Genomic DNA, 230686 nt, shown 5'->3' on the forward strand with positions numbered 1-230686 from the left:
AAACCCGACGAAGCCAAAGACCAATTCTTCAATTTGTTTCGGTATAAAGGAATGGCTAGAACTTTAAGGGGCAATGAACCGGTTTAAGAAAATTCTTTTACTTATGTTTTCGATCACTCTCTTCCTCAATGTCGCATTTGCGATGCTGAGAAGTTTGAGGAACACCCTCGCGGTCGTGGATCTCGGCAGCAGCGCCGCGGTTATCCCCTATTTTGAACTTTTTGGCGCCTTGCCGGGTAGCATCCTGATTACCTGGATGCTTTCAGGGCTGATCGATCGATGCAGCATCCAGCGGGTCTATTACGGGGCGATGATTGCCTTTGCGGCCTTCTTCCTCTCCTTTACCTTTCTGCTCTATCCGTTGTTACCCGCATTGAAAGCGGGAGGAGAGGGCGCAAGCTTTTTGCTGCAGGGCATCTCCATGGGATTTTATGTGGTGTGCGAGCTGTGGAAACCCGTCTTGCTCTCCATCCTCTTTTTCGGCTTTGTCATGAGGCGGATCAGCCCCGAAGAGGCCAAAAAAACCTACCCTCTTTTGATGCTGGGAGCGAGCCTTGGCTCGGCGCTTGCAGGACCGATCGTGACCGTTTGCACCTCGGGATCTTTTGGCGACGCTCTCTCGTATATGGGAAAGGGGTGGAGCGGATCGTTAACGTTGATGATCATGATCATTGTCTTGCTCGGCCTTCTCTCTGCCTGCTGTTTCTTCTACTTGGACAGGCTGATGAATCCTCTTTCCGCACGAGAAATACCTGAGAGTCAATGCCGCTTTCTTGAGAAGGTGTCATACTGCTTCCAAAGTCGTGAGCTTCGGCTGATGGGGTGGATTGTGATCGCCGACTATATCGCCTACAGCTTGGCGGAGGTACTCTTTCTGGAGGTTCTTAAGCAGAAGTATCCCGATCCCAAAGACTATTGCCACTATCTGGGCATTCTTTCAACCCTGAGCGGGGCTTTGACGATCGCGAGCGCATTTCTTTTAGCTCCCACCCTTTTGCAGAGAAAGGGGTGGACTGCTGCCGCCCTGGCAACGCCTGTGATTCTCTTACTTACCGAAGGCGCATTTTTTGTCTTTCTGCGCGGCAGGTTCTTTACCGAGCAGTGGATTGGATGGAGTGCTGATGAGTGGATTCAGTGCCTTGTTGTCTTAGGATCTTTGCAATACTGCCTGTGCCGTGCGGCCAAGTACACCCTGTTTGACTCGTCGAAGGAGCTGGCGTATGTGCTTTTACCGGCGAGAGAGAAAAGGGAAGGAAAGCTTGTGATCGACGGGATGTGCGCCCGGGTCGGACGTGGCAGCGCCTCGTTTTTGTCGATCGGTTTGATCGCTCTTTCCGGAAGCGTGCTGGGAAGTGCTTTACCGGCAGGTATTTTGGCGATCGGCGTCACCTGCAGCTGGATCACTTCCGTCCTTAGGTTGGGCGATCGACTCGAGTCCACTGCAGCATCCGGGAAGGAAGCTGTCTAAAAAAATTTATTCATGCCGTAGGCTTGGTGCTTTGATCTAACGCCTTCATGGGCTATGATGGGATCGGTTCAATAGAGTTCTCAAACGAGACAGAGCATCCGATGTCTTATTCATCCAAGGAAAATGATATTCCTGGAAAGGCTAACCGCGTTTTGAACGTGGTGATGTTCGCCCTTGCCCTGATTGCGACCCGCCTTTGGTATCTCGCCGTGATCGCGCACGAAGACCAGGTCAAAGCGGCCGACAGGCCAAAGAGCCGCTTTGTGATTGAGCCGGCACGAAGAGCCTCCATCCGGGATCGCTACAACATTCCTTTAGCTATCAACAAGATGCGCTACCAGGTGTCTGTCGTCTATGGACAGATCCGCTCTCTTTCGGGAAGTCTTTACATCATCGACAAAGAGGGCAACAGGCGGCGAATCAAAAGACGTGAGTATATCGACAGGTTATCAAAGATGCTGGCCTCCGAGCTCAACCTGGATCAGAAAAGAGTGGAGGATTTGATCCACTCCAAAGCATCGCTTCTGAATCAAATTCCCTTCGTCATTAAAACAGACTTAACCGAAAGCGAGTACTACAGGCTTAAGGCGCAGGAGAGCGACTGGCCTGGGCTTGAAGTGGCGATCATTCCCAAACGGGTCTATCCCATGGGGAGGGTGGCCTCCGACATCATCGGTTATATGGGCGCCATCAGCAAACAGGAATATGACCGCATTGTCGGCGAGATTAAAGTGCTGGAGGCTTTCATCGAAGAGACCGAGCACGGTCTCGATGCGGAAGTCCCAAAAGGCTTTTCTACTGTAGAGGAGGCCAGGGAGAGGCTTGCGGATCTTAAAGAAAAATCCTACACCATCCATGACGCTGTCGGAAAAAGCGGGATCGAAGGGCAGTTCGATCAGGAGCTCCGAGGCTTTTTTGGTAAGAAGGTGTACGCTTCCGATGCACGGGGTGATTTTCTAAGGGAAAAATCGGGCGGACGCGATCCGATCAGCGGTCAGCGTCTTTTGCTCAGCATCTCATCGGAACTTCAGGCGTTTGCCGAAGAGCTGTTGATTAAAAACGAGATGATCAGAGTCCCTAAGCTCTCCGAAACTAAAAAGAAAGGCGAGGTGAAAGAGCCCTGGATCAAAGGGGGGTCGATTGTGGCGATGGATCCGAACACGGGCGATATCTTAGCTCTTGCCACCTATCCGCGCTTTGATCCCAACGATTTCATATCCTGCAGCGACCCGGAGGAGAGCAAGGAGAAGTCAATGGCAGTGCAGCGCTGGCTTGAAACCAATTCACAGATCGCCGACCTCTGGGATCAGAAGCAGCCTTATCGACGGGAGAGATTTGATCTAACGCAAGGGTTTGTAGAAGAGGAGACTGTCCTTGACTGGCCTTTTTTCCTCTCCCTGGTCTTGCCGGCAGACAATCCCGTCAGGCAAAAGCTGCTCACCCGCATTCGTTTCCGGGAAGCGGCCGCCCTGGACTCGATCGCCAAGGAGCTTAACTCCATCACGGGAGGGCTCCCGTTCCCCTCCGTGATCAACTACCTATACCAATCCTCCCCACACCAGCCCTTTGGACCGAAGCTCGGCGCGTTGGGCAAGATCCGGATCGAAGAGCGGTTCGGCATGAATTTGAAGAGGGTGCAGGAGATCAGAGAGGAGTTGAACAGGCTTTTTGAAGGAATCGATCTCAACTATGACAAAGTGCTTTTAGCTGACCTTTCGAGGCTTATTGTAAACTCGGACTGCTGCTCCAAGGAGCTCCTGAAGAAGCTCGGCGACAAGAGCTTGACGGAGGTGAGAAACGACTCGGCGGCCCTTCTGAAAATTGTCGATCACGTCAAATCGGAGACCAAAAAGCTTTTTGACGAGTTGACCTTTAAAGAGTGGAGAGAGAAAGAGGAAAAGGGCTACCTGAAGGAGATGCGTCTCTTTGAAAAGGAGAATAAAAAGTACCCAAAACCCTATCTTGACTATATTGACGAGATGGAACACAAGCTTTTCGATGAGTTTTTTGCCAGGCACAAATGGCAGCTTGTCACCGCCTTTCTTTTGGGTCACTCGGATTTTTCTTATCCCGAGGAAGGACTGCAGGAGTATATCGAATTCTTCAGAAAGTGGCATGACGAGGTTTTATCGGGAGCCGATCACAACGCCGACTGGCAGCCGAGTTTTGTCAGGTTGTATGGAAGCTTAAAAAAGCTGGAGCTTTGGCTTGCCCTCGAATATATGCAAAGTTTGCGCTCCTATAAAGATCTAGAACGCCCGCTCTTGGGGAAGTTGAGATTCATGAGAAGCAAGCAGCCGACTGAAAAGGATTTGGCGGCCTCCTTCTATCCCCAGTATGGATATGGATACACAAGATCGTACGCCTACCGGCAGTCAACCGCGCAGGGATCGGTTTTTAAGCTGATTACGGCCTATGCAGCGCTGGCGCAGAGGGTGAAATCGTTGCCGGAAGGCCCGGTCTCGAAAAAAGACTTAAATCCGATGGAGATCGTCGACCAGTTTACCAAGAAGGGAAAAGATGAGTTTGTCGGTTTCCACCAAAACGGAACTCCCATCCCCAGGTATTATAAGGGAGGACGCCTTCCGCGCAGCATTGCCTCCAACATGGGACGGGTCGATCTTATCAGGGCACTTGAGCACTCATCGAACCCCTATTTTGCGCTGCTTGCCGGGGACTACCTGGAGGATGCCGAAGATCTGGTGAACACGGCCCGCTCCTTTTCTTACGGCGAGAGAACAGGTATCGAACTGCCCTTCGAGATCAAGGGTAATTTGCCGGACGATACCGTTGATAACCGCACGAGCCTCTATTCCCTCTCCATTGGTCAGGGATCGTTGGTGGTGACACCCTTGCAGACGGCTGTCATGTTGTCGGCGATCGCCAATGGCGGCTCGGTATTAGTTCCCAATATCGTGCATCTGATGGTTGGGGATGCGCCGAGAAGGGGGGCGGACCTTCTTTCGTCGAACGAGCCGTATCCTTTTGAAGATATCCTGCGCCATTTAAGTGTCGATTTCCCTCTCTTTACCAAAGCGGTGGCCAAAAAGCAGAAAAAAGAGGTGCGCCTCTTCAGCAAACGCCTGAAGAGAGAGGTGTTTTTGCCGGATGAAGTCAAGTCGATGCTTTTTGACGGGATGAATAAAGTGGTGGAGAGGATGCATCACTTCCCCACGATCGGCAGACTGCAGGCCTATTTTGCAAAATATCCGGAAGCCATAACAGCCCTGAAAATACTTAAAGGGCAGCTTGTCGGTAAAACGAGTACGGCCGAAACTATGGAGAGGATCGACCTTGACTACTCCTGCGGCGTCAACAAATATAATCACCTGTGGTTTGGAGGCATCTCATTTGAGAAGGGAACCTCGTCGAAAGGCTCCTACTTGATCCAGCCTCAGTTCGGCACCCCAGAGCTTGTTGTCGTAGTTTATTTACGCTACGGGGGCTACGGCAGGGATACGGTGCCTTTAGCTGCCCAGATCGTGGAGAAATGGCGGGAAATCAAAAAGAGGCATGAAGGGAAATAGGGAGAGATACTGGAAGTGCTGCGGGCTAAAGCGACCGGTTGACCGCTTCAATCCAGCTCCTGCAAAGAGTGGACTCGATCGAGGTGATTGCCCTTAAATGTCTATCTCCGTCCGGAATTTTGCCGATGTTACTTTTCATCTCCTCTAAATGCTGGGCTTCTTCCAGTACGATCGATTGGACGCGGACGGGAGACCGAGCCTGCTTCAATAAACTCTGATACAACGGATACAGCTCGGACGCCCTTAGTTCGATCGCGGCTGTCACCAGGGTGTATGAAGCTTTCCTCTCAAGCGGGAAGGATCCTTGAAAGTGTTTTCTCAGATAGCGCTGCGTTCTGACATCTAATGCGTTGAGATAATGCGCCGTGTGAGGCCATCCCAATATGTTGTCTTTGGAGTAATCTAGAGGCGTCGAGGAGTGGACTTTGTTGATCTGTTCCTTCAAATAGAAGGCGTGGCGAAACTCCTCTGCCGCATGCTTGAGCATCTCTCTCTTTACGAAATAGGGGTCTTCGGCTGCGGCGATTTTGCGGGCCCCTTGGTTCTCAAGGTATGATAAAGTGTTGAGAAAAAGGGCGTGCTTTTTAGGTTCGGACAGAGCTTTAAGAATCACATTTCTTAGCCTCTCTTTTAGGGAAACAAAGCACATGGCGACTCCATCGTTTCTTCTATTGCGCTATATATTTGGTCGAGCTCATCATCACTGATGCAGTAAGGTGGCATAATATAGAGAGTGGAGCCGAGCGGTCTCACTAGAATCCCCCGGTCGAGGAAATGGGAGGAGAGGGCCTCTTTAAAGGAGCTGAAGTATCCCAATGGGGACTCTTCTTTATACTCCAGCACTAAAATCGTGCCGAGAGCCTCGATCCTTTGGATCCTGGCGTGTCCGATCCATCTTTTCAAAAACTGCCTGTGCCTGTCCCTGATGTGATTTCTTCTTTGCTGACAAGAGGGCGAGAGCAAAAGATCCAAGCTCGCGATCGCTGCCGCGCAACCTAAGGGATTTGCTGTGTAGGAGTGTCCATGTAAAAGAGCGTCCTGCAGATCATCGGAGAGAAAGGAGCTGTAGATCGATTCGTTGCAGGCTGTCAGCGCAAACGGGAGGAAGCCGCCGCTGATTCCTTTAGAGAGGCAGAGGATATCCGGCTTGACATCCATCAGCTCTGAGGCGAAGAGGGGCCCTAGCCTCCCAAATCCTGTCATCACTTCATCGGCGATGAGGGTGATGTCCCGCTTCCGGATGAGGGATAGCATCCGGTTCATCGCTTGAAGGCAGTAGCTTTTCATGCCGCCTGCGCCGAGCAGCGCCGGTTCATAGATGAACGCGAAAATATCGTCTTCCAAAAGGGCATTTTGGAGCATTGAGAAGCTTTTCTCCTCCTGTCCGGGGAGGGGAGGTGCGATCATGGTGGACCGAAAGAGATAACTCCAAAACGGCTTGTTGAATAGGTTTTTGCCGGACGATGCCATGGCGCCGAATGTGTCGCCATGGAAGCTGTTTTGAAAACAGAGAACACGCAGCTTCTCTCCAGATCTTCTTCTCTGATGGCCGATAGCCATTTTAAGTGCCGACTCCACAGCTGTAGAGCCATTGTCAGAGTAGAATACTTTTGTCATGGATCCGGGAAGCTTAGGGAGCAGGCGCTCGGCATAACTTACTGCCGGTTCATGTGTGAAACCGGCAAACAGGACATGCTCAAGCTTGTTTGCCTGTTTAGCTATCGCCTCGGCGATGTAGGGATGGGCGTGGCCATGGAGGTTTACCCACCAAGAGGAAATGGCATCGATTAAGCTGCGTTGATCCTCCAGATGGATTTTTGCTCCTTTGGCGCTCACGACAGGCAAAGGGAGATTTGCTGTTTTCATTTGGGTGTAGGGGTGCCAGAGTGTTTTTTGATCTCTCACAGCAAGGCAGTGACGTTCTCTTTCCATTTTTCCGCGTATTTTTTTAGTGTGTGGTGATCGATTGTGTTTTCGGGGAGTAAATTACCCAGTTTGCCAAGGGAGGAGAAGTTTAGGATCGCTTCCTCTTTCTCCCTATCTTCCTCTCCGTTGAAGAGGATCCCTAAAATTTTGGCGTCTCGTCTCTTCAGTTCACAAACAGTTAATAGCGTGTGATTGATGCTTCCCAGATAGTGGCGTGAGGTAATCACAAAGAGCGGATCCCATCGCATCAGAAGATCAAGCATCAAAATAGAGGAGTTCAAGGGGACGAGTAGTCCTCCGGCCGGTTCGATGATAAGTCGTTTGTCCGTTTCGGGGAGCTGGATCGAGTCAGCCTCGATCGATCGCCCCTCTCTGGCAGCCGCCTGATCGGGAGAGAGCGGCGCTGCAAAGGAGTAGGTTGATCCATGAAAGGGAAGTTTTAGCGATTTGATCGTCTCGGTGTCCGACTCGAGGGCGGTTCCGCTTTCGACGGGCTTCCAGTATGTCGCCTTAAGCATATAGGTGAAGATGGCCGACACGACTGTTTTGCCGACCCCTGTGCCGATGCCGATGATTGCGATTGGACGGACTGTCATGACAGCAACTCCAGTGCTCTTTTGACCTCTTCTTCGGTATTAAAGGCGTGCAATGTGATGCGAAGGCATTCCCTGTTTTTTCGGACCGTGGGAGAAAGTAGGGCTTTGACTAAGAATCCACTCTGTTTGAATTGCTCCTGTAACTTGACTGCCGCCTCGTTGCCCCGGACGTTGACAGGTTGAATTGCCGTCATAGAAAGGTTACGACTTCCCGTCTGGAACAGCCGAATCAGGGAAAAGAGCTTTTCTCGTTCTCTTTCGAGGAAGGGAAGTTGCGAGAACGCTCCTTCGATCGCATAAAGGGAGGCAAGCGGCAGCGCCGTCGAGTAGATGGCTGTTTTTCCAAAATTGAGGAGAAATTCCCGTATCCTCTTTGTCGTTAAAACAACCCCTCCCATCACCCCCAGGGCTTTTCCACAGCCGGCAGTAGCCGCAACCACTGTCTTTAAGGTGGCGAGCGAGTTCTTTCCCTCTTCATAAAACAGGCCGATACCATGGGCGTCATCGACAATCATGCCCGCTCCGAAACTGGCGGCCAAGTTATCGAGTTCTTTTAGCGGTGCCGTGGAACCATCGGTCGAAAAGACTGATTCAGTGACAATATAGGTGGCCTTCCTGCAAGCTGTTGCCGAGAGCCTCTTCTTCAAGTGACATAGGTCGTTGTGGCGGAAGGGGTAGGCTCTCGCTTTCGAGAGGCGGATTCCATCGAGCAGCGAAGCGTGGCACTCTGCGTCATAAAGGATTGTTTCCCCCTCGTCCGGGAGCGAGGAGAGAGCTCCCACGTTCGCCATATACCCAGAGCTGAACAGGAGCGCGGATTCAAACCCTTGGCTTTTCGCGATGAACTCTTCCACACGTTCCATTTCCGGGTGGTTCCCTGTCATGAGACGCGATCCCGTAGAACCAAAGCCGTGTAGATCGTCCTCTCTTCTCCTGTTCAGGGCTTTTTGACAGAATGCCGAGAGAGTGGAAGACCTTGCCAGCCCGAGGTAGTCGTTCGACGCCAGATCGATGAGACCCAAGTCATAGCGGAGGCGACGCTTGGTGCCATCCTTCTCCCTCCGTTGCATTCTTGCGAAGATGGAGTCCATGGTGTTATTTGCCCTTCAGTCCAAGATCCCGCATCAGCTCGGCATCTTCTTCAACAGTCCTGTTTTGGACTGTCAGCAACTTGTTTCCCTGGAATATGGAATTGGCCCCCGCCAAAAAGCAGAGCGCCTGCGCCTCTTTGGAGAGCGACTCTCTTCCTGCCGAGAGGCGTATCATGGAGCTTGGCATCGCGATGCGGGCTGTTGCAATGAAGCGCACCAGTTCAAACAGAGGGATTTTTTCCCGATGGGCAAATGGGGTTCCTTCGATGGGCACCAAAGAGTTGACGGGGACGGATGCGGGGTGGGGCCGCCTTTTGGCGAAGGTTAATATGAGCTGCAACCGGTCCTCTTTGGTTTCGCCAAGCCCGAGGATGCCTCCGGAGCATACTTTAAGACCGGCTTTGTCTGCGGCGTCCAGCGTTTTGATCCGTTCATGGTAGGTTCTTGTGGTCACTACTTCGGGATAGTACCGCTCTGACGTGTCGAGGTTATGGTTGTAGTAGGTGAGACCGGCCTCTTTGAGTTTTTGCGCCTGGTCTTCAGTCATCATGCCGAGTGTGCAGCACACGGAGAGCCCCATCTCCTTGATGGATGAAATCATCTCCCGGATCTTCTCAAACTGCGCTCCTTCTTTGACATCCCGCTGAGCGACGCTAAGGCAGATGCGGCTTGCCCCGGACGCTTTGGCGTCGGCCGCTCGTTTCAGCACCTCCTCTTTGTCTAAACTCCTTTCGGGGGTGACAAATGTCTGGTAGCGGGAAGACTGGGCGCAGTAGCGGCAGTCCTCCGGACAACCGCCCGTTTTAATCGAGATCAGTCGGCAGACATCGATGGTATAGGGGTCATGATGCTGAAGATGGACGCTGCGGGCGCGATCGATTAACTGCAGTAGAGGGAGATCGTGAATCTCTTGCAGTTCCTGTTCTGTCCAGTCATACCGGAGTGAAGTGTTCATGTTCTAGCCAAAAATTGTGGTTTATTGTGGAAAGTGGCGATTGTAGAGCGATGATTGTCCACTTAACAACCGCAATTTTCTTCTAATAAACTATAAAATAGTCTATACAATGCTGTTTAAGGGTTGTATATTTTCAGTTCTTCTCTTCTACATATCTGATATTCTGAGTGAAAGAGCGCAAGTTGGTTAAATATGAATAACCTAAAAAGTAGTCTATATAAAGATGGATGCGGGGTGTTTATTTTATGCTGGAACCTTTGTTTGGAACCAAAAATATCGAAAGAATCCTCCTTTTTCTTTTCATCAACGGAAAATCGTATGGCACAGAGCTCGCAAGAGCCCTTAAGACTCCCTTGACTCCTCTACAGAAGGGATTGACCCGGCTGGAGAAGGGGGGAGTCCTTCTCAGTTATTTCGAGGGAAGAACCAAGCTCTATCGCTTAAATCCGGCCTATCCTCCGCTGCAGGAGTTGGAGGCGCTTTTAAAAAAGGCCTACACCTTGCTTCCGACAGAAGAAAAGAGGCGCTACTATCTACTTAAAACCGACTCGAAACTGAAAAAATTTGACATTCTCTATGCCGCTTGGGAGCGGTTGCAGAGGGTGCAACATGTCTCGTTGAAATCGCAGAACGGCTCTCTTAGCGAGGGGGCCTATTCCGGCAAAGGGCAGGGCGAAGTCACTGTGATTGGAGAGGGTGGCGATATTTTGATCTTTCAGGAAAAGGGCACGCTGACCAGCAAAGAGGGAGAGGCTTTTTCTTTCAGCAATGTTTTCCGCTGGACCTTAGACCGTAAGTCAGCAGTGATTACGCTTGAACATTTAAGAAGAGGATGGAACCATCCGGTCTATTTGTTTGACTTAGCTCCCCAAAGCAACCACTCCCTGGCATCGGTTGATGCCCACCACTGCGGCGGGGACTCTTACATGGGGCAGCTGTTGCTGGAGCCTTCCTCGGTAAGGCTGCACTGGCGGGTGATCGGTCCAAAGAAAAATGAGGAGCTTGATTACTACTACTCTTAAATTGACCTAAGATGATTTTTTCAAGAACTCGAAATAGTCAAGTACGGCCTGTTGCTGCCTGCTGTTCAAGTTGATCCGCTCTCTCGTGGTTTTGACATAGGCAATCGCGTGGGCGACTGCGTGGCTGTCGACGGCGGCTCCCTTGGTGAGGCCAATCTCCTCCCGCTGATATTGCAGCAGGTAGCAGATGACGGCAGTCGCGCTCCGGCCGCGGCCGGCTTTGCAGTGGACATAGACATTTTCCCCTCTTGCGAGAGTGTCATGGATCAGAGCGACCGCTTGCTGCAGCTTCTCTGCCGGCACGGGATTGAAGTCTGACGTCGGTATCAGTGTCTGCTCGATGCCCGCCTCTTCCCAGTCAGCGTGAGAGACCGGCGTCCCCCCAAATGTGATGCTTTGCTGCTCGAAGGGTTCGATCAGCGAGACTACTTCTGTAATGTTTTTGCTTTTAAAGTCTTCCACGTGGTCGTAGTTATGCAGGGGGATTCCACCTAGGTAGAGTTTTCCTTTGCCGTGTGCCGATTCTGTCTCGTGGACCACATGCATCCAGCCCTGCTGCCCGGCGGAGAGACGGGTGAAAATCAGGCTGGTCTCGTAGACGAGGCCTTTAAAGTTGATATTGAGTATTGGTATGGCGATGATCACTCCGGCAATGGCTAAGGGGATAAAATGCAAGCTAAAGGGGGCTGTCAAAACAAGGGTGGCGCTTAAGGCGCCGATTAAAAGCAGGAGTCCTAAACCCTTCAAAAGGGGGAAGTGGCACGCCTCGTCTTTAAATACCGGGTGTTCTTTGGCAAAACGGGCCGTTTTGCTCTCCGTTGTCACCTCCGCGGTATCGTTTTCGGCCGCATAAAAGGCGCTGGTCGGCCTGAGTCCTTCTATATTAATCATAACAACCCCTATTTTTTATTAAATTATAGGGTGATTTTGTTAAATTATGATTAAGATATTTTTTGCATTGAAAGCCTATCAGGGTTTGATGCTCTTGCGCTAAAAACCATTTTTAATCTGTGAAGAGGTATGAGAGCTTGTCCAGATCCTGATGGCTTGCCAAGTAACCGACCTGCTGCACCGTTTCATCGTCAATCGTGACAACCGTGTGTTCAAAAAGAGGCGTTTTCGCAAGAGCGGCGCCCTCTTCGAAGGTGTCGTCGGAGTAGGCGATCACCCGATCATAATTTTTAAGGCACGTCTCTAAAAGCACCTTGAACTCTTTGGAAAGTATCTTCTCGGTGCCGTGGCGCGACGGGCCGCCGCTGGCAAGAAAATCGATCCCCTCTCTCTTTTGAATCGGGTAGGCCTCTTGCGGCTTTTCCAGGGCGTCCAGTAACCCAAAGCCCTCGTTTTGGTCAAAGCAGAGCGAGATTAAGAGGACCTTTTCGCCGGCAAAGCTAAAGAGGGAGGCCAGTTGATGGCCGTAGTGCGGTCCATTTCCTTCGAGAAGGAGGCTCGTCTTGGCCCTTACCGGACTGTTCAGTCGCCACATCAGCCTGCGCAGCGTTTCCAAGTCTCTATCGGCAATGATATCCCCTCCCTTGGTTTTCCGCGCTACTCTTCCGGCAACAAAGAGGCCGGCCTCCGTCAGGTTTTTGGGAGAGGCGCGAAGACCTGCGAAGCCTTCTTTGGCAATAAAATAGGTTGAGGAAAAGAGAAAACCTAAAAAGGCTCCGGCCAGAGATAGCAGGAGTAGATGGGGGTTTTTCGGGAAATAGGGGGTGTCGGCCGTGTCGACCGGAACCGACTGCACCACTTCCATGCTCGACTGCAGGTTTTTCGCTTCGATCGTCTGTACAATTTGCGTGTATACTTTTTTGACCAGGTCGATCTTCTGCTCGATCATCAGCTCCTGGATGCGCTTTTCCGGCATCGCTTTCAGCTCGTCGCGGATGGAAAATATCTGGTCGTACACTGCACCCTTCTCCTGCTCGAGAGCGTCAATCCTCTGACTGATGAAGTCGCTCACTTGCTTTTCAAGGATCGAAATCTGTTCCCGGTAGAGAGAGAGCATGCCTCCCTGCAGGGCATAGATGGCATCCCGCAGCAGCTGTGTTTTCAGCCCAAGAATATCTGTCGATTGGGAAATATGCATCTCCAGGTAACCCCTCTGGGTGAGGAGCTCCTCGCGGATCCTTTCCTGCTCTTTTTGGCTGCGGATGGAGGGGTTTTGCAGGTCTAAAAGAAGTTTACTGTACCTGTTGGCAATCTCTTTGCCGATGGGGTCTTCAATCATGGAAGCCAAAGGCGACAGCTCCATTTCCTTGTTCTTAATACTCTCGATGAGGAAATGGTTTTTAACGATTTGCGACTCGGAAGCGCTCAGCTCCTTGTTGTAGTAGGCCAGAAGCTCTTTGGAGGCGCTAAGCCCCATGCCTTCGAGCTCCGACTCCACATCTGAAAGATGCTGAAGCCTCTCTTTCAGAGTCTTTTCCTGGATTTGGAAGTACTGGATCAGGTTGACAAGGTAGGCGGAGAACTGCTCTTTGAGCGCTTGCATTTCTCGTTTGGCTTCCCATCTTGCCGAGGCTTCGTTGGATGTGGCGGCCTTTACCTGGAGCGGAGCCATCTTTTCAATCCAGCTTTCCAGGGCGCATTTTTTATTCGCCTTGAGAGGCTCTTTCAAAATCAGCTCTTTATCACTTTGCAGATCCGCTAAAAGCTCTCTAAGCGCTTTGGAAGAGTCTTTTGCCTCGTCGATTTCATATAGCTGCCGGCCGAGAGTGGGCATCCGATCCTCGCCTCCGATCTTGGGGTTGCCTTTAACGGACAGCGACAGGGCGTCAGCTTCCATCTTGAGCGTACGGATCTCGGAGAAGAGGGATTGCACTGCCGGAGGAACATTGGCCATGGGCGAGGCGTCGCAGAGCTCGAATCTGTCATCCTTAAGCCTGGAGAGCCTCTCCACCTCGAAATTAATGGCCGAGATGCGCTGGACAAATTCTTGCAGGTTTTTAGTCAGGAAGTCCATAGCCAGCAGGTTGCTTGCAAATCCTGAGCTGTTCATCTTGTCGGCCTGGTCGCAAGCGTGCTTGTAGAGCATATTGGTCAGAAGCAGATTTTCCTCGTCTTCCCGCTGCCTCAAATACTGGATCTGCTCGCTTGCAACTTTTTGGTTCTCCTCTTCGAGCCATTCGCGGTAGAGCTCCATCAGGCTATTGAGAATAGCTGACGACATGACCCGGTCTTCGTAGATCACCTTTAGGTTCACCACTCTTTTGTCTTTCGGATCGGGAGTGATCTTGATTTTATTGCTGAGATTTTCCGTCACCTTTCGCTTAGACTTTAGCGTCAGGTTGAACCGGTTGTCCAACGGCTTGTTCAAAAGCATCAGTGTGAATGAGTAATCCTCTTCTCGGAAGGGCTCTCCAAAAATTCCCTCACGGGGCTCTTTGCCTCCGCCTTCGACAAGATACCGGGTGTCGCTGAGAGGAGTGATGGAGAGAGACGAAGCCACTTCGCTTGGGTAGTTGATGTCGATAGCGCGGATAGGCCGATGAAAGTCGTCGACGCCAGGTCTTGCCTTTTTGAGAAGAAGAGCCGCTTCGGCCTTGATGTTCCTAAACAGGTTTTGCAGAGGGATTCCCTCTTCGCTAAGAGGAACGATTTCAGCCTGGAGCCCGAGTCTGTCAACCAGGCGCTTCATCAGGTTTTTAGACTTGAGAACGGTAATGGCGCGGCTTTGATGGTCGCTGCTCGATCCCAAAGCCATCAAAGACGTCAGGCCGCCGTCTTTTCTGTCGGACGAGGAGAGGCCCTGCTCACGGAACGTCGCTTCCACTTCGTAGCCGACCGGCCTGGAAGCTATATAGGAAAAGACAGTGAAGGCCGAAGCCAGGGTAAAGAAAGTGATGCGGCTTTTATTTCTTTTGAGGACAGATAGATAATCTTCAAAAGATGCCAAAAATGTTACTTTGCTTGCCTTCATAATCCTTACCAAGTTCTAAGAGTCCGTCATAGGGCTATCGAGTCAGGTCATACAGTCCGTACCCTGCCTGAATTCCCGTGACGGATGGCAGCAGCTGGTCGATAAAGCGATTCCATTTGGTGATCGGCTTTTCAGATACATAAACTGTATCGCCCGGCATCAAGAGGAGGCTGTCGTTGGGCAGGTGGATGATGTGTTCCCAGCAAAGAACATAGATTTTCGGGCAGGGGATATTTCCTCTGATGACCTGAATATTCCTTTTGTCACCCGTGTAGGGTATGCCGTGTGCCGCCACCAGTGCCTCTCGAAGGGACATCGAACCGTAGGGCATATCGACCGGCCTTGGCAGTCCCACCTCTCCCATGACCATGACTTGCGAGTCGGAGGGGTTGGCGATGAAGACTTTGTCTCCACCGCGCATGACGATGTTCTGGGACATGTCCCCTTGCACCATAAGCTGATGGATATCGATGCCGAGCATTTCGCCCTCTCTTAAGACATAGCTCTTGAACAGATTGGCGTTGGGGGGGATGTGCGCTTTGGCGATCACTTCGAACAGGCGGATTTTTCCATCGACCGGTACGGTGTCTGTCGCCACAAGGCCTGCCAGTTCAACTTTTCTTGCCAAGCGGTCCTTATAGGTGACAAAGACTTCAGTGCCTTTGATCTCCCGGTCGAACTCTTCCTGAAGTTTGTCCCTTGCTTCATCCAGAGTCAGTCCCGCAACTTCCACGGGAGGGATATCAGGCAGATCCACCTTGCCGTTTTTAACCTTAAACCCGCCGACCGTCTGGTTGATGAACTGAATCGATTCCATCAGGTCTTTTCTTTGAGGGTGGTAGATGACGATATTGAGAATATCATCATCGGCGACGCTGTCTTTGTACTCCTCCATCGCGTCATAGGGCAGCTCATCTAAGCATTTGCCCTGCATCTCGAGTATGGAAACTTTTCCCTGTCTGATTTTATAAGAGTCCATGACAAATTCGTCGGCTCCGTACATACCCCATCCTCTTTTTTGGGTGCAGCAGGAGGGAAGAAGCACGAGCGATGTCATGAAGAGCAGGGCAGGAAACAGGGTGGCCAAATAGGAAGCGGCTCTTAATTTTTTGGCAAACAGGCACCGGATCATTTTTTACTACCCCTCGGTTGTATAGGCTGCTTGCCTGATCGCTTCTTTGATCTTCTCAACTTTGTCAAGCCTCTCCCAGGTGAATCCCTCTTCTTCCCTTCCGAAGTGGCCTCCCGAAGCAGTAGCCTTATAGACAGGTCTTCGCAGATTCAGCGATTCGATGATGCCTTTAGGGGATAAATCGAACACAAGGGGAATGACATGAGCGAGAAGAGATTCGGGGACTTGGCCTGTACCGAAGGTGTTCACCTTGATGGAAAGGGGGTAGGCCACGCCGATGGCATAGGAGATCTGCACTTCGCATCGCCTGGCAAGACCGGAGCCGACGATATTTTTGGCAACCCAACGCGCGGCATACGATGCCGATCTGTCTACCTTGGTCGGATCTTTTCCCGAGAAGGCTCCGCCTCCGTGCCTGCCCATGCCGCCATAGGTGTCAACGATGATTTTGCGGCCGGTCAGGCCCGTGTCGCCGGCAGGCCCTCCTATCACAAATCGACCGGTGGGATTGATGTAAAAAAGTGTGTTCTCATCGATAAATCCGTGAGGGGCGAGCTGATGGACTAAAGCTGTCATATCGTGGACCAGCGTTTCTTGCTTCACCTTGGGGGAGTGCTGTGTGGAAATCACTACGGAGTTTAAGCGCACAGGCCTGTCGTTGCGGTCATACTCGACCGTTATCTGGGATTTGGCGTCGGGTCTCAGGTAGTCAAGATCCTTTGATTCCCGAAGAGCCCTAAGCTCCCTTACGATGGAGTGGGCGAGCATGATCGGAAGGGGCATCAGCTCTTTGGTTTCATCACAAGCGTAGCCAAACATGATCCCCTGGTCGCCGGCACCCATTTCTTTTCCTTCGGCTTCATCAACGCCGGCTGCAATATCGGTCGACTGTTCGGAGATTGTCGTTAGGATGCCGCATGATTGGTAGTCAAAGCCGAGCGAGGGATCATCATACCCGATATCCCGGATCGCCTCCCTGACAACTTTGCGGTGGTCGATGTGCGCTTTCGAGGAGATCTCGCCCGCTAAAACGACAAGGCCGGTCGTGACAAGCGTCTCACAGGCAACGCGGGAGTTTGGGTCTTCTTTGAGATAGGCATCGAGGATGGAATCCGATATGGTGTCCGCGACTTTGTCCGGATGACCTGCCGCGACAGATTCAGAAGTGAAAAGATAATGAGCCATATCCAAAAAAGGTTTTGTGTTCTTCATGGTTATCCCGGCAAATGCGGTTTGATGCGGGGGTGAACCTGGGAAAGCAGGCAAAGCCCCCTCTCGGGACCGTATTTAGCAAGGCTTGAAAACCCGATAATACCGAAAGCGTCTCAAAATTTGGGATTTTGGCTTTGAGAAAGCCAAATTTCGGGACACTTTCGGTATAATACCGAATAAATAAAGGACATCCGGTATCTTAAGAGCAAAGTGGAATTGATCGGTAATACTCAAAAGTCAAGTACTTGAAAAGGGAATATAATAAGAGGAGAGGAATATTGCAAGAACCTCTCTCAATATCCCGAAACTATCCTCAATTTTGAGACGGTTTCGGTATAGAGAGTTTGATTGAGATAGGTGCTACGAGAGCGGATCGCTTAAAAAGGCAGAGGACCCGCTCCATGAATTCAATCAGTTGACGCGGATAAACAAGACAGGGTTCCTGTGGGTGCCTTCCGCAATCTGCTTGTCTCCGGAGTAGGCAATTTCAAAAGTGAGCGTTTTGTTTTGCTGAGTGGCCAAAGAAACAGACTGCTCATAGGCATTTTGCTGCCCATTCATCGGCTTCGATGCCTCTCTCGGCGGATCCCCATATAGAGAGGGGGCGGCTAAAATCAAGGCCGACAAAATGAGGGGGTGGTATTTCATGCAGCACCTCCTTGTGCACGTTTTGAATTTAAAATCGAAAGCCTATCAAAATTTGGCATGGGAACTTTGATCAGGCCTAACCTAAGTGTTGAGAGACTTTCGGTGTAACCGGCTCGATGGCACTATAACCTTACCATAGACCTGCAGTGCTTTTTTCTCTAAGGATTTGTCTGTTTTTATGTGATTGGAAATTAGTGGGTTGTGTGGATTCGAATGCTTTGGTTTTGAGCGGTTTATAAAAAATGAGGGGGAAGAGCTTAAGGCTGCACGTGCTAAAAGCGGACGGATTTAAAATTCCAAATTTTGCGATCCGTTCGGTTTAGGTGATGGAGGGAGAGCCCGACTCAAAAGAGCCTCAGCAATAACATGCTGAGGTGATGCCGCTTTGGTGCAGTGAGCCCACCCTCTGGGCTCATTTCGGCATGAGCGTCATCACGCCCGGTCTTTTAAAAGAACTAATCGTCCCAGCTGAGAAAAATCGATTTTTCCGGCCGGCGAGTGCGGCAGTTTTTCGACCTGAAAGAAATTTTCCTCTTTGAGGCAAAAAGGTGAGAGTAGCTCGTGCCGGTTTGCCTCTTCGAGGAGGGCGGCGACGGTTTTCTCATCCACTGTATGGACAATGGCGATTTTATCTCCAATAAACTGGTCCTTAAGCAGAGTCAAAGCGAATGATTGCCACTTCTCCCTAGCCAGATGGTGCAGCGCCTCTTCGATGGCAGAGAGCGGTATCCACTTCTCATTGGATTTGATGAACCTCTCCTTGCGGTCGAGCAAAGTGATGAAATCGTGATCGTCTTGTGTGGCGATATCTTGAGTGATATACCAGCCATCCCTGATGGATTCCCGGGTCATTTCAGGATTGTCAAGGTAGTGAAGCATGATGTTCGGCCCTTTCGCGATCAGAAGGCCGCTTTCGCCGCAGGCCACTTCCTTGAAGGTGGCAGGATCGACGATTTTCACTCTGACGCCAGGCAGAGGCTGTCCGACAGATCCTTTTTGAGATCCGGCCTGATAGACGCCGGGGAGTCTGATATCGAGGGTATTGGTGGAGATGACGGCGCTGCACTCGGCGCAACCGTATCCCTCGACGGGAGTAATGCCGAACTTATCATGGAATTCCTCCGCCAGTTTTTGCGGAAGCTTTTCCCCTCCAGTCAAAACGAACTTCAACGATCCGAAGGCCTCGGGCGGAACCTGTTCCAGATAGATTTTCAGCAGCGAAGGCGTAGTCCAGAGCATGGAAACTTTATAATCCCTGACTGCCTTGGCAACAAAAGAGGCGTTTGCCGGATTGGGTACCAAGACGAAAGGCAGGCTGTGGTTCAATCCCAGCCACATCGTCATATATCCAAGCGCATGCGATAGCGGGAGGGCATGCAGCAGCCTGTCTTTGAGTCCGGTCGATGGAACCACCTGAGAAACCCCCTCGACGTTCGAGGAGACGTTGAAATGGGAGAGGACAACTCCTTTCGGCAGGGCTGTGGCTCCGCTGGTGAAGATAATGGTGAGCGGGGAAGCAGGGCTTGGCGCCTTGACGGATCCGATCATCCTGTCCAGGATCTTTTTCGGCAAAGTCAGGCCGGCCACCGCAGCGGTAAACAGCTTGAAGCCGCTTAGCTGGTCGATCAGATTTTCCACAAAAACGCAGCGGATATGCTGCGGAAGGCCAATGTTTTTTGCTTCCAGAAGAGATTTGCTGGTGATGATGGTGCGTACTTTGGATTTCTCTAGGATGTGAAGTATGCTTTGCATATCTTTCCCATACCTGACATTGACCGCGCACCTGCCGGACATAGTGACCGCTAAGTTGGCGGCTATTCCATCGAAAGAAGTGGGCAGCATGATGCCAACAATCTCTTCTCCCGGAGCCTGTTTCTTCAGCTTCCGTGCCAAGTTGATGGCCGCCGATAGGGTGATGATCCTTGAGCGCTTTTCTCCCTGCTCATCGATCAGGACCGTTTTCCAGGGAGCTCTGAAGACACTGCGGATAAAGTGCTGAAAGATGGGCTCCTCATCCTCATTCCGCATGAGCCACGCTTCGGATCCAAGCTTTCTGATCACCCGACGCACTTCGGATGTGGTCGCCTCATCGGAAAGCGGCCTGCCGATGATGACAGTCATAGGATGGGGAATATTTTGCGGTCTTCGCGGGATATACCTGCCGCCCTTTGGGGAAAAAATAGTTCCCCAGACCCTGTCGAGATAGATGGGAATAATGGGACAGCTTCTGCGGTTCATGATCTCTTTGAGCTCTTCCCTGAACGGCTGAAGCATCCCTGTCCTGGAGACGTTTCCTTCCGGGAATAAACAGACGAGGTGGCCTCTCTTAAGATGCTTGTTGACCCCCCTTAAGGCTTTTTGCACGCTGCTCGAGTCTTCATCGAAAGGGACCGGAATGGCGTCCATGGCAAGGGCAAAAGGTCTGAACCACCATTTGTTGAAGTGCTTGTCGCTCATGACAAAACGGATGGGGCGGTCGATGGCGGCCATCACGAAGAAAGCGTCGGTTGCCGACAGGTGGTTGGACACGATCAGGGCGGCGCCCTCTTTGGGGATATTTTCCTCGCCGACGATGCGTATTTTGTAAAAGGTGTTGGTCAGGATAATGAAAAGCAGGCGCGTTAAAGCTTCCGGCAAAAGTTTGACCGACCAGATGGTCGCGGCGACCACTAAAAGAGCGGAGATGACGAGTGTTTTTTCTAAATTGAGTCCCATGACGGCCATGGCGGAGGCTGCGACAGAACCGATGATCATGCCGAAGATGTTGAAGGCGTTGACGAGGCCGATGATGGCCCCTTTCTGATCATGCGGGGCGCGCCACTGAACGAGGGACTGGAGGGGAACGACGACCATGCCCGAAGAAATTCCCAGCATGATCAGGGTGATGACCGTTCCGGCCATCAGGGGCTGCACGATGCCGAGCACCAAAGACATGGCCGCGAACCCGATGGCTCCCAGGGGAATGAGGCCATATTCGATTCGGTCTCCGGAGATCTTTCCTCCTAAGAGAGCGCCGATAGCGATGCCAACGCCATAGGAGGCAGGAGGCACCCCCTGGTAGAGCTCACCCCTCTCCAGATGCTGCACGAGTCCCTTGGCGTAGACAAGCACATTCTGGCCGAGCAGACTGATGTTGAGCCAAAAAAAGACGGTTCCTAAAACGGCGAGGAGCAAAACCCGGTCGCGGTAAATGGAATTTCCGGCATCCTTGATCGTGTTGATAAAGCCGGTGCCCTCTTCCTTCACGGGATTCACTTTCGGGACAAGGAAGGATGCTGCAAGGCCGGCCATCGATAGAATCATCAGGGCTAAAGGCCCGGTGAAGCTTAAGTCCGGTCTTGTGCCCTCTTTGTCGAAAATTAGCATGAGGGGCCCAAGACCTGTACCGGCGATGATCGCGATCATTGTCCACATCTCGATCAGGCCATTGCCTTTTGCCAGCTTCTCGTAGGGCAGAATTTGTGGGAGGATGCCATATTTAGCGGGGCTGAAGAGGGCGCTTTGCATTCCCATGAGACCCAGCACCGCATATGCAAAGAAGAGATTGGTGGGCATGAAGAAGAGGCTGAAGGCTCCGGCGGCCAGTAAAACGACTTCCAAAGCTTTCATGACGATAATCATGCTTCTTTTGCTGACTCTGTCGGCAATAGCTCCGGCAGGAAAGGAGAAGAGGAGCATCGGAATGAGAAAGACCAAAAGAGCCAATGTGGCTTTGATCTGCGAGGCGTATTCAAATGTCTCTTTGTCCATTCCGTCTTGGATGAGCGCCCTGGTTGCCAAGGTAAACACCATGATCTTCCAGGCGTTATCATTGAATGCGCCGATAAACTGGGAAAAAAGAAGGCCAAAGAGAGGGTTTTTAATTTCTTTTTTATTTTCTTTCATCAAGCCAAGGGGTTCTCTATTTAGAATCCCGCCGGACGAGGAGCCGGTCAGGAATATTTTTTTTTGCCACCATAACACTATTTTTAATATCCGAGATATACCGAAAGTATCTCAAAACTTTGTTTTTTTTCGTGGATAAACTCTCGCGATTGAAAGAGCGCCGGTCACATCATATTGCTAATAGTAAGTGACTTGTGATCTTTCAATCGCGAGGTTTACCCTAGGCCAAAATCCCCGACTCTGAGATACATTCGGTATATACCGATGTGAATCGATACAGTTCATCGCTTCACCCTTCCGCTACCCGTTTTCGGGAAGAAAGGGAGTGGAGATTATAAAGACCTTAGAATTAACTTGATAGTTATTCGGGTCGATTTGGTTAGAAAGCTTGGCGCCAACGCGTGCGGTTTGCGCCCGTTACCGAGGGAAATCCCTGCTTGCAACCGTTAGTCTACCTTTATAAATTTCAATTTTCTATTATCTGTTTTTAAATCTATCCAATCAAAAGGTTTTGAATGCTGATGGTGCGAGAAATTGAGGATATTATAGCAGATTTTGAGGATTTTAGCATCGAAGGCGACTACATGCAGAAAATATCGAAGCTGACCGATGAGCTGATTGGCACGGGGAAACCTGAGCTTGCACTTGACGCCATGCTGGCGATTTTGGAGCGGTATCCCGACGAGGAGATTGGCTCTCCCGGTCCTTTGGCGCACGCCATCGAGAAGTGTCCGGGCTTTGAACCTAAACTTTTGCAATCCATCGAGCGAATGCCCTCCACTCTCTCGATCTGGATTCTTTACCGATTGATCCAGAAAAGTCCAAAAGAGGAATTTGTGAAGGCGCTTGAAATCGCAGCCGGGCATCCGCTTGCTTCGGAGCAGATTCATGAGGATGCCAAACTGTTGCTCTCCTGGGTGGCAAGGTGACGCCGCATGACTGCAAGAGACTGTCCCCAAACAGAAATCGTATGATTTTTTCTTTGCCAAAAACAGCATTTGAAGACACTTTTGGCATAAAGGTGATTTTTGCTTGCAATCCGTCAATGGATGGCGACATCGTAAAATTCGGGTCGCAAAGATTGATACCGAAAGTGTCTCAAAAATTGGCTTTGGGCAAAGAGAAAGTTCACATGCCAATTTTTGATAGGCTTTCGGTATAGATCCGGGGCGAGCAAAGATCCGGCCGGCGCAAAGGATCGGTTTCGGCAGACGTATTATGGAATAACCAAGACAAGCCATGCATCCATCATTTTACTACTTAATCCTGTCGGGGATCTTTTTAGGAGTTTCGGTCGCTTTAGCCGCCGCTGCGTACCATTTTCAGATCTATCGCTATGTATATAACTGGTACTTAGGACTGAGGTCGCCCTCGTGCAAGGTTGCTAAAGAACACAACCTGCTGATTCCGATGCGGGACGGAATCATCCTCTCCGCCGATCTCTACCGTCCGAAAGAGGAGGGCAGATATCCTGCCGTTTTATTGAGAACTCCCTACGGAAAAGAGAACACCGAGCATAGCTATCCTGTTTTGGCAACAATCTTGTGCAGTTTGGGCTACGTCGTCCTTGTGCAGGATGTCCGAGGAAAATATGCCTCTGAAGGAGAATTCAATCCCTTCATCCATGAGGAGAAAGACGGCAACGACACGATTGACTGGATATCCTCCCAGCAGTGGTCCTCCGGCGCTGTCGCCCTGTATGGATTTTCCTATCTCGGCTCGTGCGCCTGGCTTGCGGCAAGAGACCCACACCCTTGCCTGAAGACCATCATCCCGATGTTTTCGGGTCAAAATGCCTATAGGGGATGGGTCGATCACGGAGTCCCTTACCTCAAGGATATTCTCTATTGGCTCTCCCGCCACGGGGGGAGGAAAGGAAGGGACGTCCCCCACGAAGAAGTGGATTTGATGATCTGGCAGCTGCCGGTTTTGCAATTCGACAAAAGGCTAAAGGACGGTATCGACACTTTCAAGACCTGGATGCACCACCTCCACGTGGATGATTACTGGAGATCGATCAGTGTGTCCCACATTCGGGAAGAGATCCGGATGCCTGTTTTTTTTGTGGCGGGCTGGTTTGACAGGTTTCTGACCAACACTATAGAAGATTTTTTGGAGACGAGCTCTGCCAATGCCTATCAAAGGCATAAAAAAAGCAGGCTGCTCATTGGACCTTGGGAGCATCATCCCTCGGAGGAGTTTCCTGAAGTTTCCTTTGGCCGGGAAGCTAAATTCAGAAGCTGTATCAAGTTTTTCGTGGAATGGCTCGATTTGCATCTTAAGGGGGAAGCGTCGACCTTCGACGAGAACAACCCCATCGATTACTTCATGATGGGAGAAAACCGCTGGCGAAAGGCTTCCTCCTGGCCTCCCAAAGAAGCAAAAGAGAAATTTTATTTTCTCCATGGTATGGGAAAAGCCAATACGATGTCGGGTGATGGAGTGCTCACTGCCGAGCAACCGGCGGATGAAAAGCAGGATCACTATGTCTACGACCCGTTGGATCCCTGTCCTTCTCTTGGGAATAATATGATTTATGGAAATCAGACGGAGGGTCCCAGGGAACAGTCGCTTGTGGGAGCGAGGAGGGATGTGCTCGCCTATAAAACTGAGCCTCTGCCTGCCCCGGTCAAAGCTGTCGGCCCGGTTTCATTGATCCTTTTTGTCTCTTCCTCGGCGCTAGATACCGATTTTTGCGCCAAATTGGTCGATATTCACCCCAATGGAAAATCTTACTTTCTGGTTGCCGGATTTATCAGGATGCGATTTCTTGATTCAGTCCGGGCTACGCATGGCATTGAGAAAGGCAAAATTTACCGGCTGGAAATTCAACTGGGGCACACTGCCCACGCATTTCTTAAGGGCCATCGCATAGGTTTGCTGGTGACGTCGTCGGATTTTCCAAACCACGGCCGCAATTTGAATACCGGAGGAAGTAACGAAGGGGATAGCGAAGAGGCGAAGGCGTTTCAGACAGTGTATCATGGAGGCATTTACGCCTCCCGTCTGTCGCTCTACACGGTTGAGTAGATCTGTTTTACTTTCGTCAAAGTACTGGTGACGTGTTCCATATCTAGTTTTGGCTCATGCGAGGTGCGGATCACATATCCGCCGATTTCATGCGAAGAGAGATCGTGGCCGTCATAGGCAAAGCTTCTTTTGTTCCATCTGGAGTTATATAGAGAACACACTTCCTTGACAGCTTTTGCGATTTGGCTGACGGCAGCTGAGTAGTGGCCCTCAGTTTCCTCGGGGATGACAAAGATTTGCGCCGTCATCTTACTGGTGGCTTTCTTTCCATCGACTTGCACGGGCGTGATGACGTAGCCATTTTGGCTGTCGGCGAACACCTTAGAGATCTGTTCCGATAACTTTTCGGAGGTTTTATTCAAGGTAGTCGATACCAAGACTGTTCCCCAGGTGAAAAAAAATGGTACCTCGAAGGGGTGACAAGGGCAGGAAAATGCCAGATCCAGCGTTTGTTTGAAGGCATGGATGAATTGTGCGTCGTACGAAATAGTCATTTCTTCCCTGATAATTAATTTTCGCGTGGTATTATTTTTTTTAAAGAAAGAGAGTACTTTTTCTTTTCTTTGTTTTCAATATAAATATCTTAGAGATCGTTCCTGTTCAGGGGTGGGGTTTTGTTTTTAATATTCCGTTGTTTTGGGTGAAACTCAAAATCACACGATTTCTGTGTATGGGGAGCCTTTATACCACGGGTAACTCTAAATTCGGGATTTTGGCTTTGAGAAGGCCTAGGAGTTGAAAGAGTGCAAATCACCTAATGTTAGAAGAATGAGGAGGTATGCATTCTTTCAATAGAGAGGGCTCTCTCAAAGCTAAAAACCAAATTTTAAGACACTTCCGGTACAATTCGAGAATGCCACCTTGGGAGATTTTATTGAACTCTCTTTCATAGTATCGAAAAAATAAACTTCTTATTTTGAAGCGCTTTCGGAATAGCTCTCAGAGATTGTTAACCGAACCCGTTAATGGTCTCTAAGCGTGTTTGGCATCGAGCGTATCTAAATATGCTGCCATCCCATCAATTCATCGCCGCGATTGATTCCCCCGCTAAGGGGAAAGTATTGATTGATAGGGTAATTTTGAATCGCTATAAACCGAAGGTGTCGCAAAATCATAAATTACAAGACACTGCCGGTGTAACGGGATTTTTTTTGATTAGGTACAGGTATGGAAGAGCGGATTTCAGCAGAAGTGTTAAGAAATGTCTTGGACTACTCGCTGGACGGCATCCTCCTTTTCGGTGAGGATGGCTCAATCCAGTTTGTCAATAAAACCGGCCTTAAAATCATACAGGCAGGCGATTGGAGCGGGCTTAAAGTCGACGCGATCTTTCCTGATTTTGCTCACCTTCAAAACAATGACTTCAAAAACCATATCGGCGAATTTTTTGAGTCGGTGGTCAAAACGAAAAGTGGAGCCTTCTTTTCCGTGGAGGCGCGGTTTGGCTTTGTGCAATCGGAGGGGGACAGGCGCTTCTATGCCATATTCCGCGACATCTCCAGGGAAAAAAAGCAGGAAAAGTATCTTCATATCAGCAACATTTTGCTCGACTTGGTTTCTCTCTCCCTGTCCGACTTCATCAAAGAGCAAAACAGGGAAACCGTAGGCGCCATTTTTAATGCGCTGCTCCGCGATATTCTTACGGTCACCTCGGGAACGATGGGGTTTATCGCCCTGAAAAACAAAGGCGTGATGGAGCCGATCGCGGCGTTCCCTAAAAAATATGAGGAGTCTTTTAAAGCAGTCCTTCTGGAGCCGGGAATTGGCCCTTTTAAAGAGATAGCGGCCTTTGCCCAGGCATCGATTGAGCAAAAAAAACCGCAAATCGGCGAGGTCTTTGCCGAACCTCTGGGAAGCAGGTATGCTCTTTGTGTCCCTCTGCTTTCCAATGACGATATATTGGGTGTGTTTTACATCGACAGCCTCTCTTGTGAATTTAAGATCGAGACAATGCAGCTTCTGATGCCGGTCATTCAGGCCGTCATTGTGATCCACGAGGCGATGCAGGTTAAGGAAGCAAGGGAGCGGATTCTCTCTGAGCTTAAAGAGAGCGAACGTAAGCTCAACGAATCTGTGAATGAACTGAAATTGCATGAAGAAGAGCTTATTCACGCCAAAGATCAGGCACTGACGGCCAACCGGGCAAAAAGCTCTTTTTTGGCGAACATGAGCCACGAAATCCGCACGCCCCTAAACGTCATCACGGGAATGACCGAACTGCTCTACAACACGAACATCAACGATCGGCAAGAGAGATTTATCCAAGGCATCCGGGATGCTTCGGAAATTCTTCTGACGCTCGTCAACCAGATCCTTGATCTGTCAAAAATTGAGGTAGGCGAGTTTAAACTGGAAGAGAGCGAGTTTAATCTGGCCGATTTAGTTAAAGAAATTCTTTTGCTGTTCTATCCGAAGGCCTCACAGAAAAATTTAAGGCTTAACCTTTTCTTCGACCCGAAACTGCTGAAGCCCTTTATCGGCGATTCCTTTCGCCTCAAACAGATTTTGATCAATTTACTCGGCAATAGCCTTAAGTTCACCGCAACCGGTTTTGTGGAATTAAGGGTGACATTGAAACGAGTCACTCCTGAAAAAGAGTGGATTCGCTTTGAAGTGATCGATAGCGGCATTGGAATGGATGAAGAGACAAAAGCGAAGCTTTTTACACCATTTACCCAAGGCGACAGCTCAACGACCAGACAATATGGTGGAACAGGGCTTGGTCTTGCGATTTGCAAAAAGCTGGTGGGTCTAATGCAGGGGGATATTCAGGTCTTGAGTACGAAGGGGGCCGGAACCACGTTCTTTTTTGACCTTCCCATGAGCGTCGGGATGAGTCATGAGGTTGATAGGCCATGGAGAAAAAGCCTCCTCTATAAGGACTCAGGCGAACCTGATGTGTATCTGGAAGAGTATTTGAATTTCTTTCACGTCTCCTTAGAGACGGAGGTCGATGAGGAAAGCTTCTTTAAAAATGCCCTTCCGCAATCTTACGATCTTATTTTTGTTCAAAGCAGCCGGGTTGACCAGATCCTCTCTAAAATGCGGGGAAATCACCCCAGGGCGATCTATCTTGTCCCCCCGTTCCACGACTATGCCGCAAAGAATGTACAAACGCTGGAATATCCTGTTTATCCATCTGATGTTAAACAGCTTGTTGACTCTTTGGAAACCGCGAGAAATAGCCTGAGCCAGTAGCTTTTCTTCAAGGTGCTTTTGGTTTAATTGTCATTGATGCATAAAATGAATTGAGTGTTTATACCGGAAATCTCTCAAAATTTTGGACACTTTCGGTACCACTTGAGGTATGAGTTCGTTTTGATAGTGACCGGAAAAGGATTTATCCATGAAGAGGATCACCGCTAAGTTTGACGCCCATATTTTAGTTGTTGAAGACTATCTTTTAAATGCTGAAGTGATCAAGGAAATACTTGAGATCATGGGATGCGTTGTGGATGTGGCCGACAGCGGGATGGCAGCTTTAGAGCTCCTTAAGGAAAGGGACTACAATGTGATTTTTATGGACATCCAGATGCCCGTCATGGACGGTCTCGCCACCACAAGAGAGATCAAAAAACTTCCGGGGAAGAAGGCGCAAATACCCATTGTAGCCCTAACTGCGAATGCTCTCCGTGGGGATAGGGAGAAATATCTTGCCGAGGGGATGGACGACTTTGTCAGCAAGCCTCTCACGTCTTCAGACCTGGAACGCGTCCTTGTAAAGTTTGTGACGGGAAATAAAATCTCTTAAAATCTCTTTTAGGCACCCTCCCGATCGCTTTGCATTGCCGCCTCTTCTTTGCCGATTTCCCTTAAGATGAGATCTCGAGTGAGTTTGATTTCGGCATCGATGGATTGGGCTGTCTTATCCAGCTTCTTCTCAAGTAGGGGAAGGTAGAAGCCAATCAAGAACAGGAACTTCTTGGAATCGGTTTGTTGCTTGCCAGATAAATGATTCTCGTCAATTGCAGAAACACGGCCCGCCAGTTCCAGGAGATCTTTCGTGGCCTCCTCATGCTTGCCTTTCAATGAGCTTAGCTTATTTAATTGCGCCTGCTCCCTCTCAATAAGGGCTTCAATCCCCTGAAGTTCTGACTGAGTTGTTTCCCATGGCTTGAGGGCACCTCCTCGCATTAGTTCATTACCGCGGCTTAAGGAGTGTGCCTTTACAAGATCTCTCATTTCTTGCTGCAGGCGCAATTTAGCCTGTTGCTTTAAAGGCTTGAAGGAGTGCTCAACAGCTGTTAAGCACCTTTCTAAAATGATGAGGGAAGAAAAGGGCTCCGGTCTGCCGGAAAGAAGGGGGCTCTCCCTTACCTTCTCATAGAGAAACTGAAGAGCGCCCTCCTCCATTAAGGGAGACAAGGGCTCTTCGGCCACCTTTTCCATCAGGCAGGCAATCGTCTCTTGCCGATCGGCGCTCTCAAGAACCATTTTGTGGAACTTGCCCTCAAACCAGGGGGCGTTAGGAAAGACAATCCGGTTGTAGTCTTCGGTGCTTGAAATGGCGATAAAATGAGAGAATCCTCTTTCCTTGCCGTCAAGGTATGCTTTCAACCTGTCGGCGAAATAGTAGTTTTCGCCTGGCTTGCATGCTGTGTGAATATCATCGAAAACGAGGATGGTATCCTCTCCGTGCTTTCCGATAGCTTCTAAAATCTTTTGCAACACTCTGTCCCCATCCCCCCAGATCCCTCCTGAGTAGCTGGTAGCGATCAGGTCGGCCGTGTTGAAGTAGAAGAGCTGCTTTCCCTTCAGTTTTGGGTACATGCCAAGACAAATGGCTTTTGCCAAATCTTCAATGAGCTTTGTCTTTCCCACCCCTTGAGGACCGGTTATAAGCACGGGGCGCTTAAGTTCTCCTTCTCTTTCTAGATGAGTGGCCAGAAGGTCCAGGGAGCCTCTTCGTCTGAGAGGTTTAGGGGTTGTTGAGAGAGCCTCTTCACTTAAGTTTCTGGCGCAAGGCAGGCTTGTCGGCGCCGGCTTAAGGTAGCGAATGTAGAGGGCCGAGAGAGCAGCTGCGGCAAGAATACTTCCGGCGATGATGAATGCAGTTTCCAAATTGATTGACGATACGGCAAACAGGGTCAACAAGCCGGTGAGAATGGAGATCAGAAGGATAATCTTCTGCAGTTTGTGGGAGGCTTGAAATTCATTGTCGGCATGAGAGAAAAGGTCTTCGATGCCGAGGGAGGAGAGTATCGCGTCCAGAAGGTGCAAGATTTTTCGGATAGCGCTTTTGCAAAGGGAAATAAGGGTGCCGAGGATGGAGCTTTGGGCAGGAGGTTCCGGAAGGGAATAAACGCTGTCAGCCAATAATACGGCAAGTGAGCGGAGCGAGGGCAATTCTCCATGCTTTTTCCTTGCGGCCAAAAGCAGTTCGTCCCATGAAATTTCATGGAGGAGCGCATCGATCGCTCTCAGGGAGTCTTTGCTCTGGACTGCTTTTAAAGCACGTTGCTCTAAAGAGAGGACTATCTTGGAGGCTTTGGGCTTTATCCTTTTCGGTGCCGCCTGTTCGCATATCCTCTCTTGGGCGGCCGCATCAACTCGGTGGCGAACCTCATTTTGGAGCTTCATATCAGGGGGGCGGTATCCACTTGCCCTCAAGTGCAGGCAGCGCAAGGGCTCTCTTACCGTCAACATCATGTGCAAATCCATAGTTAGGAATTTGCCGTTGATTATAAACTAAGTGGGTATTTTAACTATTATAATCGGGGTGGTTGTTTTTTATTGAGATATTTTGGTGCCAGCGTTTGCAAAGCGATCGATGTCAAAACGTATTCTTGAGTGTTCTTGGATGGTTATTAAATCAGAATCTAAATCCTTTAGGATCAAGAGTGTCTCGTAAAGCATCGCCTACCAGTGCGATCGCGATTAGAAACACAGTCAGAACAAAAGCGGGTGGCCACAGAAGGTAGCTTTCACCGGGAAATGACGATCTTCCTTCATCCATTAAAACCCCTAAAGAACAAGAACCTTCTTCTCCAAGTCCAAGAAAGGAGAGCCCGGCTTCGGACGATATAGCTCCCATAATGGCGAAGGGAAGCAGAGTGAGGACCGGCGGGATGGCATTGGGGAGGATGTGGGAGAAGATGATGCGTTTCTTTGGCAGCCCAAGGACAAGGCAGGCGTCGACGTAAGAGAGGCTGCGCTGTTTGAAAAACTCCCCCCGGATGAAGCGGCTGAAACTGGTCCAGCCGAACAGGCCGATGATCAGGATCACGATAAAGATCGATTTAGATTGCATGACAGCGATAATCATGAGGAGCATGAAGAATGCGGGCATAGACTCCCAAATCTCGATCAGGCGGCAAATCAGCAGATCAGTCTTCCCTGCAAAGTAGCCCGCGATAGCTCCAATGGGAATACCGATGAGGAGGCTGATTGCAATGGAAAGTACACCGACGACAAGGGAGATGCGGATGCCGAAGAGCAGTGAAGCAAACAGGTCTTTGCGGTTAATGCGGGTTTTGTCGGTAATGTCGGCGATACGATTAAAAAAACGGTCTCCACCGGCGCCATCTTCCCAGTGAAACGGCCTGATTAGCGGCATGACAATCCACGATACTCTCAAAGACTCGTTTTCGATCCACTCTCTGCGTTCATTGATGTAGGCGATCTCTTCCAAATCCTCTTTCCGGGCCTTGGAATCACTCCCTTCCATCTCGACTCTTTCTTTAAGCAATGACAGGGTTTGCTCTTCATGGGCCAGACTGTTTTGGTAGTTGGTGGGCAGCTTCAGATCTTTCGCTTCTTTGCGAAATGACTGGACTTCCCGGATGTAATCGGGCAGGAGAGGGGCTAAAGCGTCGTGCCTTTTCTTGGATAAGATATGCTCAAGAAGCAAATTCAGCCTTCCGTAGGGGGAAGCCTCCTGAATTTCTAAAGCAAAATTAAGGCTCGCTTCGCCCGATTCGGTGGGCACGGAGTGCCTCGATTTTGCTGGATTTTCCACAAAGCCGCTTTCCACCAGCAAGAACAGGAGAATAAAGGCCGTGAGGGCAGTCATCCTGAGGGCCCTTCCTGTCTTTTTGGGGACAAGAAAAGTACAAAGGAAGAGGGGTATGAAAAACATCGCCAGATTGAAGAAAAGATCGATTCCTTTGGTGTAAAACCCTTTATAGAAAAGATAGCGGAAGAGGGGGAAATAGGGCTCGTTGTCGTATAGGACAAAGAGAGGCTTCGAAGAGGCAAAAAAGGGCGCGTATATTCCCAGGAAGGTAAGAAATAAGAAAACAACCGTGCCGGCAACACCGGTCTTGTGCCTGAAAAACCTTGTGCAGATAGCTCTCCAGTAGGGATCTTGAATGAAGGTGTTTATCATATATCAGTCCAGCGTTACCCTCGGATCTAAAAGCGTGTAGGAGATGTCTGCTGCCAGATAGCCAAGCAATGTGAGAAACGAGCCGGCCAGAGTGGAGAACATGATGGTGTTGTAGTCGCGGTTGAGAATGGCATCATAGAAAAATTTCCCGAATCCGTCGATTTCGAACAAAGTCTCGACGATCAGAGACCCTCCGAGGATAATTCCCAAAGATCCGGCGATGGAGGTGACGATGGTGATCGATGCGTTGCGCCCGATGTGCTTCCAGATGATAGTCCAAGGAGGCACGCCTTTAGCTTTCGCGGTACGGATGTAATCTTGCCTCATCACTTCCAAGACAGCTGTTCTGGCGAGTCGGCTTTGCGCGGCGATTCCTCCATAGAGAATGGCGATCAGCGGCAGCACCAGGTGCTGCACGGTATCTTGCAGTCTTCCGAGAGAGGTTAAATTATCGTAAACAGCGTCCGGGCTTGTGAAACCGCTTAGCGGAATAGGTGTATTTGTGAAGGGGAAATGGCCGTCCAAGGCGACATTTTCGATCAGGAAGGGAGCGACTACAAAGACGGGTATGGCATACAGCACTAGAGCAAAGAGGTTCAGGATGTGATCAAGCAGGGTGTTTTGCCAGATCGCCATAGCGATTCCGAGCAGCAGCGCAGCAAAGAAGGTGATCACCATGGGAGTGATCGCCAGAGTCAGTGAATATTTAAAACGCTTCACCACCTCCCCTACCACCGACTTGTTCGGGTCGTTGCGGACAGAGCCGAAATTTAGCGTTGCCACGCGCGACATGTACCGGAAGAACCGGGTGTCGAAAAAGAGGAGTTTGATCTTCTCCGGTTCACTCGGCTCGAAGTGATAGAAGTCCTTGTTCATTTCATACCACTGCCGGAGTTTTCCAATTTTTTCATCTATCTGTGGATCAGTGTCGGTGGCTAAGGGGAGCTCCTTCTGAAAAAAATTATAGTCTTCTGTCAGCTTCTGGTTGAAACTCTTCTCTTCGGGCGTCAAGTTAGGGCCTAAGATGGCCATTTTTGTCCCGCCCCGGATGAAAAATTGCGCTGCAATCAGCCTCATCGATTTCTCATATTGGGGGTCTTCCATGATCAAAAGGAGTTTGGGCATGACGAAACGGGACATATCGCCCATTTTGATACGGGTGTCATGGAATTGTTTTGAGGTGAGGCCCTTGTTAGCTCCGGGCTTTAAGTAATCGTTGATGCTCTCCAAAATATTGACGATGGATTGTTTGTCAGCGTAGCTCCATGTATTGAAGAGGATGGGCAGGGTCAAACCGAAAAATTCACGGAATTGCAGGTACCTGTCGTCAGTGCCGAAGGCAAGTGAGCCTCCTGCCTTTTTGGAAGCTCCCTGGTTTGAAATCTCTACCTGCGTGCTGGGGTCGCCTGGCGCTAAATTGATGATGACGAAATTAATCAGCACGATGAAAAAGAGCGTCACAGGGATCAAGAGAGCCCTTCGTACCAAATAACTCCACATGGACTTTTACCCTCCCGATTGTTGCTTCAGCCAGAAAATGGAAGGCACAGGTTCGCTGATGTTGGCATCCGGAATCAGGTCTTTCCTGTCTGTCGGCAAGAAGACGTTTTGCAGCGTTTCTCTATATAGCAGTTTTATGATGGGGGTATAGAGGAATGTATAGGGCTGCTGCTCATGGATGATAGAGTCGAATTTGTGGTAGAGGTTTAACCTCTCTTGGGGATCATATTCATAGTCGAGCTGGTCGATGATTTTATCCGCTTCGCTATTTTGGAATGCCACAACGTTGGATGATCCCTTCAGTTTTGCCTGGGAGGAGTGCCAAAGTTGCCTTGGATCATCAGGGGGCATCCCGAAACCCCAGGCCAGATACAGGGCGTCAAAGCTTTTATCTTCGATGGTCATGGACAGGTCTGCCATGTCAAGGCCTTTCAGCCGGCATTCGATCCCTATTTTTTTTAAGCTGTCGGAAACGAATTCCACAACGGCCTTCGTGGTGGGGTTTTTAACAAAATAGGAAAGGGCGAAAGAAAATTTGACGATCTTGCCGTCGATGGTCTTTTCCAAAATACCATCGCCATCGATGTCTTCCCAGCCTTCCTCTTTGAGCAATTTCTTAGCTCTCAAAGGGTCAAAAGCCCATGGTTTGATGGCGGGGTTGTTTTCCCGGCTGGCTACAAAGAATGTGCCGTGAATTTCCACCGCGTTGCCGCTTAAGTACTCATCCACGATGCGCTTTCTGTCGATGGCCTGTGTCAGGGCTTTACGCACGTTCTTGCTTTTGAAAAGAGGGTTTTCCTGATTCCATCCAAGCCAGGTATAGGATCTGTTCAGGTAAGTCAAAAGCTTGATCGCAAGGCCTTCCTTCTCTTGCCGTTTGTACTGCTCGGAGTTCAAAAAATCCTTTAGTTCCACTTCCTGATCAGGTTGCAGGGGATAAGTATCTAGTTTTCCAGCCTTGAAATCCTGCCAGATGCTGTCAGGAGAGTTTCTGAAGGCGATGACTCTCTTGTCGGCGAGCGCAGCGTTTCCCTCAAAAAAAGAGGGGTTTCGCCTGAACCGGATTTCCCTGTCGGTCATGCCGTCAAAAATCCACGCACCGCAGCTGGGGATGATGTTTTTGGCAAAATGTCTTGAGAAATTTTGTGCAAAGACAGTGCTTTTGCGATAGGTGTCAGGATCCTTATCATCTTCGATGATTTTTGTGCCGTCGGCGAAATATTGATAGAGGAAGCAGGGAAGCGGTTTTAAGGCTCCGGTCCAAGACCGGGCGATGTATTTCACCTTTTCTGTTGTTTTACCCTCTTCTGTCTGAACAGGGTGGGCTTTCCATCGGACAACGAATGTCTTAGGGTCGATAACTCTTAGCTCATCGATATCGGAGAGGTAGGTCCTTAGCGCCAAAGCTCCCGGTTCTTGGTTGCTCGGATTCATGAGCGCATCGAAAAAGAATTTGAAGTCCGCGGAGGTGACCGGATGCCTCTTTAAAAAGTGGGGTGCGAGGTTAATTTCCTTGGGAAAAAATCGCCTTTCCAACGGTTCAAAAAAAACTCCTTCGCGCAGGTGCACCCAGAATTCCGGATAGTCCTTCCCTTTGATGGGCCTCTCTTCGATCTTGAGTGCCATGGAGGGAGCGAATTTTTCGTAGACGCCGATATGGTCCTTAGCAAGGTTCAAAGAGCAAAGGGAGATCCAGGAGTTGATATCGCCCCAGTTGCTGAAGGGGTGCAAGCTGTCTGGTTTGCCATAGGTCGCTGCCTGAAAAGTACCGCGTGGAGTGAAGCCTGGAGGTAGCAGCGTGGGAAGTACGTGATCAAAAAAGGGATCTCTTGCAAGGAGGTTGGGATAGGAGCTGTCGATGTGGGGAGAGGAATATTTTGGGCTTGAGATCGGTTTCTCAGAGGCTGCGGAAGGGCTATGGATCATTTCTTTTGAATCGATCTCCCTTTTTAGCGTTTCAAGAGACTCCCTGTTTTCCATGAGGTCGTATTTGATTTTTCCAAGTTCAGAGCGGATTTGGATCAAATGCTCTTCCTGCAGTGTGAAGGACCAGTAGAGCAGCCCAAGAAGAATAAGAAATCCCAGCGAGAAGAGTGATTTTACAATCAACTGGAGAAAAGGATATCGAGCCATGTTTTTTGCCTGCTTGATGGGGCGGTCTCAAGAAAAGTGCAATATGCCGGTGAAGTTTCAACTTCTCTTTGCTAGGCCGATTTTATACCTATAGCGAAATGAATTCAAAATTTGGTTTCCTGTTTTTTTGAAAATCCAGGGTTTTGAATTTTTGGACTTTTATCAGTAGAGCGCAAGGTGGATGCCAAGCGGGAGCTCTAACGCCATGTGATTAATCCATCCCATTTCAGCAGAGCCTCTTAGGATTGCCAATAGGGCGGCCGGAGCGGCTGCCAGAGGGAGAAGGTAGTTCAGTTTCTTTTTGTCGGCTCTCAAAAGGGCAGGAACTTTCATCGCAAGAAACAGGGAAGGGGAGGTGAGGAGGGCGAAGAGAAACCCATTCACTAACCCGGCCAGCGGATCTCCAAAAAGGGCTATGGCAGAGAAGACAAGAAGCGTCTGGCCGCAAGGTAGCAAGGGAGTAAAAAATCCGAAGTAAAATGTGCCCGCAGGACTTCCTCTCAAAAGGAATGAGGCGAGCACCCCGGAAGCTTTGGCAAGCCTCTTGGCAAGCGCACTGGGCATGAGGGATGCTTCTGAAATTAAGGCGGCACAAGTAAAAAAGAGCATCAGGAAGCCGAAGAGGAAGCTAGCCAGCGCCGGTATACCTGCATTTTTCAGGCTAATCTCTAGCGCCATGCCAAAAGTCGCGGAGGTTAGCCCTAGCAGGGAAAATGAGAGGGCCCTGCCGAAAAAATAGAGCATCCTGTAGGGGTGGCTGCTGATGGTCATGACAAGAGGGCCGCACATGCCTATGCAATGCAAATTGCCGGCCAGGTACACAGGAAGCATGCTCAAGAGAAGCGCCATGTTATAATATGAGCCTCTTATGGGGAATCTTTCATCCGGATCGCCTGCACGGTTTCCATCGTCAAGCCCACAGGATGGGGTTTTCTGAATGAGCAGAAGATAAAGGCTAAAACCATGATGAATAGGTAGAGATAAAGGAAAAAGAAAGCAGCTATCTTAAATCGGGGTATCTTCTTGACTGTTTCTGAAGGCGCGTTTTCCATGGGTCAATAACCTATTCTTCTTTGCTGGGCTCTTGGGAGCTCATCCGGGGGTTGACGAGGCTCCATTTAATCAGCAGCGAGTCGTAAGTGCCATCGGCCATCGCTTCCTTAAGAGCTTTGTTGAATGTTTCAATGAGGAAATGGTTGGCCAGGGTCTTTTCTGCGACTAAGCGCAGACCCTCCTCCCTAAGGGGAGATGAGGCTACTTTGAGCCTGCCGGAGTAGAACACTTTGATGAATGTTTGTGCTGCCGAGGCGGGCAGAATCACTCCTTCGACTTTTTTTGTTTCCAGATCATCGAAAGCTGTCAAATGGCTGTCATAGGGCACAAACAGGATTCCACTGCTGGTCTTGTCCACCAATATCGAATCTCCCCGTTTAATCCCAACAGCCTTCCCTCTCAGGTCATCGATCGATTGAACCTGTGAATCGTGCCTGACAACCAGTACGGGACCCACCTCAAAAAAGGGTAGCGAGAAGAGGTATTGCTGACGGTTGAGAGGAGTGGGGGCCATGGTCGAGACGATGGCATCGAATTCTTTACTCTTCAACTTTTCAAACAGAAAATTGAAGGATGAGGTGAAAAGTTGTATCTTGATGTTTTTGTCTTTGGCGAGTTTGAAGATAAGCTCGTTGGTAAAGGCTGAAAGATTCCTCTCCTTTCCCGCCAGTTGGATTGGATAGAGGTTGGGGTCCCTTGCAATTTTGAAAGTCTTGTTTTTGCCGAAGTTTTCACCGCTGTCGAATCCTCTGAAAAGGAAAAAGAACAGCGCGAATGAGACAATCCCGAAAGCGGCTAGAGTTACAATATATGTGGTTCGATTTTTGTTGATCGCCTTCCAAAACTCTTTTAACCAGGGCATGTCCAACCTTAAGTGCATTTCAATATGGAGTCTATCATAACTGTTGTTAATAACCCTTTGCAATTTTTTTGGTAAATGGGACTGCCCACAAACTCATTATATGAGTTCAGTTTTATTACAGGGTCGTAAGCTTCGTTTTAATTTTCAACTCGTCCCACACCAAGCGGGCTCCTCCCGGCAAAATAGTGATGTAGACCGTTTTTTAACAGTAAGAGTTGTTGTAGGGCTTTAATAGCCAATTTCCTAAGTTGATCATACAATCGGAGTGCTTTCTCTTTGCCAAACCCAAATTTTGAGACACTTTCGGTATAGCTTCGCAGGAAAGAGTTGAATCGGCGGGGCCGACCGATTAAGATGCTCACACAATTTACCCTTTCGATCATGAGTGTTCTTCAATCTTGCTTGCAGAAGGAATTTATGCGCCCTCTTTTCCTCTTTTTTTTACTTTTTTTTGCAATGAGAGCCGATGCCGCCCAAGGGGACGAAGTGGACGTCAGAATTCTTAGCTTTCCAAGCAAGGCCGGTTTCGTCAAAGATGTCCGTATCCTGGAGGAGAGCCTCGATGCTTTAGGATACTCCCACGATAGCCGGTTTATCCCGGAGATGGCCGGCCTCGCCATTCACGGTGAGGTGTTTCCGAAAGCTAAAGTCCAAATTTTCATTCAGGAGTATGACAGCCATCTTCTGACATTCGGCGAGAAAAACTACCTCATCCCTAACCCGGAGTGGTGCTGGGACACTCCCGAGTCTTTGCAGAAAGTGGATCTGATCCTTGCCAGAACAAGAGAGGTTGAACGGCTCTATTCAGAAAAGGGGCTGCCGGTTTTCTACCTTGGCTTTACAGGAGCAGATCAGTTCTTGCCGCATGTTGAGAAGAAGTACCGCAGTTATTTTCATCTGAAAGGCTTTAGCCCGTTTAAATCCTGCGAAGAGATTGTGGCCGCCTGGAACCCCTCTTTTCCTGAGCTGATTGTGGTCGATCACTGGCCCCACTACAAAAAAATCACACCCAACATTACCATCATAGATGCCTACCTGACTGATGAAGAGATCAAAATCGCGCAAAACAGGTCGGGTATCCATCTCTGTCCGAGCAAGACGGAAGGATTTGGCCATTCAATGACCGAAGCCATGAGCGCCGGCGCTGTCGTTCTGACAACCGATGCTCCTCCCATGAATGAGTTTATCGTCGATCGCCGTTTTCTCATCCCTTACTTCAAAACCAGCGTCCACGGCTGGGGTAAGCTATATCATGTCTCTCCTCAAGAGATCAGGAAGGCTGTTGCCCACACGATGAAATTGAGTCCGAAGGAACTGAAAGAAGTGGGGGAACAAAATCGAAGGAGGTATCTCGAGCTGAAAGAAGAGTTTTTGCAGAACCTGCAAGATCTTTTAACTTTGGAGTAGTTATATGTTCCGTCCGATCCGATCATTTCTTTATGCCGAGGCCATGATAAAGCGGGTTTTGAAGAAAGAGGCTCTCTTCTGCCTTCTCTTGTTTGTTCTGACTTTCCTGCAATCCGAAGGATGCAGCAGAGAATCTTCTCCTTTGAAGATTCGCGTCATCGGCGAGTTCAATCAGAAAGGGCTTTCCAAGGATATCAAAATACTCACTGACGAGATCAGCAATCTTGGACATTGTGTGGAGGCGGTCGATTTTTACCGTTTAAAGGGGAAAAAAGCGGGTGATCCGGCGATTGAACAGGTCGATATTCAAATTCTGATTCAGGATTTTGCCGATTCCATTCTCTCTTTTGGTAAGAAAAACTATTTTATCCCCAATCCCGAATTTTGCTCCGCGACGCTTAAGCAGCTCAAGAAAGCGGATTTAATTTTGGCAAGAACGCAGGAGGTAGACAGGATATTCACCGGATACAACCTCCCGGTGTTCTATTTGGGTTTCATCGGCCAGGATCGAAAATTGGAAGATTGTGAAAAGGATTTCCGCAAGTTTCTCCATGTCAAAGGGTCAAGCCCCATGAAGGGGACCGTGGAGGTGCTGATGGGATGGCACAGCTCCTTTCCCCCGCTCACAATCATAGATCATGTCTCAAAGTACAAAAAAATCCCGAAAAATGTGCTTCTGATCCCCCATTTTGTACCGGATCAACAACTGAAAGAGTTGCAAAACAGCTGCGGAATCCATATATGCCCGAGCAAGACGGAAGGCTTTGGCCACTACCTCATCGAAGCCATGAGCGCAGGTGCGGTGGTGATCACTGTCGATGCGCCCCCCATGAATGAGTTCATCGACGATCCTGCTTTTTTGATCCAGCCGATCAAAGTGACAAAGCAAAGCTATGCAGATATCTATCATATTAGCCCTGAGGGAGCCAGGGAGGCGGTTGTCAATGTGTTGAAAATGGATCCGTCGCAACTGGAAGCGGTAGGACTTATGAATCGGAAAAAATATGAAGAGATGCAGGAGCTTTTTCGCGCCAGGGTGAAAGCGCTTCTTCTCTTAGAGCCTTGATGAACGGGAATTTTCAACGTTTACTTCTTTTTGTTCTTCTTCCGCTTGCGGCAGTCGGTTTTCTTGTGGCATTTTATGTCCATCTTCTGCCGATCGGGCTCATTTCTGATGACTTTGTCCTTCTGGAACGAGCGAAAAGCGGTGATTCCCTTTGGACGATCCATTATACGTGGACGCTGAATTGGCTTTGGAAATGGTTGGCAGAGGGGGTAATCACTTTAAGAGAGTACAAGGCCGTTACGTTAGCTGTGCACCTCGCCAACACGTGCCTCCTCTATCTATTTTTGGTTAAGCGATTCAGCTATACCCCCTTTCAGTCAGCGATGGCATCGCTACTGCTGTTGCTCTCCGCTTCCGGAATCGAGGCGCTCGCTTGGACCTGTTGCCTTGGGTACACGTGGACACTTCTTTTTATTTTGGCCTCCCTTGTAATCAACGCCTCCCCGATGAGCAAGGAACATCAGAGCATGGGATGGCTTGAGGCGATGGTTCAGGCTGCCGCTTTAATGACATGGGACTGGGGTGTTTTAGTCTTTCCCCTGACAGCGCTCTCTGCCCTTCTCAAGGAAGGGCGCCCCTCGCTCCCAAAGCTCTTTTTCTATTTCCTTCCCTCGCTGCTGGTGTTAATGGCTTATGGCCTCCTTCGAGAGCAATCGAGCAAGGAAACCATTTATGCGGTCAGCAGCCTTGCCGCCAGCTTGAAATTTCTTTTCGCAAGCCCTTTGATTGTCTTAGCGCCCAACATCAGTAAGGAAATTCTAAGCTCCTTTTTAGGCATCGTCGCAAGCCTTGCTTTGTGGCTGGTCATGCTCTATTTTGCCGTCAAAGAAAGGCGCAGCCGTTTTTTTGTATGCGCGTTCATCCTGGCGCTTTTACCTTGGCTGATCGGCGGTCATCCCTCAAGCCGATACTACTATCTTTCCGCTCCTTTTCTGCTTTCTTTAGCTCCGCTTCTTACGACAAGAGCGGCAGGAGGAGTAGGTCTCACCCTGCTTGTCATAGTGCAGTTTTACTCCTCCTTTGAACGGACCAAGATGTGGAATTTAGCTGATCGGGAGGTTAGAAAGCTGGAGGTGGAATTTAAATCCCTGGCTCTATTGCCAGCAGACGGGAAGCGTCTTTTGATCATTAACGCTCCGGATGCGTTTGGCCCCCCTTCCTTTCCGATGAGACCTCAGGTTTGGCACTGCGGCCTCGAAACGCTTTGTCCTGAAGCTATCCAAGTTAAGGTTTCTCCCGCCCCGCACATTTGGGCCGAGGGGGGCAATCGTGTCTCCTGGGAGGAGGTCGTTGCCCGTTATTCAAATGACATCATCTATGAAGTGGTTTGGCTGCCGGAGGAGTCCTCGGGCTCATTCTCTTTGGTGCTAAGGAACCTGCAATAGACTCAACGCATACTGTTTAGTCCTGGGAAGCCTACCCTTTGCCAAAAACCAAAGTGTGAAAGACTTTCGGTATAAAAAGCCAACCATCAGATTTTCAGATACTTTCGGCCGATTTCGCCTTTTAAGGAACTTATAGAGAACACCGTTGAGTAGTGTATTTACAAGTGATTATATCTTAGGGCGCAACTTAAATATTACGTCGAAAGTCAGCTAAAGTTGGGCAAAAAAAACAGCGATAGGGTATTCCTGATTTTTACGAAAAGGAGAAGTCATGCTGGACGGTTTTACGTTGGCGGTGGTCATAGCCGCAGTTGTTAATATTGTATTGGGAGCGGTTTGGTACAACCCTAATTTTTTAGGTAAAGCGTGGGCTTTTACACATGGCTTTCGGGAAGATTCGATTAAGGGGACCCCCAAAACTTATGTCGGCGCTTTTTTGGTGGGGTTTGTCATCGCTTACGTTTTGGGGCTCGTATTGCAAAAGCTTCAGGTCAACTCAGTGGCCGGTGCGATGACTTCCGCTTTCTGGCTTTGGCTCGGATTTATTGTCACAACCCATTTTTCCGGAGTGCTCTGGGCGAAGAAGCCATTCCAGGCCTATCTGATCGATGTGGCTTTTTATCTTGTCAGCTTCCAAGCGATGGCGATCGTATTCGCCCTGTTTAGCTAGTTTTTTATAGGCCTGGCTGAAGGGAATCGGCACTTGATGATCCGCAGGGAGGCGGATCTGTTTATCCCCCTCCCTCTGTGACGCGCTTTTCGTTTAGCGACTCAGGTGATTCTTTCCTTCAAGACCGAATACCTTCATGCTGTTCTCCCAAGTAATTTCCGCCACTTTTTCCACCGTGATGCCTTTTAGCGCCGCGATCATTTCAGCCGTTTTTCCGATATAAGCCGGTTGATTGGTTTTACCCCGGAAGGGTTCCGGAGCCAAATAGGGACTGTCTGTTTCAATCAAGAGGCGATCCAGAGGAACCCACTTGGCGACTTCCTTCAAACCGACGCTTTTTTTGAATGTGACGATACCGCTGAAGGAGATGAGAAATCCTCTCTCACAAGCCTCTTTGGCTTCTTCCAGGGTGCCTGTGAAGCAGTGCATGATACCGGGAAAGGCTCTTTTTTTGGGGAGGTACTCGCTATCGAGCATAGCAAATAAATCGCTGAAGGCATCGCGGCAGTGAATGATGATGGGGAGGTCGGATTCAATGGCCAGCTTGAGGTGCCTTGAGAAGATGTTTTGTTGTATCTCTTTGGAAGCGTGCATGTAATGGTAGTCCAAGCCTGTCTCTCCCACGGCAACCAGCTTGCCCTCTTTTGCCGATTTGGAGAAATAAGAGAAGGTCTCTTCCGAGAAGGTGCCTGAATCGTGAGGCGTCACGGCGGCGGTGTTGAACACGAGGCCGGGGTGCTGCTGTTGCAACAGAAAGCCTCGTGAGAGGCTTTCTGAATCGGTGGCGATGTTGACGATGGCGCTGACGTTGTGTGCTAAGGCCTCTGCAATGAGTTCATCGGCTTTTGCAAAGAGCGCCTCTGAGGCGATGTGCGCGTGCGTATCGAAATAGGCGACGCCTTTTTGAAGACTTAAGTTCAATTGCTCTCTTCCATTGCGCTGATGACGATTTCCGGGGTCAGGATCTGGGGAAGAATCTTCGGTTCCGCCTGTTTCCCATCGTAGTAAAGATAGAGCGGAACTCCGCTTCTGCCGAAGAGCCTCAGCTCTTTTGTGATCTCCGGGTCGCGTCTTGTCCAGTCGGCCTTCATCTTGACCACTCCCAGTTCTTTGAATTTAGCCTCGACGCCGGAAGTTGCCAGCACCATGTGGTTTGTCTGGCAGATAAGGCACCAGCGCGCAGTGAAGTCGATGATTACCGGTTTACCTTCTTTGATCAGGGCGTTGAGGCGCTCTCTGGAGAAGGGTTCCCAATCACCGTTTCGATGCAAAGCCGCGGCTGAATTGGAATTTTCCAAAACGGCGAACTCTTCGGGAGGGGTAGCCATGGATGCATCGACAAGAAGCTTTCCACCGATGAACGAAAGGGTCAGTGCAAACAGAGCGCCGATGAGCCTGACGCGTTTGGACTTGACGGGCGTTCCGAAGCGTCCCCAAATCCAGCAGGCGATAGCGAATAGGAGAAGCGCTCCCATCAGAAGGAAGAGCGACATCGGTTCTGTTTCCGCGCCAAAGACCCACAGCAGCCAGAGCACGGTCGCGATCATGATGAATGCCACGCCCTCTTTAAAGGCGATCATCCAGTTTCCTGGTTTCGGCAGGAAGCGTAGAAGGCTAGGGAAACCGGAGAGTAAAAGATAGGGCAGGGCCATTCCCAGGCCGAGCGACGTGAACATCAGCAGTGAGATGAAAGGAGACTGCGTGACGGCAAACCCGATGGCTGGCCCAAGAAATGGGCCGGTGCAAGGGGTTGCGACCGCTGTTGCCAGAACGCCGCTTAGGAACGAGCCGGTCAGACCTTTGCTCTCCTTTTTGGACTGCACCTCTTTCTTTCCGGCAATAGCCTGGAGAATTGTGCCAAATTCAACGACGCCGAACATCGACAAACTGAAGACAAAAAGAACAGCTGCTAAAATGGCGACGAAAAGTGGTTCCTGCAGCTGGAATCCCCAGCCGACAGCGTTGCCGTAAGCTTGCAAAACCAAGAGAGCGGCGGCGAGAGCCCAAAAGGAGACTAAGACGCCCAGAGAGTAGGCAAATCCGTGCTTGAGGGCGACGGTTCTGCTTTGCCCTGCAACTTGCATGAAATTTAGAATTTTTAACGACACAACCGGCAGTACGCAGGGCATCAAATTCAAAATAGCACCGCCTAAGAAGGCCATGGCGAGGAACAGGAGAACCGATCCTTCGCCTTCCTCTTCTAGGGGGGTAGGCGGAGAGGTCGGGTTTATAACAGGTTTTCCGGCTTCATCATTTAGCGCGATCAGCTGATCTTGCTCATACACCGGGGAAGGGTGCTTCAGGTGATGGCTGATTTCATAGGCGGAGGCTACCTTGGAGTCTCCTGTGACTAGCAGTCCTTCGACTTTCGCCTGTCCTTCCGGATCTGCCGGCTGTTTTTTAAGGGAAACGCGGATATAGCCTTCACGCGTCACCTCTGCAACGCAGGGAGAAAATTGGCCGGTTGGATCGGCGGCAGCCGACAGGAATTGCACTTGCGTCAGCTCCAAACCTTGCGGGGGAGCTAAGAGAAGCTCGATTGTCTCATCGGATTGCTGTTCCGACACCACGGCTAACCCTGATTCGGGTAGGGCGGATTTTGCTTTCTCGATCGTTTCTTTGTGTGCGCTTGCAAGGGCATTGCCTTCAGCTTTGGAAAGCTTGATTTCTATCTCTTTGCTGCCTGGCAGGCAAGCATCGTTGGAGCAGGCGAGCCAGCTGACGGTCGCTTTTATGGGATAATGGGCAATTTCCAGGGCAGACGGAGGGGTGATTTCAGCGAGCAGGTAGGTCTTCCCTTCATAGCCAAAACCGACAATGCCGCCTTCTGAGAAGCTGGAAGGAACGGGCCATTTGAGCTCGGAGACGGTGAAGCCCTCCGGCAGCTGCCATTCGACGCTGGTGGGAATTCCGACTTCGCCCGGGTTTTTCCAGTAGCTGTGCCAGCCGTCTTGGTGATCTAAAACGATGGCCACATAAAAGGGGTTGCCTGCGGTGATAGAGTGGCTATCTGCGACGCAGGAGACTGTCAAAGGTTCATCTTCCTCGAGTGTCTCTTGCTGAGTTTGACCGGGCATCTCCTGTTCATGGGCGAAGATTTGCGATTCCGCTCCGATAAAGCAGAAGAGAGCGAAGAGTAGAAATAGCGTGCGTTTAGCCAATATAATCTCCTTTAAAGCCGGGGCGTTTTGCCGAAAGTCTCTCATAAGTCGAGACGCTTTCGGTGTTTCTGCCCGGCGTTAGTAACAATCTTTTAAAGGGCAGGTCTGGTAAATGAACTTAAAAACTATTCATTTGGATAGTTAGTGCTCTATTCTATTCGAGTAGAATGCATAAATGAAATTTACCAAATCTTAAAGAAGGTTATTTTAGCACGAATCCAACTTTTTGCCAAATCGATAAATAATTAAAATTTTCATTTTACTCAATATACCCTCTCTTTCCCGGGCCGGTCATTCAACCGGGGAGTGGACTGCCCCAGCGAATTCCCCTGTGGCGGAGATTGCCTCTGCACTCAAATTATAGGATTAGTGTGCTGGATTTGGCTACAAGCTTCGAAACATTGTGAGCCGTATCGGCCAGATATAATAAAGGGGGGGCGCGCCGCTAGAGGGGCCCAAAAATTCCAATTGCCGAGAGCCCTCGCTCATGATAAAGTGCTTTCGAATCCCTGACTTTCCCTTCACTTCTTTATAAGGATGTAGTTCCCAGAAGCTTAAAGGGTGTCAGCCAACAAGGTGTAATTGGACCCATGAATGCGCTTCCTTTCCAGGTAATTTACGCTGCCAACCCTTTCATCGATGCCTATGTCAACTCCGACGTTCTTGGAAAATTGATCTTTATCGCCTTGGTCCTTTTGTCGGTTGTGACCTGGATTATCGTAGTGCATAAGGGGTGGATTACTTACCAAGCCAAAACAACCTCTTCCCAGTTCAAGAAAAAAGTCACCTTGGGAGTGAGCAATATTTTGAATATCGATGCCGAAGCTCCTCCTTCCAGCTATCCCAATCCTTTTCTCACCCTCTACCGCGTGCTTAAGGAAAAGACGATCGAGATTTTGGAAAAGAACAAGCACTTTGGCGCGACGGGAGAGGAAGCTCCCTTCCTCTCCCCTTCCGACATTAATATTGTCGAATCGCATCTGTCCACCGCTGTCGCTCAAGAGACTAAACATTTGGAAAAATATCTTTACTTGCTTGCGACCGTTGTCAGCCTGGGTCCGTTTCTCGGTCTTTTGGGAACCGTGTGGGGTATTTTAACAACGTTTTCCCACCTCCAGGCGGAAACATCGGCCAGTACAAATCAGATGGTTCTTGGGGGTCTTTCTCTGGCTCTTGCCACAACGGTGCTTGGTTTGATCGACGCCATCCCCGCTTTGATCGGCTATAATTACCTGAAAAATTCCATACGTGATTTTTCTGTCGAGATGGAGTGTTTCTCTTCCGATATTTTAGCCCAAGTGGAGATGCAGTACCGAAAAGTAGATATCGACTGAGATAGAGCAGATGCGGCTAAGAAGGAAAAGAGAGAGAGAACAGGGAGCGGAAGACGAAGGGCCGTCAGTGAATTTGACCCCTTTGATCGACGTTGTTTTCGTTGTGCTGATCATGTTCATCCTGATCGCTCCCGTTCTCGAGATCGGTAAAGTGGAGCTTGCTGAGGCAGGTGCGGATGCTAAAGATGTGGCTTTGCTTGAGAAGGATGACAGTCCGGTGACTCTCCACGTGGAAAAAGATGATTCCATTTTCATCAACAAAATGCGGGTTCGGGATGGAGAACTCGATCGGGTGCTGCGAGAGGCTAAAAGAAATTATCCCAAAGCTAAGCCCTTGGTGTTTCATGATCGGAAGGCTAGCTTCGGCACCTATCAAAGGCTGAAGAATGCCCTGGAGTCTGCCGGTTTTGAGGAAATGGATATCGTACTTTCCCCTTCGAAGAAGTAGAGCATTCTCAAAGACAAAAAGTCAAATTTTGAGACACTGTGCAGACGGTCTATAAATTCGCCAAAGAGCGATTCAATCAGTGAAATTGTAACATGCGCGGCAAAGAAGAGTTGCGGGCCATGATTCCTCTAAAAGGACCGGTGGTTTTGAGAAAAGACACCTCGCTCATCTATATTTCTGTCTTTGTCATCCTTGGCCACCTTTTCTTGGGGATGCTGACTTTTTTTAACGGTCCCGAGCCGCAGCCGGTAAAGAAAAAGGAGAAGTTTTTGGTCAAGACGGTGCAGTTGAAAGAGGCAAGATCGAAGCCTTCTGCCCTGCGAAGGCCCGACACTACAATAGCGGTGGTTGATACTCCGTCTCCCGCTAAAAAAGAAGAACCCATCAAAGAGGACCCCCCAGCGTCCCGCCTCGAAGAAAAGCCTGCCTTGCCACCCCAAGAGGAATTTCAGCCCCCCGCCCCTCCTAAAAAGACAGCTCCGAAAGAGATAAAGAAAGAATCCAAGAAAAAAGCTGCTTCGGCCAAGAAGGAGCCACCCCTTAAGCCAAAGCCTGTCAAGAAAGCTGAACCGGTCGAGGTTAAAAAGGTTGTTAAGCCCGATTCTTCCGCCAAAAAAGCAGAAGAAAAAAAGAGGGCGGACGAGAGGCTGAGCAAGTGTCTGAAGGAAGCTAAGGAAAAAATTGCAAAAATTGAAAGGAATCGAGATAACGTAAACGCTCTTTCTGCAAATCAATCCGCTAAGCAAGTAAATGAGGCGAAGCTGATCGGTTCGTTAAATGTCGATCTCTACGATGAAGGAAGCTATCAGCTGGATGTCGATTATACCGATGAGCTTGTCTATGCCCTGAAGCGGAACCTGAAGCTGCCGGAATATGGAAAAGTGGATATCGTGCTTCAGCTCTCATCCAAGGGAAGCATTATCAGCTTCAAAATAGAAAGGGCAAAAAGTAGTTTGAACAAGGCTTATGTGGAGAGCCATCTTCCGAAGATCAAGTTTGCGCCTTTCAGCGGGTCTTTGGCAAAGAAATCGGAGTTTACGTTTCACATCAGCCTGACAAATGATGAGTAGTTATATCGAAAGCCCCTCATAATTTGGCAGTGGAGCTTCGTTAAGCTCAAATTTTGAGAGACTTTCGGTATATCTGAATTTTTGTTTCAACCAGGTGCGTCATGTTCAATAGGTTTATAAAACATCTCTTTATTTGCTTGGTCCTTAAGGTCTCTGCCTCTTTTGCGGCAGAGATCGAAGACCGCGAGTCGCTGCTCGTGCGGCTGGAGACGGAAGTCAATCTTCTGCCCATCTATGTTTCCGACATCCAAAGTGACAATGCCGACATGGGCGGCGAGTATCTGAAGTCGCTCGGGGAGTTGCTCCGTTTTGATATAGGATTTGGCGGCATGGCCGCGGTCGCTGCCAAAGATCCTAAACTGGAGGAGGCGGCGAAGAAAAGTTTTGGCGATGAGCAGATGGCCGGAGCTGCTTTCAAGGGGGCGGATCTCCCCTATGCCCTTGCCTTGAAAGTGTCTGCCAATAAGTTGCAGGCAAAGCTTTTTTCGATCAGCGGAGGATGGGTTAAAACTGTTGGGGGCATCACGCTTTCGGGAAAACTCTCAGACGACAGGCGGCTTATCCATCTTTTCGCAGACCAGATCCATAAAGTCCTTTTCGGGCAGGAGGGCATAGCCAAAACAAAGATTCTCTACACCATACGCAAAAAGGCCTCCGGAAAGAACGAATGGATCTCTGATATTTGGGAGATGGATTATGACGGTGCCAACGCAAACGCTGTGGTGTCGGGAGAGGGGTATGTTGTCACACCGCAATACGCACCGGCAGCTCCAGGAAAGCATCCGGGAACGATTCTGTATGTGTCTTATCAAACAGGAATTCCGAAGATGTATGCCGCTTCCCTCACCGATGGTAAATCAACCCGAGTGACGCTGATGAAGGGAAACCAGCTGATGCCCACGATGAATCTGCAGCGGAATGCTCTCGCTTTTATATCCGATGTCGCCGGCAATCCTGATATGTTCCTGATGCCGTTCGAGAAAGAAGGGCAAGTGGAGGGTAAGCCTAAACAGGTGTTTTCCGTGAAATGGGGAACCCAGGGCACACCCTCGTTCAGTCCCGATGGCAAGAAACTGGCATTTGTTTCCAATAAAGACGGCTCTCCCCGAATCTACACCGTCGACATTTCCCGTCCCTGGACACAGTCGACGGATTTGAAGCCCGTGCTACTGACGAAGTTTCGAAGGGGATGTACGGCGCCGGCGTGGTCCTATGACGGGAAGAAAATCGCGTATTGCGCGACTGTCGATGGATCAAGGCAGATTTTTGTGTATGACTTGGAACGTGGAACGGAGACGCAGCTAACGACCGGACCTGGCAACAAGGAGAATCCCTCCTGGGCTCCGAACAGCTTGCACCTGGTATTTAACAACGATAATGGCAAAGAGTCCGACCTCTATATCATTAACCTCAATCAGAAAAAGATGGTGAAGGTGAGCAAGGGAGCCGGAGAGAAGAGGTTTCCGCACTGGGAGCCCCTCTTTTAAGTGTGTGAACATGAATGCTTTGTCTTGACATCGGTCCGTCGGCTGCAGAACCTGCCCGGGCGCGATGTCGCCGAGTTCTTTAAGCTTTTACCGAAAGTGTTTCAAAATGTGGTTTTCGGTAAAGAGAAGGCTTTCTGAGATTGAAAGGTTGTAAGTCACCTAATATCAGAAGTATGAAGTGGCTTGCGTCTTTTCAATTCCGAGGCTTTCAGAAAGCCCCCATGCTGAACTTTGAGATGCTTTCGGTATAAATTCGATAGCACAGCATGCAGATTTGAGTCTTAGCGCAGGCTCTTCAAAGGAAACCTTGCTTTAAGCACTCCCTATGGATCGCATTCATTCGATTTGGCTTGCCTTGGGTCGCTTCAGTTTGTTAAGATCGGGCACGTTTTGCCGGTTTCTGCGGTACGAAGGACTGCGCCTGTTCAGAGTGTTTGTGAGGGGTGTGGTGTGCTGCCGCCAAGTGTTTCAAAGTTTTTTAATGACAGTTTGTATGAGGATCATATGACTAAAAAGTTCGTATGTTTGGGAATGGCTATCTTAAGCCTCGCGATAAGCCCATCTTGCAGGCGCTCGACTGACGAAGTGGTGGATGATACAAGAACCGCTTCCAGGCATGTGAAGAGAGGTGTTTGCGCTCTCGGAGGAAAGCATAATGACTCGAGGCAGATCCGTTCGCGCGATCAGCTGTATGGAGCTAATGAAACGAAATTTCAAGACGACTTCGTTCCTCTTGGCGATGTGGAATTCGGTGACGATTTAGCTTTGGCTGATCCCACAGTGCGTCAGCCAAGAAACAGCCCAGGAGATCCTGGAAGTCCGATTCCCGGTATAGAGGCGTTTGTCGATCCAAGCACCATGCCGGAAGTGGCCGATATCTTCCGCAATATCCACTTCGACTACGACAGCAACTTGCTGAAAGGCGAAGATAACATGGCGATCGCACGCGATGTGGCCAACTACATGCGTTCACATCCCAACGTGTATGTGTTTGTCGAAGGCCATTGCGATGAGAGAGGTCCTGAAGCTTATAACCTGGCCCTCGGTGCAAAAAGAAGCAATGCCGTAAGATCGTATCTTGTTCAGGAAGGTGTCAGCCCCGATAACGTCTTTACCATATCCTATGGAAGGGAACGTCCGCTGGTGCTCGGAAAGAATGAGGACTCCTGGAGCCAAAACAGAAGAGCTGAATTCAAAATTTATTTCCAAAGATAGGGCTTTCAATCCATTTCAGGGTAAGAGCCTGTACTGAAATTCAAATCAGTACAGGCTTGAAAGCACAAGGTAAAGCAAGATGGTAAACACTTCTCTTAAATCCAAAGATGTCGCAGCGGCACTCTTGCTTTGCCTATTCTCCTTTTCCACAATCCCTTTACAGGCAGCTTCCTGGAATTCGCGTGAGGCCTCCAAAGACTCCCAAAGCACAGCCTCGGTGCGTCATGAATTGTCCAACCTCCAGACGGAAATCAATGTGATCAATGAGCGCCTGAGAACTCAGGAAGATGTCATTGAAGCGCTCAAGAGAGATCTGGAAAGTGCCAAGAAAAAGAACAACGAAGAGGCTAAGGGGAAGATCGGCAGCTTGGATCAGAAGTTTTCTTCGCAAGACAGCACGATCAAGGGGTTCGCACAAGACTTGAAGGAGCTAAAAAACCACAGCAACCATCACGCGACCTCTTACCAAGACACCCAGGCGCGTCTGAAGGATTTGGAAAAAATTGTTCAGGCCCAAAATGACAGCATCGAGCATTTGCGCTCGGCTCTCACTGCCTTGATGGACGGTCTTAAGAGCCCGGAACCCGAAAGCGATGGCAATTATGTGACCTACCAGGTTAAATCGGGCGACTCTCTGGGGCTTATCGCATCGAAAAATAAGCTCTCCATCAAAAGGCTCAAGGAGATTAACAACCTTAAAAACGATGTCATCTTTACGGGGCAGAAACTGAAAGTGCCCGCCTCCAACTGACCCGAAGCTGCTTATACCGCAATTGTCTCAAAGTGTGGCATTGGGGTTTTGCCAAAGACCAATTGTTAAGAATATCTCGGCGGCGCGATAGAGCTTTTCACCATTCACGAAGTTAACCTGTATTTTTACGATGAATCAAAAAGCGATCGGAATATTCGATTCCGGCGTGGGAGGTTTGACTGTCCTTCGCCAAATCAAAAGAGAGCTGCCCGATGAGTCTGTTGTCTACTTTGGAGACACAGCAAGGGTTCCTTATGGTAGCAAGAGCGCGAAGACAATCGAACGTTACTGCATCGAAAATGCCATCTTCCTCCTCGAAAAAAACATCAAGATGCTGGTTGTCGCTTGCAACACCGCTTCCGCCTATGGAATCAACAAGCTGAGGCGCCTGTTCAATATTCCTGTGGTGGGAGTCATTCATCCAGGGGCAAAAGCCGCCGTGGCTGTGACTAAGAACAAGCGGATCGCAGTGCTGGCAACAAGAGCTACCGTGGCCTCCGAGGTGTATCCTAAAGCGATTCATTCCATTGACCCTTCGATCGAAGTCATCTCCCAGGCCTGTCCGCTGCTTGTTCCGATGATTGAAGAGAGGATGGGCAATCATCCGGCGGCTGCACTGATGATTGAGGAGTATTTGCAACGAGTCAAGGAAAAGGCGTGCGATACCATTCTTCTTGGCTGCACACACTATCCCCTCTTGCATGATGAGATTAAAAAGGCTTTGCACCCATCCGTCTTCATTGTCGATTCTGCGACAACTTGCAGCAAAGAGGTGAAAGAGGTGTTGCTGGAATTGGGTCTTGAAAACAGAAAGGGAAGCTCAGCAGAAACTCGTTACTTTGTCTCCGATGATCCTGAGAAATTCCGCGAAACGGGGGAGCGATTTTTGAATACGCCCATCACAGAAGTTCTTCTCGAAGGGATTCACTAAGAGCCCCCTTTTGGGTGCCCCCTTCACCTCTTCTTCCAGATTTTATCGGTGCATAGAAGATAGCAGATGTATCCCATCAGCGCCAGACCGATCATCAACATAGCGAACGTGATAATCTTGCCGTCATCGTCTTCTGCAGGAAGAGCTGCAAGAAGATGCAGGCTGTGCGGCGGGTTTTGATCGATGTAGAGAATACCTCTCAGCGCAACGAGAGAACCCTCGCGGCTTGAAAGCCCCAAGCCTTCAACTTCAATCGCCCTCATCCCTTGCCCGTTCGCTTTTAAACAGCAGCTTTTCAAATTAGGCTCCGTGGAGAGGAAGTGTCTGTCTCCGGAGCCAGCGTAGAGAAATCCCTTCAGCTCCACCTCTTTGCCCTGATAGTTTTCGATGAGTTCTTTTTCATTCAATTTCATCAGCTGCTCAAGCGAGGACATCCCTTCTGCACCGAGCGTAGCGGTCTGCAGAAAGATGAATAAAATCAAAGATTGCCAAATCAAGAAAGGCTCCTTTTAATGGTATCCGAAAGTGTCTCAAAATTTAATTTTTCGGTTTTGAGACACTTTCGGCATCGTTGTGGAATTTGGCTCTGAGGTGCCCGTTAAACAGCATTAGAGGGCACTTTCGGTATAAATTAGAGCCTGCTGCCGATAGTTTCGGCACAGTTTGGCCAAGCATAGCGTTCTGATGAAAATAACAAAAGAGTGATTGAAAAATACGTGAGACCTTCTTAATGTTCTGTGAACTTTCATCAAGTCCTACATAAGGAGTGCCTATGCGTAGAGTAATGCTGTTTGTTGCCAGCTTTTTTCTCCTGCCGGTCATGGCATTTTGCCATACCCCGCTGGGGAAGGATTCTGAAGAGCCGCTTTTGATTTTTGAGATGGTGGACGACGATGACGATGACTACTATGACGGCTATCTCTCTAAAACTTCTTCAAGGGAGCAAATTGAGCCTAAAAAAGCTAAGGAGAATTTCCAATGGTTTTTAGCTGCAACGATCGTGTTTCAGAACGAGGCGCCCTGGCTAAAAGAGTGGATTGAATATCATAAGCTTGTCGGTGTAGAGCACTTCTACTTGTATAACAACCTGAGCACCGATGATTACGACTCTGTCCTTAAACCCTATATTGATTCCGGAGAGGTGGAACTGATTGATTGGCCCTTTGCCCATGAGGAGGGAAAAGAGGGCTCCTGGATTAAGGTGCAAACCGATGCAATCAATGATGCAGTGAGTCGCGCCAAAGACAAGGCTAAATGGTTGGCCATCGTTGATGCCGACGAGTTTATTGTCCCGGTCAAGCACGACTCTCTTCCTGCGTTCTTAAAAGCTTACGACAAAGTGGTTCCAAAGCTGTCGCAGATATCAATCAAGTGGGTGATGTTCGGGACTTCCTATGTCGAGAAGATACCGGAGGATAAGTTGATGACAGAGATGCTCACGATGAACTCGGGCAGAACTCCAAGTTCTTTGTTCAAGGTAATCGTCAAGCCGAAAGATGTCACAGGATGCGGGACAAGCCACTATTGCGGCCTTTCCAAAGGAAGAAAGTGGGAGAGCGCCCCGTTTGAATTTGCCCAGATCAACCACTACTGGACGCGTGATGAAGACTATTTTCTGAACGTCAAAGTTCCTCGCCGCTTGAAGATCGGGTATAGCTGGGAAAGCGTATTTGAGTGGGCGGAGAGCTTCAACGGCGACAACCCCGAGTCGAGCCTACCCATCACCAGGTTCTTACCTGCTCTGAAACAAAGATTGGGAAAAGCTGGTTAATCGTAAGCTTAAATTCTTGAGAAACAACTGCTAATTGGCGCTCTGAAGGCAATATTCTTAAGTTAAAGCAAGGAGTCTTTGGCTGAAAATTATTGCTAACAGAGCTTCTTCTTGGGTTCTTTGAGCTTATTCTCTATTTGTCTTTTCGCCGGTTAAAATCCGTATCGGCAAATCGCCGATAGCGATTCTTGAGACACTTTCTTGGAAGTTAAGGAACTTAAGGCCGGCAGCAAAGCCGGCCTTGATGAAGAAGGGGGGAGGTTACTTGTCGCCGATATATTTGTTTAAAAGGCCCGGCAGTTTAAACATGTTGACCGGCTCATCTGTACCCAAAACCTTGGCCAACTTCTTGTCAGGTACGATCAGGCGCTTGTCGTTTGCGTCCTGCAGCCCTTTTTCTTTGATATAGACCCACACCTCTTTGGTGATATCTCCGCGGCTCATCGTGTCTTTTGCCAAAAAATCCTTCAGAGGTCCTGTCAGGGTCAGTTCTTTCTGCGCCCTTTTTGCCTTCTCTTTGGCGGGGGCTGCTTTTTTGGCTTTAGTCGCCTTGGAAGTTTTTTTAGCCTTCGATTCTTTGGCCGACTTTTCTTTTCCCTTTTTTCCTTTAGAGGGGTAGCGCTCTTTTTTGACGTAGGCAGTGCGCGGATGATCCTGATATTTTGCATTCAGCTCTTCGACTGAATTGGCGATCACATCACACTCCGGGAAGGTTGAGCAGGAAAAGAAAATTTTGCCGAAGCGCGATTTTCTTGAGACAATTTTTCCAGGACAGCCGACTGCCGGACAGGAGGGCAGTTCGCTTTCGGGGATGATTTTTTCTCCCTTCTTAGGGATATTGACAAGCCCCTTGCAATCGGGGTATTTACTGCAGCCGAGGAATGAGCCGAACCGGCTATGTCTGAGTTTCATTTCAGAACTGCACAGTGGGCATTTTTGATCCCAGTCAAAGTCTTCTGCGTAATCTTCCTTTTTGAAATCGATCGTTTCGACGGGAGCTGAGAAACTGCACTCTGGATAATTGGAACATCCAAAGAAGTATTTGTTTTTCGACCAGATTTTTTGCAGTTTACCGCTCTCGCATTGCGGACAAGGGATATCGGTTTCAATTTTAGGAACGAAAGCCTGTTTCTCGGCCAGTTCCAGCTGGGGAGAGAAACGCTGCCAGAAGTCTTTCACAACGGCTTTCCAGGGACGCTTGCTTTCGGCGATCGACTCAAGGTCATCTTCCATGCTGGCGGTGAAGCCAATATCCATGATGTCTTTGAAGTTTGCCTCGAGCAGATTGGCGATCACCCGTCCGAGCTCTGTGGGTTTAAGCCTGCCGCTCTCTTTGACTGTATAGTCGCGGCTCTGGATCTTGTTCATGATAGCGGCATAAGTCGACGGTCTGCCAACGCCCGATTTTTCCAGCTCCTTGACTAAGGATGCTTCGGTAAAGCGTGGAGGGGGTCTTGTGAACGATTGCTCATGGAAGAAGTCCAGCGTCTTCAGCGTTTCTCCTTCTTCAAGCTTGGGCAGAAGCCTGTCTTCTTCGTCTTTGTCTTCTTCGTCGATTTTCTCTTCGTAAACCGCTAAAAAGCCGGAGAATTTAATGACAGAACCGGTAGCTCTCAGCAATATTCCCTTTCCGTTGACGATATCGACGCTCATCGTGTCGTATACGGCGGGCATCATCTGCGAGGCTAAGAACCTTCTCCAGATCAGGCGATAGAGTAAAAATTCTTCTTTGGACAGATATTTCTCGATCTTCTCCGGTGGGTGCAAAAGATTTGTCGGTCTGATCGCTTCGTGCGCGTCCTGTGCGCTTTTTTTGGTGGTGTAGTATTTGGGAGTTTCCGGTAAATAATCGGCGCCGTATTGATTCTGGATATAGGAGCGTGCTTCAGAGATGGCTTCAGGCGCTACACGAACCGAATCGGTACGCATGTAGGTGATCAAACCTTCCTGACCTTCCGTTCCCATGTCGATCCCTTCGTAGAGCTTTTGCGCGATGCTCATCGTTCTTTGGGAGGAAAAACCGAAGTGGCGGCTTGCCTCTTGCTGGAGTGTCGACGTGATGAAGGGGGGGACGGGGAAGCGTCTCTTTTCTTTTTTCTCAACGCTTTCGACATGGTAGGGATGTCCCTTCATCCTTGCGAGAACTTCTTCAGCAGCTTCTCTGTTGCCTATCTGATAACCATCGCCTTCGGAAGATTCTTTGATGATTTTCTTTCCGTCGACGGAGAAGAGGGATGCTTTAAACTGCTTCTCATCTTCCGCTTTCTTAAAGAGCGCTCCGAGTTTCCAGTACTCGACGGCTACGAACGCTTCTATCTCTTTTTCCCTGTCGACAACCAGTTTGAGGGCTACAGACTGCACTCTTCCGGCAGAAACGCCCTCTCCACGCCCTCTTTGGATGCGTTTGTTGAGGATAGGGGAGATTTTGTAACCTACGATCCTGTCGAGAAGCCTCCTGGCTTGCTGAGCATCGACCAGCGAGTGATTAATGTCTTTAGGAGTCTCAAGGGCCTTGAGCACAGCTTCTTTCGTGATGGAGTTGAAAGTGACTCGTTTGAAAGGAATATCTTTTTTGAGGGTGTCTTTCAGTATTTCCTGAATATGCCAGGCGATCGCTTCTCCTTCCCTGTCAGGGTCGGGGCAAAGATAGATGACATCGCTTTTTTTCGCGGCGCTCTTCAAACTGTCGCACACCTTCTTTTTGTCTTTCAAAATGGTGTAACTTGGTTCGAAGTCATTATCGATGGCGATGCCGAATTCACTTTCAGGCAGATCCCTGATGTGACCGACAGACGATTCAAAAATGTAGTTGGCGCCTAAGAATTTTCTCAGTGTCTTAATCTTGGCCGGCGATTCTACGATGATTAGCGATTTGCCCATCAAAAAATTTCTCCTTCGCATTCCCTAAGGCTTGCTGCCGCCTGTAGGGCTCCTATCTTGTAGACTTATAGAGAGTAGCAGCAGTCTATGGTATAGTGAATTTTCAAAAAACATCTATCTTGCCTGCTACCGCATTATACCGAAATGCGCTCAAAATCCCAAATTTTGAGACATTTTCGGCTGTATCACAATTTCACGGTTACAAAAAATTAGTGGTCAATCTCATGCGGCAGCCCTTCAGCATGTGTCCCTTGCCTAAAAATTCAGCGCATTTCGTTGGAAAAAGGGCAGCCTCTGTTTTCGGGACTCTCGCCGGAGGAGATCGGAAGTATATCGAAAGCGTCTCAAAATTTGGTCTTTAGCTTTCTGCAATCTTTCACTCTTGGAGAGATTTCTCAAAGTTAAAGACCAGATTTCTCAAAGCTTTGGGTATATATGAATTCAAAAAGAACCTAGGTGGCGAAAACGTTTCGCGGCCAGGTTCTCGGTCTCTTAGCCGATCCATTCGCTGCTTAAACGACAAGAAATAGGGGTGCAGAATGGAGCTCTAAAATCGAACTTTTGTCGGTTGGCCAGAGAATGTATCATCTTTGCGTTTAATTTCCAAGGAGATACATTTGTGTTGGGTTTTACCCCGCAGGAGGCCGCCGCTATTTCAGTTTTATTACAGGCTCTAAAGGAATCGATGGGGGAAGTGCAGCTCCATCTCCTCTTCCAGCTCGTTTATCTCAGGAGCTGAGAGTGTGCTCTTTGCCGTGTCTTCAATGGTTGGCTGCTGCATAATCCATGCCAGCTCCAGCGGGTTCTTCTCTTTTTGTCTACAATCTTCAACAATCTTTTGGGCGCTCTCCTTGACTGCGGCGACGAAATCGGCGTAACCTGCAGCGGCTAGAAACAGGTTGGATAAAGTGGCTGAGTAGCTTAGGAAAAATTCATCAAGGAACCTCGTCGTTTTCCGGCAAAAAAATTGCTCAATCCAAGTGATGTTCTGATCCTTTGTCCAGTAGGGTGTTTCTCCTTTCATCAGCAACAGTTTAAAAAGTTCAGCACCCCCGGCGGGCTGGCTTTGAAAAAGCCTGTTGATGGGTGATCCCCGTCGGCCCGGAGAAGTGGGGTTTAAGCCCGCATCGATCAGGAGTTTCACAAAAGCGACTTCGGAAGGGAACACAGACCAGCGACCGCAGAGGTCGTGCAGAATGGAGGATTCTAATCCAAATGGGGCGCTGGGGTCGGCGCCATGCGCGAGAATGAGCGAGGCCATCGAGAGGGTTTTAAGATTATCCCGCGCTCTTTGTTCCATGTCGTAGCTTCTCTCAAGCCGGGTGAAAAGAACCTGCAAAGGGGTGTGGCCTGTCATCTCCTCCCGGGCATTTAAACCCGTCTCGTTTAAATATGGCAAAAGTGCGTTTAAGCAATCACTTTCCAAATTCTTGCAGGCGGCATGGACTGGATAGACGCCATTGTGGTCTGAGAGAGGATTCGCTCCGAGCGAAAGCAGCGTTTTCAATGTTTCTAAAGCCCCTTTTTCGCAGCAGAGCACAAGCCCGTGCGTGAAAGTAGCAGCTTTGGTTTCTTCGCTAAGTCGCGAAGCTATTTTTGTGACGATCTGGGGCAGGTTGTGCCGGCAGGCTTTCAGAAGAAACAGCTCGTTGTTGAGTGTTATCTCATCAATTAAGAGAGAGGCAACCGTTTCGTCCCCTTTCTGAATGCAGTAGCTGAGCGTTTCGCCCAATATTCTGCATGGATCGTTCATTCCCTTTTCTTTTGGGGGGTCTAGTTTGAAGAAGCAAGATTTGGTATCCAGGGGAGGGAGAGATGAAAAAACGCCCGCTTGCGCTAAAGTTCGGATGAAGCGAGAGGTTGAATCGGTGGTTTGGGCATTAATTGCCGCGGTGAGGACGACGGAAATCAGACGGTATTGATGTTGTTTGGTTGTGATGTGATGGAGGTTTAGCCATTCAGCATTGAGCAACTGATGGGGGATGGCTTCCGTGAGGCGGTGCATGAAAACGGCCGGATCCGATTGAAACTTTTTCTCAAAACCACTCCTGCCAACCTCACCCCAGTCAATGGATTTGGGAATTATCTTAAGCATCGCTAGCCTCCTTTCTTTTTTTCAGTTCGAGAGACCGCCCACGAACTCAAACAATATGCTTTGCTGCTGAATTTGGTGATAATTTTCTAAAAAACTTTCAGGATATTGGGATACTACGCTGAAAATTTATTCGAAGATTATAACCTAAATTCAGCAGCAAAGCATATACCGAAAGTATCTCAATATCCTAAACTTTGACACATATTCGGTATAAATCGGATCGCGGATTGTTTCTCGAAGGAAATCCATTCCTTTTAAGATGTTGTTCCTGTTTCAGTTCCTATCGCATCAGCAACGGTCCTATATAGTCTTATGCGGCAGCATAGCATACTGATTTAAGTGTGTGGGTGCTCTCTTAGCTAACAAAGGAGCTTGAGCTGAGCAGGGATGTTTGCTCTCTGGGATCGCTCTTGACATCCTTATCGTCAATTTCCGCTTTTTTTTCTAATTCCCTGTACAATGCCGCATATCTGTCGCCGAGAGAAGAAGATGCTGAGTCGGGTTCGTAAAGGCTGTCATGATAGTAATTTAAAAGGCTTTTAATCCATGGGAGAAGTTGTTTGTTCTGATCAGACAGGGCTTTCACCTTCTCTGGATCAATACCGCATCCTGCTGCCTGAACAAAAATTTTATACACATTCTCCTCTCCACAGCATGCCATGGAGGTAAAGCGTTTTATTTCTTCCGGAGGAGGTTCCTGATCGTTTAAAAATGCCTCCAGGTGGGACGTCCTTTCGCTATGCAGAGCGATCAGCAGCCTTAAAGCACTGATAAAGGACCACAGGGGTTCTGCGGCCAACATAAAATCCCAAACTGTTTCAGCTTGAGGAAAATGGGTTTTTAGATTCTCGATTCTCTCTGCCATGGCTTTCATGATATTTCGAGAGTCAATCCACTCGACGGGTAGTTGTTGCTCTTCCGCCCTTTCCCTGATTATCTTCTCCACCTCACCTAGCAGAGGTTCAACTTCGGAGAGCGTCTTGAACGAGTCCGCTCTTGACTTCTCGGGAATCTCTTCAAGGGCTTGGATCAGTTGGAGGAGGTGGCAGCGGAATGTGAGGTGCACATGATTCCATTTCCTAATACATCCGTTCGAGTGAGGGAGAGAGCGGCTGTTGTCAAAATGGATAAGGCGCTTTTTGCATTCGCTGAGGAAAAGGTTGGGGAGACGCCCATCGGTACTCCCTAAGAGATAGCTGATCAAAAATCCCTTCACAAACGCAGACATGGAGACTTCCCTTTCCATCTTCTGTTCAAAGAGCAGGCCGAGTTGCGCTCCTCTTATTCTTCGCTGGATGCTTCCCGAAAAACTTCCGGTAGTTGTTTCAATAACTGTTAGTTTAGTTTCGGCAAAATAGGGCCCGAGGCCGAGTTTGGTAGCTACATCATAAACGAGCGTTTCCATTTGAGCCGTTAATGGAAAGGCTTGGGGTGTCAGACACTCAGTGTTGACTCCCTTGAGGAATGCAACAGGTTTTTGACATGTGAAGGCCATACCCCGGTAGGACTTATGCTTGAACAACAGATAGAGGGTGTTGTAGGACGATTCCAGATGGACTGTCAGCGTCTTCGTCTGCCTGGACCACTTTTTCGCCTTCATTTCAACTCTGTCCAAACGGGAAGCGGAGTCGGAACTTGCCTCAGGAAAAGAGCTGCCTGTCAGGTTCTTTGTTTCCTTAAGCCAAATTTGCAACTTAGTTAATTGAGCAACTCTCTCTTTCAGGACTTTGACCGCCTCTTTTTTTCGGGTAGCGACGGCATCGATAAACGATTCTAAGAGACTCTGTTCTTTGGGGTCTTCCGGTTTTTTCAGGTCAAGCCACAGGCAAGCGGACAGGCACTCTTCAATAAGGGCTATCCTGGATTCAAACCGGTGTGCCGCTTTAATCTGCCTTTGATGAGAAACATCCATTAACACCCAATTGCTCGATTGCGTCTCGTTCCAAAGGGGCTGAATTCGCTTGAAATATTTGTCTGTGGCCTCATGAAGGGCTGTGGCTAGGAGCCGGCGGTGGTCTGAGGTGAGCCATGTGCACGCTTCGGGTGACCGGATGAACTCATAGTAAAATGTAGCTGTTTGCATAATAATATTTTTAATTTGAATGATGTTTGTATTTCAATTTGGATGTTATGTGATGAACTGTTTAATTTAAAGCGGTCGATTGATTAAACCGAGCGGCTCCCAATTTTTTAGATGGTGGCGGTGTCACTACAATAGTGCGCCTATCTTGATGTAAGATTTTTTTGAAAATCAGGGGGTGGTTTTGGAAACAGACTATACCGGATACTGAAAGTGTCTCAATCCGGGGTTTTCTCAAAGTTTTAGCGCCCATTTCGATAGGCTTTCGGTAAAAAAAAAGCAGCTTGAAATCATCGATTTCAAGCTGCTTCAATTATCGTTTGCCTTTCGGTTAGAAAGACACATTAATTCTTCCTTTCACAAAGACTAGTTCTTCAAGGGAAGAATTCTCCACAAAGCGCTTATGGGAGACGACTTTTAGAGAAGATCCCATTTCATCAGAGCCGGGGACCTTATCCAAGAAGTCTTCTTCAACATCATAAGCGAGTGAGCAATGCTTTGGACTCACGGTATATTCTCCGTACCTCATCAGAGGTATCTATCAGGAGAATAACCTCCTTAAATCAATTCTTATGATGCGTCTTGCGTTTAAGGCGTTTATTCTCCTTTGCGGGTTTCAAAAACCTTGGATTTAGTATCCAAGGGTCCATTTTCTTTATTTAATTAAGACATCCAATTCGTGGTTGTTGAGCGTGCAAGCTAGCTTGCATTCCAAGTCCTCTGCCACCTCCTTCTTGCTCTTTTTGCTCCACCGGTAGGATGTTTTTCTCCTGGGTTACAGGAGGAAAAAGGGCGCATTTAGCACCCTTTTTTCAAGATGTAGCAGCAACTATATAAAAAATCAAAATATATGTATCTGACAAAATGAACGGTATACCGAAACAGATCAAAAAATGAGATTGTTCTGCTTCGGTATACAGCGATTGGTCCGGTTGGACCCTTTACTTTGAAGTATTTAAAGAGAGCTTACGCTCTTTGAGATAGTCGAGATAGTTAACTCTTTCGCTTTGAATCAGGGTTGCTATCGTCAAGAGGGGCTGGCTCATAGGGTCTTTAGCTTCAATCAGGCGAAAAATTTTTTCAATTGCCTGGAGCTCTATATCCTTTTCATTCGCCACTCGGGCGATTGCCGGGATTTGAAGAAGGTTGAAAGCTCTTAGCCGTGATGAGACATTTTCACTGGATGCTTCGTCAAATTGGCGTGCTGTCTGAAGAGCTTTGCTGATGTCGCCTGCGGCGATCTGCAGGGTGACGTCATCGAAGGGGCGTGCGCTTTCCGGAAATGAGGTAGCTGTTCTTTCAATGGATGCTGTCATCAAGGGAAGAGCGTCCTGATCTTTTCCCAGCATCAAAAGAAGTTGTGCCGATTCAGCTTGGAAAGCTTGGCGGAAAGAGGGACGGTGTGAAAGAAGTGTTTTCGTTTCCTGCCAAACTTTAACGGCTTCCTCATCATTTCCCTGGTAGAGGTTGCTCTTCATTTTGTCCAAGCTAGCCTGAAGCTTGATATACTCTTCTTGCTGCTCCGCATCGCTTCGCGTCATGAAGAAGGCTAGTGCAAGGAAAAGGGCAACGGCTATAGCCGCCGCGGTTCCTACCAGCCGGGTGTTGGACAAAACCCACATAAACAATTTGGACCGGGAAAGCTTTTCGGTTGCGCTTTCCTCCAAGAGTGGATTAAATTTGAGTTCGGATTTTTTTCCGGGGAGCATGGCTGAAAACCCTTGTGTTACAAATTGGTTTTGAATTTTACGGGATTTTTCAAGCCAAGTCAAAAGAATTCGGAAACGCTTTCGTGGAGCCTGTTCATAACAGAAAAGGCATACCGGAAGTGTTTCAAAATTTAGCATGAGGGCTTTGAGAGAGCCTCCAAGATTTCAGGTTGCCTCATATTTCTAATATTAGGTGATTTGCAATCTTTCGGTTCTGAGAGTTTTTTCAAAGCTCCACGCTAAATGTTGAAATACTTTTGGTATAAGTCCGCTAACATTACCTTACAGAAACAGGTCGACCATGGAAGAAAATCTGATAGAAGTCCCTCTTTCCGCCATAAAGGCGGGGGGAGCGCAGCCGAGAAGCCGCTTTGATGAAGAAGAGCTGCAGGAGCTTAAAACATCGATCCGTGAGATCGGCTTGATCCACCCTCCTGTTGTACGCTTAAGTCAAGACGGTTCGTATGAATTGATATCGGGCGAGAGGCGCTTTCGCGCTTATTCTCTTCTTGGAAAAGAGACAATTCCCGTGATCGTGAAGTCCTTCGATGATAAGACCGCGGCCATCGGATCGCTCGTAGAGAATATTCAGAGGGTAGACCTAAACCCGATCGAGGTGGCTGTGGGCATCAAAAGGCTGATGGAAGAGTTTCAGCTTAGCCAGCAGGATGTGTCTTTAAAAATTGGTAAGGAGAGATCGACTGTCTCCAACTACTTAAGAATTTTGCAACTGCCTGTCTCCATCAGAGATAGTTTGCAGAGGAATACGATCACCATGGGACATGCCAAGGCGATTCTTTCAGTGTCTGACGACCACGCCAAGGTCTTACTGCATGAAGCCATTGTCAAAGATTCTCTCTCTGTCAGAGAAGCGGAGAAAAAGGCTGCTTCGCTTGAAAAAAAGGTGAAAGAGAGAGCTTTTTTTCTTAAGCAGCGCGATTTTCATCTGGAAGACATTGAGAGACGGGCTGAAGAGAGGCTTGGCACAAAGGTATGGATTGAGGGGAGTGCCAAAAAAGGCAGGATATCGATCACCTATCACAACCTGGATGATCTTGACCGCATTTTGGCTATTTTGGGCATAGCCGACTCTCTGTAACCCCTTAATAAGGTGGAGCCGATGCAACCGAAAAATTCCGGTCGCCGCGAACGGATTCGTTTTACCGTTCAAGGGATGCGCAGTGTGCGATGCGCGGAAAAAATAGAGGCTTCCTTGCTGAAAATGCAGGGTGTAAAGGATGCATCGGTTAATTTCACCCTGAAAAGGGGAGAGATCGATTTTGAGGAGGGCACCTTTTCTTTTCATTTCTTTCAGAAAGAGATGGCGGAAACCGGATTCGAGATCGCTTTTGACAAGAGTGAAAAAAATGCAAAGTGGTCTTTTCCCTTCGAACAGTTCTTCTACGCTTTGCTGACAGGTGCGCCCCTTTTTGTCTCTAAAGGATTCGAGAGTGTTTTTGATCAGCCGCTGCTCACTCCGGCAGCTCGGCTAATACTGGCCACTCTGATGCAACTGATGTTCGCTTTGCCTATCTATCTCAGGGCCATACGTTCTTTCAGAGACGGGGATCCCTACAAGGAGTTTTTAGCTTCTCTTGCTGTCTTCTCAGCTTATTTCTATAGCTTGTTTTTATGGCTGACAGGCTATGCAAGCCCTTACTATTTTGAGGTTTCCGCCGGCATCGTTATCTCGCTGCTTCTTGGAAGGTGGCTTGATAAGAGATGTTTGGAAAGAGTGAGCGAAGTGGCAGCGGAATTGGCCGACAAGCTCCCCAAAAAGACTCTTGTCAAAATCGGCAATTTTTTCGAAGAGAAGGATGTATCTTTCTTGTTTCCCGGAGACATCGTCATGATTGCTCCAGGAGAGGTGATTCCGACGGATGGGATCGTTCTTGAGGGCGCTTCCCTTGTCGATGAATCAGCACTGACCGGTGAGGGGGAGAGGGCGCTTAAGAGGTCCGGGGATCACGTTTTAGGAGGAACCATGGCCCTGGACGGACGACTCATCATCCGGAGCGAGAAGGTAGGCAGGGACACAGTTGCAGGACAGCTATTGAACATGGTGGAAAAAAACCTCGATACAAAAGCCCCTGTTCAGTTGAATGTAGATCGCTTCCTGCCCTACTTTATCCCGATCGTTCTTTTGATTGCCTTCATAACGCTGCTTTACGGTCTTTCAGCGGCAGATGGGCGATCAGGGGCACTCAGGGCGATAGCCGTGCTGGCCGTTGCTTCCCCGGTAGCAATCGTCTATGGAGCGCCTTTTGTTTTTTTAGTTGCATCGGTTCTGGGAGCAGAGTCCGGTTTTGTCTTCCGCAGCGCGGCAGTGGTGGAAAAAACGGGCAGGCTTAATGTGGTCATTTTTGATAAGACGGGAACACTGACTCTTGGCGAGCCGAGGGTTGTCGAAATTATCCCCTTAAGCACTTTGTCTGAAAAGGAGATAATTTCCTTGGCCGCTTCACTTGAGATGAACGCGTCGCATCCACTCTCAAAGGCAGTTTTGGCGAAGGCGAGAGAGATGAATGCCCTCAGGGAGAGAGCCGATAACCCCGAGTTTAGGCCTGGAGCGGGGTTGTCAGGTGAAATCGATGCCTGCCGTTATTTTTTGGGCTCCAAACTCTTTGCTTCGGAGGCAGGTCACTCAATCAAAGAGGATGAAAACGCCCGCGAGGATAAAACGAAAATCTATCTGTTCGATGATAAGCAGCTGCTGGGTACGTTGGTAGTCGAAGACCCGATCCGCGAATCAAGTTGGCACTCGTTGAGGCAGCTGAAGCTACTCAACATCGTTCCGGTCATGGTGACAGGAGACAGTCAGGGTGTCGCTGAAGCGATCGCGAGGCGACTTGACATCACCACCTTTTTCTTTGATGTGCTTCCTCAGGGAAAGCAGGAGAAAGTGGAGTTGTATCAGAAAAATGGGCAGAAGGTTGGATTTGTCGGCGACGGCATTAATGACTCTTTGGCCATCGCGGATGCCGATGTCGGCTTTGCCATGAGGTCGGGGAGCTTTGCTTTGCATGAGTCGTCCGATGTCACTTTATTTGGCAATGACCTGATGAGTGTTGGACAGGCTGTCGATTTATCAAGAAACGCGCTCTCTAAAATTCGTCAAAACCATCTGTTTGCCGCTATCAGCACCCTTATTTTTATTCCGCTAGCCTCTTTCGGGATTTTAAATCCTGTTGCCGCTTCCCTCATCATGGCTATCAGCCCGGCGGTAGTGATTGCCAATTCGCTTCTGCTCAGAAGATATGCCGAAAATATCCCGAAATCGGGCATCCGGTCTTAGAGCTTGTCTTAAAACTGAAATCGCCTCGTATTTTCTATACTGGCCCCCTTGCGATTACTCCATTTCAAGATCTTTCTCTTTGCCGGAATCAAATTTTCGAGACACTTTCATTAAAAAAGGGCTCTTCAAAATTTAACTTGGGGTGTTATACCGAAAGTGTCTCAAAATTCGGCATGAGGGCTTTGAGAAAGCCTCGGGATTGAAAGACTGCAAGTCACCTCATATTTCTAACATTAGGTGACTTGCAGTATTTCAATCGCTTGAGCTTTCTCTTTGCCAAAACCAACTTTTGAGACACTTTCGGTATAGTCTGTCTCTCACCTCTAATGAGTTGGTTATGGAAGAGGGGTTTATATTTGGTGGAGTTGGAGTCGACGTTGAAGGATTCGCTCTTTCGTGTGCGGCTCTTGTTTTTTTTCTCGTGCTCTACCGTCTGTTTGTAAGGACAAGGGAGCTAAACGTTCTGTTTTCGGGTTTTTTCTTCTTCAAAGGAAGGAGGCCGACTATCCGGGAAAGGCTGGCAAAAGCCCCTTCCACTTTATATATGACTGCTTTGGCGCTTTTGCTCTTAGCGCTTGCAGATCCCTATTTTTTGTATCTGAAAGAACCGAAACCAGAGGAAGAGTGGGAGTCTCGAGGACTTGCGCTTTATCTTCTGCTGGATAATTCGACATCGATGAACTTCAAGGTGCCGGTGAATTCATCTTCCGGTCCCGAGCAAGTGATGAAGATGGATCTGTCAAAACGCGTCGCGAAGCAGTTTATTCAGGGGGATCCAAGGTCTGGGCTGAAAGGAAGGGCGGGGGATATGGTGGGTCTTGTCACCTTTGCAAGGATCGCAAGAATCATATCTCCGCTGACTTTGGATCACGAAAAAATTGTCGAAGAAATCGATAAGATCGAATTCAATAAAGACATTAGACAGGTTGGCACCGGGATTGGCTATGCTATTTATAAAACGGTATCTTCCATAAAGGCCCTGAAGCATTTCAGCGAGGCAGACGGAAGTGAGCAAGTGCCATTTTATGATATCAAAAATCCTGTACTCATCATCATCACAGATGGAATTAATGAGATCAATCCAGAGGATGCCAATAATCCGATTCGGGGCATGGATCTATGGAATGGGGCCGAGTATGCCAAGGAAAATGGCGTTAAACTGTATATCGTCAATATCGATCCTTCCTTTGCCAAGATGAAGGATAAGACCTACCACGAGCTATACGATCTGATCACGAAGTATACCGGAGGAAAATTTTACATGGTTGATGACTCGAGAGATCTGGTAGCAATCTACCGGGACATTGACCAGTTGGAAAAGAGCAAGATTCCTTTGTTTGCCAAAGATGTAAAGGAGAAGGCGCCTCCGCGTTCTGAAAAATATCATCTCTATCCCTATCTGATAGCGCTTGCGCTACTGATGATTTTTTCTGCCGCTCTAATGCAGGCAACTTACCTGAGGATAATCCCCTGATATGTCAGAGATCATATTCCTTAACCCCAACGCTGCGATTTTGCTCATTCTTCCCCTTTTGATCGCACTTTTTTTAAGTTTGATCTGGCAGAGGAAAAAAAGGGCTCTTCAGCTGATCGGCACGGAGGAGGTGCGGAAGAAAGTGGGCTCATTCCCCGTCTTTAGCTGGCATTTGCTCCGTAGCGTGGCCATTGTGTGGGCTACAGTACTATTCGTGATCGCTTTGACATCTCCGGCTGGAAATCCGCAGTATGTCAGTGATGGAACCCCACCGGATCAGGCTAAAATTCTCAAGGCGGAACATGAGGTGATATTCTTCATCGACGTCTCTTCTTCGATGCTGGTGGACGACATGCGTCTTAAAAAGCGACGCCTCGATACAGCCAAAGAAATTGCCGACGAGGTGATTAAGGGGTTAAGGGGAGAGACGGTCTCGGTGTTTGTTTTTTCATCGGAGGTGGAAAAGCAAGTTCCCCCTACAGTCGACTATCTTTATGCCAGACTCATTATCCGCGCTTTAAAGGGAAACGATGTGGCGGCAGAGGGAACCGATCTCGCGAAGACTCTTCGCCAGCTTTCAGAGGATCTTTCCCATCTGAAGAAGGGAAAAATGGCGACGGTGATTTTCATGACCGATGGAGAGGACACGGAAGGGGCTTTTGGGTCGTCTCTCCCGCCGGTCCCCAAAGACAAAATGCCGGGTGTCGATTTCATTGTTGTGGGTCTTGGTACGTCGGAAGGGGGAATCGTTCCTGATGTGATGTATCAGGGCCGCCCTGTGCGTTCCAAGAGGGATGACGAATCTCTTGCGAAACTGGCAGAAAGCTTCAAAGGCTTTTCTTTGATGGCAAATGATTCCTCGCCTTTGTTGATCGCGAACAAAATTTTGAACGGGATTAAAATAAAATCCCTGAAGAAGACTCCGGTTGAAGGAGAATCGACAGCTTCAGGGAGAGCGGTCATCCGCTATACCGCCTATTTCCAGTATTTCCTGCTTATCGGAATCGCTTTCTATATTCTTTTCCTCACATTGCCTCAAACTAATTTTGAGAGGCGGAATGGAACCGAGGTATAGAGGCATGCGAAGGCTGGTGGTATTTTTTTTTCTTTTGCTTGTAAAATCAGGCCTTCACTCCATTTCAGAGCAGCAAGAGGAGTTAAAACAGGCCGAAGTGCTTTTTGAGGCTTCCGACTTCGATCGCGGTCAGTCTTTGCTAAGTAAAGAGGAGCCTCTGACAAAAGAAGAGTGGAGGCGCCTCTTTATCAATTATGACCTGGCGTTCGGCCGAATTCGCCAAGGAAACCGTATAGAGGCTCTCTCGTTGCTCGATGATCTTTTAAGGCAGGGAGGGAATTTTCCTCCTTTGGCTGCGCGCGTTTCCTATGCGAGAGCTTATATTTTGTTCCTGTCCTTAAAAAATGCAGCCCTCGCCAAAGAGGGGGATCCTGCTTCATTTAAAATGTCGCGGGAGAGCCTAAGGTTTTCCTCCAGGGTTAAGGATGCCTATTTGAACCTGATCAAGGACCAATGCCTCCTTGACAAGGCGAAAGGGGGCGCAGAGTGCACTCCTGCTGAGTTCTTCAAAGAGATGCGCAACCAGGCTTTAAACTTCAGGTCCGAGATCGCCGGTAAATACTACCGGATGAGGACTCAAGTGTTCACTCCCATCGAAGCCCTTTTACAACTGCTCATTGGCACTGAAAAGATAGAGCGCCACTTAAAGACAATCTTAGATTCAGTCAGCCAGCACTTACTGTCCCTGCATCTTAACTATTTAGCGGAAGAGATGCAAAATTTCGACGCTGTTTTTCAAAAAATTGAGCTGGCGGGTATTGAAGAGATCAGAGAGCAGTGGTCAGACTTTGTCAATGCGATGCTGCAAGGTGATATCAAAACCAGCCTGGAGAGAGTTTCCTCGGTTTTGCAAGGGATTCGGGAGCTTCTCCGCTCGCAGTTTAATGAAGAAGAGGCAGCGGGAGCTCTTTACAGGCTTTCAGAATCATTTCAGGAAGTTTTTCTTGAAGAGGAACTGATTCCGAATTCCTTGCGGTCTCTCGCATTTTTGCAGGAAGAGACTTTTAAAATCAAAAAGGTTCAGGAGGTCTTGCCTTGGAAGCTGAGACAGTTCGTGAGCATCCACATCCAAGAAGCGATCTCTTTGAAAGAGAGTGGGAATGAAGAGGGGTCGGAGAGCGAATTTTTATTTGCCGACTTCATGGTCAAAGCCTCCCTTTTATTTGTTTTGCAAAACGAAAAGGCTCCGGCTCGCGCGGTATTGAAGCTGCTTATCTCCCTTGTCGATAACATGGTTCAACAAGATACGCTCTATCAGTATCTTAAGGACGACGCTCTCAAGAAATGGAAAGAGGCGGTGCTCCTTACAATCAAGACAGCGATGGAAAAAACAGAACTCTTTGATAAAGCGGCTCTTCGGGAGCAGAAAGAGCTGTTTAGCCAACGTGAGAACGAAGATGGGAGCCGGGGGGCGTGTGTGGCAAGTCCCTGGGAAAGAGTCATCCCGCCCTTTGATGAGGGGCTTGAAGCTCTCGATAAATCCCTCCGGCTGACCAGCAGGGAAGATCGCAGTTTTAATCAGGTTGGCGTATTGCATGCCTATGTATTGGAAAAGTGGGTAGAGGCCCTCGAGCAGATGGATGATCTTTCACCTGCCAAAGGTTGCGGTGGCGCACAAGGAGGAGGTCAGGAGAAAGGGGAAGATGAAGCGCAATCGACCGGGGCTGAGGGAATTGAGGAGACCTTGCGCAATATAGTCCAGATGGGTGAAGATGACAAAGAATTTGATGAAAAAAAAGAGTTTCCCAAAAAGGAATCCGGTAAGCCATGGTAGCCTGCATCAGTCGCACACTCTCTTGGGTATTCTTCGCATTTTTAGCCCCTCTCTCTTTGGCGCTGGCCGAGGATGTTCGTCTCAGCATTGAGTTTCAGAAGGAGTCGCTGCAAGAGGGGGTGGCGATCGAAGGGGATCTGTCCATATTTCATTCCAAGAACGACGCAGTCAATCCTAAAACAGCCATTTTTGAGGGGAAATCTCTTCAATTGCAGCTTGTGAAGGAAGTGGAGGAAGCAGGCAGGGTCAAGAGCGTTTACCGTTTTAAATTGGGTTCCAGGACTAAAGGACTGTACGTTCTCTCCCCTATCACAGTAGAGGTTGGGGGTAGGGATGTCAGCTCGGCGAGACAAGCATTTGAGGTGGGGGGCTCCACTCAAAGTCAGGCTTCTGTGAATATCAACGGCAGTCTCTTATTCAAGCTAGAGCCGATTATTGAAGGCAGGCAGATCTTCTATCCCGGCCAGAAGGCCATTTTTGGGTATCGTCTGATCTACAACCAGAACGTGGAAATGACGAAAGATGAAATGCCATTGCTTGAACCCAAAGGATTTAAAAAGATCGGCGGCGAGGATGTCAAAAATTTTCGCAAAGGAAGCCTTGCATACCGTGAGATCAGACAGCAAGTCCAGGCGGTAAATCCTGGACGCTATGTGATTGGACCGTCGGTAGTTTCCGGAAAGCCGTATACGATGACGCTTTTTCAGACCAAGGAGTATCTCGGAGAGACGGTAGAGGCAAAAGCGGATCCGGTTATATTGGAAATAAAAGCTTTTCCGGATAAGGGAAAGCCGGCTTCTTTCAATGGGGCCATCGGCAAAAAGTTGACGTTCAAGGTAGTTTTGCAGTCATTTTCCGATGTTTCAGTCGGAGATAAATTCACCCTTTCCATGGAAATCGCCGGCGATGGCGAAGTCGAATCGGCGCCGATGCCGGAAGTTTGCTGTCAGCCCGGGTTTCCCGGAAGGTTCCGCTTAAGTGACATTCCTCCGGCCGAAATCTATAAAAATGGAATCAAATATATCGTAATCGATCTCACTCCGCTCTCGACTGCCATTAATGAAATACCTGGGCTGGAGTTCAGCTACTTCGATCCTGAAAATGAATCGTATCACACCTTGAACAGCAATCCCATCCCTGTCAAGGTGAGACCTACCAGCGAGGGGTTGGAAGAGATCAAGGAAGAGGCTCAGAAAGAACAGGCAAAAGAACCCAGCACCGCGACGGAATGGCCGGAGTTGAATGCGAAGCCCGAAAAAATTGAAATCGAGACGATTTTCCCCCTCACAACAGATGACCTGCAGAGCCGCTTCTTAGGAACATTTTCAAGTCTTTGGATCCTTCTTTTCGGAGGCCTGGCTTTGATTCTCCAGTTGGATTATCGCTATCGGAAAGAGAAGAGAAAAGAGAAAGAAAAAGTAGATGGCGTTGCGGCCAGGCTTTGGAAAGAGATTGAAGCCCTGCCGGAGGGTGACAAAGATCTTTATCCCAAGATCGCAAGAGCGTTGATTGCAAAGCTGTTTGAAACAGGCCATGTTTCAAGAACGGATGTTTCCTGGCATGAACTTGCCGATGCAGGGGTCAGCGGCGAGATCAAAAGGTTCTTACATGAACTTGAAGAAGACCGTTTCAGCGGGAAAGGACAAAAAGATCCGGCTCAAGTCAAACAAGATGCTTTGCGGTTGATGCAGTCGATAAAGCCACGCGTCTAGAAGGTGATTCACTATGTATAAAGTATCTTTAAGCCCTATCGTGATATTTATAGTATCTTTCACGATTGTGATCGCTCTTTACATTTTCATGATGAGGCACGCAGCGCACACCGTCATAGAAGAAGCGGCCACTCTTTATAGCAAAGGAGAGAACGCCCAAACAGTATTTGAAAGGCAAAAGTATTTCAATCAGGCGCTTCAGCTCTACCAAGATATAGAGAACAAATACGATCCTCGCTACACCAATGGAAAACTCTATTACAATATCGGTAACACATTCTATCAGCTGAATCAGTATCCTTTTGCCATTCTTTACTACCTGAAGGCAACGAAGCTGAATGGAGACACGAGGATTCAGGAAAACTTGTCGACAGCTCGGGTGAAAGCGGGTGTCGAAGCTCCCAAAAACCATGGCGGATTTATCGACGCTTTCTCTCTTTCCAATGTGTTTTCGCTCCCCACCCGCCTTCAGATATTTTCGTTTACTGCCCTGATGGGATTTGCTCTTTTCTCAATTACCATCTGGAGGTATATGCCTCCTGTCCGTATTGTCTCCTGCCTTTTTTTCGCGCTGGCCGCTTTCATGCTGCTTGGGCTTTTAACTGAGGTGTTTTGGGGAAGGGAGAGCGCCGTGCTTGTTAATGGAGAGAATTTAAGGAAAGGCGCCAGCATGGAGTTTGCTTCTGTTTTGGAAGATCCGCTGAGCCCGGGAAGCGTTGTGGATGTTGTCGGTGAAGAAAAGGGAGGGGAGTGGCTTAAAGTCATCCTTAACGGAGACAAGATCGGTTATCTTCCAGCCAAGTCCTTACGTAAGATCTGAAGATATACCGGAAGTGTCTCAAAACAAAAAAATAAAAGTTTTAGGCTCTTCCGGTATAAGGCGGATCAAGATTCAGAACGCCATTCGGCCTGCAGGACCTCATCGGCAAGCAGCGATACATCACCCGATACTTCGAGTATACCTCCGGTGACTTCCATCTTCATTTTGGAGAAGTTCTCCAAAGTGATGATGACATTCCCTTTTTGCAGGGAAGTGATTAGAGCGGCATGGTGGGTTAAAATTTCCAGATAACCCAATTTGCCAGGGGCAATGACGGAGATGACTTTTCCGTCGAAATACACCTTGTCGGGAGATGCCACAGTTAAGTTGAAGGCCTTTCCTTGCTCTTTCATATCGGTTGCTTTAGATCTCTGCTTTAATTTTTTCCGCTTTTTCAAGAACCTCTTCTATTCCGCCGACCATGTAGAAAGCCTGTTCTGGAATGTCATCAAGCTCTCCATCCAGGATTCTCTTGAACCCTTTGACAGTGTCTTCCAGTTTGACGTATTTTCCCGGTTTATTCGTGAACTGCTCGGCAACGAAAAAGGGTTGTGAAAGAAAGCGCTGAATTTTACGCGCTCTTGATACGGTCTGCCTGTCTTCTTCTGTCAATTCATCAATCCCTAAAATGGCGATGATGTCTTGCAGGTCTTTGTAACGCTGCAGAGTCTTTTGGACGCTCCTGGCAACATCGTAGTGCTCATCGCCAAGGACAGACCGTTCCAGAATCCTGGAGGTTGACGTCAGCGGGTCGACAGCAGGGTAGATGCCTAACTCGGCAACCTGCCGTGAGAGGGTGACGGAGGTGTCGAGGTGAGAGAAAAGGCTTGCCGGAGCCGGATCTGTGTAGTCATCGGCCGGAACGTAGATCGCCTGGATGGACGTGATAGAGCCGCGTCTTGTTGAAGTGATGCGCTCTTGCAGTAAACCGATTTCTGAAGCCAGTGTGGGCTGGTAGCCGACAGCGGATGGCATTCTTCCAAGCAGAGCGGATACTTCCGAGCCTGCCTGGATAAAGCGGAAAATGTTATCGATGAAGAGCAGAACGTCTTGGTGTTCGACATCCCTGTAATATTCTGCCATGGTCAGTCCGGTCAGTCCGACACGAAGCCTTGTTCCCGGGGGCTCATTCATTTGACCGAACACAAGGCAGGTTTTCGAGAGAACGCCCGATTCTTTCATTTCAAGCCACAGGTCATTGCCTTCCCTCGTTCTTTCCCCGACCCCGCAAAATACTGAATGTCCTCCATGCTCGGTGGCAATATTGTGGATAAGCTCCATGACGATCACCGACTTACCGACACCGGCTCCACCGAAGAGACCTACTTTTCCACCTTTCGGATAAGGACAAAGAAGGTCGATGACCTTGATGCCGGTTTCAAAGACGGAAATCTTAGCTGCCTGATCTTCAATGGACGGCGGGGCTTTATGGATCGAAGATTTGGGGGAGGAGGGGTCGATGGGCGGGAGGCCGTCGATCGGCTGTCCCAGAATATTGAAAATTCTTCCCAGCGTCGCATTGCCGACAGGAACGGTGATGGGGTGGCCTGTGTCATCAGCCTCCATTCCACGGATCAGTCCGTCGGTTGAGGAGAGGGCAACACAGCGGACCATGTTGTCACCAAGATGTTGGCACACTTCAGCCGTGATATCGATTTTTCTTTTTTCATCCGTAATGCGAATCGCATTGAGGATATTTGGCATCTTATCTTCGGGAAATTCCACATCAAGCGTGGGGCCGATTACCTGTCTTACTTTTCCTTTAGCCATATTTTAACCGTTATTTAATCCTTCTGATCCTGAGGCGATCTCCGCCATTTCCCGCGTGATGCTGGCCTGGCGCACCTTATTGCGCGTGAGCGTCAGCTTCTCTATCATCTCGTCTGCATTTTTGATGGCCTGCCTCATCGAGCACACGCGTGCGCCCAGTTCCGATGCCCAGGCCTGATGGAGTATTGTCTGAAGGCGATTATAGACATAGCGGGGAACCAGGTCGTCATAAATCTCTTCGGAATCAGGCTCAAAAATATAGTCTTTACTAACTTCCTTTTGCGATTGCGTCATTTTTTCGATACCGAGCAATTTTTCCGTGATAACTTTCCTGGTCAGCAAGTTGACATATTCGGTGTAAATGACTGTAACTTCATCGATTTCATAATGTAAAAAACTTTCGAGAAGATAGTTGGAGAGTTTCTTGACCTCTTCCGGAGTGATTTTTCCACCCCAGTCCAGCACTTTTTCCCTGATGGTCCAGTTTTTTAACCTGAAATGATCGAGCCCTTTGCGCCCCATTACGATCAGCTCAGGCTGATTTTGGGGATACTTATGCAGAAAGCGCTCCGCGGCGTTGATGATATGGGTGTTATAACCACCGCACAGTCCCCTGTCGGAAGTGATGATAATCAGCACCATTTTTTTAACCGGGCGTTTGCTGAAAAAGGGGTGGTTACTCTTGACCAAGGAGAGGTTTTCTAAGACAGCGCGGAGTTTTTTTGAGTACGTACGGGAACCTAGAGCTTTCTCCTGTGCCTTGTGCAGCCTTGAGGCAGCGACAAGCTCCATCGCCTTGGTGATCTGTTTGATGTTCTTGACGGCACGGAGGCGCTTTTTGATTTCCCGTAAGCTGGACATGCTTTAGCTGCCGGTTTTGAGTTGATTTCGTTCTTTAAACTGCTCTTTAAAAAGAGCGGCCTGCCTTTCAAGGGTGTTCATCGCTTCGCCAGAAAACGCTTTCGTTTCAGCGATCGATCGGGGGGCTTCAGGGCACTTCTCTTCGATGTATGAGAAAAATTCCGTCTCGAATTTTTTTACCAAGCCGAGCGGGATATCATCTAAAAACCCTTTTGAGGCGATAAAGATGATGATAACCTGTTTTTCAATGGGATAAGGATTGAATCTCTCCTGTTTTAAGATCTCCACCATCCGCTCTCCCCTACGCAGTTGCGCCTGTGTTGCCTCATCAAGTTCCGAGCCAAATTGCGCAAATGAGGCCAGCTCCCTGTACTGGGCAAGGTCCAGACGGATGCTGGAAGCGACTTGCTTCATCGCCTTTTCCTGTGCTTTACCACCGACACGCGATACGGAAAGCCCTACGTTGATGGCCGGTCTGATGCCTTGGTGGAAGAGATCGGCTTCCAGGAAGATCTGTCCGTCTGTGATTGAGATGACGTTAGTCGGAATATAGGCGCTCACGTCGTTGGCTTGCGTCTCGATGACAGGGATGGCTGTAAGCGATCCGCCGCCTTTCTCTTTCGAAAGCTTCGCGGAGCGTTCCAGAAGGCGCGAGTGCTGGTAAAAAATGTCTCCGGGATATGCCTCTCTTCCGGGAGGTCTTCTAAGCAAAAGGGCTATTTCCCGGTAGGCGGTAGCATGCTTGGAGAGATCGTCATAGAAGCATACGGCGTGCTTGCCCTGATGCATAAACCACTCTCCCATCGCTGTTCCGGCATAAGGGGCGATGTATTGCAGGGAAGCGGCGTCAGAGGATGTGGCGGCGACGATGGTTGTATACTCCATGGCCCCATGCTCTTCTAGGGTGGAGACAACTTTGGATATGGTCGAAGCCTTCTGTCCAATGGCCACGTAGATGCAAAAGATGTTTTTGCCTTTTTGGTTGATGATCGTGTCGACGATGAGGGCCGTTTTGCCAGTCTCCCTATCGCCAATGATAAGTTCCCTTTGTCCACGGCCTATCGGAACCATGGCGTCTATCGCTTTGATACCTGTCTGGACTGGCTCGGAGACCGGCTGCCTTTCAATAACACCCGGCGCATGACCCTCCATCGGAAGATAGTGCTCTGTTTTGATAGGTCCTTTTCCGTCTCTTGGCTCTCCTAAGGCGCTGACAACTCTTCCCACCAGTGCATCTCCTACGGGAACCGAAGCCAGCTTTCCAACTCTTTTAACAATGTCACGCTCTTTGATGCCCTCTTCGCTGCCGAATAGAACAACACCGACGTTATCTGTTTCCAAGTTCAGCACCATACCTTGTGTGCCGTTGGAGAACTCAACGAGCTCTGAGACCATCACATCATCAAGACCAAAAACCCTTGCGATGCCATCGCCTATCTGCAGGACCTGTCCAAATGATTCCAGCGCGGGATGATCATTGAATTTCTCTAGTTCTTGTTCCAGTATCCAGGTTATTTCCCCGGGCTTGATCGTCATGCAAAACCTCTTGATGCGATAAGGATTCGGAAGCAACAGGCAATACTAAATGCGTGTTGTGCCTCTTCCTATTATTTTGAAGACACTTCCTAAAATTTAACCGCGCAAAGACTGTCACTCAGCCGATTTAGGCTCTGTTTGATGCTGAGATCGAGAATTTTGCCGGAAGTAATCAGAATAAAGCCTCCCAGAATTTTCGGGTCGATTTTTAAAGAGATTTCCATTTTCTTTGAAAAAAGAGACTCGAGTTTATCGGAAATCTTTTTTTCCGTGGGAGAATCGATGGGTGCTGCCACGATGACAGTGGCCTTCTCTTTCCCGCACTCCGCAAGTAAAAGCCGTTTATATTCCTTGGTCACGAGGGGAAGGCTGTCGATCTTTTTCTTTTTGACCAAGAAAGTAAGAAATTTATCCAGCAAAGGATCCTGAATGAGCGAGTTGCATTGTTTCAAAACGGCACTCTTATCCTGCTTTAAAACCAGCGGGTTTGCAAAGAATCGGGAGGCTCTGCCCTCACTCTGGATTGCCTGGCAGATCTCTTCCATATTCCTGGCACGGGCAGCCTTTTCCTCAATACTGCCTTTGACAGAGAAGAGAGCTTTTGCGTAGTTTGAGATGGATCGATGTCTATTTTTCATCGAACTTGACTTCCTTGATCAGCTCAGCGACAAGTTCCTGCTTTTTTTCCTGATCCATTTTTTTTACGATCAGTTTTTCCGCGATCGCCACCGCCATTTTGGCCACTTCATTTTTCATGTCTTCCTTGACTTTCATGGCCTCTCTTTCCGCATCGAGAAGGGCTTTGTTGACGATTCCCTTGGCTTGGCCTAGTGCTTCGAGTTGGATTTCTTTGGCGAGCTCCTTGGCTTTTTTATGGGCCTCTTGCAGTTCGCGATTTTTAGAGTTCTCGATATCAGCCATTTTATTGCGGTACTCTTCCTTCAGCTTCTCGGCAGCCTCCTTCTTGTTGGCGATTTCATCGAACTCAGCACGTATTTTCGCTCTTCGTTCTTCTAAAATGGCGAGCAGAGGCTTCCATGTAAATCTCTTCAAAATGGCCATCATTAAGAGAAAGGCGATTACCTGGGAAATAACCTGCTTGAGTTCGATCATCTTTAACGTCCCTACTAACCGAGCCTGGAAAGGACGCTGAAGAAGACGATCAAGGTGTAGATTGTCAGTGACTCGATCAGTGCCGCACCGATGATCATGTTTGTTAATATTTTACCGGACGCTTCGGGCTGTCTGCCGATCGCTTCCAAGGCTCCTTTCACGGCCAGTCCAAGTCCTATGCCGCATCCGAAAGCCGCTATTCCGACTGAAAGAGGCGCTGAGAGCGCGAGAGCTGTTCCAATATCCATCGGGACTCCTATAGTGTCTGCATTGGTTTTTCAAATGTTTACTTTCTTTCATCCTTAGCACATTGCCGGGAATCCAATCAAGAAACCTCTCTCATGATGAGTGTTTTGTCTTTTTTTAGAAGCTTAATAATGCAATTGCCTTCGATTAATTGACAGCGTTAGTGATGGGATTCCTCGCCTTCTCCTGCAAGGGAGAGGTAAATCGAGGAGAGAAGGGTGAATACAACTGCCTGGATGAAACTGGTAAAGATTGCCAGGAGCATGAAGGGAAGCTGAAGAGGAAGACCCAAAGGCAAATTTAAAGAGGCAATTGCTGTCACGCCAAAGAGAGCGAAAACACCGATCAGAACTTCTTCGCCGAAAATGTTGCCGAAGAGGCGAAGGGATAGCGTCACAGGCCTTGAAATCTCTGTAAGCAGCTCAATCGGAAGCATCAGCGGAACTATCAGCCATCCGATGACGTCTTTCGGAGATCCTGCCAGATGGTAGAGATAGCCCATCACACCCCTGTTTTTTAAATTCAGGTATAAAACCCGGAAGAAGACACACAAGGCCAGGGCTGCCGTGATGTTTAAACTGGTGGAAGGGGCTTTCATCAGCGGTATGAGGCCTGCCAGGTTCATGCAGATGATATAGACAAAAAGAGTGCCGATAAAGGGGAGGTGCTTCTCTTTTTTTGGCCCTAATACAGCTAAAATGTTGTTTAGAATGGATTCTGTCAGCCATTCCAGAACGTTCTGCATTCCCTCGGGAATCATCTCTTTTTTCTTGGTGCCGAAGTAGAAGAAGGAGGAGATCACAATGGCGATGAATGTCGCAAAAATGATGTCCTCCCATTCAAACAGCATGGTTGCCCATTCTTGTCCATGGTAGGCCTTGTGAATTATGGAGATGAGGTTGGGTAGAACAGGTGCATCTTGTTCAACGAGAGAAGGACCCGCATCGTTGTCCGCATTTTCATAGGCGAGCGCGGAAAGAAGCAAATTCATGTTTTCACCAAAGCGTTTCGGGTTGCGGCCATTAAGGCTGTCAGAAAGATGAGGGAGAGCCCGGCGAGAGTATATGCTACAGGGAGCTCTGAGACGATGAAAAGATAGTATCCCGTAAGATAAAGTAGGGGAAACTTAATCAGGAATGTCAAGGCGATGCGCATGGCATCGCGTTTTTCTTGAAGGAGGCATGTTTCCAGCAGTGATTTGATGGCAAAGAGATTGGCGATGCCGAGAAGTGCTCCCAGAGACAGCGCCAGTGCCGGATCGGTTCCTGCCAAGAACGCCAGAGGAGCGCTTATCAATGCTGCCAGGAGCGCAGTGGCGATAATAATGCTTTTGATCATCTCTACTCTTTGTCTCCAAATTTTTTCACCAGGCGGTAGAACTCTCTAAATGCCGCGACAAAGCCCAAAGCCAAGAGCGAAAGCATCAGATAGGGCTTAGTGCCAAGAAGATTATCCAGGAACTTCCCCAGCAAAAGCCCGCAAATCGGAGGGACGGCGAGCACAAAAGGGATCGTGACGAAAGCAGCAAATCGGGCGCTGACTTCATTTTCTCCCTGATCAGTTCCTTTCCTAAAAAAAGCCAAAATTACTTCCGTATAAATTCAAGCAATAGCACGATATTAAAATTATTCACATGGAAATATTTTATCAAGCAAGGTGTATGAACCTACCCCAATAAAACATTTCGGTCCCTGATCCGAAAGTGTCTCAAAATTTGGTTTGCGGCAAAGAATATACCGAAAGTATCTCAAAACTTGGGATTTTGGCTTTGAGAAAGCCTCGGGATTGAATGATCGTAAGTCACCTCATATTTCTAATATTAGGTGGCTTACGATCATTCAATCGCGAGAGCTTTCTCTTTGCCAAAAACCAAATTTTGAGACACTTTCGGTATAATTCCTTGCGATCGGAAGTTTTCGATTTACCTAATATCAGAAAGTGAAACACTTGCGCTGTATGCTGGGTTAGGGCAGCTCCTCAGATGGCCATTGACAGCGTGTAGTAGATTCCGACAGAGAGCAAAGCTCCTGCGGGCACTGTGACAAACCATGAAAGCACGATATCCCTTGTGGTGCTCATATCCAACGCCTCAAGGCCGCGCGCCAGACCGACGCCAAGTACGGCACCGACCAGTGTGTGTGTCGTGGAGACGGGCAGTCCCAGTCTTGTCGCCAGCACGATCGTGATGGCGGCGCTGAATTCAGCGGTGAAACCTCTCGAAGGGGTCAACTCGGTAATTTTCTTGCCGATCGTTTCGATCACTCGCCAACCCCATGTAGCCAGGCCCAGCACGATGCCGAATCCTCCCAGCGCAAGAAGCCATGTGGAATTGAAGCTGCCGTCATCTTCGACAGATCCCGAAGTGAGGACGCGCATGGCCGCTGTCAGGGGGCCGATAGCATTGGCGACATCGTTGGCTCCGTGGGCAAAGGCCATCAGACAGGCGCTGACGATCTGCATATAGCCGAAGATCTTCTCAACGGTGGCATAGTCGGTGGAGCCGATCGTTTCCCGGTTTTGCATCGCCTTGGAGAGTCTTTCCACCTCTTCAAGCGCTAAGGCAGCCTGATAAGCGACAGCTCCTTGAGCTTTGTTCTGAACCACAGCGAGCTGGCTTCTCGCTTTATCCAAAGCCGTTACCGCTTCAGGGGAAAATTCGACTTGGGGCTTCAGTTCGCTTTCCGGAGTTTTAATGCGTTTGACGACAAAAAACGTGATGACGGCTGCGATAGCGCCTAAAAAGAAGCTATAGCAGAGGGCTTCGTCTATCGATAGTTCGATATTGAGGTTTTTCAGGCCGTTGAAAAGCAGAAGAACGGAGAGAGTGGCGACAAAGGGAAAGGCTAGAAAAGGGGCCAGTTTTTTAGTTGCCTCTACCGGACATTTTGCATAGAAGATACGTTTTCTCAGCACGTTGAAAATAAAAAAGCCTAAAATCCCACCCATGAGCGGGGAAAGCACCCAGCTGGAGATGATCCAAAGGACGTTATCCCAGTATATGGCCTCCCATCCTCCTACGATCAGCCCGAATCCTACGATCGCACCGATGATCGTGTGAGTGCCTGAAACCGGCCATCCATAGTAGGAGGCAATCTGCAGCCATACACCCGAAGCGAGTAGTGAGGAGAGCATCCCGATGACGAAGTGCAGGGGGATGTCTTTGAAAATCAGTGGATTGACGATTCCGTTCTGGACAGTGGCAGAGACATGAGAGCCAAAGAAAAATGCCCCGGAAAATTCCAAGACGGCGGCGATGTAAACGGCCTTCTTGAGCGTGAGCACTCCAGAGCCTACGGAAGTGCCCATGGCGTTCGCCACATCGTTGGCGCCGATGTTCCATGCCATGTACATGCCGGCAATGAGAACCAAAATTGTTAAAATCAGTTCAATATCCATCAATTGATTAAACTTAATTCAGAGCGTCCCAGCTGATTCATATTTGATGACACCCCTCTATTTGATTTCAAGCATTCTTCTCACTCTGAAAGCGAGGTTTTCCGACAAGTTGGAGACTCCCCCAAGTGCCTCCACGATGCGTTGCCACACGTGGAAGGTGGTATAGGACATTTCGTTTTCCGAGTTGAAGAGAATTTTCAGCAGCTTTCGTTGGATCATGTCCACTTCATGTTCTTTGAAGGCGACAATTTCCACGAAATCCTTGACCTTTTCTGCTTCAGATCCTCCAAAAGAGGATTCCAGGAGTTCGTGCATCTCCTTGATGATCAGTCGCACCTCGTCGAATGCTTCGATGTTTTTATTTAAAAATTCCATGAACTCTGTCTTGAAAGAGTCTAAGATTTTCACTTCTTTGAGAGTGAGTAAAACGGCGACGTCCTCGGCCTTATCGGCAATATTGTCCTGAGTTGAGATGATTTCAAGCAGATGACCTCTGTCGACGGGAAGAAAAAGACTTTTAGGCATGTGGTTGCGGATATCATTTTTTATCAAATCCGCCTGGTGCTCTGCTCTCGAGATGGCCTCATAGATCTCCTGCATCTTTTTTTGGTCTTGATCCAGAAGGGCTGCAAAGAGAGGGGGCAGCAGATGCACGCATTCGGCGACTTTTTCCATGTGGCTCTGCAAGGGAGCGAAGGGGGATTTGCCGAATAGTTTGAGTATAGTCAGCATAGAACGCCTTTTTTTTTAGATCATATGCGGATTTTCCACATTTTGGAAATCAAAATGATGGAAATTCGCTTTCTGAGAAAGTTGCGTTCTTTCGGATTTTCAGCCTGTGGTACACAAAGAGTCCGGTAGCAGGATTTTAATGGTCAGAATGTTAGGGCATGTCCTCGGGGTGAAAAATTTGGTAATTTGCTTTTTCGAAAGCGCATTTTCGGTATCCATTGAAGAGACAATGCGTTCTCTTGTATGATGAGCCTGTCTCTTTTTTTTTAGCGGTGGCTTAAATATGCGGGAAGAACCTGTTTTAAAAGTTCAGAATCTGAAGACCGAACTCTATCTTTCCGGACGCCCTTATGCTGTGGTGAAAGATGTCAGCTTTGATCTCTACCGGGGAAAAACGCTTGCCATTGTCGGGGAGTCGGGCTGTGGTAAGTCGCTCACCGCCCTTTCGCTGATCCGAGTCCTTCCTGAGCCCCCGGCTCTCCATCCCAGAGGGAAAATTTGGTACCAGGGCATCAATTTACTCGATTTGAGCGAGAAAGAGATGCGGAAGATCCGCGGCGGAAAAATCGCGATGATTTTTCAGGATCCTTTAAGCTCTTTGAATCCCGTTTACACCATCGGAGATCAGCTTGCGGAAGCGGCTGCCCTCCACCTCAATTTGTTTGGCGAGGAGGCCTACCAGAAGGCCGAGGAGATGCTGAATCATGTGGGCATCCCTTCCCCTAAAGAGAGGCTTGCCGATTATCCTCACCAGCTGTCTGGTGGAATGCGCCAGCGCGTGATGATCGCTCAAGCGTTGATCAGTAAGCCCGATGTCTTGATAGCCGATGAGCCGACGACAGCGCTGGATGTGACGATTCAAGCTCAGGTTATCGATCTGCTCAAGCGACTGCAAAAAGAAGACGGTATGGCAATTCTTCTTATCACCCACGATATGGGTGTCGTCTCTGAGCTGGCCGATGAGGTTTTGGTCATGTACGCATCTGAAGGCATCGAATCGGGTAGCGTCGATGAAATTTTTGAAAACAAGTCTCACCCTTATACTCAGGGGCTGTTCAACTCAAGGCCCAGTGGATCGGCCGAGGAGGGCGACGTGCTCCACCCTATACCCGGTATTGTCCCGCAGCTGACCGATTATCCATCCGGCTGCCGGTTTCACCCGCGCTGTCCTTTCGCTATGAAAAAATGTACGCTCAATTCCCCCCCTCTGTTTGCACTTGGAGAGAGGGGACGGCATCAATCGGCGTGTTATCTGGAAGATGGCACTGAAGAGAGCGAGAAGATGCGAAGAGAAGGCAGATGGCAGTAGGGGCGTTTTAGGAAATCACGCTCGCCTCCCGAGGATTTCTTAAAGCCAAAAAATACATTTCGAGGCATTTTCGGTATAAAGAATTTGAGGGGAAGACGAACATGTCCGAGCCGTTGCTTAAGGTCACAGATCTTCATAAAAGATTTCCTATCTATTCGGGCCTCTTGAGGAAAGAGGCAGCGCATGTCCATGCGGTCAATGGGGTAACTCTTGAGCTCAAGCAAGGTGAAGTGCTCGGTCTTGTTGGAGAGAGCGGGTCTGGCAAAAGCACGATCGGCCGCCTGGCTCTTGGCTTGACTCAGCCGACAGAAGGCGAAGTACGCTACAAGGGAAAATTACTTGGAGAGATGGATGGGAAGTCATTAGCCGACTTCAGACGCTCTTCGCAGATGGTATTTCAAGATCCCTACGCATCCCTAAACCCCAGAAAAACCATTTTAGAGGCGATAGGTGAGGGGATTCTATTTCACGGCATTGCTAAAAATTATAGGGAAATGGAGGCGATCGCGGAGGATATCGTAAAGCAAGTTGGCCTGCCTAAAGATGCTCTAAAGCGCTATCCTCATGAATTTTCCGGGGGGCAGCAGCAGCGCATCTGTATTGGCCGGGCGATCGCTTTGAACCCGGCACTTCTTATCTGCGATGAAGCGGTGTCTGCGTTAGATGTCTCCTACCAGGCGCAAGTTCTGAATCTTTTTAGGGATTTGAAGGAAAAGAGGGGGCTTTCCTATCTTTTTATTTCCCACGATCTTGCTATCGTTCGCTACCTAGCAGACACCGTCGCCGTTCTTTATCTGGGAAAGGTCATGGAGATCGCTTCTGCAAAATCTCTCTTTAGCAACCCGAAGCACCCCTACACAAGGTCGCTTCTGTCGGCATCGCCGACTTTGGATCCGGAAAAAAGAAAAGCCCGAATCAGGCTGGAAGGAGAGATCCCATCCTCTTTGCGTCCACCGTCGGGTTGCCCTTTCAGAACGCGCTGTCCTTTTGCGCGGGAAGAGTGCAAGCGTCCGCCCCCCCACAAAAAAGTCAAGGATAGCCAGACGGGCGGTGAAGACCACAGCTACTTTTGCGTGCTCGACGATTGATTTCAACAGATCAAATTTTAAGACACTTTCGCCATATTCCCCTATGGGGCAAACAAATCTACGATTTCAGTTTCTAGTGCCCATAGGAAGAGAACTTGTCGAGATAATCTTGCTGGGCGAGCCGGATGACCTCAAAGGCTTCTTGCCGCCCATAAGTATGGGTGATTTGAACGCGGCCCTGTTTTTTATCAGGGGAGTCTTTGTACGTCAGGAAGTAGTGGCGTAGCCGCTCGACGATATTTTCCGGGCATTCACCGATATCCCTGAATTTTCCATAGACGTAATCTCCCTGGAGGACAGCGATGATTTTGTCGTCTGCCTCATTGCCGTCAATCATGCGCAGACCGCCGATCGGATGTGCATGCAGCAAAATGTCCCCCCTGGGAATTGCCCTTTCGGTCAACACGCAAATATCCAAAGGATCTTCATCGCCCCGGATATTCTTCAGACCTGATTTTTGCATGCAGTATTGCGCGGTCAATGTGCCGCAATAGGTCTTTGGCAGCAGCCCGTATAAGCTCGGACAGAGACTGGAGTACTTTTGCGGCCGGTCTATCTTGAGGATGCCCGTCTCTTTATCGAGCTCATATTTGACGGTATCGGTAGGGACGATCTCGATATAGCAGTTCACCGATTCGGGTGCTTTATCCCCAAGCGGCATTCCATGCCAGGGGTGCGAGCGGTAAAGCATGTGTTTCGGTAAAGAAAGAGGGTTTTTCTTTTCCATAAGATTCCTAACTTTCGTGTTTGAGTTTAAAATACGGAATTCGAAGCGATTCATGCAATCGCTTTTCCGTGGAATAGTTTATACCGAACGTGTCTTAAAATTTGATTTTTTTTGCTTTGAGAATGCCTCGGTAGGGAGAAACTGTCAGTTTAAATCGCTTGTGTGTGTTGTGGCAAAAACATTGATCCTCAGTCGTTAGACTCCATTCATTTTCAGCTTGCTGTGTCTTATTTCGTTAAAAAATAAGTAGACACTTTAGGCAGGGCCTTGATATGAAGTCATTAAAGACTGTTCGTAAACTGCAATCGTAGGGTTTCAGTTTTAGTACAGACTCTTATGCCGAAAGTGTCTCAAAATTTGGCTTTGAGAAAGCTCCCTCGACCGAAAGATTGTAAGTCACCTCATGTTTCTAATATTGGGTGGTTTACAATCTTTCGGTCTTGGGGATCTTTCTCAAAGCTAAACCCAAATTTAGAACTTTTTTCGGTATACACCGGTTTATGCGCTGTAATTTTTTTTAACGGTTTGAAGTGAGCAGGGGACAGTCGTGCCTTCCGATTTTTATCCGGTCCATATCTACTTTCTGCTGGTTGCTTTCGTCACGCTGGTGACGCTCGCCCTGTCGGGCCTTTTCCCCTCTCATAAGGAAAATCCCGCAAAATTTGATGCCTATGAATCAGGCATCAAGACGGAAACTCATCTGCTCAGCAAACGGTTTCCTTTACGTCATTATCTTGTGGCGCTGGTGTTTTTAGTGTTCGATATCGAAGTGGTTTTTCTCTATCCCTGGGTTGCTGTCGCCAAAGAGATTGGACCGTTTGCATTTTATGAGATGTTATTTTTCGTCGCCGCGCTTTTTGTCGGCTATCTTTACGTTTGGAAAAAAGGAGCGCTGGAATGGCAGTGACGCAACAGGAAAAAGCGCCCTTTTTAGTGGCGCCTTTAGAACTTTTGATCAATTGGGCGCGGTCGAACTCGCTCTGGCCTGCCCAGTTTGGCCTAGCCTGCTGCGCCATTGAGATGATGTCCACGGCCGCCAGCCGCTACGACATGGCCCGGTTTGGCGCCGAGGTCTTCAGAGCCTCACCCCGGCAAAGCGATGTCATGATCGTAGCTGGAAGGGTTAGCCAGAAGATGGCTCCCGTTCTCCGGGTTATCTACGAGCAGATGCTTGAACCGAAATGGGTGATCGCGATGGGCGATTGCGCCTCTTCCGGTGGTGTCTACAACAATTATGCGATTGTGCAGGGGGTCGACAAGATAGTTCCTGTCGATATTTATGTTGCCGGATGCCCTCCACGCCCTGAAGCGTTGATGGATGGACTGATCGCGTTGCAGAAAAAGATCAGAAGCGAGAGAGCTTTTAACAAAGTGAAAAGATATCCATGACAGCTTCCGAAATCATCCAAAAAATTGTGAAGGCCTTTCCTTCGGCGATAGAAGGCCAGAGCGAAGTTTTCGGTCAGCTCTGTATTCAGGTACACAAAGCGTACATTAAAGAGATCATCGCCTACATCGCCTCCCGTGACCGGCTCGGCTTTCGCATGTTGATTGACATCACAGCGATCGACTATCTGCAGCCTGATCCGAAAACACAGGTGCTCTACATTTTGCACCATCCGGAAACACTCCTGAGGATTAAAGTTTCCGTTGATGTCGAACGAGGCGGTGCTATCGAGTCTGTCACAGACATATTCGAGGGTGCCGATTGGTATGAGAGGGAAGTATTTGACCTCTTCGGCATAACATTTTCGGGACACCCGGATCTAAAACGCATCCTGATGCCGGATGACTGGGAAGGTCATCCCTTAAGAAAAGATTACGCTCTCACGGAAGAGTCTGTGGAGTTTAAAGGCCAGGCAAAACCCAAAGTTCCATCGGCGATCATCCCTTATGTCAAAGATTGAAGGCTATAGTTTAGAAAGAAGCGGCGAGGTGATGGAGCTCAACTTAGGGCCGCAGCACCCCTCTACCCACGGAGTTCTCAGGCTTCTTTTGAAGCTTGATGGCGAGGTAGTCCTCTCGTGCGAGCCGGTCATTGGCTATCTGCACACGGGCGTTGAAAAGGAGTGCGAAACGAGGACCTATTGGCAGATCTTTACCTTGGTGGACCGGCTTGACTACCTGTCAGGGCCGGCAGAGGAACAGGCTTTTGCTTCCGTCGTCGAGAAGCTGATGGGAATCGATATACCCTCAAGAGCTAAAACAATCCGCCTGATCCTTCTTGAGCTATCCAGGATAGCTAGCCATCTTCTCTGGCTTGGCACAAGCGCTCTTGAGCTTAATATGTCTTCCGTGTTCATGTATTGCTTTGTTGAAAGGGAGAAGATCCTTGATTTGTTCGAGGAGTTTTCCGGTGGGCGGATGTTCCCCAACTGCTGGAAGATCGGCGGGCTTTCAAACGATATCGATGATGCCTTTGAAGAGGAAATCAAGAAATTTATCCGCTATTTCCCTGCTGTTTGGAAAGAGCTGGATAATCTTCTGACAAACAATTACGTCTGGTGCCAGCGCCTTAAGGACGTCGCAGTCATCGACAGGGAGACGTGCGAGCAATTTGGCTGCACAGGCCCTATCATTCGAGCGGCAGGAGTCCCCTACGATATTCGTAAAGCTTTTCCCTACCTCGATTATGCGGAATTGAGCTTTGATATTCCGGTGAGATCAGAGGCTGACTGTTATGCCCGTTATCTTGTCCGCATGGAAGAGATGATGATCAGCCTTTCTCTGATCGACCAGGCCCTGAAGAAACTAAAACCAGGTCCAGTGATCGTGTCCGACAGAAAAGTCGCTCTCCCTCCTAGAAAAGAGCTTGTCAGAAGCATGGAGGCGGTCATTCACCAATTTAAGTTGGTGAGCGATGGTATTCGCCCACCTGTCGGAGATGCCTACAGTGCCGTCGAATCCGCCCGAGGCGAGCTCGGCCATTTTCTTAAAAGCGACGGCAGCAATAAGCCCTATCGGCTGCGCGTCAGGTCGCCTTCTTTCACTCACGTTCAGGTACTGAAGAAGATTATTCCCGGACATATCCTCCCTGACGTGGTGGTTGCAATTGCGAGCATGGATCCGATTTTAGGGGATGTGGACCGATGAAAATTTCTGAAAAGACCAAACAAGCCATCTTGAAGCTGCAGACAAAGTATCCAGAGAAAAGATCGGCCTTGATTCCGGCTCTTCACTTGGCCCAGGCTGATGTCGGCTACTTGCCTGAAGAGATCCAGAATGAAGTTGCAGAATTGTTCGATATCAATCCCAATGAGGTGAATGCCGTTGTTTCTTTCTATGATATGTTCTTTGAAAGGCCGGTCGGGAAGCATATTGTTCATGTATGCAAGAACGCCTCCTGCATGCTGCGAGGGGCGGACGGTGTGCTGCGTAAAATGTGCGACAAGCTTGGCGTCGAACCTCACGGAACTTCGGAAGATGGGCAGTTTACCGTTATCCCTTCAGAGTGTCTTGGAGCCTGCGACAGAGCGCCCATGATGCTGGTGGATGACCGGGTTGTCGGACCTGTCAATGAAGAGATGGTGGACAGTATCATTAATGAAGCCAGGAAGATGCCTGGTCATCCCTCTCCCATAAAAATGGAGGCGGATATCCATGAATGAGATGCGCATTCTGACTGCACACGTGCATGACAAAAAGCAAAAAGAGATCGATACTTATATCTCGCACGGAGGCTATGAAGCTGTAAAAAAGGTCATACCTCACACTAACCCGGTAGAAATTACAGAACTCGTTAAAAAAGCGGAACTGAAGGGAAGAGGGGGAGCCGGCTTTTTGACAGGCACCAAATGGGGATTTATCCCGAAAGATCCGAATATAGACAAATACCTTGTCTGCAACTGCGATGAGAGTGAACCCGGTGTCTTTAAGGATAGACTGCTCATTGAAAACGATCCCCATCAACTGATTGAAGGGATGATTTTGGCAAGCTATGCCATCGGCGCTAAGAAGTCCTTTATCTACACGAGAGGAGAGTATTTCGAGGGGATAGCTACCCTGGAAAAGGCTGTTTCCGAGGCTGAGAAAAGGGGGTTTTTGGGGAAGAATATCTTAGGCTCTTCCTATTCCCTAGAGATCATCGTGCACCCGGGAGCCGGAGCCTATATCGCCGGGGAGGAGACCGCTCTTTTAAATTCGCTTGAAGGATTCAGGGCCACTCCAAGGCTGAAACCCCCTTTCCCTGCTATCGAGGGTCTCTACAGGAAGCCCACTGTTGTCAACAACGTTGAAACCCTTTGCAATGTAGTTCATATCATTAACAGAGGGGCTGATTGGTTTCTGTCCATCGGAACCAAAGGAAGCCGCGGCACCAAGATCTACCAGGCGAGCGGCCATGTGAAACATCCGGGATGCTTTGAGTTTCCTATGGGGGTGACTTTGGCCGAAGTGCTGGAGGCAGCCGGCGGGATGCTTCCCGGCAGAAAATTCAAAGCCTGTTATCCCGGTGGATCTTCTTGCGCACTCCTCACAGCCGATGATTTAGATTTACCCCTCAATTTCGAGGATCTTGCCGCCAAGGGAACAATGCTCGGGACAGCGTCGCTCATCGTGATGGACGACTCGGCCGATATGGTTCAGGTGGCAGAGCGCCTCATGGAATTTTATCAGAATGAATCGTGCGGAAAATGCACCCCGTGCAGGGAAGGTACGAGGTGGATGGTGCAGGTTCTTAAGAGAATCAACGCCGGCCATGGTGTCATGGCTGATCTGAAGACAATTCAGGAAGTGAGCACCTTAATGGCGGCCAATTCCTTCTGTCCTTTAGCTGCCGGGGCAGCTCCACCGGTTGTCAGTGCTCTTTTGAGTTTCAGGGAAGAGTTCGAGGCGAAAATTCAGAGAAATCCTGATATGAATAAACTGCAAGTAATGAAAATTGCCTATCCCTATCAGGCTGGAGAGTAAGGTGGTTGTGGAATCGAAGAAAGTCAAACTGACCATCGACGGCAAGGAGATCGAGGTTCCTCAGGGAACAACTGTCTATCATGCCGCCAAAAGCCTTGGCATTGATCTCCCTATCTTTTGCTATCACGACCGGATGCCGCCTTTCGGAGCGTGCCGTGTCTGCCTGGTAGAAGTGGATAATTTTCCGAAGCTTCAAACGTCTTGCACGCTGGAAGCCAAAGACGGGATGAATGTCAAAACCTCCAGCAAGATCGCTCAAGAGGGACGAGAGAGTATTTTAGAGTTTTTACTGATCAACCACCCTCTCGACTGCCCCATTTGCGATAAAGGCGGAGAGTGTCCGCTGCAAGATCAAACATTGAAGTTTGGTCCGGGCATCAGCCGTTTTTTCGAAGAGAAAAGAAAGCTGGCAAAGAAGCTTCCTTTAGGTCCTGTTTTGATGTTGGATAGGGAGCGCTGCATTGCCTGCGCGAGATGCACGCGCTTTGGCGATATCGTTTCCGGCGATCACGCTTTGGAGTTTGTCCAAAGGGGCTATAAAACAGAGATAGGAACGCCGGGCGGCGGGCCGGCCGAGTCGAAATATATCGGCAACACCATCATGATCTGTCCGGTTGGGGCACTGACGAGCCAAGTTTACAGGTTCAGGGCAAGACCTTGGGATAACGACTCGGTAGCCAGCACCTGCACACTATGCCCTGTTGGATGCAGTCTCAAGCTGGATTCTCGAGATGGAGAGATCTTGAGGACAAGGTCCCATGAAGATCCTCTTTTAAACGACATCTGGCTCTGCGATAAGGGATGGTTTGGTTATGAGCATGTCGATAGCGCCGATCGTCTTAAAACTCCTCTTATCAGGGTCGATGGATCGCTAAAGGAGGCCTCTTGGACGGAGGCTTTGGACTATATCGCCGATAGGCTGAAAAATGAGAAGAGAGCGGCTGCATTTGGAGGAAATGCCCTTACATTTGAAGAAAGCTATCTTTTTCAACAGATTTTCCGATCACTTGGCATACCCCACATCGACCATCGTATCGGCATGCCGGAGTTTTCACTGAATGACGAGGGACTCTTTGGCGGTATGGAAGAGCCTCCCGCAAGTTTGAGCAAGCTATCTTTTGCCCTGATTTTAGGCTGCGATATCACCGAAGAGTTTCCCGTTTTGTGGCTCAGGCTCAAATCGGCTCTCAATCAAGGTGCGGAAGCCTACTTTTTCGGCCATTTTGCTCCCGAAGTGAGACCCTATTTTAAAGAGACCCATCTGCTCACTCCAGGCGACGAGGAAGCATCAATCGCTAAGGTGCTAGCCCTTGCAGAGCAGCTCCTTAACAAGGGAGGGCAGGGCGCCATTTTAGTCGGAAGCCAATACTTAAATTCGCCGAGCAGAAAGAATGTTTTGGAGGAGTTGATCAGGTTCCGGATGAAATCGAAGAATCTTGCACTGCATTTGCTAGACGCTTGCGAAGGTAGCCTGGGAGCCAGAGAAGCCGGTATGCATCCGGAGACGGGGCCATTCAACCAACCACTTGATAATCCGGGTCTTTCGGCCAAAGCCGTGCTCCAAAAAGGCGCCTCGGAGGGCTGGGGATTTTTATGGGTAGCAGGATCCAACCCCGCAGCCAAATATTCGCGCCGGGTATGGAAGAAATTCCGAGAGAATCTCGGTACATTGGTGTGTCAGGACCTTTTCTTGACGGAAACAGCTCAAGAGGCAGATGTGGTGCTGCCCGTTCTTTCTTTTGCGGAAAAGACGGGTTCTTTCATCAGTATTTCAGGAAAAGTGCAAAAGCTGAATCCCGGAAAGGAGATACCGGAAGGGATTTATAGCGATGAGATGATTTTCCACGAGATCGGCAGACGCCTTGGGGTTCATTTACCGGGAAGTGCTGAAATGTCAGTTTCCGGCGTGGCCCCTTCGCTGCATCGAATTCCCAAACGTAAAGCTGAATCATTCGACAGAAGAGAGGAGCGACAAAGCTCTATTTTAAAGTCTGAGAATTCATCGGGTATGATCAGGGCCACTTTTTCAAGGCCTCTTTTTGATCAGGGAGTGCGCATGAAAAAAAATCCTCATCTTTCCCGGTCGGCCAAAGAGCCCTTTTTGCGCTTGCATCCCGATGAGGCCAAACCCCGTGGCTTTTCGGACGGGGATAAGATCAGAGTCTCAACACCTGCCGGTTCTATTGTCGGAAAACTGAAACTGGATAGCCAGGTCGCCAAAGGAACGCTGGTATTGCCTATTGGCTTTGAGGAACTGCCCGTCAGCGAGCTTGAATCAGGGTTCATCAATGGATTTACAGTCGATCTGGAGAAAGAGTAGTAGTTATGCTGAACGATTTCATCGAGGTATTGGCCAAGGGTCTTGTCATGATCCTGTTTCTAATGCTTTCTGCCGCCTATATGACGTGGCTTGAAAGGGTAGTGATGGCACGTATGCAGCTACGCCTCGGTCCTAACAGAGTGGGACCCTTTGGGCTTCTGCAACCTATTGCAGACGGCATCAAACTGCTCTGTAAGGAAAGGTTTCAACCCCACGGTGTGGAAATTTTCACATTTTGGCTGGCTCCCGGAATTTCAATGTTTTTAGCTCTTTTCCTGTTTGTCCTAATTCCCTTTGGCGGGAAAGTGGAGATCATGGGAAGGCAGGTCTCGCTCCAGATAGCCGATGTGAATGCCGGGCTTGTGTTCCTTTTAGCATTCGCTTCTTTAGCGGTCTATGGCGTCGTTCTCTCCGGGTGGTCTTCAAACAATCGCTACTCCCTTTTGGGGGGCTTAAGGGGCACGGCACAGATGATCAGTTATGAAGTGCCGATGGGCTTATCCCTTTTGACAATTGCGCTGTCGGCCGGATCGTTGCAGCTCTCTCAAATTGTTGAAGCGCAGAGTGCACACTGGTTTATTTGGACCAATCCCATCAGTTTTGTGGTCTATCTGATCACTGGGTTTGCCGAAACGAACAGAGCCCCCTTTGATTTGCCTGAGGCAGAACAGGAGCTGACAGCCGGCTATCATACCGAATATGGCGGGATGAAGTTTGCGATGTTCTTCCTGGGGGAGTATATCAACATCCTCTTGGTTTCTTCGATTGCGGTGACTCTCTTCCTAGGTGGATGGCATGGGCCGGGCGATATCCCTGTACTGTGGTTCCTGCTGAAGGTTCTCTTTTTCGTCTTTTTCTTCATTTGGGTTCGCGCTACGATGCCCCGCTTTCGCTATGACCAGCTGATGAGTTTTGGCTGGAGGGTGCTCGTGCCGGTTTCCACGATTAATTTGATAGTAACGGCCTATTTTATCTTGGTGTGACATGAAAAAAACTTTCTCTGAGATCATCTCGATGTTCAGGGGCCTTTTGATAGTATTAAAACATGCGTTCAAAAGACCTGTCACGATCCGCTACCCGGAAGAGAGGCGAAAGCTTCCCCCGCGCTCAAGGGGCCGTCATTTTCTGACCAAATGGGAAGATGGCAAGGAGAGATGTGTAGGCTGCGAGCTTTGCGCCATTGTCTGCCCGTCCCAGGCGATCTATGTCAAGGCGGCAACAAACGAACCGGGAAAGGAAGTTTCGAGAGGGGAGCGCCATGCCAAGGACTATCAGATTAACATGCTGAGGTGCATTTTTTGCGGTCTTTGCGAAGAGGCGTGTCCAACGGGGGCTGTTGTACTGGGCACCGATTACGAGCTTTCAGGAACCAATAGGGAATCTTTGATCTACACCAAAGAGATGCTGACCGAAAAAAATCCCGGTGATTCCGGTCGCGATCCGAAGAGGGAGATTTAGTGAGATGAGCGCTGTGGTTATCCTTGAAGCCTTTCTGGGTCTGATTCTCATTTTTTCCTCGCTGGGTGTGATCTTGGCAAAGAAGCCGGTTTACTCATGCCTCTTCTTTTTGCTCACACTTCTGACTCTCGCGACGCTCTACATTGAGCTTTTCACCGAATTCATCGGTCTTTTGCAGGTTCTTGTCTACGGCGGCGCGATCTTGGTTCTTTTCATGTTTGTGATCGTTCTTTTCCAAGATGCCCATGAACAGATCGTCAATCTGCCGGCAATGAGCTCCTATCCTCTTCTTTTCATGGGGGGCATTTCCTTGATCGGCGCGTTCTCCTATTTCTGCTATAGGATCTTCGGCTTCGAGAATCCGAGGGAAGAGGTGAGGGAAGGTTTTGGTTCGATCCATTCGATAGGAAAAACTCTTTATCTGGACTATTTTTTTCCTTTCGAAGTGGCTTCTCTGATGATTCTCGTCGCTTTAATAGGCGCATTATACATAGGAAGGAAGGCTAGATAATGGAGATCTTTCTTTTCATATTGATCAGCATGGCGATATTCGTTGTGGGACTGATCGGAGTGTTAACAAGAAGAAATGCCCTGATCTTTTTCTTAAGCATCGAGTTGATGCTGAATGCGGCGAATTTACTTTTTGTCGGTTTCGCGAGAGCTTGGGGAAATGAGGTCGGCTTTCTCTGGGTCTTTTTCATCTTAGTTGTCGCCGCCTCCGAAGCGGCGGTAGGATTTGCCATTATCATCAATATGTTCCGTCACAAGCAAGTTGTTGATGTGGATCAGTACAATGAACTAAGAGGGTAGACGTGGAATTGATCATCTGGACGGCTCTTTTTCTTCCTCTGCTGGGATTTATCTCGCTGCTCTCGACCTCCTTTTTTATCAAGAGGACTGCAGCGGCAGTCGTCGGCTGCAGTACGGTGGGTGTTTCGTTTGCACTCTTCTCTCTCTTATTGTTCTTCTATCAGACCGAGGATTTAACTCCGTTCTCCGTGACTCTATTTTCTTGGATTCCGATCAAGGGCATCGATGCCGATTTTCTTCTTTTGATCGATCCGCTTTCACTTTTGATGACTTTGATTGTGACGGGAGTTGGCTTTCTGATTCATGTCTATTCTGCCGGTTATATGGATCATGATGATGATTATGCGCGCTTTTTCGCCTTCCTTAACTTTTTCATTTTCTCGATGCTTCTTCTGGTGCTTTCAGGGCATCTTCTCTTGATGTTTGTCGGTTGGGAAGGCGTAGGGCTTGCCTCCTATCTGCTGATTGGGTTTTGGTACAGCCGTCCCAAGGCTGCAAAAGCTGCTACAAAGGCTTTCATCGTCAACCGCGTGGGAGACCTGGGATTCTTGCTGGGACTTCTTTTGACTTTTCAGACGTTTGGAACAGGTGTTGTTTTGGACATTTGCCAAAGCCTGCCGAAAACCTATTCTCAAGGGGCTCCCGTTATTGAGGCCATGACATTACTGTTTTTCATCGGTGCGATTGGAAAATCGGCGCAGGTTCCTTTGCATGTGTGGCTGGCAGACGCCATGGAAGGCCCGACTCCGGTTTCCGCCCTGATCCACGCTGCCACTATGGTGACAGCAGGAGTCTTTCTGCTGACAAGGTTTCATTGCGTCTACCTCCTCGCTCCGAATACTCTTGCCATTGTCGGCTATGTGGGAATCGGCACTTCGCTCTTTGCTGCCCTTTCAGCAATTGGACAGACCGATTTAAAAAGGGTCCTTGCTTATTCTACAGTAAGCCAGCTGGGATTGATGTTTTTGGCATGCAGCGTCGGCTCATTTTATGCGGCAATGTTTCACCTCACGATGCACGCGTTTGTGAAAGCCCTTCTCTTTTTGTCTGCCGGAAATGTCGTTCACATGATGCACGGTGTCACCGAGATGGATAAAATGGGTGGACTCTCGAGGCAGTTCAACAAAACGCACATACTCTTTTTTATCGGGGTTTTGGGTCTGTCGGGCATAGCTCCTTTCGCCGCTTTTTTCAGTAAAGACCTCATACTTGAAGAGGAAATGAAGGCCGGCCACGCCTATCTGACGGCGATCGGCCTGTTGGTATCGACACTGACAGCCTTCTACCTGACGCGGGCTTATTGCCTGACATTCAAGGGCAAGAGCAACATGGATGTTCGTGAAGCGTCTGAAGTTAAGGAGGCGCCAGCGGTCATGCTGATCCCTGTCACTGTCCTGGCTTTTCTGACGATTACAGGGGGACTCCTGGGCTTTTCTCTCAAGAAAGCTCCCCTGCTGGAAATTTTTCTGCAGGAGTCGGATGTTACTTTACAAGACAGGGTGGCCAGCACCGGGTTCCATTTCTCTTCCGAGATGATGATATCGGTGTTTATGGGACTTGTCGGTTTCGTCCTCTCTTGGGTCATGTATACGAAATATCGCGACCGCTTTAAGGGACAGATTGTGCTTTTGAAAAAGGCGTTTTATATAGACGAACTCTCTGTGATTTTTATTATCGCGCCCCTGAAAGCTTTAGCCTTTTTGATTTCCGGTGTTTTCGATCCTAAATTTTTTCAAGGTTCGATCCAGCTGGCGGCCGATGGAGTATCCGGAGCGTCTCATCTGTTGCAGAGGGCAGCTTCCGGTCAAATCAGATCGTATATTGCCTGGATGGCTCTTGGACTTTTTGCCATGAGCTGGATATTGTTTTTTTAAGGAGACTTTTCAATGCAGCTCATGCTTTTACTTTTAGTTCCCTTTCTCATGGCTGTCTTGGTTTTTTTGTCTCCCCTCAAAGAAAAAAAACTCAAGCTGACTTCATTCGCTTTCAGCCTTTTTCCCCTCTTGTGGCTGATTGTCTTTGGACAAAAGGCGCTGCACTCTTCCCTCAAAGTGTCCTGGATTCCATCCCTCGGGCTTGATTTCTATCTGGCGATCGACTCCCTCTCTTTAGTCTTTCTGCTTTTGACGGCTATTGTTATTCCCCTAAGCCTGCTCTCTACTCCAAGCGGGAACAAGGAGATGGACAGTCCATTTTTCTTTGGCCTGGTGCTCCTTTTAGAGGGGCTTCTGATCGGTTTTTTCCTTGCCCGGGATTTGCTACTTTTTACCCTCTTTTTCGAGGCGATGCTCTTCCCCTTGTTTCTTATCATCTCTCTGTGGGGAGGGGGAAAAAAGGAAGAGGCGGCGTTTCAGTTTATCCTCTACATGATCGCCGGCTCCTGTCTGATGATTGCGGCCATTGTGGCCCTTTACTTTGCTTCCTTGGCAGCCTTGGGGAGCGGAACTTTCGATATGGATAAACTGGCGGGGATTGGCTCCACTCTGCCACACGCGACATGGCTCTTTGCCATTTTTCTTTTGGCTTTTGCTGTCAAGACACCCCTTTTCCCCTTTCATGGCTGGCTTCCTGCCGCTTATACTGAAGCTCCTTTTGCCGGTTCCATTCTCCTTGCGGCCATTTTATCGAAAGGCGGCATTTACGGACTGATGCGGGTCGGTCTAGAAATCTTTCCTAAACAGCTTCAAGAAGCCTCTCCAGTCCTTCTTTCACTGGCCATTATCGGTGTTCTCTGGGGAGGGCTCACGGCTTGGGCTCAGTCTGATTTTAAGCGTCTGATCGCCTATTCCAGTTTTTCGCACGTCAATTTTGTGCTGGCAGGACTTTTTGTGTTCAATCCCGAAGCGATCTCGGGCTCGATTCTGCAGGCCTTCAACCATGGAATCACCATCACCGGCATGTTTTTGGCCGGCGGCTGGCTTGCCGAGAGGATTGGCCGTACGACAATAGGCCTTGAGTCAGGCCTTGCCAAGTATATGCCGATGCTTGCATGGCTGACGCTGTTTTTCGCGCTCTCTTCCGTCGCTTTGCCGGGGACGAATAATTTTGTAGGGGAGTTGATCATTTTGTACGGACTTTTTCTGAAGAGTCATGGAGCCGCGTTCATTCTGGGACTCAGCATTATTTTATCGGCGATGTACATGCTGGGCTGGATTCAAAGATCCTTTTTCTCAACACCGAGCCTTTTCAAAAATGGCTGGCTGGACATCGGGAAGAAGGAACTGGCATTGGCCGCTCCTCTAATCTTTGTGATTTTGCTGGTTGGAATATACCCGTCCCCGATGTTGAAACTGACAGATGAGGCGTCAAAAATGGTCTCCTCTTCGCGCACGATGGAGAAACGATGAACACGAACCCTGCACTTCAAGACTATTTAAGCCTCTCTCCGATGGCCATATTGCTTTTATCTGGACTTGTCCTGATTGTGATCGAGAGCCTGTCTCCTAAATTTTCCAGAAAAAGCGCTTTTCCTATCGCGTTTCTTTCAATCATCGCAGCGCTGATATCCTCTTACTTGGCACCCGAACCCACCCACCCGTACATTAGCGCCTTTATTGTATCCGACTCCCCCGCGCAATTTTTCACCTCATTCTTTCTTGTTGTCGGTGCGGTGATCGCCCTGATTTCCGCCTCCTTTTTCAAACAGCGAACAGAGAGCCATGGGGAATACGCCTTTTTGCTCCTATCCTCATTAATCGGCCTTATCCTCATTGGAGCCTCAGCTGATTTTCTCACCCTATTTTTGGGGCTGGAAATTCTATCCCTTGCGCTCTACGTCCTCGTTGCCTACATGAAGACCTGGAGCAAAACTCATGAGGCGGCGATTAAATTCTTTCTTTTAGGATCAATGGCGACAGCTTTCTTAATTTTCGGAGTGGCGCTCATCTACGGCGCGACAGGCACCACCCGGTTTGAGGGGCTGCTTGAGAAATACGGAGCACTGACCGATGCGCCATCGCGTGTTCTCTTTATTTCGGGATCCGCCTTGTTTGCTTTAGGACTTTTGTTCAAGGCCGCGGTTGTCCCTTTCCATTTCTGGGCTCCGGATGTTTATGCCGGAGCGGCAACGCCGGTTACCGCCTTTTTAGCGGTCGGATCCAAGGCAGGGGCGTTCGCTGGATTGGCCAGAGTCTTCTTAATCACGATACCGGGTTTTGATCCCGTTTTTAGTACGATGATCGCTCTTGCGGCCGCGATCACTCTTCTTTATGGCAACATATTGGCGATCAGGCAGAGAGCATTCCGTCGCTTTTTTGCCTACTCAGGCATATCCCACTCCGGATTCATGCTGATTGCAATCGCCGCAGCGGGAGAGGGGGGAGCTTTTGAAGCTCTCGCCTTTTATCTTACCGTCTATTCGGTAGCAACCCTGGGCGTCTTTTCGCTTTTCACCGCCATGGACGCCGGCGATGGGGATATTCCTTTTGAGAGCGTGCAGGGACTGTTTAAAAGGAGCCCATGGATAGCGCTCGCTTTTGCCCTCTCTCTTCTTGTGCTGGCAGGGTTTCCTCCCTTTGTCGGGTTTTTCGCCAAATTTATACTGTTCAAGGTGGCCTATACGAAAGGGCTCATCTGGCTCATGGTGCTGGCGCTTATTCTGACAGTGATCTCTTCATACTACTATTTCCGGCTTGTCCTTCTACTTTTTAAAGGCGCTGTCGATCAGGTTAGAATCAGGCCAGAGTGCTCCCTTTCTTTCGCTTTTGCCTGTCTGGCGGGAGTGCTGCTCTTGATCTTAAGTTTATCGCCCGACAGGCTAACTACCCTGATCGGAGCGATCAAACCCTGAAGCATACCGAAAGTGCCGCGAAATTTGGTCTTTGGCTCCTCATGCCAAAGACCAAATTTTGATTCGCTTTCGGTATAATCTGTGAGGGAACATGAATATTTTGGGTGCAGGGTTAAGACAGACTCTAAGGAGTGGATTGAAATATGCCTTCGATTCAATGCGGCAAAAAAATGCCGATCCTGCCTCTGCCGAGATGAGGGGGCGGATGATTGTTGAGCTCCGTGATCGGATTTTCCGGGTGGCGGTTCAAGAGAGCGTAGAGGGAAAAATCGATGAGATCAGGGATAGAAACTTGCGCTATGGTACCGATTATTTCCGCCCGGGCAAAGGGTCCCTGCAGCTCAAGAGTTGATTGGTGAATTAAAATTTCAATTGAATCAATGGCCTGAGCCGGCATGGATCCCGATGGGGTGGGTTCACGGAAAGTTTTCATTTAGATGGGTTTATGTAATCTTTTTGATGAAAATGCCCGGCTTTTGAGGTATACTTTTTTATTCAACCGGGATTACACCAAAATTGTTTCAAAATTTGGTTTTTGGCAAAGAGAACGCTCTCCGAGATTGAAAGATTACAAAATCACCTACCCGAGGTTTTCTCAAAGCCAAAATCCCAATTTTTGAGATAATTTCGGTATGTGGTAATCCTGTTGCAAAGACGTACCTTATGATGAAAGATCTAGCAGATAGCGCCTATGTGACCCAACGCGCCTTTCTTTGGACCCGCGTTTTGGATACCCCTTTCTGGGCGCTGTTCAACATGCTGTTTATCATTTTGTACAAAGATCTGGGAGCCACGCCCTTTCAGCTCGCTGTCGTGATTGCACTAAAACCGCTCTCCTCCCTGTTCTCCATGTACTGGAGCCACGCCATTACCGAGAGGCGAGACAGGCTTTTATCCAATGTCATGGTGGGTGGGGTGCTAAGGCATCTGCCTTTCTTTTTTTTCCCCTGGATAGAAAACACCTGGCTTGTGATAGCAGCTTTCGGCTTTCACATGAGCCTGGCAAGAGGTGTGCAGCCGGCCTGGATGGAAATTCTCAAAATCAATATTCCGGGAATCACGCGCGATAAGGTCTTTGCCTGGGGCTCATCCATCGGCTATATCGGCGATGCCTTGGTGGCATCTTCGGTTGCCCTTGTGCTGGATGGCTATTTTCAAGCCTGGCGCTGGATTTTTCCCCTGGCGGCATTTATCTCCCTCTTTGCCCTCTATTTCCAGTCGAAAATCCCGATTCCGGAAGGGGGGAGAACAGCACCGCCATCCGAAGAAAAGGGAGCGCTGAAGCCGCTGACCGATCCATGGAAGAAGGCTTGGGGATTAATCAAAAGCCGGCCGGATTTTATGCATTTTCAGATAGCGTTTATGCTGGCAGGCAGCGGTCTGATGATTTTGCAGCCTACATTGCCTATCTTTTTTGTGGATGTGCTAAATCTGTCCTACACAGAGTTTGCGTTGGCGTTTACCGTTTGCAAAGGGATCGGCTTTGCCCTGGCATCCCCAATTTTGGCTCGTTTGATCGGGCGGATTGATATCTTTCTGTTCACCAGCCTGGTCACCTTCTCCCTGGCTATTTTTCCTCTTCTCCTGATGTTGGCCAACGGAGGAATTATCTGGCTATACCTCGGCTATATCGCCTATGGAGTGATGCAGGCCGGCAGCAATTTAAGTTGGAACTTGTCGGGACCGATATTCTCCAGGGATGAAGACAGCTCGCTATTTACCAGTATCAATGTCGCGACTGTGGGGATTCGGGGAATGATCGCTCCGGCTCTTGGGAGCGCGATTTTTCCGTTCATCGGCGCATTCGGGGTGATGGGTGTTAGCAGTGTCATCTGTATGTCCGCGGCTTTCCATCTGATTAGCTGCAGCCGGCGTGAAAGAGAGGCCTCTTCTCTCGGTGCCTAGGGCGCGCCCTAGGATTGTAGATGAGAGGTGGCCTCTCCTTTTCTTGAGAGGTAATACGTCTCCATCTCTTGAATCAGTTTGGCGAGGGGCGGGGTGCCGTTGATGCCTCTTTCGAAAAGGTCGATGGCTTCTTTTAAATTATTCTCAAGGCAGTGTGCCGCCTCTTGTTTCGACTTCAGGGGGTTGTTGATCTCTTGGTAGAATTGATCGAATTGGTTGAAGAGGGCAGCCTGGATGATGCGGTCTCCCTCCGACAGGAGCTGAGGGTCAAAACCGGCGACTTCTGAAAGTTCCTGAAGAAACAGGGACAGAATCGACTCTTCGAAAAGCGCTGCGAGATAGAGGATATACGCTCTTTTCTCGGAGGAAGAGGATTCCTCGTTAAGCTTCTCGATCCCCTTATAAAATCCCTCTCGATAGGCTTTGGTCAAAGCTTCTTTCCTTTCCCTGCTATCGGCAACCGAGAAAAGAGAGATGTGCTTTTCATAGAGGCGTTTTTTCTGCTCTTTAATGAAAAGATCGTTGAACCTTTCGTAGGCAGAAGCGATTTCGGAGAATGGGTCTTTAGATCTTCCCACAGAAGAAAAAAACAGGCCAGGCGCCTCATTCACATAGGACGACGGATCCGTCCTGATTTTACGGAAGGCTGTCGCAAGCAACAGGTGGAGTTCTATATAGTCGTCTTTGCCTTCGTTGAAAGCGTTGATTTTCAGGCAGAGATTCTCTTTGGCTGCCTCGTTCAGCCTGCCTTTGGGCAGGAGGGCAACGGCGGCCTCCTCCATCTTTTTGTGGATGCGATAAAAATCAGGAATAGCCTCAGGTCGTAAGGGGCAGGCAGGAAAGAGGGAGTCGGAAAACGCAAAGCCGGCAAGCTGGAGCGGATGAGGGAAGCCTGTCTGATGCGATTTTGCCTGCAGCCTGAACGTTTCAATGAGCGGAATGCTCCTTTTTACCTTTCCTCCAAGACGCTTGAACTGGCCTGTGAGCTCGATCTCTTCTCCGGGCAGTGTGGAGATGAATTGACGGAAGGAGATAATTCCTTCTGAAGGACCCTCTCCTGCGACTTCTTCAGAGGCTCCTTCGATCATTTTGACGGAGAGGTTATGCTGCTTCAAGAGCATGATCGCTTTCATCCTGAACATGTCCCTTTCCGATTTGGTCGGGCTGGAGGCGGAATGAGGCTCTTCGGCAATAGGGGTCAAAACACTTTTGGTGAAAAGGGTGGCAGGGGATGATTCTTTGTCTTCTTTGGTCTGAAAGCTTGTCTGAACAGGAATTATGATCTTGGAATCGAGCGGACGCTTCTTTTCCATTCCCAGGGTTTTGAAGATGAAGCCCGTCGCTTTTTCGGCAAAGTTCATGTGCCGTCGTCTTTCGACAATTTTATTGTGCTTTTGAATTGTCTCCAGGGCGAAGGCAGCTAAGTTTTTTTCCCTGGGAGTGCCCTCTTTGAATTTTTCGATCAGCGGGTAGTAGCGTTTGATTGTTTCGACAGCTTCCAAAAGGATATTCGAGCCGCTGAAAAAATCCCTTACACACACATCGAAGGGCTTTCCTTTGAAAAAACTGACGACGGCATCCTTGACTTCCCTGATAGCCATCGAGCTGCCTTGAAACGCGTTTTTATCTTGCGGACTTTCTTTTGATAGGGAGGACAGGGCTAAGAGGGCCGATTCGAGCACTTGAGCCGGATCAGAGACAGGAGAGTCTTTAGGTCGGTCTTTTAGAATGCTTTGCTCGTTTTTTTCTTTCATCGTCCCGCTTAACCGTTAGGGTGTGCCTGCGATATGCCGAAATTGTCTCAAAATTTGGTTTTTGGCAAAGAGAAAGCACCTCAAGATTGGAAGATTACAAGTCGCTCATATTTCTATCAGGTGACTTGCAATCTTTCAATCCCGAGCTTTTCTTAAAAGCCTCATGCCAAATTTCAAGGTGCTTTCGATAAAGGAAATGGTAGACGGAGTCTTACTTCTTAGGAGTGCTCTTCCCCTTCTTGCGCTAGGAGCGGTTTGGAGAGGGGGGCCGCTACTCTCAGCTTACTCATTTCGTTCAGCACAAAAGTGTTTCCCTCGACTTGCGCGCCCTGAATTTCAATGGCTTCGCCTCTTTTGATGAACTCAAAAGCCCGGGTCTCTTTAGTTGCTGTTTCCAGTGAGGAAGTAAGCTTCTTTCTTCCCCCTTTGCCGCAAAGATAGTAAGTTTTTTTACCTCTTTCCTCAAAAGGAGGGCTGATAATACGGTAGAGGTCTTTTTGTATATCGGGAAGAGAAGCCTCTTTGCTTCTCACTATCAGGTAGGACATCTTAAGGGAATTCATGTTGATGCGGCCTGAGCGCTGCGCTTCTTGGATCAGATAAGGTTTTTGCAGCTCTCTTTGGGCAAAACAGATGTTTTTATTGGCAAGGGCCGGGCATCTTCCCTGATAGATACAGGGCGCCTGGATGCTGTAGCCGCCTTCGACGATCTGGTCCCTTAACTCTAAGATCTTTTTGTTTTTCTTCTCCGTCGATCCATCCACAATCAACAGGTAGCCCTCAGGTGTTAAGGAGTTGAGCAGATCAAGGACGAGCTCCTTTCTTTTTTCGCTGTGGGCAAGGGAGTCTGACGGATAGAGGTCAAGCAAAGTGTAGCTGAGGGTAATGAGGTCGTAGCGCTTGGATCCTGTCTTGAAACGCGCAAGCTCATTGCGGATCTGGAGGGGATAGCCATAGCGGCCTGCTGCTTCTGCAGTCAGATTCAAAGCTCCCTCATTCGAACCGATGGAAGTGACGTCCAAATAGCCGTGCTTCAAGGCTGCAAAAGCGAAAGGGGATGGGCCGACGCTTAAGTCCAGCGCCGAGTATCCTGTCTTTGGGAGTTCTCCGAGCAGGTGCATCGCTTCAAGATAACGGAGCGGCCAGAAGTAGAGGAAATAGGCGCCCAAAAGGTCTCTGCTTTGCAGCGCTTGGCTTAAGGAGCCCTCCTGTTCTTTGCTCTCTGCTTCGTAAAGCGATTTTACATTGGCTACGAAGGAGCGGAATTCTCGTGTTTGCAGCTCGTCAGGAGGGCCGGAGAGCTTAAACATTTTTCTCCAGATGCCAATCAAGAGGGGCATTATCTCTTCGATGTCGGTTTCAATCCGTTTTCTCTTTGCCATTATTCCTGCCCTTTCAGCCTTTGCTGTTTCGTCCCAAACAGGCTGTTTTTTTCGCTTTCGGTCAAATTTCTGTAAACGCCTTCAGATAGGGTACCGAGGTGCAGTCCGCCGATACGGATCCGCTTTAGGTCAAATAGGTCGAGGCCTGCGTGGGCTACCATCTCCCTGACTTCGCGCTTCTTTCCTTCCATTACCGTGATCTTCAAAGTCCCTTTGCGAACTTTGGTGACTCGAACCGGCTTCAGAAGGACGCCTTCCATTTCGATGCCCTCCATCAGTGTCTTCAGGTGAACGTCGGTGATCTCCTGCCAAACCTTGGCCAGGTACTCCTTTTGAATTCCGAAGGAGGGGTGCATGACGCGGTTGGCAAAATCACCATCATTGGTCACCAGAATCAGACCGGTAGTCTCCTTATCAAGCCTTCCGACCGTGAACAGGCGCTCTCTGACGTCCTTGAAAAGGGTTAGGACGCTGTTCTGGCCGTTGGCAGGTTTTGCGCTGCAGACATAGCCTTTCGGTTTGTTGAGGAGGAAATAGTACTGTGTCTTTTTAACCCTGACACTCCGCCCGTTGACCGCGATCCTGTCGGTTTCGCTAACCCGAATGCCGGGGTTGTCCGCTACTTTTCCGTTGACCGTGACCCTGCCGGCGAAGATGAGTTCATCGCATTTTCTACGGGAGGCAACGCCGCTTTTGGCGAGCGCTAAATTTAAACGTAATGTGTCCATGAAATGAAATTTGTTATAATTTGTAATTTTAGAAAAAAATATTTTATTCGATTGAGTGTTAATATTCAATCGCAAAATCATGCTGGTTTTCCCTGTTCCCGGAGTGGGTGGTGAAGTTGCCTCACGGCATTCAAAATTTCTACTCGACAGAAGACTGAATTTGGGGGTGCGTCGCTAGGCCGGGCATGTGCTAAATCCCCAATTTCGAGACACTCTTGGTCCAAGCGGCAAAGCCCACGAGACGGCTCGATGAACGCGTGCCGAAATCAACGGTTGCCTTACAGATCAGGTCATTTTTTCAACCGATTTTCAGCTTGTCTCGGTTTAAAAAAGAGGTTATCGTAAGGGGGCGACAAGTAAGAGAGCGTGTACTGAAAGCTCATTTTAGTTTAGCGTTGGGGCTTTGTGGACAGTTTTTTAGATTAGGGGATTGTAAGTCACCTAATATTAGGTAGATGAATCGATCGGCAGTCGTTTTGTTCGTTCGCTAAAACTAAATTTTTGCAAGCCTTCGGCAAGCAAGTCATACGAGTTCAGGTTGTGGAAAGTCTCTTAAATCAGGGGGTGTTGAATGGCGCTATTAATCATGCTGCGTCATGGAGAGTCGGAGTGGAACCGGCAGAATCAGTTTACCGGCTGGGTTGATGTTCCCCTTTCATCCAAAGGAGTTGAAGAGGCCCTTAAGGCAGGAGAGCTGATCAAGGATATCCCGATTGATGTGATCTTCACTTCGACCCTGATCAGGGCGCAGATGACTCTGGCACTCGCTATGCTCAAGCATGTTGGCAAAAAGGTTCCTGTTTTCCTCCATGAAGGCGAGGGCGATTTGGAAAAGTGGGGGAAAATCTACTCGCCGCAAGCTGAAAGCCACACAATTCCGGTATACAAAAGCTGGCGTCTCAACGAGAGAATGTATGGCGAGCTGCAGGGTCTCAATAAGGCCGAGACGGCGGAGAAATTTGGAAAAGACCAGGTCAAAATCTGGAGGCGCAGCTACGCTACTCCTCCCCCATCGGGAGAGAGCCTGGAGATGACAGCGGCGAGAACCATTCCCTACTTTGAAGAGACGATAGTCCCTTTTCTGAGACAGGGGAAGAACGTATTTGTCTCAGCTCACGGCAATTCGCTGCGCTCCATCATCATGGATCTGGAGGGCTTAAGCCAAGAAGAGGTTGTCAGCTTAGAGCTCGCCACCGGATCGCCGCTTCTCTATGAATACAACGAAGGCGTTTTTACCAAAAAAGAGTTGCAAAATGGGTGAAGGGACATACCTTGACAACAGCGTGAGCGCGCAGCCTTCCAAGGAGACGATAGCCGAGATGATACCTTGGCTTGGCGAGCGCTTTGGAGCGCTCGAGTCTCCTCACCGGGTCGGTCAGGTCGGCTGGAGCGTTGTCCGTGAGAGTTTGGGCGCGATCCATGCCCTTTTGGATGCTGACAAAGAGGACTCTTTCGTCTTCACATCTTCAGGAGAAGAGGCAATCAACCAGGTGATGCTGGGGATGTTTTTTACCTATATCCAGGAGTCTGGCCGCAACCATATCATCCTCTCTTCGGCTGACGAGGTTGCGCATCTCTCTTCCATGAAGAGGATGGAGGAGCTGGGCTGCTCCTATAAAATTGTCCCTCCAGGGAGGGATGGGGCTGTTTCTGTTAAGGCTTTGGAAGCGGCGATCACTCCCCGAACGATTTTGATGTCGCTCGGTGCTGCCCACGGTCTTACCGGCGTGGTCAACCCTGTAGACGAGATTGCTTCCCTATGTCATGAAAGGGCTATCTTTTTCCATCTCGATGTGACGCACGCCATCGGCAGAGTTCCCTTGAATCTAAACCATCCTGGCCTCTCTTTTGTCACATTCAGGGGGGAGCCTCTGCACGCCCCTCAGGGGACAGGCGGTTTACTTTTGAAGAAAGCGGTCAGGACGGCACCTCTCATCTTAGGGGGAGGAGAGCAAAGCGGATTGCGCGGCGGGGCATTCAGTCTGGCACTTTTATCGGGGCTTGGGGTTGCCGCAAAGACTCTTTCTGAAGCTAAGGACTATCTGTCCACGGAAATTGCCAGGATCAGGGTCTTTTTCGAAGACGAGGTGCTAGCTTCCATACCGGGATCTGAAGTGCTATTTCTTGATACTGTCCGCCTGCCACACGTCACCACGATTGCTTTTCCCGGCGTGGCCAGTGAAGTTTTGCTCTATCACCTCAACAGTCTCGATGTTTTTGCGAGCATGGGGGGAGGGCCGTTCCTTCCCTTGAGCGCTACGCTCATAGAGAGCGGATTTCCCCCGGAGAAGGCTCTTTCTGCTTTAAGCTTCTCCTTTTCACGCTACTCGACTGAGGACGACGCTCAGGCGGCGGCTCAAGCCCTTAAGAAGTCGGTTGAAAAATTGCGCGGGCTTTCCCGCTATTTCACAGGTGTTTAGATGGCCTTACGAGCAAACGAACCCTATCCTTGGTATCGCTACAGCAAGAAAATCCAGCAGAGGATTTTAAATCCACGCTCCTGCGGTCTTTTCGATGAGAGGAGTGCATCGGAAAGGGCCTTGCGTCTTGCAGTCGGAGAGGCAGGCAGCGTCAAGGAGGGCAACGCGATCGCCCTCTTCCTCTTGGTCGATAAGCAAGACGGCCAGATTGTCGACGCCAGGTATCAGCTTTTTGGCCAGACGGCGCTCATCGGGGCCGCCGAAGCGGCTGTCGATATCATGGTGGGAAAAAACTACGATCAAGCGGGAAGGATCAGCGGAGAGCTGATCGACGCCCATTTCAGTGATAAGACCGGCGAGCCTGCCTTGCCTAACGAGGCATTGCCCTTCATTAGCCTCGTTATCGAGGCGATCCGCCAGGCGAAAGAGCGCTGCATGGATATTCCTCTTCCCGTCGGCTATACCGCTCCGCCTGTTCCTAAGGAGGCGTCTGATAGCACCGGCGAAGGATATCCCGGCTTCGAGCAACTTTCCCTTAAAGAGAAAATCTCCGTGATTGAAAAAGTGCTCGATGAGGACGTCAGGCCCTATATAGCTCTTGATGCCGGAGGTGTTGAGGTGATTAATTTTTTAAACGATCGGGAAGTGATCATCAGCTATCAGGGGGCTTGCACCTCCTGCTACTCATCGATCGGCACCACGCTCTCCTATATCCAGGATACGCTTCGCCGTAAGGTATTCAAGGGGCTGATTGTCATACCTGATGTGGACTTCATGGCTTCGAAATAGGGACTTTTTATCGCTCTTGTTCCTTTTCGTCAGCTCTTTAGGGGAGTCAATTCAGAAAACAAGATACCCGGTTAACGGGGGTCGCTTTGTCACCGGTAGGATTTAGAGAGTGGGCTGCTATTGAAATCGGATGATTTGTTTGTTGAATGGGCCTAAACCGAAAGTGTCTCAAAATTGGGGATTTCAGATACTTTCGGTGTCTGTGCTTTGGCACTACGTCAGCTTTTTACCCTTTCCTTCGATCAACTCACCGCTTTGAAACACCTTGACGTCGCCGTTTTCGAGCAGCAGTTTCAGGGATCCGTCAGCGGATATATCCATTCCCTTGCCCTCGTATAGCTTGCGGTTGCTGTCTTTGAACTGAATTTTTTGGTTCAGGATCATATTCCTTTTGAACTGATCAAGAAAATGCCCAAATCCTTTTTCAATGAAAATTTCGACGTAGGCATTAAACTGATGCGTGATCTTTTTTAAGATCTCATCGACGGAAAACTCTTTTTGAAGCTCATTCAAAAGAGAGGTTGCCGGACTGGGAATTGCGGCCAGATTCTCTTTTGGCATATTCACATTCAGCCCGAGGCCAATGGCGATGAACCGTTCGCCGCCGAAATCCAGCGTTTCGCTTAGGATGCCTCCGATTTTTTTGTTCCCGACGTAAATATCGTTGGGCCACTTAATCCGGGGCTCAAGCCCTTCTCCTTTTAAAATTTCGATCGCTGCAAGCGCGAGAATTTGTGGAAGATTAGGGATGTCCTGGCGCATGGGCAGGAATAAGCAGAAAGTGGCGTATAGGTTTAAGAAAGCGGGCGATTCCCATTTATTGGCCTGTCTGCCCCGTCCCGCTGCCTGCTCGTCGGCAGAGACCACCGTCAGTCGATTTCGTGGCAAGAGTTTAGCGTTCTGCAAAGCCCAGGTGTTAGTCGAGTAAACATTGCGAAAATGGTGAAAATCTATATCCATGGGCAATCCTTGATTGGGGCGAAGGTGATCCTATTATATGTATTCCCGACAAGGATTTCCCGCAAGAGTTTATATTCAAGATGTTTGGGTGATCTCCTGGAGATGCCGTTAAAACCGAAAGTCTCTCAAATGCTGCGCTTTCCATCGGCGTAAAGTGGCACTGTTCTTTAAGCTGCATTCCCCCTTTTTGAGATATCCCCCGCGCTCTTCATACTTCTCTTGTTCATTCTTAATCTGTTGTAACTCTTGCTTTTAATAATTCTTAATCGAATATGTTTTTTTTGAAAAAAATTGACTACTTCTAATTGTTAAAATTATAATTAGTGGTATCACTTCCTGTAAATGTATTAACTAATATTTGGTCTGATGTATGTAACCGGAGGTTTGGCATGGATGCGCATTCCGTGGGTGGCCACTACAAATTTATTCCAAGGGAATGGCAGGATCTGCTCTCTCTTCCTGACGAGGAGCTCGGCGATAGGCTGAGTGGCGAAAATCAGATCATGTGCCGTGCGGTGATCAACCATCTGTCGGAAAAGATTGAGAGTTGCGACGGCAATGACACACTGATACCGGAGGCGGTTAAAATCGTCCGCTGCCTTCCGGAGCAATACGGCAATAGCCCCGCTGTCTTAAAGGTGATCAATCACATCAGCGCGCATGGTGGTTTTTTTGTCGAAAAGGGATGGCTGGGCTCCAAGTTCGGATCGTTTCTTGGCTACTCCAAGCACGATGCCAATCAACAACTTGTCGATAAGGTCCGCATCAGTATCGAGCGAGGACACGGCGAAATGGCACTGGCTCTTCTGGAGAGTGGATTTCCGCTATCGAATCATCAAAAAAGAGAGTTCCTTCTCATTGCCTGCGAGAGAGGGGAAACAAAAATCGCTGAAAAGCTGATAGAACAGCTCTGTAAAGGTAATGCTATCGATTTCTACCTCTGGAAGATTCCGGTCGAGGCGGGAGTCGTGACGTTCGATGTTGATTTTACAGGAGGAGACTTTGAGGAAACCCCTTTGCATATCGCTTGCCGTTTTGGCCATGCCGACATCGCGATGATGCTGATCCAGGCAGGCGCCGATGTGAACGCTCTTGACTCTGATGGCGAACCGCCTTTATTTAACGCGTTCGATTCCGGTCTGGAACAAGTGGTAGCAGAACTGATCGACCGCGGTGCGGATCTTGAAATCGAAAGCGAGTATGGAGAGACCCTCTACTCGATTGTCAACGAAAAGCTTTTGGGAGCAGATCAACCCGTAGCAGCGATTGACAAGCGCCTGATGCTTCTTCTGATCGAGAGGGGTGTCGAGGCGAAAGATTTTGTACAAAGCGAGCGTTTCGAGGAGATCTTTGGAGATGTCTTGGCTGAGAGCATCGAAGAGGGAAAAACGGAGTGCGCACTTGCCTTATTGAGCAACGAATTGGCGGTAAGGCCTGATCACCTGATACTTTCTTGTCGCACTAGTAACGAAAAACTCGCGTTTGCGCTGTTAGAACATCTGAAAGATGACGATGTTCAGCCTGTGGATGAGCATGGAAATACTGCCTTGCACTGGGCTTGCAGGAATGAGCTGGGTAAACTTGCCCTGGAGCTGATTAAGAAAGGGGCGTCTTTGGAGGCAGTCAATGAGGCCGGCGACACGCCTATTCAGGAGGCCATCCGAAGTGATGTCAAAGAGGTGATCGATTATTTATCGGATCAAGGGGTGGATGTCTCCGCTATACGCTGGGAGACGGAATTGAAAGATATTTCCCGGTTGAGCAGCAGTTTTTCAAAGCGAATTTCTGAAGAACTGGGCAACAAGTCAAAAGAGTCAGAAGAGGCTAAAACGATTTTCAGACTGAGTAAAATGTTGAATAAATTCAGAAGCCAAAACGAAAAACTTCCTCCCAGCCTCCAAATCGATGAAAGGGTATTTATCTCCGCCCTCGAAAAAGAGGTGGGGACGGCGCAAAAGGGCAATTTTTTTACCGCGCTTGATGCGGCCATGCAGCAGTTGCGGAAAATCGAGCGCAGAAAGCAATTTGAAGCCTTGCCGGCTCTTTTGCGAGAGAAAGTAGGAGAGAGGTTTTCTCAAGACTGCGCAAAGTTCTGCCTGAACCCATCCCTTCCGGAAAACGAGAAATTTGCCGAGGGGGCGCTGTCGATTTTTGATCATCCCTTTTATTCAGCACCTCGGCAAGAACAGATCCAAAAGGTGCTTCAAGCCAAGGCGGAGCAATTGGGGTTGACGGAAAAGCAGTCGGTACAGCTCTTCTCAAAATTGGATTTGCCTTCTTTAAAATCAGAGGTGAGTCTCGAAGAGTTTTATGGAAGGGCGGACAGCGTACTCTCTCTTTGCCTGGGACTCTTTGAAGCACAGGATATTTTCGATACATCCAGCCAGTTTATTAAATCGATGATAGGGGAGAGGAAAGAAGCCGGCTTCTTCAGTAAAGTCGCTAACCACGCTGTCGAGAAGTGGGGACCTATACTCATTGCCAGGTGCGCAACGCAAGATCCCATGATATGGAAAGAATCTCTCGACAAACTGATGACGTTAGCCGGCAGTTTGAACTCCGATGATATCGAATTTGATGCCCGGGTCATCTCTGAGGTGATTCTGAGGCTTGGAGATGATCATGGATTCCCGGACGATGTCGGAAAGTTCAATAAACTCGTGAGCGACCCGGCCGCAAAAGCACTTCTGTCTAAAATGTGCGTAACCGAAGCAAGCAAAGAACGATACAGACTGGAGAACATGCAGCTTTGGAGGGACAGATTTGAGATAGCGGGAGAAAAAGTTGCTGCGATAGATGTGTTTTCTAAAGAATTTGAGCCCTTTTTCCAGGGTCCAGTTAATGCAAAGGAACTCAATGTGCTCTTGGATGCCGCTTCCTACGGAAACGGATACGCCTCTGCTACGGAGGTTGCTCCTGATGTATTTGCAAAGGGGTTTGTTCTCTATTATCAGAAAGCGGGCAAATTGACTAAGGTTCCTGAGCTCGAAGAGGTTATTCCTTTCTGTGATGCGATGCCTGCCCTGAAAGGTTGGGAGGATCGGGTTAAGAGAGAATGTGGCAGCGCGATTTCAGCGGAAGAGAATGAGCTTTTTTGCTCAACGCTGAAAGAAACGAATCTGCTTCCCAAGACTGCCAAAGAGGCTGAAATTATCGGAAAAACGTTCTCTTTAGCGATGGAGCTGCTTAAGAAGGGTGGATACTCACAAGCTTCCGAAGCGAAGAAGCAGGTAGCTTTGGGCTGTATCGCACTCATGCTGAAACAACGTAAGAAACAAGAGCCGCTTGATAAACCGAGCCCAGAAGCGCTTTTGGCCTCCTTTAAATCCGGTCTACCGACTCTGGAAGGCTGGGAAAAAGACCTGCTTAATTATAATGAAGATTATGGACCCTTACTCCTCGATTCTATGCGAAATCAGGGGGTGCGTGGCCCGGTTAACCAAGCCGAGCTTGAGGCGCTTCTCGATTATCCCCCTCAGATTAAAGTGTTGAGCATCAGAGGGTATTCCGAAAGTGTGGCTGTATGCGCCCTGGCGCGGTATATCGGTAATCAGTTTAGGAATGATCTGCCGTTGGAGAGACCGATCCCTGAAAAAACACTTCTTCGATTTTGCTTTGAGGCCTGTATTGAACGTGCGATTGCCAACCAGCCGAGAGAGACCATAGAGGACACTGTCGCCTTGTTCACTGCGGTCAAGGGTAAAGAGCTTGTCTTGAACAAAGAGGGGCAGAGGCGGCTTGCTTTCTTGGCAAAGAAAGTCTCTGCACCCGATTTTGCCGAGGGAAGAGCTCCCGGACACTTCCGTGTCGTCGCGAAGTTTCCGCAGATCATGAGCGCGCTTGATTTGAACCATGTAAAAAATATCAACCACTTGCCGTATGATGAGAGCCTGCTGGGCGATCTATTTGATCAGCAGGTGCTTCATGTATTTAAAAATCTAAGCATCAAAGAGCTACTTGACGCCGTATCGGTCAATCCCGATAAGGCCATCGCCTCCGTGGCGGTCCCTGCCTTGGCTGTGCTGGCGGGCGATGACAGCCCTGAGTTTAAAGAAAACATTCAAAAATTGATTCCCCTGCTCACATCCCGAAAAGAATTTAACGAAAAGATCGAAGAATTTAAGAAACTGCTTGCCAAACTGGAGATGGTCAATGCCGTGGAGTTGGATCTGGAAGTGACAACTCCTGAGGTGATAGCCGGATTGCTCTCAGGCCTCGTCGGAATGAAGACGGAAGAGATCTCTTCCCAAAAATTAGGTTCGAAGCAAACGGAGGAAGAGATTGCTTTAGTCAGACAGCTCTTCAGAACCTTGGGTGGAATGATATTCGATGCTGATCAGGACAGCTCAGAGGGCGCGGGAACTACGGGAAAGTTTTTTCTTAAAATGGCGCTCTCTACCGTCGCCACATCACAATCGAAGTTGTCTCAGGTATTAGGCAGCAGCGCTCTGCAATATGGCGTCTCCGGAGCTGGATTCGCCATGGAAAAATGGGGGAATTTGAAATCGTATGTCACGGGAGATGACAGCTCAAAAGTCGATCCGGATCTTATGAGAGCAATGCCCCTCTTGGTTCCGATCATGCAAAAAGTGGCTGTCCACCTGCTTGATAAAATCCAAATCGACGGAAAGCAGGAGCTTATCAATTATTGGATCAACCTCGAAACGGAGTCGACGATTGATCAGGAGATGCAGAACAAAGGTGCAGCTGCGGAAGAATCTAAACGGGTAAAACAGAAGAAGAAAAAAGAGCTTGTCATGATGCTGTACCAGTCGGGAGAAGTGCTTCTCAAAGAATGTCAAAATACACTTCCAGGGTTATTTGAAGGGGTATTACAAGGTGTTAAATCCATTCCCCAATCTGCGCTTCCGAAGAGGCAGGTGGAGATGTCTTTGACAGCCTCTGAGGAGGCTTCAGAGGAGGGGGTTGCTTGGGAGGATCAAGCGCCGAAGGAGAGAGAAAAAGCTTTCTCCAATGAGTTGGTGCGAGTTGTTGCGGGTTTATATCGTACGGCCGAGGATGATTTCATTATTAATAAAATCATTCCCCTTCTCAGCGCCGAGATGGGAAGAACAATACTGCAGACACGCACTCTTACCTCTAAGGAGATTTCAGAGATAAAGAAAATTGTCGGTATAGGATATAAGCTATACCAGGAACATCAGTACAGTCCGCAAGAGATTGCGATAGCTTGTTGCCGCTTCTGTGAAGACAGGCTCAAACAGGAAAAACCGATAGAAGCCGGCTATACAATCCTGATTGAAGAAAAAGAAAGACAGGCTCTTTTACCCTACATCTTCGATGCAGCCGTAGAGCTTCTTGCAGAGGAGATCCTCTCCAATACATCTAGAATCGATGAGAGCACCCGTCAGCCGGAGGAGCATTTAAAGCAGAAGATCCAGCTCTATCTCAATCATGAGTGTATCAAAGGCTGCTCTGTACCTTTAACGAAGCAAGGGCGAAAGTCCCTTGAAGAACTGATCAAAGCCTTCCTCAATCCGCAGTTCTCTTTGGGAAAAAATCTGCTGGATCCCCTGGTTGTCGAACGGATGCCGCTCATGCTGCAGAGTGCTAAGCTGAGTAGCGTTCAGGAGGTCAATCAAGCCCGTCCAGAGCAAATTCTGAAGGCTATGATCGTAGAATCCGATGTGTGCATGAAGAAAATCAATATCGGCACTCTGCTTGAAGTCGTTAAACAAAAACCTGCTGAGCTGATGTGCGCTCTTTCCAATCCACTGCTCGACGTCCTGATGGAAGGAGCAAGTTTTGAAGATGAGCAGCAAGCCAAACAGATGGCGATAAAGCTTTTGACAACCTTCAATGAGACATCTTTCGCAAAATCCCTGATGACACAACTGGAAGCGCAGCTAGGTAAATTCGATTTCAAGGGGGTCAGCTTTGAGCTTAGCCTTTCTCTGTCGCAACTTTTGGAAGGCTTAAGCCAAGACACTAAGCTTCTAAAGAGGGATCTGGAAAGTGGAGAGGTGCCTACGGTGGAAGCGGCTGAGGAGTATGGTCTAATAGCCCCGCAGCTGCTCAACTTCGCCCGCCATGTCAGTGCAGTTCAGAAAGAGAGAAGAATACCGGTCGACGTCCGGGATAAGGAACTCTCCCAGTCCCCTCTGATGACAATGCTGGATGAGGCAAAACCTGTTGCCGGGATATTTTCGTCAGAAAGAGGAGTTGAAGAGGATAAGGGAGCGTTTGGCCAAGTCAAGAAGGGGGTCATCTCGTCGATTACCGAAACAGCGAAATTCATCGTCACCGGCCAATCGGTGATTAAGTTGATCGTTGGTAAGATTGTTGAAGCTAAAATTGAAGATGAGGTGAAGAGGCTGAGAGAAGAAGGGACGAGAGGACCTTTAACAAACGAGCAGCAAGATCAGTTGAAATTTTATCTTATTCTTTTAAGCGATATGAAACCGATAGTGGAAGCGGTCAGCAACATTGCTGCCAAAGCCCTGGTGCGCCACGATCTTTCCCTCCATACTGGGCTTGTAGGTTATATGGCGGCGCTTTCTGAGAATCCACAGATGGATGTCGACGAGAGAATACTGACTGAACATGTGATCGTCAGCGTGGAGGGGCTGCTTAGCGAGGTAGATCTCTATCGAGATTTGATACCGGGACTTTTAGGCGCGATTGCCAGTTCCCAGAAGCTGGCTTCTTAGTGCCGGCGTGATCAGGGACCTTTTGCTCTCTGCGTAATTCGTAAGGGCGGAGACTTCTTCCACCGGGAATCTGGGGTTCCTCTCAAGAAGTTCAAGGGCGGTCTTTCCTTTTTTATCTTCTACGCTAACATCCAGGCCATGATCGATCATATTTTTTATCAACTGGACAATCGAGTCGCGGTTTAACGTCATATAGCTCATTCCCATATCAACCAAGGTAAAGAGTGCGGTCGGGTATTTGTCGGCGTGTTTTTCAGATAAGCTTAAATTCGGGTCAAAGCCTGCGGCTAGCAAGTGATTGGCCTCTTCGATATCCTTATCGTTTGCGAGGTGGGTGAATTTGTAGCAGGCGATCTTTTCAGGCTGGTTGAAAAAGGTGGCTTGGTTGACCACATTGCTGATTTTCTCGGCTTTCCAAGAGAGGGAGTGATCGGATTTGAGCTCTTCGATGAGTGACGTGGGGAAAAGGGGGGCTCCTCCCTCTGGACTCCACAGATAGACATGGATTTTGAGATCGGGATTATTCAAGACAAAATTGACTCGGGTATCCAATTCTTTGATGTAGATTTTTGTTTTTTCTTGCAGGCTGACATTTTGAAGCTGTTTTATCCTTGCCGGAAGCAGGCTCTCGATATGGTTTTGCAAATTGGCGTTTTTCTTAACAACTGTGGCCCATTGCTTGCAGACTTGTGGAAGGGTTGGCAGGTCTTCCAAGTCAAGAAAAGAGAATAGATAAGCTAGTGAGTCTCCATCCAGACCGTTTTTTTCAGAGGGCGGTGAAGGAATAGACGGGGTTGTCAATTGAGCTGCCCCTGCTAGATGGGATGACACGGTCATAAATTATTCTCCTGGATTAGGAAAGGAATTACAGTTGTATAATTCTAATTAATTTGTTTGTTTTTTGTAAATTAATATTAATAATTGTTTTTTAATTACGGGAGCGCAGGGGGTAGCACTAGCTTTTTCCTAAAGTGAGATTTTTAAGCTCTCGGAAGCTTCTGTATCAAACTTTTGATTTACCGCTCCCGTAATTTCCTTTAAACTACAGGGCATTTGCGACGCTCCTAAAGGTTTTGCATGTGGTGGAATCCTAAGCTTCTGATGAGGCTCGATTTTCGAGTGATACCGATCATATTTGCCCTGATGCTAATCAGCCTCTTGGTGATTTCCTCCTATTCGGAACCTTTGAATATGGAAGGAGAGTCCCACTTTTTTACCACGACCGTTCTGGTGCAGATCCAGTGGTTTGCTATCGGATGGCTGCTCTTTTTATTCTTTGCTGGATTCGACTACAACAAACTCAGGGAGTGGACCTGGTTTCTTTATGCGCTCATGATCGTCCTGCTCGTAGGTCTTTTTTTTACCGATCCCATTCAGCGGGTGCACAGGTGGTATAAAGTTCCCTTCATCGGCGCCAGCCTTCAGCCTTCGGAGTATGCTAAGATAGCTGTCGTAATCACCTTAAGCTGGTTTCTCGAAAGAAAAAAGCATGTCTCCGATCACCTTTCCACGGCCTTCCAGGCCTTTGTCATTACAGGTATCCCGTTTTTACTGATTTTCAAACAGCCTGATCTTGGAACCGCGCTGGTTCTGTTCCCTATCACTCTTGTCATGTTCTATTTTGGAGGCGCCCATCCCTTTCTTGTGCGGGTGATGTCCTATTTAGGGTTGGTTGGGGTTCTGATCATTGCGGTTATTTTTTTAAATATCGTCCCGCATCAAACGATCAAGCCCTACGCACTGAATTTTTTGAAAGAGTATCAGTTCGACAGGCTCGACCCCAACACTCCTCACCAAAAAGCGGCGCAAACAGCGATTGCCGTCGGAGGGGTTTTTGGCACGGGTTTTAAAAAGAGCGAATTTGTCAAAGGGGGTTGGTTGCCGGCGCCTTTTACTGACTCTGTTTTCCCAGCTTTTGGCGAAGAATTCGGGCTACTTGGGCTTTTACTCATCCTTGCGCTTCTTTTTGCTTTGATCTATTGTTCCTTTCAGGTCTCGGCAGTCGCCAAGGATCACTTTGGAAGGCTGTTGTCTGCCGGTATCGCCGTCTTGATTGCCATGCATGTGATTGTTAACATCGGCATGATGTCGGGATTTTTGCCGATCACAGGCGTTCCGCTGACGCTTATCACTTACGGGGGCTCATCAGTCCTCTCGACCATGACAGCGCTTGGGGTATTGCAAAGCGTATATAGCAGGAGGTTCATGTTCTGATGGATAATCAAAAAGGGCACGATTTCTTTTTTCACGAAGGGACATGGCTTGGCGAGGGACGGGTTCAGTTCAGCGGATCGGCTGACGAAATTAAGTTCTACACCAAATGGCAGGTTGGCAGCGAGAAAAATGGAGCGATTGTTTTAAAGCAGCTTGTCGAAATGCAGGGCATCAATGAAAAGATGTTAAACACCTACACGCTCCAGTCGATCCAAAACGAGAAATTCGAGATCAGCTTGACCAATGACCTTTTGCAAGACGTCAGGGGGAAAGGTGTTTATGACACGGGCAAGATCGCCTGGGAGTTCACTTCGAAAGGTATTTTCGAGGGGTTCGAGATTTTTGAGAAAAAAGCCGACGGAACCTATCAGTTCCATGCCGAATACTCGACAGAAGACCTCTTCAGGACTGTCATTGATGGAGTCCTCTGGAAAAAATTTTAATCTAGGGCGAGAGTTTATCTAAAGTGCCTTAAAACTTAGTCTGGGCAGAGAGAGCTCCCCCAGATTGAAACATTGCAAGCCGCCCGATGTTAGAAATATGAGGCGACTTGCAATGTCTCGATCCTTACGGCTCTCGATTTCCTAAAAAGTCAAATTTTAAGGAGCTTGCGGCATATAGCGGGCGCCTTTCGGGTGCATGTTTGGTGCTTTCCACCCTTTGCATGGTGGTGTCTAAAAAGCCGAAAAGCCGCAAGAGCAGATACTAGATCCGACAATTGGAGCGAGCGCTCCCTCAGAATTTGTGCCATCCGGTCGTCGATGATCCCGAAAAGATAGATTTCATCCTCGGGCAGAGATCTTTTAGCATCCAAAAGTTTCGCGGTATAAGCATCTTGATGAGAAAGTCATGGATATTTTGCTCCCTGAATGGATACCGAATTTTGAGACGCGTTCGGTATATCTTGCATAATGCAAGGCGAAGCCAAATGTCAATGCTGCAGGAAGTTGTTGAAACGGGAGGGAAAAAAAAGGGGCTTTAAAAAGCCCCTTTTTAGAATCTAAGCTTTACGCTTTGATTTTGATATCTACACCGGCAGGAAGAGTGAGCGTTTTTAACGCATCGATTGTCTTCGCTGTGGGGTTTAAGATGTCGATTAGCCTTTTGTGAGTTCTGATCTCATACTGGTCGCGCGACTTTTTGTCGACGTGCGGCGATCTGAGAACTGTGAACTTCTCACAGCGGGTCGGCAAAGGGATCGGGCCTGCTACTGCAGCGCCTGTTCTCTTTGCTGTTTCAACGATATCTTCTGTAGAGCGGTCAAGAAGTCTTTGATCGTAGCCTTTAAGGCGGATGCGGATCTTCTGCCTGCTCTGCTTGGGAGTTGCTTTATCTTGTTTAACCATGTTGTCAAAACCTTATTTCTTGGTAATTTCTTCCTGGATTTTCGCAGGTACGGGTGCGAAATGGCTTGGCTGCATCACAAAGGAGGCGCGTCCCGAAGAGAGCGATCTCAATTGTGTGGAGTAGCCGAACATCTCGGAGAGCGGTACTTCTGCGTGGACAAGCACAGCACCCTTCAAGTTTTCCTGGCCGACGATCTGGCCGCGGCGGCGGTTCAAGTCGCCGATCACATCTCCCATCGCAGAGTCAGGAGTTGTGGCGTCGACTTTCATGATCGGCTCAAGCAGGATCGGAGCGCATTTTTTCGCTGCGTCCTTGATGGCCATCGATCCGCAGATCTTAAATGCCATTTCGTTCGAGTCGACATCGTGGTAGGAACCAAAAACGATATCAACAACGACGTCTACAAGGTTGAAGCCGGCAAGAACGCCTGTGGAAAGACCCTCTTCGATCCCTTTGATAACCGCAGGGATGTATTCTCTTGGGATCACACCACCGACAATCTTGTTGTTGATCTCGTTGCCCTTACCTTTTTCGTTCGGGCGAATATCGATTTCAACGTGGGCGTATTGTCCGCGTCCGCCAGACTGTTTGACAAACTTGGTTTGCGATGAGCCGGGCTTGGTGATGGTCTCTTTGTAGGCAACCTGAGGTTTACCGACGTTGGCCTCAACGCTGAACTCTCTCTTCATCCTGTCGTGCAGGATTTCGAGGTGAAGTTCGCCCATCCCCTTGATGATCGTCTGTCCTGTTTCTTCGTTGGTTGAAACGCGGAAAGTAGGATCTTCTTCGGAGAGGGAGGAGAGGGCCATCGACAGCTTTTCACGGTCTGCCTTGGACTTCGGTTCGATCGCCATTTCGATAACGGGCTCAGGGAACTCCATTTTCTCAAGGAGAAGAGGAGTGCTCGGATCGCACAGGGTATCTCCTGTTGTCGTTCCTTTAAGACCGATGCAAGCAGCGATGTCGCCGGTGTAAAACGCATCCCTTTCCTTACGCTGGTTAGCGTGCATCTCGATAAGACGGGATATACGCTCTTTGTTATCTTTCGTCGTATTGATGACGGTGCTACCCTTTTCAAGGGTTCCAGAGTAGAGGCGGATGTAGGTAAGACGGCCGACGTACGGGTCTGTCATTACTTTGAAGGCCAGAGCTGCAAAAGGAGCTGTGTCTTCAGGTTTGACGAAGACGTGCTGGTCTGTCTTCAAGTCGATCGCTTTAACAGGCTTTCTGTCGAGCGGCGAAGGAAGCCAGTTGACGACCGCGTCCAGGATCTGCTGCACACCTTTGTTTTTAAAGGCAGCGCCGCAAAGGACTGCGTTCATCTTGTTTTCGCAGACGCCTTTTCTGATGGCTGCGATGACTTCTTCTTCCGTGAGTGTCTCCGGCGCTTCGAGAACCTTCATCATGAACTCGTCGCTCTCTGCGATCGTCGCCAGTTCTTCGAGCAGGCTTGCTCTGTATTCTTCAGCGAGTTCTTTCATGTCATCTGGAATTTCAGTAACTGAAAACTTCTCGTTTTTGGACTCTTCGTCGAACATGATGGCTTTCATCGAAACTAAGTCTACCAAGCCGATGAAATCCGCTTCGGCTCCGATGGGGAGCTGAACGGGGATGGCGTTGGCGTGCAGTTTCTCTTTCATCGAGTTGACGGCGGATAAGAAGTCGGCTCCTGTACGGTCCATCTTGTTGACGAATGCGATACGGGGTACGCCGTATTTATCTGCCTGACGCCATACGGTCTCGGACTGTGGCTCGACGCCTGAAACAGCGCAGAATACCGCTACAGCACCATCAAGAACGCGCAGGGATCTTTCCACTTCGATTGTGAAGTCGACGTGACCTGGGGTGTCGATGAGGTTGATCTTGCAGTCTTTCCAGAATACAGTAGTCGCAGCGGATGTGATCGTGATACCACGCTCCCTTTCCTGCTCCATCCAGTCCATCGTCGCGCCGCCTTCGTGCACCTCGCCGATTTTGTGTGAACGGCCGGAGTAGTAAAGGATCCTTTCGCTCGTCGTTGTCTTACCGGCATCGATGTGGGCCATGATACCGATATTACGTACTTTGTTAAGCTTTTCGTTAGCAGGTCTTGACATATGAATTCTCCCTTACCATTTGTAATGGGCGAAAGCTTTGTTTGCTTCGGCCATGCGGTGAGTATCATCTTTCTTCTTGATTGTCGTTCCCTGGTTGTTGAAGCAGTCAGAAAGCTCCGCGGCAAGCCTTTCGTCCATAGCGCGGCCGGCTTTAGCTCTGGAGTGCTGAATGATCCATCCCATCGCCATCGAAATTCTTCTGTTGGCGGGGATTTCAATGGGCACCTGGTATGTGGCGCCGCCGATACGTCTCGATTTAACTTCGAGCGCCGGCTTTGCGTTTTCAAGAGCCTGCTCAAATGCGGCAAGAGGATCTTCCGCTTTGACTCTTTTTGCGAATTTTTCGAGCGCGTCATACACGATGCGCTGGGCAACGGATTTTTTTCCGTCGTACATGATTTTGTTTACGAATTTCGCGAGAAGGCAGCTCTGATACACTGGATCAGGAGCTGTTTGCCTCTTCTCGGCGCGTCTTCTTCTTGACATAGGTGTTTACTCCTCATAATTTCTAGATGTTTACGGCTCATCTTTAAGCCGCTCTATTCGTATTAGAGGAAGATTCCAACCCCGTTCACCCGGCATATGGGCATATGCCTGCGCGTGATGAGTGCTTTTAGCTTAACTTACAGCCCAAGCACCGATCGCGGGCCAGGAGGCACATAGGGTGCTTCCTAGCGTTACTTAGGCTTTTTAGCCCCGTATTTGGATCTTCCTTGTTTTCTGTCTTTTACAGCTGCGCAGTCTAGGCTTCCGCGGACGATGTGGTATCTCACACCGGGAAGGTCTTTTACCCTGCCGCCTCTTACTAAGACGATGCTGTGTTCCTGAAGGTTGTGTCCTTCGCCGCCAATGTAGGCGATGACTTCTTGTCCTGTCGACAGACGGACCCATGCTACTTTACGGAGCGCGGAGTTCGGCTTTTTCGGCGTTTTGGTCTTTACCTGGAGGCAAACACCGCGGCGCTGAGGACATTTCTTCAGAGCTGGCGACTTGCTGCGGCGCTTTTTGCTGACTCGCTCAGTGCGCACGAGTTGGTTGATTGTCGGCATTGATGCCAATCTCCTTGTTTTGTTGGTTCAGAGAATCGTCGTCTGCCTGTTGAAGGCAGCTTCAGAGCCTCAATGAAGCAAACTTGAGGGTTGCTTCATATAATAAAAAAATCCACCCGATGGGTGGAATCAGCGGTTATTATAGGAGATAAACAGTTTTTTAGCAAAAGGAGTTTGCTGGAGGGGAATAAGTCGGATCCCGATCCGACTTAAAAGTTATTTTTATAAAGGGCGCCAGACTCCTTCGTTCTTATTCTTAAGGTCAAAGTTCCAGGAGCTTCTAGGCTGAGGGGGTGTGAAAAAATAAGTTTGCGGAAAGCTCTTTTGCCCTCGAAAACAGGAAGGAGAGGATTCGACGCGGTAGATACCGGAAGTGTCTCTGAATTTGGTTTTTTGAAAAAATGTTTCCTGTGATTGGAAGCTTATAAGTTGCCTAATATTAGAAATATGAGGGGGTTGTCCCCTTCCATTCCCGAGGCTTTCTACGACTCCTCATGCTCAACTTTGAGACACTTTCGGTATAATTTAAGCGGCCGGGGCGGCTTTGCCCGCCTTCTCATACTTTTTGATGCGGCGCCTCTCTTTGAGGATCTCGATGCCCTGGCGGAGGTAGACGGTAGCCCTTGTTGTCCAGCCTTTGATGCTGAAGGTGTCTTTAGTAAGTCCTTCTATCAGAAAGGGTTTTATTTTCATAATGGAGGTGCCGGTATTGTCTTTGATCACCAGGACCGCCGGCGAGTCGGGGCCGAGCTGGTGCCTTAAGATGCGGCGGCGTACCTTGGGGGTAAAGCCGTTGTTTTTCATTAGGCGGTCGACTTTGAGGGCCGAGACAAAACCTGTTCTGTCTTTGGCGCTTAAGCAGCCTGTGGACGTTTTAAATCCGGCTTTGATGACCAAGTCAACCGTATCGGCGGCGTTGGTGTATCCAGACTTTCTGCCATGGAGTAATCTCTTGAGCGGTTTGTCATCGGCGAGGTGAAATTCTGAGAGTTTGGCGTAGGCTCTTTCATTAATTTTGCGCTGCGTTTTATTGTTTTTGGTGTTTCCTTGGACGGACTGATTCACGAAGATCGACCGGAGGGATAGCTCCTGCCCTTCTTGGAATGCAGCGTTTGGGGGGACGTGCAGATTACCGTCTTTATCAATGAAGGGGCCTTTCGCATCGGCAATGAGCATTTTGTTGTCAAAATGGTCGAACAGCGCCGCCATGTCCTTGATTTCCACCTCCTCGTTGTGGAACCACCCGCTGCCGTCGATCGCTTTACTCGATTGGCTAAGGAGGCTGACGTGAATCATCTTCATCATGCCGCTTTGCACGTCTTCTTCCGAGAGGCGTCCGGCATGATCGGCGACCATTTGCAGAAACTGTCCCTGCATCACCTGCATCCTTTTTTCGATGGTCTTATCCATTCTGTCTTTCAATGCCGGCATGTCCTGTGGCTGAAGCGCAAGGAGAGTTTTGCTAACAGGCCTTGTCTTGTCGATCGCTGCCTTGATTGCCACAATAGTTTCCATTGAATAACCCAACTCTCTTAAAGCATAGCCTGCGGAAGCGTCGGCATTGACTTTATTCGAGAGGGCAGCGTCTCGCCAGAAACTGATGATGTCTGAGGCGATCTCCTTACGGAGCGTGCTCGCTGTTTCACTGTCGTTGTTCAAAAGGGATTTGCGTAAGACCTGAAGCGATTGTAAGTCGACAAATCCGTTACTCATATCACTGATAATGCCAAGTCGTAACCACCCTTCCTGCTTGCCCTCCACCGAGCAGCTGTGATAGCGCATGTTGACGGACGGAGCCAAGGTGAGGTATTCCTTTTGCATCAGGTGTTCATACCGGTTGATGGCGCCCTCGAGTCCTTCGGGATTTTCCTTGGAAGAAAGAAGAGGGTCTCCCCTTAAAATATCCCTGAAATAATCGGAGTTGGCCCACTCGACGGGCGAGCTGTCGCAGCGTTGGATAATTTCAAGCAGCTGTTGTTTTCTAGCCTCCAGTTTCTCTTTTGCCGGTGCGTCCAGCGGTTCATTTTTTAAACGCGAAGTGATGTATTTAAGCTCTTGCAGTGATTGTTTTCTTAAGCTTTTGACGGTGTCTCTTCGTTCGATGACTTCTTTAGCGGAGTGGCCCTCGCCATCGTCCCACGTCATCTCAATGCGCTTGCCCCCCTCTAGCATCTCCGCTTTTCCACCGATCGTATCGGCAGCCCTGTTCGCGGCCTGGGAGGCATCCAGCTCTCTTGCTTCTGCGCCACCGATTTTCAAAATCCCGGAAACGAATGTCTTTTTAATCTTTTCAAAAGTGTGGATGGCGACTTTTTGAGTGTATCGGGCGGCGATCAAGGCTTTTTCTTTCAGAGAGTCAATAAGAGATAGACGGCCGCGGAGCTTTTCTTTTCGTGAGGGCTCGCGGGCTTCAATCGTCATGGATTGCGGATGACTGCCGAGCGTCTCTTGCGTTTTAGGCATGGGTTCGGGGATGTCTACATGCAGGCAATCTTTTAAGCAATGATTGATCAATCCGATTCGTCGATTTAAAGCGTCGGGCGATTTTTCCTTGCCCTGAGTAGGTGTTTGTCCTTCCTCTATATCATCCAGCTTCTTGAGCAGCTTCACTTTTTTGTCGATCAAAGCTTTAGTGACATCACCCTTCTCCTTGTCCCTTCCGTCCAGGGTTTGGAGGGAGAGCTCATTATTTCGGTTGATGCTGATGCTTTTGGTTTTGCTGCCTAATTCATAGACGCGTCCTAACCCCTCGGCTTTAACGATAGCCTCGAGCAGGTGGGGCTTCACATTTTCTTCTCTGAAGGTGGATGCGTTGTAGACCAAAGTAAGTAAGACGGTCCGGCCGTTGAGCTGGATTTCAGCGGAGACCTTTGTGTTCTGGCCCGTTTCATCGGGTTGAATTTTTATGTCTGATTGCTGGAGTTGAGTTTGGGCAAATTGGTGTAAAGATGTTCCATTAATCATATAAAACCTTCCTTTGGTTTATATAATTAATTATAAAACAATCGATGTTTTTTAAATATTTTAGTATTAATAAGAGAATGTTAAAAAACGGAGGGGAGTAGTGAGTTGATAATCAATTTCTTGTAAATGGGGGGTGAGTTTAGGAGACGGAACCGTGGAGCGACTGAATACCGAAAGTGTCTCAAAATCCCGAATTTTTGAGGCGCTTCCGGTATCGTTGGCTTAAGTTCAAGAAGTGGCGGTTAATGGCTCTTGCTGCAGCTCTTTTAAATCTTTCAGCCCGAAATGGGTAAGGAAAGAAGGGGTCACGGCCCACAGGCTGGGTCTTCCCGGGGCTTCGGCTTTGCCGACCTGATTGATGAGTCCCCGCTCTGCAAGCGCTGCAATGGTTCCAGTGCAGTCTACGCCGCGGATGGCTTCCACTTGCGCCCTCGTGATCGGCTGCCTGTGCACGATAATGGCGAGCACTTCGGCGGCTGCTTGCGAGAGCCTTTCGCCCCGGCGGTTTTTGAAAACAGACCCATCTCCTCTGGAGTTTTTAAGACAAATCCTTCCGCTGTTTCAGAGAGCCTGAAGCCTCTGCGCTCGCGGATATATTCCTCTTTGAGACTATTTAAAATGGACTCGAGCGCTTTTGGCTTTAAGGGAAGAAAGGGGTCGATCGCTTCCCGGATCTTCGGCAAGGGGATAGGCTCCGGGGAAGCGAAGAGTATGGCCTCGATGATGGAGCGGGCGGTACGGCTCTCTTCCGTCGACTTCTCATCAGGAGAGGGGGCGTCCTGGGGTGGGGGGGCGATTGGAAGAGGTTGATAGACGGGCTTGGGTGTGTTTTTACGGAGCTGCGATGTCTCTTGCTCGGTCGAAAACAGGTTGATCTCTTTCGTCATGCTTTTGCTGGTCCTTACTTGGCAGAAGCGACATAAATCGCGCCATCCGCCTCTTTTGTTGCCTTGATCAGTCCCAGTTTCATTAGCTCCAATATAGCTAAGAATGTCACGATCCACTCTTGACGGGACTGCTTTTCTAGAAACAGAGTGTAGAACGCAATGTGTGGCGCATGCGCCAGTTCGCGTTTGATATAAGCGATTTTATCGCCGACTCTCCACTCCTCTTCAAAAATTACACGGGAAGTATTCTCCTTTCTTTCCATCAACTCTTTGAAAAGATGGCCGAGATCTTCCATGGAAAGATGGTCGACACCCATGGGACGGGGCACCTCTCCCATCCCCACGCTGCCTCTCGTGAAAATGGAGGATAGCTCCTTGTCTTTGTGGCAAAGCTGCTCACCGGCCTTTTTAAATTGAACATATTCGATTAAGGCCTGAAGCGCTCTTTCCCGGTTTAGGGTAGAGAGTTTTTCCTCCTCTTCTTCCTGGGGCTCGTCCGGGAGCAGAGCCCGGCTTTTTAAGAGGAGGAGCCAGGAGGCAGACTGAATAAACTCCGCTCCAAGATCAAATCCCGGTTCATTCAATCCTGCGTATTGCATCAGGATCTCTTTTAAAAAGATGTTTTCTGCGGGCAGTTCGTTTTCGTGAATCAGGGCGATCAGAAGATCGATCGGACCGGTAAAATCGTTCAAGGTAAGGTTGAATTCGTTCTTCTGAAGCATCATTTCACTTGGTGTCGCTCTCAAACCTGCTTTTGGCTGAAAGAACTCTCTCCTTCTAAGTGCAGGTTTTTTGTCTCTCTTGTATATCAAAAAAACAATTCCGATAAAAGGGGCTTGCCTCGGGATGCTGCAGTTTTTTTGCTGGTGTGGTGTGAGCTGAAAATTCCCCAGGCGCTGCTAGGCTGTTCATAAACTGAAACGGTCAATTGTATCGGGTGTATCGGGATTTCCGTGGAATGGGATGTTGCCGATATCTAAAAAAAATATTATAATAAAAAAAAGCCTTAAAGTGTTTCATCGAGGTCGTATGGCTCTGTTTTTTGCTCTCTCAGCGCGTTTTTATCCATTCTTTATCTTTTTGGGCCTGCTGCTCTCATCTATTCATGCCGAAGAGGGTAAAATCCTTCAGGCTGAAGATGTTAAACAAGTGATGCGTGAAATCATGAAGCAGCACGTCGAGCAGAAGAATTTAAGCGGCGCGATCGTTAAAAACTCCTTCAAAGTTTACATCGAACAGTTTGATCCCGATCGGATTTATCTGCTGGAGAGCGAAGTGGAGCCCTACTTGAACCCTTCCGATACGGAGATCAGCGCGGTACTCAAAGAGTGGGATCGAAGTGAATTCAAGACCTATGAGAGCTTGAACGCCTTGATCCAGAAGTCGATAGAGAGAGCGCAGAAGGGAAGAAGAGGTTTTGAGGCAAACATCGCGCGGCTGCTCGAAGAGAGAGCCGGAGGTGGTTTTGCCGATGAGGGATCTCCCGGTAGTTTTGCCTCGAACTTGACCGAGCTGCAAAACAGGCAGAAGGAGCATTTTGTACGTTACATCGGGAGGCAAAAGGAAAAGTTTGGCAAAGGGCCGGTGACCAAGCATCAGGCGCAGCTGGTAAAGAACTACGAAGAGGAGATGCAAACTCGCGAGAACGAATATGTCATCTTGCAGAATGTGGCCTCGGCCGCCCAATTGCAGAAGCGCTCCCTATTCTATATGCATGTACTTAAAGCGTTGACGAAGAGCCTTGACGCCCATACTTCCTACCTCAACGACCAAGAAGCTTTTGACATGAAGGTGCGATTGGAAAAATCGCTCGAAGGGATCGGGATCATCGTCCGCAAGGGAGATAATGGATATGTCATCACCAAGGTACTGGAAGGTAGCCCGGCGCAGGAGAGTGGACGTGTGCACGTTAACGATCTCCTCGAAAAAATCGATGGGAAGCTCATTAAGAACGTGCCTGTGCAGGAGGTGATGAATGGCTTACGCGGCAAGGCGGGAACAGATGTCTTGCTTGCCATCAAGCGGGGAACCGCTCCCTCGGAGAATATAAAGTTAACTCGTAAGATGTTCATTGTCAACGAGGGAAGGGTTACTTATCGCTATGTACCCTTCAGCGGTGGATATATCGGGGTGATCAAACTCTCGTCGTTTTATCAAAACGATAAAGGAGTCTCCGCGGAGCGGGATGTGAAGAGAGCCATTGAAGAGTTGGCCTCCAAAGGTCCCTTGAAAGGGCTTGTGATCGATTTGCGGGAGAATAGCGGCGGGTTTTTGAGCCAGGCCGTGAAAGTTGCCGGTCTCTTCATTACCAATGGTGTGGTCGTCATTTCCAAATACTCGAATGGTGAGAAAAAACTGTACCGGGATATGGACGGAAAAATCTCGTATGACGGTCCGCTTGTGATCCTGACTTCGAAGATTACCGCCTCTGCTGCCGAGATCGTGGCCCAGGCGCTTCAAGATTATGGGGTGGCGCTTGTCGTTGGTGATGAACAGACCTACGGCAAAGGAACCATCCAGAGCCAGACGGTGACTGAAGGCGATAGCGGAAGCTCCTATTTTAAAGTAACGGTGGGAAAATATTATACAGTGTCCGGAAAGACGCCGCAGGAGATGGGGGTGCGCGCCGACATTGTCGTGCCGAGTATTTTAGACGGCGAGCAGATCGGGGAAGGCTATCTTGACTCCCATTTAAGCAATGACCGGATTGATCCTGCGTACCAAGACAGCCTTCAGGATGTGGATCCCAGTTTAAAGCCATGGTATTTAAGATACTATGTGCCAACTCTGCAGAAGAAAACAGGTCTTTGGAGAGAGGCTGTGCCGCAGCTTAAAGAGAGCAGCGCCAGCCGTTTGAGAAGAGGGGGATACCAGGAAAAAATTCAATCCGAGAATAATGGACAGAGTTTTGTCGGAGATACTCAGCTGCTAGAAACGGTTAACATCGTCAAGGATATGGTGATCTACGAATCGAAGAACCAAAGCCGAGGTTTGACGACGCAGGCAGAAGAGCATAAGTAAATATAATTTCGTTACTAAGTGTGAGCTGTTTAAGGAGCTGTAGGGGGCGCGGAAGGAGCGGTATTGTATTTTCTTTGTTGCGGAAAAATCTGCTATTGCCTATCGTCTTTACTTTGTTTGGCCAGATAGCTCAGTTGGTAGAGCAGAGGACTGAAAATCCTTGTGTCGCTGGTTCGATTCCAGTTCTGGCCACTCTTTTTTGAAGCAGAAACCAACTGCTTTATCCCTCTAAATCCCCATTTCATGTCTTATCTTTTATTTCTTCTCTCAGATGAGAGACTGTCTGCTAATTTCTGCAATCGTCGCCGGGTTGAAAAGCGTTCTCATGTCCATAAAACTGCCTTGCAGGTAGTGTCTCAGGTTGTGTTTGAATTCTAAAAAGAGCGGTGACTTTTTATCGCTGGGCAGGCGCGCGACATCGGGAGTGACGATCAGCGACGGCAGGGTGAAAAGAGGGGAATGGGCGGAAATGGGGGTTTCCCGGTAGGCATCGATCACGATGCCGCGGAGTTTTTTCTGGCCCGCTTCATACAGCGCCTCTTCATCAACGGCCCGGTTGGACTCGACCACGATCAGGATGGAATCGTCTTTCATCAGCTGCAACTCATTTTTGCCGAAGAAGCGATGGAACTGCTGTTGTTTCGGCAGGGCCAGCGAGACCACATCCGCGGCCGGAAGCACAGAATGGAGTTCCTTGAAGGTGAGAGTTTTTTTGCAGGAGGGGTGGAAGCTCTTCTTGGAGTGCACTCCGACGACTTTCATCCCTAAGCTTTTGCCCATGGCTGCGATGGCAAGTCCTGTTGTCGACAGGCCTATCTGGAGCATGGTTTTTCCTTTTAGGTTCCACATGGAATTGATCCATTTGGCATCCCATAAAAGCCCTGGGAACTTCGTGGCGTCTTTCCAGCGGAAAAGTTGCTTTGCAAAGGAGAACAGGCAGGCGCTGACAAACTCTGCTGTTTCTTTCGCGTTTGGGTTTTCAGAATAGGTGAGGAGGACGGTGCCTCTCTGTTCAATCTCGTCGAGGCATAGGTTGGAGAGGTCGTCGTTCGGGGCGTGGATCCATTTTAAGTTGGTTGCCATCTTAAGCTCGTTCCGGGTGAGGTGGCCGCCAAAGAGGACTTCCACCCTCTCCCAATGCTCTTTGCCTAAATTCCGGCAGGAGTTTTCACTTAAGTGCAAAAACAGCAGGTTGGGAAATTCCTTGGGCAGAGGGGAGATCTCGTCAAGGGAGATTTTGACTTGAACTAAGACGATGTTCATGCAAGTCCTTTATTGATCGGTGAAGTGTCAGCTTAAGTTGACCGCCTCTCTCTGTCAAGCACCTTAACGGGCAAAATTCGCTCTTTAGAAGAGAGCATTTTTCCTCGAAATGACGGCAACAACTACCGATATTTGATGAACTTGTGCTCGGGTTGAATGTTTTGTGTTGATTTCAAACGCTACCTTCTTTATATTGATTCTACTAAGTTTCGTATAAGATCCATGGATCGAGTTTGAAGGAGATTTCATGTACGCTATTATCAAGACAGGTAGCAAGCAATACAAAGTCGCGAAGGGAGATATCATCAACGTTGAGCTCTTAGAAGGCGCGAAAGGTGATTCAGTCGAATTTGGCGATGTTCTTTTTGTATTTGATGGCAAAGAGCATCAAGTAGGTGCACCTCATGTTACCGGGTTCGCAGTGAAAGGCGAACTGATGGGAGAGACTAAAGGCGAAAAGCTGACTTCCATGAAGTATAAGCCAAGAAAAAGGCAGAATCATAAGTTTGGCCATCGTCAAACCTACTCAAAAATTAAAATCACTGACATCGCAAAACGATAGGTCAAGGAGAGCACTGTCATGGCACATAAGAAAGGACAAGGTTCAACCAGAAACGGAAGAGATTCGCATTCGAAGCGTCTCGGAGTGAAAGTCGGAGCCGGAGAGATCGTTAAGGCTGGAAGCATTCTGGTGCGTCAGAGAGGCACTAAGTGGCATCCTGGGAAAAACGTCGCAAGGGGCAATGATGACACGTTGTTTGCTTTGAGCGATGGTATGGTTTCCTTCAGGAAATCCAACAAAACAGTTATTTCCATCGACGCGGGTCAATAACGCCCTCGTTTTAACAGATCCTGAAGATTACCATAGGCAAGCACTTTGTGGCCAATACCGCAAAGTCTCGCCTATTTTTTTTGTACGATTGCTGATCGGCTTTTTACGCGCGCCACAAATTCTCTCCCGGGCACCCTCCCTTGTCAGCGAAAAATACCCGTATTCAGTTTCCTGTGTATAAATTCATGGAAAAATATTAATTAAAAGTAGTATAAAGTTACTTTTTCTATACAGAAGTTGTTGTTATGTTTATAGATCGTGCGCAAGTTGAGTTTCGAGCCGGCAGCGGAGGCAATGGCGTCGTCGCCTGGAGACGCGAAAAATATCTTCCTAAAGGCGGCCCCTATGGCGGCAACGGCGGTCCCGGGGGATCGGTCATCATCGAAGCCAGCGTGCAGATCCCGTCTCTCGACTTTTTCCGCAACAGGCGTTTGATCAAAGCGGAAAATGGCGGCGCGGGAGGCTCCAACTGCCGTCAGGGAAAAAAGGGCCAGGATCTTGTGATTCAGGTACCGCTCGGTACCTTGGTTAAGGATGCCGAGACAGGCGATCTGATCGCCGATATGACAGAAGATAAACAGCGTCTTGTTCTTTGCCGCGGCGGTAAAGGGGGACTTGGCAATAACTTCTTCAAGACACCGACCAACCGCGCTCCCAATCACTGCACTCCCGGAAAAAAAGGGGGAACGCGTAAAGTCGAGCTCGAACTGAAAATGATCGCGGACGTGGGACTGATCGGTTTTCCGAATGCAGGCAAATCCACCCTGATCGAGTCTTTGGCCAATATCCGCGTCAAGACGGCAGCGTATCCGTTCACGACACTGAAACCCAACATCGGATTTATTGAGTTCAGGGATGGCACCCGTATTTTTATCGCCGACATTCCCGGAATTATTGAAGGGGCTCATGAAAACAGGGGTCTTGGCCTTGAGTTCTTAAGGCACATCGAACGCACTAAGCTTTTGCTCTTCATCCTCGACACATCGGGTATCGATGGTCGAAAGCCTGAGGATGACTACCGCGTTCTGCGTAGTGAAATCAGCGCCTACAACAGCGCTCTTAACGACTACCCCTATTTGATCGTACTGAACAAGTGCGACACTGACGAGGCCAAAGAGAATCTGGAAGCTTTTTATCAGGCTGTTTCACCGCCCAGGGAGAAGACTTTTGAGGTCTCGGCAATTTCCGGCGAGAATCTTGACATGCTGATCGAAGCCATAGCTCGAATGACTCCCAAAGTAAACCAGGAGCCTTTGCCCCTTGAAGAAGCGGCTCTTCCCGATTACCCCGAAGAAGAAGTATCTCCTGAATAGGTCGGGTAGTCAGTCCTCCGTCAATCCCGAAAGTGTCTTAAAATCCCCAATTTTAAGACACCTTCTGTACGAGTTATGACCCTAAGGGGCCACCAAATCATCCGATATCAGTTTGTGGACCGCCTCCAAGAGAGTGCCACGGCCCTCTTGAGGGCTTAGAGACACTTCGGTAAATCAGGCCGATCAGAGCCTGCGGGTGTCAAATTGCTGCAGGCGGCTCGCCAAAAGATCATCAGTATTTCCCCGCTTCAGCTCCTTTTTCGTCAGCGTCAGGACTTTCTGGACCCTTTTGAAGAATTTCGCATAGCTTTTAAGAACCGTTACCTTTTCCATTCCAACATTCAGTCTCAACTTGTCACCGTGGGGCGATGACATCGCGGTCAGGCTGGAGTTGATGAAGCTGAAGCTTGGTCTTGAGGTGAGCGGTAACTTGTTGTCTTTAGCGTATTGGACAAACAATTTTTGAAAGACCGCCATGGTTTTTGGGTGGCCTGGAAATTTGATATCCAGAAAGAAAATGCGCTCATCGTTTATTGCCGAGATCTGCATGGGATTCGTTGTCCCCTCCTGGAATATGGCCTTTTCCGGGAGCATCCGGTAGAGTTTTTGCGTATTTTCCATGATCTCTTCCCGATAGCTGTCTCTTGACGAGCCGCTATACTTCTGAAGATGTGTAAGACCCTGATAACTCAAGCCCTCCACCTGATCCTCGGGCAGATCCATTCTTCTGTTAAACCGTTTAAAATGGGCGCCATCGTTGATCGTGATGACGATCCCTCCGTAGTAGTTGTCTAATCCGAGCATATCGAACTTTTGCGCGCTTCTTACGAAAACCACATTAAGCCGACCGTTTGCTATCAGGTTTTTGATTGCATCATCCGCCAAGAAATTTTTGATATTCAGTGATTTTTCCAGATCGACCGTCGTATCGATCACCACGGTAAATTGCTCTGCCACAAGCTTGTCTTGCACCAGTTTTTTGACTTGGCCCAGGACATCCACCCTTTGGTAGTCTTGGACATCATGTAAGATATTATGGTGAAATTCGGTGACAAACAGATCGAGCGCCCCGATATCTTGCAGGGAGGAGCTTTTTTCGTTTACGAAATTCGCAGGCAGTACGAAGATTTCATGTGTCTTGGCGAAGGAGAGTGGGTTTTTTGCCTCGTTGTAGTAGCAGTCTTGTGCCACAGCGACTTTGAGCTTGTTTGTTTTCTTTTCTTCTTCGATGCCGGAGAGGACGCTTGCGAGGCAGTGCATAGCCGAGGGTTTCAGGTGGGCCCTGGGATTTAAGTCGGCGGGAATGATGGGGTCAGCTCCCCAGCACAGTGTGTTAAAAGTGCTGCTGGCGAACTCTTTTTTGCCGTGAGGCGCCGCTATCGCAAGCAGGCTCTGCACTTCCTGATGAATCAGATCGATTTGGTTACTGAAGATGATGATGTCGTCTTTGTGCAAAATCGCTTCTTGCATCGCATTGAAAAGACGGAAATAGGAAATTTGGAGCAGGTCTCCAAGCCCCTCGGCCCGAAATATCTTATCGATCTTTTCGGCCTCAAGTCCTTCGAGTAGCTTAAAGGTCGCTTCAGGCAGTACCCTTAGATAGGGGGCCTCCTCGTTTTGCAGCGCCCTGAATTTGTCGATCAGGGGCTCTTTAAGAAAGTCTGACCACCTTTTGCATACTGTGGGCACCGATGGGCCTTTGGTGGCAAGCAAGGTTTTGGGCAAATCCAGAGTTTCGAGGATCTCATCGAGGTCTGAAATGCGAAGCCATGCGCGTTTTGCTTTGTCAGGACTTAAAACAAAACCGCTGCACGCTTGAATTTCCCTGACATCGCCGTAAAAGGAGCCGTGCCGGGACAGGACTTTTTCTGTCAGAAAGCCTTTGATTTCTTGTGGGACGCGCTTTTCCGGCGGTTGAACAAATTTGGGGATGAGCAGCACATGCTCGCCTTCGTAGTTGACCCAGGCAATGAGCTGCAGCTTAGCAAGCAGCTTATCTCCTACCTCAGCCTGCTCAATGTCGGGGTATTTCTCGCCAAATCGCTTCAGTTTGGCATAAACTATCTGCTCGAAATCGAAGGCTATGTCGCTCATGTCGCTGATCTTATCCGCTGTCTTGTGCAAGTAGCTCGAAATGTCGATTAGAATTTTAGAATCTTGGTCCGGAAATTTATCCGATTGTGCCTTCAGCAAAAGATGATCGATCAGCTCCCCGAACTGCCTCTTACTGCCAATTTTCAGGTTCAGCCCATCGGGCGCTGGCCATTGCCGCTCAAACACTTCGGCGATCAGGGGGCTATCGATCAGGACAAATTCATAGAACGGGACGCCCATCTTTTCTTCGTAGGCTAAATGCACCCGCGATAAGAGGAGGTTGCGGACGCTGCGATGGTAACTTGAGTCTTGGGGAACAATCGGGGAGCTTTGAATGCCTAAAGTAGCGCTATCTGTTTTTGAAAGGGAAGCGGCTTTGCCGTAGGCATTTAAAACTGCCAATTCAATTTTGGCCTGCGTTTCTTTACCCGCCAGTGCCGCGTACTGCCTGAAAATGGAGAGATTGACAAACCAGTTAAAGTAGTGGGGGGGGATGGGGGAGTCTTTCGCCCTTCCTTTCAAAATTTTGTGATTGTCCAGGTAGCTTACCTCTTCGGAAAGACCGGAGCGTTCGGAGACGCTCTCCTCTTCTTTCCCCTCGCTGCCCTCTTGCTTTTGATAAGGGGGGTAGTGCCCGTTTTGGATCGGTAGCATCGAAATTCTCCTTTTCGTAGAGAACCGATCTCAGTCGTCAGTTTCAATCGGCAAATAGCCAAAACAGTCTCTGATATTAAGAAAAAACACTGAAAGGGTTCCGAAATGTTTATTATATATCCCCACTTTTTGTTCTTCAATTGTTTTTAGCAATCTATTTACCTAGTTGTTATTTTAAATTACAAAATGTTATATAATAAATAAAAAAGCTCGATTTTATAATTTTAGTTTTTTCTATGATTAAATAATTGTCAGTCAAAGGTGCCTCTGTTTTCCGCTGGAAAACGCGGGTGTTTGCTGAGGGGGAAATTATGGATAATTTGCCTTCCGGTTTTTTAGGCTCAAGCGCCACTCCCATTCACGGTCCTGCCTCTCCCAGTGTGCAATCGGATAAGACGGCAGACAAGGGGAAATCGAGTGAAACCGGGAGCAAAACAGGGCATCTCCCCTCCACTTCCAAAACAAAACTTCCTAAAACTGTCAGTCAGCAAGATGCTAGTTCTAAAGCGACCGGTGCCAAGACGCATGCCACTTTTGCAGAAGCCCTTCCGCAGCTAAAACCGGGAGAGAAATACCTTGATGGCGAAAAGTTGTTGAAAGGAAGGACCGCGAAAGAGGGAAGCCGGGAGCAGTTTAAGGCTATTCATCGTGACTTTTATCTGAATCAGGCGATGCACCTTGCAGCGATTGAAAAGGCGACCGATCCGGCACTGAAAGAGAAGCTTGAGCTGGGATTGATGCGAGGGTACGCCAAGGCGGCGAAGGTCGGTAAGGAGAATGCCGAGGCACTAGGCATCCAGACTTCCCCTTTTGTGCAACGCGACAATGAATACCACCGAAGCTCACCGGGTAACACCTTGGTGGCGCGCCTGCACGGCGCCTATGCCGAAGCGATGGAGCTAGACCTCAATGATCAGGACTTCAGACTGGTTGACAGCCCTTTGGTGATGGAGGTGTTAAATCGTCACCTTTCCAATCCTGGCCTTGATCTTGCCATCGATTCTCCCGCTAAGTTCAAAGGACTGGTCGATCAGCTGCTCGCTGATGCCAAAAATGGCAATTACCCTGCCAACAAACTTTTGATTGACTGCACAGGTATCTTTCCCGCAACCAAAGAACCAAAAGAGATCAAGGATTTAGCGCAAGAGCTTGAAAAGGTCGTTTTGGAGAAGGTAAGCGCTTTTGCCAAGCAAAATCCCGAAGTGGATATTACAAAGCTTCAAGGTATGCTGAAACAATTGTATGTCGTTGCCATGACGGAGTTCAAAGGGCAGTCGGTCATGTTGCTCCCCCACTTTCTCGATAACCCCCGAACCATCCAGAATGACGAGCATAAGCGGTTTGTCACCAGTCAGAAGCACACGGAGCGTAATGAATTCATTGGCCAACTTCGGGGATTCATCACGGGCGCCGGATTCGTCCTATCGCCCGATCAGGCAAGAAAAGCGTGGCTTGCCGTCACCGACTTTCATGAGATCATGGACAACGCTAACCTGTTTTTGGCGGAGTTGGCGACAAGTGGCACCGGCATACCTGAGGTGGCCAAAAGTTGCAGGGATTTTGTCGCCAATCCCGTTTTCCAATCGTTTCGCGATCTTGGCAAAGCTCAAGACGCGCCTCCCTACCTTCAAGTCATGCCCGAAGCAACCATGCTTTTGCTAGAAGGCTTAGCTAAAATCCATCCGACGGATGGAGGGATTGACAAGGTGTTTAAAGACAATGGGATTGGCGACTTGTTGCAGGTCTCTTATTTTAGGGTAGCCAATGCGGCAAGAGAGGCCATCTTGCGCAAAGATGATCAAATAGCTTTCAACAACCAGATTGAGCTTATGCATAACGAAATACAGATGATCCTCTCCATTGTCGAACCCTATCATCCGGGCGATTTAGAAAAAGCTGTCTTGGACAAGCTGTCAAAAGGCAGAGGGGCTGTGATTCCAGCGGGCTACGATAAACCGCATGTGCATCTGAAGGCTTCTGCCATGCACGCCATGGCAAGCGCTATTGCCGGTGTGGAAAGGCAAAAGGGGACAAACCAGCTCAATGTCGTCGCTTTGAAGGATTGCTACTATGAAACGGCCGATTCTAAAGACTATGGTATGCTGGATCGCTCTCAGGCACATAGCCTCTCTTTTTTGGACGGCGATGCGTTTAACAAGGGAGGAATCGACCAGGCGTTTGCCGGGGCGAATGTCAAGTTGCCGATCGATCTTTTTGTTTGTGAGTTCCACCACAACATTTCGATGAGCAGAACCGACTACAAACCAGAAAACATCACCGCCCAGCTTAAGGCGATGGCCCAAAAAGGGATGCTGGCCGACCCCTGTACCATCATGATCGATACGACGATCAACTTGGAAAAGGCCGATGATGTGCGCCAGTTTTTGTCCGACCCGGATATAAAAAAAATGGTCGATGACGGCAAGCTGAACATCGTTTTGGTCCGAAGCGCCCAAAAATTCGACATGCTGGGAATGGACAACTATTACGGAGGAATTTCTGTCTGCATCAACGACCCGGTTAAATTCAGTGAATTCAACACGAGAATGGACGATCCGCAGGATCAGCTCACCGATATTAACTACCAGGGGCTAACCCATATGCAGACCCATGGCGGGGACTCGATCGACAAATACCGCCAGGGCATTATGGAAAACACCCAAAGGCTCTACTCCATGCTCCCTGAAAAGGCCGTCTACCAAGAGGGCACTCATAATCTGATGCAGATTTCCCGCATCGAAGATGAGCGGGTTGTATTTTTGGATATTAAATTTCCCAAGCTTCCAAAGGCCGCAGAGGCTTTTGAGAGTCGGCTGAAGGAATTCGCTCTTCAGGAGGGGCTTCCTTTCACAACCCGGGCAAGCTTTGGTTTTGCCAATACCAACTTCACCTCCATCGGCGATGAGAAAAAGAGACTAAATCCCGGCCTGGAAGATCCACGCCAGCTGGAGAGGTACGCGGCCTTTTTTGAAGCGGCCCAAAAGACGGTGGAAAGTGTGATGAAGCACCACAGCAAAGCAGCCGCGAACTTAAATGATTCCAAAAACAAAGACCTGATCGAAAATAAGCTGTCAGATAAGTTAGCGGAGTTGAAAATTCCAAAACCGAAAACGAAAAAGTAGGAGCTGTAAGGGTTTCTTGTTCCGGCAACTCATCAGTGTCCCAGGGCTTGTTTAAAAATCAAAAAGTGAAGCTTTGCTGCCGTTGACGGCGTTCCAGTAGCTGATGGAAAGCGATCCATCCGGCTTCTTGACTTCGATTTTCCAAAGAGGCAAAAATACCTCCTTGCTGGAGCGGATGGTAAAGTTCTTTCCGAATGAGGCTTTGGCAGCCTTTTGAATGGATGCTTCCGAGAAAGTGCGTGGAATTAACGCGGAGAGCTCGACTTCCCTCATCACAAAGGGATGGCTGACGCGTGAGGGGGGCATAGAAGCAATTTTGGGATTGTGCACATGCAGTCCTACCGTATCACCAAAAAGAGCCACCAGGTTTTTTTTCGAGGCGCTCTTGACCCTTTTGTCGAAAGGGTCTTTTTCCATCTTCAGATCCCTTCGCAGCAGTTCGCGCGCGGCAGATCCTTTGCGTTTGACAAGGGCGTGCATCAGGAGATAATCGCCTTCATCCGCGCCGCTTTGCAAAGCGTCCCTATATCCGTGCGTTGTCTGCCAGCTGTCTGTGTCGAAAACGATTTCTCCATCCACTTCGCTCCAAAGAAGCCAGCCTTCCCGGGATCTGTTGTTGTCATCGACAAACTTCGTCTCCATGAGTATATAAGGGGCCAGCATGAGGGAGGCTTTATGGTAGGTGTGGGCGCTGTTTTGCAGAAGTTCCGCCCGTTTTTGGTTCATGATCTGCTCAGCAGACAGTTTCGGTTCGAAGACTTGCCTGTGGCCTCCTTCCGCGTAGATCTGAAGAGATTCAAAAAAGGTTCCAAGCCTGTCGCTCAAAAGAAAGAGGGCAAGTAAAGTGAAGGCTGCGGCAGCCAGGTAGATTTTCTGTTTCATGTTCAGACGAGGGAGGTTTGGAAGTGAATTTTGAGATACTTTTGGTATACAGTCTACTGCGCGTTTTCGTCAACTTACCCGTGGCTCCATGGCCCGAAATGTTGAGTTTACAGCCGGTATCCTATTTCGGCAAAAAAAAAGCCGCCTCGAGGGCGGCTTTTGAGCCTGAGCTTCCTTACTCTTTGACAGAGAGAAGGAATTCGATGTTGTTGTTCGTCTTCTTCAACCTGCTGAGCACGAGGTTCATCGCGTCGCCGGGGGCTAAGTCCGCAAGAGCCGAGCGTAGCAGGTAGATCTTCTCCAACTCGCTTGGATGGTAGAGGAGTTCCTCTTTACGCGTGCCGCTCTTGATCAGGTCAATTGCCGGCCAGATACGTCTGTCTGCCAGGCGTCGGTCTAAGACGAGCTCCATGTTGCCCGTACCTTTGAACTCTTCGAAGATGACCTCATCCATACGCGAACCGGTTTCGATCAGCGCTGTGGCGATAATGGTCAGCGAGCCGCCTTGCTCGATGTTACGGGCGGCGCCGAAGAAGCGTTTCGGTTTGTGAAGGGCGTTGGCATCGATACCGCCTGTCAGGATCTTGCCGGAGTGCGGCTGGATGGTGTTGTAAGCCCTCGCCAGTCTCGTGATGGAGTCAAGCAGAATTACAACGTCTTTGCCGTGTTCTACGAGCCTGCGCGCCTTTTCGATGGCCATTTCCGCCACCTGGACGTGCCTTTCGGGAGGTTCGTCGAAAGTCGAGGATATAACCTCGCCTTTGACCATCCTCTGCATGTCAGTCACCTCTTCAGGACGTTCGTCGATCAGAAGAACAATCAGAACCACTTCCGGGTTTTTGCAGGCGATCGCGTTGGCGATGTTTTGCATGATGATCGTTTTACCGGATCTTGGCGGAGCGACGATAAGAGCCCTTTGGCCTTTACCGATCGGGGCGGCCAGATCAAGGACGCGCATCGAGAAATTCTCTTTTGCCGTCTCCATGACGAGGCGCTGGTCCGGGTAGAGCGGGGTTAAGTTTTCAAACAGGATACGCTCTTTGGCTTTGTCGGGGAGGACGCCGTTGATCCTGTCCACTTTCAGAAGGGCGAAATACTTCTCTTTTTCTTTGGGAGGACGGATCGTTCCGCAGATGGTGTCCCCTTTTCTTAAATCGAAACGGCGGATTTGAGCGGGCGAAACATAAATGTCTTCCGCGGAGGGAAGGTAGTTGTAGTTGGGCGAGCGCAAGAAGCCGAATCCGTCGGGGAGAACTTCCAAGACCCCTTCGCCGTAAAGTACTTCATTCGGGTTTTCAGAGATGCACTTGACAATCTCGAAAACCATCTGGGATTTAGTCAGAGAGCCGATATGCTGCAGGCCCATGTTTTTTCCGAAAAGCGCCAGTTCGTCGATGTTCATTCTCTGAATGTCGGCGATTTTGGTGGTTTTTAGGGGAACGGCGGGATCTGGCTGCTGGGGGGCTGGCTGCTGCTGTTGCTGCTGTTGTTGCGGCTGGGGCGGCGAGGCGGGTTGGGATTGCTGCCTTCTTGGGTGTGCCGATGAAGATGAAGCTGGCCTTTGGCGTCCCTTTTCTTTGACTTCGGGAGAAGTCTCCTCAGGTGCGACAGCTTCCTGGATTGTATCTTCATTATCCATTGATAATCTTAGCTCCTATTGATGTTGTTACACGTTTGTACCCTGGCTTTTTGAGAGGATCTTAAAAAGACAGAGGCGGTTGTTCATTTCGATATACCGAAAGTGCCTCAAAATTTGACTTTACGGCTTTGACAAAGCCTCGGAATTGAGACGTTGCGAGTTGCCTCATATTTCTAATAGCAGGCGACTTGCAATGTCTCAATCGGGACAGCTTTCTCTTTGCCGGAAACCAAATTTTGAGACATTTTCGGTATATTATTGCTGTGTCAGAAAGTTGTAGACTTCCCGGGCTTTTTCCTTCAGTTCGTCTTTGGTGCCGCTGTTCTCAATCACGATGTCCGCCCTTTCGGCCTTCTCTTCAGGGGGAAGCTGCCGGCGCATGCGCTCGGCGAAATCGTTCGCTTTTCCAGGTAGCTGGCTGTAGCGCTCCAGGCATTTTTCTAAAGGGGCAACAACGGCGATGGTCGCATCGAAGGCCTTTTCTCCGCCTGCTTCGAACAAGAGAGGAATTTCAGCCGCGAAAAGCGAGGTTTTTCCTTCGGCAGACGCTTTTTCGTATTGGTGTTCTATCTCTTTAAACACTTCCGGATGAGTAATTTTTTCAAGCTTTTCTAAAAGCCCTTCTGTAGAGAAAACTTTTTCAGCAACCTTCTTTCGGTCGATCCGGCCTCCGTCAATGACTTCAGCCCCTAAGAGATCAATTACTTGACGACCTAAACTGGTGTTGGGAGATAAAATTTGATGAACTATGCTATCGGCGCTGACATAGTAGGCGCCGAACTCCTCAAGGTAACGGCAAAATTCAGATTTACCGCAGGAGATGCCACCTGTAATGGCTATTTTTTTTAATTTTAACATTCTTTCCAATTTTTGCCAACTTCGCAATTGACAGTGAGGGGAACCTTAAACTGATAAGCGTTCTCCATCTCTTCTTTAACCAAGGGCTTCAGTGCCTCTATTTCCCCCTCAGGGGCTTCAAATATCAATTCATCGTGGATCTGCAAGATCATGTAGCCTTTAAACCGCTCATTTTTAAGCCTGGCATCGATCTTCAGCATGGCCATTTTGATCAGATCGGCAGCGCCTCCCTGAAGCGGTGTGTTGACAGCGAGGCGTTCGGCCATCTGTCGAATTTGCATGTTCTTATTGTGAATTTCGGGGATGGCGCGCTCTCTTCCGGTGAAGGTCACCGCTTTTCCGCTCTTGCGCGCGACTTCCTTGCACTCTTCAATATACGCTTTGACTTTCGGGAATCTGGCAAAGTAGGTCTCGATGAAGGATTTAGCCTGTTTGAGATCGATTTTCAAGGTCTGTGCAAGTCCGAAAGGACCCTGTCCGTAGAGGATTCCAAAGTTAACGGCTTTGGCCAGTTGCCTCATCTCCTTGGTGACGAACGGCAGGGCAATTCCGAAAATATGGGCAGCGGTTGTCGCATGAATATCTTCCCCTTTTGAAAAGGCCTCTATCAGAGCTTTGTCTTCACTGAAGTGTGCCAGGAGGCGCAGCTCAATTTGCGAGTAGTCGGACGAGAGAAAGCTCCAGCCGTCCATTTCGGGACGAAATGCCTCCCGGATGAGAAGTCCTATGGGGTGCCTTGCGGGAATGTTTTGGAGGTTGGGGTCTTGGCTTGAAAGCCTTCCTGTAGCTGCCACAAATTGGTTGAAGGTGGTGTGGATCCTGTGTGTTCGCGGATTGACTTCGAGGGGAAGCGTGTCGATATAAGTGGAGCGCATCTTCTCGAGAACTCGCCATTCGATCAGCTTTTCGGCGATCGGATAGTTGTTTTTCAGCTCTTCAAGCACCTCCTGGCTGGTCGAAAAGCCTGTCGCTGTTTTCTTGGGGGGCCTGATCATCAGTTTGTTAAAGAGGATATCGCTGAGTTGCTTGGGAGAGTTGAGGTTGAACTCTTCGCCTGCCATCTGGAAGATTTCCTCTTTCACCATATCAAGGGCTATTGTGACGTTGTCCTTGATGGAGGCAAGTCTTTTCGTGTCCAGGAAGATGCCATGCATTTCCATTTCTTGAAGTACGGGGAGAAGGGCCAGTTCGAGGTCGTAGTAGAGTTTTTTCAGTCCCCTCTCTTCCAGCTCCTTTTCAAAGAGATTCTTTAAACGGAAGGTGTAGTCGACATCCTCGCAGCAGTAGGCGGAAACTTGTTCGATCGGCACTTTGTCCATCGTCGTTTCCTGCTTGCCTTTGCCGAGGAGTTCGCTTGTTTTTGTTTTGGTAAAACCGAAATATTTAGCGGCAAGCGTGTCCAGGGAGTGCAGGCGTTCGTTGGAGTTTAGTATGTAGGAGGCGAGGATCGTGTCGAAGGCAGGGGTGACTTCAATGCCATGGTTTTTAAGTACGATGCAGTCATACTTGGCGTTATGGCCGAAGAAAGAGGTGTCTTTGCAGGAGAAAATTTCCCGAAGAATGGCAAGAGCCCTTTCTTTTCCCAGTTTTCCGTTGAGGGGAATGTAATACCCTTCGCCTTCACGCACAGCGAAACCAACTCCCACAAGCTCGGCCAGCATAGGTTTTTCGCTTGTTGTCTCCGTATCGAAGGCAACGTCTTGGTGTGCCTTCAGGTTTTTCATGAGGTCCGTGGCAGATGGTTCATCGTCCACCAGATGGTATGAGACGGGAGTGCTTGTCTTTTTCTCTTCTCCAAGATCTTTGATCATGGAATGGAAGCCCATCTGGTTTAAAAATTGGAGTAGATTTTCACGGGAAGGGGGCTGCAGCTGATAGAAAGCGCTCTCTCGGGGGACTTCCACAGCGGTATCGATCTTCGCCAACTGCCGGCTGAGAAGCGCTTTTTCTCCCTCGTTTTTCAGCGTTTCCCCTTTTTTGCCCTTGATCTCGCCGGCGTGTTGCAAGGCGTTATCGAGAGTATTCCACTCTTTCAGGATAGATGCTGCCGTTTTAGGTCCGAATCCTTCGATTCCGGGAATGTTATCCGATGCGTCTCCGGTCAAGGCTAAGTAATCCAGGATTTGATCGGGCCGCACGCCAAAGAGGGTCTCCACTCCTGCCGGATCGATGATCAGATTGTCTTTGTGTGTATTGAGAATCCTGACTTTTTCATCGACCAGCTGAGCCATGTCTTTATCGCTTGTACAAAGAAAAATATGATCGAAATCTTCTTTGCCGAGAAGGGCCACCGATCCGATGGTATCGTCCGCTTCTACCTCGGGAACCGAAAGCCAAGGGATGCCTGCCAGCTGGCAGTAATCTTTCGCCCAGTTGATTTGATAGGCAAGGTCCGGAGCCATTGGTGGCCTGTGGCTTTTGTATTCGCCATAGATCGCCTTCCGCTTCTTGGTGCTTTCCGGGCCGTCGAAGACGCAGACCAGATGGGTCGGTTTGAAATCGTTGGAAAGCTTAAGGAGCGACCGGACAAACCCGAAAAGGGCATTTGTCGATTCTCCCTGAGCATTGGTCATGCTGGTGATGGCGTGATAGGCTCTATGCAGATAGCCTGAAGCGTCGATAATAAAAAGGGATTTCATTTTAAGCCGATGGATGGAGGATTAATTCAGCTATAAGATGACGGGATTGCTGTATTCTCCGGTGAACTTGTTATTAAGTTCCTCTTTGAACATTCAATCCCGAGAGCTTTGCTGTAATGAGACTTACGTTAATTATTGCCCGGGGCGCCACAGGTATAAAAACTTTCCTTCGAGAGAAGGATCCATGGTTTCCGCAATCTTTAGTTGATGCTCGATTCTACCTTCAAACAGCGGATTTTGGCTATTGAATATTTTACTGACCCAGCCTTCATCCTTCATTTGCACCACCTGATAGAAGTCATCTTCGATCGAGAGTGTTTTCAGCAAATCTTTCAGGGCCTCATCCCGGGAGGCATTACCGTTATCCACAAGGCCGATCGCTTCTGCTTTGGCAGCGGGAAAAACGGCGGCGCCATATTCTTTTACCAAGGCCTCTTTGTTGACTTTAGGACGGGCGGTGGTGACGATGTCCACAAATTGATCGTAGTAGAATTTAACGATATCGTTCAGGTTGTTGAACTCTTCCGGTGTCCAGGCCCTTGTGGGGTCGCCGGCGTCTTTGCCTTTACCGGCATAGAGTGTAGTTGTCTGCAGGCCGAGCGTATCGATCAGCTTGGAGAAGTTGAAAAATGTGGGGACGATGACTCCGATGCTGCCGATCAAGCTGGAGTTGGAGGCATACACCTTATCGCAAGCGCTGGCTATGTACATTCCCCCTGAAGCTAAAAGACCGTCTACATAGGCGTAGACGGGAACATTGTACTGCTTTTTATAAGCTAAAATGGCCCGGTATATCGAATCGGCGTCGCTGACCGTGCCTCCGGGAGTGTTCAGGTTGATGAGCAGCGCTTTTACCCTATTTTTCTTCAGCAGGCCTTCTCTTGACTCGACCAGGAGCTGTCTTACGGTATCGCTGTTAAGCAATTTTGTGCCGATGACACCCTCGATTTTAATTTCCAGGATGGCAGGCGACGACTGGGATAGGTTTTTCCTCACTCCATCGGCATTGGGAGCCACTTCCAACGAGTATTTCTTTTCGACTTCCTGGCTCTCGCTGGAGGAGGCTAGGCCGAAAAGAATACCGAGAAAGAGGAAGGCTGCAAAAAGCCCTAAAGTTCCAAAGAAGGTTAAGAAAAGTGCCCTAAATGAAGAGCGAATGATACCGTGCTGCATGATGATGTCTCAAATTAAGTGCCTTATGCTTCATCCGATTTATGAAGTCATTCATTGACCACGAAGATTTCGGGGAATGGAGAGCTGCTTCAGTGATTCTATACCGAAAGTGTCTCAAAATTTGGGATTTTGAGACGCTTTCGGTATAAAGCCAGATCTGGCAAAGGCTGTTTAGCTGCCTTTGTCACTTATTTAAATAAAATTTGCAAGAAAAATGGAGGGGGTCAGTGCGGATCGATCCAGTTGGACTGAAAGCGGATCACGGTCAGTTTGTCTAAAGGCTCCGGCGCCAAGGGGTGTTGCGGGCTACCTTTATAGGCTGATTTGGCTGCGGCAATCAGAGCAGGATCGATCATTTCCTGCTTGCAAAGCAGGAAGTCGACGCCGTTTTCTTCGGCAAAAGAGGCGAGCGCCGCGGCACGATCGTTATCGGCGATGAGGGCTGATTGCAGTAGGGAATTGGCATTTTTTGCCGATTTCAGGATCAATTTCTGGATTTCAAAGGTATCTCTTTGTCTTCGTGAAGAAGCAATGGGGGCAGAGTTTTCAAAAGGGGGAGGAGGCCTCCTTGCATCGAGAAGGAGGTAGCTTACCTCAGGCATCAATTTATCAAAGTCTGTCGGAAGGGTTTCCGGAGTGATTGCAACGCCGAATTCCAGGCTGGAAATAAAGGGAAAGCGGCCTTCTGTTTTTAACTTTTCGATCACGGTTTTTTGCCAATCCAGGAACTGTTCGCGACGTTCGATATCTTGCAATATCAGTACGTTTCTCCTGAATGCCGGCTCCTGCAGGCAGTCGCTGATGGCAAGAGCGAAGGCTTCTAAAAGCGGAAGAGCTATATTATCCCAGGAAAGTTCTCTTTTTCCCAAGCTGTTTAAACAGGGCTTGCGCTCTTTGCCTACCATCTTGGTCAGTTTATGAATGATTGCTTCCGCCCCGGGAAGCAGGAAGAGAACGGGGTGGGTTGATTGCTTTCGATAGAGCGCGGACGCGATTCTGTTTTTGAGCTCGGAGCGGATTAAGGCCTTGTTTTCCCTGCCGAGGGAAATCTCGATCAGGGCGAGGGGATGCTCTTGAGCAAGAGATTCCATCAGGCTGTCTAAATTCAGGCATTTAAATTCCTGTCCGCTGGAGTTGATGTCTTGCGGGGTTGCAAGGGGGATAATTGTCAGGGATTTGACTTTGTCGGCGATCTTTTTGATGGGTTCAAAAAGGGCCGATGCCCCTCTGCGCCTGATCGTGATCTCTTCTTGATTATCCTTCTTGAAAAGCTTGTTTTGATTAGTGTCAAAGACTAAAGTATCGCCCTCCCTGATCTCGGCTTCGGGAAACCTCAGGATACCCTCTTTCTTGTCGAACATCACCTCTTCCCCAAGAATCATGGAAGGAATATTGCGAAGACGCAGTGTTTGAAAGAAGTAGCCGGTTTTGATGCCCTTCAAGGTAATAACGCCGGAGAGATTGTTTGTGACGCCGCTCAATTCCGCATCATCTTCTTTGAGAAGTATGACGCTTTCTCCATTGTTTGCGATCTCGTCTGCTTTGGCCTTCGAGAAAGCTATTTTTCCGATAGCCAGGCCTGCCGAGGGGGCTTCCATTGTATCGACAAGGCAGGTCTCTTTGTGCTGGATGATGGTGTCGAGCTGCTCGGCCGCTTTCATTGCTTCCACGGGGTCGATGCGCTCCAGCAGAGTTTTTTTGTCGATGGCTCCCTTTTTGATCAGCTCTGTCAAGGATTTGATGGAGCTGAGCGGCTGCTCGTCCGCTTTGACGATGTTGGTGATGAAAAGATGCCCGTCCTCAATGGTAAAGTCTACTCTTACCGTTTCCAGCAGCTCGTGCTCGATCAGTGCAGCGTAGGCGGTAATCTCCCGGTAAACGCTGGGCATGAGGTACTGCAGCGATTTTATGTCGCTTGAGAAGAGCCTCTTTGTCGAGGTGTGGTCGTCGAAAATGTCTTCGCTCCCTCGTTTTTGAAAGTAATCTCCATAAATTTCGGGATTGCCGTTGGTGGGATTGCGTGAATAGAAAGTTCCTTGTCCTGAATACGCGGTCAAGTTGGAAAAAACCATTCCCTGGATCATCAGCTCCGGTTCTTCCGTTCTTGGAGCTCCAATTAAGCTATTGAGCGGGTCTTCAAGCTCTGTCTGCCAGCGCTGGTAGATGGCGTGGATCAAAAGCTCAAACTGCTCTTCCATGGTTGTCGGAAAAGCGCGGCCTCCCTCGTTTTTAAAGATATGCAGAAAATGAAGGCAGGCTTCATGCAGCCCTTCGCTTGTCACATCGCTGTCTAAAAGGGCCCCCTCATTTTTTTTGATATGCTCCCAAGCGGACTGAAAAGGGTGTTTTGAGATGTGAAAGACGAAGGATGAGAGATCTTTGATGAATCGTAAAAAATTGAGGTAGATGGCTTTTCCGTCGGGACAGAAGGGCTCGAACTCGGAGATGTTTTTTTCGCTAAGGCCTATGAAATCAAATGAGTACGTCCTTGAAAAGGGGCTTTCCTTAGCCTGAAGAGAACAGAGAGAGAAGAGTTTGCCGGGTCTTTTATTACCGAGGGATTCGGTCAGTTTCGCATCGATGTGTAAAAGGCCCGAAGCGAGTTCTTTTTTCACAAAGCCTTTTAAGAAGTCGCCGGTTGTCAGCGCTTCCTTTGCGGCTTGCTTGGTGATGACCATGCCTGGAGGCATTGGGATGGAAAGAGAGGCGAGCCGCACCAACCGGCGACCGGATTCACCGATGCACTCTTCCTGCAAAAGCTGCCTGCTGTTTTCAAGATAAAAAAAACAGTGGCGTCCCATCGTGCCTGACCTTTGTCTAAAAGGAATAGGCGACATGTTCCCTCCGCGCCAGATTCACTAAAAAATAAACATGACTCTATAACAAAAAAATGTAAACTTAAATTTTATCAAATTCTTGTTTTACACTAATCCGCATTAGTTTATAATTGCCGAGAAGTTTTCAGATATCCTTGATTTTCAAGGGGTTTTTCTCCTGCCTACATTTCAAAGAGGTGCTATATTCCATGCCTGAAGATCAGCTAAAACAGCGAACCGTCTATTCCAAAACAAATCCCTACAGAGCGTCTCTCATCGAGAGGTACAACCTCTGTTCGAGAGAATCGAACAAAGAGACTTATCACTTAACGCTTGATATTGCCGAATCGGGAATAAGCTATGAAGTCGGCGATTGTATCGGCGTCGCTCCTGCGAATGATCCTAAGATAGCTGAGAAGCTACTCAAGCTGTTTGGCGTTCAGGGAGATGAATCGGTAGTTACCAAGCGGGACGGCGAGTCGCTTGCATTCCACGAATTTCTTTTGAGGAAGGCCAATTTAGTTCAGGTTAATAAAAAATTCTTTTCAAAGGTTGCTGAGAAGGCGCATTGCAAAAAGGCTAAAGAGCGGTTTATGGAGATGCTCGGCGCGTCCGATCCCGATCTTTTAAAAGCGCATCTGGAAGAGAGGCATGTACCCGATCTGATAGAGGAAGCCGGAGGAGCCTCCGTTGAGCCGCAAGAAGTTGTCGATTTGCTCATGCCGCTCATGCCGCGCTTCTATTCGATTGCCTCCTCGCTGAGGACCCATCCGGGCGAAGTGCATTTAACGGTTGCCAAGGTGTCTTATGAGCTTTTAGGGCAGCCAAGAGGGGGAGTCTGCACCCATTATCTGTCGGAAAGAACGCCGCTTAAACAGCCGGAGATCCCTATTTTTCTACAACCGCACTCAGGGTTTACGATTCCAAAGGATTCGATGGCGCCCATGATCATGATCGGTCCGGGAACAGGCGTGGCTCCTTTCAGGGCCTTTATGCAGGAGCGGCAAGCTATCGGCGCCAAGGGTAAGAATTGGCTTTTCTTTGGCGATTGGTATCAAGACGGAACGTTTCTTTACGGCGATTATTGGCGGCAAATGCATTCCAAGGAAGGTCTTAAGTTGGATCTGGCCTTTTCCCGTGACCAAGAAAGCAAGATCTACGTCCAGCACCGTATGCTGGAAAAGGGTAAAGAACTCCATGCCTGGCTGCAAGAGGGGGCTTATCTTTATGTTTGCGGCGATGCCAAGCGCATGGCGAGGGATGTGGAGGCTGCGCTTTTGCAGATCCTGGCCGAGCATGGCGGCATGACGGATGAGGAAGCTAAGGATTATGTCCGTTCTCTGCGAAAAACAGGCCGGTACCTACGCGACGTCTATTGATCGAAAATGCCGGATTTTGCGATCAATCCGGCTTGATTTAGAACTGTCTTAAGAGACTGCCCACAAACTCAAATCAGTTTGAGCACAGTCTCTATACCGAAAGTGTCTCAAAATTTGGCATGAGGGCTTTCTCTTTGCCAAAACCAAATGACGAGACACTTTCGGTATAAAATAGGATCGCTTTAAGCGGGTTCTTCAGTGGTGATGATACAGAAGCATTGGACTCCTTCTCCGCGGCCAAACCCGGTCAAGCCTTCGCCTGTGGTCGCCATGATCCCGATCTGGGAAGGGTTGATGCCGATGACCCGGGCGATGTTGTCTCGCATCTCCCGCACGCGCTCTTTGAATTTTGGCCTTTTACCCTCCAGCGAGATAGAGACGTGGGATATTTTCTGATTCCCTAATGTTTTCAGGGCTTCTTTTAAATACTCTTCGCTGTCGGTGATTTTCTTTTCCAGGCAGAGTGTGTCAGCCAAAGCTCCGAGTATGGGCACGCCGGTGACGGTGGTGATGGCGTTGCAGAGGGCATGAAAGACGACATCGCCATCGGAATTTGCCGAAAACCCGGGCACATCGTCGAATTCCAAGCCGGCGATGATGCACTTTTTGCTCCCTTGTTCTTCAAAGCGGTGGCTGTCTTGGCCAATCCCTGTTCTGTATCGCATGTTAGCTCCTGCTCGTCGGTGGGTGATGTCCGGTTTCCCTGCGTCGAAAGTGTCATAGACTCCGCTTTTGGGCTTTGAGAAAACTCTCGGGATTGCGATGTTGCAAGTCACCTAATATTAGAAAGATGAGACGACATGCAACGTCGCAATTCCGAGGTGTTCTCAAAGCCAAAAAACAAATTTTGAGGCAATTTCGGTATGGGGTTGAATTTTGTGAAAAGTTTAGTTCTTCCACCTATTTCTTTAAACCAAATAAGAGACTACCCGTAAACTCAAATCCCAATCTGTTAGCAGTCTCTTCCTGAAATCTGGCAGGGCAACTTCGAGATAGCACCCAAGACCGAAAGTTTCGAAGTTGCCTTATCATTCTAATATTAGGTGATTTAATCCGTTCAATTGAGGGGCTTTCTCGGGGCTGAAAACTTAATTTTGAGACGCTTTCGGTATACTGCAAGACAGGTTCTTTTAATTGTTGAATAAATGCTCTTCTAATCAACTTTTGATTATTTTTTTTGTAAATTAATTATTTTCTTGAGGGAAACCTGTTCTTTATGTAGGTTACTCACGTAGGCATGTGGGGGCTTTTTCCCTAAAAGATGTCTTAATTAAACAGTGTGAAGGGGTTGGGATAAAAATCATGGAAGCGATGAAGATCACCGGAGGTAATCCGCTTAAAGGTAAAATCAGGGCGCAAGGAGCCAAAAACGCGACGACTAAATTGCTGGTGGCCTCGCTTTTATCCGATAAGCCGTGCCGGTTTTACAATGTACCGAATATCGTTGAAATCGAAGTGACTGTCGCCATGTGCCAGGAAATCGGCATGCAGGTTGCCTGGGACAAAGAGGCGAAAGTCATGGAAGTGGTCACAAAAGAGCTCAATACTTCCTATATTCCTCAGCGCTTTTCAGGCGCCAACCGGATCCCGATCCTGATGATCGGTGCGCTTTTGGGAAGAACCGATCAGGATATCATCGTGCCGGTTGCCGGCGGAGATTTGATCGGCAAGCGGCCCATCGATTTTCACTTGGATTCTTTAAGAAAACTCGGAGCGACGATCGAATTCCGCGAAATGAAAAGACAGGGCGCCTATTTCGCGCAAGCTCACAATGGCTTAAAAGGCACAGTGATCCATCTTCCCTATCCATCTGTCGGCGCAACGGAAAACACCATTTTGGCAGCTGTCACAGCCCGAGGTGTCACCGAGATTAAAAATGCTGCGATGGAGCCCGAAATTGTCGATCTGATCCTCTTTTTACAAAAGCTTGGCGCCAACATCACGCTGGACGTTGACCGCACCATCCGCATCCACGGTACAAGACGGTTTTATGAAGTGGAGCACTCCATTATTCCCGACCGTATCGAATCGGCATCCTGGGCAATGGCGGCGATCGCGACGAAGGGTGAGATTTTCATTGAGGATGCAAAGCATCAGGATATGATCACCTTCCTAAACAAGCTCCGCGAAATTGGCGGCGGCTACTCGGTGAAAAAGGACGGGATCAAGTTTTACTATGACGGCCCGCTGCAAGGGGGGCTTCACCTGGAAACTGATGTACACCCCGGCTTTATGACTGACTGGCAGCAGCCTTTCGTCGTCCTTTTGACACAGGCGACCGGTTCTTCTGTCGTTCATGAAACGGTTTACGAAAATCGCTTTGGATACACCGATATTCTTAAAGAGATGGGGGCGGATATCACCCTGTTTAAACAGTGTCTGGGTGGAAAAGACTGCCGATTTGCTTCGCAGAGCTTCCCCCACAGTCTTATCGTCAAGGGAGCAACTCCTCTTGCCTGCAAAGACATTCATGTGCCCGATCTCCGGGCCGGCTTCGCTTATGTGATGGCCGCCCTCATCGCGGAGGGGACAAGCACTATCACCGGTCTGCCATTCTTGGATAGAGGCTATGAGGCCCTGGACCAAAAGCTGATTGATTTGGGTGCGATGATCGACCGCGTCGAGATCGACCAGCGGCCGGAAGAGTATGTCTACCCGCAAATGACAAAACCGATGCAGTCTGTGGCGCTCGGGGTCTAGACAAGTCTACACCGAAAGTATCTCAAGGCGCCATTGCCCAGGTTTATGATACTTTCGGTGTATTCCGCTCCCCGTCGGGGAGCGGATCTTTAATCCGGAATGCTGAAGCTGGGGATGCAGGCTGTCGCCTTGAACTCTACATTGGTGAAGTTTGGGTCTCCTGAAGGTGTAAGGAGAAGGACAACTTCATAGGGTTCGGTGTGCTGCAGCGTAATATTGGAGGTAGTCGTGATCGTGTTCGGGATTTGCTGCACGTTGGCGACGACAGCGTAGGGCGCTGTCTGGTCAGTGAAGGTAATCGTCACTTGATCCATCGCTGTCGAGACGGCATAAGTATACCCTTCTCCGCTTCCAACTCCATCCGGTGTCAGAGGAATAGTGCCAAACACAAATAGCGGGGTGGTGTCCGATGGGCATTCCGTGAGCAGATTGCCGGTCACCTCTCCTTGGTCGGGTCCAGCCGCTCCCGGCTCTCCCTGAGGACCTTGATCGCCTGTCGGCCCTGTGGGACCGATGGGTCCTTCCTCACCCTCTATCCCTTGCGGCCCTGCGATCCCGGGAGCGCCTTCCGGTCCTTGAATTCCGGGCGGTCCGACGGGACCTGTCGGTCCCGGGGGAGGGCAGCAGCCCATCTCAGGAGAAGGTAAGCCAACAGGGGGTAACCTGGTGGGAAGAAGGCCTTCATCGGCGTGCATCTGTGTGAGCAAGCAGCTACAGACCCCTGCCATCGTCAGCGTCCAGAGTGATAAGGCTCTATTTATCGTGATCATGACTTAACCTAATGCTTAATAGTTTGTTTTCCAGTAGCAGAGTCTTGTAAGAGGCATGATCTCTTGCCTGCGGATTCGGGGGCAGCAGCTGTTTTTGCTGTCACAGCCGTTGAACATCGCTAAGGGAAAGTCCCAGTTGACCTGGACAAAGCTTCGGCTCTTGAACACTTCATCGTAAGATGTTTGCAAAGAAACGTTAAGTCCCAGGAAAAGAGGGATCTCAAAGCGGACAAGTCCGCCAAAGATGTGGTTGCGGTTGCCGCAGTGGGAGTTGTCAAAGCGGTAGGTATAGGTACCGAGCGTGCTGTAGAGGTCAACACAAGGGAAAGGGTTTAGCCATGCGGACACTTCCAAATCAAGTCCTCTTAAGCTCGCCTCGTTTTCGAATCGGTTTGCCACGGCGCCGTTGCCATAGTCAAAGCGCGTCTTTTTTCTGTTGCCGTGTTCGTTTAAGGGAAAGTAGCCGTTGATGCGGGCGTCAAAAAGGCATCCCAGCCATTCAGCGCCAATACTGACCTCTTTGAAATTCCCAAATTCCCCCTGGAGGTAGTCTACATAGGCATAGCCGCGCAGCTTAGCTTTATAGGTGGGAAATGCCGTCTGCAGTCCGACACCGACGTTGGCAGCCCACTTTCCGTCATTCAGGCGATGTCCCTGCAGTTCAAGCAAAGGATCCCAATAACCGCAGCGTGCTTCAGGGCAGAAAAATGCGCCTAGAGAAGCGTATCCCTCCTCCCTGCCGATTCCTCTCGGCGATGTGTAGCCCGCGTTCAGGGTCAAGGATTCAAGCAGTTGCTCTTTTTTTTGTTGATCTTGGCAGGGCCAGTAGATTGCTTCTGCCGTATGGGAAAAAACGAGCGCCAGTAGCGGCAGGACGGTGTACTTGATGTGCCTTAAGTTCATAATCGTTACCTGGAATAACCTTCTGTTGAGTTTATGGGGGCGTCTGCAGGCCAATGGCTAAAAAGTTGATCGCGTTGGCATTAAAGTTGCTGACGTCGATTCTGACTATCGGATTAACGGTGTTGTCGTCCGAGAAATTTGTCTGCGCCGTGATGACAGCGGTGACATCGGAAAGGGTATTGGGAAGGGAGACTTCAGCGTTGGCATTCACCACATAATCATAAGGCTGGTTGGTGAATGTGATGATTGCATAGTTGCTGTCGGCAACGTAAGTGTAGCCATCGCCTGAACCGGAAGTGGGGCCTTCTCCGACAGCGGGAAGGGGGATGATGCCGGAGATGAGGAGCGCTTCTCCCTGAAAGCTGATAATATTGCCCCCGGGGTACCCTGTCGGTCCCTGCACGCCCTGCTCTCCAACGGGACCTTGTTCCCCGGCCGGGCCGGTCGGTCCCTCAGGGCCTTGGGGGCCTTGCTCCCCTTGGATGCCAGCAGGTCCTTGAATGCCTGGAACCCCTTGCAGCCCTGGAGGGCCGGCAGGGCTTGGCAGGCAGTCGCACTTTGCGGCCAGCTGAAGCGGGAGGCCTAATGTGAGGATAAGTCCTAGAGCCCAGGCTGTTTTTCTGCTACGGATCGGATTGTTTTTCATCATCCTTCTCAAGTATGAATTTTTTGGCTGCGGATTTATAATGGGCAGCCTCTTTGTCATTTTATTCGACCGGTTCAAAGCAGGCTGTCGCGATAAACTCGATGCTGTCGATATCAAACGTGGTTCCCAGGGACGAAGAAGGAATCAGCTCATAGGCGGGAGGCGTCGTCTGTGTGATATTGACAAAGACGTTGCGTCCGAAGGTATCGAAAGCAGTTGCCGTGATGGACCATGCAAGGTCTTGTCCACCCACCTGATCGAAGGTGATGGAGACTCCGCTTTGGGAGGCGGTGTATGTATAGCCGGGACCGCTGGTGCCTGGGACGGAAACAGGCCCGTCTGAGCCATCTGCCGGCAATTCGATGATACCAGCGACGAGGTACGGGGTTCCGGTCGGACCGCAGTCGGTGTAGGCAAAACCTTGGGGAGTTCCCTGGGGCCCCCTGATTCCGGGCTCGCCCTCAGGGCCTTGCGGTCCGTCGGGTCCTGTCGGTCCTCTGACACCTGACAACCCTTGAGCTCCTTGCGGACCCTGAGGTCCTTGCGGACCCTGGGGTCCGGCGGGCCCTTGGGGTCCTTGGGGTCCGGCACTTCCGCAGCTGTCGCAGCAAGAGGCTTCGGGCGAGGGAAGGGGTGTTGCTTCCACGGGATTTAAAAAGCTCATGAGAAATGCAAATGTCAGGATAGCTTTGGCAGCGGCGGTGCTCATCGCGCGTCTCTCTCTCTCTTGATCGTTAAAGGATGATGTCTAACTAATAAGGTTTTAAATTGCAAATTTTTTTTACATTAGTGTTTAATGTCTTGTTCATTTAAAATGAACCACTTGAATTTTTTAACGATAGCATGACTTCATCTTGGCAATCCATTCTTAGAACCAACTTTACTTCAGTTGACGAGCTGGCGGCTTACCTGCAGCTTGGAGAAGAAGACCGCGCTCAGCTTTTGGCTAAAAGCCCATTTACGCTCAACGTCCCGGAAAGGCTCGCGGCTAAAATGGCCAAAGGCACTCTCGATGACCCTCTGGCACGTCAGTTTTTTGCGCATACTCTCGAGACGAAGCAAGGGGAGGGTTTTTTGGACGATCCCAATGCGGAGTCCCTCTACACGTTGACCGGCAAGATGCTAAAAAAGTATGCCGGCCGGGCGCTCATTGTCACCACCTCTGCCTGCGCAATGCACTGCCGCTACTGTTTTCGCCAGAACTACCCCTATGAAAAAGAGAAGGCCGATTTTGAAGAGGAGCTCTCCGGTTTAAGGAGTGACACTTCCCTGTTTGAGGTGATTTTGAGCGGCGGCGACCCGCTGAGTTTACCAGATCGCAGGCTGATGACTCTGCTCGAAGGAATTGATGCCATCCCCCATATCCAACTGATTCGTTTCCATACCCGCTTTCCGATCGGTATCCCGGAAAGAATCGATGACGCCTTTTTAGACCTCTTCGCATCCATAAATAAGCAGATTGTTTTCGTGGTGCACGTCAATCACGCCCGCGAACTCGATTCTGATGTGCTGTTCAGTCTGAAAAGGATCCAGAAACTGGGAATTCCCGTGCTTTCTCAGTCGGTGCTTTTAAAAGACGTCAATGACACAGTCGAGGCGCTTGAAGAGTTGATGCTCAAGCTATCTGCCAACGGCATCATCCCCTATTACTTACATCAACTGGATCGCGTCAGAGGCTCTCAGCGTTTTGAGGTGGGTGATGAGAGAGCGATCGCCCTGATCGGGCAGATTAGAGAGCGCCTGCCAGGCTACGCCGTTCCTCAGCTGGTGCGAGAAATTCCCGGTCATCTGCATAAAACTCCTTTGCTTGTGCCCCGCACTCTAAGAGAAAGTTAACGGATTCGGGTTTCCTCGATTTTGGGGATTGAATTTTCTGAGAGCTTTCTTAATTAGATATTTATAAATTTTTCGTAAAATATGGGATTATTGAATTAATCAAAAGATGGTTTTATGGCTATTGATTCTTTGAATACAGGAAGAACTGATATGAACGGCCGCTTTCCCTTGCCGGAAGAGGAAAAGAAAGTGGAAGGCTCGCCCCTTCGCATCAAAGACATTGCCCATATCGCTTTTTACACTCTGGGCGCCCTGTTTGCCGCTGCGGCGACAATTAGTCTGATTGTCTCCCTGACAGTGATCTCGGCGGAAGCCATTGCCGGAACGATCTTGACTATCTCCCTGATCGGCCTAGGCACTCTTGCCGGGTTGAAGCTTTGGGAACTGGCGACACCTCACCTTCCCGAATGTCTGCGGAGAGTTGCCAACATCATCCAAATCTTAGTGACGGAAGTGTTGGGCATCCTATCCCTCATCGCGCTGTTTCCTGTCGACCTAACCAAGAGCGATCCTAAAACGCGAGACGAGATCAATCCCGAAGAAACTCCGATTCTGATGATCCACGGATTCTTGGGCAGTTCCAACAACTGGGTCTATCACAAGTCAAGGCTTAAAGCGGCCGGTTACCAAAATGTTTTCTCCATCAACTTGGGTAATCCTCTGATCTCCATTGATGAGTACGCCAGGCGGGTCGATGCCAAAGTGAAAGAGATACAGGAGCTGACAGGTCGAAAAGACATCCGCCTACTTACCCATTCCATGGGCGGGCTTGTCGCAAGGCAGTGGCGCTATACGATGGCCCAAGACACTGACGTGAAAGAGATTGTTACCCTCGGCACTCCATTGGATGGAACCTATGTCGCCTACGGTACGCTGGGGCTCTCTTCCTGCGGAAAGGAGATGTTTCCCGGTTCCGATTTCGTCAAGCAGCAGCAGGAGTGGGCGGCGCACGATCAAACTACCGACTACTACCATATCGCGACGAAAACCGACCTGATCATTTTGCCGATGGATTCTGCCAAGCGCGGCGGCAGCCCGGGCGATAAACTCAAAGTGGATACGTTGGATGCCACCGGCCACGTCGGTTATCTTTTCTCCGACAAAGCCGCCGACTTAGTGATTGATTACTTCAAAGCGAAAGATCGACACCCTGGCCCGGTAAGCGCTGTTTAATTTGCTTTGGTAGGCAGTATACCGATAATATTGAGGGCTTTCTCAAACCAAAAAATTTCATTTTTGAGATGCTTTTGGTAAATACTGCAAGCATCTCAAAAGTGTGTGGTGGGGCTTCCTCTTACATTCTCTCGACGGTGCCGATGCCCAGAATATGCAGGCCGGCTTTCAGCACGCGCTCGGTAGCGACGATCAGCGTCAGGCGCGATCCCTCTTCCTCTGAACCTTCGACGCGGCAATCCCTGAAAAAGGCGTTGAATTTTTCCGCCAGCTGATAGAGGTATTCCGTGAGCTGATTGGGCAAAAGATCGTTTGCCATCTGGTCGAGCGTCTCGCCGAATTGCGCAAGGTGTAGTCCGAGCGCGATTTCACTCGGATGGCTCAGTACGGCTTGGGATTCATTTAAGATCTCCTCCGTTTCCTTGCCGACCTTCTTCTTTATTCCCTGGATACGTACAAAGCTGTAGAGAAGGTAGCTTGCGGTGTTGCCCTCAAATTTTAACATCCTGTCATAGCTGAAAGTGTAGTCTCCTGTTCTGTGGCAGGAGAGGTCAGCGTATTTAATCGAAGAGGTGCCTAGCTTTTCGGCCAAGTGGCGTTTTTCCTCTTCCGCCATTTCAGATTGGCGCTCGCTGACGATGGAGTAGGCCTTTTCGATAGCCGTCGTGATCAGGTCGATCAGTCTTTCTGTCTCCCCGGAGCGTGTCTTGAATTTTTTTCCGTCGGGGCCAAGCACAAGTCCAAAAGGAACGTGATCCACCCGCGTCTTTTGGGGATCTAGCCATCCCGCCTCTTCCGCTGCCTGAAAAATCATTTTGAAATGGCTCGCCTGCCCGGCATCGGTAACGTAGATGATTCGGTCCGCTTTTTCATCTCGGATGCGCTGGCGTATGGCAGCAAGATCGGTTGTGGCATAGTTGTAGCCGCCATCTGTTTTCCGGATGATCAGGGGGAGAGGCTCGCCCTCCCTGTTGGTGAAGCCTTTCATGAAAATGCAAAGAGCTCCGTCCGACTCCTGGACAAGCCCTTTTTTCTGAAGTTCGTCGACTACATCTTTCAGGAAAGGATTGTAGAAGGACTCGCCCCTGTCTTTGATTTCGATATCCAGGAGACGGTAAATTTCGAGGTATGACTGCCTTGAGATGCTGCAGATGGCCTCCCAGGCCTTTAGCGAGGAAGAATCTCCTCCTTGCAGGCGGCCGACCTCTTTCTGAGAATTTGTCTTGAAATTCTCGTCGCTGTCGAATTTGGCTTTAGCCTGTTTATACCAGCCCATCAGGTCTTCGAGAGCGTAGCCTTCGGGGTTTTGGAAGGCTTCCGGAACATCTTGTTTCATGAAGGCGATCAGCATGCCGAACTGAGTTCCCCAGTCGCCGATGTGGTTGAGACGTACAACGTCATGCCCTTTAAATTCAAACAGGCGGGCAAGGCAGTCTCCGATAATGGTTGAACGGAGGTGGCCGACGTGAAGCTCTTTGGCGATGTTGGGGCTGGAGAAGTCGATCACGATGCGTTGGGGGGTCGCAGGAGACTCTATTCCGGCTCTCTCATCGCGGGCGATAGCATTGACGAGGGATGAGAGATAAGAGGGTAAGAGGGTGATGTTGACAAAGCCGGGGCCGGCAATCTCCAGTTTTTCAATCATTCCGTCTTTGCTCAGGTTTTCGATAATTTTCTCTGCAATAGCCCGCGGCGGCTGGCCAAGGGGTTTGGCGAGGCGCATGGCGGAGTTGAACTGGTAGTGGCCGAACTTGTCTTGCGTGCTTTTGGTGATTTCAAGAGGGACGGAGCCAGCTTCCTGCGAAAGGGGGTGGAATGAGTGCTCTAGGGCTTCTGAAAAATTACGCAGGAGGTGCTCTTTGGGAGTTTGCATCGTTTGATTCCTTAGAAATTCGGATTTTGCCTTCGATGATATCAAAATGGGGTCCGATGTTCAAGACTTGAGAGACTGCCCAGCAACTCAAAGCAGGATGCTTTGGCGCTGCAGAGGGGTATTAGCTTCTAAAAAATCGGAGTAGTGGATGGATGTGTGGAGTTCTTTTCGAAGCTTAGAGACCGTTAGCCGTCTCTTATACCGATGAGTACTCTCTTAATTCTTGGTAAACTATCGCTTCTTGAGGTTTTCCATGGCAAGCTCGAGGGCAATCGACCCTGTTCCCCGCTTCTCCTTCTCGGAGCGGTAAAACACGACCGTGGCCGTATCAAAAATTTTACGGATTTTGCTGATCGCGTTTGCAGGATTGTATCCCATGGGGCTCAACTCTTCGGACACATTGATGAGGCCTCCCGCGTTGATGATGAAATCGGGGGCGTAGAGGATCTTACGCTCAAAGAGAAGCTTGTCGTCATCATCGCTCAGCAGTTGATTGTTGGCCGAGCCAACAACTGCCAGGCAGTTAAGTTCCTTAATCGATTGAGGGTTTAATACACCTCCCAAGGCGCAAGGTGAGAAGATGTCGCAGGGCACCCGATGGATTTCGGAGGGGGAAACCGCTATTGCGCCCCATTTTTTAGCGAAGTGGCGGGCCTTCTCTTCATCGATATCGGCGATATAGACTTTAGCCCCCGCCCAGAAAAGCTGTTCTGCAAGGCAGTGGCCTACATGGCCAAGTCCTTGTATCGCCACCGCTCTCGTAAGAAGAGAAGCGGAGCCGAACAGTTTTTTGGCGGCAGCTTCCATTCCTTTCAAGACTCCGAAGGCCGTGAAAGGGCTGGGGTCGCCGCTTGATCTCTCGGTCGGAAGAGCGACTACATAGGGGGTCTTTTCCCGGATGATGAGCATGTCCTCAGCCGATGAGCCGACATCTTCTGCAACTATGTAACTACCTTTTAGTGAATTGATTACCTCGCCAAAGCTGCGGAGCATCGCCGGAGTCTTATCTTTTTTCGGATCGGCGATGATGACGCTTTTCCCTCCCCCCAAGCTCAATTCGGCAAGAGAAGATTTAGCTGTCATGGCGCGCGAGAGGCGCAGCACATCTTCTAGCGCTTCTTTTTCCCCTTTATAGGGATAGATGCGGACGCCGCCGAGTGCCGGCCCTCGGTGCGTATTATGGATCGCAATGAAGCAGTGCAGGTTTGTCTCCCGGTCTTCTGCTTCGATCACGGTTTCATAGCCGTTAACTAAGTGTTCTTTGATTGACAGCATACGATCCTCTCTTTGGCGGGGGTGCGGCGACTCGGGTAAGCCTCCGCTCCTCTACTATAAATTTTGGCCTATTTTTGACCAGAAGATCCCGCTGCCGGCTGAAATGATTTTTTTTAGAATACACTTTTTTAGTGCCTCGGCCCACTCTCAAGATTCGCTTTGACCCAGAGGGGAAATCCTCCTTGAATAATAAAATGATTAAGGATATTCTTTATCATTAAATGATTGCTTTCTGTTAATTGCATTTGCCACGAGGTCGTGATGACTAAAGGAATAGAGATATCTGCAGATCTAAGCGATAAGCTCCAACATTTTCTGCATGAAACGCCGGAAGTGGAGCTGGTCACTGCCTACCTGTATTTTATTCAGAACAAGTTCAAGCTGCATCCTGTGCTTTATCCCAAAAATAAAGTGATCTATCAGAATGCCGAAGATGCAGTCAGGGCTGCGGAAAAAACCAATCCCTTGTGGAAAGAAGCGGAAATCAAGATCACTTTTTCGAGAGAAAGTGTCAACGAACTGACCAAGAAGATCTACATCTGCCCCTTTTCCGGTAAGGTCTTCGGTGACAACACACACCCGAATCCTCAGGACGCTATCTACGACTGGGTTTCTAACTGCAAAGAAAATACAGAGCGTATCGGCGGATTGAAAGTGAAGCGATTCTATGTTTCCGAAGATCCTGAAGTCATCAAAAATTACCTTGATAAGACAAAGGTGAAGGAACCGATCAAAAGGACTGTTTACTCTTCCGCTTTATCCGGAAAAATCTTCAATACGAAGGAATCCGTGATTGAAGACTTTAAGAAGAACTATTTGAAGCCTCTAAGCTTGAGTGAAGTGCAAAGTCAGAATCGCTACGAGATCGAAGAGAGTTTCTTAGAGTTTATCCAAAAACAGCTGGTCGAAGATAAGATCGCCCAGTTTGTGGAAGCTTTGGCCGACAAAAAAGAATTTGTCCCCTTTGTCGAGAAGTGGCTGGCCTAAGCTTTTCTTAGAGCCTGTATTTAAACTCAAGGCATACGATTTCAGTTTTAATATAGGCTTTTGAAGCCTGTCCCCAAACTGTTAATGCACCATGATCTTCGGAACCGCTCTGTTTATACCGAAAGTATCTCGAAATTTGGAGCTTTCTCTTTGCCAAAAACCAAATTTTGAGACACTTTCGGTATAAGTCCTTTGGTTCAGTAAGGGGAGGTACCTTAGAGGCTGTCAGCAAGCAAATCATACAATTCAGTGTGTGGACTGTCTCTTAGATCGTTTTTTTGAAAATCATGGTAGAAAAATATAAGACAGAATCTCAGCAGGAAACTATCGCGATAGCGACCCGTTTCGGAGCTTCGCTCCCGATCGGTGCCGTCGTACTCTTTTCCGGCGATCTTGGAGCGGGAAAGACAACCTTCATCAAAGGCCTTGCCAAAGGGGCATGCGACATTCCTGCGTCTGAAGTGATCTCTCCGACATTTTCTATTTTAAATATTTACAAAGGCAAGAAGTGCCTTTTTCATTTTGACTTGTATCGCATGCAGAATGCCGAAGATTTTATAGCTATGGGTTTTGAAGAATATCTGTATCCGGATGGCATCACGTGCATCGAGTGGTCTGAAAGAATAGAGCAAATCCTGCCAGCAGGCCACTACCGAGTGCATATCGAGCACTTTTCGGAAAGTGAGCGCCTGATCTCCATTTCAGAAGAGGTGTGAAATGACTCTGTCTAAAATTAAAGAAGCTAAGTTCCAGGGCGCATTTGGCCCTGACGTCAAGATTCCTGTGTTTAAAACTCCCCAGGGAAAGGTGATGCCGGAGATCGCGCTGATCGGCAGATCCAATGTCGGTAAATCGTCTCTCATTAATCACATGCTGGGGCGCAAGGGGCTTGCGAAAACATCCTCCGTTCCGGGAAAGACGCAGACGGTTAACTTTTTCATCGTTAACGACCAAGTCGCTCTTGCCGACCTGCCCGGTTTTGGCTATGCCAAGGTTCCCAAAGAGCTTCGGGCCAAATGGGGTCCGCTCATTGAAGGGTATCTTCAGGGAAGGGAAAATCTTAAATTGGTATTGTTCCTCTTTGACATCAGGAGGGAGCCGAGTGAAGAGGATATCGCCATGCTCGATTGGCTGCTGCACTTTGAAAAAGATGTGATAGCCGTATTCACCAAAAGCGACAAAATATCCCACTCGGCCCATCAGAAGACTGCACATCAAATTTTGGAACATTTAAGAGCCGATATTCCCTTTGTCATCTTCTCCACGAACGAAAACAAGGGAAAAGAGGCTCTGATCAGACTAATCGACAATCACATCCAAGCGACTTAAAGGAGCCCCGTGGGACAGATTCATAAACAGACGTTCGTATGCCTCGACTGTGAGGCCACGGGACTCGACCCTGAGAAAGACAGAATCATCGAGATAGCTGTCGTCAAATTCACATTCGATGGCGCCATCGAATCTTACGAGTCCTTGGTCGACCCGGAGATGGAAATTCCAGAGACCTCCATCAAAATTCACCACATCACCCAGGATATGGTGCAGGGAAAGCCCAAAATTCAGCGTCTTTTGCCCAAAATCATCGAGATGATAGGTAGCCATATCATCATCGGGCACAACATCAACTACGACCTGGAGCTCATTAAGAACGAAGCGAAACGCTACATGATCCCCTGCAGCTTTGACAAAAATAAAACGATCGACACGCTCAGGCTGGCCAGGCTTTACGGCGACAGCCCATCGAACGCATTGGAGAAGCTGGGAGTGCATTTCAACGTGCCTCAGGACGCTGCGCACAGGGCGATGAATGATGTGCTCGTCAATATCGAGGTGTTCAAGCATCTTTCAAAGCGCTACGGCTCTCTTGAAAAGGTGTTCCAGATTCTTTCCAAGCCCATCATGATGAAAACAATGCCTCTAGGAAAGCATAAAGGACGTCTTTTCAAAGATATTCCACTGCAATATCTTCTCTGGGCTGCAAATAAAGATTTCGACCAAGACCTTCTCTATTCAATCAGAAAGGAGATTGCCGACCGCAACAAAGGCAAGCGTTTCGAGCAGCAATCCAGCCCTTTTCAGAATTTGTAAAGAAATACCCCAAGAGAAATCGAGCCCACTTCGGCCAAAAACCGACGTGAGCTCGAAATTAGCTAGCGATACCCCTCTTAGAAGCTGAAAGGCACCCTTGCGCTCTCAAACCCAAAGGTGTTCACGGAAGAGATCGTATAGATGTTTCTTCCTTTGCATCCGAGGGGGTCCGTGAATTTTGCGGCGGCAGTTCCGGGCACTTGAGTTAAAAGCTGGCCGTTTTTCCAGATATTGAAGTACCGGATGCAGTCTGAAGCATCCCATGAGAGCTTAGTCAGGCATCTCTTCTGCACAGCAAATGTGTCGCAGCATTTTTTTCCTCTTGCATTGGTCGGAGTTAAAATGTTGCCGTTAAATGCAGCCATAACCTGTGTCAAGCCCTCTTCTGGAGTTTCTTGCCAAACAGCGACGGCAAGTCCACAGGAGGCAAGTCCAATGCTTGGGTAAATGACGTCGTTTCCGGAGAATATGGTTTCAGGCGCCTGCCAGGGTTGCCCAAAGAGCTTGTAGGCGCTGATAAGGGCGCCTGTATCATCGTTTTCCCAGATGGCGATCACATTGCCATCGGCATCTACAGCGAGAGCTTCCTGAGACATGAAAGGATCGGTAAAGCTATCCCCCACACTGATGACAACGGGCGCAGTCCAGGATCCGCCGGCCGGCAGGGACGACGAGAGGACTTGGCCTGAATTGCTAGTCCAGGTGGCGGTGGCGTTACCCATGGGATCGACCACGATCGAGGGATCTTCCGTTTCATCGCTATCTGTTGAGACAACAACGGGCGGCAGCCACGAAGTTCCGTTGAAGTAGGAGGATTTGATCGAATTTCCAATGGAATAGATCGCGATGGCGTTTCCGTTCGAATCGATAGCCACGCGGGGATTGTAGGAGAGGTCTGAGACAGTGGTATCCAGTGTAACAGGGCTGCTCCAAGTCGAGGTGGTTGCGTCATATGTCGCGGCGGCAATACCCCATACGCCGGCTTCAAACCGTCTTCTCCAGACAACGACGATGTCGCCATCGGCATTGATCTGAACGCATGGCTTGTTGTCGCTGTCGCCAAAGGCAACTTCATCGCCTGAAATTACGACGAATGGGGACCAAGATCCTCCGAAGGGAAGGATGCTGATTACGGTGCGGTCCACAGTTGGGCCGTCAGGGGGGTACTCATACGTTTCCCTCCAGGCCGCCACGGCTGTTCCCGCTTCATTCAATGCGACATTCACATTGACCGCGCGGCTATCTCCGCTCAATGACGAAATAACACTCACCGGCCCCCATGTTCCATTGGAGTCTCTGACAGCTGCGATCGTCACTTGGGGAAATTCATCCTCGGAATACTCTCCTTCCCAGGCAGCTACCGCGTAGTTCGAAGAGTTGATAGCGACATCCGGATCGTCCTGAGCCGAATAGAGTTGCTTGTCGGCGGTGTTGATCTGCAGACTGCTGATGACCTGGGGGGCAGACCACCCTACGTTCGGTGTGTAAAAGGAGCTCATCACTACGTCTTCAAACCTGTCATCGGGTGGATAGGTTCGGTCTACCCAGACGGCGACGACATTACCTTGAGGGGTAACGCCCATTGTAGGGCCATTGAGGGCAGAGACATCAATCGACGGATCGGAGATCGTTTCCGCCGGCAGCCATATAGCTTCCAGAGAGCTGCCGGGCATTAATAAACATGCCGCCAGGCCGCACATCGTCACTATCCACTTGGAAAATTTTAGAAAATTTACCACGGCAATACCTCTTCTAATTTACAAATATCAACCCATTTATACCAGTTGGATCAGGCGGATTTGAATCACTTCGTGTTAGATGCGCATTCCTATGCCGACTCCCGCGAAAAGTCCTCCGGCGTCACAGCTTCTTTGCCTGATGCCACCTTTACAACTCTTGCCAAAGATCTGGGTGTAGGAGTAGTCCAGATAGCAGTTGATGAACCAATTACACCCGATATCGCGTTCAAGACCGGATTTCAATATCAAAGTCGGGCACCACTTCGTCAGATGTTTGTTTACGTAAGACGCTTTATCGTGAAATACTTTGTAATCGACCCCGACCCCGACGCCTAAATAGGGCTTCCAGCAATCCCATGGGCAAAAATATTTTTTCGCGCCTGCCGTCAACGATCCGGATGTGATCCGTGTGTACTTTTTCTCACAGGATGATTTGCCGGTTTGTTCATAATAGGAGACGTTGACCCAGGGAACGCACTCCCAGCATTGGTCATAGCTTGCTTCGATTTGGAAATCTTCCCATCCGTTCTGAAAGGTACTGCGAAAGGTGCCGTCTTGCGGAATAAAATAGGAGGTCCTGAGCTGGAGATCGAATTGCTGTGCGGTACAGTGACCGGCAATAAAAATGAGGATTGTAGCGAGACGAATTAACATAATCTCCACTCTTCTGAACTTGTTTTCATGCGGTCAGCTTAAATTATAAAAAAAATATTTGGCAACAAAAGAGCTTAAGTCAAAAAATGATTTGTGCAGAGTGGTTGACCTTCACATCTACTGTTGAAAGTTCACGTTTACAAATTTCCTCCAACTATGAATAAATTAACTCATGCTTCGCCAAAGATAAATCGCGAATGATCCTCCTCTCTCGAGGTAAAGTTAAGGGTAAATTAATGAAAAAAAGACCTGTGTGGAATGTTGGAAGTCAAAAAGAGGCTGCGTTTGACTTGCAAAAGGGCTCGTTCGAGGTGAAAATCGAACTGGCTGAAATGCTTAAGGGGGGAGTGGTCATGGATGTCACGACCACGGAAGAGGCAAAGATCGCCGAGGATGCGGGCGCGGTGGCCGTTTTGGTGGCCAACAAGTTAAGTTCGGACCTTAGATCGGATGGGGGGATTAGCAGGATGACAAGCCCCGAGTTGATCGAAAAGATCCAGGAGGCGGTATCCATTCCCGTTATTGCCAAATGCCGCATCGGCCATTTTGTCGAAGCCAAGATTTTAGAGGCGCTCTTCGTCGATTTTATTGACGAGAGTGAAATCCTGACGCCTGCCGATGAAGACCATTATATCGATAAGCATCAGTTCAGGATTCCTTTTGTCTCCGGCTGCAGGGATCTTAATGAGGCGTTGAGAAGAATTGCCGAAGGCGCTGTCCTGATCAGAACGCGAGGTGAGGCCGGCTCCGGGAATATCTCCGAGGCTGTGCGCCACCTGCGTACAATGCGCCGGCAGATTAAAAGTCTGGCTTTTTTAGACACGATGGAGCTGATGAATGAAGCCAGGAAAATGGGAGCTCCCTACCGCCTTTTGAAACAAGTTGCCGATACAGGTAAACTGCCGGTTCCCCAATTTGCTGCGGGAGGCATCGCAACGCCTGCGGACGCAGCACTGATGATGTGTCTCGGGGCAGAGAGTGTTTTTGTCGGTTCTGTGATCTTTTCATCTAAGAATCCCTCCATTTTGGCAAAATCGATAGTCAAAGCTGTTGCCAACTGCTATAACCCGGAAACTTTGGCTGAGATCAGCATGGGGCGCTTCGAGGATGTTAGGGGAAAGGAAGTCGGCATCTTAGACTCCGACGAGAGCTTTTAGGTGAACCTTGGCAAACAGCGTATCCTCTGACGACTATTTCGTTTGTGTGCGCACAATCGGTGAGCGCACAGAAAAATGTCTGATCGACAGGATATCCAAAGAATTTCCCACCCTCCCGCTTGCGGTAGTAAGCGACTACCCTTCCAGCAAAACTTTGGAGAGGGCTTTCCAGTTGGCGATGGAGTCGGGAAAGAAGTGGTCGATCCAGCTTGATGCAGATGTGCTTTTAATGCCGGGCGCCTTGCAAAAAATGTTTGATGTGCTGAGCCGGTTTGAGGAGAAAGTCTTCGCCGTCCGGTTTCTTGTCGCCGACCCGCTGCTCGGCACTATCCGCTTCGCGGGTAATCAGACATACCGCATCGACCATATTCCCTACGCTCTTCCGTTTGCAAAGCAGTCGAAAGAAAAGTTGAGGCCCGACCGCTATGTGATCGAGAAGATGGAGGCCAAGGGGTATCTGTTTGCCGATGTCAGGCAGGAGGTCATCGGGGTGCATGATGCCGAGCAGTTTTACCGTGATATCTACCGAAAATGTTTTGTTTACTCGTTCAAGCATCTCAATAAGGCCGATGAGTTCATTCCGCATTGGAGAAGCGCGGAGTCCAATCTGGACTTCAAAGTGGCGAGAAAGGGATTTGCCGACGGCGTGCAGCACCTAAGGCAAATCACGATCGATGCCAGACAAATGGACAGCGTGGCACCCGATTTTGGCGAATGGATGAAGGGGGAGGGAATCGAAGAGAAGAGTCCACTTCTTTCCTTTTCGGCCGAAGAGCAGTCGATCATTCTGCAGCAAGCGGCTGCCCGTCACTTCGCGGCCCTCAAACGAAAAAAATACCACACCTTCTATTGACCCCCCCTAATTAAAGATGGAATTTTAGAGCAAAATTCCTTATAATAGCGTCCTTTATCATGAATGAAATTAGTTAATTGACTTGATAGCGGCATTGAAGCTTTACTGCTTGAATGTTCTGTTATACCAAACAGTCTCACAGGCGGGGTTAGACTTCGAGAAACCCCAAGTTTTGAGGCGCTTTTGCTGTCCGCAGCATCAAGTGCGGTTGAGAGGAGTCCGGTCCCTTGAGTTTAGAGTCGTTGAATCACTTCATTACTTTCTATTTCATGTTTCCCCTGATTTTAATCACGGGCATCTATTTTACGCTGAAGCTGCGTTTTGTGCAGATCACCAAGCTGAAAGCGGGCTTTTCCTGCCTGATGCACAGCAACCACAAAAGCGAAGGCGATATCTCCAATTTCGAGGCGATTGCCACTGTACTCGCCGGCAATTTAGGAACCGGAAATATTTCGGGAATTGCAGTAGCCCTCGCCACAGGCGGTCCGGGCGCTCTTGTCTGGATGTGGGTCATGGCTTTTTTTGGAGCCGTCATTCAGTTTGCCGGGTGCCTGCTCGGCGTGAAGTTCCGCGGCCAGAACCAGAAGGGCGAATTTGTCGGCGGACCCATGTACTACATCGACAGGGGGCTGGGGCAAAAAAAAATGGCGGCGCTCTTTGCCGTTTTCGCTATCATCGGCAGTTTAACCTGCGGCAACTTAGTCCAGGTTAACTCCCTGTCTCTCCCTCTTGGCGAGATTGGCATATCCCCCTATTTTGTGGGCCTCGCGGCCGCTCTCTTTGTCGGTTATGTTATCATCGGCGGAGAGCACCGTGTGGCAGTTGTAGCTTCCAGTATTGTTCCTTTCATGGCGGCCCTTTATGTGACTGTCGCCTGCCTTATCTTGAGCTACCGCTTTGAAGCGATCCCTGCGGCCTTGACCCTGATGATTTCGAAGGCGTTTGACTTTTCGGCGTTGATGGGGGGCGCGGCCGGGTTTGGAGTTGCCAAGGCGATCGCCGCCGGATTTGAAAGGGGGCTTTTTGCCACCGATTCCGGAAGCGGTCTTGCGCCGATTATGCAAGCATCGGCCCGAGTTAAGAGTGCCTTTGAAGAAGGTATTGTCGCGATGGTCGCCCCGCTCGTGGTTATGGTCATTTGCACACTTACCGGTCTTGTTCTGATGGTGACCGGTGCGACGGAGGTCGAAGGGCTGAAGAGCACAATGATGTGCACATGGGCCTTTGAAGAGGGAGTCGGCCACGTCATGGGTAAATACATTGTGATCGTCTCGTTGATTCTCTTTGCTTTTACAACTATCTTGGCATGGGCCTACTGTGCCGAAAGGGCCTTCGAGTATCTTTTCGGATTGAAGAGAGTAGCTTACTTTCGCTGGTTTTTTATCGCTGTCATCCCGCTTGGGACGGTAGCTCATGTCGAACTTGTGTGGCAGATGGCCGACCTGGCGATTGCAGCGATGGTGGCAACCAATCTGTTTGGCATTATCGCCCTCTCCGGGCATGTGTTTGAAGAGAGCGAGGACTACATTCTCGGCGCGGCCTCCGAATAAAAGTCGGGAATTTCTAGCCTTTTCCAAACACTAAAGCGGCTGCGCCAAAGGCCCCCGCTTCGTTTTTCAGAGACGACAGGCGGAATTCGACATGTCGTGAAGCGGCTTTGAGCGCTTTTTTGCGGGCGCCTTCTTCGACAGTCCGAACCATATCGGGATTGGCGTCAATGATTCCCCCTCCGAACAGAACCACCGTCGGATTCAGGATATTGATGAGGCTTGCAGTAGCTGCGATCAATGCGGCTTCCCCTTCTTTGATGATCGAAAGAGCGAGGGGGTCTTTTTCACGGGCCGCCTCCTGAATAATTTTTCCTTTGATCAGCATCGGATCGCCGCCGGCTAAGGCGATCAGTCTCTTAGCGCTCACCGGATCGTTGTTTACCGCATTTCTAGCTTTAGCTTCCATACCCCATCCCGCAGCAATCGCCTCGAGGCAGCCGCGACTTCCGCATGTGCAGGGAGGGCCGTTTAAGTCGACAATCATGTGGCCGATTTCACCGGCGGTGTTTTCTGGGCCCGATACGATACGACCGTTGATGACGATGGCTCCGCCAATGCCTGTTCCAACAAAAATTGAGAGCAGATCCTTTGCGTTTTTGCCTGCTCCAAAAGAGAGCTCTCCAATCGTGGCGGCCCTGACATCGTTGGTTGCGAAGACGGGAAAGCCGAGGCGCTCTTTGAGAATTGCTGTCAAAGGGACGTTGCTCCATTTCAAGTTGGGGGCGAAGAGAACCGCTCCTGTAGACTTTTCCACCTGGCCGGCAACTCCAAGGCCGATTCCTTCGGGAGGGTACTGCTTGTCAAACAGCTTCTCAACGGAGCTTGCTATCGCTGCGATGACATGGTCGGCCCCTTTTTCGACTTCTGTGGGGATTTTAACTTTTTCGAGCACGTTGCCATCTTCTTCCACTTTGAGAATTTGAATTTTAGTGCCGCCGAGATCGACGCCGAAGGCATACGGTTTCTTTACCACTTTGAACCTCTGCTGGTAATTATCAATTCATTTCGGTATAACCCTGGCTTTCATTTTCTGCAATCGAAGGGTGCCCGAACCTATATCGAAAGCGTCTCAAAATCCCACATTTTGAGACGCTTTCGGCATATCGTAAATAAGAGGTCACGAACATGTATAAAAGTATCCTTTTAGCCGCGGATTTGATTGATCAGGACGACAACCCTGCCCTTGAGAAGGCTAAGGCGATCAGGGAGTCGACAGGAGCGGATCTGCACGTCGTCCACGCGATAGAACTTCCTTCCAGCTATGGAACCACCTATGAAATGCCCATCATCGCCGAATGGCAAGATGATTTGGAAGCCTCCGCCAGAAAAAGGCTGGAAAAACTGGGCGAGACACTGGGAATCAACGCCACAAAGCTGCATCTCAAGATCGGTCAGCCGAAATATGAGATTTTGGAAGTTGCCAAAGAGTGTAGCGCCGATTTGATTATTGTCGGTAGCCATGGAAGGCATGGCATTGGGCTTTTACTGCTCGGCTCTACGGCTAACGCCGTTTTGCACGGGGCCCAGTGTGATGTGCTGGCAGTCCGGGTGTAGAAGTTATTTTTCCTTGGCTCTGATGTACTTCTCAAAATAGGGAGGCATGTATTGCTTTCTGCCTCCTTTAAAATGGAGTAGATACTTTTCCGGATAATATCCGCTCATCGCGGAATCTTCCGTAGAAAAGTTGTACATGTCCGCCGGCAGCAGCCCAATACGGATGTCGCTGACATGAAGAAATTTTCGAATAGGGCTTAGAGCAAAGTACTCCTTTTGGAGAATGCTCCACACCGCAAGCTGACTTCCGCCCCAAATTTGCTTGTCGTCAGGCATTGATAGCATTTTGGCTAAGATCAGGTTGAACAATCGGGCAGCGGCTTCAGCCGCACCTTCGTTGATGAAACACACTCCCATATTGATGGGGATCCAGGGAGGATACTTTCTCACTGTCAGGTAGAGATCCACCCCTTTTTTGAATAGGCCGTCGAGCGGTTTTTGGACGAGCATGTCGAAGTCGATCAAAACCAGATTGCTTTTCTCTTTAAAATCGACCATGAACTGCATTTGTCCGAATGTTTCCGCATACCTCAGCTTGAAGCGGTCCAGTCTCATCCTGTACACTTCAATAGCTTCGGGGAGGTCAAAGGAGGATTCGGGGTCTGTCAGGAGGATGAATCGGCAACCGGGGTTTGAGAGGCGGCACGATTCGAACAGGCAGCGGATGTAGACGTCGGGGTCGGATTCGGAAAATTCCCTGCACAGCAAAGAGATTTTATCCTTCTCGTCCTGCTTTAACTTTTGGTAGTGGGTAACAAAGGTGATCATGCCCTATCCGCGGCCATAAAGAGCGAATTTTTCGTTCCTAAAGAGATCTTTCTCGCAGAGCCATCAAAGCTTTTCAAGTCTTTTTTAAGGGTAGGCCGCAATTTGAATTCGATACCCTGCATTTATAGGCCGATTCAGCGGCACATCATACGATTTCGGTTTGTGGACAGTTTTTAAGGATAGAGCCGGGCCGTATCCCATGTTCCTTCGCTATTTTTTGAGTAGAGAAAATGGTCATGAAGCCTTTTTTCCCGCCCCTGCCAAAAGGTTGCACCGCTTGGCATCAGGAGGAATCCGCCCCAGTAGGGCGGCTTTGTGATTTCGCGCCCTTCCCATTTCTTCTCTTCTTGAGTATAGGCCTCGTCGATCTCGCTGCGCGATGAAGCTTTTTCGCCTTGCTTGGAGGCCCAGGCGGCAAGCTGGGAGGCCCTTGGTCTTGTTGCGAAATAGTTTTGCGATCTCTCCTCGTCTACTTTGACTATCTGTCCGAAGAAGGTCGCCTGCCTCTCAAGCTCTTTCCAGAAGAAGGTGGCAGAGCCGTAAGGGTTGTCTTCGATATCGCGCCCTTTTTTGCTGCGGTAGTTGGTGAAAAACAGCAGGCCGTTTTCTTCAATCTCTTTGAGGAGAACAATGCGGGAAGAGGGCATTCCTTGCTTGTCTACGGTAGCCAAAAACATGGCGTTTGGCTCTAACACATTCGCACTCAAAGCGTCTTCCAGCCAGATCTTGAGCTGGCTCAGGGGGGTGGTTTTTAGGTCGTTCCTGCTGAGAGTTAAACGTGAATACTCTTTTCGTAAGTGATTTATTTTCATGTTCTTAAACTTGATTTTAAGCAGCTTGACTCTTGAGTTCGAATCGGGTATCAAAGCGTCTTGATCCTTTCGAAGGCGGTTCTATGAATCTAAAGACCCTCTCCCTTGAAAACCTCCCAGTTAAGAACCAGAAAGTTCTGATGAGAGTGGACTTTAATGTTCCTATCGATAAATCCGCAACGATAAAAGACGATACCCGCATCCGTGCGTCCCTTCCTTCCATCACTCACATCCTTGACAGAGGCGGTTCCGTCATTTTGATGAGTCACTTGGGACGGCCCAAAGGCGTTGTCAATAAGGAACTCTCCCTTCGTCCTTGCGCCGCAAGGCTTCAGGAGTTGCTTGGCAGACCTGTGCTGTTTGCAGGCGATTGTGTCGGGCCTGAGGCGACACACATAGCAAAAAACTTGAATCCGGGCGAAGTGCTGCTTTTGGAAAATTTGCGGTTTCATGCCGCTGAAGAGAAGCCGGAAATAGATCCAGGGTTTGCCAAGAGTCTGGCGGAGCTTGGTACGCTTTACGTCAATGACGCTTTTGGCACAGCTCACAGGGCTCACACATCTACCGTTTCCCTGCCGAAACTGTTTCCCGGTAAGGCAGCGGCGGGATTTTTAATTATTAAAGAGATCCGCTTCCTTGGAGAAACCCTCCAGAATCCCAAAAGACCCTTTTTGTCGTTGATCGGCGGTGCGAAAATTTCATCCAAAATCGGCGTTTTGAAGGCTCTCTTAAACAAGGTTGACTCCCTCTTGATCGGTGGAGGCATGGCCTACACGTTCATGAAAGCCAGAGGAGAGTCTGTCGGAAAGTCCCTTTTTGAGGAAGGGCTCGAGAAGGAGGCGCTCTTAGTTCTTAAGCTTGCCGAAGAAAGAAAAATACCTGTCCTCTTGCCGGTCGATCATGTTGTGACCGATTCTTTAGTTGATCAAAGAGAGGTTAAAATCGTCGTGGGTTCAATACCCCAGGGATATTACGGGGTCGACATCGGCCCGGAGACGGTCAATCTGTTTAAAGAGTCAATTGCCAAAGCGGGAACTATTTTTTGGAATGGACCCATGGGCATTTTTGAAGACCCGCGCTTTGGCCAGGGAACTAAAGATGTTGCCAAGGCGATAGCCAGTTCCTCAGCAATCTCAATTATCGGGGGAGGAGACTCGGTCGCCGCGGCTCATGAGATGGGGGTTGCCGATAAGGTCACTCACCTTTCGACGGGCGGAGGCGCATCAATGGAATATATCGAGCTGGGGACGTTGCCCGGGATTGAAGCGTTGACCTCCGCTTGAGAGAAACAAGTATTTCTTGAATAAAAAGGAGCTGGTCGCTATAATATGACTTCAAAAATGTAAACTAACTCTTTAACTTTAAAAGTGAAGAGTTGTTGTAGCAAAGGACCTCAGGTTTGAAACCTAGCGCTCGGCTTACAAAACTATCAGCGGCAGAGCTGACTTTTCAAGGTCGGCAGTCGTTCTGTTGTAGAAGGCGTTCTATTTGGCAAGTAAAATATCCAAGCGTTCTCTTTAAGGGAGCAAGGGAGTTGGGAAGTGGAAGCTAAAAAGCATTCCAATGAGTTTTCTAAACTTAGAAGCTTCCTTTGGCCGATCCATGCGTATGAGCTGAAGAAGCTCCTCCCGATGCTCCTTATCTTCTTTTTGATTTCCCTTAACTATAACATACTTCGTACCCTCAAAGACACCGTGGTCATTACCGAAAAGCAGTCGGGTGCCGAAGTGATCCCCTTCATTAAACTGTGGGTGATGTTTCCCGGATCTATTCTTCTCACCTATGTCTTCACCAGACTTTCCAACAGGATGGGAAGGGAGTCTGTCTTTTACGTGATGGTTAGCATCTTTCTCTGTTTTTACTGCTTCTACACGTTTGTTCTTTACCCTGCGAAAGCTGATCTTCACCCGAACGCGACAGCCGACTGGCTGCAAGCCAATCTTCCCGCCGGATTCAAAGGCATGATCGCCATGTACCGTAATTGGACGGGTACCGTGTTCTATGTCATGTGCGAGTTGTGGAGCAATATCATCTTTGCGATGCTGCTGTGGGGTTTCACCAACCAGGTAACCCGCCTGGGCGAGGCGTCCCGTTTTTATGCAATATTCGGTGTCGGTGCCAATTTTTCCGGGGTTGTAGCCGGGTATGTCTCGGTCATTATCAGCCAGGGCGAGTATAATCCTTTGCTGCCCTTTGGAAAGACGGCCTGGGATCAATCGATCATCATGCTGACGATTATCATCACGGTGGTAGGGCTCTTGACGATGCTCCTGTTCCGCTGGTTCAACCAGACGGTCTTGACAGATCCTAGATTTTACGATGCTGAAGAGACCGGCAAAGGCATGCGCACCAAAGGCAAGATTTCCATGCGCGCCTGTATCCGCTACTTGCTCAGTTCCAAGTATCTTGTGTATCTGGCGGTGATCGTTGTGTCTTACAACATCGTCATCAATTTAGTCGAAGTCCTCTGGAAGCATCAGGTCAGCTCCCTCTACCCCGATGCCCAGGAATACAACCTTTACATGAATCAGGTATCGATCATCATCGGCGTGATAGCAACCCTTTCCGCTCTCTTTGTGTCCGGTAACTCCATTCGTAAGCTGGGCTGGTCGTTCACCGCTCTTCTCACCCCGGTCATTCTGCTTGTCACGAGCGTTCTTTTCTTCGGTGCTTTCTTTATGAAGGAAAAATCGCCGGAAGTCTTAGTCGCCATGGGCCTTGTTCCAGGAGCGCTGGTCGTTTTCTTCGGGACACTGCAAAATATGCTGAGCCGCGCTGCCAAATATACAGTTTTTGATGCCACTCGAGAGATGGCGTTCGTTCCTTTGACCCCTGAGTGCAAAATCAAGGGGAAAGCGGTAGTCGACGGCCTCTGCTCACGACTTGGCAAATCGGGCGGATCGATTGTGTACCAGATGCTTCTCTTTACCTTTGCTTCCATTCCTGCCGCTTCCCCCTTTGTGGCGGTGATTCTTTTCAGCGTGATAGGACTGTGGACGGGATCGACTTACTTCCTCGGCAAGGAATTCAACCGGATGACAGGTAAAAGCGGAGAGGAAGAAAAGGAAGTGCTTGTTGTGCATTCTGCTCAACCCGAGGAGCAGCCGGCATAGATTTTTCCCTTTGAAATTTAGGGTTATCCCCATGTAGAATGCATGCGTGATTCTACTGGAATGTTACATTAGCATGAAACAAATGGTAGTGTTTTCTAATAAGAAAATACTATCATTTTTTGTTTTTTAAGCACTTTAAAAAATAAATTGAAAAAAAAGACAAGGTTTGTTAAAATTTTGTTTTAAAAAGGATGTGTTATGATCTCACAGGCCGATGCAGAGTTTGGTAAGCTTAGATCTTACTTCTGGCCTATTCATCGCCATGAGCTGAGAATGTTCGTTCCGATGTTGATCATGCTCTTCTTTGTATGCTTCAATTACAGCATCTTAAGAAGCATGAAAGACTCTATTATCATCACGGCGCCCGGCGGAGCGGAGGTTTTGCCCTTCATCAAGCTTTGGGTGATTTTGCCGGCAGCCATTCTTTCCACACTTCTCTTTGCAAAGTTGAGCAACCTGTATAGCCAAGAGAAAGTATTCTACATTGTAATATCCACCTTTGTCGTGGGGTATCTACTTTTCGCCTTTATCCTCTATCCGATGCGCGGAGTCTTGCACCCGACCGAACTGGCAGCAGAGCTGCAAACCATTTTGCCGAAAGGCTTTAATGGCTTGATTGCGATGTTTTGCAACTGGACTTTCACAGGATTTTATGTCCTCTGCGAGCTTTGGAGCACCATGGTGCTGTCTGTGCTTTTCTGGGGGTTTGCCAACGAGGTGACAAAGATTACAGTTGCAAGGCGTTTCTACAGCGTCTTTGCCATCTTTTCCAATATCTCGGCGATCATCGCCGGTCAGACAGCCAACTTCCTCTCGACTCAGGGAGTCTATAATGAGAGGCTTCCCTTCGGATCGGACTCCTACGAGCAGACGATGATGACCATGGTTCTTGTGATCTCATCGACCAGCATCATTGTGATGCTTGTCTTCCGCTGGCTCAATAAAAATGTACTGACAGACGCTTCTTTTGATGAGTTCCACAAGACCAAGCTGGAACTTAAGAAGAAGGGCCGTCTCTCGATGAAAGAGAGCTTCTCGTACCTTTCCAACTCCCGATACCTGATCTGCATCGCTGTTTTGGTAGTCGGCTACAACCTGACGATCAATTTGGCTGAAGTTCTCTGGAAGGATCGGTTAAGGGCGTTCTTTACGAAAGCCGACGATGTCAATATGTTCTTAAATAACCTGACCTCGATGATGGGCGTAGTCTCGACTTGCGTTGCGATCTTCATGGCTCGCATCATCGCGAACTTCGGCTGGACCAAAACTGCGATGATCACTCCCGTGATCATGTGCATCACCGCTTCAGGCTTTTTCCTCTTCATGATCTTTGAAGAGGCGCTCGCTCCCTATGTGATTTCCGCCTTGGGGATGTCTTCTTTGGCCATCACCGTCTACTTCGGCGCCGCACAAAATTGCCTGAGCAAAGCGATGAAATACTCTGTTTTTGATGCCACTAAAGAAATTGCCTTCATCCCGCTGGATCACGAAAGCAAGCTGAAAGGTAAGGCGGCGATTGACGGTGTGGGCTCAAGGCTTGGCAAATCCGGCGGTTCGCTGCTCTATCAAGGCTTGATTCTCTCGTTCGGCAGCATCATCGCTTCCGCACCCTATGTCGGCATGATCATCATGGGGGCGATTGGAGGTTGGATGGTTGCTGTAGGAGCGCTTGGAAAACGATTTACCGATAAGGTGAAAAAGCAGGCCGAGGATTTGGTCGCGGCCGATGCTGTGACTCCTCCGGCAGAACCGGTAAAGACATCTGTCTAGGTGCAGTCCAGAAACTCAAAATTCTGAATTTTGAGACACTTCCGGCTAACGGAAATCGTATGATTTGTTTGCCCCATAGGGTGTAAGCTTCGAAAAAAAATTCAGCATATTACTCCACTAGGGTGGTTTGTTTTTTCGAAGCTTATACCGAAAGTATCTCAAAACTTGGCAGCTAAGCATACGGATTTGAGTTAGTGGACAGGTCCTAAAGAGTACTAGCTCTTAAAAATCCCCCTTCCCACTTTTTAAAGCGAGGCTGCATCCATATTCATGGCCTCTTCATGTGGCTAAAAGCCTCCTTATTATTTATTGTTTTCGTTTTTATTAAATAAATGTGAATTTTTTTAATTATTTAATTATAATTGTTTTCTTTAGCAGTGAAGGGAGTCTTTATGCAACCGATCAGCAATCGGCAAATTCTGCGGCAGATACAGAGCGCCTGGGATAACTGTAAAGAGACAGCAGGCAAACTTTCAGTAGAGCAGAGGCAAATTCTCGTGAATGTAATCTCCTCGGATTGCACCGATCTTGAGCTCATCCGCTTTCTGTTTCAGAACCAGATGTGCGGGAGAACATCCATTCACTCTCTTTTTAACCTGAATCCGGAATTTGACCAGGCATTCACAAAGAGAAAGATCGCTTTGCTCAGCGGAGTGCGCTCCTCAAAAGATTTTCATTTTGTGATGAGCCGCTATCTAACGGGTAACTTGTACTGCCGTCTAAGAAGTTATGCCTACGATTTTTGGGATGCTTACCTCAGGGGGGAGCGGACGAATGTTGTCCGTGTGTTAGATAACATGATTGTCGATGAGGGAATCGAGGAAACTACCATTCTTTGCTATCTGGCAAACGCTCCCGCTTCCTACTTACTGACAGATGATGGCCTGCAGGCAAGATTTCTGGAATATCGGGGCAAGGATCTCTTCTCTTGCTATCATTCGCATATTGCCAGCTTGCCGTCCATGGATTTCACTTCCTTGATTGGCGCTTTGAAAGCACGTGATTTTCCGGGGATAACGGATGCTCTCACCCAGTTGATCAGCGCCAAGATACCGCTGAAGCAAATCGCCCTCTGCTTTCTTCAGCATGCACCGCATTTTGGGTGTCGTGATCAGACCCACATCCAATGCGATGAGGAGATGCTGTGGCGCACCGGGATTTATGGCGGCTCGCTCACCGATCTGGTCAGGCTTTTTCAAGACGATGTCTAACCACTGCCAAAACCCTAAATTTTGAAATGCTTTCGATAAAATAGTAATTCTCAAACTTGGTCTTTAAATGTTTTAAAGATTCCTTTTGTTTTAATTCAATATTCATTAATCTATTCAATAATTTGAATATTAACTTATTGGATAGACGAAGATGAGTTTAGTCGAAGGTAACAGAGAATTGCCCAGATGGGCGAAGGGCTTTAGCGAGGTTGCAAAACCGCAAACAATTTCGATAGAAGGGCGGAAATATGATCGCCATCTCTGCGAACGCCCCTTGGATCCCCGTACACGTCTGATTAAAATCATCGCAGCTGTCGCGCTGACTGTCCTGACAGGTTTTATCGCGCTGTTCTTCGCCAGTGCGCGGGAACTTTGGCGCGAGTGTCTGACAGGCAAAGAGTGCAGGACCTTCTTAGTTCCTGCCGGTCCAAACGCGGCAGGGGATCGCTCGCCGCATCAAAAAGCGCGCCCGGTCACCGAGATTGTGCCTGCTCTCGTGACGGAGGCGCAGGATTTTAACGCAACCTCTACCTCAGAAGAGTATTTTGAGGATCCTCCACTTGCTTTTGACGAGCCTCTTTTACTTGTTGGGGTAACAGAGGAGTCCGTTTTGTCAACGGCACGAGAGATCTACGATTATCGGGAATTGATCGCCAATTCGCAGGTCGAGTGGGCGGCTTGTGAAAAACTGACCGATCGTTTGTCCGATGAGCAACGCGCGATCCTCACAAGAGTGATTATTTCCGATTGTTCCGACCAAGAGTTGATCAAATTTTTGGAAGATGAAGGCATTTGTTCGTGGAATGCAATTAAAGAAATGTACTGCCACGATGCTGCCTTGAACCAAGCCTTTGCCCAGCGAAAAGCAACCGATAGGGGAAAGGTGAAAAGTATAAAGGAATTTCAGCAAATTACAGGCTTACTTCTGACAAAGAAGGAGTCAAACCGGTCCTTTTCATATTCCTATAGATTTTGGCTTAGCTTTTTGGAGAGAAACCAAGAGGGGCTGGTGAGCTTGATGGAAAATATGATTACCGATGAAAAGGTGAGCGATCAATTCATCATGGCCGTGCTAGCTCACGCTTCTTCGACGCTCTTGCAAGAGAAAAAATTGCAGGAGAAGTTTAAAGCCTATCGGGGACGAGAATTTTCAGAAGCCTTCGAAGAGCACAAAAGCAGCATTGACCTACCGGATTTCAACAAACTTTCCCGCTCGGTAGCTGCCGCAGATCATGGAAAGATGGCCAAGCACATATTCAAGCTACTCTTCTCCGGTGTCCCTCTAAAAGAGATTATTCGCTTTTGCTACCAAGATCCTCACGGTGCACGCATTAACTTTGAGGCTCTGCGGCAAGCATTTTCTTCAATGAACATGGTAGGCATTCATGAGAAGGGAATCGATGGGAGTGTCATTGTTGATTTGTTTCTGCATTATACGGATGAAGTTTGACCGAAAAATGAGATGGCTACAGCAGCAATCATAGAGGATATCGAGTCAACCGCGCCATTTTAGCTTATATCGAAAATATCTCGAAATTTGGCATGAGGCCTTTCGGAAAACCTCGGGCTTGAAAGAGGACAAGACACCTCATGTTTCTAATATTAGGTGGTTTGTCATCTTTTAGTCGTGGCGAGCTTCCTCTTTGCCCAACCCCAATTTGGAGATGCTTTTGGTATAAGGCTAAAGAGCGGCTGCCAATGATACTGCCGGGGAGTAAATATGACTCCTTCCTTCCAATGTCCTCCAGATATGCAGGCTCCTACTGATTTGAGCTCGAAAGGTCCGTTAGCGTCTGCAACAGATCAAAAAATTCCGTGGTATTTTTTACCCATATTTTTAGGCCCTGCTGACAAAATGGAGGACCGATAAAGAATTCTTGGTATTTAGGATGGGAAGGAATGAATGAATATCCATAAATATCGGTGTCAGGATCCACTTCTGCGATGTTTTCCGGAAAGTCGTGAGCGGCTATGATCGGGACTTTATTGAACAGAGATTGAACAAGCTCTCCTCTTAAAATTAACCCTGAATCGACAAAGGCAACATCAATGGCATGTTGTTTCAATATTTTCTTAAGACACCTGTTAAGGTCATCAGCAAAGCCGGGATCCAAAGGATATTTGCTGCGGTTGCAATGATGTGAGGCCAAGGAGTTGGCATCATACAGTTTGGGAGACGCTTGAAATAACTTTAGATTGGCGTGGTTTGCCAAACTATATGTTTTTTTAGTGCAGCCTGATAGAAAAGCGAAGGGGTGCCAATTTGAATCCGCTTGATATCGATCTAAGCACAAATTCAACCATTCGGGACTCAAGGCGTTCGTGATGAATTCGACTGAAACGACTTCTGCCAGATTCTTTAAAAAGTAACGGGTCGAGTTCCCTAGGCCAAACTCAAGAAGCCCTCTGATGGGCTTTGTGTCGAATATCTTCTTAAATACTTTAATGTGATCCGTATACCTGTCCTGCGAGAGCCTCTCTTCCAGAAGCTCATTTTCCAACTTATCTATAACATGACCGTATTTTTCTTCGAAAATCTGGAAAATTTCGTAAAGTTCCTTTCCGTGATAGGCATAGAAATGGACGATGAAGTCGCCCGGCTCATACTCATCGGCAGAGAGGTCTGTCACTTTTGTAGGTAATCGTTTGATGTGATTTAGATAGTCGCGGCTTTTTGTCTGTAGCATCATAGTAAGGTTTTCAAGGTCCCACGTTCCTTCCTGATACTCTTCGCTATATGTCCACCATTCGTTGAGGAAATCGCGGCTCCACTGATTGCACTTAACAAAAATATGCCCTGTGTTGAGAGACTGACATGTCAAGTGGTGAGTTCCGAATAATATATCATAGGAATCATCTAGATACGATTCCAGAGTGATGTCGGGGTTGAGGAATATGCTGTCGGCATCTGTCCAGATTACCCAATCATAATCAGACAAGAAGCGTGCGAGCATCGGGACTTTCATCCAGTGAATGGATAGTTTTTCCTTGTTTGGCGCCGGGTGTCCATCACACTCGTAGAGTTTTTCCGACCCGATAATAAAATCGTACCCGTGCTTTTGGCAGTACAGTTCTTTGCTGCGTGTTCCGAATTTAACTGTTTCAGGATATGGATGGTAGGATTCGCATTGGTGGGAGCTTTTAGCGTCAGAGATGAAAGTAATTAGTGCAATGCGGGGCCCTTGGTGATCGGACGGGATATTGTGATGGATTGTAATACCTGGAAATACTTTCTCGAGAGCTTCCATTGCTGGTGCATAGGCAAGAAGGCAGCCTAGCAAGAATATCGAATTTACGATTTTGAACATGAGACCGAAAGTGTCTTAAAATTGAGTTTTTGCAAAAAGCTCTTAGGTGGACTCTACTTGTTCTTCGAATACTCCTTAAAGACCTGCAGGGCGTCGCCCACCGTTCGGATGGTGCGTGCCTTTTCTTTGGTAATCTCCACGCCGATGCGGTCCTCCAGCGCCATGATGAGCTCGGGTATGTCGAGCGAATCAGCCCCGAGATCGTTGATGAAGGATTTTTCGGGCGTTATCTCGCTCTTTTCAACTTTGAGGATTTCCGCGATTGTATCGATGATGTCTTGATCTATCTTGTCCATAAAACTTAAAACCACATGTGTTTAAAAAATTTGGTATAAACGACACCGCAGGTAGAAATCAATAGAAACTTGATTTCTTGCCTGCCGGCATGATTGCTTTAATATAGGGCTATTTGCGATCTTGCAGGCAGGGAGCGGATATCAAGATGCCAGTACTTGCCAATGACTGATCTCAATGCGGAATATATTTACGTTCAGGTCTGCTACGCAAAAAAATGGCGGGAGCTTGGACTGCTCTCTTTTGAAGAGGCGCTAAGGGTGAAGACGTGCGTCTTCAAGCTCCTGTTCGGAGGGTCTGCGAAAGCAGAACCTATCCCTGCGGAGTGGAGCGCCATTGCCAAGGAGCTGGAAAAGGAAGATCCATGGAAAGCCGCAGCAGCGGTGGTCCAGCTGAAGAAATCGGGCATGCTTGCCCCGCCGAAGAAAAGCGGAAGAAAATATAGCCGCTATTTCGGCCCCTTCCGCTACTCCTATGAGGCGGATAGGCAGGAGCTTTCCATTCACTTTACGATCAAGGGAGATGGAGAGGGGGTCATTCACTGGAGGGAGGGAAAAGACGACCTTACGGCCCTTTTCAAGGAAGTTAAAGAAAAGCTACCGGACGCGAAGGTGCTGAAAGTAGAGAGTACACTTATGTTCAACACGTTTTGGAAGCGCATGTGTCCGCCTGAGTTTTTTCAGCGCTTTATTCCGGCAACGGAGGATGATTCCATTTTACGGCGGGAAACGCCTTGGAGCCAATTTATCGATTTTCAGGGAAGGCCCAAGAAAAAGACCATACAAGAATTTTTAACGAACTTGAGCCATGCCAGAAACAGTGTAGATCTATCAGAAGCATTTCCCATTCTGCCTAGAAGATCGTATCTTGAACTGGACGTGATCTATCGATTTTATGGTGTGTAACGAGACTTACTTAAGCGGTGAATAGTCAATGAAAGAAGCGTTGATCGATGTACTGACAGACTTGGGGCTGTTGCCTGAGAAAATGGTACAGGAATACACTCGTGAGGCGAAAGAGAGTGGCCTTAATGTTTTAAGAGGCGAGGAAGGGCCGGGCACCTCGATGAAACGCGTGCCGGGTACTCTCACGAAGCTTTTAAATTACCTCGAAAGGGATCGGGAAAGCAATCCTCAGGGCGTCAAGAAGGTGTTGACTCTTCTTGAAGACCTCGCGTTTTTCTCCACATACCGGCTTGAATTCATGGAAAAGCGGCTCAAAGTATTGGATGAGGCTCTTCTTCTGCGCATCTATTACCGCATCATGACGATGAAGGCTCCCTATGATGTGTTGAACCTGATTCCTGAAAAACGCTATTTTGAAGGCAAGCTTTCGCTTTTCCAGAAGATAGTTCTCTTGTCATCGATCCGGTTTTTCAGCAACAACCACGTGCAGTCCTACTGGGCCGACCCTCAGTTTGAGGAGGTGTTCAATAGCCCCTTTCTCAGGGAATTTCTCTTTTTTTATGAGGTGAAGGGAAAAAAATATTACATCTACGATAAAGAGTCCCTCCTCAAAGCGGCAAAGTATGGCAGTCGTTTCTCCAATGTTTTAGAAGAGCTACGCACACTGGAGTCCAATCTCGATGGATATCGCAAAATGATGGAAAAGGGGGAGTTTCCCGTCAAGGCGGCCCCCGAAAGGAAGGAAAAGGAGCTGATGTCTTTCCTGATGCGGATGGGCCAGTTCTTAAGCACTCAGCGCAAATTGATCCACTCCCTTGCGGTGGAGGGAGGCAGCGAGCATAAATTCCGGCATGTCTCGGCATGTCTTACCTTTGCCACCCAGTTTCTTCTGTCGATTCATAAGTCCCACTCCCAGGAGACAAGCCGTCTGATATTCCTGCAAAATTTTGTTGATTTCCGCGGGTTAAATCCGATTCAGATCGAAATTGTCGAAGAAAATGATCCGGCCAAATCCACAAGTTTTTCCTACCTTGATGCGATGGAGTTTGCTGTCGATATCGAATCGGTGATTTCCAAAATGATCAAAGATTTTGCCGATGGCCGTTTCAAAATCAGGTTCCGTGAGAAAAAAAAGGAGGAGACGCCTTGGAGCGCGCCAAAGTCCTTTCTTGTCGTACCGAAAGGTGGTCAGGTCGTTTTTGAGAGGCCGGAGGATTATATCCAGAGCGGCGGAATTCAAGTCGATGTCTGGGAGCAATACCGAAAGGCGATGCTTCCGGAAAGTCACCCTGCAAAGAAGTTTCTCAGCGCTATTTTCAAATCGAGAAGGGTGACGAAGTCATTGAAGGAGATTCGGGCCGCGGGGTTTATAATGAGGGAGGAGCAGACAAACGGTCTTGTGACTTGCTCCCACCCCGATATGTCGGGATATTTTTTCGATCTCACCTTGGATAATTACGTCGGCATGAAAGCGCCTAAAAAGTACAAGCTGGCCTACGAGAGGATGAGCCTTTTGGCTGCCTGGATTAAACAAAAGGGGCTTGAGGATATCTTCTGTCTTGCCAAGATGTGGTCCTTTCTTCTCCCTCCAGCGCCGCCAAGCAACTGGTGGCTTCAGGGCGATCGCAAGATTTTGGCGATTGTCCGGGAGGATTTAAGGGAGTTGCCCTCCAAAGTCAGTTTGGCTCAGTGGAGCGAGCCTCTGGACTTTAAAATAGTGGAAAGTCTTTTTCAGCTCTCTAAAGAGACCGGTCTTCTTTTGCAGAGCGGAAAACTTCATTTCACCAGAGACGAAAAGATTGTCATATCACCCTATTGCCAGCTTAATAGCAGCAAAAAAAACATGCTAACCTTTACGGGACATCTTCATAAGGATCTCCACCAATTTAGCGTCGCGGTGATCAATCGGCTCTATTCCTGAAGGTTAAAATCTTACTTAGAGGAGTTTTTTTGCAGCACTGTTGAAAAGGCAAAGGTGTACCAGAGCTCAAAAAGAGCCAAAATGCCCAGGCATAAAAATACAACATAGACAGGGAAGGGGATAGCCATATTGCAGGCCAGCAGAAGGAATGTCCCCAGCTGAAGGGCAGTGGTGACTTTGCCAAAGAAAATCGCTCTGATCGGATAGTCTTTAAGACTTTTCTTGTACAGCAGGTAGAAAGCGAACAGCACGATCGCAAAGTCCCTAGAAAGCATCAAGAGCGCCTCCAGAACGGATACCGACCCTTCGAGAATAAAACAGACAAGGCCGATCATGACAAAAAATTTATCGCCGATCGGATCCAGGGTCGTTCCCCATTTTGATATCCAGCTGAGTTTCCTAGCCAGAAAGCCGTCCAGGAAGTCGGTCAGCCCGGCTAAAAAAATCGCCAGCAGGCGCACCGATTGCTGATCGGAGAACAGAAGAAGACTCAGGAAGATCCGGCTCACCGAGAGAAGGTTTGGCAGGTGATGCATCAAGGTTCAACTCCCTCTTTTCTAAGCCGGCGCCTTGTGATGATCGCCATCAGGAGGAAAGTGCCCAAAAGAAGAGCGATAAGGCAGATAACCAGCCTGTTGTAGGCTACGAAAATACTAAACAATTCCTCACGATTTTCCGCGAAGAAATACCCCAGGCTAAAAAGTGCTGTCACTGAAAGCAGGCACCCGGCTCCATCACGGAGGACGAATTTCAGGAAAGGCATTTGGCAAAATCCTGACGTCATGAAAAGGGCGTTTCTAACCCCTCCTGGAATAAAACGGCCAATCAGGAACAGGAAGATGCCGAATTTTTCCTGCAGTTTTTTTAGGTTCTCAACCCGTTTGGGAGTGATCCAGTTTTTGAAAGGGCGCATGGTGAATAGCCTGGGCCCTAAAATTCTTCCCAGCCAGTAGGCTTCCCAGCCTGCAAGGATACAGCCGGCAAGTAAAAAGAGGTAGAGACGGCTTAAGTGATCCTGAACATAAAGGCTGCCGAGGACGCCCCCGGAAATCACGATCAGATCCAGGCTGAAGGGAATATTGAGGCCAGCTAGGAGTAGCATGGTGAAAAAAATCCAGTAGGCATTTGGGGCAGCTTCAGCTATGGCCGAAAAGAGATCTTCCATCGCTCTATTCCCCGGGCGTGCCTTTCATTTCGACAACGACCGGTTTGCTGACGTCGATTCCTAAGGTGCCCGCAGCTATGTCGGCTCCGTGTGCGAGGAATATGCTTTTAGCTTCAATCAGAACCCTTTGTTTGACGCGCTTAAACTCTTCGGCGCTTGCAACTTTCACATAGGCGAAAAGATCGATGTTGATATCGCTCTTGTCAAAACCTGAAAAATGCACCTCAAGTCTTTGGAAAGGGTCGATATTGGGGTGAGTTGCCAATTGCTGTTTCAAAGCGGCGACTAAAGGTTCAAGATTGGAAAAATCGCGAAGCTGTATGGTCAAGGTTTCCTTAAGCAGGCGGTGGCTGCGTTTGGAGGGGGTGATCAGGATCACTTGGGAGAACATCGAGTTGGGTATGTGAACCGGTTGCTTTTCGCTGTCGGTGATTTTAGTCAGGTACCAACCGATCTCTTCAACATGCCCTTCGATGTTGCGTTCATGGATCCTGATGGTGTCTCCCACAGAGAACGGCTTAGTGAGATAGATGACCAGGCCGCCAAAAAAGTTCGCGGTGAAGTCTTTTGTCGCAAAACCGACAACGGCTCCGCTGATGCCTCCGATCGTGAGCAGGACGCTCGCGTCATATCCGAGAGCCTTCAGCATCATGATCAGCGCTATAAAAACAGCAAGAGCTGTCACGAGCTTGTTCAGGGTGTCGATCTGCGCCAGGCTGACACCGTACATGCCTCTGCGGACTCTCTCTTTGATGACTTCAAGGTAGACTTTTTTTATTCTGAAATAGGTCCACAACAGGAACGGGACTAAAATGACCGGCAAGGCCGTATGAAGCGGCGGCAGGGAAGCCTCTTCATTGAAAGCCTTGTCAAGAGCTGTAGATGCGCTGTAGACGATCAAAGACAGCAAAAAAAGATAAACCGGCAAGCCGAGTGACGAGGCGATTTCCACGAGATGGCTCCGGTGGCTTTTTTCTGCCCGCGCTTTCAGCCGGAAGAGGCAGAAGGCGGACAGCACAAGTGCTGCCGCCATCGCGATCAAAGTTCCAATCTCTCCGGGGAGAGCGTTCAGTTTCTCCGTAAATTGAACCATCTAAGTTCCTCTGTTACTTTGCCTCGTCTTATTTCTGCAGCTTCTCTTTGAAAGCCGCGAGGTTTTTCTCATCCCAGCTCTTTTTCAGGAGGGATAAGTTTTTATTGGAGATGCCCCCTAAAAATTCGATGGCACCAAGCAGACGCACGCGGGTGCGGTCTTTGCCGAGGATTTCGACGGAGTCGAAAAGAGGCGGTCCTTGCTGTTTGCCCATCAGTGAACCGAAGAGCAGGCGCATCACGGTCTTTTTGTGATTGACCGAAAAAGCCTCAGCGACATCTTTGGAGGCTGTATGCATTCCATGACTGCCCCAGTCTTCAAGTTCATCCAGACGCCAGATGATGGTCTGGAGTATTGCCGCAGCCATTTGTTCATTGCCGTCTTTGATCTCCAGGAGCTCGTGCGTGTATTTCATGTGGGCGATGAAAAAGAAGTCACAAAGCTCCATGAACTCGCTGAAGGTTTTGATACGGGTATGTACCAGAGGCATCAGCTTTTTAATAAACGGATCATTAAAGCTCCACTCCCTGATCCTCTCCCAGAGTTTGTCCTCAGGAATGTTATTGATCAGGTATTGCTGGTTGAGCCATTCCAGTTTGTTGATGTCGAAAACGGCTCCTGAAACACCGATGCGTTTGGCATCAAATTCCTTAACGATCTCCTCCAGCGAGTAGATCTCCCTGTCGCCCGTCATGCTGTAGCCCATGAGCGTCAGGAAGTTAATGAATGCCTCGGGAAGAAATCCTGTGTCTCTGTAATAGAAGATCGATGTCGGGTTTCTTCTCTTGGAGAGTTTTTTGCCATCGGTGCCAAGCAGCAGCGGCATATGCATGAAGGTGGGCGGCTCCCAACCGAAGTGTTCGTAAAGCAGCACGTGCTTGGGGGTTGAGCTCATCCATTCATCTCCCCGGATGACGTGGGTAATACCCATCAGGTGGTCGTCCACGACGTTGGCGAGGTGGTAGGTCGGGAAAGCGTCCGATTTCAGCAGCACCTGGTCATCGATGTCTGCCCAAGGGCAGGTGATGCGCCCTTTGATCGCGTCATGGTAGACACACTCGCCGGTGAGAGGTACTTTAAGGCGGATTACGTAAGGCATGCCTTTGGCTTCTCTCTCTTCGATCTCTTGCGGGCTTAAGTTGCGGCAGCGCCTGTCGTAGCCTTGCTTGCCTCCCTGCGCTTTGGATATCTCGCGCATCTCGACCAAGTCTTCGGCTGTGCAAAAACATTTGTAGGCTTTGCCACTGGCTAAAAGTTCAGCCACATATTTGCGGTAGATGTCTGTTCTCTCAGACTGGCGATAGGGACCGTAATCGCCACCGATTCCGGGGCCTTCATCCCAGTGAATACCGCACCATTTGAGCGCTTCGTAAATATTTTGTTCGTACTCGGGCCTGCTGCGGGTCTGGTCTGTGTCTTCAATCCTGAGGATGAATTTACCGCCATGGTGCCTGGCAAAGATCATGTTGAATAGGGCCATGTAAGCTGTACCTACATGAGGGTCGCCGGTTGGCGAAGGTGCGATGCGGACGCGGACTGGCATAATCAATTAAGTTCCTTACTTTCTTTAAATGCGATTAATATACCAAATTTTGAGACACTTTCGGTATAGATTCTAGAGAGTTGGAATTTGACTTTTCGGGATCCAACAAAGCCCACTTAGAGACTGTTAACGGAAAAATTCGAATTCGTTAACAGTCTCTTAGAGATTATCCACAGACTCAAATACTTCGTGCTATTTCAGCTTGCGGCAGTCTTTTAGCATATCCGGTACCGACTCTTAGCCACAACGGCAAAGTTGAGGCGCTTTCGGTATAACAGTCTCCACGAGAACATTGAAACGAACGATGGAATCGAATTTGTAAAACGATCAGAAAAACACCGGTTGCGAGCTCCTATTTTCCCTGATTAGGCCAAAGTTTTCAATTTATTTCTCTAAGAAGCCTCCCGGCATAGTTTTTTGACAGGTGTCCGGTATCGTTAATTTTGATTTTAGGGAATGTAAAACCGGGCAAGGGATCAGGGAAAAACGATACGAGAAAAGTGTATACCGAAAGCATCTTGAGGGCCAGAGGGTTTTGACAGCCTTTCGGGATACGGGACGATAGCGGCCCGTACACATGTTGATAGTTGGGCGTCAGCTAGGAGCCTGTCTTATAACTCCATGGAGCAGTAAAGCATACTGATTTGAGTTTTAAGACAGGCTCTAAGGGCGTCAGGCAGCTTTCTTCTTCGATGCATCCATCAGGATAACCAGATCCTTCATCAGATTCACCGCTTCGTTGAGCTGCAAGTCGTTTTGGCCAAAGTCTTCTTCTTCGCCTTCAACATGATCTTTCTTTTTCTTCAACTCTTTCAAAAACGTCTGGTAGTTTTTATTGTGCTTTAGGCGCCAGGAGGCGTTTTGTTTCAGAGTGTCAAGATACTGATCATAGATTGTAAGCTTGGGCTGGATGGTGCTTTTGTAGGCTAGCCGCACTTTTTCCCTCTGGAACGGAGGAATATCGGAGAGATCGTCATCAAAATTGGGTTTGATGGCGTCTTGCGGAAGGGGGTACTTGGAGAATTTTTCGCCCAGCTCGGATTCAGACAAAGGTCCAGGGAAAACAATATCGGCCAAAACACCTGTCAGCTGAGGGGTTTTGCCTGAGACGGTGTAATATCTGCCCCGGGTGACTTTGTATTCTCCTTCGGGATTGACCTGGTCGGCCTGAGGTATCAAGGTAAAAGTCTGAAATGACCCTTTTCCGTAGGTGTGGTCGTCGCCCACGATCAGGGCTCTTCCATAATCTTGCAATGTCTGGGCGACAATTTCCGCCGCGGAGGCGCTAACCCTGTTCACCAGCACGATGAGCGGTCCATCCCACACTTCCTTGCTCTCGATATTGCGCAGATGCTGCACAAACCCGCTGTTGTCTTTGATGGAGACAACGGTGCCGTTGCCAATGAAGAGTCCTGTGACGGCCACGGCTTGCGTCAGAAGCCCGCCCGAGTTATAGCGTAAATCTAAAATGACACCTTTAACCTTGTGCTCTTCCTTCAGCTTTTCGAGCTCCCTTGAGAGATCCTGGGCCGAAGAGCTGTCTGGGTCTTGGTAGAAAGTGTGGAGTTTCAGGTAGGCGATGATGCCGTCTCCGAAAGGTTCGTAGGAGACTTCATAGCGTGCCTCTTTAAGAACTACCTCCCCCCTGATAATGGTGATATCGAGTTTTTCCTCTTTTTTGTCGTCTTGCTCGCCCACTTCACGGATGACTGTCAGTACTACAGGGGTGTTCTCTTCGCCTCGTATCAGCTCGACCGCGTCGACAATGTCCATTCCGACTACAGGCTCGCCATTGACGGCGATGATTCTGTCTTTTGCTTTAAGCTCTTTGCTGTTCCAGGCGGGGCCTCCCTCCACAAGCTTTGTGACAGTAAAGCCGTTTAGATCGTCCCGAAGTTGCGCTCCAATTCCAAACAGGCGCTGCTGGACATTGATCATGAATTGTTTGGCCTCTTCCGGGGTAAAATAGGCTGTGTGCGTATCCAGTGCCGAGGCGGTGGCTTTTAAAATTTTTGTCAGGATCAGCTTGTTTCTTTGATCCTTGTTCTTATCGAGCAACTCCTCTTCATTTTTTGCCTGCCGCTTGTTGATGCGTTGGAGGGAGGTGTCTTTCAGGTCCTCAGTCAATTGAGAGGCTGTCTCGACTTGCAAGGCTCTTATGCGTAGTATGCGGTTCTTAAGCTCATCGGTTGTCTTGACCCATTGCATGTCCTTAAACTCTTCCGGTAAGACATTTTTGGGGAGGTCGGAAAAGTCGATCTCTTTTTCAAGCTCATGGCGTCTTTCGATGGCATGCGTCATCGCGAGAAATATCTCGTTGAATGCCGTAAAATTGGCTTTCAGGTACTCCTGCGTGATTTTGCTCAGATATTCAGGAGAGGGGTCGAGCCACTCTTTGATATCGGATTCGATAAAGTAGGTCTTGGTCGGATCCAGCTCTTCGAGATAGTTTTTCAAAATACGCCCCATCAGCTCCGGATTGATCTCTTTTTCCGAGGCGTGCAATGAGAGCATCTCTTTGACTTTTTTCAAGGTCTTGTTTTCATCCAGATCCGGCAGCTTGGCGGAAAGAAGGGAGGATGACAAGATCAGGAGGAGGAGGAGGGATTTGTAAATTTTCATAGTTCCTAAGCGGTTGTTGCATGGCGCGTTCATGAAAAATCTCATTCTACTCATCCCTACCAATTAGTTTTAACAACTATTTTATTACCTGGAGAGATGAGGGGGAAAGAGGGAGGAGGGGGGTTCCGGCCGCTTTCATGAGGGGTTGTGACTTTGGCCAAAAGATCGAGGCGGGGGGGATGGGCGGTATGCGATTGAAATCTCAAATTTTGACCTCGCCTTGGTATAAATGCCAGTTAACCAGCTTAAAAAATTGAGGTTGCGCAAAAAAAATGTAAAACCCCTATTGATTTCAATTCTTTTTTATGTATAATAGTATCTTTGAATTTTGTAAAACTGTCGTGTTTTGCAAGTTTTTTTTAAAATATTTCGCTGCCGATGCCTGTAATTTACACTCTAAGTCATTGATGTTGTAGGTTGTATTGAAAAATAGCAGGTGTGGCGGCCATTAAAAGTTAATATTATGCAAGGAGGTCCAAATGACTGAAGAAAACATGACGGGGACTGTCGCAATAGAAAACCAGCAGGAAGCAGTTAAATGGGTTTCTATCACAGAAGCGGCTCGTCTTAACCGAGTCACCCGCCAGGCGATTTATATCGCGATCAAATTGAAGAAACTGCGCGCCCGAAAAGAGGCGACAAGATGGACGATCCATCTTGATGATTTGGACGAGTACCGTAAACAAAAATACTCCCGTTCCAAGTCGATCTTTGATGGCGAGTTGATCTTTGACAACAACAGGGGCTATTACTCGGTAAATCAGGTAGCGCGCCTCCTGAAAGTGCCAGCCCAAAAGATTTATTACGCCACAAGAACAGGCTATCTTAAAGCACAAAGAAAGGGTGCTGCCTGGGTTATTCACACGCAAGACCTGGAAGATTACAAAGCAAGCTATCTTCAGAAAAAGCGTAGAAAAACCAAAACCGTCTAAATCTTCTTAAACGCTGCGCCAAAAAGCGGAGCCCTCTTTTTTAGGAAGGAGGGCAGAGTTATACCGAAAGTGTTTCAAAATCCAATATTTTGACATCCTTTCGGTATATTGCCGGCAGAGTAGGCGCGAGGCGGTCTTTAATCTAAAGTCAACTCATCTAATTTGGGCTTCAGTGCACGGGGGGAGAGAGATCCCTCTTCGCGCCTATCCGAGATGCTTATCTCGTCGAGCTCTTCTTCCTTAAGCACTTTAAAATCGCGGATCAGTAGTTGAATGCTAAGCCCTTGATAGGTGTTGATCTGAGGAGTGAAGGCAACAAGCAGCGTCAGGTTCTTGCGGCGCAAGTTAGGGCCAAGCTGCGCCTTTCCGAAGGCGATGCCCTCAAGCATCCGATCTCCCTGCTGCAGGTAGAGTTTCAGATGTGATTTGCCGACCACTTTAGGTGGCCAGGCCTGTTTTGCTTTGCAAAAGAAAATAGGTTGGTGATTTTCATTACCGTAGGGTTCGAGCAACTTCAAGCTTTCCATGAAATCGAAGGTGATCTCTTCAAAGTTGATCTCGGCATCAAGGCTCAACTTCGTCATGATGTCGTGGTTTTTCAGCTTTTGGTTGGCAGCTTCGATAAAGCGCCTCTTGAATTCATCGATTTTATCAGCCTGGACGGTCAGTCCGGCTGCAAAATCGTGGCCGCCCCAATTGAGCAAGATATCAGAACAGCTTTTGAGAACGGAAAGGATGGGGAACTCGGGGATTGAGCGGATGGAGCCTTTTCCTATGCCGTTTTCGATGGCAATCATGATCGTTGGACGGTGATAATATTTGGAGATGCGGGTTGTTACGATAGCGATGACCCCGGGGTGCCACTGCTGCGAGGAGAGGACGATCGCTTTATCCAGAAGCAGGTTGGGGTTGGCTGAGATTGTCTGGTCGACATCCCCGGCTACCATTCTTTCAATTTTTTGCCTTTCAATGTTGTTTAAGTCGAGCTCGATCGCCATCTTTTCAGCCATCGATGTATTGCGGATGAGCAGCAGCTGAACGCCCTTAGTCGGATCGTCGATCCTTCCCAAGCTGTTCAAGCGGGGAGCGACTTTCGAGGCGATGGTGAAAGCTGTCAGATCTCCCATATTCACGTCAGGGTCGGATACGGATATTAGCTTGCTTAGGCCTACGCGCCTGCCGCGGGTAAGCTGTTGCAGGCCATAACGGACTAAGATCCTGTTTTCTCCGAGGAGTGATCCCATATCGGATATAGTGCCGAGAGCGACTAAATCGAGGTATTTCTTTAAGTCAATTTTTCGTGGAGGGATTTTACCCTCTGCCACCAGTTGCTTGGTGATGCCGTGTGTTAGCTTGAAGGCAACGCCCACGCCCGTCAGATCGGCGTTGGGATAGGTGTTTTTTAAGAGTTTGGGGTTTAGCGTTGCAACGCAGTTGGGGATCGTGTCGGTAGGGACATGGTGATCGGTGATGATCACATCGACATTTTGCTCGACCACTTTGGCAATTTCATTGGCTGCCGTGATGCCGCAGTCGACTGTGATCAAGAGCTTGCAATCATTTTTGAGCGCATACTCCAGCGCTTCAACAATGATGCTTTGCCTTAGCGTCGACCTGTTGGACACATAGAAAAAGACATTTGCCCCCAGAAAGCGCAGGTACTCCACCAGCAGGGCGGTCCCGGTCATGCCATCGACGTCGTTATCACCATAGATCAGGATATTTTCCTTCTGTTCTATAGCCTGGATAACCCGCGAAACGGCCTGGGGCATCTCAGCCATCAGGAAGGGGTCGTAAAGATCGGGCAGCTTTGCATAGAGATATTTATGGATCGACTCTAATGTGTTAAATCCCCTGGATACCAAGACTTGCGCGATGACCGGGTGGATTTTAAACTCTTTGATGATGCTTTCTTTCAAAGAAGCGTCTTCTCTGGGCATTACCCATAAGGGGGATTCGGCGTGGTTATACCATGAAAGCATTCAGATTCCAGTATTTTTGAATTTATTTGGGGAGCTGTTTTAGCTCCTTTTCGATAGGGTTATGAGGTTTTCAGGATCGTTATTTAAAATATTAACCTTTCAACACTTTAGCGATGTCGCGGAAAAGAGAAACAAAGGGTTTAAAGTGTCAGCTGCAATATAGGGTGTTGGTTAATTCTCTTCAAAATTAAAAAATGGACGTCGTTCAATCTATACCGAAAGTGTCTGCTCGGCCTAAAGGCGCTCCCTTTGGATTGCCGGCCTGAGCTAGAGATGGGTGAAAGCGTTTGAAAAGACCTGATGCCTATCGGGGTAAGGGCCTAATAGGTTGGGCATTAAAGTCTTAGTGGTTAATAGTGCTGTCGCGGTCAAAAGGAAAAGCGTACTTGAGTTTTCCTCAAGTACGCTTGGCTCAATAAGCTTAAAGTTTATGCTTTTTGATGTTCGCTCTCCAGTTTTCTCAACTCCCGGTTGTGGAAGTAGAGCAGAACCGGCGATGCGATAAACAGGGAGGAGAGCGTTCCAACCACAACCCCGATCGTCATGACGAGGGAGAAGGCGAATATGGATTTTCCTCCTAAGAAGACAAGCGAGAGCAACACTAGCATTGTCGTACCCGAAGTCATCAATGTTCGGCTCAACGTCACATTCAATGCATGGTTGACGATGTCTTCAAATCGCCACTTTCTGTGAATGTGAACGTCTTCACGGATCCTGTCAAATACGATGATCGTATCGTTCAAGGAGTAACCGATGATGGTCATGATCGCGCCGATCACCTCCAAGCTGATCTGGACGGGGAAACCGATTTTGTGAAAGAGCGCTAAAATTCCTAGCGTGATGACAAGGTCATGCACAAGTCCGATCACGGCCGCAATTGCGTATTTAAACTCAAACCTTAGCGTGATGTAGACTAAGATGCTCAAGAGGGCAAGACCAAGCGCCATGATGGCGTTGTTCCTCATTGTGTCTGACAGCTGTCCGCTGACGATAGTCCAGTTGGTGTTGATGGAGGCTAGCTGGCTTTCAGGAATTTCAAGTCCTGCCTGCTTTAATCCATCCACTACCCATGTGATACGTGGATTGGTTTCATACTCATAGGCTGCACCAGGCTTTTCAACAGACTCTTGCATGCCGCTGAATGGCCTGCCCTTCTCCTCCATGCCCGTGCTGAGCTGGATTCGGAGTTGGTTTGGCCTGGAAAGCTGCCGAATATCGACATCTGAGGAAGCAGCTCCCGCTTTCACTAAAGCGTCTTTTGCCAGCAGTCGATAAGAATCGAGGCCATTTTGTTCTTTCAGTTCTACCTGAAGAGAATAGCCGCCTGTGAAATCCATTCCAAAAATCGTTGTGCGCTGCGCTGCAAATGCGGCAACACCGATTGCAGTCACGACGACTGAGGCAATGACAACCACTCTTGTATAGGACAAGAAGTTGATGTTTGGCTTGCCGATGAAATCGGACATTGTCAGTGGCTTGTCTTTGTTGCGTTTAACCCAGCCGGCAAAGAAGAAGCGTGTCATGAAAAGCGCTGTGAACATCGAGGATATAATACCGATGATCAGCATGACGGCGAAGCTCTTGATAGGGCCTGAGTCAAACTGCAGCAAGATAAGAGCTGCGATAATGGTAGTGACGTTCGAGTCGACAATAGCCGTGAACGCTTTGCTGTATCCGGCATGAATTGCCGAGGCAACCCTTCCTGATATGGCAAATTCTTCGCGGTATCTTTCGAAAACAAGAACGTTGGCGTCAACGGCCATACCCAAGGTGAGCACAAGACCGGCGATACCTGGCAGCGTTAAAGCTGCTCCCAAATTCTGCAGAACGCCCCACATGACGAGGATGTTGAACAGAACCGCTACGCAGGCGACAACGCCGGCGAAGCGATAGTAGCCAACCATCGCGACGATTACGAGGATGAGTGCTACCGCGGAAGCGATAAGGCCGCTTTCCCTTTCTTCTTTTCCAAGCTCGGGGCTGACGTTTTGCTCCGACAGAATGCGTGGTGTAAAGCTCAGCGAGCCTGCTTTTAAATCCGATGCTAGCTGGTCGACTTCACGCTGTGTGAACCTGCCCGAGATAACGCCTCCGTCTTTCAGCGCAGCCTTCAGCGAGGGCATGCTGATGACTCTGCCGTTCAGCAGCACTGCCATTCTCCAGCCATCGCCTTTTGTCGGAACTTCTTTTGGCGTTCCTTTGATCTCTTCCTTGGCAAATTGCTGGGTCCAGGCATAGAAGTCATTTCGGGGACTTCCTTCTCCGGAGTCGTACGAGCTCTTGACCTGGAATGACAGGACGTTGCCTTCAGAGGAGTCGTAGCCTACCTGGATATTTGTCAGGCTGGATCCTTCAAGGGCGTAGTTGTTGAACAAGATGACTAGAGGATGAGTCTGGCCATACCATTCGGAGAAATCGTCGCCTCTCAAGATGCCGATCGTTGAAAGCGAGTCGTCAAACGCATGTTGAGCGGGGTTGATTTTCGGGTTTGCCAACCTCAGGCCGTTTTCATAGAGAATTTTCGCAATTTCGCCTCTGGGACGGGTTGCGTCTGTTTCGTTGGAGCCGCCAAAGTGGTTCCATGCGATTTCGTTGATGCCTTCGATATCTTTTCTGTTTGTAACGACAGCTTCATTGTAGACTCCCTGCAAGAATTTATTGACCGCATCTTTCAGGGCCTGGTTTCTTGCGGAGAACTTCTCGTTGACGATATGGAAGCGCATAGCGGAGGCCTTGACAAGCTCTTGCGCGGACAAGCCTTGGGATCCGGGGAAATCCAAGATGATATTCTGGTTTTCGATGCGGATCGTACGCTCGGACACACCCATTTTGTTGATACGGGTGTACAGCTCGTTGACTGCCTGCTTAAGATCTTCTGGATCTGAGACCATCTTGCCATTTTGATCGCGGAGACCGATACGGACAGTCTTACCTCCGGCCAGATCGAGGCCCCATTTCAGGATTTTTCTATCATCGCCCCGGAAATATTTCGAGACATTGATTTTGAAATTCTGAATGTAGGGGTTTGTTGTCGGCGCCGGTATGAGCAATTTGTTAATCGGGTTTTGGTCGACTTGCGCTGCCTGATAGGCGTCTTTCCACTTCAGCAGGTCTTCCTGTATGTGATCTTCGATTCTGTTTTCTGTCAAAATGCGTTGTTCGACATCAGTGAAGTCGAGAACCGCATATTGCTTGCTGCCCTTTACCTGGAAGTTCTCTCGGGTTGCCTTGATCAGGCTGGCATAGTAGTCGTCCATTTCGAAGATGTAGTCGTCTTTAAAAGGAGAGTCCTGGCTGAGGCTTCTACCGCTATAGCCGATGAATCCCCACTTCTTCAATGAAGAGCCCAGCTGCTTGAAGTCTTTAGCGAAAAGCTGCTGCTCATCTTTGCTCTGGCCTTCACTCCACTTTTCTGCGATGGAGCCGATGCCTCTTGCGATCACATAGATCGAGCCCTTTCTGAAACCAGCAGGTACGGAGTCCTTGGAGTCGATCGAGGGGGCGTAGACGACAATGCCTAGCTTGCTCTCTTGGAGCGGCAGCTTGGCAAAAGTCTCCCAATCCATTCTGGGATAGGAGCTCTCTTGCAGTTCCGAGGAAAGAGGTTTCCAGCTCTTCTGGACGCTTTCTAAAACCTTTGTTTTTACACCCTTTGCCAGGACGCCCAGATCCAGCACAAGCATAGATTCGGGGTTGGTCAAAGAGCTCAGGTTCGTGGCATAGGTGTCTTGGCTAAGCTGCAGGTCTTCGTCTGCGCTTTGAGAGGCCATGGCGATTTCGCTAATCAGCATTTGGCCTGTTTTTTCCTGCCTGTAAGCTTCAGCTTCCGATTTCGGTTGCGTCAGGCGGATTTTTTCGATTTCAGGATAGAATTGCAGAGAAATTTTGTCGTTTTGCCAATCGACGACGAGCGCTTTGACAAAAACAGATCTTTCGTTCAGATCGATAGTTTGCTTGCCGTCTTTCATTTTAGCAAACGAGGCTTCGAATAGTCCTAAGGCGTCTTTTTCAGACATCGGGGTTTTTCCCGCCTTGAAAAGGCTTACATCCTTTTTCAAGATAGCGATGGCTTCGGAGAGCGACTTTTCTTGTGCGGCAAGAAAACGTGCTGCCTCTTCCATTTCGTAACCGGCGATGTCCTCATTTTCTTTAGACTTGGCGATCTCTTTGGTCAGGGTTTCAAGCTCTTTCTTTGTGTTTGCCAGCAGCTCGTCTGATTTCTTGAGGTACGCGTCGACATTTTCCTTGCCATTCTTCTCGATTTGGCTGTATGCGGCAAAGGCCCTCTTTAGTAACTGGGGGTCATTTTTGAGGGCGGATTGCGTTTCTAAGATTTCTTGCGCCACCATGATGATTGTATCACGGATCGCTGCAAGGTCATTTGTCTCGGCAATTGCCTTAAGGGCTCTCGCCTGTCTTGACTGACCTGCAAAGGCAATCGTCATTCCCGTAACGCGGTCTTCAACAACAGCTTTCCATAGCGGTTGAATTCCCGCTTGTGCTGAGCGTTTCTGCGAAAATTTAAATAGAGAGGGGAGGTCTGTTTTGCTCAGGTGGATGGGGATTTGTCTTTGGATCAGGACGATGTTGTCAAGATTTTCGGCTGTCGATTCCTGGGCGAGCTCTAACTGGGCAGGGACAAATGAAATCATTTGGCCGGCTGCGCCAATCAATTTTTTCAGCCTCAGGGCGTCATCTTTGGTTTTAACTTTGACTCGGATGATCCCGGGATCATCTTCACTGATTGCCACCGATTCGCATTGTACTCCGATGTGCTTGCAGTAAGCTTGCGTCCATGCAATGGAGTCCTCTTCGAGATCGTTGACTCTCTCTACGATATTCTTGGCTACACTCTCAGCTCTTTTGAGGTCGATAGGCGCCCGTAGAGGATTGGAGTAGTAGAAGACCGTAGGGAGAATGTTGTATAGGGTAAGAGCGACAACTGCAATGATTAGCCATAGTTGCCAGCGTTTTTGTTTTTCCATGCTGCGGATTCCTTTTTTTAACAATCGCTCTTTGAGGAGCACCAGTAGCCAGCTATGCAGGGCATTATCACTACCCGGCACAGGAAGTTGAAATTTACAAAAGGCGTTTATTGGGCTTAGGTCCTGTCGTAAAACTGAAATCGTATGTTTTGGCGGCTGAATTTGAGTTTAAGCCTCGAAAATTTTCAGCATATTAATCCACTATTCTGAAAATTTTTTCGAGGCTTAAACTCAAATTCAGCCGCAAAGCGTCCAATTTTGAGTTTTAAGACAGGCTCTCAGAGCCTGCCCATTGAATCAACTCAGTTAGCTTTTCTGCTGAACTTGCTTATATACCTTGGGGAAACTCCAAAACATTCCATTGATACGCCGAAAGTATTTCCAAGGCTTATAAGCGAATTCAGCAAACAAACCGTCCTACTTCAGTTTGCGGGCAGTCTTGTAAGCAAACCAGTTTTTGAAGAGAGGGAGTGTATTGCTTCTTGCCATTATTGGACAATGGGACTTGTTCTATTTTTTTTAGTTCAGTCAGAAACGATAGGGTTAAACGAGTTTAGCCCTCTTCAAATTTTGATTGCACAATGGGAACAGAATAGCAGAAGTTTTTGCATTCTGTCCATATAAAACTCTAATACGGAATGCGATGGATTGCCCAGTAATTTGGGCGCTTTTTTGGAAATTTGTTTTGATGGCGTAAAGCGGACTTTTAGTTGAAAATCGCGCGATCTGAGGTTGTGGACAGTCTCTTATATCAAAAGTATCTTAACATTTGCCATGGGGGTTTTGAGACGGGTTCCACAATTGGAAGATTGCAAGTCTCCCGGGATTTCAGAGATTGGGTAAGTCTTTAAAAAGAGTCTTCTTATTTCAAAAAAAAACCCGCATTGCCGGGGCAACGCGGGTTTTTCCTTACGAAAGCTAAAGTGTTTTGAACTTAAGCTTTTGCAGGTGCCGTCTCGGAAGGCTTGCTCGTAGGAGCTGATTCGCCAGTTAATTCGACGAATTGCTTGCTCAGCGAGCGTACTGCGAACATCCAGCAGATAATCGTCACCAACACTGCTGCAGCAATGTATGGGGCGATGGAGGCGATATTGCCCAAGATCAGGAGCAAGAATGCCTGGATCATCGAACCGCCCGACTTGCCGAGTCTTGCGCCTACGACGTCGATAGCAGCTTTACCCTTAACTTTTGCTTCTTGATCCAGAGGGATGTAGGACATCTCTTTTGTAGGATCGAAGAGCGAGTATTTGGTCGATTTGCTGGCGATGTTCTGCGCCATGCCGATCATAACAGCGAGCATTGTGGTGCTGAAGCCGATGGTTGCTGCCCAAACTTCCAGGTTGTCCCTGAAGAGGATGAAAGCAAAAAACGCAGCGGATGTGATGAGCAGTACTGCGGGAGTGATCATGGCAGCGAAGCCCCAGCCGCGTGTCCTGATGATGTAGCCACCTACAAACATCATGACGATTGTGAACGCGCCGGTCAGAGTCGAGAACAGGCCCATGAATGTGCTCATGTCGTTTTCGGACTCGAACTGCTTACCAACAGAACTCTTCCAGGTAACTTCAACCATGTTGATCGACATGCCATAGGCGATGACGAGCATAGCGATGCAGAGTACGTATTTGGATTGAACCAGGTACATGAAGCTGTCTTTAAGGGAGAGCTTCGGTTTGGATTTCTTCTGCTTGACTTCGCCGGGTGTGTAGAGCGTTGGGTCTGTCAGAACGTTTCTGTTCATCCACCAATAAATAGCGATGATGCAGATACCGGACAAGATAAACATGCCAAGCAGGTAGTTAAGGGAGATCTGCCAAGCGACGCTGTTGGGTGTTCCTTCAGGCAGAGATTTTCTGATGTTGGAAACGAACATGATGTAAGGACCAGAGCAAAGCAGGGCGATGTTGGCGCCGATGCCGAGGAGGGTATAGACCCTTTTGGCTTCTGTAACTTTCATGATTTCGTTGGCGAATCCCCAGAACAGAAGCGATAATACAGCGCTTCCCCAGAGTTCAGCGAGAACGTAGAATACAGCGTAGTGCCAGTAGCGGATGCAACCGATTAGGCCGGTGAATCCTTCTGGCAGGCTTGCCTGCAGCATATTGGTGAATGCTATTGGCTGCAACGCTTCTCTGTTGGGGTAGATTAATGTGGGGAACAGGGCAAAAAATACCAAGAAAGGAGCGATTGCTGTGTAGAACAGCGCTTCTTTGCTCAATTTGTTGCTGAGTTTTGCGTAGATGATCATGAAGAGGATAGCACCGGTTGTTGTACCGAAGAGCTTCAAGAATGGGATTGCTTCCGCACCCATATTCTTAACAACCAATACGTCTTTTGTATCACGTAAGATTGTGTAATTGAATGAGATGAAAAAGAACATCAAGAACATTGGCAAGATCTTTTTCAGCTCGTAGGTGTGTACGGGCCACAAAAAAGAGCGTAACTTGCCAAATTCGGGTTGAGCGCCTTGTGACATATTGTTTTTTCTTCCTTTGAATTGTGTTTAGCAAAGATTGAGATCTTCGGCGTTCTTAGCATCCTGCTAAGAGCGCTTTTGCCCTTTTGAGGGGGCAAAAATGACAAAGTCTAAAAATAGGTGAATTCATAAAAACAATTGGTGATCATAGGTTGTCATGCTAAATAAGGCAAGAGAAAATGTGACACTCTTCCCCGTCTCTAATAGCGTGAGAGGCTTATTTGTTATATAAAACAGTAATGTGTAATAACCAAACTCTGATTAATTGTGGTTGGTGAAAACAAAGATAATTTACTTGGGTTTAACTAGTTTGTGATGATGTTTAAGCCTGACTTGATAAAATGATTTGCTCGTTCAATGGGTGGGAATAAGCCCCTCAGATTTTTCTTCTGCGGCGGATATTTTCCGCTCCGGAGTTTTAGAGACTGCCCGGAAACTTGTACCAGTAGGCTTTCTGTTCCATAGGACAAACGCTTCGAAGTATTCAGATTAGTGGGTTATACCCAAATTTTGAGACGATTTTGGTATAGTGTGCCGATTTTTTTTTGAGGCTTATAACCCAATTCGGCACGCAAATCATACAGCTCAGTGTGTGGGGCCTGCGATATATTTGGTGGAGGCTCAAGGTTGTTTGTCGAAAGTGTCTTAATATTAAGTTTCTGGCGGAGGGAACCCTCATCATGATTGAAAGACTGCAACCACTTCCAGTTTCTACTATTAGACGACTTGTTATCTTTCAATCGTGGGAAGATTACTCTTTGTCAAAAGCTCAATTTTGAGACGTCTTCAGTATAATTCAGTCAAAGTGGGTTGAGATGAATCGATAGGAAGGCGGGAGTCCGCATGAGGTGGTAGTCATCTAAAGTTTCTGCCGTATTTAAAAGATTGCAAATTTTGAGAAGTATTCGGAATACGCCTCTTCCTTTTAAGGAAGAGGCGTCTATTGAAGGGGGGTTAGGTTGCGGAACCGTTGAGGACAGGTACTGTGTGCTCCGCTTTGACCAGTTGCGATGCAACTTGCTGGTTTTGGCTTGTTTGGGCTTCTACATAGGATTCCCAAAGGTCTCTTTCGATGCGTCCATGACGGATGGAAGAGATCAGTTTGCGCTTGATCGTTCTCAGATCTTCTCTAGGAGTCAGCTTGCGGACAAGCTCTTTGTCGCCAGAGAGTCTTGCCATGTTGAGAAGTCTCTCCATGTCTTGCTTGGAGAAGGAGAGGTTGCCTCTCATTTTACGGGAGCCGCGGGCTGCGCGTGGCTTCGGTGGTACTGTCTTTGGTTTTGTTGGGGCAATAATGAATTTTTCAATCAGCGCAAGAAGTTCGTGGGGATTTTCTGTTTTCATTTTGCGCATGGTGAAGTGGTGGATGTATCCACCCGACGAAATTGGAAGATATCTGCAGATATCGTTTTCTTTCTTGGCACCTAATTTCGCCACTGCCTTGTCGATTAAAGCCTGAACTTTCTCTGCGGTCGCCTTGTCTGTAGAATGGCTCATTTAAAACCTACCTTTCTCTTGTGTATTAATTTCTTTTGTTTGTTGTTTTCTTTTCTAATGAAGATTTAATTGTTTCATGTATTTTAGGTCAATATCGCTTTGTGGATGTCGTTGTTCACAGTCTATACAGAAACAGTGTTTGTCTTAAAAATTGTCACTTCGGCTGCCGCTTTTGGCTTCAAAGCCCACTTTCTTCCGATCCGTTAGCAGTCTCCTACCGGAGGTTGTCATTATTCTCTCAGTGAGTGTGTTGACCCATCCCATACTAGTGTATGGACTTTATCAAACCCTCTAAACTTTCATTGACTTTTTACTCTATTTAAAAGTTTTTTTATTTGCAAAACATTTAATAGGTTTAGTTTGTCTAAGCATTACTTGGGGTCATTTCTGTTGCGTTCGAAAGTTGATAAAATTGCATAGTAAACCACAGAAAAAGAAGGCAATTCATCATTTTTGCCGGGATTTGGTTTCAATCGATCGCTACTGTTTTTTTTCTTCAGTTTGCTCTTTTTTAGTACCTAAAACAGTCTGCTTAGATTTCTCCTATTTGCGAGTTTGCACGCTCGATGAAACTATTATGTTTCTTCCTTATCTAACCAGCGCTTGCTTTGGGTCGTCCGGCAAGGCCTTGCTGCAGTGCAGCTATTAAGATTTGGAAGAGAAGAATAGAGGTTGTTATTAAAACTCTGCTCGCGCTTTCTTTCGATCTTATTTTATTATTTTATCGCAATGATATTATATGGTTGTTTTTTTGGTGTAGTGTTTTTTTTGATCTTTATGAAAAAGTTGATGTTTTCCTAGAGAGGAAAGAGTGTAAAACAGGGTTTTTGATATAGAACTCTATCGTGATTGAGGCTATTTTCTTTTCTTCCTATTCTCATCGAAAGCATGTATAAAATCCTATCCGGATGTCGCAAATAAAAAGAGGTAAGAGATGCCGTTGCCCCTCATCAACTCACAAGTTAGCCGCCCGAAAATCCGTCACATTATAGCAATAGCCGCTGGTAAAGGGGGCGTGGGTAAATCCACTGTTGCCGTCAATATGGCTTTGGCCTTGAAAGAGCAAGGTTACAAGGTGGGTGTCTTGGATGCCGATCTGTATGGACCGTCAATCCAGAAGATGCTTCCCTGCGACAGGCTACCTTCCCAGAAGGGCGAGTGGCTGTTTCCAGGTCTTGCCATGGGACTGAAGATCATCTCGATGGCCCATTTCAGCGAAGAGGGAAAGGCCAAAGCCGTGAGGGCTCCGATTGCCAACTCCATCATCACCCAATTTTTGGAAAGGGTTGAGTGGGAGGGGCTGGACTTTCTGTTGATTGATTTTCCTCCAGGCACGGGAGATATCCAGATTACTTTGGCGCAGAAGGCAAAAATCGAAGGGGCGGTCATGGTGACGACTCCACAGGATGTGGCCGGGATCGATGTCCTCAAGGCGATCGATCTTTTCAAAGCTGTACATATCCCCATTTTAGGGGTCATCGAGAATATGAGTTACCTGAAGGTTGAAGGCAGGGAAGAGCCTCTTAAACCTTTTGGATCGGGAGGGGGAGATAAGATAGCAAGGTCTGCCGGAGCCCCTCTGCTTGCCCGGGTTCCTATCGAAGAGGCTATCTCTTCCTCCTGCGACAGAGGAGTTTCCCTGTTCACTGCGGCGGGAGCCGAAGAGGCTAAAGCTGCTTTCTTAAGTGCCGCCAAAGCGCTGGTTTCCATTGTCGAGAGGAGCAATGAAGAGGGGATGGTCGATTTTAAAATGGAATGGAGAAACATCACCCATGAGTAAATCCCTTTTTTTAAAGAAAATCTGGCAGCTTGACAATTTCTCGTTCGGCATTGAGTGGAGCGATGGGAAGAGCATGGCCTATAAGCTTGACGATCTGCAAAGGACGTGCCCTTGCGCCCTTTGCATGGAAGGGAGGTCTAAGGGAGGGGCGTCCCTGCCCGGCGAGGTTTCCGCGACAGGCATCGAAAGCGTAGGAAGGTATGCCATTAAAATCCGCTTCACACGGGGATGCTCGCTTGGCATTTATGATTTTGATCTACTATACTCTTTGGGAAAGGAGATTTCGTGAGACCGATAATTGCAACTTTTATTATGAGCTGCTTCGTATTTCTTACGGGATGCGGTCAGAGCGAAAGGCAGGGAGAAGTCCGCAGGTGGATGGAGCCTAATGGAAAGCTCAAAGTGCTCTCCACGACAGCGATGGTCAATGATTTAGCCAAAGAGGTAGGCGGAGATCTTGTCGACGCCCATGTACTCATCATCGGAGAGTTGAACCCGCACAGCTATCAGCTGGTGAAAGGGGACGATGAGAAGTTTAATGCGGCCGACATTATCTTCTTTAACGGACTCAACCTGGAACACGGACCCAGCCTTAAAAAGACGCTTTATGAAAAAAAGAATGCCTACGGACTCGGCGATCTCATTCAAAACGATTATCCTTCTAGGATCTTGAATGTAAAAAACGAATTAGATCCCCACATCTGGATGGACGTCAGTCTCTTTTCCGAAGTCATCCCTCATATTGTCAAAGCATACAAAGACAAGGATCCGAAAAATGGGCCTTTCTATGAAGAGCGGGGAAGGCTTTTAAGAGAGCGTCTTGGTCAAGCACACGCTGAAGTTAAAGAACAGTTGGCTCAGGTAAGACCGGAAAAGCGCTACTTAGTAACCAGCCATGACGCGTTTAACTATTTTGCGAGAGCGTATCTCGCGGAGGATAGAGAGCAGAAAGGCTTATCTTGGCAAGTCAGATTTCAGGCCCCGGAGGGTCTCGCACCGGACAGTCAGCTTTCGGCCATCGATATCAAAGCGATCATCGACCATATGATGAAGTACCAGATTCATGTTCTTTTTCCGGAGTCCAATGTCAGCCAGGATTCCATCCGGAAAATTGTCGATGCCGGCAGTGAGCGGGGAATGAAGCTGCATATTGCCAGGTGTCCTCTTTATGCGGATGCGATGGGGCCGCCCGGCTCCTCCGGAGATACTTATGTGAAAATGATGGTATATAACGCCAAAACAATAGCCAAGCATCTACAGGCTTCGGAGGCCGATGCTGAAAAACAAGAGTGCCCTTAGGTTATGCGAGAGAACCCTCATTCAATGGAAACGGCGATCGATGTGCGCCACCTGACTGTCAACTACGGAAAGACGCCGGTCCTTTGGGATGTGGGTTTCAGCGTTCCACAGGGAAACATCATCGGGGTTATTGGTCCTAACGGGGCGGGCAAAAGCACGCTGATGAAGGCGATATTGGGGTTAATCCCCCTGCTCTCCGGCAAGGTGGAGATTTTCGGCCAGCCGCTTAAAAAGGTGCGGCAGAGGGTAGCTTACGTGCCTCAGCGAGGTTCGGTCGACTGGGAATTTCCGATCACCGTCAAAAGCTTAGTCGCCATGGGAAGATATGGCCGGGTCGGAATATTCAGAAGACTGAGAAAGGCTGACTGGTCGGCTGCCGAGCACTATATCAAGCTTGTCGGCCTAGAGGGGTTTGAAGATCGTCAGATCAGCGAGCTCTCTGGTGGGCAGCAGCAGAGGGTGTTCCTGGCGAGAGCTCTCCTGCAGGAATCCGATATCTATTTTCTCGATGAACCGTTCGCAGGGATTGACATCGCTTCCGAAAAGGTCGTGATTGATATCTTAAAAAAATTAAAGGATGAGGGAAAAACGATATTCGTGGTTCACCACGACTTAAATACTGTCGAGAGCTACTTTACCTGGACTATTTTGCTCAATTTGAGGCTGGTGGCCGAAGGTCCTGTCAAAGAGGTGTTCACACCGCAAAACCTTGCGGTGACCTATGGTAAGAATATCGCTCTTTTCGACGAAGCTGTCAGGCTCTCCAGCATCCGGTCTCAAGGCAAAATCTCATGAACCTTGTAAGCTATCTTACAGATCCTGTTCTTCGTGCTCCTACTATTGCTTCCGTCTTCATGTGCTTTTCCGCTTCTCTGATCGGTTGCGTAGTTTTTTTAAGAAGGCAGTCGTTGATAGGAGAAAGTTTGTCGCACGCCGCCTTTCCCGGCGTCGTCGTAGGTGTTGCCTTAGCAGGCGCTTTGGGTCTTGGCTTTGAAAGTGTGTTCCTAATGTCAGCCACCGTTCTGGGAGGTGGAGCCTTTTTTGCTATGCTCGGCTTACTCTTGATCCACTGGATGACCAGGAAGCTTAAAATCAAGGACGACTCAGCCCTTTGTTTCACGCTTTCCATCTTCTTTGGAATCGGTCTTCTGATTGCCAGTTATGTACAGTTTGTCTTTCCCACACTCTATCAGCAGGCCCAGGCATTTCTTTTCGGGCAGACAGCGACCATGACGGAAGCTCACGCCCTTGTTTTCTTGATTCAGGCTGCTCTCGTGACGATTCTGTTTCTCATGATGTACAAAGAAATCCAGCTCGTGTCATTTGATTATCAGTTTGCCAAGAGCCTGGGCTTCAACACAATCGCCATTGAATCCGGACTGGTCGTGCTCACTGTGGCGGCAATCGTCATCGGGATTAGGTCTGTCGGTGTCGTGCTTATGAGTGCGATGCTCGTGGCCCCAGCCGCTGCCGCAAGGCAATTCACCCATAGGTTGAGCTCGATGCTGATGCTTTCCGGCTTTTTCGGGGCTGTATCCGGTTTTTTCGGGAACGTTCTCTCTTATGAAGGGAGTGTCTATCTCACCGCCGGGGATCCTTCCGCCAGGTTCTCGCTACCTACAGGGCCTATGATTGTGCTTGTCGCCTCCGTGATATGCCTTGCTGCCCTCTTGTTCGCTCCTGAACAAGGGATTGTATTTCAACTGATAAAGGCTCACCGCTTCCGGCATAATTGTCTTCTTGAAAATGTGCTGAAGTCGATTAAGCGTTATGGAAAGGGTGATGTGAGTGTCGAGGAGATTGCCAGATACCAGACGATTTCCAAAGTGCATCTCAGGATTATTCTTTTGAGGCTTTGTCTTCAGGGCTATCTTGCCAGAAAAAAAAGCGGCATTTTTGCGCTCACGCATGAAGGTGACAGGTGGGCCAGCCGGATCATCCGTCTGCACAGGCTCTGGGAGGTTTATCTGGCTGATTACCTGAAGGTGGCTGCTGAAAGGGTGCATAAAAGCGCCGAAGAGATGGAGCATATCATTACAGAAGAACTTGAGGAAGAGTTGACTTTGCTTTTGAAGGATCCGAAGCAAGATCCCCACCAACAACCGATTCCTCCCAGGGAGTGACCCATGCAGCATCTGTTTTCTTACGCAAATCCTTACTACAACCAGGATTTCATCGGATTTTTCCAGGTTTTGGCAGCCCGCGTCTTCGGTTTTTTTACCGGTACCGCGAACGGAGATGGGCTTGCGGCAGATGAGCTGCAGCTTATTGTGCTTTCCCTGGTTGCTCTTTCCGCTGCCCTGGTGGGGACTACCCTGATTTTAAGAAAAATGGCTATGCTTGCCAATTCCATCTCTCATACTATCCTGATAGGGGTGGTTGCCGCTTACTTTTTCTCCTCTCATAGCGGAGAGAATCACCTGCATGCTCTCAATATGCCGGCTTTTGTTCTCTGCTCTATTGGTATGGCAGTGTTGACAGCGTTTTTAACCGAGTGGCTTTCGACATCGACCAAATTAAAAGAGGACGCCAGCACAGGGATTGTGTTTACGACCTTTTTTGCAATCGGCATCATCATGGTGACTTTGCTAACCAGGAGTGCACACATTGGATCCGAGGTGGTGATGGGCAGTGCAGACGCCCTCCATCCCGACGATGTTTCGGCCGTTTTTTGGATTGCATGTTTTAACGCCGTGATGTTTCTTCTTTGCTATAAAGAGTTCCAGATCACTACTTTTGACCCGGGTCTTGCCAGATCCTTCGGCATCTCTCCCGCTTTTTTTAACTATGTCCTGATGATCCAGACGGCATTGACGGCAGTTGCCGCATTTCGCGCAGTCGGCGTCATCATGGTTTTGGCTTTTTTGGTGGGTCCTGCCCTGGCTGCACGCTTTCTTACGGATAAATTAAGCGTCCTTTTCTTTTACGGCGCAGCCCTGGGTGTCGGATCGAGTGTTCTGGGAGTAGCCCTCGCCCGCCATTTACTCAGCGTCTATGGGCTGGCTCTTTCTACTGGAGGACTTGTTGTTCTTTGGATTGCGCTCATTTTTTTCGCTTGCGCTCTGTTCGGTCCCAAAAGAGGGATCCTTTCGGGGTACTTTGACAGAAAGAGGCTGCGCAGGCAGCGGAGCACCGGTGTGGCTGAGAAAGGCTGCTGCAGTTGATTGCAATTTACGGCACGCTCAGGTATAAGCCTAATTGATTATAAAGTGCTTACAAAAGATTTTATGCCAGTCTAAAAGCCTTTAGACAAACTAAAATTCAACAGCAAAGCATACTGATTTGAGTTTTAGGACAGGCTCTTAAATAGGTAAAGGAAAATTCATGAAAAAACGCTATCTCTCCCTTTTGGGCTCGACAGGATCCATTGGAAAAAATGCGATCGAAATCGCCAAGCATCTAGGAAATGACAGAGTGGAAGTGGTGGCCTTGGCGGCCCGTTCCAATGCGGCGCTTTTGGAAGCGCAGGCCAAAGAGCTCAAGCCGGCGATGGTTGCTATTTTGGATGAAAAAGAAGGAAGGGAGCTTAAAAAAAAGCTGCCTGGCATCCGCGTGGAAGTGGGTCCTGAAGGGATATTGGAAGCGGCCGTGTATGAAAGGGCCGATCTTGTATTGAATGCGATCGTGGGCACTCAAGGACTTAAGCCCACCGTGTCAGCTATCTTGGCTAAAAAGGATATAGCGCTAGCCAATAAGGAGGCGCTTGTTTCCGGGGGTAGCCTGATGATGGATCTGGCAAAGGCTCAAGGGGTTTCCATCATTCCGGTCGACAGCGAGCATTCCGCAATTTTTCAATGTCTGAAGGGAGAGAAATCAAGTTTCGTCAGACGTCTTATCATCACAGCATCCGGAGGACCATTTAGGACAAAAACCTTCGAGGAGCTTAAGTATATCACGAAAGAAGAGGCTCTCTGCCACCCTACATGGTCGATGGGCCATAAAATTACCATCGACTCTTCGACTCTGATGAATAAGGGGCTGGAGGTCATCGAAGCGCACCATCTCTTTGGGCTGCCGCTGGATCAGATAGAAGTCGTGATTCACCCCCAGAGTGTTATACATAGCATGGTGGAATTTAAAGACGGTTCCATGCTTTCGCAGATGAGCCGTCCGACCATGTTGGTACCAATTCAGTACGCGATCACCTATCCCGAAAGGGAAGAGGGGTTGTTGGAGCCGTTTGATTTTACCAAGCATAACCGGCTCGATTTCGAGAAGCCTGATATGGAGAAGTTCAGGTGTCTGAGCCTCGCTTTTCAGGCTGCCAAGAGAGGGGGGAGCGCTCCCTGTTTCTTAAATGCCGCCAATGAAGTTTTAGTCGGAAGATTTTTGAAAAATGAAATCGGCTGGCTTGATATCGCGGGCAAACTGTCGAGGTTACTTGATGTTCATCCAGTCCAACGTGTTGAGTGCATTGAGGATGTAATCGAAGTGGACAGCGAGGCAAGGGTCAGGGCGGCTGAGGTTTAATGAGGCGCCCCGGCCTCTCTTTGAAGTTTTTCATCTTTTATCTTTCAATGATCTCTGGCATAATCGCCGTAGAATTCTGAAAGTCTAGAATAAGGTTAACCGATGGCTACCGGCATCTTGCTTGCTCTGCTCTGTTTGAGTTTCCTAATCTTCATCCATGAACTTGGCCACTACGTGATGGCGCGTTTGGTCGGGATGCGGGTGGAAACATTTGCTATCGGCTTCGGCCGTCCTCTTTATAGTTGGGACTATAAGGGAACCAAGTGGCAGATAGGCTGGCTGCCCTTCGGCGGCTTCGTCAAGATCGCTGGCCAAGAGGTCAACGGCGAGGAAGATCCCTATTCGATTCCCGATGGCTTTTTTGGAAAATCGCCCCTCGATCGCATCAAGGTTGCCTTAGCAGGCCCTTTGATGAATTTGCTCTTTGCCTTTCTTCTCTTCACTGTCATCTGGTCATTTGGCGGGCGGGAAAAAAATTTCTCTGAATTCACTCCTAAAATAGGTTGGATCGATCCTAAATCGGAACTTTATGCCTCCGGGATCCGTCCGGGTGATGAAATTGTCGCCTATGGCAATCAACCCTTCTCCAGCTTTAAAGACCACCTCTACGCTCCGATGACAGCATCGGAAGATCTTTTGGTGCAAGGCAACCGTGTCGACTACCTGACAGGCGCCAAGAAACCGTTTTCGACCAAAGTCAAAGTCTATCCTCATCCTAACTCTTTGGAAAAAGGGATCATGACGGCGGGAATCCTCCAGCCGGCAAACTACATCATCTATGACAAGCTTCCCGGCGATAAGGAGAATCCGCTTCCTGAAGGCTCTCCGTTGGAACACAGCGGCATTCAATATGGAGATCGCATTTTCTGGGTCGACGGCGAGATTGTTTTCTCGATGCAGGAGCTGAATAAAATTCTCAATGACGAGCGGGTCTTCCTGATTGTTCAGCGTGATGGTAAAGAGATCATGAGCCGTGTTCCTCTCGTTGAGTTAGAAGAGCTTCGTCTCGACCAGCAGGTGAAGGATGAGCTGACTGACTGGCAGTATGAGGCAGGCCTTGGCGGCGTAAAGCCCAACCAGCTCAAGGTTATTCCCTATAACCTGACAAGTGGTCTTGTCGTCGAAGGACCTCTTCGTTTCATCGACAAAGATAAAGAGAAAGAAGCCTTCCCCGAACACATGTTTTCCAAGTTGGAAGAGCCTCTTTTACCCGGTGACAGAATCATCGCGGTGCAAGGAGAAAAGGTACGCACTTCGTCAGAAATGCTGAAGGAAATTCAGCGGAAAAAGGCGACCGTGATCATTCAGAGGAAATCGATAAAAGAAGCTCCCGTGCTTTGGCGGCTTGCCGATGCCGAGTTTGAAGAGGAGATTCCCGGAGGCGATCTGAAGACATTGGTCGATAGTTTAGGCCAAGAAACGCCTAAAACAAACTCTGGATCCCTCTATCTGCTCTCGTCAGTGATTCCCAAGAAAAGGAGCGAATTCACTCTTTCGGATGAGGCAAAAGAGCAATACAGCAATGAGATGAAAGAAGCTCTTTCCCAAATCGAGAGAATGGAAGATCCGGAAAAGAGAGCCGCGGCGTTGAACTTGCTGGAAAACCGCGAAAATCAGCTCCTCCTTGGACTCTCCGGGGTTCAAGACAGACGAGTCAACTACAATCCCAACCCTGTGGAGCAGTTCAAGTCCATCATCGACGAGATCTATCGTACTCTCTACGCCCTTGTGACAGGAACATTAAACCCCAAATGGATGAGCGGACCGATCGGTATTGTCCAGGTCATGAACGAAGGCTACAAAATCAGTAGCAAGGAAGCTCTTTACTGGATGGCCTTCATCAGTTTGAACCTGGGTGTGATCAACCTGCTTCCCATACCGGTTCTCGATGGCGGCACTATTGTGATCTGCCTCTTTGAGCTCCTGTCTGGGAAGAAGATAAAGCCGAAAACATTGGAGAAGCTGATCGTTCCGTTCGCGGTTTTGCTGATCGTGTTTTTTGTCTTTTTGACCTATCACGACCTGGCGCGTCTCTTTAAAAATTTCCTGCCCTGGTAAAGGACGTCACCCGAGGGAATTATTTTATAACTTTTTGAGAGCAAGTCTCTTACTGAGATCTTGCTCTTTTTTTTGCCCAGACGTCACCCTTCTTCGAACCACACACCACACATCTGTCTTACCGATATATCACGAAGGTGGTATCAATGGATCATTGGATGATTCTCTGATGGAAAGTCATTTTACCAGCATGAAACGGGAGCAGCTTTGATGGAACCTATTCGCATTTTCGTGGGCACGGAACCCAACCAGTGGTTGCCCACTGTTGTATTGAAATCCAGTATTGCAAGAAGAACCAAAGCACCTTTGGAGTTCCATGATCTGAAAGGAATCGAGCTGAATTTGAAAGTCAAAATGTATACCGGATTTTCGTTCTTTCGCTATCACATCCCTGAGCTTTGCGGCTATCGGGGGCGGGGCATCTACTTGGATGCCGACATGGTGTGCGTCGCTGATATTCAAGAACTTTATGAGATGGATATGAAAGACAAAGGCGCTCTATCCAAAGTCAAAGATAAAAAAAGCTACTACACCAGCTGCTTGCTGCTAGACTGTGAAAGGTTGAAGCACTGGAATATCAGGGAATGGGCTCTTTTAATCAACGCCGGCCTCACGTCATACTGGGGCATCATGAGCGGCGACCCTTCAGGAATCAACCACGATGACTTTGGCCCCCTAGATCCTATCTGGAATCACTTCGACAGGTATTACGATACAACGAAGATCATTCACTACACCACCGTGCCGACCCAGCCGTGGAAGATGCCGGGGCATCCTTACAGGGATCTTTTCCTCAGAGAGATGAAAGAGACCATCCGTGCAGGTGATCTTTCTCTGGATGAGGTGAGGTCTGAAATTGAGAAGAAGCATGTCTATTCGCGCATTATTGAAGACATGGAAGCGAGTTAAATTGTCTCCTCTCTCAAAGCCTCATTGCCAAATTCTGATAGGCTTTCGACATACAGATTTGAAATTGCGGGCAGCCTCCTGAGGTCAACGGATGGAAAAAAGTCTCTTTTGGAATTTGAGCAGGATTGTTTTAGAGCGAAAGACTCGCTTTGCCATGGCGATTGTTTTGGTCTGCCTGTCCAACGGCTTGCTGGTTCTGAACCCCTTCATATTCAGAACTGCTTTGACAAATGCTTTGGCAGGTTATGAGAGTGCTGCAGATTATGCTGCAGTCAACACGTTGTCTTTCATTCCGATTCTATTGCTTGTTTCAGCTCTTAGCGCCGGGCTTAAATATCGGATGCGCATTGAGTTTGTCGCGCTCAGTCGCGATGCCGAAGAGGAGTTTCGTGAAAAACTCTATGCCAAACTACAGAGTCAGTCGCGCGCTTTTTTTGACAACCATTCGATCGGTGACTTAATCAACCGTCTTTCCAGCGATATCTCCACCTACCGGGAGATTTTGGGGCCCGGCATCATGTATCCCATTTTTGCGCTCAGTCTGATGCTTCCGGCAGGGATTTCGCTGTTCTATCTCTCCAAGACCCTGTTTTTGTTCTCGCTGCTGCCGCTTTGCATTCTTTTGATGATCAATATCGTGTCCAGGGAGTCCCTCTATAATCTTTCGATTTCATCCCAAGAGGTTCTCTCCAAGATGAGCACTCTTGCAGACGAAACCTACAGTGGGGTGCGCATATTTAAGGCCTACGATTTTAAAAAAATTGGAGAGAAACTCTTCTTAAATCTGGGCCTGAAGCACTCGCTTTTGCGCCGCAAACTCTTTGTACGGCAAGGTTTGATTCACCCGCTGTTTATTCTTCTCCTGCAGGGGGCATCGGCTGCGACGGCGTTTCTGTTTTCTTATATGCACACCTCATCTCTGTCAACGCTGAGCGCCCAGGATTTTTTGACATTTATCTGGCTGCAGAATTACCTATTTGCCCCCGTTATGATGCTTGGATGGATTTTTTCCCTTTATCAGCAGGGAAAAGCCGCTTTTGTCAGACTCAGGACTCTTTATGAGGAGCCGGTTGAAGTGAATGACAGCGGCAGCAGGGATGATGTGGGCGAAAGAGCGGACATCGCTCTGAAAAACCTGACTTTTTCTTATGCCGGTTCGCCCCGCCCTTCGATTGAGGGAGTGAACTTGCAAATCGAGGAGGGATGCCATGTCGGCATCGCTGGCACTGTGGGGAGCGGCAAAAGCACACTACTGAAACTTTTGCAGCGTGAGTATGAAATTGACAAAGGTATGTTTTTCATCGGCGGGATTGAGGTGCACGAGTTTAAGCTCTCGGCTTTATATCAGCTGATGGCCACCTGTGAGCAGATCCCTTTTCTTTTTTCAGATACTGTTTCTGAAAACATCCGCTTCGGCCGGGAAGATGCCACCAGGGAAGAAATCCATTCGATAGCCAGCTCGGTCGATCTGCACGACGAGATCGAGGGCTTCCCGGAAAAGTATGACACGACGGTGGGAGAAAGAGGGCATTTGGTTTCCACAGGACAAAAACAGCGGATAGCCGTGGCGCGGTCTCTCATTGCATCTAAACGCATCCTGATCCTAGACGATATTTTCGCCAATGTCGATGCCTCTAAAGAGAAGATCATGCTCGACAGGCTTATTCGAGATTTTCAGGAAGCGACACTCATCATCGTCACCAACCGTATCTCGGTTCTTGACAGAATGGATAAAGTGGTGTTTCTGCAAGAAGGAAGAGTTGTCGAAGAAGGAAACCCCCGGGAACTCAAATCCAGGGGCGGCGCCTACTCTGTCCTTTCCGAGCTTAGCAATTTCATCAACATGAAAGAGCGGGGGAATCCGTGAAGGGCCTGTTTTTGAGAAGCGGTTTTAGCGAGAGGAAAATATTTTCCAGGTTGCTGAGGTACATTCTTCCTTACAAAGCAGCTTTCATCCTGTCGTTTGTTTTTCTCTTTCTTTCCAAGGCCGTCGAGGCGCTAGCCCCCCTTATGATCGGCTACCTTGTCAGGAACACGTTTGCAGACAACCCCATTAACTATGGCTTAAGCCCACTTTCTTTCTTTTGTGGAATCGCCCTGTTTATCTCTTTCGGTTTTCTTTTTGAGTTTCTGCACGTGCGCTTCAAAGCGGAGGGGGGGGAGAAGGCTCTCTTTGATTTAAGAAGGCAAGTATTTAGCCATATCCAAAATTTGCCCGTTAACACCTTCGACAGAGTGCCAAGCGGGATGTTGCTGACACGAACGATCCACGACGTCGAGCAAGTCAGCCTCCTCTTTTCCGACAGCTTAGTTCCTCTGATCGGCAGCTTTTTTTTGTTTGTCTCCATGATCGGGGCTATCACCTACATTGATTTTAAAAGCGGGTTGATTCTCCTAATCATACTTCCCTTTGCCGTAGGCTTAGCCTTGCGCTTCCGCTATGTGCAAGAGATCAGCTTTACTAAAGTCAGGCACTTAGTCGCCATGCTGAACATCTTCATTCAAGAGCGACTGCAAGGGCTTTTCATTATCCGGGAATTTGGGCTTGAAAAAAGGGAGATGGCCAAGTTTTCAAAGCTCAACCAGGAACTGAAGAAGGCGCACGTTTCGACAATTCACAATTTTGCCTTTTTCATCGCCGGTATCGATGTGATGACCAACTTCTTTATTATCTCGTCTGCGGGATTCCTTATCTATTCCGCAGCAGGGAGCAAGATTGATCCGGGCGCTTTTGTGACCATCCTTCTCTACAGTGCTGTTCTTTTCAGGCCTCTCGTTGACCTGGCCGAGCGCTACAATGTGCTCCAGTCTTCTCTTGCAGCTTTTGAAAGGATTGCTTCGGTGCTGGATATGAGTGCTGAGGATGTGAACACCGGAGGCGAGCTTTCCACGATCGAAGAGATCGGCATGCAGAATGTCTCGTTCTCGTATGGCAGGGAAGAGTCGGTCTTGAAACGAGTGGAATTCACGCTCAAGAGGGGGCAGTGGGCTGCCATCGTCGGGATGTCGGGCGCCGGAAAGTCTTCGATCCTTTCGCTGCTGCTTGGATTTTACCGGGCATCAAGCGGCACGGTTACCTTGAACGGGAAGGCAATCGAGAGCTTCTCCAAAGAGTCTTTAAGGAAAAGGATTGCCCCCGTATTTCAAGACCCTATTATCATTTCAGGGTCTTTGAAGGACAATATAACCTTGTTTCAGAAAGAAGAGGACGGTGTGATCGAAGGGCTGATCGAGAAGATGGGGCTTACTGGCTGGCTGGCACAGTTCCCCCAAGGGATCCACACTCCCATTAAGGAGAAGGGAAAAAACATCTCCGTGGGAGAGGCGCAGCTTGTCTCGCTTCTCCGCGCCCTCTATTCCGGAAGGGATTTGCTGCTTTTGGATGAGGCTCTCTCATCGGTAGACATCGCGACAGAGAGGCTTCTTGAAAAGGGGTTGATCGATTCATTCGGCGGGAGGATCGCTCTCGTTGTCTCCCACCGTTTTTCTTTAGTTGCGAAAGCTCCCCTGATACTCGTCATGGAGAAAGGCGAGATCAAAGAGGCGGGTGGGCACTCGGAGTTGATGGCCAAAAAAGGGATATACGAAAAATTAAGCCGCTTGCAAAGTGTGGGAATGGAGAGGTTTTAGCGTCATGGATGCTTTAGTGATATTTGTCAGGGACAGAGTTCCCTTAAGAGCGTATCTACTTTTGAGTTTTTTCGTTTCTCTGGCCCCCTATTTTCTCTTGGATCTCCCTGTTTCTTATCCTTTAGCCCTGCTCTCATTTGTCGGGGTTTTTCTGATCATGTTGCAGATGCGACTCCTGGATGATATTCAGGATGTTCAAGTCGATAGGGTAGCCCATCCAGAGCGCCCCTTTGCTTCCGGCGAGGTGAGTGTTCATGACGGGGAGCGTCTTGCCGGCATCTTGCAGCTTCTTTTGCTGATCTTTGGCACCCTGACTCTTTTTTTAGTGTCCTATAAGGCCTTTTTTTTCTATATCACTGCCGCAGTCTATATCTGGAACAATTACAAGTGGTTCTTTTTTGAAGAGTGGATGAAGGAGCATCCGGTGCTGAGCTTTTGCCTTGGCGAGCTCGCGTTTTTTCCTGTGCTTTTCTTTGTTTTTTCCGTCGTTGATGCGGAGAGGACGTTTGGCAGAGAGGCTCTTGGCTATTCGTTCCTGCTTTTCTTTGCGTCCATGGTCTATAATGTTGTCAGGAAGCTCGATCCGAAGGCTCATCCGGCCGAACAGAATTTTGTGCATCTCATGGGATACAAACGGGTGTTTGTGGGTCTGATGCCTTTTATGATTCTCTCGCTGTTTTTAGCGGAAAGCCTGGGATTTGCCTTTATCTTATGGCCTGCCGAGCTGACATCGATGGTGGGATTGATAGCTGTCTTGTTCAGCAGCTCAAGATGGGGATTTGCTTCCGCGCTCGCTCTTTTATCTCTTTTCATCCATGCAGCTGCACCGCTGATGGCCTACACGTTCCCTTTTTAAAAGATCGAAAGGGCGTTGTCCTATTCGCTTCGGGAAACGGCTTGGGTTTTTATCTTCATAAAAACCCAAGTTTTTGATCTTGATGCTAGACGTTGATCTCAAACGCCGGGGCGAGTATGGACTCTAAATCAGCGATGTTGAGACGCTCTTGCTTCATGCTGTCGCGGTGACGCAGAGTCACTGTGTTGTCTTCAAGAGTTTGATAGTCTACAGTGATGCAGAACGGCGTGCCGATCTCGTCTTGCCTTCGGTAGCGCTTGCCGATCGCTCCGCCTTCGTCGTAGTTGACGTGCCATCTCTTCGATAGCGTGCGTGCGATTGCCTGCGCTTTTTCTGCCATGCCATCCTTTTTCATCAACGGGAAAATACCGACCTTGACGGGTGCTATAGAAGGGTGCAGCCCCAATACGACGCGGCTTTCGCCTCCTTCCAAAGTCTCTTCCCTATAGCCCTCGCAAAGAACTGCGAGAACCGAGCGGTCCAAACCAAAAGTAGGCTCGATGACGTGTGGAATGTACCTTTCGTTCGACTTAGGATCGAGGTACTCCATATTCACTTTCGCAAATTCGCTGTGCCGCTTCAGGTCGAAATCGGTTCTGTAGGCAATCCCGTAGAGCTCGGAGCGTCCGAAAGGAAAGTCATACATGATGTCGACTGTGCGTTTAGAGTAGTGCGACAGTTTCTCTTGGGGATGCTCGAAAAGCGACGTTTTAGTGATTCCAATCGCGCGGCAGAATTTCTGCATCTCTTCCAGCCAGTTGCTGAACGTGGTTTCCCATTTCGAGGGGTGGATGAAATACTCGATTTCCATTTGTTCGAATTCAATCACGCGGAATATGAAGTTGCCGGGAGTGATTTCATTACGGAAAGCTTTTCCGACCTGGGCTACTCCAAAAGGCACCTGGACGCGCATCGTGTTGATGATGTTTTTGAAATCAAGAAAGATCGCCTGCGCGGTTTCGGGCCTAAGGTAAGCGATGGAGCTCCCCTCTTGAGTTTTTGAGAGCTCTGTTGAAAACATCAGGTTGAAGTGGCGAGCTGGGGTCCAGTCGAATGCGTCGCAGTGCGGGCAGCGGACGTTGTTGTCTTGAACGAGCGTGTTAATCGCCTCCAACGAAAGACCCTCGACATCGATGCCGAGCGCTTTTTCCAGCAGGTGGTCGGCCCTGAGCCTTGCTTTGCAGCTTTTGCAATCGATGAGCGCGTCATTGAAACCTTCCACGTGGCCTGAAGCTCTCCAGGCTTCCGGATGGAGCAGGATCGGTCCGTCGAGACCTACCATATCTTCTCTTCTTTGGACAAAAAGCTGCCACCAGAGATCTCTCACATTCTTTTTAAGCTGCGCTCCCAAGGGGCCGTAGCTGTACGTGTTGGCAAATCCTCCGTAGATCTCCGATCCGGGAAATACAAAACCCCTTCTCTTGCAGAGGGCCACAACTTTTTTTAACAGGTCGCTTTCGCTCATCTTTTACCTTAAGGTAGTTTAACTGGGTCAAAAAGAACAGGATGATACCATGAAGGCGATAATCTTGAATACAAAGTTAAATTTTGAGTTCGTTTTAGTGTAGGTTAAGATTTTTTATGTTTACAGGCGCTGAGTCATTTCAATAGGATGGTCGTTTTTTTGAATGAAAAGGCAAAAGCATGGACCCAGAAGTAAAACAGGTTCTCTTTGAGATGCTATTCGTTAACCCGTTAGTGACCTTTCTGTTTACCACTTCTTTTTTTGGCGTTTTGAGAACTCTGGGCCATCAATACCCAATAAAAGTTAAACTGACCTGCTCAGCCTGGTTTTATTCACTAACAATAGGCATCTCAATATTGTTGAAATCCTATTCATAACTCTGATCCCAAATTTTGCGATAATGCTAGATCTCAAAAGACTACGACATTGCCTAAGCGTTTCAGCGTGTCGGAGATATCATTCTTCTCAAGGACGGCCTCGATCAGGAATATCTCATCCCGCTGGGCAAAAGCCTTTTTCAAGGCCATGTCGAGATCTTCTTCACTTTCCACTTTAATGCCGGTTCCCGCACCGATCACTCCTGGAAAAAGAGAGTAGTTCCAGTTTTGAATGTCATTAAAAGAACCGTCAATCATGATTCTTTCAGTGCTATAGCCGTGGTTGTTCAAAAGGAGGACTATCAGCGGCCGGCCGTAGCGAGCAGCTGTGGAAAGCTCATTGCAAGTCATCTGGAATGCACCATCCCCAACGAGCGCGACAATCCGCCTCTCGGGCCTCGCAAATTTTGTCGCGATAGCACCGGGCAAGCAAAAGCCCATGTTGGCAAAGTAAGAGCAAGATAGATATCCCTCCTTTTCCACCAGCATGTCGGTACTTCCGAAGAGGCTGTCGCCGATGTCGGCGGCCAAAATATCTTCCACTCCCAGATGCGACTCCAGACAGTCCAGGGTTCTTTGCACAGTCAGCTTGCGATTTTTTTGGGCAGTGAAGCGGTTGCTCTTCCTCTCGATCGCGACAGGGTAGGAGTGGGCAAATTTGGCAGGCCATGTGGTCTTAAGCAGGTTAGTTAGAAGATCTTTCAAATAAATACTTTGGTAGTGGTGGTGCCCTATTCTTAACTCGTCGCCATAGGCCAGTATGAAATGGTCCTTATCGGTTTTAGCAGTAAAGATTCCGGTGTCGACATCGGTCAGCAGCAGCCCGAATGAGAGGATGAGGTCGGTCTCTTCGACAAATTCGATCACTTTGGGGCGGCTCATCGCTCCCTGATAAACACCAGCAAAGAGGGGATGCCTTTCGCTGACTGTTCCTTTGGCCATAAGGGATGTCACGATAGGAATCTTTAACTTTTCAGCAAACTGCAGAAGCTGGTCGCTTAGCCCAAAGCGTTGTACTTCATGTCCGACCCAGATCACCGGTTTAGAGCTTTCGGAGAGAAGAGTTTTAATCTCAAGGGTCGCTTCATTCAAAGCGGACGGGTCGGAGAGGGGGTCTTCGTGCCGAAGAGAAGGGGCTTTTCCGATGGGCTGATCGACAATATCTCGTGGAAGTTCTATGTAGACCGGCTTTTTTTTCCTGTAGGCGCTTAGCAGGACCCTGTCGATCTCTGCCAGACATGTGTGCGGATCGCTCAGAATCGCCCTGTCGACAGTTACATTTTTTAAAATGTTCTCCTGGGTTCTTTCTTTATGCTCTTGCTCTTCTGGATTAATCAGATGGTGTAGATAGACGGAGCGCTCGAGTTCTTTCTTTCCGGCAGCTCCTGAGATAATCACAAGCGGGGATGATTCGGCAAAGGCTTGCGAGGCGGCGTTGGCGATATTGATCCCCACGCCGTAGGTGATGAGGCAAGCGCCCAGTCCTTTGGCCCGGCCATAAGCGTCCGCCATATAGCCGGCGGTGTTTTCCCTCGTGGTGTTGATGAACTGAATCGGATGATTCTCCAGCATTTTGACAAACTTCAGGTTGTAGTCGCCGGGGATGCCGAACATATGCATGACTCCAAAGTCCTGGAGTCGTTTAAGAAGATACTCTCCCACAGTCATTTGCTTGAGGGGGGCGGATGCCTTATCCTGCAAGTTCTCTTTACATGCAACGTTCATTTTCTACTCTCTCTCACTATGGATGCCTTGTTGGAAACTCTTTTCCTGCCCTGAATATCTCAGAGTTAAAATACCCGATTTCGATACTTTCCCAAGTCATCCTTAGCAGATTAGTTGATTTAATTCATATTTTTCGATCCAATACACGCATGAATGATTCGATCACGAATGACTTATGGTGAACTGTTTATGATAATAATTCTCGCTCAGGTATTTTTTCTTTTTAGCTCCGCTTTCGGATTCGCGGCAGCAGACAATAACTTGGCAGCAGACCTCTCGTTTTTAGTCGCCGATTTGAAATACAGCGAGAAAGAGGGAGTGAAAATCTGCGAAATCCAGCCGGGAAGCCTCTCGGTGTTCAGCGGTTATGACTTTCTCCTAAACGACACGGGTCTTGTTGCCAGAGGCTTTTGTGAGGTGCTGGAGCGTTTTCAGCATAAAGTTTGGTTTATAAACAAAGGCATCTGCGATCCCAAAATGAAAAAAGAATATCTTCTCCGCGGTTACAAAGAGAAGCGTTCCATGAAAGATCTCCTTGCCTCTTTGGATTTTAGGGAAACTGCCCACCATCCTCTCTACGACCCAAGTAGTCTAACGTCGTATGCGGGAGCCGTTTATAGCAGTGTGTGGGCTTCGGCGGATTTTGCGACAATCAGAGACAAATACCCTTCTATGCTGATTATTGACAGGGCTTTTATCCCTTTTTTTAGCAATAAGGAGGGGATGAGTTCCCTGTTTTTGCAAGACCCGGATCTGATGGATCTAAAACCCCGCTGGAAGAGCTACCTTAAGCAGTATCGACCGGGTCTGGCTGATGAGATAATCGAAGACATGGCCTCCGACATGGTGGTCATCAAACCGATTAGATCAAGCAAAGGCTATGGGGTGCTGATTGTTGCCCGGGAAGAGTTGGACTCGGTGTTGAAACAGCTTTTTTTCAAAACCGGATCGCTTTCTCTTCATAAAGATGAGGAGTATCAATATTGGGCCAGGGATCAGTCTAAACGATTTATTGTGGAAGCGTTCCACGCCTCTGATCCGGTTAGCGCTCCTTTGCTTGGCGGTGGAAGATATGATCCGACGATGCGGGTCGTCTTTTTTCTTATATTCAATGAGGGAAAGATGGAGGTCGTTTTTGTTGAGGGGCACTGGAAGTTGCCTAAAATTTCCCTCGATGGGCAAGGTTCCCTGACTTTGAAACATAAGTCCTATGGGGAAATCCCGCATTTTCAACTCGTCGAAGATAGCGTTTTAGCGCAAGTTGAGAGCATTCTCAGGGAGCGTTTAATCCTTTTTTACAAAAAAGCCCTGAACTTAGGCCCGAAAGGTGTGGCACAATAAGAAATTGATAATTTAATGTCCTAGGGCGGGTGCATTTACTGGTAAGGGAGATTTTAGTGAGTGGGATTGTTCAATACGCCGTAGCGCTTGTTCTTTTGCTGACTGGCGTGAGTGTTCTTGAGTGCGAAGATGAACACGTATATTCAAGAGGGTATCCGGGAGCCGATATTGTTTTCTTAGCCGCAGACCTGAAGTACAACCCTGAAGAGGGTGTCAAGATCTGCGAGATCCAAAGTGGGAGCTGCTCCGCATTTAACGGTTTTGACTATGTGATGGGAGAGGAGGGACTTTTTGCCAAAACCTTTTGCCAGATTCTGGGGCAGTACCAGACTAGCCTCTGGTTTACGCCGAGTTTAATTAGCGATACTAAGTTAAAAGCGGAATTTGCCAGGCAAGGATTTACTCCAGTAACCGCCTTCTCCGACCTGCAAAAAAGCGCCTCTTTCAAGCAGGCGGTCAATGCTCCCTTTTACAACCCCGCCGATGTCCGCTCCTACCACGGCATCTTTTATACATCCAAACTCTCCAGGCAGCAGTGTGAAAAGTTCGCTCGGGACTATCCGTCGATTTTGCTCATGGACAGAGTGGCGATGCCTTATCTTTTGGATAAGTTGCCGATGACGGAGCTTTTTTTAGATGAGAATCTAAAGCGGTATAAGCCCAGGTGGAATGTCTATAAAAAGAAATATTCCGCTGATTTGGCCGAGAGGATTTGCCAAGATATAGGCAGTGAGATTTTTGTCATCAAGCCCAGAAAGAGCGCTTTGGGCAAGGGCATCGTCATCACAGACAGAAGCCATCTCGACCAGGTTTTAAAGACGATTTTGCACATGAAGTCACAGGATCTTCGCAATCAGGAGATCCCTGAGTATAGGTATTGGGCATATGACAGGTCTGACAGCTTTATCGTCGAGGCATTTCTGAAGGGCAACCCCATGAAAGTCGAGGAGCTCGGGGGCGGAACTTATGACGGCATTGTCAGGATACTGTTTCTTTTGGTTCAAAGTGAAGAAAAGCTCCATATTCACTATCTCCCGGCGGTTATGATCATCCCCAAAAAATCGCTGGAGGAGACCGGGTCTTTGACAGATCGGCATAAGTCAGTTCCTAAGGCGCCCTACTTTACCAAGGTTCCGGAAGAGGTGCTCAACGCCGTGCAAGAGCAATTAAATGAGATGCTCCCCATCTTATACCGTAAGATGGTTGATAGTCTCTGAATTGATATTTCGTCTAACTAGTGGATTATTTTGACCTATTTTCGATTCAAATTTTGGGGGCTTATCACTGCATATGCCCTCCTCTTACCCTATTGCTGCTGTTCTGAAGATAGAAAGGGGCAAGAAAGGGGCTTGACGGCTTCGCTCGCGTTTCTGGCAGCTGATATTAAGTACACGTGGGATGAGGGCGTTAAAATTTGCGAGATTCAAAGCGGCAGCAGCTCCACTTTCGAAGGATATGACTTTGTGATGGGGGAAGAGGGGTTGTTTGCCAAAAGGCTGTGTGACGCCTTTACAGCGCACACGCCCAGGATGTGGTTTAGGCCGTCCAAAGTTTTGGACCTAAAGCTAAAAGCCGAGTTCTTGCGGCGCGGCTACAAACCTGTGAAGCACGTCATATCCCTTGCCGGTGATGAAGCGTTTCTTGCGGAAGCGTCGCAGCAGCTCAAGCACCCTGGGTCACTCTCTTCTTACCAAGGCTTTTATTACGCCTCTAAGATGTCTTCGGAGGAAATTTGTCAGTTTAAGAGAGCGTATCCTTCCATCCTCATCGTCGATGAGATGGTTATGCCTTATCTCGATGACAAGCTGGCGATGACTCGCCTGTTTTCAGAGGAAGAGCTAAGACCCTTTAAGCCCCGTTGGGGCAGCTATCCGAAACACTACAGCGATAAACTTGCTGAGAAGATCAAAAGGGAAATCGGCGGCGACCTCTTTGTCATTAAGCCAAGACGAGCGGCTCTCGGCAGGGGCGTGATCATTACGGATAGGCAGGGGTTGGATCAGGTTTTACGGAAGATCCTTCTTTCCAAAAGAAGCGAGCTGCTCTCTTCTGGTGTATTGGAATATCAGCACTGGGCCATCGACAAAAGCGACTGCTTTCTGGTGGAAGAGTTTTCCAGGGGAGAGATCATACCTGTGGCACATATGGGCAATAGGAAGTTCGACACCAATGTCAGAGTTCTCTTTCTTTTGGCCTATAACGACGGCTTAGTGCAGGTGGAGTATATTTCAGCCCACATTTCGATACCCAGGATCGCGATCGATGAAAAGGGAACATTAACGGAGAGGCATAAGTCGTATACGGAGCCGCCGTTTTTCCTAGCAGTGCCGGATGAGATGCTGGAAGAGGTGATCAAAGGGCTGGACAGGATGCTTCCCTTGCTTTACCGAAAAATGGCAGAGGCTTCGGGAAGTCCTTAGAGGCTATTCACAGGCTCTTAAGAATAAAGCCCCGGTTGTTAAACCGGGGCTTTTCGGGACGGTTATTTTTTGTCTTCGTCGTCGAGGATTTCGACTTCCGCTTCCTCGATGTTGTTGTCATCGGAGGACTTTTTACCTTTGGCCGAAGAGGGCTGCTCCTCATGGTGTTCATGGGCTTCAGCGTGAGGGTGGGCACTTGCTCCCTTCGCGTTCAGCGCTTCGCCGATACGCTGGAGGTGCTTTTCAAGTTCCTCCTTGGCTGCTTTGATCTTGGAAGTTTCAGTGCCTTTCAAGGCCTCTTTCAGCTTCTCGATCTTCTTCTCGATGTCGCCTGAAACATCGGCTGGGATCTTGTCCTTGTATTTTCCAAGCTCTTTCTCGGATTGGAAAACAAGGGCGTCGGCCTGGTTTCTTGTCTCGACCTCTTCCTTACGCTTCTTGTCCTCTTCCTTATGCGCTTCCGCATCGCGGATGGCTTGCTGGATATCGTCTTCGTTAAGGCCAGAAGATGCTTCAATGCGGATCTTTTGCTCTTTTCCGGAGTTGGTATCTTTGGCCGAGACGTGCAAGATGCCGTCGGCGTCGATGTCAAAGGCGACTTCGATCTGCGGCATGCCTCTTGGCGCCGGCGGGATCTCCGTCAAGTCAAAGCGTCCGATCTCTTTGTTGTCGTTGGCCATCTTGCGCTCTCCCTGCAGGACGCGGATGGTGACAGCTGGCTGGTTGTCGGCAGCTGTCGAGAAGACTTGCTTCTTCTGGGTGGGGATAGTCGTGTTGCGCTCGACCAGGGGGGTCATGACGCCGCCGAGTGTCTCGATGCCGAGCGTCAAAGGAGTGACGTCGAGAAGGAGTACGTCTTTGACATCCCCGGCTAAGATACCGCCCTGAATGGCAGCTCCTACCGCGACCACTTCATCGGGGTTGACGCCTTTGTGAGGCTCTTTGCCGAAGATGGACTTGGCCATGTCCTGAACAGCCGGCATACGGCTCATGCCGCCGACCAAGATGACTTCGCCGATATCATCTTTGGAGATGCCGGCATCTTTCATCGCCTTGAGGCAGGGCTCTTTCAGCCTTTCGATCAGGTTGTGGCAGAGGCTCTCGAGCTTGGCTCTTGTCAGGTTGAGGGCAAGGTGTTTAGGTCCTGAAGCATCCATCGTGATGAAGGGCTGGTTGATCTCTGTCGAAGAAGTGCCCGACAGTTCGATCTTAGCCTTTTCCGCCGCATCACGCAGCCTCTGGAGGGCCATCTTGTCATTTCTCAAATCGATGCCATGCTCTTTTTTGAACTCTTCGAGGAGCCATTTGAGGATTTCATTGTCGAAGTCGTCACCACCAAGGTGGGTGTCGCCGTTGGTTGCCAGCACTTCAAACACACCGTCGCCAATCTCCAGGACAGAGATGTCGAACGTTCCGCCGCCGAGGTCGAACACGGCGATTTTCTTGTCAGTGTGCTCCTTGTCGAGGCCGTAGGCCAGGGCTGCGGCAGTCGGTTCCGGGATGATGCGCAGCACGTTTAAGCCCGCGATTCTTCCGGCATCTTTAGTCGACTGTCTTTGGGAGTCGTTGAAGTAGGCCGGAACTGTGATGACGGCGTCGGTGACTTTTTCGCCTAAGTAGTCTTCGGCTGTCTGCTTCATTTTTGTCAGGATGATGGCGCCGATCTCTTCCGGAGTGTAGACCTTGTCCCCGATTTTAAACACGGCGTCGCCGCTCTCATTTTCGGTCACCTTATAGGCAACGTTGCTGATTTCCGACTGTACTTCGGAGTATTTTCTTCCGATGAAGCGTTTGGAGGACTGGATCGTATTTTCAGGGTTGGTGACTGCTTGTCTTTTAGCAGGGATACCGACAATCCTTTCCTGCCCTTTAAAAGCGACAACGGAAGGGGTTGTGCGGCTGCCTTCGGCGGAGGCGATGACCTTAGGCTGGCCGCCTTCCATGATGGCGACGCAGGAGTTGGTAGTACCAAGGTCGATACCGATAATTTTTTTGTTTTTTTGAGTCATATGTTTCTCCTTACACTATAAAATTTTTATGAGCCGCTGCTGTTTTCTTCTTTTTGCTCAGGACTTTTTGATACTTTGACGCGTGCCGGGCGGATTACTCTGTCGCCCATTTTATACCCTTTCAAACTCTCTTCGACGACAATTCCCTCTGGATGTTCGGCAGTCACCACCATTTCTACCGCTTCGTGCAGGTGGGCGTCGAAGGCGGTGCCGACAGATACATAGGGATAGACGTTATTGGCAGCGAGGGCATCTTTGAAATGCGCCAGAATCATTTCAAATCCGATCACCCATTGCCTGGTTTCAGTGGAGGCGTGATTAGAGTGTTTTAGGGCCATCTCAAGCTGGTCAATCGGAGCCAGAAAATCGCATACCACATTTTGCAGGGCGTACTGAATCTGCTCTTGCTTCTCTTTGATCAGCCTTTTACGGGCATTTTCCGATTCCGCGAGGATACGCAGGTATTTATCTTTATTTTCTCTGGCCTCTTTTTGGAGTTCTTCAAGCTCGATGTCTGTAATGTGCATTGAGACCGGGATCCGCTTTTTTTCGCTTGTCGCCGGCTCTTCTTGATTGCCCGCTTCGTCCTTGGTCATTTTGAGGTTTTCTTGATCTTGCATGCGGATTACTCTCTCTTTCAATCTCTTTGTTTTAAGGGGTTTGGAAGGTTTTATCTTCCAGCAGGATGGGTGCTTTACTCATGTTCAGCTCTATTTTGTCGTTGAAGAGCACCGGGAGCCCCGCATCAGGCTGGCGGTAAGTTATTTTGTATTTGTAGATCGCGTCGGTCAGCGTCTTACTGATCATCGCCGAAGCGGCTTTCAGTGCGCCTAGCAATTTTTTGTAGGGAAGGCGTACGGGACCCATGACTCCGATTGCGCCGACCGGCTGCAGGTTGATGTGATAGGGAATGGTGATCACGGAGCATTGGGGGTTGACCGCTGAAAAGGGCAGTAGGTCTTCGCCGATCCAAAACCGGAGGGCATCTCTCTTGAAGCTGTCGCGCAAGATCAGGCGCATAGCGTGGCTGTTTTCAAACAGAGAGAGAGAGGCGGCGACTTGCTCGGGATCTTTAAAGTCTTGGTGGCTAAGCAGTTTCGCAAACCCTGTCCTGATCAGATCTTCTGCCTGAAAGGCCGAATGGCCGATCACGAAGCGGACCATCAGTTCGTTGTAGATGCGGTGGGCTACTTCCTCTTCTTCCTCGCTTAAATTTTCAGGTTTTTGATCCATGGAGTGGAGCCTGAAATGGAAGTACTCTTCGATGCGTTTGATGCTGAATGAGCTTAATTTTTTTTCCAGCGCGATCAACTCCATCTTGACAACCCCGAAATCGGTGATCATGAGGGCGGCGACTCTCTCCGGCCCTACCGGAATCA

At 48.8% G+C, this 230686-nt stretch carries 178 protein-coding genes, 1 tRNA gene and 1 pseudogene (1 of these 180 cut by a window edge); 91 read left to right on the forward strand and 89 right to left on the reverse strand.

What is annotated here, in order from left to right; translation table 11 throughout:
- Positions 1-73: 73 nt before the first annotated feature.
- Entirely contained in the window at positions 74-1468 is a 1395-nt protein-coding gene (locus ELAC_RS07880) for an Npt1/Npt2 family nucleotide transporter (RefSeq protein WP_098038737.1), read from the forward strand.
- A 101-nt stretch (positions 1469-1569) separates the two neighbouring features.
- Positions 1570-4995, forward strand: coding sequence for a penicillin-binding transpeptidase domain-containing protein (locus ELAC_RS07885; protein ID WP_158227844.1), 3426 nt, complete (start codon positions 1570-1572; stop codon positions 4993-4995).
- A 25-nt stretch (positions 4996-5020) separates the two neighbouring features.
- On the opposite strand, the gene ELAC_RS07890 is transcribed toward ELAC_RS07885, so the two are convergent.
- Genes ELAC_RS07890 through bioB form a run of 5 tightly spaced genes read right to left on the reverse strand, consistent with a single transcriptional unit; the run spans position 5021 to position 9563 of the window.
- Entirely contained in the window at positions 5021-5644 is a 624-nt protein-coding gene (locus ELAC_RS07890) for a hypothetical protein (RefSeq protein ID WP_098038739.1), read from the reverse strand.
- Entirely contained in the window at positions 5626-6927 is a 1302-nt protein-coding gene (bioA, locus tag ELAC_RS07895; RefSeq protein WP_098038740.1) for an adenosylmethionine--8-amino-7-oxononanoate transaminase, read from the reverse strand. Before bioA ends, ELAC_RS07890 begins: the two co-directional genes overlap by 19 nt.
- Positions 6897-7517: a dethiobiotin synthase gene (gene bioD / locus ELAC_RS07900; protein ID WP_098038741.1), complete on the reverse strand. Its 621-nt coding sequence runs from the start codon at positions 7515-7517 to the stop codon at positions 6897-6899. Before bioD ends, bioA begins: the two co-directional genes overlap by 31 nt.
- Positions 7514-8608 (reverse strand): aminotransferase class I/II-fold pyridoxal phosphate-dependent enzyme, encoded by a 1095-nt coding sequence (locus ELAC_RS07905; protein WP_098038742.1) that lies wholly within the window; start codon positions 8606-8608, stop codon positions 7514-7516. The genes bioD and ELAC_RS07905 overlap by 4 nt, the downstream gene beginning before the upstream one ends.
- 4 nt (positions 8609-8612) lie before the next feature.
- A complete protein-coding gene (gene bioB / locus ELAC_RS07910) occupies positions 8613-9563 on the reverse strand; it encodes a biotin synthase BioB (RefSeq protein WP_098038743.1) in 951 nt (316 codons plus the stop codon).
- A 245-nt stretch (positions 9564-9808) separates the two neighbouring features.
- On the opposite strand from bioB, the gene ELAC_RS07915 reads away from it, so the two are divergent.
- The gene (locus ELAC_RS07915; protein ID WP_143406477.1) at positions 9809-10585 is read left to right on the forward strand and encodes a DUF6314 family protein; all 777 of its coding nucleotides are present in this window, start codon (positions 9809-9811) and stop codon (positions 10583-10585) included.
- 6 nt (positions 10586-10591) lie between these two features.
- Here ELAC_RS07915 and ELAC_RS07920 read toward each other — a convergent pair whose 3' ends face one another.
- From ELAC_RS07920 to ELAC_RS07945, 6 genes are all read right to left on the reverse strand, one after another.
- Complete coding sequence (locus ELAC_RS07920) at positions 10592-11476, reverse strand: dual specificity protein phosphatase family protein (RefSeq protein ID WP_098038745.1); 885 nt, start codon at positions 11474-11476, stop codon at positions 10592-10594.
- 112 nt (positions 11477-11588) lie between these two features.
- Positions 11589-14507: a hypothetical protein gene (locus ELAC_RS07925; protein ID WP_098038746.1), complete on the reverse strand. Its 2919-nt coding sequence runs from the start codon at positions 14505-14507 to the stop codon at positions 11589-11591.
- Between the two features lie 34 nt (positions 14508-14541).
- Positions 14542-15639, reverse strand: a complete 1098-nt coding sequence (locus ELAC_RS07930) for a polysaccharide biosynthesis/export family protein (protein WP_239414445.1) — start codon at positions 15637-15639, stop codon at positions 14542-14544.
- A gap of 6 nt (positions 15640-15645) precedes the next feature.
- A complete protein-coding gene (gene metK / locus ELAC_RS07935) occupies positions 15646-16830 on the reverse strand; it encodes a methionine adenosyltransferase (RefSeq protein WP_420810332.1) in 1185 nt (394 codons plus the stop codon).
- Between the two features lie 432 nt (positions 16831-17262).
- Positions 17263-17499: a hypothetical protein gene (locus ELAC_RS07940; RefSeq protein ID WP_098038747.1), complete on the reverse strand. Its 237-nt coding sequence runs from the start codon at positions 17497-17499 to the stop codon at positions 17263-17265.
- A gap of 432 nt (positions 17500-17931) precedes the next feature.
- A complete protein-coding gene (locus ELAC_RS07945; protein ID WP_098038748.1) occupies positions 17932-21384 on the reverse strand; it encodes an MFS transporter in 3453 nt (1150 codons plus the stop codon).
- Positions 21385-21905: 521 nt separating this feature from the next.
- Between ELAC_RS07945 and ELAC_RS07950 the strand changes: the two genes are divergently transcribed.
- On the forward strand, positions 21906-22313 hold the full coding sequence (locus tag ELAC_RS07950; RefSeq protein WP_143406478.1) for a hypothetical protein: 408 nt from the start codon (positions 21906-21908) through the stop codon (positions 22311-22313).
- 310 nt (positions 22314-22623) lie between these two features.
- Positions 22624-24414 carry a CocE/NonD family hydrolase gene (locus ELAC_RS07960; protein WP_098038751.1) on the forward strand — a complete coding sequence of 597 codons (1791 nt, stop codon included), beginning with the start codon at positions 22624-22626 and terminating at the stop codon, positions 24412-24414.
- Here the strand turns inward: ELAC_RS07960 and ELAC_RS07965 are convergent.
- Positions 24399-24908 (reverse strand): hypothetical protein, encoded by a 510-nt coding sequence (locus ELAC_RS07965; protein ID WP_098038752.1) that lies wholly within the window; start codon positions 24906-24908, stop codon positions 24399-24401. The two genes, ELAC_RS07960 and ELAC_RS07965, sit on opposite strands and share 16 nt — an antisense overlap.
- Positions 24909-25581: 673 nt before the next feature.
- Here ELAC_RS07965 and ELAC_RS07970 point away from each other — a divergent pair.
- Entirely contained in the window at positions 25582-27612 is a 2031-nt protein-coding gene (locus ELAC_RS07970; protein ID WP_098038753.1) for a PAS domain-containing sensor histidine kinase, read from the forward strand.
- 148 nt (positions 27613-27760) lie between these two features.
- On the forward strand, positions 27761-28165 hold the full coding sequence (locus ELAC_RS07975) for a response regulator (protein ID WP_098038754.1): 405 nt from the start codon (positions 27761-27763) through the stop codon (positions 28163-28165).
- A gap of 8 nt (positions 28166-28173) precedes the next feature.
- Here ELAC_RS07975 and ELAC_RS07980 read toward each other — a convergent pair whose 3' ends face one another.
- The 7 genes from ELAC_RS07980 to ELAC_RS08010 all read right to left on the reverse strand — a co-directional run bounded on the left by ELAC_RS07980 (position 28174) and on the right by ELAC_RS08010 (position 37289).
- Complete coding sequence (locus ELAC_RS07980) at positions 28174-30063, reverse strand: AAA family ATPase (RefSeq protein ID WP_158227845.1); 1890 nt, start codon at positions 30061-30063, stop codon at positions 28174-28176.
- A gap of 163 nt (positions 30064-30226) precedes the next feature.
- On the reverse strand, positions 30227-31741 hold the full coding sequence (locus ELAC_RS07985; RefSeq protein WP_098038756.1) for an ABC transporter permease: 1515 nt from the start codon (positions 31739-31741) through the stop codon (positions 30227-30229).
- A 3-nt stretch (positions 31742-31744) separates the two neighbouring features.
- Complete coding sequence (locus ELAC_RS07990; RefSeq protein ID WP_098038757.1) at positions 31745-33241, reverse strand: ABC transporter permease; 1497 nt, start codon at positions 33239-33241, stop codon at positions 31745-31747.
- Between the two features lie 6 nt (positions 33242-33247).
- Complete coding sequence (locus ELAC_RS07995; protein ID WP_239414447.1) at positions 33248-35374, reverse strand: ABC transporter substrate-binding protein; 2127 nt, start codon at positions 35372-35374, stop codon at positions 33248-33250.
- Between the two features lie 162 nt (positions 35375-35536).
- Positions 35537-36223: a sulfite exporter TauE/SafE family protein gene (locus tag ELAC_RS08000; RefSeq protein ID WP_098038758.1), complete on the reverse strand. Its 687-nt coding sequence runs from the start codon at positions 36221-36223 to the stop codon at positions 35537-35539.
- A 17-nt stretch (positions 36224-36240) separates the two neighbouring features.
- Complete coding sequence (locus ELAC_RS08005; RefSeq protein WP_098038759.1) at positions 36241-36426, reverse strand: hypothetical protein; 186 nt, start codon at positions 36424-36426, stop codon at positions 36241-36243.
- Between the two features lie 11 nt (positions 36427-36437).
- Positions 36438-37289, reverse strand: a complete 852-nt coding sequence (locus tag ELAC_RS08010; RefSeq protein ID WP_158227846.1) for a substrate-binding periplasmic protein — start codon at positions 37287-37289, stop codon at positions 36438-36440.
- A 417-nt stretch (positions 37290-37706) separates the two neighbouring features.
- Between ELAC_RS08010 and ELAC_RS08015 the strand changes: the two genes are divergently transcribed.
- From ELAC_RS08015 to ELAC_RS08030, 4 genes are all read left to right on the forward strand, one after another.
- Positions 37707-38696 (forward strand): glycosyltransferase, encoded by a 990-nt coding sequence (locus tag ELAC_RS08015; protein WP_158227847.1) that lies wholly within the window; start codon positions 37707-37709, stop codon positions 38694-38696.
- A gap of 4 nt (positions 38697-38700) precedes the next feature.
- A complete protein-coding gene (locus ELAC_RS08020) occupies positions 38701-39762 on the forward strand; it encodes a glycosyltransferase (RefSeq protein ID WP_098038762.1) in 1062 nt (353 codons plus the stop codon).
- Positions 39762-41147, forward strand: a complete 1386-nt coding sequence (locus tag ELAC_RS08025) for a hypothetical protein (RefSeq protein WP_098038763.1) — start codon at positions 39762-39764, stop codon at positions 41145-41147. The genes ELAC_RS08020 and ELAC_RS08025 overlap by 1 nt, the downstream gene beginning before the upstream one ends.
- A 271-nt stretch (positions 41148-41418) precedes the next feature.
- On the forward strand, positions 41419-41817 hold the full coding sequence (locus tag ELAC_RS08030; RefSeq protein ID WP_098038764.1) for a DUF1761 domain-containing protein: 399 nt from the start codon (positions 41419-41421) through the stop codon (positions 41815-41817).
- Positions 41818-41910: 93 nt separating this feature from the next.
- On the opposite strand, the gene ELAC_RS08035 is transcribed toward ELAC_RS08030, so the two are convergent.
- A complete protein-coding gene (locus ELAC_RS08035) occupies positions 41911-42738 on the reverse strand; it encodes a TatD family hydrolase (protein WP_158227848.1) in 828 nt (275 codons plus the stop codon).
- Positions 42735-44978 carry a protein-disulfide reductase DsbD family protein gene (locus ELAC_RS08040; protein WP_158227849.1) on the reverse strand — a complete coding sequence of 748 codons (2244 nt, stop codon included), beginning with the start codon at positions 44976-44978 and terminating at the stop codon, positions 42735-42737. Before ELAC_RS08040 ends, ELAC_RS08035 begins: the two co-directional genes overlap by 4 nt.
- A gap of 590 nt (positions 44979-45568) precedes the next feature.
- On the opposite strand from ELAC_RS08040, the gene ELAC_RS08045 reads away from it, so the two are divergent.
- The 7 genes from ELAC_RS08045 to murI all read left to right on the forward strand — a co-directional run bounded on the left by ELAC_RS08045 (position 45569) and on the right by murI (position 52214).
- Positions 45569-46312: a MotA/TolQ/ExbB proton channel family protein gene (locus ELAC_RS08045; protein ID WP_098038767.1), complete on the forward strand. Its 744-nt coding sequence runs from the start codon at positions 45569-45571 to the stop codon at positions 46310-46312.
- A gap of 10 nt (positions 46313-46322) precedes the next feature.
- Positions 46323-46760, forward strand: a complete 438-nt coding sequence (locus tag ELAC_RS08050; protein WP_098038768.1) for an ExbD/TolR family protein — start codon at positions 46323-46325, stop codon at positions 46758-46760.
- A gap of 92 nt (positions 46761-46852) precedes the next feature.
- Complete coding sequence (locus tag ELAC_RS08055; protein ID WP_098038769.1) at positions 46853-47830, forward strand: hypothetical protein; 978 nt, start codon at positions 46853-46855, stop codon at positions 47828-47830.
- 101 nt (positions 47831-47931) lie between these two features.
- Entirely contained in the window at positions 47932-49317 is a 1386-nt protein-coding gene (gene tolB, locus ELAC_RS08060; RefSeq protein ID WP_098038770.1) for a Tol-Pal system protein TolB, read from the forward strand.
- 504 nt (positions 49318-49821) lie between these two features.
- On the forward strand, positions 49822-50532 hold the full coding sequence (locus ELAC_RS08065; protein ID WP_098038771.1) for an OmpA family protein: 711 nt from the start codon (positions 49822-49824) through the stop codon (positions 50530-50532).
- A 79-nt stretch (positions 50533-50611) separates the two neighbouring features.
- Positions 50612-51283 (forward strand): LysM peptidoglycan-binding domain-containing protein, encoded by a 672-nt coding sequence (locus ELAC_RS11845; RefSeq protein ID WP_204250549.1) that lies wholly within the window; start codon positions 50612-50614, stop codon positions 51281-51283.
- A gap of 130 nt (positions 51284-51413) precedes the next feature.
- On the forward strand, positions 51414-52214 hold the full coding sequence (gene murI / locus ELAC_RS08075; protein ID WP_098038772.1) for a glutamate racemase: 801 nt from the start codon (positions 51414-51416) through the stop codon (positions 52212-52214).
- Between the two features lie 23 nt (positions 52215-52237).
- Here murI and ELAC_RS08080 read toward each other — a convergent pair whose 3' ends face one another.
- Positions 52238-52711: a hypothetical protein gene (locus tag ELAC_RS08080; RefSeq protein WP_098038773.1), complete on the reverse strand. Its 474-nt coding sequence runs from the start codon at positions 52709-52711 to the stop codon at positions 52238-52240.
- Positions 52712-52986: 275 nt separating this feature from the next.
- Between ELAC_RS08080 and ELAC_RS08085 the strand changes: the two genes are divergently transcribed.
- On the forward strand, positions 52987-53985 hold the full coding sequence (locus ELAC_RS08085) for a glycosyltransferase family 92 protein (protein ID WP_098038774.1): 999 nt from the start codon (positions 52987-52989) through the stop codon (positions 53983-53985).
- Between the two features lie 261 nt (positions 53986-54246).
- Here ELAC_RS08085 and topA read toward each other — a convergent pair whose 3' ends face one another.
- From topA to ELAC_RS08120, 5 genes are all read right to left on the reverse strand, one after another.
- Positions 54247-56865, reverse strand: a complete 2619-nt coding sequence (topA, locus tag ELAC_RS08090; protein WP_098038775.1) for a type I DNA topoisomerase — start codon at positions 56863-56865, stop codon at positions 54247-54249.
- A gap of 673 nt (positions 56866-57538) precedes the next feature.
- Positions 57539-58960, reverse strand: a complete 1422-nt coding sequence (locus ELAC_RS08100; protein WP_098038777.1) for an ankyrin repeat domain-containing protein — start codon at positions 58958-58960, stop codon at positions 57539-57541.
- 355 nt (positions 58961-59315) lie between these two features.
- The gene (locus ELAC_RS08105) at positions 59316-61043 is read right to left on the reverse strand and encodes a hypothetical protein (protein WP_098038778.1); all 1728 of its coding nucleotides are present in this window, start codon (positions 61041-61043) and stop codon (positions 59316-59318) included.
- Between the two features lie 328 nt (positions 61044-61371).
- Positions 61372-61548, reverse strand: a complete 177-nt coding sequence (locus ELAC_RS11770) for a hypothetical protein (protein WP_158227850.1) — start codon at positions 61546-61548, stop codon at positions 61372-61374.
- Positions 61549-61981: 433 nt separating this feature from the next.
- Positions 61982-62749, reverse strand: a complete 768-nt coding sequence (locus tag ELAC_RS08120) for a hypothetical protein (RefSeq protein WP_098038781.1) — start codon at positions 62747-62749, stop codon at positions 61982-61984.
- A 301-nt stretch (positions 62750-63050) separates the two neighbouring features.
- On the opposite strand from ELAC_RS08120, the gene ELAC_RS08125 reads away from it, so the two are divergent.
- The 7 genes from ELAC_RS08125 (at position 63051) to ELAC_RS08155 (ending at position 72899) form a co-directional block, all read left to right on the forward strand.
- Positions 63051-63848, forward strand: coding sequence for a ParB/RepB/Spo0J family partition protein (locus tag ELAC_RS08125; RefSeq protein WP_098038782.1), 798 nt, complete (start codon positions 63051-63053; stop codon positions 63846-63848).
- A 21-nt stretch (positions 63849-63869) separates the two neighbouring features.
- Positions 63870-66044 (forward strand): heavy metal translocating P-type ATPase, encoded by a 2175-nt coding sequence (locus tag ELAC_RS08130; RefSeq protein ID WP_098038783.1) that lies wholly within the window; start codon positions 63870-63872, stop codon positions 66042-66044.
- A gap of 337 nt (positions 66045-66381) precedes the next feature.
- Positions 66382-67518, forward strand: coding sequence for a vWA domain-containing protein (locus ELAC_RS08135; protein ID WP_098038784.1), 1137 nt, complete (start codon positions 66382-66384; stop codon positions 67516-67518).
- A 1-nt stretch (position 67519) separates the two neighbouring features.
- Positions 67520-68593: a vWA domain-containing protein gene (locus ELAC_RS08140; protein WP_098038785.1), complete on the forward strand. Its 1074-nt coding sequence runs from the start codon at positions 67520-67522 to the stop codon at positions 68591-68593.
- Positions 68577-70367: a hypothetical protein gene (locus ELAC_RS08145; protein WP_143406480.1), complete on the forward strand. Its 1791-nt coding sequence runs from the start codon at positions 68577-68579 to the stop codon at positions 70365-70367. The genes ELAC_RS08140 and ELAC_RS08145 overlap by 17 nt, the downstream gene beginning before the upstream one ends.
- A complete protein-coding gene (locus tag ELAC_RS08150; RefSeq protein ID WP_098038787.1) occupies positions 70361-72079 on the forward strand; it encodes a BatD family protein in 1719 nt (572 codons plus the stop codon). The genes ELAC_RS08145 and ELAC_RS08150 overlap by 7 nt, the downstream gene beginning before the upstream one ends.
- A 13-nt stretch (positions 72080-72092) precedes the next feature.
- Positions 72093-72899, forward strand: a complete 807-nt coding sequence (locus ELAC_RS08155; protein ID WP_098038788.1) for a tetratricopeptide repeat protein — start codon at positions 72093-72095, stop codon at positions 72897-72899.
- 65 nt (positions 72900-72964) lie between these two features.
- On the opposite strand, the gene ELAC_RS08160 is transcribed toward ELAC_RS08155, so the two are convergent.
- The 12 genes from ELAC_RS08160 to ELAC_RS08215 all read right to left on the reverse strand — a co-directional run bounded on the left by ELAC_RS08160 (position 72965) and on the right by ELAC_RS08215 (position 82553).
- Positions 72965-73252 carry a FoF1 ATP synthase subunit delta/epsilon gene (locus ELAC_RS08160; protein WP_098038789.1) on the reverse strand — a complete coding sequence of 96 codons (288 nt, stop codon included), beginning with the start codon at positions 73250-73252 and terminating at the stop codon, positions 72965-72967.
- Positions 73253-73262: 10 nt separating this feature from the next.
- A complete protein-coding gene (atpD, locus tag ELAC_RS08165; RefSeq protein WP_098038790.1) occupies positions 73263-74669 on the reverse strand; it encodes a F0F1 ATP synthase subunit beta in 1407 nt (468 codons plus the stop codon).
- Between the two features lie 3 nt (positions 74670-74672).
- Positions 74673-75530 (reverse strand): ATP synthase F1 subunit gamma, encoded by an 858-nt coding sequence (atpG, locus tag ELAC_RS08170; RefSeq protein ID WP_098038791.1) that lies wholly within the window; start codon positions 75528-75530, stop codon positions 74673-74675.
- A gap of 3 nt (positions 75531-75533) precedes the next feature.
- Positions 75534-77066: a F0F1 ATP synthase subunit alpha gene (atpA, locus tag ELAC_RS08175; protein WP_098038792.1), complete on the reverse strand. Its 1533-nt coding sequence runs from the start codon at positions 77064-77066 to the stop codon at positions 75534-75536.
- 89 nt (positions 77067-77155) lie between these two features.
- Entirely contained in the window at positions 77156-77704 is a 549-nt protein-coding gene (gene atpH, locus ELAC_RS08180) for an ATP synthase F1 subunit delta (RefSeq protein WP_098038793.1), read from the reverse strand.
- Positions 77694-78179, reverse strand: coding sequence for a F0F1 ATP synthase subunit B (gene atpF / locus ELAC_RS08185; RefSeq protein WP_098038794.1), 486 nt, complete (start codon positions 78177-78179; stop codon positions 77694-77696). Before atpF ends, atpH begins: the two co-directional genes overlap by 11 nt.
- 14 nt (positions 78180-78193) lie before the next feature.
- Complete coding sequence (atpE, locus tag ELAC_RS08190) at positions 78194-78427, reverse strand: ATP synthase F0 subunit C (protein ID WP_098038795.1); 234 nt, start codon at positions 78425-78427, stop codon at positions 78194-78196.
- 158 nt (positions 78428-78585) lie between these two features.
- Positions 78586-79416: a F0F1 ATP synthase subunit A gene (atpB, locus tag ELAC_RS08195; RefSeq protein ID WP_098038796.1), complete on the reverse strand. Its 831-nt coding sequence runs from the start codon at positions 79414-79416 to the stop codon at positions 78586-78588.
- Entirely contained in the window at positions 79413-79763 is a 351-nt protein-coding gene (locus ELAC_RS08200) for a hypothetical protein (RefSeq protein WP_098038797.1), read from the reverse strand. Before ELAC_RS08200 ends, atpB begins: the two co-directional genes overlap by 4 nt.
- 2 nt (positions 79764-79765) lie before the next feature.
- Positions 79766-80008, reverse strand: coding sequence for an AtpZ/AtpI family protein (locus tag ELAC_RS08205; protein ID WP_098038798.1), 243 nt, complete (start codon positions 80006-80008; stop codon positions 79766-79768).
- 394 nt (positions 80009-80402) lie between these two features.
- The gene (locus ELAC_RS08210) at positions 80403-81821 is read right to left on the reverse strand and encodes an inorganic phosphate transporter (RefSeq protein ID WP_098038799.1); all 1419 of its coding nucleotides are present in this window, start codon (positions 81819-81821) and stop codon (positions 80403-80405) included.
- 57 nt (positions 81822-81878) lie between these two features.
- Positions 81879-82553, reverse strand: coding sequence for a TIGR00153 family protein (locus tag ELAC_RS08215; protein WP_098038800.1), 675 nt, complete (start codon positions 82551-82553; stop codon positions 81879-81881).
- A gap of 283 nt (positions 82554-82836) precedes the next feature.
- Here ELAC_RS08215 and ELAC_RS08220 point away from each other — a divergent pair, with 283 nt between their 5' ends.
- Complete coding sequence (locus ELAC_RS08220; RefSeq protein WP_098038801.1) at positions 82837-83862, forward strand: ABC transporter ATP-binding protein; 1026 nt, start codon at positions 82837-82839, stop codon at positions 83860-83862.
- A 101-nt stretch (positions 83863-83963) separates the two neighbouring features.
- Positions 83964-84950 carry an ABC transporter ATP-binding protein gene (locus ELAC_RS08225; RefSeq protein WP_098038802.1) on the forward strand — a complete coding sequence of 329 codons (987 nt, stop codon included), beginning with the start codon at positions 83964-83966 and terminating at the stop codon, positions 84948-84950.
- Positions 84951-85023: 73 nt separating this feature from the next.
- Here ELAC_RS08225 and ELAC_RS08230 read toward each other — a convergent pair whose 3' ends face one another.
- Positions 85024-85677 carry an inorganic pyrophosphatase gene (locus tag ELAC_RS08230; RefSeq protein ID WP_098038803.1) on the reverse strand — a complete coding sequence of 218 codons (654 nt, stop codon included), beginning with the start codon at positions 85675-85677 and terminating at the stop codon, positions 85024-85026.
- A 547-nt stretch (positions 85678-86224) separates the two neighbouring features.
- Between ELAC_RS08230 and ELAC_RS08235 the strand changes: the two genes are divergently transcribed.
- From ELAC_RS08235 to ELAC_RS08315, 16 genes and pseudogenes are all read left to right on the forward strand, one after another.
- A complete protein-coding gene (locus tag ELAC_RS08235) occupies positions 86225-86584 on the forward strand; it encodes an NADH-quinone oxidoreductase subunit A (RefSeq protein WP_098038804.1) in 360 nt (119 codons plus the stop codon).
- Positions 86581-87054, forward strand: a pseudogene (locus ELAC_RS08240) (NADH-quinone oxidoreductase subunit B); the annotation flags it as partial. The gene ELAC_RS08235 and the pseudogene ELAC_RS08240, both read left to right, overlap by 4 nt.
- 8 nt (positions 87055-87062) lie before the next feature.
- Complete coding sequence (locus tag ELAC_RS08245) at positions 87063-87584, forward strand: NADH-quinone oxidoreductase subunit C (protein ID WP_098038806.1); 522 nt, start codon at positions 87063-87065, stop codon at positions 87582-87584.
- The gene (locus ELAC_RS08250) at positions 87571-88770 is read left to right on the forward strand and encodes an NADH-quinone oxidoreductase subunit D (RefSeq protein ID WP_098038807.1); all 1200 of its coding nucleotides are present in this window, start codon (positions 87571-87573) and stop codon (positions 88768-88770) included. Before ELAC_RS08245 ends, ELAC_RS08250 begins: the two co-directional genes overlap by 14 nt.
- Positions 88767-89285, forward strand: coding sequence for an NADH-quinone oxidoreductase subunit NuoE (nuoE, locus tag ELAC_RS08255; protein WP_098038808.1), 519 nt, complete (start codon positions 88767-88769; stop codon positions 89283-89285). Before ELAC_RS08250 ends, nuoE begins: the two co-directional genes overlap by 4 nt.
- A complete protein-coding gene (gene nuoF / locus ELAC_RS08260; protein WP_098038809.1) occupies positions 89278-90585 on the forward strand; it encodes an NADH-quinone oxidoreductase subunit NuoF in 1308 nt (435 codons plus the stop codon). Before nuoE ends, nuoF begins: the two co-directional genes overlap by 8 nt.
- A gap of 7 nt (positions 90586-90592) precedes the next feature.
- Positions 90593-92905 carry an NADH-quinone oxidoreductase subunit NuoG gene (gene nuoG / locus ELAC_RS08265; protein ID WP_204250550.1) on the forward strand — a complete coding sequence of 771 codons (2313 nt, stop codon included), beginning with the start codon at positions 90593-90595 and terminating at the stop codon, positions 92903-92905.
- A 5-nt stretch (positions 92906-92910) separates the two neighbouring features.
- Positions 92911-93888 (forward strand): NADH-quinone oxidoreductase subunit NuoH, encoded by a 978-nt coding sequence (gene nuoH, locus ELAC_RS08270; protein ID WP_098038811.1) that lies wholly within the window; start codon positions 92911-92913, stop codon positions 93886-93888.
- A gap of 1 nt (position 93889) precedes the next feature.
- Positions 93890-94363: an NADH-quinone oxidoreductase subunit NuoI gene (gene nuoI / locus ELAC_RS08275; protein ID WP_098038812.1), complete on the forward strand. Its 474-nt coding sequence runs from the start codon at positions 93890-93892 to the stop codon at positions 94361-94363.
- Positions 94364-94367: 4 nt separating this feature from the next.
- Complete coding sequence (locus ELAC_RS08280; protein WP_098038813.1) at positions 94368-94874, forward strand: NADH-quinone oxidoreductase subunit J family protein; 507 nt, start codon at positions 94368-94370, stop codon at positions 94872-94874.
- Positions 94874-95173, forward strand: coding sequence for an NADH-quinone oxidoreductase subunit NuoK (nuoK, locus tag ELAC_RS08285; RefSeq protein WP_098038814.1), 300 nt, complete (start codon positions 94874-94876; stop codon positions 95171-95173). Before ELAC_RS08280 ends, nuoK begins: the two co-directional genes overlap by 1 nt.
- Before the next feature lie 2 nt (positions 95174-95175).
- Positions 95176-97047, forward strand: a complete 1872-nt coding sequence (gene nuoL, locus ELAC_RS08290; RefSeq protein WP_098038815.1) for an NADH-quinone oxidoreductase subunit L — start codon at positions 95176-95178, stop codon at positions 97045-97047.
- Between the two features lie 12 nt (positions 97048-97059).
- Positions 97060-98520 (forward strand): complex I subunit 4 family protein, encoded by a 1461-nt coding sequence (locus ELAC_RS08295; RefSeq protein ID WP_239414451.1) that lies wholly within the window; start codon positions 97060-97062, stop codon positions 98518-98520.
- On the forward strand, positions 98517-99962 hold the full coding sequence (locus tag ELAC_RS08300; RefSeq protein ID WP_098038816.1) for an NADH-quinone oxidoreductase subunit N: 1446 nt from the start codon (positions 98517-98519) through the stop codon (positions 99960-99962). Before ELAC_RS08295 ends, ELAC_RS08300 begins: the two co-directional genes overlap by 4 nt.
- 136 nt (positions 99963-100098) lie before the next feature.
- Positions 100099-100314, forward strand: coding sequence for a hypothetical protein (locus tag ELAC_RS11640; RefSeq protein ID WP_143406481.1), 216 nt, complete (start codon positions 100099-100101; stop codon positions 100312-100314).
- Positions 100315-100625: 311 nt separating this feature from the next.
- Positions 100626-101867 (forward strand): MFS transporter, encoded by a 1242-nt coding sequence (locus ELAC_RS08315; RefSeq protein ID WP_098038819.1) that lies wholly within the window; start codon positions 100626-100628, stop codon positions 101865-101867.
- Positions 101868-101875: 8 nt separating this feature from the next.
- On the opposite strand, the gene ELAC_RS08320 is transcribed toward ELAC_RS08315, so the two are convergent.
- The 3 genes from ELAC_RS08320 to ELAC_RS08330 all read right to left on the reverse strand — a co-directional run bounded on the left by ELAC_RS08320 (position 101876) and on the right by ELAC_RS08330 (position 105731).
- Positions 101876-103621, reverse strand: coding sequence for a hypothetical protein (locus tag ELAC_RS08320; RefSeq protein WP_098038820.1), 1746 nt, complete (start codon positions 103619-103621; stop codon positions 101876-101878).
- Between the two features lie 218 nt (positions 103622-103839).
- On the reverse strand, positions 103840-105003 hold the full coding sequence (locus tag ELAC_RS08325) for a small ribosomal subunit Rsm22 family protein (protein WP_098038821.1): 1164 nt from the start codon (positions 105001-105003) through the stop codon (positions 103840-103842).
- Positions 105003-105731 (reverse strand): pseudouridine synthase, encoded by a 729-nt coding sequence (locus tag ELAC_RS08330; protein ID WP_098038993.1) that lies wholly within the window; start codon positions 105729-105731, stop codon positions 105003-105005. Before ELAC_RS08330 ends, ELAC_RS08325 begins: the two co-directional genes overlap by 1 nt.
- A gap of 571 nt (positions 105732-106302) precedes the next feature.
- On the opposite strand from ELAC_RS08330, the gene ELAC_RS08335 reads away from it, so the two are divergent.
- Genes ELAC_RS08335 through ELAC_RS08345 form a run of 3 tightly spaced genes read left to right on the forward strand, consistent with a single transcriptional unit; the run spans position 106303 to position 108940 of the window.
- Positions 106303-106992, forward strand: coding sequence for a 2,3-bisphosphoglycerate-dependent phosphoglycerate mutase (locus ELAC_RS08335; protein WP_098038822.1), 690 nt, complete (start codon positions 106303-106305; stop codon positions 106990-106992).
- Entirely contained in the window at positions 106985-108151 is a 1167-nt protein-coding gene (locus ELAC_RS08340; protein WP_158227851.1) for a cysteine desulfurase family protein, read from the forward strand. The genes ELAC_RS08335 and ELAC_RS08340 overlap by 8 nt, the downstream gene beginning before the upstream one ends.
- Positions 108152-108940, forward strand: coding sequence for a NifU family protein (locus ELAC_RS08345; protein ID WP_098038824.1), 789 nt, complete (start codon positions 108152-108154; stop codon positions 108938-108940). It abuts the gene before it with no gap.
- Positions 108941-109153: 213 nt separating this feature from the next.
- Here the strand turns inward: ELAC_RS08345 and ELAC_RS08350 are convergent, their stop codons facing one another.
- Positions 109154-109900 carry a biotin--[acetyl-CoA-carboxylase] ligase gene (locus ELAC_RS08350; RefSeq protein WP_098038825.1) on the reverse strand — a complete coding sequence of 249 codons (747 nt, stop codon included), beginning with the start codon at positions 109898-109900 and terminating at the stop codon, positions 109154-109156.
- Positions 109901-110289: 389 nt separating this feature from the next.
- Between ELAC_RS08350 and ELAC_RS08355 the strand changes: the two genes are divergently transcribed.
- Entirely contained in the window at positions 110290-116571 is a 6282-nt protein-coding gene (locus ELAC_RS08355; RefSeq protein ID WP_098038826.1) for an ankyrin repeat domain-containing protein, read from the forward strand.
- On the opposite strand, the gene ELAC_RS08360 is transcribed toward ELAC_RS08355, so the two are convergent.
- Positions 116533-117408, reverse strand: a complete 876-nt coding sequence (locus ELAC_RS08360) for an F-box protein (RefSeq protein WP_098038827.1) — start codon at positions 117406-117408, stop codon at positions 116533-116535. The two genes, ELAC_RS08355 and ELAC_RS08360, sit on opposite strands and share 39 nt — an antisense overlap.
- Positions 117409-117648: 240 nt before the next feature.
- On the opposite strand from ELAC_RS08360, the gene ELAC_RS08365 reads away from it, so the two are divergent.
- Positions 117649-118785 (forward strand): FtsW/RodA/SpoVE family cell cycle protein, encoded by a 1137-nt coding sequence (locus ELAC_RS08365; RefSeq protein WP_098038828.1) that lies wholly within the window; start codon positions 117649-117651, stop codon positions 118783-118785.
- The gene (locus ELAC_RS08370) at positions 118785-119228 is read left to right on the forward strand and encodes a hypothetical protein (protein WP_098038829.1); all 444 of its coding nucleotides are present in this window, start codon (positions 118785-118787) and stop codon (positions 119226-119228) included. Before ELAC_RS08365 ends, ELAC_RS08370 begins: the two co-directional genes overlap by 1 nt.
- A 564-nt stretch (positions 119229-119792) precedes the next feature.
- Here ELAC_RS08370 and rpsJ read toward each other — a convergent pair.
- The 8 genes from rpsJ to ELAC_RS08410 form a co-directional block, all read right to left on the reverse strand.
- A complete protein-coding gene (gene rpsJ, locus ELAC_RS08380) occupies positions 119793-120131 on the reverse strand; it encodes a 30S ribosomal protein S10 (protein WP_098038831.1) in 339 nt (112 codons plus the stop codon).
- A gap of 12 nt (positions 120132-120143) precedes the next feature.
- Complete coding sequence (fusA, locus tag ELAC_RS08385; RefSeq protein WP_098038832.1) at positions 120144-122228, reverse strand: elongation factor G; 2085 nt, start codon at positions 122226-122228, stop codon at positions 120144-120146.
- Between the two features lie 12 nt (positions 122229-122240).
- Complete coding sequence (gene rpsG, locus ELAC_RS08390; RefSeq protein WP_098038833.1) at positions 122241-122714, reverse strand: 30S ribosomal protein S7; 474 nt, start codon at positions 122712-122714, stop codon at positions 122241-122243.
- A 191-nt stretch (positions 122715-122905) separates the two neighbouring features.
- Positions 122906-123277: a 30S ribosomal protein S12 gene (gene rpsL, locus ELAC_RS08395; RefSeq protein WP_098038834.1), complete on the reverse strand. Its 372-nt coding sequence runs from the start codon at positions 123275-123277 to the stop codon at positions 122906-122908.
- A 525-nt stretch (positions 123278-123802) separates the two neighbouring features.
- Positions 123803-126241, reverse strand: coding sequence for a hypothetical protein (locus ELAC_RS08400; RefSeq protein WP_098038835.1), 2439 nt, complete (start codon positions 126239-126241; stop codon positions 123803-123805).
- Between the two features lie 228 nt (positions 126242-126469).
- Complete coding sequence (scpB, locus tag ELAC_RS12020) at positions 126470-126709, reverse strand: SMC-Scp complex subunit ScpB (RefSeq protein ID WP_275425090.1); 240 nt, start codon at positions 126707-126709, stop codon at positions 126470-126472.
- Positions 126643-127128, reverse strand: coding sequence for an SMC-Scp complex subunit ScpB (locus tag ELAC_RS08405; RefSeq protein WP_275425091.1), 486 nt, complete (start codon positions 127126-127128; stop codon positions 126643-126645). Before ELAC_RS08405 ends, scpB begins: the two co-directional genes overlap by 67 nt.
- Before the next feature lie 14 nt (positions 127129-127142).
- Complete coding sequence (locus tag ELAC_RS08410; protein ID WP_158227852.1) at positions 127143-127850, reverse strand: segregation and condensation protein A; 708 nt, start codon at positions 127848-127850, stop codon at positions 127143-127145.
- 307 nt (positions 127851-128157) lie between these two features.
- Between ELAC_RS08410 and tsp (ELAC_RS08415) the strand changes: the two genes are divergently transcribed.
- Positions 128158-130149: a tail-specific protease Tsp gene (gene tsp, locus ELAC_RS08415; RefSeq protein WP_158227853.1), complete on the forward strand. Its 1992-nt coding sequence runs from the start codon at positions 128158-128160 to the stop codon at positions 130147-130149.
- A gap of 119 nt (positions 130150-130268) precedes the next feature.
- Positions 130269-130341: transfer RNA gene (locus ELAC_RS08420), tRNA-Phe, on the forward strand.
- Positions 130342-130416: 75 nt separating this feature from the next.
- Here ELAC_RS08420 and ELAC_RS08425 read toward each other — a convergent pair.
- Positions 130417-131412, reverse strand: coding sequence for an NAD(P)-dependent oxidoreductase (locus ELAC_RS08425; RefSeq protein WP_098038838.1), 996 nt, complete (start codon positions 131410-131412; stop codon positions 130417-130419).
- Positions 131413-131659: 247 nt separating this feature from the next.
- Between ELAC_RS08425 and rplU the strand changes: the two genes are divergently transcribed.
- The 3 genes from rplU to obgE all read left to right on the forward strand — a co-directional run bounded on the left by rplU (position 131660) and on the right by obgE (position 133557).
- Complete coding sequence (gene rplU / locus ELAC_RS08430) at positions 131660-131974, forward strand: 50S ribosomal protein L21 (protein WP_098038839.1); 315 nt, start codon at positions 131660-131662, stop codon at positions 131972-131974.
- 18 nt (positions 131975-131992) lie between these two features.
- A complete protein-coding gene (gene rpmA / locus ELAC_RS08435; RefSeq protein WP_098038840.1) occupies positions 131993-132244 on the forward strand; it encodes a 50S ribosomal protein L27 in 252 nt (83 codons plus the stop codon).
- A 245-nt stretch (positions 132245-132489) separates the two neighbouring features.
- Positions 132490-133557, forward strand: a complete 1068-nt coding sequence (gene obgE / locus ELAC_RS08440) for a GTPase ObgE (RefSeq protein ID WP_098038841.1) — start codon at positions 132490-132492, stop codon at positions 133555-133557.
- A 183-nt stretch (positions 133558-133740) separates the two neighbouring features.
- Here the strand turns inward: obgE and ELAC_RS08445 are convergent, their stop codons facing one another.
- Complete coding sequence (locus ELAC_RS08445) at positions 133741-136305, reverse strand: hypothetical protein (protein ID WP_098038842.1); 2565 nt, start codon at positions 136303-136305, stop codon at positions 133741-133743.
- A 311-nt stretch (positions 136306-136616) separates the two neighbouring features.
- Between ELAC_RS08445 and ELAC_RS08450 the strand changes: the two genes are divergently transcribed.
- Positions 136617-139427 (forward strand): hypothetical protein, encoded by a 2811-nt coding sequence (locus tag ELAC_RS08450; RefSeq protein WP_098038843.1) that lies wholly within the window; start codon positions 136617-136619, stop codon positions 139425-139427.
- A gap of 51 nt (positions 139428-139478) precedes the next feature.
- On the opposite strand, the gene ELAC_RS08455 is transcribed toward ELAC_RS08450, so the two are convergent.
- The 6 genes from ELAC_RS08455 to ELAC_RS08480 form a co-directional block, all read right to left on the reverse strand.
- A complete protein-coding gene (locus tag ELAC_RS08455; RefSeq protein WP_098038844.1) occupies positions 139479-140309 on the reverse strand; it encodes a hypothetical protein in 831 nt (276 codons plus the stop codon).
- Positions 140310-140484: 175 nt separating this feature from the next.
- Complete coding sequence (gene rho / locus ELAC_RS08460) at positions 140485-141948, reverse strand: transcription termination factor Rho (protein WP_098038845.1); 1464 nt, start codon at positions 141946-141948, stop codon at positions 140485-140487.
- A gap of 255 nt (positions 141949-142203) precedes the next feature.
- The gene (gene coaE / locus ELAC_RS08465; RefSeq protein WP_098038846.1) at positions 142204-142806 is read right to left on the reverse strand and encodes a dephospho-CoA kinase; all 603 of its coding nucleotides are present in this window, start codon (positions 142804-142806) and stop codon (positions 142204-142206) included.
- A complete protein-coding gene (gene polA / locus ELAC_RS08470; protein WP_098038847.1) occupies positions 142800-145445 on the reverse strand; it encodes a DNA polymerase I in 2646 nt (881 codons plus the stop codon). Before polA ends, coaE begins: the two co-directional genes overlap by 7 nt.
- Positions 145446-145577: 132 nt before the next feature.
- On the reverse strand, positions 145578-146618 hold the full coding sequence (locus tag ELAC_RS08475) for a S49 family peptidase (protein ID WP_098038848.1): 1041 nt from the start codon (positions 146616-146618) through the stop codon (positions 145578-145580).
- 224 nt (positions 146619-146842) lie between these two features.
- Positions 146843-149455 carry a hypothetical protein gene (locus ELAC_RS08480; protein ID WP_143406482.1) on the reverse strand — a complete coding sequence of 871 codons (2613 nt, stop codon included), beginning with the start codon at positions 149453-149455 and terminating at the stop codon, positions 146843-146845.
- A gap of 188 nt (positions 149456-149643) precedes the next feature.
- On the opposite strand from ELAC_RS08480, the gene ELAC_RS08485 reads away from it, so the two are divergent.
- Entirely contained in the window at positions 149644-150813 is a 1170-nt protein-coding gene (locus ELAC_RS08485; protein WP_098038850.1) for a diflavin oxidoreductase, read from the forward strand.
- Between the two features lie 182 nt (positions 150814-150995).
- Here the strand turns inward: ELAC_RS08485 and ispF are convergent, their stop codons facing one another.
- Entirely contained in the window at positions 150996-151478 is a 483-nt protein-coding gene (gene ispF / locus ELAC_RS08490; RefSeq protein ID WP_098038851.1) for a 2-C-methyl-D-erythritol 2,4-cyclodiphosphate synthase, read from the reverse strand.
- A 637-nt stretch (positions 151479-152115) separates the two neighbouring features.
- On the opposite strand from ispF, the gene murA reads away from it, so the two are divergent.
- A complete protein-coding gene (gene murA / locus ELAC_RS08495) occupies positions 152116-153513 on the forward strand; it encodes a UDP-N-acetylglucosamine 1-carboxyvinyltransferase (RefSeq protein ID WP_098038852.1) in 1398 nt (465 codons plus the stop codon).
- Between the two features lie 89 nt (positions 153514-153602).
- Here murA and ELAC_RS08500 read toward each other — a convergent pair whose 3' ends face one another.
- The 4 genes from ELAC_RS08500 to ELAC_RS08515 form a co-directional block, all read right to left on the reverse strand.
- Positions 153603-154283: a collagen-like protein gene (locus ELAC_RS08500; RefSeq protein WP_143406483.1), complete on the reverse strand. Its 681-nt coding sequence runs from the start codon at positions 154281-154283 to the stop codon at positions 153603-153605.
- Between the two features lie 15 nt (positions 154284-154298).
- Complete coding sequence (locus ELAC_RS08505; protein ID WP_098038853.1) at positions 154299-155186, reverse strand: hypothetical protein; 888 nt, start codon at positions 155184-155186, stop codon at positions 154299-154301.
- Positions 155187-155217: 31 nt separating this feature from the next.
- Positions 155218-155832 carry a collagen-like protein gene (locus ELAC_RS11775; protein WP_204250551.1) on the reverse strand — a complete coding sequence of 205 codons (615 nt, stop codon included), beginning with the start codon at positions 155830-155832 and terminating at the stop codon, positions 155218-155220.
- Positions 155833-155893: 61 nt separating this feature from the next.
- Positions 155894-156541: a hypothetical protein gene (locus tag ELAC_RS08515; RefSeq protein ID WP_098038855.1), complete on the reverse strand. Its 648-nt coding sequence runs from the start codon at positions 156539-156541 to the stop codon at positions 155894-155896.
- Between the two features lie 134 nt (positions 156542-156675).
- Here ELAC_RS08515 and ELAC_RS08520 point away from each other — a divergent pair, with 134 nt between their 5' ends.
- Together ELAC_RS08520 and ELAC_RS08525 are read left to right on the forward strand one after the other, a co-directional pair.
- Positions 156676-157668, forward strand: coding sequence for a KamA family radical SAM protein (locus ELAC_RS08520; protein WP_098038856.1), 993 nt, complete (start codon positions 156676-156678; stop codon positions 157666-157668).
- Positions 157669-157782: 114 nt separating this feature from the next.
- Positions 157783-158841 (forward strand): esterase/lipase family protein, encoded by a 1059-nt coding sequence (locus ELAC_RS08525; RefSeq protein ID WP_098038857.1) that lies wholly within the window; start codon positions 157783-157785, stop codon positions 158839-158841.
- A 121-nt stretch (positions 158842-158962) separates the two neighbouring features.
- Here ELAC_RS08525 and argS read toward each other — a convergent pair whose 3' ends face one another.
- Both argS and ELAC_RS08535 read right to left on the reverse strand, forming a co-directional pair.
- On the reverse strand, positions 158963-160714 hold the full coding sequence (gene argS / locus ELAC_RS08530; RefSeq protein WP_098038858.1) for an arginine--tRNA ligase: 1752 nt from the start codon (positions 160712-160714) through the stop codon (positions 158963-158965).
- Between the two features lie 231 nt (positions 160715-160945).
- The gene (locus tag ELAC_RS08535) at positions 160946-161989 is read right to left on the reverse strand and encodes a Leu/Phe/Val dehydrogenase (protein ID WP_098038859.1); all 1044 of its coding nucleotides are present in this window, start codon (positions 161987-161989) and stop codon (positions 160946-160948) included.
- Positions 161990-162250: 261 nt separating this feature from the next.
- On the opposite strand from ELAC_RS08535, the gene ELAC_RS08540 reads away from it, so the two are divergent.
- The 4 genes from ELAC_RS08540 (at position 162251) to ELAC_RS08555 (ending at position 165064) form a co-directional block, all read left to right on the forward strand.
- The gene (locus ELAC_RS08540; RefSeq protein WP_098038860.1) at positions 162251-162976 is read left to right on the forward strand and encodes a DUF2709 domain-containing protein; all 726 of its coding nucleotides are present in this window, start codon (positions 162251-162253) and stop codon (positions 162974-162976) included.
- Positions 162977-163263: 287 nt separating this feature from the next.
- A complete protein-coding gene (gene tsaE / locus ELAC_RS08545) occupies positions 163264-163692 on the forward strand; it encodes a tRNA (adenosine(37)-N6)-threonylcarbamoyltransferase complex ATPase subunit type 1 TsaE (RefSeq protein WP_098038995.1) in 429 nt (142 codons plus the stop codon).
- Between the two features lies 1 nt (position 163693).
- On the forward strand, positions 163694-164305 hold the full coding sequence (gene yihA / locus ELAC_RS08550) for a ribosome biogenesis GTP-binding protein YihA/YsxC (protein ID WP_098038861.1): 612 nt from the start codon (positions 163694-163696) through the stop codon (positions 164303-164305).
- Positions 164306-164314: 9 nt separating this feature from the next.
- On the forward strand, positions 164315-165064 hold the full coding sequence (locus ELAC_RS08555; protein ID WP_098038862.1) for a putative quorum-sensing-regulated virulence factor: 750 nt from the start codon (positions 164315-164317) through the stop codon (positions 165062-165064).
- 77 nt (positions 165065-165141) lie between these two features.
- On the opposite strand, the gene ELAC_RS08560 is transcribed toward ELAC_RS08555, so the two are convergent.
- Both ELAC_RS08560 and ELAC_RS08565 read right to left on the reverse strand, forming a co-directional pair.
- Complete coding sequence (locus ELAC_RS08560) at positions 165142-166803, reverse strand: sialidase family protein (RefSeq protein ID WP_143406484.1); 1662 nt, start codon at positions 166801-166803, stop codon at positions 165142-165144.
- A 75-nt stretch (positions 166804-166878) separates the two neighbouring features.
- A complete protein-coding gene (locus ELAC_RS08565; protein WP_098038864.1) occupies positions 166879-167457 on the reverse strand; it encodes an outer membrane protein in 579 nt (192 codons plus the stop codon).
- 236 nt (positions 167458-167693) lie between these two features.
- On the opposite strand from ELAC_RS08565, the gene pdxS reads away from it, so the two are divergent.
- From pdxS to ELAC_RS08580, 3 genes are all read left to right on the forward strand, one after another.
- Entirely contained in the window at positions 167694-168614 is a 921-nt protein-coding gene (gene pdxS / locus ELAC_RS08570; protein WP_098038865.1) for a pyridoxal 5'-phosphate synthase lyase subunit PdxS, read from the forward strand.
- Positions 168615-168621: 7 nt separating this feature from the next.
- The gene (locus ELAC_RS08575) at positions 168622-169467 is read left to right on the forward strand and encodes a hypothetical protein (protein ID WP_098038866.1); all 846 of its coding nucleotides are present in this window, start codon (positions 168622-168624) and stop codon (positions 169465-169467) included.
- 227 nt (positions 169468-169694) lie between these two features.
- On the forward strand, positions 169695-171017 hold the full coding sequence (locus ELAC_RS08580) for an alanine/glycine:cation symporter family protein (protein WP_239414454.1): 1323 nt from the start codon (positions 169695-169697) through the stop codon (positions 171015-171017).
- A gap of 13 nt (positions 171018-171030) precedes the next feature.
- On the opposite strand, the gene ELAC_RS08585 is transcribed toward ELAC_RS08580, so the two are convergent.
- Positions 171031-171990 carry an ROK family protein gene (locus ELAC_RS08585; protein WP_158227854.1) on the reverse strand — a complete coding sequence of 320 codons (960 nt, stop codon included), beginning with the start codon at positions 171988-171990 and terminating at the stop codon, positions 171031-171033.
- 152 nt (positions 171991-172142) lie between these two features.
- Here ELAC_RS08585 and ELAC_RS08590 point away from each other — a divergent pair, with 152 nt between their 5' ends.
- A complete protein-coding gene (locus ELAC_RS08590) occupies positions 172143-172571 on the forward strand; it encodes a universal stress protein (protein ID WP_098038868.1) in 429 nt (142 codons plus the stop codon).
- A 3-nt stretch (positions 172572-172574) separates the two neighbouring features.
- Here the strand turns inward: ELAC_RS08590 and ELAC_RS08595 are convergent, their stop codons facing one another.
- Positions 172575-173339 carry a hypothetical protein gene (locus tag ELAC_RS08595; protein WP_098038869.1) on the reverse strand — a complete coding sequence of 255 codons (765 nt, stop codon included), beginning with the start codon at positions 173337-173339 and terminating at the stop codon, positions 172575-172577.
- Positions 173340-173512: 173 nt separating this feature from the next.
- On the reverse strand, positions 173513-174151 hold the full coding sequence (gene pdxH / locus ELAC_RS08600; RefSeq protein WP_143406485.1) for a pyridoxamine 5'-phosphate oxidase: 639 nt from the start codon (positions 174149-174151) through the stop codon (positions 173513-173515).
- Between the two features lie 83 nt (positions 174152-174234).
- On the opposite strand from pdxH, the gene ELAC_RS08605 reads away from it, so the two are divergent.
- The 5 genes from ELAC_RS08605 (at position 174235) to ELAC_RS08625 (ending at position 181695) form a co-directional block, all read left to right on the forward strand.
- The gene (locus tag ELAC_RS08605; protein WP_098038871.1) at positions 174235-175434 is read left to right on the forward strand and encodes a phosphoglycerate kinase; all 1200 of its coding nucleotides are present in this window, start codon (positions 174235-174237) and stop codon (positions 175432-175434) included.
- A gap of 258 nt (positions 175435-175692) precedes the next feature.
- Positions 175693-177264 carry an Npt1/Npt2 family nucleotide transporter gene (locus tag ELAC_RS08610; protein WP_098038872.1) on the forward strand — a complete coding sequence of 524 codons (1572 nt, stop codon included), beginning with the start codon at positions 175693-175695 and terminating at the stop codon, positions 177262-177264.
- Positions 177265-177462: 198 nt separating this feature from the next.
- Complete coding sequence (locus ELAC_RS08615) at positions 177463-179034, forward strand: Npt1/Npt2 family nucleotide transporter (protein ID WP_098038873.1); 1572 nt, start codon at positions 177463-177465, stop codon at positions 179032-179034.
- A gap of 392 nt (positions 179035-179426) precedes the next feature.
- Positions 179427-180245 carry a hypothetical protein gene (locus tag ELAC_RS08620; RefSeq protein WP_098038874.1) on the forward strand — a complete coding sequence of 273 codons (819 nt, stop codon included), beginning with the start codon at positions 179427-179429 and terminating at the stop codon, positions 180243-180245.
- Positions 180246-180396: 151 nt separating this feature from the next.
- On the forward strand, positions 180397-181695 hold the full coding sequence (locus tag ELAC_RS08625; RefSeq protein WP_098038875.1) for a hypothetical protein: 1299 nt from the start codon (positions 180397-180399) through the stop codon (positions 181693-181695).
- A 310-nt stretch (positions 181696-182005) separates the two neighbouring features.
- On the opposite strand, the gene ELAC_RS08630 is transcribed toward ELAC_RS08625, so the two are convergent.
- Both ELAC_RS08630 and acpP read right to left on the reverse strand, forming a co-directional pair.
- Positions 182006-183553 (reverse strand): DUF273 domain-containing protein, encoded by a 1548-nt coding sequence (locus ELAC_RS08630; RefSeq protein ID WP_098038876.1) that lies wholly within the window; start codon positions 183551-183553, stop codon positions 182006-182008.
- 53 nt (positions 183554-183606) lie between these two features.
- Positions 183607-183849: an acyl carrier protein gene (acpP, locus tag ELAC_RS08635; RefSeq protein ID WP_098038877.1), complete on the reverse strand. Its 243-nt coding sequence runs from the start codon at positions 183847-183849 to the stop codon at positions 183607-183609.
- 162 nt (positions 183850-184011) lie between these two features.
- Between acpP and ELAC_RS08640 the strand changes: the two genes are divergently transcribed.
- Together ELAC_RS08640 and ELAC_RS08645 are read left to right on the forward strand one after the other, a co-directional pair.
- Positions 184012-184752: a hypothetical protein gene (locus ELAC_RS08640; protein WP_098038878.1), complete on the forward strand. Its 741-nt coding sequence runs from the start codon at positions 184012-184014 to the stop codon at positions 184750-184752.
- 28 nt (positions 184753-184780) lie between these two features.
- A complete protein-coding gene (locus ELAC_RS08645; protein WP_098038879.1) occupies positions 184781-186673 on the forward strand; it encodes a hypothetical protein in 1893 nt (630 codons plus the stop codon).
- Positions 186674-186684: 11 nt separating this feature from the next.
- Here ELAC_RS08645 and ELAC_RS08650 read toward each other — a convergent pair whose 3' ends face one another.
- From ELAC_RS08650 to tsp (ELAC_RS08670), 5 genes are all read right to left on the reverse strand, one after another.
- On the reverse strand, positions 186685-187209 hold the full coding sequence (locus ELAC_RS08650; protein ID WP_098038880.1) for a CDP-alcohol phosphatidyltransferase family protein: 525 nt from the start codon (positions 187207-187209) through the stop codon (positions 186685-186687).
- On the reverse strand, positions 187209-187838 hold the full coding sequence (locus ELAC_RS08655; RefSeq protein ID WP_098038881.1) for a DedA family protein: 630 nt from the start codon (positions 187836-187838) through the stop codon (positions 187209-187211). The genes ELAC_RS08650 and ELAC_RS08655 overlap by 1 nt, the downstream gene beginning before the upstream one ends.
- 4 nt (positions 187839-187842) lie before the next feature.
- The gene (locus ELAC_RS08660; protein WP_098038882.1) at positions 187843-188931 is read right to left on the reverse strand and encodes a mechanosensitive ion channel family protein; all 1089 of its coding nucleotides are present in this window, start codon (positions 188929-188931) and stop codon (positions 187843-187845) included.
- 28 nt (positions 188932-188959) lie between these two features.
- Positions 188960-190474: a glutamate--tRNA ligase gene (gene gltX / locus ELAC_RS08665; protein WP_098038883.1), complete on the reverse strand. Its 1515-nt coding sequence runs from the start codon at positions 190472-190474 to the stop codon at positions 188960-188962.
- A gap of 672 nt (positions 190475-191146) precedes the next feature.
- Positions 191147-193129: a tail-specific protease Tsp gene (gene tsp / locus ELAC_RS08670; protein WP_239414458.1), complete on the reverse strand. Its 1983-nt coding sequence runs from the start codon at positions 193127-193129 to the stop codon at positions 191147-191149.
- 446 nt (positions 193130-193575) lie between these two features.
- On the opposite strand from tsp (ELAC_RS08670), the gene ELAC_RS08675 reads away from it, so the two are divergent.
- Positions 193576-194028 (forward strand): helix-turn-helix domain-containing protein, encoded by a 453-nt coding sequence (locus ELAC_RS08675; protein WP_162288484.1) that lies wholly within the window; start codon positions 193576-193578, stop codon positions 194026-194028.
- Between the two features lie 137 nt (positions 194029-194165).
- Here the strand turns inward: ELAC_RS08675 and recJ are convergent, their stop codons facing one another.
- The 4 genes from recJ to ELAC_RS08705 all read right to left on the reverse strand — a co-directional run bounded on the left by recJ (position 194166) and on the right by ELAC_RS08705 (position 204968).
- Positions 194166-196010: a single-stranded-DNA-specific exonuclease RecJ gene (gene recJ / locus ELAC_RS08680; protein WP_098038884.1), complete on the reverse strand. Its 1845-nt coding sequence runs from the start codon at positions 196008-196010 to the stop codon at positions 194166-194168.
- A 428-nt stretch (positions 196011-196438) separates the two neighbouring features.
- A complete protein-coding gene (secF, locus tag ELAC_RS08685) occupies positions 196439-200995 on the reverse strand; it encodes a protein translocase subunit SecF (RefSeq protein WP_098038885.1) in 4557 nt (1518 codons plus the stop codon).
- Positions 200996-201929: 934 nt separating this feature from the next.
- Complete coding sequence (locus ELAC_RS08695) at positions 201930-203471, reverse strand: NTP/NDP exchange transporter (RefSeq protein WP_098038887.1); 1542 nt, start codon at positions 203469-203471, stop codon at positions 201930-201932.
- 954 nt (positions 203472-204425) lie between these two features.
- Positions 204426-204968, reverse strand: coding sequence for a hypothetical protein (locus ELAC_RS08705; RefSeq protein WP_098038889.1), 543 nt, complete (start codon positions 204966-204968; stop codon positions 204426-204428).
- A 934-nt stretch (positions 204969-205902) separates the two neighbouring features.
- Between ELAC_RS08705 and ELAC_RS08710 the strand changes: the two genes are divergently transcribed.
- From ELAC_RS08710 to ELAC_RS08765, 12 genes are all read left to right on the forward strand, one after another.
- Positions 205903-206748 carry an Mrp/NBP35 family ATP-binding protein gene (locus ELAC_RS08710; protein WP_098038890.1) on the forward strand — a complete coding sequence of 282 codons (846 nt, stop codon included), beginning with the start codon at positions 205903-205905 and terminating at the stop codon, positions 206746-206748.
- The gene (locus tag ELAC_RS08715) at positions 206741-207037 is read left to right on the forward strand and encodes a DUF971 domain-containing protein (RefSeq protein ID WP_098038891.1); all 297 of its coding nucleotides are present in this window, start codon (positions 206741-206743) and stop codon (positions 207035-207037) included. The genes ELAC_RS08710 and ELAC_RS08715 overlap by 8 nt, the downstream gene beginning before the upstream one ends.
- The gene (locus tag ELAC_RS08720) at positions 207034-208047 is read left to right on the forward strand and encodes a metal ABC transporter solute-binding protein, Zn/Mn family (protein WP_239414461.1); all 1014 of its coding nucleotides are present in this window, start codon (positions 207034-207036) and stop codon (positions 208045-208047) included. The genes ELAC_RS08715 and ELAC_RS08720 overlap by 4 nt, the downstream gene beginning before the upstream one ends.
- A 24-nt stretch (positions 208048-208071) precedes the next feature.
- Positions 208072-208842, forward strand: coding sequence for a metal ABC transporter ATP-binding protein (locus ELAC_RS08725; protein WP_204250552.1), 771 nt, complete (start codon positions 208072-208074; stop codon positions 208840-208842).
- A complete protein-coding gene (locus ELAC_RS08730) occupies positions 208839-210170 on the forward strand; it encodes a metal ABC transporter permease (protein ID WP_098038894.1) in 1332 nt (443 codons plus the stop codon). The genes ELAC_RS08725 and ELAC_RS08730 overlap by 4 nt, the downstream gene beginning before the upstream one ends.
- 3 nt (positions 210171-210173) lie before the next feature.
- The gene (locus ELAC_RS08735; protein WP_098038895.1) at positions 210174-211211 is read left to right on the forward strand and encodes a metal ABC transporter permease; all 1038 of its coding nucleotides are present in this window, start codon (positions 210174-210176) and stop codon (positions 211209-211211) included.
- Between the two features lie 160 nt (positions 211212-211371).
- Complete coding sequence (locus ELAC_RS08740) at positions 211372-212517, forward strand: 1-deoxy-D-xylulose-5-phosphate reductoisomerase (RefSeq protein ID WP_098038896.1); 1146 nt, start codon at positions 211372-211374, stop codon at positions 212515-212517.
- Positions 212518-212619: 102 nt separating this feature from the next.
- Positions 212620-214575 (forward strand): site-2 protease family protein, encoded by a 1956-nt coding sequence (locus ELAC_RS08745; RefSeq protein ID WP_098038897.1) that lies wholly within the window; start codon positions 212620-212622, stop codon positions 214573-214575.
- Positions 214576-214785: 210 nt separating this feature from the next.
- Entirely contained in the window at positions 214786-215484 is a 699-nt protein-coding gene (locus ELAC_RS08750) for a glycosyltransferase (protein WP_098038898.1), read from the forward strand.
- A gap of 91 nt (positions 215485-215575) precedes the next feature.
- Positions 215576-217351: an ABC transporter ATP-binding protein gene (locus ELAC_RS08755; protein WP_098038899.1), complete on the forward strand. Its 1776-nt coding sequence runs from the start codon at positions 215576-215578 to the stop codon at positions 217349-217351.
- The gene (locus ELAC_RS08760) at positions 217348-219114 is read left to right on the forward strand and encodes an ABC transporter ATP-binding protein (RefSeq protein WP_098038900.1); all 1767 of its coding nucleotides are present in this window, start codon (positions 217348-217350) and stop codon (positions 219112-219114) included. Before ELAC_RS08755 ends, ELAC_RS08760 begins: the two co-directional genes overlap by 4 nt.
- A 4-nt stretch (positions 219115-219118) precedes the next feature.
- Positions 219119-219970, forward strand: coding sequence for a UbiA prenyltransferase family protein (locus ELAC_RS08765; protein ID WP_098038901.1), 852 nt, complete (start codon positions 219119-219121; stop codon positions 219968-219970).
- Positions 219971-220055: 85 nt separating this feature from the next.
- Here the strand turns inward: ELAC_RS08765 and ELAC_RS08770 are convergent, their stop codons facing one another.
- A complete protein-coding gene (locus ELAC_RS08770) occupies positions 220056-221435 on the reverse strand; it encodes a glycine--tRNA ligase (protein WP_098038902.1) in 1380 nt (459 codons plus the stop codon).
- 410 nt (positions 221436-221845) lie between these two features.
- On the reverse strand, positions 221846-223537 hold the full coding sequence (locus ELAC_RS08775) for an alpha-keto acid decarboxylase family protein (protein ID WP_098038903.1): 1692 nt from the start codon (positions 223535-223537) through the stop codon (positions 221846-221848).
- 189 nt (positions 223538-223726) lie between these two features.
- On the opposite strand from ELAC_RS08775, the gene ELAC_RS08780 reads away from it, so the two are divergent.
- From ELAC_RS08780 to ELAC_RS08790, 3 genes are all read left to right on the forward strand, one after another.
- Positions 223727-224878 (forward strand): hypothetical protein, encoded by a 1152-nt coding sequence (locus ELAC_RS08780; RefSeq protein WP_098038904.1) that lies wholly within the window; start codon positions 223727-223729, stop codon positions 224876-224878.
- Between the two features lie 56 nt (positions 224879-224934).
- Positions 224935-226095, forward strand: a complete 1161-nt coding sequence (locus ELAC_RS08785; RefSeq protein WP_098038905.1) for a hypothetical protein — start codon at positions 224935-224937, stop codon at positions 226093-226095.
- Between the two features lie 132 nt (positions 226096-226227).
- Positions 226228-227298 (forward strand): ATP-grasp domain-containing protein, encoded by a 1071-nt coding sequence (locus tag ELAC_RS08790; RefSeq protein ID WP_143406486.1) that lies wholly within the window; start codon positions 226228-226230, stop codon positions 227296-227298.
- A gap of 62 nt (positions 227299-227360) precedes the next feature.
- Here the strand turns inward: ELAC_RS08790 and dnaK are convergent, their stop codons facing one another.
- The 3 genes in view from dnaK to hrcA are tightly spaced (at most 31 nt apart) and all read right to left on the reverse strand, a layout consistent with a single transcriptional unit that may run on beyond the window.
- Positions 227361-229307, reverse strand: a complete 1947-nt coding sequence (gene dnaK / locus ELAC_RS08795; protein WP_098038907.1) for a molecular chaperone DnaK — start codon at positions 229305-229307, stop codon at positions 227361-227363.
- A gap of 26 nt (positions 229308-229333) precedes the next feature.
- Positions 229334-229927, reverse strand: coding sequence for a nucleotide exchange factor GrpE (locus ELAC_RS08800; protein WP_098038908.1), 594 nt, complete (start codon positions 229925-229927; stop codon positions 229334-229336).
- 31 nt (positions 229928-229958) lie between these two features.
- On the reverse strand, positions 229959-230686 hold the 3' portion of the coding sequence (gene hrcA, locus ELAC_RS08805; RefSeq protein ID WP_098038909.1) for a heat-inducible transcriptional repressor HrcA. The gene runs 448 nt beyond the window's last position; 728 of the gene's 1176 nt are visible here — the last part of the coding sequence; the start codon falls outside the window, past its right edge; it ends in the stop codon at positions 229959-229961.

It is taken from the genome of Estrella lausannensis (genome assembly GCF_900000175.1).
Classification (GTDB): domain Bacteria; phylum Chlamydiota; class Chlamydiia; order Chlamydiales; family Criblamydiaceae; genus Estrella; species Estrella lausannensis.

Bases quoted from the DNA above. Each gene is read 5' to 3' on its own strand.
- ELAC_RS07880 (WP_098038737.1), top strand. From the start codon at position 74: ATGAACCGGTTTAAGAAAATTCTTTTACTTATGTTTTCGATCACTCTC.
- ELAC_RS07885 (WP_158227844.1), top strand. From the start codon at position 1,570: ATGTCTTATTCATCCAAGGAAAATGATATTCCTGGAAAGGCTAACCGC.
- ELAC_RS07890 (WP_098038739.1), bottom strand. From the start codon at position 5,644: ATGTGCTTTGTTTCCCTAAAAGAGAGGCTAAGAAATGTGATTCTTAAA.
- bioA (WP_098038740.1), bottom strand. From the start codon at position 6,927: ATGGAAAGAGAACGTCACTGCCTTGCTGTGAGAGATCAAAAAACACTC.
- bioD (WP_098038741.1), bottom strand. From the start codon at position 7,517: ATGACAGTCCGTCCAATCGCAATCATCGGCATCGGCACAGGGGTCGGC.
- ELAC_RS07905 (WP_098038742.1), bottom strand. From the start codon at position 8,608: ATGGACTCCATCTTCGCAAGAATGCAACGGAGGGAGAAGGATGGCACC.
- bioB (WP_098038743.1), bottom strand. From the start codon at position 9,563: ATGAACACTTCACTCCGGTATGACTGGACAGAACAGGAACTGCAAGAG.
- ELAC_RS07915 (WP_143406477.1), top strand. From the start codon at position 9,809: ATGCTGGAACCTTTGTTTGGAACCAAAAATATCGAAAGAATCCTCCTT.
- ELAC_RS07920 (WP_098038745.1), bottom strand. From the start codon at position 11,476: ATGATTAATATAGAAGGACTCAGGCCGACCAGCGCCTTTTATGCGGCC.
- ELAC_RS07925 (WP_098038746.1), bottom strand. From the start codon at position 14,507: ATGAAGGCAAGCAAAGTAACATTTTTGGCATCTTTTGAAGATTATCTA.
- ELAC_RS07930 (WP_239414445.1), bottom strand. From the start codon at position 15,639: ATGATCCGGTGCCTGTTTGCCAAAAAATTAAGAGCCGCTTCCTATTTG.
- ELAC_RS07940 (WP_098038747.1), bottom strand. From the start codon at position 17,499: ATGAAATACCACCCCCTCATTTTGTCGGCCTTGATTTTAGCCGCCCCC.
- ELAC_RS07945 (WP_098038748.1), bottom strand. From the start codon at position 21,384: ATGAAAGAAAATAAAAAAGAAATTAAAAACCCTCTCTTTGGCCTTCTT.
- ELAC_RS07950 (WP_143406478.1), top strand. From the start codon at position 21,906: ATGGTGCGAGAAATTGAGGATATTATAGCAGATTTTGAGGATTTTAGC.
- ELAC_RS07960 (WP_098038751.1), top strand. From the start codon at position 22,624: ATGCATCCATCATTTTACTACTTAATCCTGTCGGGGATCTTTTTAGGA.
- ELAC_RS07965 (WP_098038752.1), bottom strand. From the start codon at position 24,908: ATGACTATTTCGTACGACGCACAATTCATCCATGCCTTCAAACAAACG.
- ELAC_RS07970 (WP_098038753.1), top strand. From the start codon at position 25,582: ATGGAAGAGCGGATTTCAGCAGAAGTGTTAAGAAATGTCTTGGACTAC.
- ELAC_RS07975 (WP_098038754.1), top strand. From the start codon at position 27,761: ATGAAGAGGATCACCGCTAAGTTTGACGCCCATATTTTAGTTGTTGAA.
- ELAC_RS07980 (WP_158227845.1), bottom strand. From the start codon at position 30,063: ATGATGTTGACGGTAAGAGAGCCCTTGCGCTGCCTGCACTTGAGGGCA.
- ELAC_RS07985 (WP_098038756.1), bottom strand. From the start codon at position 31,741: ATGATAAACACCTTCATTCAAGATCCCTACTGGAGAGCTATCTGCACA.
- ELAC_RS07990 (WP_098038757.1), bottom strand. From the start codon at position 33,241: ATGTGGAGTTATTTGGTACGAAGGGCTCTCTTGATCCCTGTGACGCTC.
- ELAC_RS07995 (WP_239414447.1), bottom strand. From the start codon at position 35,374: ATGGCTCGATATCCTTTTCTCCAGTTGATTGTAAAATCACTCTTCTCG.
- ELAC_RS08000 (WP_098038758.1), bottom strand. From the start codon at position 36,223: ATGGCGCTTCTCTTGAGCATGCTTCCTGTGTACCTGGCCGGCAATTTG.
- ELAC_RS08005 (WP_098038759.1), bottom strand. From the start codon at position 36,426: ATGGAAAACGCGCCTTCAGAAACAGTCAAGAAGATACCCCGATTTAAG.
- ELAC_RS08010 (WP_158227846.1), bottom strand. From the start codon at position 37,289: ATGCCCTGGTTAAAAGAGTTTTGGAAGGCGATCAACAAAAATCGAACC.
- ELAC_RS08015 (WP_158227847.1), top strand. From the start codon at position 37,707: ATGCGCCCTCTTTTCCTCTTTTTTTTACTTTTTTTTGCAATGAGAGCC.
- ELAC_RS08020 (WP_098038762.1), top strand. From the start codon at position 38,701: ATGTTCCGTCCGATCCGATCATTTCTTTATGCCGAGGCCATGATAAAG.
- ELAC_RS08025 (WP_098038763.1), top strand. From the start codon at position 39,762: ATGAACGGGAATTTTCAACGTTTACTTCTTTTTGTTCTTCTTCCGCTT.
- ELAC_RS08030 (WP_098038764.1), top strand. From the start codon at position 41,419: ATGCTGGACGGTTTTACGTTGGCGGTGGTCATAGCCGCAGTTGTTAAT.
- ELAC_RS08045 (WP_098038767.1), top strand. From the start codon at position 45,569: ATGAATGCGCTTCCTTTCCAGGTAATTTACGCTGCCAACCCTTTCATC.
- ELAC_RS08050 (WP_098038768.1), top strand. From the start codon at position 46,323: ATGCGGCTAAGAAGGAAAAGAGAGAGAGAACAGGGAGCGGAAGACGAA.
- ELAC_RS08055 (WP_098038769.1), top strand. From the start codon at position 46,853: ATGCGCGGCAAAGAAGAGTTGCGGGCCATGATTCCTCTAAAAGGACCG.
- tolB (WP_098038770.1), top strand. From the start codon at position 47,932: ATGTTCAATAGGTTTATAAAACATCTCTTTATTTGCTTGGTCCTTAAG.
- ELAC_RS08065 (WP_098038771.1), top strand. From the start codon at position 49,822: ATGACTAAAAAGTTCGTATGTTTGGGAATGGCTATCTTAAGCCTCGCG.
- ELAC_RS11845 (WP_204250549.1), top strand. From the start codon at position 50,612: ATGGTAAACACTTCTCTTAAATCCAAAGATGTCGCAGCGGCACTCTTG.
- murI (WP_098038772.1), top strand. From the start codon at position 51,414: ATGAATCAAAAAGCGATCGGAATATTCGATTCCGGCGTGGGAGGTTTG.
- ELAC_RS08085 (WP_098038774.1), top strand. From the start codon at position 52,987: ATGCGTAGAGTAATGCTGTTTGTTGCCAGCTTTTTTCTCCTGCCGGTC.
- topA (WP_098038775.1), bottom strand. From the start codon at position 56,865: ATGGGCAAATCGCTAATCATCGTAGAATCGCCGGCCAAGATTAAGACA.
- ELAC_RS08100 (WP_098038777.1), bottom strand. From the start codon at position 58,960: ATGCTTAAGATAATTCCCAAATCCATTGACTGGGGTGAGGTTGGCAGG.
- ELAC_RS08105 (WP_098038778.1), bottom strand. From the start codon at position 61,043: ATGCAAACAGCTACATTTTACTATGAGTTCATCCGGTCACCCGAAGCG.
- ELAC_RS08120 (WP_098038781.1), bottom strand. From the start codon at position 62,749: ATGCTCCCCGGAAAAAAATCCGAACTCAAATTTAATCCACTCTTGGAG.
- ELAC_RS08125 (WP_098038782.1), top strand. From the start codon at position 63,051: ATGGAAGAAAATCTGATAGAAGTCCCTCTTTCCGCCATAAAGGCGGGG.
- ELAC_RS08130 (WP_098038783.1), top strand. From the start codon at position 63,870: ATGCAACCGAAAAATTCCGGTCGCCGCGAACGGATTCGTTTTACCGTT.
- ELAC_RS08135 (WP_098038784.1), top strand. From the start codon at position 66,382: ATGGAAGAGGGGTTTATATTTGGTGGAGTTGGAGTCGACGTTGAAGGA.
- ELAC_RS08140 (WP_098038785.1), top strand. From the start codon at position 67,520: ATGTCAGAGATCATATTCCTTAACCCCAACGCTGCGATTTTGCTCATT.
- ELAC_RS08145 (WP_143406480.1), top strand. From the start codon at position 68,577: ATGGAACCGAGGTATAGAGGCATGCGAAGGCTGGTGGTATTTTTTTTT.
- ELAC_RS08150 (WP_098038787.1), top strand. From the start codon at position 70,361: ATGGTAGCCTGCATCAGTCGCACACTCTCTTGGGTATTCTTCGCATTT.
- ELAC_RS08155 (WP_098038788.1), top strand. From the start codon at position 72,093: ATGTATAAAGTATCTTTAAGCCCTATCGTGATATTTATAGTATCTTTC.
- ELAC_RS08160 (WP_098038789.1), bottom strand. From the start codon at position 73,252: ATGAAAGAGCAAGGAAAGGCCTTCAACTTAACTGTGGCATCTCCCGAC.
- atpD (WP_098038790.1), bottom strand. From the start codon at position 74,669: ATGGCTAAAGGAAAAGTAAGACAGGTAATCGGCCCCACGCTTGATGTG.
- atpG (WP_098038791.1), bottom strand. From the start codon at position 75,530: ATGTCCAGCTTACGGGAAATCAAAAAGCGCCTCCGTGCCGTCAAGAAC.
- atpA (WP_098038792.1), bottom strand. From the start codon at position 77,066: ATGACGATCAAGCCCGGGGAAATAACCTGGATACTGGAACAAGAACTA.
- atpH (WP_098038793.1), bottom strand. From the start codon at position 77,704: ATGAAAAATAGACATCGATCCATCTCAAACTACGCAAAAGCTCTCTTC.
- atpF (WP_098038794.1), bottom strand. From the start codon at position 78,179: ATGATCGAACTCAAGCAGGTTATTTCCCAGGTAATCGCCTTTCTCTTA.
- atpE (WP_098038795.1), bottom strand. From the start codon at position 78,427: ATGGATATTGGAACAGCTCTCGCGCTCTCAGCGCCTCTTTCAGTCGGA.
- atpB (WP_098038796.1), bottom strand. From the start codon at position 79,416: ATGAATTTGCTTCTTTCCGCGCTCGCCTATGAAAATGCGGACAACGAT.
- ELAC_RS08200 (WP_098038797.1), bottom strand. From the start codon at position 79,763: ATGATCAAAAGCATTATTATCGCCACTGCGCTCCTGGCAGCATTGATA.
- ELAC_RS08210 (WP_098038799.1), bottom strand. From the start codon at position 81,821: ATGGATATTGAACTGATTTTAACAATTTTGGTTCTCATTGCCGGCATG.
- ELAC_RS08215 (WP_098038800.1), bottom strand. From the start codon at position 82,553: ATGCTGACTATACTCAAACTATTCGGCAAATCCCCCTTCGCTCCCTTG.
- ELAC_RS08220 (WP_098038801.1), top strand. From the start codon at position 82,837: ATGCGGGAAGAACCTGTTTTAAAAGTTCAGAATCTGAAGACCGAACTC.
- ELAC_RS08225 (WP_098038802.1), top strand. From the start codon at position 83,964: ATGTCCGAGCCGTTGCTTAAGGTCACAGATCTTCATAAAAGATTTCCT.
- ELAC_RS08230 (WP_098038803.1), bottom strand. From the start codon at position 85,677: ATGGAAAAGAAAAACCCTCTTTCTTTACCGAAACACATGCTTTACCGC.
- ELAC_RS08245 (WP_098038806.1), top strand. From the start codon at position 87,063: ATGACAGCTTCCGAAATCATCCAAAAAATTGTGAAGGCCTTTCCTTCG.
- ELAC_RS08250 (WP_098038807.1), top strand. From the start codon at position 87,571: ATGTCAAAGATTGAAGGCTATAGTTTAGAAAGAAGCGGCGAGGTGATG.
- nuoE (WP_098038808.1), top strand. From the start codon at position 88,767: ATGAAAATTTCTGAAAAGACCAAACAAGCCATCTTGAAGCTGCAGACA.
- nuoF (WP_098038809.1), top strand. From the start codon at position 89,278: ATGAATGAGATGCGCATTCTGACTGCACACGTGCATGACAAAAAGCAA.
- nuoH (WP_098038811.1), top strand. From the start codon at position 92,911: ATGCTGAACGATTTCATCGAGGTATTGGCCAAGGGTCTTGTCATGATC.
- nuoI (WP_098038812.1), top strand. From the start codon at position 93,890: ATGAAAAAAACTTTCTCTGAGATCATCTCGATGTTCAGGGGCCTTTTG.
- ELAC_RS08280 (WP_098038813.1), top strand. From the start codon at position 94,368: ATGAGCGCTGTGGTTATCCTTGAAGCCTTTCTGGGTCTGATTCTCATT.
- nuoK (WP_098038814.1), top strand. From the start codon at position 94,874: ATGGAGATCTTTCTTTTCATATTGATCAGCATGGCGATATTCGTTGTG.
- ELAC_RS08295 (WP_239414451.1), top strand. From the start codon at position 97,060: ATGCAGCTCATGCTTTTACTTTTAGTTCCCTTTCTCATGGCTGTCTTG.
- ELAC_RS08300 (WP_098038816.1), top strand. From the start codon at position 98,517: ATGAACACGAACCCTGCACTTCAAGACTATTTAAGCCTCTCTCCGATG.
- ELAC_RS08315 (WP_098038819.1), top strand. From the start codon at position 100,626: ATGATGAAAGATCTAGCAGATAGCGCCTATGTGACCCAACGCGCCTTT.
- ELAC_RS08320 (WP_098038820.1), bottom strand. From the start codon at position 103,621: ATGAAAGAAAAAAACGAGCAAAGCATTCTAAAAGACCGACCTAAAGAC.
- ELAC_RS08325 (WP_098038821.1), bottom strand. From the start codon at position 105,003: ATGGCAAAGAGAAAACGGATTGAAACCGACATCGAAGAGATAATGCCC.
- ELAC_RS08330 (WP_098038993.1), bottom strand. From the start codon at position 105,731: ATGGACACATTACGTTTAAATTTAGCGCTCGCCAAAAGCGGCGTTGCC.
- ELAC_RS08335 (WP_098038822.1), top strand. From the start codon at position 106,303: ATGGCGCTATTAATCATGCTGCGTCATGGAGAGTCGGAGTGGAACCGG.
- ELAC_RS08340 (WP_158227851.1), top strand. From the start codon at position 106,985: ATGGGTGAAGGGACATACCTTGACAACAGCGTGAGCGCGCAGCCTTCC.
- ELAC_RS08345 (WP_098038824.1), top strand. From the start codon at position 108,152: ATGGCCTTACGAGCAAACGAACCCTATCCTTGGTATCGCTACAGCAAG.
- ELAC_RS08350 (WP_098038825.1), bottom strand. From the start codon at position 109,900: ATGGATATAGATTTTCACCATTTTCGCAATGTTTACTCGACTAACACC.
- ELAC_RS08355 (WP_098038826.1), top strand. From the start codon at position 110,290: ATGGATGCGCATTCCGTGGGTGGCCACTACAAATTTATTCCAAGGGAA.
- ELAC_RS08360 (WP_098038827.1), bottom strand. From the start codon at position 117,408: ATGACCGTGTCATCCCATCTAGCAGGGGCAGCTCAATTGACAACCCCG.
- ELAC_RS08365 (WP_098038828.1), top strand. From the start codon at position 117,649: ATGTGGTGGAATCCTAAGCTTCTGATGAGGCTCGATTTTCGAGTGATA.
- ELAC_RS08370 (WP_098038829.1), top strand. From the start codon at position 118,785: ATGGATAATCAAAAAGGGCACGATTTCTTTTTTCACGAAGGGACATGG.
- rpsJ (WP_098038831.1), bottom strand. From the start codon at position 120,131: ATGGTTAAACAAGATAAAGCAACTCCCAAGCAGAGCAGGCAGAAGATC.
- fusA (WP_098038832.1), bottom strand. From the start codon at position 122,228: ATGTCAAGACCTGCTAACGAAAAGCTTAACAAAGTACGTAATATCGGT.
- rpsG (WP_098038833.1), bottom strand. From the start codon at position 122,714: ATGTCAAGAAGAAGACGCGCCGAGAAGAGGCAAACAGCTCCTGATCCA.
- rpsL (WP_098038834.1), bottom strand. From the start codon at position 123,277: ATGCCGACAATCAACCAACTCGTGCGCACTGAGCGAGTCAGCAAAAAG.
- ELAC_RS08400 (WP_098038835.1), bottom strand. From the start codon at position 126,241: ATGATTAATGGAACATCTTTACACCAATTTGCCCAAACTCAACTCCAG.
- ELAC_RS08405 (WP_275425091.1), bottom strand. From the start codon at position 127,128: ATGACGAAAGAGATCAACCTGTTTTCGACCGAGCAAGAGACATCGCAG.
- ELAC_RS08410 (WP_158227852.1), bottom strand. From the start codon at position 127,850: ATGCTTCAGAAGAACGAATTCAACCTTACCTTGAACGATTTTACCGGT.
- tsp (WP_158227853.1), top strand. From the start codon at position 128,158: ATGGCTCTGTTTTTTGCTCTCTCAGCGCGTTTTTATCCATTCTTTATC.
- ELAC_RS08425 (WP_098038838.1), bottom strand. From the start codon at position 131,412: ATGAACATCGTCTTAGTTCAAGTCAAAATCTCCCTTGACGAGATCTCC.
- rplU (WP_098038839.1), top strand. From the start codon at position 131,660: ATGTACGCTATTATCAAGACAGGTAGCAAGCAATACAAAGTCGCGAAG.
- rpmA (WP_098038840.1), top strand. From the start codon at position 131,993: ATGGCACATAAGAAAGGACAAGGTTCAACCAGAAACGGAAGAGATTCG.
- obgE (WP_098038841.1), top strand. From the start codon at position 132,490: ATGTTTATAGATCGTGCGCAAGTTGAGTTTCGAGCCGGCAGCGGAGGC.
- ELAC_RS08445 (WP_098038842.1), bottom strand. From the start codon at position 136,305: ATGCTACCGATCCAAAACGGGCACTACCCCCCTTATCAAAAGCAAGAG.
- ELAC_RS08450 (WP_098038843.1), top strand. From the start codon at position 136,617: ATGGATAATTTGCCTTCCGGTTTTTTAGGCTCAAGCGCCACTCCCATT.
- ELAC_RS08455 (WP_098038844.1), bottom strand. From the start codon at position 140,309: ATGAAACAGAAAATCTACCTGGCTGCCGCAGCCTTCACTTTACTTGCC.
- rho (WP_098038845.1), bottom strand. From the start codon at position 141,948: ATGGATAATGAAGATACAATCCAGGAAGCTGTCGCACCTGAGGAGACT.
- coaE (WP_098038846.1), bottom strand. From the start codon at position 142,806: ATGTTAAAATTAAAAAAAATAGCCATTACAGGTGGCATCTCCTGCGGT.
- polA (WP_098038847.1), bottom strand. From the start codon at position 145,445: ATGAAATCCCTTTTTATTATCGACGCTTCAGGCTATCTGCATAGAGCC.
- ELAC_RS08475 (WP_098038848.1), bottom strand. From the start codon at position 146,618: ATGCAGCACGGTATCATTCGCTCTTCATTTAGGGCACTTTTCTTAACC.
- ELAC_RS08480 (WP_143406482.1), bottom strand. From the start codon at position 149,455: ATGTCGCCTATTCCTTTTAGACAAAGGTCAGGCACGATGGGACGCCAC.
- ELAC_RS08485 (WP_098038850.1), top strand. From the start codon at position 149,644: ATGCCTGAAGATCAGCTAAAACAGCGAACCGTCTATTCCAAAACAAAT.
- ispF (WP_098038851.1), bottom strand. From the start codon at position 151,478: ATGCGATACAGAACAGGGATTGGCCAAGACAGCCACCGCTTTGAAGAA.
- murA (WP_098038852.1), top strand. From the start codon at position 152,116: ATGGAAGCGATGAAGATCACCGGAGGTAATCCGCTTAAAGGTAAAATC.
- ELAC_RS08500 (WP_143406483.1), bottom strand. From the start codon at position 154,283: ATGATCACGATAAATAGAGCCTTATCACTCTGGACGCTGACGATGGCA.
- ELAC_RS08505 (WP_098038853.1), bottom strand. From the start codon at position 155,186: ATGAACTTAAGGCACATCAAGTACACCGTCCTGCCGCTACTGGCGCTC.
- ELAC_RS11775 (WP_204250551.1), bottom strand. From the start codon at position 155,832: ATGAAAAACAATCCGATCCGTAGCAGAAAAACAGCCTGGGCTCTAGGA.
- ELAC_RS08515 (WP_098038855.1), bottom strand. From the start codon at position 156,541: ATGAGCACCGCCGCTGCCAAAGCTATCCTGACATTTGCATTTCTCATG.
- ELAC_RS08520 (WP_098038856.1), top strand. From the start codon at position 156,676: ATGACTTCATCTTGGCAATCCATTCTTAGAACCAACTTTACTTCAGTT.
- ELAC_RS08525 (WP_098038857.1), top strand. From the start codon at position 157,783: ATGGCTATTGATTCTTTGAATACAGGAAGAACTGATATGAACGGCCGC.
- argS (WP_098038858.1), bottom strand. From the start codon at position 160,714: ATGCAAACTCCCAAAGAGCACCTCCTGCGTAATTTTTCAGAAGCCCTA.
- ELAC_RS08535 (WP_098038859.1), bottom strand. From the start codon at position 161,989: ATGCTGTCAATCAAAGAACACTTAGTTAACGGCTATGAAACCGTGATC.
- ELAC_RS08540 (WP_098038860.1), top strand. From the start codon at position 162,251: ATGACTAAAGGAATAGAGATATCTGCAGATCTAAGCGATAAGCTCCAA.
- tsaE (WP_098038995.1), top strand. From the start codon at position 163,264: ATGGTAGAAAAATATAAGACAGAATCTCAGCAGGAAACTATCGCGATA.
- yihA (WP_098038861.1), top strand. From the start codon at position 163,694: ATGACTCTGTCTAAAATTAAAGAAGCTAAGTTCCAGGGCGCATTTGGC.
- ELAC_RS08565 (WP_098038864.1), bottom strand. From the start codon at position 167,457: ATGTTAATTCGTCTCGCTACAATCCTCATTTTTATTGCCGGTCACTGT.
- pdxS (WP_098038865.1), top strand. From the start codon at position 167,694: ATGAAAAAAAGACCTGTGTGGAATGTTGGAAGTCAAAAAGAGGCTGCG.
- ELAC_RS08590 (WP_098038868.1), top strand. From the start codon at position 172,143: ATGTATAAAAGTATCCTTTTAGCCGCGGATTTGATTGATCAGGACGAC.
- ELAC_RS08595 (WP_098038869.1), bottom strand. From the start codon at position 173,339: ATGATCACCTTTGTTACCCACTACCAAAAGTTAAAGCAGGACGAGAAG.
- pdxH (WP_143406485.1), bottom strand. From the start codon at position 174,151: ATGAAAATAAATCACTTACGAAAAGAGTATTCACGTTTAACTCTCAGC.
- ELAC_RS08605 (WP_098038871.1), top strand. From the start codon at position 174,235: ATGAATCTAAAGACCCTCTCCCTTGAAAACCTCCCAGTTAAGAACCAG.
- ELAC_RS08615 (WP_098038873.1), top strand. From the start codon at position 177,463: ATGATCTCACAGGCCGATGCAGAGTTTGGTAAGCTTAGATCTTACTTC.
- ELAC_RS08620 (WP_098038874.1), top strand. From the start codon at position 179,427: ATGCAACCGATCAGCAATCGGCAAATTCTGCGGCAGATACAGAGCGCC.
- ELAC_RS08625 (WP_098038875.1), top strand. From the start codon at position 180,397: ATGAGTTTAGTCGAAGGTAACAGAGAATTGCCCAGATGGGCGAAGGGC.
- ELAC_RS08630 (WP_098038876.1), bottom strand. From the start codon at position 183,553: ATGTTCAAAATCGTAAATTCGATATTCTTGCTAGGCTGCCTTCTTGCC.
- acpP (WP_098038877.1), bottom strand. From the start codon at position 183,849: ATGGACAAGATAGATCAAGACATCATCGATACAATCGCGGAAATCCTC.
- ELAC_RS08640 (WP_098038878.1), top strand. From the start codon at position 184,012: ATGACTGATCTCAATGCGGAATATATTTACGTTCAGGTCTGCTACGCA.
- ELAC_RS08645 (WP_098038879.1), top strand. From the start codon at position 184,781: ATGAAAGAAGCGTTGATCGATGTACTGACAGACTTGGGGCTGTTGCCT.
- ELAC_RS08650 (WP_098038880.1), bottom strand. From the start codon at position 187,209: ATGCATCACCTGCCAAACCTTCTCTCGGTGAGCCGGATCTTCCTGAGT.
- ELAC_RS08655 (WP_098038881.1), bottom strand. From the start codon at position 187,838: ATGGAAGATCTCTTTTCGGCCATAGCTGAAGCTGCCCCAAATGCCTAC.
- ELAC_RS08660 (WP_098038882.1), bottom strand. From the start codon at position 188,931: ATGGTTCAATTTACGGAGAAACTGAACGCTCTCCCCGGAGAGATTGGA.
- gltX (WP_098038883.1), bottom strand. From the start codon at position 190,474: ATGCCAGTCCGCGTCCGCATCGCACCTTCGCCAACCGGCGACCCTCAT.
- tsp (WP_239414458.1), bottom strand. From the start codon at position 193,129: ATGAACGCGCCATGCAACAACCGCTTAGGAACTATGAAAATTTACAAA.
- ELAC_RS08675 (WP_162288484.1), top strand. From the start codon at position 193,576: ATGACTGAAGAAAACATGACGGGGACTGTCGCAATAGAAAACCAGCAG.
- recJ (WP_098038884.1), bottom strand. From the start codon at position 196,010: ATGCTTTCATGGTATAACCACGCCGAATCCCCCTTATGGGTAATGCCC.
- secF (WP_098038885.1), bottom strand. From the start codon at position 200,995: ATGGAAAAACAAAAACGCTGGCAACTATGGCTAATCATTGCAGTTGTC.
- ELAC_RS08695 (WP_098038887.1), bottom strand. From the start codon at position 203,471: ATGTCACAAGGCGCTCAACCCGAATTTGGCAAGTTACGCTCTTTTTTG.
- ELAC_RS08705 (WP_098038889.1), bottom strand. From the start codon at position 204,968: ATGAGCCATTCTACAGACAAGGCGACCGCAGAGAAAGTTCAGGCTTTA.
- ELAC_RS08710 (WP_098038890.1), top strand. From the start codon at position 205,903: ATGCCGTTGCCCCTCATCAACTCACAAGTTAGCCGCCCGAAAATCCGT.
- ELAC_RS08715 (WP_098038891.1), top strand. From the start codon at position 206,741: ATGAGTAAATCCCTTTTTTTAAAGAAAATCTGGCAGCTTGACAATTTC.
- ELAC_RS08725 (WP_204250552.1), top strand. From the start codon at position 208,072: ATGGAAACGGCGATCGATGTGCGCCACCTGACTGTCAACTACGGAAAG.
- ELAC_RS08730 (WP_098038894.1), top strand. From the start codon at position 208,839: ATGAACCTTGTAAGCTATCTTACAGATCCTGTTCTTCGTGCTCCTACT.
- ELAC_RS08735 (WP_098038895.1), top strand. From the start codon at position 210,174: ATGCAGCATCTGTTTTCTTACGCAAATCCTTACTACAACCAGGATTTC.
- ELAC_RS08740 (WP_098038896.1), top strand. From the start codon at position 211,372: ATGAAAAAACGCTATCTCTCCCTTTTGGGCTCGACAGGATCCATTGGA.
- ELAC_RS08745 (WP_098038897.1), top strand. From the start codon at position 212,620: ATGGCTACCGGCATCTTGCTTGCTCTGCTCTGTTTGAGTTTCCTAATC.
- ELAC_RS08750 (WP_098038898.1), top strand. From the start codon at position 214,786: ATGGAACCTATTCGCATTTTCGTGGGCACGGAACCCAACCAGTGGTTG.
- ELAC_RS08755 (WP_098038899.1), top strand. From the start codon at position 215,576: ATGGAAAAAAGTCTCTTTTGGAATTTGAGCAGGATTGTTTTAGAGCGA.
- ELAC_RS08765 (WP_098038901.1), top strand. From the start codon at position 219,119: ATGGATGCTTTAGTGATATTTGTCAGGGACAGAGTTCCCTTAAGAGCG.
- ELAC_RS08770 (WP_098038902.1), bottom strand. From the start codon at position 221,435: ATGAGCGAAAGCGACCTGTTAAAAAAAGTTGTGGCCCTCTGCAAGAGA.
- ELAC_RS08775 (WP_098038903.1), bottom strand. From the start codon at position 223,537: ATGAACGTTGCATGTAAAGAGAACTTGCAGGATAAGGCATCCGCCCCC.
- ELAC_RS08780 (WP_098038904.1), top strand. From the start codon at position 223,727: ATGATAATAATTCTCGCTCAGGTATTTTTTCTTTTTAGCTCCGCTTTC.
- dnaK (WP_098038907.1), bottom strand. From the start codon at position 229,307: ATGACTCAAAAAAACAAAAAAATTATCGGTATCGACCTTGGTACTACC.
- ELAC_RS08800 (WP_098038908.1), bottom strand. From the start codon at position 229,927: ATGCAAGATCAAGAAAACCTCAAAATGACCAAGGACGAAGCGGGCAAT.